The sequence below is a fragment of the Pseudomonas sp. HN8-3 genome (genome assembly GCF_020790195.1).
GTDB lineage: Bacteria > Pseudomonadota > Gammaproteobacteria > Pseudomonadales > Pseudomonadaceae > Aquipseudomonas > Aquipseudomonas synxantha_A.
Window position 1 is genome coordinate 5824821 of sequence record NZ_CP086206.1, and the last position, 191309, is coordinate 6016129.

The window sequence follows — 191309 nt, forward strand, 5'->3', positions numbered from 1 at the left end:
CCGGCGTTCCATGACGTCATCGTCCTGGCCGTCAGCCTGCTGGCCGTCGCCGCGTGGTTTGAATTGTTCGACGGCGTGCAGACCATTGCCATGGGCTGTATCCGTGGTTTGAAGGACGCCAAGACCACCTTCCTGGTCGGCCTGGGTTGCTACTGGCTGATCGGTGCGCCCTCGGCCTGGCTGATGGCGTTCACCTTGGGCTGGGGGCCAACGGGCGTCTGGTGGGGCCTGGCACTGGGGCTGGCGTGTGCGGCGGTGAGCCTGACCTGGGCGTTTGAGGCGAAGATGAAGCGGATGATTCGGCGGGAGCCGGATGCTCCTGTTGGATTCCAAGCGGCACTGCCTGACTAGCGAGTGCACGCGGTCCATGTGGGAGCTGGCTTGCCTGCGATAGCGGTGTGTCAGGCTAATCATTATTAGCTGAACGACCGCTATCGCAGGCAAGCCAGCTCCCACATTTGAACCACTTTGAAGGCTCAGCCCAACAGCGCCTGCTGGCTTTGCCCAAACATCAGGTACTCCACCAGTTCCGCCAACGGCAACGGCTTGCTGATCAGGTACCCCTGGGCCTGGTCACAACCGAACAACCGCAACAGCTCAAGCTGCTCGGGTGTCTCCACGCCTTCGGCCACCACTTCCAGGTTGAGGTTGTGGGCCAGGTTGATCATCGCGTGTACCAATTTGCGGTTTTCTTCGCGCTCTTCCATGCCGCCGACAAAACTTTTGTCGATCTTCAACAAGGCGATCGGCAGGCTGTTGAGGTGCACGAATGACGAAAACCCGGTGCCGAAGTCATCCAGGGAGAACCGCACGCCGAGGCGGCCCAGGGCGTCCATGGTCTGCTTGACCAGATCGCTGCGGCGCATCACCGCGGTTTCAGTCAATTCGAACTCCAGCCATTGCGCTTCCACGCCACGCTCGGCAATCAGGCGACTGAGTGTGGAGAGCAATTGGCTGTCCTGGAACTGGCGAAACGACAGGTTGACGGCCATGTGCAGCGGCGGCAGGCCGCGTTCGCGCAGGTCTTGCATGTCGCGCAGGGCCCGGGAAATCACCCAGTAGCCCAAAGGCACGATCAGGCCACTCTGCTCGGCCAGCGGCACGAATTCGCTGGGTGGCAACAAGCCGCGCTCACCGTGGCGCCAGCGCACCAGGGCTTCGAGGCCGACGATATGACCGTCGTCCAAGTCCAGGCGCGGCTGGTAATGCAGCTCCAGCTCATCGCGGCGCAAAGCCCGGCGCAGTTCACTTTCCAGGTCGGCCAGGCTGCGAGCGTTGCGGTTGATGCGTTCATTGAAGATGTGAAAGGTGCAGCCCTGGGTGCTTTTGGCCTGCTGCATGGCGATATGGGCGTGCCACATCAACGGGTCAGCGCCGGCGCGGGCGCGCGCATGTGCCACGCCCAGGCTGCAGCCGATCAACAAGCTTTCGCCATCGACCCAGTAAGGCTCGGCCATCACTTCGGTGATGCGCTCGGCCATCCACTCGGCACGCTGGGGCGCGCGACGGGTGTCGATCAGCAAGGCAAATTCATCGCTGCCCAGCCGCGCCAGCTGGTCCCCGGCTTCGAGCTGGCTCTTGAGCCGCGACACCACTTGCAGGATCAACCGATCGCCGGCCTGGTGGCCGAGGGCGTCGTTGGCATGACGGAAGTTGTCCAGGTCCAGATGGCCCAGAGCCAGGCCGCGGCCTTCGTTGTCCGCCAGCCGCGCCGCCAGCAGTGTCTGGAAGCCCTGGCGGTTGGCGATACCGGTGAGCGGGTCCTGCTCGGCCAAGCGCTGCAAGGTGTTCTCCAGAACGCCGCGCTCGCGCACATGGCGCAAGCAGCGGCGCAATGTTTCAGGGTCCAGCCCATTCAGGATCAACCAGTCGCTGACACCGAGCGGCGACACCAGCGGCTCCTGCTCCAACAGCAATACACACGGCAAGCTGCAGCGGCCAGGACCGGGCTGCAGGCTGGGCGTGGTCAATAGCACGGCGCCCTGATCGTCATCGAACAGACGACTCACCGAGTCCCAGTTGGGTGCACTGATCAGCACAGCCCCTTCGCCCATCGGCACCAGGCACTCGCGCAACAACGCTGCCCATGCAGGCTCTTCGGCCAGCAGCAGCAAACGCAAGGGTTCGACAGGCGTAGACAAGCTAACTCCCTAGACTCTGCTAAATTTCGTGAGCGATGGCATTATGACGTGCGGCCTGGCAATGATAAATGCGTGACAAATGATAGGTGTTATCAAACACGCAGACTGTGAAAAATAGTCTGAGTATTCCCCACATCCTGCGGCAAAGTAGCAAAACCGGCAAATTTAGATCGAGTGGTACGTCACACCGTCGTTCTAAGGCAGCAGAATCTTGCCAGCCTGTTAAAATGCCCGCCCTTTTGAACAACGACTCCTAAAACTCCGTATGTCCCGACTCAATCCCCGGCAGCAAGAAGCCGTGAACTACGTCGGCGGCCCTCTATTGGTGCTCGCCGGCGCCGGCTCCGGCAAGACCAGCGTGATCACCCGCAAGATCGCGCACCTGATCCAGAACTGCGGCATCCGCGCCCAGTACATCGTCGCCATGACCTTTACCAACAAGGCGGCGCGGGAAATGAAAGAGCGGGTCGGCACCCTGCTCAAGGGCGGCGAAGGCCGCGGCCTGACGGTGTGTACCTTCCACAATCTGGGCCTGAACATCATCCGCAAGGAGCATGTGCGACTGGGCTACAAGCCCGGCTTCTCGATCTTTGACGAGACCGACGTCAAGGCCCTGATGACCGACATCATGCAGAAGGAATACGCAGGCGACGACGGCGTCGACGAAATCAAGAACATGATCGGCTCATGGAAAAACGACCTGATCCTGCCCGCCGAAGCCCTGGAAGCTGCACGCAACCCCAAGGAGCAGACCGCCGCCATCGTCTACACCCACTACCAGCGCACGCTCAAGGCGTTCAACGCAGTGGACTTCGACGACCTGATCCTGCTGCCGGTCAAGCTGTTCCAGGAACACAAGGACATCCTGGAGAAGTGGCAAAACAAGGTGCGCTACCTGCTGGTGGACGAATACCAGGACACCAACGCCAGCCAATACCTGCTGGTGAAGTTGCTGATTGGTACGCGCAACCAGTTCACCGTGGTGGGCGACGACGACCAGTCGATCTACGCCTGGCGCGGCGCCCGCCCGGAAAACCTGATGCTGCTCAAGGAAGACTACCCGTCGCTGAAAGTGGTGATGCTGGAGCAGAACTATCGCTCCACCAGCCGCATTCTGCGTTGCGCCAACGTGCTGATCTCCAACAACCCCCACGAGTTTGAAAAACAACTGTGGAGCGAGATGGGTCATGGCGATGAGATCCGCGTGATCCGCTGCCGCAACGAAGACGCCGAAGCCGAACGCGTGGCCGTGGAAATCCTCAGCCTGCACCTGCGCACCGACCGGCCCTACAGCGACTTTGCGATCCTGTATCGCGGCAACTACCAGGCCAAGCTGATCGAGCTGAAACTGCAGCACCACCAGGTGCCGTATCGCCTGTCGGGCGGCAACAGCTTTTTCGGACGCCAGGAAGTAAAAGACCTGATGGCCTACTTCCGGCTGATCGTGAACCCGGACGACGACAACGCCTTCCTGCGGGTGATCAACGTACCGCGCCGGGAAATCGGCTCCACTACCCTGGAAAAGCTCGGCAACTACGCCACCGAACGCAAGATTTCCATGTATGCCGCCACCGACGAAATCGGCCTGGGCGAACACCTGGACACGCGCTTCACCGATCGCCTGTCGCGCTTCAAGCGCTTCATGGACAAGGTGCGCGAACAGTGCGCCGGCGAAGACCCGATCAGCGCCCTGCGCAGCATGGTCATGGACATCGACTATGAAAACTGGCTGCGCACCAACAGTTCCAGCGACAAGGCCGCGGATTACCGCATGGGCAACGTCTGGTTCCTGATCGAAGCGCTGAAGAACACCCTGGAAAAAGACGAAGACGGCGAAATGACCGTCGAGGACGCCATCGGCAAGCTGGTGTTGCGTGACATGCTTGAGCGCCAGCAGGAAGAGGAAGACGGCGCCGAAGGCGTGCAGATGATGACCTTGCATGCCTCCAAGGGCCTGGAATTTCCCTACGTGTTCATCATGGGCATGGAAGAGGAAATCCTCCCACACCGCTCCAGCATCGAAGCCGACACCATCGAGGAAGAACGGCGCCTGGCCTACGTGGGCATCACCCGCGCACGTCAGACCCTGGCCTTCACCTTTGCCGCCAAGCGCAAGCAATACGGCGAAATCATCGATTGTGCCCCCAGCCGGTTCCTTGACGAGCTGCCGCCCGATGACCTGGCCTGGGAAGGCAATGACGACACCCCCACCGAGGTGAAGGCCGTTCGCGGCAACACCGCCCTGGCGGATATACGCGCAATGCTAAAGCGCTAGAATCGACTACTTTTCAATCTACTTTCGGCGCCTGCTGCGCCATCAGAGGAAGCTTTCCGTGGAAGCACTGCACAAGAAAATTCGCGAAGAAGGCATCGTGCTTTCCGATCAGGTTCTCAAGGTCGACGCCTTTTTGAACCACCAGATCGACCCGGCACTGATGAAACTGATCGGCGACGAATTCGCCGCGCTGTTCAAGGATTCGGGGATCACCAAGATCGTCACCATCGAAGCCTCAGGTATTGCACCGGCGATCATGACCGGGCTGAACCTGGGTGTACCGGTGATCTTCGCGCGTAAGCAGCAGTCGTTGACCCTGACGGAAAACCTGCTGTCGGCAACGGTGTATTCCTTCACCAAGAAAACTGAAAGCACTGTGGCGATCTCCCCACGCCACCTGACCAGCAGCGACCGCGTGCTGGTGATCGATGACTTTTTGGCCAACGGCAAAGCGTCCCAGGCGCTGATTTCGATCATCAAGCAGGCCGGCGCGACTGTTGCGGGCTTGGGGATCGTGATCGAGAAGTCGTTCCAGGGCGGGCGTGCGGAGCTGGATGCGCAGGGTTATCGGGTTGAATCGCTGGCGCGGGTGAAGTCCTTGGCGGGTGGTGTCGTGACCTTCATCGACTAAATCAACGTGTGGGAGCTGGCTTGCCTGCGATAGCGGAGTGTCAAACGACAGAGATGTCGACTGTCAGGCCCTCATCGCAGGCAAGCCAGCTCCCACATTTGATTTGTGTTGCCTGTCAGCGGGCGGTGGCCTGTAGCCCAGCAAGCAGTAGCCGCTGATACAAATCCTCTTTAAACCCCTCCGGCTTATCCAGACGCATCCGTACCAAATGCTCGGGATACGCCTGCGGCTCCGGTGCATCCAGTGCCGCCTTGCCCAACTCCAGAATCTCCGTCAGCTTGAATTTGCTCTTGAGCCAGTTCAGCGCTCGCAACAAGTCCCGCTCCTCATCCGTGAAATCACTGCCCAACGGGTATTCCGGGAACAACCGTCGATGCTTGGCCTGAATCGCCTGGAGGCGTTCCGGCGTGTTGTCCGCAAAGCGCGGATCCAGCTGGAAGTCCTTGGGCAGCTTGCCGGCCTTTTGTGCCTGCTCAATCAAGTCGCCCTGGAAACGCGAGTCGGTGATATTGAGCAGCGCTTCGATCACCTTGGCATCCGTCTGCCCGCGCAAGTCGGCAATGCCGTACTCGGTAATGACGATATCCCGCAGGTGCCGGGGAATGGTGCAGTGGCCGTACTCCCAGACAATATTGGAACTGACCTCGCCCGCCGACTCCCGCCAGCTGCGCAAAATCAGGATTGAACGCGCACCGTCCAGCGCATGCCCCTGGGCAACGAAATTGTATTGCCCGCCCACACCGCTGAGCACGCGACCGTCTTCCAGCTGGTCGGCCACGCCGGCACCGAGCAATGTGACCATGATCGCGCTGTTGATAAAGCGCGCATCCAGGCGCTGCAGCCGCTTGAGTTCTTCCTGGCCGTACAGCTCGTTGATATAGCTGATGGCAGTCATGTTGAATTCGAGACGCTTGGCGTGGGTCATTTCCTGCAAGCGCTGGTAAAAACTGCGCGGCCCTAGAAAGAAGCCACCGTGGATCGACACGCCATCGGGTTGCGCCGCATCGTCCAGAGTGCCTTCGTTGGCCTGCGTCTGGGTCGCCACATCCGGGTAGACCTTGCGGCGCACAATCCCCGCATCGGCCAGAACCAACAGCCCGTTGACGAACATCTCGCTGCATCCGTAAAGGCCACGCGCGAAAGGCTCGACACCGCCCTCACGGCTGATCAGTGGCGCCCACTGATACACATCCAGGTCCGTCAGCAGCAATCGATAGGCTTCGTTATCGGCCTGGCGCGCCAGCAAGGCGGCGGTCAGCGCATCGCCCATGGAGCCAATGCCAATCTGCAAGGTGCCGCCGTCACGTACCAGGGTGCTGGCGTGCAGGCCAATAAAATGATCCTGGAAGCCCACCGGCATGTTCGGCGTGGAAAACAATGTGGTGCTGTCTTTTTCATCGAGCAGGTAGTCGAACGCGTCCATGCCCAACTCGGCGTCGCCGGGCATGTAGGGCAGATCGCTGTGGACCTGGCCGACAACGAGGATGGTTTCCCCGGCTTCGCGGCGCTTGGCGATCATCGGCAGCAGGTCGAGGGTGATATCCGGGTTGCAGCTCAGGCTCAGGCGATCAGGATGCTCGGCGCTGCTGGCAACCAGTTGCGCCACCAGGTTCAGGCCGGCGGCATTGATGTCGCGGGCGGCATGGCTGTAGTTGCTGCTGACGTAATCCTGCTGCGCCGAAGTGCTGTGGAGCAGGCTGCCGGGCTGCATGAAAAACTGTTGCACTTGGATATTTTTCGGCAGGCTGTCCTTGTGCAGGTCGGCGAGGAAGTCCAGTTCAGGGTAGTCACCAAACACCCGCTCGATGAACGGTTCGAGAAAGCGCTTCTGCAAGCCATCGCCCATCGTCGGGCGGCCCAGGCTCAACGCGGTGTAGATCGTCAGCGCCCGCTCCGGCAGTTTGGCAATACGCCGGTACAGCGCGTTGGCGAACAGATTGGGCTTGCCAAGACCCAGCGGCATGCCCATGTGGATATGCGCCGGCAACCGCGCCAGTACGTCGTCAACTGCTTGCTCGATTGAACACAACTGCACCATCGGACTGCTCCCGAACATTCCATGAATTGGAGTTGGACCGAGCTTGCCGGGTCTTTGCTGCAATGAACAGCGTCGAAACATAAATCGCGAGCACAAAAAAGCCGCTCGTAAGCGGCATTTTTGGCGAAGATCGTCTGATTACAGGCCGGACATCTTCTTGATGGCGCCTTTGAGGTCTTCATCCGAGCAATCAGCGCAGGTGCCTTTGGGTGGCATGGCGTTGATACCGGTGATGGCCTTGGCCAGGATGCCATCGAGGCCGCCCTGGTGGTCGGCGCGTTCTTTCCAGGCGGCGGTGTCGCCAACTTTCGGCGCACCCAAGAGGCCAGTACCGTGGCACGCGTTACAGTGCTTGGCGATAATCTCGTCCGGTGTTTTCGCACCGCCACCGCCCGCTGCCACGGCCACTTCCATGCCCTTGCATTCCTGGCCCTGGACGCAAACCTGGCCCACAGGCTCCAGGCGCTTGGCAATGTCATCATTGGTCGCAGCTTGAGCGCTGACAGCCCATAGGGCCAGTACGGTTGCTGGTGCAGCCAGCATTTTCATAATTAGGTTCACGCGTTCACCCTCAATGGTGGCTATTCACGCCTGCGGCCACGGTTTCGCAGGCGGCGAAAGTATAACGGTTAGCCCGGGCTGCCGAAACAACCCTATTAAATAAAGGGAGATACGGCCACACGGATACAGCTATGGGAGCCTCTGCAACGCTGGCAGGGCGCCTCTTTTGTTAAAAGTTCGCGGGCGTGGCTGCGCTGATTAGTCGCGCCGGCACATCGAACGGGTTGCGAAAACGATGGGGCTTGGTGCTTTCAAAGTAGTAGCTATCGCCAGCTTCGAGCACAAAAGTTTCAAGACCGACCACCAATTCCAGGCGACCTTCCAGCAGAATCCCGGTTTCCTCGCCCTCATGGGTGAGCATTTCTTCGCCCGTGTCGGCGCCCGGCGGGTAAATTTCGTTGAGAAAGGCGATGGCCCGGCTCGGGTGCGCCCGGCCCACCAGTTTCATGGTGACGGCACCGTCAGAGATGTCGATCAGCTCATTGGCTTTATAGACGATCTGCGTCGGTATTTCCTGGAGGATCTCCTCGGAAAAGAACTCGACCATGGACATGGGGATACCGCCCAGCACCTTGCGCAGGGAGCTGATCGAGGGGCTGACGCTGTTTTTCTCGATCATCGAAATGGTGCTGTTGGTGACGCCCGCGCGCTTGGCAAGCTCGCGCTGGGAAAGACCTTTGAGTTTACGGATGGATTGCAGTCGTTCGCCGACGTCCAATGCAGGAGCCTCCTAGGATTCAGGCTTTGTTGTAATTGAGCGTTATCATGGCGACAGCGTTCAGTATTTACAACACTTGGGCCTAAATCCCGGGCAGCTGCATTCGTATCCGGCCATCAAGCGCCGCAATAGAGCCTTGGCACCCGGCGCAGGTTGCAGAAAATCTGGTAGGGAATGGTATCGGCAGCAGTGGCGACGTCACTGGCGAGGATGTTCTTGCCCCACAACTCCACGGTTGAGCCAAGGCCCGCTTGGGGTAAGTCGGTAAGGTCGACACACAGCATGTCCATGGACACGCGCCCCAGCAGTTGGCTGCGCTGGCCCGCCACCAGCACCGGCGTACCGGTTGGCGCGTGGCGGGGGTAACCGTCGGCATAGCCCATGGCAACCACTCCGATGCGCATCGGCTTGGGCGTGACAAACCTGGCGCCATAGCCCACGGGTTCGCCAGCCGGCAGTTCGCGTACACAAATGATTTTGGACTCCAGGGTCATCACCGGCTGCAACCGTGCGGCAAAGGCCTGGTCTTCGCCAAATGGCGTTGCGCCGTAGAGCATGATGCCTGGGCGTACCCAGTCGCTGGCCACGCCTGGCCAGCCTAATACAGATGGGGAGTTACGCAGGCTGACTTCGGCAGCCAAGCCTTGGCGAGCTGCTTCGAATACCGTGACTTGTTCGTTGCTGCTGACGCAATCGAGCTCATCGGCGCGGGCAAAATGGCTCATCAACACGATCTTCGCAACTTTGCCGCTGGCCAGCAGACGCTGGTACGCCTCTTGATAATCCTTGGGATGCAAGCCGACACGGTGCATGCCCGAGTCCAGCTTGAGCCACACGGTCAGCGGTTTGCTCAGTTTGGCCTGTTCGATGGCCTCAAGCTGCCACAACGAATGCACCACACACCACAAATCCTGTTCGATGATCAGCGGCAACTCGTCCGCCTCAAAAAAGCCTTCCAGCAACAGCACCGGCGCGCGAATGCCGGCGGCACGCAGTTCCAGGGCTTCCTCGATGCACGCCACGGCAAACCCGTCGGCTTCGGTTTCCAGTGCCTGGGCCACGCGCACGGCACCATGGCCGTAGGCATCGGCCTTGATCACGGCGAGCGCCTTGGCCCCCGTGACTTCACGGGCCAATTGGTAGTTGTGGCGCAGGGCTTGAAGGTCGATCAGGGCACGGGCTGGACGCATGGCGGCAGGCTTCTAGGCAGCAAGGTGAAGAAAAACCGGTGCCGACCAACAACGTCGGCGCCGGGAGAGGGATCGTTGCTAAGGCAGCGCCGCCACGACGGACAGCTCTACCAGGATTTGCGGCTCGCACAATTTGGCTTCAACCGTGGCACGGGCCGGAGCGACGCCTTTGGGCAGCCACTTGTCCCACACCGCGTTCATGCCGGCGAAGTCGGCGTCAATATCCTTCAGGTAGATGGTCACCGACAGCAACCTGGACTTGTCGGTACCGGCCAGGTCCAGTAAACGCTCGATATTGACCAGGGTTTCACGGGTCTGCTGTTCAATCCCGGCACTCAGGTCGTCGCCGACTTGCCCGGCCAGATACACGGTACCGCTGTGAACCACGATCTGGCTCATGCGCTCATTGGTGAGCTGGCGCTGGATTGACATGTTGTGCGGACTCCTGGTGATTGCCATAACGGGAAATATCGAGGCCGGCGGCGCTGATCTGCGGCGTTTTCTTTGCCATCAGGTCGGCCAGCAAGCGGCCAGAGCCACAGGCCATGGTCCAGCCGAGCGTGCCGTGACCGGTATTCAGGAACAGGTTCTTGAATGGGGTGGCACCGACAATCGGCGTGCCGTCGGGTGTGGTCGGACGCAGACCGGTCCAGAAACTGGCTTGGGCCAAATCGCCGCCCTGAGGATAAAGGTCGTTGACGATCATCTCCAGAGTTTCACGTCGACGTGGATTCAGCGACAGGTCAAAACCGGCTATTTCAGCCATGCCGCCGACACGAATACGGTTGTCGAAACGGGTGATCGCGACCTTGTAGGTCTCATCGAGAATGGTCGAGGTGGGCGCCATTGCCGGGTTGGTGATCGGCACGGTCAGCGAGTAGCCCTTGAGCGGGTAAACCGGTGCCTTGATCCCCAGGGGCTTGAGCAGCTTCGGCGAGTAGCTGCCGAGGGCCAGTACATAGCGGTCGGCGGTTTCCAGCTTGCCGTCGATCCACACACCGTTAATGCGATCACCGGCGTAATCGAGGCGCTGGATGTCCTGCTCGAAACGGAACTCCACACCCAACTGCTTGCACATCTCGGCCAGGCGTGTGGTGAACATCTGGCAGTCGCCCGTCTGGTCATTCGGCAGCCGCAAAGCACCGGCGAGGATATCCGTAACGCTGGCCAGGGCCGGTTCAACACGGGCAATACCGGCGCGATCAAGCAGTTCGAACGGCACGCCGGACTCTTTCAACACCGCGATATCCTTGGCGGCACCGTCAAGTTGGGCCTGGGTGCGGAACAGCTGGGTCGTACCGAGGCTGCGGCCTTCGTAGGCAATGCCGGTCTCGGCACGCAATTCGTCGAGGCAGTCGCGGCTGTACTCGGACAGGCGCACCATGCGCTCCTTGTTCACGGCATAGCGGCTGGCCGTGCAGTTGCGCAGCATCTGCGCCATCCACAGGTATTGATCGATATCGGCGGTTGCCTTGATCGCCAGCGGCGCGTGGCGCTGCAGCAACCACTTGATAGCCTTGAGCGGCACACCCGGCGCGGCCCATGGCGAGGCGTAGCCAGGGGACACCTGGCCGGCGTTGGCGAAACTGGTTTCCATGGCAGCGGCAGGTTGACGGTCGACCACCAAGACATCGAAGCCGGCCCGCGCCAAATAGTAGGCACTGGTCACCCCAATGACACCGCTACCCAAGACCAGAACGCGCATTTTTATATCCTCATCACGGGCTTAGCCGCTGACGTGTGTTATTCGAGCAATGATGGACGCAGTGTAAAAAACAATCACCAGTGCATTTCACTATATAAATGCCTATATTTGGCGACAATTCTTGGCAAAAACCCTTTTCACAGAGGCGTATCCCCTATGCGTACCAACACCCAGACCAAGCGGGAGCTGGACAAGATCGACCGCAATATCCTGCGCATCCTGCAAACCGACGGGCGCATTTCGTTCACGGAGCTGGGGGAAAAGGTCGGGCTGTCCACCACTCCCTGTACCGAGCGGGTGCGGCGCCTGGAGCGCGAAGGGATCATCATGGGCTACAACGCGCGGCTCAACCCGCAGCATTTGAAAGGCAGCCTGCTGGTATTTGTCGAGATCAGCCTGGATTACAAGTCTGGCGACACCTTTGAGGAATTTCGCCGCGCCGTGCTGAAACTGCCTCATGTGCTGGAGTGCCACTTGGTATCAGGGGACTTCGACTACCTGGTGAAAGCGCGCATTTCGGAGATGGCTTCGTACCGCAAGTTGCTCGGCGATATCCTGCTCAAGTTGCCCCATGTGCGCGAATCCAAGAGCTATATCGTGATGGAAGAGGTGAAGGAGAGCCTGAACCTGCCGATCCCCGATTGACTCAGTCAGACCAGCACTTGCCGGGTACTCGCCATGTACTCATGGATCTGCTTCTCGACCCGCGGATGAATCAGCTCAACCGGTCGGCGCCCATTGGGGCATGGCAAGATCTTGGTGGTGCCGAACAGGCGACAGATCAGTGGCCGCTCGTCATACACCGTGCACCCATGGGGCCCCAGGTGCACGCAGTTCAGCTCATCCATGGCGGCCTCCTGCTCGGCGGCCGTCTTGCGTGGCAGGCGCGACATTTCCTCAGGCGAAGTGGTCACCGGCCCACAGCAGTCATGGCAACCCGGAACACATTCAAATGAAGGAATCTGTCTGCGCAGCGCGCTGACTTTCTGACTGTTGCAACTCATCGATACACATACCCAACGGCGAATAGGCGTGGATTCTGACGCAAAACGCAGCGCGCAGACAGCTTCATCGGACCGCTGTATCCTGCGTCAAATTTTCCAAACAGGGAGGCTCCCCATGACCGCCAGCGCCCGGCATACCGCGTCCTACTACGCCGCCAGCAGCGTGCCGCACCCCGAGTACCCGGCGTTGACAGGCGAGCTGCGCGCCGATGTATGCGTGATTGGCGCGGGGTATTCCGGGCTCAACACGGCTTTGGAGCTGGCCGAGCGCGGCTTCAGCGTGGTGGTGCTGGAAGCGCGCAGGGTTGGCTGGGGCGCCAGCGGGCGTAATGGCGGCCAGTTGATTCGCGGCGTCGGCCACGGGCTGGATCAGTTCGCGTCCGTGATCGGCAGTGACGGCGTGCGCCAGATGAAGCTGATGGGGCTGGAAGCCGTGGAGATCGTGCGTGACCGCGTAGAACGCTTCCAGATTCCCTGCGACCTGACCTGGGGCTACTGCGACCTGGCCAACAAACCCCGTGATTTGCAGGGCCTGGCGCAAGATGCCGAAGAACTGCGCAGCCTGGGCTACCGCCACGAGGTACGCCTGCTGCAAGCCAGCCAGATGAGCAGCGTGATCGGCTCCGAGCGCTATGTGGGCGGCATGATCGACATGGGCTCTGGTCACCTGCACCCACTGAACCTGGCGCTGGGCGAAGCGGCCGCCGCGCAGCAGTTGGGCGTGAAGTTGTTCGAGCAGTCTGAAGTGACGCGCATCGACTACGGCCCCGACGTCAAGGTGCACACCGCCCAGGGCCACGTACGTGCCAAAACCCTGGTGCTGTGCTGCAACGCCTACCTGAATGGGCTCAACCCGCAATTGAGTGGCAAGGTACTACCGGCCGGCAGCTACATCATCGCCACCGAGCCCTTGAGTGAAGCGCAAGCGACCCGCCTGCTGCCGCAGAACATGGCCGTGTGTGACCAGCGCGTGACGGTGGATTACTTCCGCCTGTCCGCCGACCGCCGCCTGTTGTTCGGCGGCGCCTGCCACTATTCCGGACGCGACCCCAAGGATATCGGCGCCTATATGCGACCGAAAATGTTGCAGGTATTCCCGCAACTGGCCGACGTGAAGATCGACTACCAGTGGGGCGGCATGATCGGCATCGGCGCCAACCGCCTGCCACAGATCGGCCGGTTGGCGGATCAACCCAATGTGTATTACGCCCAGGCTTACGCGGGTCACGGCCTGAATGCCACGCACCTTGCGGGCAGGTTGCTCGGCGAAGCCATCAGCGGCCAGCAACAGGGGCGTTTCGACCTGTTCGCTCAGGTGCCGCACATCACCTTCCCCGGTGGCAAACACTTGCGTTCACCGCTGCTGGCGCTGGGGATGCTCTGGCACCGCCTCAAAGAACTGGTGTGATCAACTGCGCCAGAACGGCTTCAGGCCTTCCTGGCGCGCCTGTTCAGCGGTCAAACCCACGTCCAGCAGCTGCTCGCGGGTCAGCGTAAGCAACGCCTTGCGCGTGTGACGACGGTGCCAGAACAGGCTCCAGCGGCTGCCGACAGGCGCAGTCGTTGCCCGCTGCTGCCCTGCTTCCAGTTCTTGGCTGTGTAGCGCCAGCCGCACATCGCTCATGCCGTTCATTTTGCTGCCCCTCGTTGGCTTGTTGCCTTGAGTGACTAGGATGGGGGCACGGGCAAAACCATTACAGATCCAGCCTGTTTTTATTAAATCCATACAGATACTGCCTATGGATGGCTGAATCCTGTATTTTCACTCTATCTGTACTGGTCTATCAGGAGCGGCCGCCATGACCCTTTACGTCAACCTCGCTGAATTGCTCGGCACTCGCATCGAACAAGGCTTCTATCGCCCCGGCGATCGCTTGCCCTCGGTGCGAGCCTTGAGCGTGGAGCACGGGGTCAGCCTGAGTACCGTGCAGCAGGCCTATCGGTTGCTGGAAGACAACGGCCTGGCAATGCCCAAGCCCAAGTCCGGTTACTTTGTACCCGCCGGTCGCGAGCTGCCGGCCCTGCCCGAGGTAGGCCGCCCGGCCCAACGGCCGGTAGAGATCTCCCAGTGGGACCAGGTGCTTGAGCTGATTCGCGCGGTACCCCGCAAAGACGTCATACAGATGGGCCGTGGTATGCCAGATGTATTGTCACCCACCCTGAAACCTTTGCTGCGCAGCCTGGCGCGGGTGAGTCGTCGCCAGGATCTGCCGGGCCTGTATTACGACAACATCCTTGGCTGTATGGAATTGCGCGAGCAAATCGCTCGACTGTCGCTGGACTCCGGCTGCCAACTGACCGCTGAAGACATTGTGATCACCACCGGCTGCCATGAGGCGCTGTCGGCCAGCATCCGGGCGATCTGCGAGCCCGGCGATATTGTTGCGGTGGACTCGCCCAGCTTCCACGGCGCCATGCAGACCCTCAAGGGCCTGGGCATGAAAGCCCTGGAAATCCCCACCGACCCGATCACCGGCATTAGCCTGGAAGCGCTGGAACTGGCGCTGGAACAGTGGCCGATCAAAGTCATCCAGCTCACGCCCAACTGCAACAACCCGTTGGGCTACATCATGCCGGAGGCGCGCAAACGCGCACTGCTGACACTCGCGCAGCGCTATGACGTGGCAATCATCGAAGACGATGTGTATGGCGAACTGGCCTACAGCTACCCACGCCCGCGCACCATTAAATCCTTCGATGACGATGGCCGCGTGCTGCTCTGCAGCTCATTCTCGAAAACCCTGGCACCCGGGCTACGTATTGGCTGGGTCGCGCCGGGGCGCTACCTGGACCGGGTGTTGCACATGAAATACATCAGCACCGGCTCTACCGCCACCCAGCCGCAGATTGCGATTGCCGAATTTCTCAAAAACGGCCATTTCGAACCGCATTTGCGCCGGATGCGCACGCAATACCAGCGCAATCGCGACTTGATGCTCGACTGGGTGAGCCGCTACTTCCCGGCAGGCACGCGCGCCAGTCGGCCCCAAGGCAGCTTCCTGCTGTGGATCGAACTGCCGGAGGGCTTCGACACCTTGAAGCTCAATCGCGTGTTGGTGGAACAAGGCGTGCAAGTGGCCGTAGGCAGCATCTTTTCTGCCTCCGGCAAATACCGTAACTGCCTGCGTATGAACTATGCCGCCAAGCCAACCCCACAGATTGAAGAAGCAGTGCGCAAGGTCGGCGCCGCCGCGCTCAAGATGCTGGCAGAGACGCTGCACTGACCTTTCGCCGGAAAAGGCCGTCATATATCGATAACCGCCCTGACCTGGAAGCAGCTCCCTTGATAATTCGACGGCTATTACCGTTTTTGCTGTTGGGCACCTTGGCCCTGGGCGGCTGCGCCACGGTCGACACACCGCGTATTCCCAGCGATGCCCTGCCGGCGAACGGCTCCTCGTTCGGTCGCTCGATCCAGGCCCAGGCGGCGCCGCACCAGGGGCGCTCGGGTTTTCGCTTGCTGCCCAACAGCAGTGAAGCCTTCATGGCTCGCGCCGAGCTGATCCGCAACGCCCAATCCAGCCTCGATTTGCAGTACTACATCGTTCACGACGGCATCAGCACGCGTATGCTCGTGGACGAACTGCTCAAGGCCGCCGACCGCGGTGTGCGTGTGCGCATCCTGCTGGACGACACCACCAGCGACGGCCTCGACCAAATCATCGCCACCCTCGCCGCCCACCCCAAAATCGAAATTCGCCTGTTCAACCCCCTGCATTTGGGCCGCAGCACCGGCGTTACACGCGCCATGGGCCGTGTATTCAACCTGTCGCTGCAACATCGGCGCATGCACAACAAACTGTGGCTGGCGGATAACAGCGTGGCCATTGTGGGCGGGCGCAATCTGGGGGACGAATATTTCGACGCCGAGCCCAACCTGAACTTCACCGATATCGACATGCTCAGCGTCGGACCGGTGGCAGAGCAACTGGGTCACAGTTTCGATCAGTACTGGAACAGCGCACTGAGCAAACCTATTGATGAGTTTGTCTCGAAGATGCCCTCCAAAATCGATCTGGCCGTCGCCCGCGGGCGCCTGGAAGCTTCATTGGCGCAATCGCGTCAGCAGAACCACGCCCTGTATAACCGCCTGCGTACCTACCAGACCCGACCACGTATGGACATCTGGCGCCGTGAGCTGATCTGGGCCTGGAACCAGGCGCTGTGGGACGCACCGAGCAAGGTGCTGGCCAAGGCTGATCCGGACCCGCAGTTGCTGCTCACCACCCAACTGGCCCCGGAGCTGGAAGGGGTCAGCCGTGAACTGATCATGATTTCGGCGTACTTCGTTCCGGGGTCGCCCGGGCTGGTGTACCTGACAGGTCGGGCCGACGCAGGGGTGTCAGTGAGCCTGCTGACCAATTCCCTTGAAGCCACTGACGTACCGGCCGTGCACGGCGGTTACGCGCCCTATCGCAAGGCACTGCTGGAGCATGGGGTCAAACTTTATGAGCTGCGCCGACAACCAGGCGACCCCAGTGCCAGCAGTGGCCCGCACCTGTTTCGTCGAGGCAGCCTCTACGGCTCCGATTCGAGCCTGCACAGCAAGGCAATGATCTTCGATCGCGAGAAGTCATTTATCGGCTCGTTCAATTTCGACCCGCGCTCGGTGCTGTGGAACACCGAAGTCGGCGTGCTGGTGGACAGCCCTGAACTGGCGGAGCACGTGCGCAACCTGGCGCTGGAAGGTATGGCGCCGACGCTGAGCTACGAGGCGAAATTGCAGGATGGCAATGTGGTGTGGGTCACCGAGGACAACGGGCAATTGCACACCCTGACCCGCGAGCCCGGCAGTTGGTGGCGCCGTTTCAATGCCTGGTTCGCCACGTCAGTTGGCCTGGAACGTATGCTTTAAGCCAAAGAAGTTCAGGCAGGCTGCGCTGCTCCAAACGCCCCTTGGCGCAGCAACAGCACCACCAGCCCCAACGCCCCCGCCGCCATCAGCAATGGCAGTGCATGACCGCTGACCCATTGGCTGCCCGCACCCGCCACCAGCGGCCCGATCAGGCAGCCAATGCCCCACAGCTGCGCCACGTGGGCGTTGGCACGCACCAACGCATCATCACGGTAGCGCTCGCCAATCAAAATCAGCGACAGGGTAAACAACCCACCCGCGCTGGCGCCGAACAGCACCCACACCGGCCAGATCAGCAGTGTGTGCATCAACAACGGCACCGCCAGGCTCGACGCCAGCAACAGCAGCGCACACCCCAGGAACAACGTGCGGCGCGGCAAGTAATCGGCCAGGGCACCGATGGGCAATTGCAGCAGCGCATCACCCACGACGACTGTGCTGACCATCGCCAAGGCAATCTCGGCAGTGAAGCCCTGTTGCAGGCAGTACACCGGCAACAGCGTCAGAATCATCGCTTCGAATGCGGCGAATAACGCCACCGCCCAGGCAATCGCCGGCAAGCTCAGGCAAAAGCGCCACAGCTCGCTGAACGTGACGCTGAACGCATCAGCCGTCGGCGCCCCGGATCGCCCCAGCAACAGCAGCGGCGCCACTACCAAAAGGCCGACGCCCACCCAGAACCCGTAATCATGATCGGTGCCCATCAGGCCCAGCAGCAAGGGTCCCGACAGCTGGCTCAAGGCATAAGTGCAGCCATACAGCGCCACCAGGCGGCCGCGCCACTGCTCGACCACCAGTTGGTTGATCCAGCTTTCACCCAGGATAAATACGATGGTCAGGATCACCCCGATCATCAACCGCAGCACCAGCCACACCGGGTAGCTGGGCAGGATCGCCAGCAAACCGATAGACAGCGCCCCGGCCCACAGGCACAGGCGCATCAGGTTGGCAGTGCCGAGCCAGGACGCCATTCGGCTGGAGACCTTGGCACCCAGCAATACGCCGAATGCCGGCATCGCCGCCATCACGCCAATGGCGAAGCTGCCGTAGCCCCAGCCTTCAAGACGCAGGGATACCAACGGCATGCTCACGCCCAAGGCCAGGCCAACGCTGAGTACCGAGGCCAGGACGGCGAAATAAGTCGCCCAACGCATTGCCACGCTCCTGTGGATAATTTACGGGGTCGCACAAAACAGTGTGGGAGGGGGCTTGCTCCCGATAACGGTGGGCCAGTCACCACATGCAGTGGCTGACACCCAGCTATCGGGGGCAAGCCCCCTCCCACATTTGGCCTGCAGTGCTGCTTAGAGTTTGATCCAGGTCGCCTTCAGCTCGGTGTACTTGTCGAACGCATGCAGCGACTTGTCGCGGCCATTACCCGACTGCTTGAAACCACCAAACGGTGCGGTCATGTCGCCGCCGTCGTACTGGTTAACCCAGACGCTGCCGGCACGCAGGGCCTTGGCCGTCAGGTGCGCCTTGGAGATATCCGCCGTCCATACCGCTGCGGCCAGGCCGTATTGGGTGTCGTTGGCAATGGCGATGGCTTCTTCGGCGCTGTCGAAAGTGAGCACCGACAGGACCGGGCCAAAGATCTCTTCCTGAGCGATCTTCATGGCATTGGTCACGCCATCGAAAATAGTTGGCTCGACGTAGGTGCCACCGGTTTCTTCCAGTGTGCGCTTACCGCCAGCGACCAGTTTGGCACCGTCGGCATGACCGGACTCAATGTAGGACAGCACGTTGTTCATCTGCTGCGTATCCACCAGCGCACCCACGTTGGTGGCTGGGTCCAGTGGGTTGCCCGGCTTCCAGCCTTTGAGCGCCTCGATCACCAGCGGCAGGAAGGTGTCCTTGATGGAACGCTCCACGAGCAGGCGCGAACCGGCAGTGCAGACTTCACCCTGGTTGAAGGCGATGGCACTGGCCGCAGATTCGGCGGCGGCTTGCAGATCCGGCGCATCGGCAAACACGATATTAGGGCTCTTGCCGCCCGCCTCCAGCCACACACGCTTCATGTTCGATTCGCCGGAGCGGATCAGCAGTTGCTTGGCGATCTTGGTGGAGCCAGTGAACACCAACGTATCCACGTCCATATGCACCGCCAGGGCGTTACCCACCGTGTGGCCATAGCCTGGCAATACGTTGAACACGCCTTTTGGAATGCCGGCTTCGACGGCCAGGGCGGCGATACGGATGGCGGTCAGCGGGGATTTTTCGGACGGTTTTAGGATCACCGAGTTACCGGTGGACAACGCCGGGCCGAGTTTCCAGCAGGCCATCATCAACGGGAAGTTCCACGGCACGATGGCGCCGACCACGCCGACTGGCTCGCGGGTCACCAGGCCCAGTTGATCATGAGGGGTGGCCGCGACTTCGTCGTAGATCTTGTCGATTGCCTCACCGCTCCAGCTCAGGGCATTTGCCGCACCGGGAACGTCGATGTTCAGGGAGTCGCTGATCGGCTTGCCCATGTCCAGGGTTTCAAGCAGTGCCAACTCTTCGGCATTGGCCTTGAGCAACGCGGCGAAACGGATCATGGTGGCTTTGCGCTTGGCCGGCGCCAGGCGCGACCAGACACCGGAATTAAAGGTGGCGCGGGCGTTTTCCACGGCGCGCTGGGCGTCAGCCGCGTCACAGCTGGCGACAGTGGCCAGCAGACGACCGTCTACCGGGCTGATGCATTCGAAGGTGTCACCGGAAACGGCGGCGGTGTATTCGCCATTGATGTAGGCGCGGCCTTCGATCTTCAGATCCTTGGCGCGTTGTTCCCAGTCGGCACGGGTCAGGGTGGTCATGCGAGTGTCCTCCTCTTATTGAATAGAGGGCCAGGCGGGTGTCCCCCCGGCAGCCTCAAAGAATTCTTGCCCGCCAGCCAGCTGTTCGGCGCAAGGCAGCTGCCACCCTAAACCAGCGGCTGGGGATGTTTCAATATATTTGACATAACGGCGGTAAACGCCCTTGCGATGTTCATTTTAATAAACATAGACTTTGGGCTCTCCAACCGCAGGCCAGACGGGACACGCACATGAGCATCCAGGATATCGTCGACTTCAGCCAAGCCAACACGGCCCCCGAACGCTACCGCCCTGCCGCAGAAAAAATCCTCAAGGGCGATCCCGAGCAAACGATCTACAACCACTACAACAGCCCGTGCGGCCAGATGAATGCAGGGGTATGGGAAGGTGAGGTCGGGCAGTGGACGGTCAGCTATACCGAGCATGAATACTGCGAGATTGTGCAGGGGGTTTCCGTACTGCGTGACGCCGAGGGCAACGCCAAGACCTTGCGCGCCGGCGACCGCTTCGTGATCCCCGCTGGCTTCAAGGGCACCTGGGAAGTGCTGGAAGCGTGCCGCAAGATCTACGTGGTGTTCGAGCAGAAAGCCTGATCAGCAAATCCCAGGCAAAAAAAAGCCCGCATCGTGAGATACGGGCTTTTTTTCACAAGGAAGAAAATCAATTACTTGATTTTGCCTTCTTTGTAGATCACGTGCTTGCGAACGCGCGGGTCGAACATTTTCTTTTCGAGCTTGTCCGGGGTAGTACGCTTGTTCTTGTCGGTAGTGTAGAAGTGACCAGTACCGGCGCTAGAGATCATTCGAATCAATTCACGCATGATAGAGCTCCTTAGATCTTGCCAGCGGCGCGGATTTCGGCCAGCACGACAGTGATGCCACGCTTGTCGATAATACGCATGCCTTTGGCAGATACACGCAGGCGAACAAAACGTTTCTCTTCTTCAACCCAGAAGCGGTGATGCTGCAGGTTCGGCAGGAAACGACGACGGGTTTTGTTATTTGCGTGGGAAATGTTATTCCCAGTCACCGGACCCTTACCGGTAACTTGACAGACTCTCGACATGCCTCAGCCCTCTAAAACCACATGCCCAACCCGGCATGGGTTGGCCGCTTAATCTCTCAGTCATTTGGCGCCAGGCGCCGCGTTTCTTTAGGGTCTTACCGGCTACACCTACAAGCGAAGGAACCGGGCCCCTAGAAAAGAGCGCTGCTTTATACCAGAAAGACCCCAGTGCAACAACAGCCCGTGTGTTTTTACCAGCGTAAATCTTGGTGCCGGACGCCCGAACCGCTGCCAGGAGGGGCCGCTGTAACAGCCGACCGCTCGTCGCACAGAATGATTTACAGCGCCCGCAGGCACAGGGAAGTGCACGGCGAAACGCGCTGAGGCGCCATCAAAACAGCATTTTGGCCAAAAGCACAGGCAAAAATGGGCTAGTCATTTATCAATCAGACCTCTACGGTAGTCTTTTTCCAGACTGCACTCGCAGATGGGCCTTCGATCTGCACAGGAAACCGAATATGCGCCTCGCTGCCCTACCACTACTGCTTGCCCCCTTCTTTATCGCACCGATGGCCGTTGCAGCCACCAACTTGAGCGTCTGCACCGAGGCCAGCCCCGAAGGGTTCGATGTGGTGCAGTACAACTCGCTGACCACCACCAACGCCTCGGCGGATGTGCTGATGAACCGCCTGGTGGACTTTGATGCGGCCAGCGGCAAGCTGGTACCGAGCCTGGCAGACAGCTGGGAAGTTTCCCCCGATGGCCTGACCTACACCTTCAAGCTGCACCCGGGCGTGAAATTTCACCGTACCGATTATTTCAGCCCAAGCCGCACGCTGACCGCCGAAGACGTGCGCTTCAGCTTCGAGCGCATGCTCGATCCGGCCAACCCGTGGCACAAGATCGCCCAGAGCGGCTTCCCCCACGCCCAGTCCCTGCAATTGCCGGCACTGGTCAAGAAGATCGATGCCCTCGATCCGCTGACGGTGCGTTTCACCCTCGACCACGCCGACTCCACCTTTCTCCCGGCGTTGAGCATGGGCTTTGCCTCGATCTACCCGGCTGAATATGCCGACAAACTACTCAAGGCCGGCACGACTGAGAAACTCAACAGTCAGCCCATCGGCACCGGCCCGTTCGTATTCATGCGCTTCCAGAAAGATGCCGTGGTGCGCTACAAGGCCAACCCGGACTATTTCGCGGGCAAACCGGCTGTGGATAACTTGATCTTTGCCATCACCCCGGACGCCAACGTACGGTTGCAGAAACTGCATCGCAACGAATGTCAGATTGCCCTGTCGCCCAAGCCCCTGGATGTAGGCGAAGCCGAAAAAGACCCGGCGCTGAAGGTGGAAAAAACCGCTGCCTTCATGACCGCTTTCGTCGCCATCAACAGCCAGCACCCACCGCTGGACAAACCCGAAGTACGCCAGGCGATCAACCTGGCCTTTGACAAGAGTAGCTACCTCAAGGCCGTCTTCGAGGGCACCGCCGAAGCAGCCAACGGTGTGTACCCGCCCAATACCTGGAGCTATGCCAAGGATTTGCCAGGCTACCCACAGGATCTGGCCAAGGCCAAGGCGCTGCTGGAACGTGCCGGGCTCAAGGACGGTTTCAAGACCACAATATGGACGCGCCCTACCGGCAGCCTGCTGAACCCCAACCCGAACCTCGGCGCCCAACTGCTACAGGCCGACCTGGCCAAGGTTGGCATCCAGGCTGAAATTCGTGTGATTGAATGGGGCGAATTGATTCGCCGCGCCAAGGCCGGCGAACACGACCTCCTGTTCATGGGCTGGGCCGGCGACAACGGCGACCCGGACAACTTCCTGACCCCGCAATTTTCCTGCGCAGCGCTGAAATCCGGCACCAACTTCGCCCGCTACTGCGACCCCGCTCTGGATAAGTTGATCAGCGCCGGCAAGACCACCAGCGAGCAAGGCGTACGCACCAAGCTGTACCAGCAGGCCCAGGCGCAGATCCAGCAGCAGGCGCTGTGGCTGCCGCTGGCGCACCCGACGGCGTTTGCATTGACGCGCAAGAATGTCGAGGGTTACCAGGTAAGCCCGTTCGGCCGCCAGGATTATTCGAAAATCAGCCTCAAGCCCTAGGGCGCAACCCCTTTCCTGTAGGAACGAGCTTGTTCGCTCCTACAGGAACAGAGGTGGCTATACCCATCCGTATTCAGCCATCGACAGCGGATCACCATCTCCCACAATGATGTGATCCAGCACCCGCACATCCACCACTTCCAACGCCTTTTGCAGCATTTTGGTCAATCTGCGATCAGATGCACTGGGCTCCGCATTCCCGGAGGGATGGTTGTGGCACAAAATCACCGCTGCCGCGTTATGCGCCAAGGCACGCTTGACCACCTGCCGCGGGTAAACAATCGCAGTGTCGATGGTGCCCTGAAACAACGCCTCGAACCCCAGTACACGATGCTTTGAGTCCAGGAACAGACAGCCGAATATCTCATGAGGCTCATGGCGCAACAGCGCCTTGAGGTATTGACGCACAGCCAGCGGGCTCTCCACTACCGAGTCGGCGCGCAAGCGTTCGGCCAGATGGCGCCGGGACATTTCCAGCACCGCCTGCAATTGGGCGAACTTCGCCGGCCCCAGCCCCATATGCTGGCTGAACAGCGCCTGGCTGGCCTCCAACAGCGGGCGCAGGCCGCCAAACTGCACCAGCAGATCACGCGCCAGATCCACCGCACTTCGACCGGAAACGCCAGTACGCAGGAAGATCGCCAACAATTCGGCATCGGACAGGCTCGCCGCGCCACCTTCCAACAGCTTCTCCCGTGGACGCTCCGCCACGGGCCAATCACGAATACTCATCCCACCTCCGTCTGTATCTGCTGCGCTGTTGTGCGGCAGACGCTGTGTTATCGTAGGCCCTCTTTTTTGCATGCGATTTCACCTGGGGAGGGGTCATCGCAGGCGTCACTGAACTGGCATCACTGAACTGGAAAGGCAAACCAATGCAGCGTCTGTATCGGAAACGCATCGTTCTCGGCGTCGGCGGCGGCATTGCCGCCTACAAGAGCGCAGAGTTGGTTCGCAGGCTCCTGGACCAGGGCGCGGAAGTGCGCGTGGTCATGACCCGTGGTGGCAGTGAGTTCATCACCCCGTTGACCATGCAGGCCCTGTCCGGCCACCCGGTTCACCTCGACCTGCTGGACCCGGCGGCCGAAGCCGCCATGGGCCATATCGAACTGGCCAAATGGGCCGACCTGGTGCTGATCGCCCCGGCCACCGCCGACCTGATCGCCCGCCTGGCCCAGGGCATCGCCGATGACCTGCTGACCACCCTGGTATTGGCCACCGACGCCACCGTCGCGATCGCCCCGGCCATGAACCAGGCCATGTGGCGCGACCCGGCCACCCAAGCCAATACCCAACTCCTGCAAAGCCGCGGCCTCAAGGTGTTTGGCCCCGCCTCCGGCAGCCAGGCCTGTGGCGACGTCGGCATGGGCCGGATGCTCGAAGCCACCGACCTTGCGCTATGCGCCGCCGAGTGCTTCCAGCACCTGGCCCTGACCGGCAAGCACGTGCTGATCACCGCAGGCCCGACCCAGGAAAACATCGACCCGGTGCGCTACATCACCAACCATAGCTCAGGAAAAATGGGCTTTGCGTTGGCAGAAGCTGCGGTCGAGGCAGGCGCACGGGTGACCCTGATCACAGGTCCCGTGCACTTGCCGACCCCTGACCGCGTCACTCGAATCGACGTAGTCAGCGCCCGGGACATGCTGGCGGCCTGTGAAGCCGCCATTCCCTGTGACCTGTTCATCGCCTCGGCAGCGGTGGCGGATTACCGCCCTGAAGTCGTAGCCCCGCAAAAGCTCAAGAAAGACCCTACAAGCGGTGACGGCCTGCTCCTGCAAATGGTGCGCAACCCGGACATCCTGGCCACCATCGCCACCCGTCCGGACCGTCCGTTCAGTGTCGGTTTCGCTGCCGAGACCGAGCACCTTCTGGACTACGCCGCGCGCAAACTGAAAGACAAAAACCTCGACTTGATCGTTGCCAATGATGTCGCCAACCCGAGCATCGGCTTCAACAGCGAGGAAAATGCCTGCAGCGTGATCGACCGCGAGCTGCACGCCACCCTTTTCGCCCAGACGAGCAAGGGCAAGATTGCCCGCCAACTGATCTCTTTTATCGCCCAACGGCTGAACCAGGTTTAATTTTCATGCACGCTTTGCAAGCCAAGATCCTCGACCCCCGCATCGGCAACGAATTCCCCCTGCCGGCCTACGCCACACCGGGCTCCGCCGGCCTGGACCTGCGCGCCATGCTCAAGGAAGACACCGTTCTTGAGCCAGGCCAGACCATCCTGATCCCGACCGGCCTGTCGATCTATGTCGGCGACCCGGGCCTGGCGGCGCTGATCCTGCCGCGCTCCGGCCTGGGCCACAAACACGGCATCGTGCTCGGTAACCTGGTCGGCCTGATCGACTCCGACTACCAGGGCGAGCTGATGGTGTCGTGCTGGAACCGTGGCCAGACTGCTTTCAACATCGCCGTCGGCGAGCGCATCGCCCAACTGGTCCTGGTGCCGGTGGTGCAGGCGCATTTTGAATTGGTGCAGGAATTCGACGAAACCCAGCGCGGCGCAGGCGGTTTTGGGCATTCCGGCAGTCACTGACTAAGCTGAACGTGGCCGGATGCAATCGTCCGGCCACGCGCCACCGCCCGGCTTTTCAGGATGAAGAATGCGCGGAAATAATCATCGAGATTTCTCCAATGAAATCAAAGGACTACGTAAAAATAATGCTAGCGCCAATGCGCCGATGGCATTTTTACACCACGAACTCTCTGCCGAAAACGCCGTCATACCCTTCAGTTTGAGCCTGCCGGCCAGCCACATCAGGCCCGCCTTGCCCCCTTTCAGATGGAGTTTCCCCCGCGATGAGTACCGCAGCCCGCGTAGCCCCGACCTTTCCCGACAGCATTTTTCGCGCCTATGACATTCGTGGCGTGGTACCCAAGACCCTGACCGCCGAAACCGCCTACTGGATCGGCCGCGCCATCGGCTCGCAGAGCCTTGCCCAGGGCGAACCCAACGTCTCGGTGGGTCGTGACGGCCGTTTGTCCGGCCCCGAGCTGGTCGAGCAACTGATCCAGGGGCTGGCCGACAGCGGTTGCCACGTCAGCGACGTCGGCCTGGTGCCGACACCCGCGTTGTACTACGCGGCCAACGTACTGGCCGGTAAATCCGGGGTGATGCTCACCGGCAGCCATAACCCTTCGGACTACAACGGCTTCAAGATCGTCATCGCTGGCGATACGCTGGCCAATGAACAGATCCAGGCCCTGCACACCCGCCTGAAGACCAACGACCTGACCAGCGGCACTGGCACCATCACCAAGGTCGACATCCTGCAGCGCTACTCCGATGAAATCACCCGCGACGTCAAACTCGCGCGCCGCCTCAAAGTGGTGGTGGATTGCGGAAACGGCGCGGCTGGCGTGATAGCCCCGCAATTGCTCGAAGCGCTGAACTGCGAAGTGATCCCGCTGTTCTGCGACGTCGACGGCAACTTCCCCAACCACCACCCGGATCCGGGCAAGCCGGAAAACCTGGTGGACCTGATCGCCAAGGTCAAGGAAGTGGGCGCCGACGTCGGCCTGGCCTTCGATGGCGACGGTGACCGCGTAGGCGTGGTGACCGAAACCGGCGAGATCGTATTCCCCGACCGCCTGCTGATGCTGTTTGCCCGTGACGTCGTGGCGCGCAACCCCAACGCCGAGATCATCTTCGACGTGAAATGCACCCGCCGCCTGACGCCACTGATCAAGGAATACGGCGGTCGCCCGCTAATGTGGAAGACCGGTCATTCGTTGATCAAAAAGAAAATGAAGGAAACCGGCGCACTGTTGGCCGGCGAAATGAGCGGCCACGTGTTCTTCAAGGAGCGCTGGTTCGGGTTTGACGACGGCATTTACAGCGCCGCTCGTCTGCTGGAGATCCTCAGCAAGGAAAAATCCACCGCCGAAGAACTGTTTCAGACCTTCCCGAATGATATTTCTACGCCAGAGATCAATATCCATGTGACCGAGGAGAGCAAATTCAGCATCATTGACGCATTGCACGATGCGCAATGGGGTGAAGGCGCCAACCTGACCTCCATTGATGGTGTGCGAGTCGATTACGCCAAAGGCTGGGGCCTGGTTCGCGCGTCCAACACCACACCGGTGCTGGTCCTGCGTTTCGAGGCGGATACCGAGGCCGAGTTGCAGCGCATCAAGGACGTGTTCCACGCCCAGTTGAAACGTGTTGCCCCTGATCTCCAATTACCGTTCTGATTTTTTGCCCGGAGCCCTGAATGACCCTCGAACGCGAAGCCGCTGCCAACACCGCCAAGGTCCTGTCCGAAGCGTTGCCTTATATTCGACGCTACGTCGGCAAGACGCTGGTGATCAAGTACGGCGGCAATGCCATGGAAAGCGACGAGCTGAAAACCGGCTTTGCCCGCGACATCGTGCTGATGAAAGCCGTGGGGATCAACCCGGTGGTCGTCCACGGTGGCGGCCCGCAAATCGGCGACCTGCTCAAGCGTCTGTCGATCGAGAGTCACTTCATCGATGGTATGCGTGTCACTGACGCGCAGACCATGGACGTGGTGGAGATGGTCCTCGGCGGCCAGGTCAACAAAGACATCGTCAACCTGATCAACCGCCACGGCGGCAGCGCCATCGGCCTGACCGGCAAGGATGCAGAGCTGATCCGCGCCAAGAAACTTACCGTGACCCGCAAGACGCCGGAGATGACCCAGCCGGAAATCATCGACATCGGCCAGGTGGGCGAAGTGATCGGCATCAACACCGATTTGCTCAACCTGCTGGTCAAGGGCGACTTCATCCCGGTGATTGCGCCGATCGGCGTGGGTGCCAATGGCGAGTCCTATAACATCAACGCCGATCTGGTAGCCGGTAAGGTGGCGGAAGCACTGAAGGCTGAAAAGCTGATGCTACTGACCAATATCGCCGGCTTGATGGACAAGGAAGGCAAGGTACTCACCGGCCTGACCACCCAGCAGGTAGACGACCTGATCGCCGACGGCACCATCTACGGCGGCATGTTGCCGAAGATCCGTTGCGCGCTGGAAGCAGTGCAAGGTGGTGTAGGCAGCTCGCTGATCCTGGATGGCCGCGTGCCGAATGCAATCCTGCTGGAAATCTTCACTGATACCGGTGTGGGCACGCTGATCAGTAACCGCAAGCGTCCTTAACCGCTGCAAATAAAAAGGCCCCGCTCAATTGAATTGAGCGGGGCCTTTTGTTTGTACACCGTTCAAATGTGGGAGCTGGCTTGCCTGCGATGACGGCAGTACATTCAAAAATGCACCGACTGACACACCGCTATCGCGGGCAAGCCCGCTCCCACAGGGGTCAGTGTCAGACGCCGAACTGCTCGCGGTATGCACGCACAGCTGGCAAATGCTGCTTGAGCTGCGGGTCATCTTCCAGGAACTGCAACACCTGGTTCAACGACACAATGCTCACCACCGGAATGCCGAAATCGCGCTCCACTTCCTGGATCGCCGACAACTCACCGTTGCCGCGTTCCTGGCGGTTCAGGGCGATCAGCACGCCGGCGGCCTTGGCGCCGTCCTGGGAAGCGATGATCTGCATCACTTCACGGATAGCAGTACCTGCGGTGATCACGTCATCGATGATCAGCACATCGCCGGTCAACGGAGCCCCTACCAGGCTGCCGCCTTCACCGTGGGCCTTGGCTTCCTTACGGTTGAAGCACCACGGCAGATCCTGCCCATGATGTTCCGCCAGGGCCACCGCTGTAGCCGCAGCCAAGGGAATACCCTTGTAGGCCGGACCAAAAAGCACATCAAAGGAAATACCGCTTTCAACGATGGCTGCCGCGTAGAAACGACCCAGCTGAGCCAGGGCCGAACCCGAGTTGAACAAGCCTGCATTGAAGAAGTACGGGCTGGTGCGCCCGGACTTGAGAGTGAACTCACCGAAGCGTAAAACGCCGCGATCGATGGCAAAACGAATGAAATCGCGTTGATACGCCTGCATGAAAAAAGCCTCAGATACCACGGATTTAGCTAATTAGGTGGACGGCGTGTATCATACACGCACGCGATTTTTGGGGCCATTTATGCGGATCATCAGTGTGAACGTTAATGGTATTCAGGCTGCAGTCGAGCGTGGTTTGCTCAGTTGGCTGCAAGCCCAGAATGCCGACGTCATCTGCCTGCAGGACACCCGCGCCTCCGCCTTTGAACTGGACGACCCAGCCTTCCAACTGGATGGCTACTTCCTTTATGCCTGCGATGCCGAAGTGCCCACCCAAGGTGGCGTGGCTTTGTACTCGCGGTTGCAACCCAAGGCGGTCATCAGCGGCCTCGGCTTCGAGACAGCCGACCGCTACGGGCGCTACCTGCAAGCCGATTTCGACAAGGTCAGCATCGCGACCTTGCTGCTTCCTTCGGGGCAGAACGGCGATGAAGACTTGAACCAGAAGTTCAAGCTAATGGACGACTTCGCCCGTTACCTGGATAAACAGCGACGCAAACGTCGCGAGTACATTTATTGTGGCTCGCTGTACGTGGCGCAACAGAAGCTGGATATCAAGAACTGGCGCGACAGCCAGCAATCACCGGGCTTCCTGGCGCCGGAACGGGCCTGGATGGACGAGATTGTCGGCAACATGGGCTATGTTGATGCCCTGCGCGAAGTCAGCCGCGAAGGCGACCAGTACAGCTGGTGGCCGGATAACGAACAGGCCGAGATGCTCAACCTGGGCTGGCGTTTCGACTATCAGCTGCTGACCCCGGGCCTGCGCCGGTTCGTACGCAGCGCTCGCCTGCCACGCCAGCCGCGCTTCTCGCAGCACGCGCCGCTGATCGTCGACTACGACTGGACCTTGACCATCTGAGGTCTTTTTCCAGGCACAAAAAAACCGACAGCAATGTCGGTTTTTTTTGTGGCCGCTCGGTTACTTGACCAAACGCCAAGTCCACGGATAGCGATAGGCAATACCCTTGTTGGCCTTGATCCCGGCAATGATCGTCAGTATCAACGCCCCTATCACCAGTACGGTCATCAGCAAAAAGCCGACCACCACGAAGCCCAGCACCAGACACACCAACCAGGCGATGGCCACGGTGATCTGAAAATTCAGGGCTTCCTTGCCCTGATCATCGATAAGCGGGTCCACATCCTTCTTGAACTGCCACAGGATCAGCGGCCCCAACACGCTGCCGAAGGGGAACACCAACCCTGCAAACGCCGCGAAATGACACAGCATTGCCAACTGGCGTACTTCCTTGGACGGTGCCGGAACCGGCAATTGGCTGTCATTCATGGCGCTTCTCCTTGGGGCGGGCTTAGTCAGCGAGTGCAGCGGTTTGCAGTGCAAAGATTTCGGTCATGCCCTTCTGGGCCAGGGCCAGCATCGCGTTCAGCTCAGCCGGCTGGAATGGCGCGCCTTCGGCGGTGCCCTGCACTTCGATGAAACCACCGGTGCTGGTCATGACCACGTTCAGATCGGTCTCGGCGGCCGAGTCTTCCAGGTAATCCAGGTCCAGCACAGGCTCGCCCTGGTACATGCCGACCGACACAGCTGCGATCATCTGCTTGAGCGGGTCACCCGCCTTGAGGCCGCCGCGCTTCTTGATCACTTTCAATGCGTCGACCAGGGCTACCATGGCGCCAGTGATGGATGCAGTACGGGTACCGCCATCAGCCTGTATCACGTCGCAGTCGACGTAAAGGGTCACGTCGCCCAACTTGGACATGTCCAGCGCGGCACGCAGGGAACGGCCGATCAGGCGCTGGATTTCCAGGGTACGCCCGCCTTGCTTGCCACGGCTGGCTTCACGCTGGTTACGCTCACCGGTAGCGCGCGGCAACATGCCGTACTCTGCGGTCAACCAGCCCTGGCCCTGGCCCTTGAGGAAGCGCGGCACGCCGTTTTCGACGCTGACGGTGCAAATCACCTTGGTATCGCCAAACTCGACCAGTACGGATCCCTCGGCGTGTTTGGTGTAGTTGCGGGTGATGCGGATCGAGCGGAGCTGATCGGCAGCGCGACCACTTGGACGTTTCATAGGGGATACCTGTACTGAGGACGAAAAACTGCCGAGCATTATAGAGCCGCGAGCCGATTCGGGGCACTTCTAAAAATTCGGTTACGAATGCGCATGTTTGGGCGCCTCCTGCGCACTGCGCTACAATCCTGCGCCTCTCGACTGTAGGAGCGAGCTTGCTCGCTCCTACAGGTCGGCCTAGCCAATCTCTATCTATCCAACACGAGGTACCTCCATGGTGCACAGCATGACCGCCTTCGCCCGTGTCGAAAAAGCCGGGGTTCAAGGCACCCTCAGCTGGGAATTGCGCTCGGTCAACAGCCGTTACCTGGAGCCACACCTGCGCCTGCCCGAGTCGTTCCGCGACCTCGAAGGCGCCGTTCGTGAAGCGCTGCGCCAGGGCATTTCCCGTGGCAAGCTGGAATGCACCCTGCGTTTTACCGAAGAAACCACCGGCAAACCGCTGCAGCTGGACCGCGACCGCGCCGCACAACTGGTTGCCGCCGCCGAAACCATCGCCGGCCTGATCAAGCAACCGGCCGCGCTGAACCCTCTGGAAGTCCTGGCCTGGCCCGGCGTACTGGTGGGCGACGCAACCGACCCGCAGGCCCTGAACGCCGAAGCCCTCGCGCTGTTCAACCAGGGCCTGAAGGAGCTCAAGGCCGGCCGTGAGCGCGAAGGCGCTGAACTGGCGCGCCTGATCAACGAGCGTCTGACATCGATCGAAGCCGATGTGGTCACCCTGCGCGAACTGGTGCCGCAGATGCTTGCTACCCAACGCCAGAAGATCCTCGACCGCTTCACCGACATGAAAGCCGACCTTGACCCGACGCGCCTGGAACAGGAAATGGTCCTGCTTGCCCAGAAAAGCGACGTGGCTGAAGAACTCGACCGCCTGAGCACCCACATTCTTGAAGTACGCCGCGTGCTCAAGTCCGGTGGCGCCGCCGGTCGGCGCCTGGACTTCCTGATGCAGGAACTCAACCGCGAAGCCAATACACTGGGCTCCAAGGCGTTCGATCCGCGCAGCACCACGGCGGCGGTCAACCTCAAAGTGTTGATCGAGCAAATGCGCGAACAAGTACAGAATATTGAGTAAGGCAACCTCCATGACCCACAGCACCGGCACCCTTTACATCATTTCCGCCCCTTCGGGCGCGGGCAAAAGCAGCCTGGTCAAAGCCTTGACCGACGCTGACGAGCAGATCCGCATTTCGGTGTCGCACACCACCCGCGCCATGCGCCCGGGCGAAGTGAACGGCGTGCACTATCACTTCGTCGAGCGTACCGAATTCGTCAAGATGATCGAACACGGCGACTTCCTGGAGCGCGCCGAAGTCTTCGGCAACCTCTACGGCACCTCCCAAAGTCATCTGCAGCAGACCCTGGACGAAGGCCACGACCTGATTCTGGAAATCGATTGGCAGGGCGCCGAGCAAGTGCGCCAATTGATGCCCAAGGCACGCTCGATCTTTATCCTGCCGCCGTCGCTTGAAGCCTTGCACCAGCGCCTGACCAACCGTGGCCAGGACAGCGACGAGATCATCGAAGGGCGTATGCGTGAAGCCGTCAGCGAAATGAGCCACTATGTCGACTACGACTACCTGATCATCAATGACGATTTTGCCCACGCCTTGGATGATTTGAAGGCGATTTTCCGTGCCAATCAGCTCCAGCAAAAGCGTCAACAGCAGCGTTTCGGCAAATTACTCGCCGAACTGCTCGGCTGATTGGCTCTTCCCAAAACCGCTGCAAGGGCCTTACATTGGCACTTGTAGCGGTTTTGCGAGAGCCTGCGAAAAATCAGCGCTTCCCTAAACGCTGGTGATTTTTTAAACTGCTCAGTCCGCTCGCCCAACCGGGCAGCGCGCATCTTGCATTCGCTCCGAGGAATACCATGGCCCGCGTAACCGTTGAAGACTGCCTAGAACACGTGGATAACCGCTTTGAGCTGGTCATGCTCTCTACCAAGCGTGCCCGTCAACTGGCCACTGGCGGCAAAGAGCCCCTGGTCCAGTGGGAAAACGACAAGCCTACCGTTGTAGCCCTGCGTGAAATCGCTGAAGGCCTGATGAGCTACGAGTTCATTGCCAACGCCGAAATCGTTGAAGACGAACCGCTGTTTGCAGCGTTCGAGGACGAGTCCAACGAGGCCGTCTAAGCCTATGCCAGGTCGACGTAGCACGGCGCAGGGTCACAGTCATCGGCAGGAGTTCACACTTTGCCGAGCATAGACGCCCTCGCCGATCGCTTATCGGCCTACCTCGGCCCCGACCAGGTCAACCTGGTCCGCCGAGCGTATTTCTACGCCGAACAAGCCCACGACGGCCAACGCCGACGTAGCGGTGAGGCGTACGTCACCCATCCCCTTGCGGTGGCAAATATCCTGGCCGACATGCACATGGACCATCAGAGCCTGATGGCCGCGATGCTGCATGACGTGATCGAAGACACCGGCATTGCCAAGGAAGCGCTCAGCGCGCAATTTGGCGAAACCGTGGCCGAACTGGTCGACGGGGTCAGCAAACTGACCCAGATGAACTTCGAGACCAAGGCCGAAGCCCAGGCGGAAAACTTCCAGAAGATGGCCATGGCCATGGCCCGAGACATTCGGGTGATCCTGGTCAAGCTGGCCGACCGGCTGCACAACATGCGCACGCTGGAAGTGCTGTCCGGCGAAAAGCGTCGGCGCATCGCCAAGGAAACCCTGGAAATCTACGCGCCCATCGCCAACCGGCTGGGCATGCACGCCATTCGTATCGAATTCGAAGACCTTGGTTTCAAAGCCATGCACCCGATGCGTTCGGCGCGCATCTACCAGGCGGTCAAACGCGCCCGGGGCAATCGCAAGGAAATCGTCAACAAGATCGAAGAATCCCTGAGCCATTGCCTGGCGATCGACGAGATCGAAGGCGAGGTCAGTGGCCGCCAGAAGCACATCTACGGCATATACAAGAAGATGCGCGGCAAGCGCCGGGCCTTCAACGAGATCATGGACGTGTACGCGTTCCGGATCATCGTCGACAAGGTCGATACCTGCTACCGCGTGCTTGGAGCTGTACATAATTTGTACAAACCCTTGCCGGGCCGCTTCAAGGACTACATCGCGATCCCCAAGGCCAACGGCTATCAGTCGCTGCATACCACGCTGTTCGGTATGCATGGCGTGCCGATCGAGATTCAGATCCGTACCCGCGAAATGGAAGAGATGGCCAACAACGGCATCGCCGCCCATTGGCTGTACAAGTCCAGTGGCGACGAGCAGCCCAAAGGCACCCATGCCCGCGCCCGCCAGTGGGTCAAGGGCGTGCTGGAAATGCAGCAACGTGCCGGCAACTCACTGGAATTCATCGAAAGCGTGAAGATCGACCTGTTCCCGGACGAGGTCTACGTGTTCACGCCCAAGGGTCGGATCATGGAGCTGCCCAAGGGCTCCACGGCGGTCGACTTTGCCTACGCGGTGCACACCGACGTCGGCAACAGCTGCATTGCCTGTCGGATCAATCGTCGTCTCGCGCCGCTGTCCGAGCCCCTGCAAAGCGGCTCCACGGTCGAGATCGTCAGTGCTCCGGGCGCTCGCCCCAACCCGGCATGGCTGAACTTCGTGGTCACCGGCAAGGCCCGTACGCATATTCGCCACGCCCTGAAACTGCAGCGTCGCTCCGAGTCCATCAGCCTGGGCGAGCGCTTGCTGAACAAGGTGCTCAACGGCTTCGACAGTGCCCTGGACAAGATTGCGCAAGAGCGCGTGCAGGCGATGCTTCATGAGTATCGCCAGGAAACCATCGAAGACCTGCTCGAAGATATCGGCCTGGGCAACCGCATGGCCTACGTGGTCGCCCGTCGCTTGCTGGGCGAAGGCGAACAACTGCCGAGCCCGGAAGGCCCGCTGGCGATTCGCGGCACCGAGGGTCTGGTGCTCAGTTACGCAAAATGTTGCACACCGATTCCGGGCGACCCGATTGTCGGCCACCTGTCCGCGGGCAAGGGCATGGTGGTGCACCTGGACAACTGCCGCAATATCACCGAAATCCGCCACAACCCGGAAAAATGCATCCAGCTCTCGTGGGCCAAGGATGTCACCGGCGAGTTCAACGTCGAGCTGCGGGTGGAGCTGGAACACCAGCGCGGCCTGATCGCCCTGCTGGCCAGCAGCGTCAACGCGGCCGACGGCAATATCGAGAAAATCAGCATGGACGAACGTGATGGTCGCATCAGCGTGGTCCAACTGGTGGTCAGTGTGCACGACCGCGTGCACCTGGCCCGCGTGATCAAGAAACTGCGCGCCTTGACCGGTGTGATCCGCATCACCCGTATGCGTGCATAACCGATCCATTACAAGGAGTCATTCATGACCAAGACAGTTATCACCAGCGATAAAGCCCCAGCCGCCATCGGCACCTACTCCCAGGCGATCAAGGCGGGCAACACCGTCTACATGTCCGGCCAGATTCCGCTGGACCCAAAGACCATGGAACTGGTTGAAGGCTTCGAAGCCCAGACCGTACAAGTCTTCGAAAACCTCAAGTCCGTGGCCGAAGCTGCCGGTGGTTCGTTCAAGGACATCGTCAAGCTGAACATCTTCCTCACCGACCTGAGCCATTTTGCCAAGGTCAACGAGATCATGGGCAAGTACTTCGAACAGCCCTACCCAGCCCGCGCCGCCATCGGCGTTGCCGCCCTGCCAAAGGGCGCACAGGTTGAGATGGACGCCATTCTGGTCATCGAGTAAAACACCCGGCGCAGCCCCAAAAGGCTGCGCCGGCTTCGCTTCATAAGGATTTCGTAATGCGCAAAGCGCTTGTAGCCTCTTCGTTGCTCGCACTGTTGCTCGGCGGTTGTGCCAGCAACCCGGCCGATCTGGACGTAAGCGGTACCTGGATCAACCAGGCCGCCATCGACGCGGCAGCCAAGGGCGGCCCTTTGCGTGAAGCCCTGCAATCCTATGGCCCCAACCTTGAGTGGGAGGTCAACACCAAGGCGTTGCAGGCGCGCTACTACAACGGTTTTGAAGTAGCGGAAGGCAAGTTGTCGGGTGAAAAACCCGGCGCGTGGAGCGTGGACTTCTACGGCAGCTCCGCCACCGAACTCAAGCGCAAAGGCAAACAATTGCTGCAAGTGGCCAACGACAATGAGCCAGAGCAGCTGTTCGCCCGCGCCAAAGACCCGGCCCCCGAAGGCGCACCACTGGGTGCCAACTTCGAACGGGCACTGTATGCGGCCTACATGGGCGGCGACTGGAAGATAACCGACGGCACCGGCAACGGCGCCACAGTGCAGTTCCAGGCTGACGGCAAGATCGCCGGTCTGCCTGGCGTTGACCGTTACTCACTGTGCCTGGCGGGTGATTGCGCCTCCATGAGCGGCGGCTACGACAGCATCTGGCTGCAACTGAACGGCCAGGGCAACCCATGGATTTTCGTACGCAAGGGTGAGCAGCTGGAAATCTTCCAGGCGATCAACACCGCGCAGGCCGATGAAGTGCCTTCGTTTACTCCAGGCCCGCGCCAATGGCTGCTTGAAAAGTAATAACAGCCTCGCCCAAATCCAAATGTGGGAGCTGGCTTGCCTGCGATGACGGTATTACACCCAACAAAGATGTGATTGATATACCGCTATCGCAGGCAAGCCAGCTCCCACATTTTTTGCCGCGCTTCAGCCTTTCAGAATCGCCGCATAGCCTTCCCGGTAAGTCGGGTAAGTCGGCACCCAGCCCAACGCCTTGATACGCGCATTACTGCACTGCTTGCTCCCCGCACGCCGCACACTGGCGTCCTCGGCCCATTCGGTCACACCCAGGTACTCGCGCAACCAGGCCACCACCTCGGCTAGCGGTGCCGGCGCATCGTCAACGCCGATGTAGACCTTGTCCAGCGAACCGCCTTTTTCCACATGCCGCAGCAAGAAGGCGAGCAGGCCCGCGGCGTCATCGGCGTGGATACGATTGCCATACAGCGGCGGATCAACCGCTACGCGGTAGCCTTGACGCACCTGGGTCAGCAGCCATTCACGACCCGGGCCGTAAATCCCGGTCAGCCGCACGATGGTGGCCGGAATACCACTATTGAGCGCCACTTGCTCAGCTTCCAGCATCACCTGCCCGGAATAACCCTTCGCTTGCGTCTCTGACGTTTCGTCGACCCACTCGCCGTTCTGCTGCCCATACACACTGCTGCTGGAGACAAACAGCAAATGCTTGGGCGTCTGGCCATAGTCGTCCAGCCACTCCAGTACATGCTGCAACCCTTGCACGTAGGCGGCGCGATAGCCGGCCTCGTCGTGGTCGGTGGCAGCGGCGCAGTACACCAGATAATCCACCCCGCCGATCGGCCAGGTGTCCGGGCAATCCTTTTTGAACAGATCGCCAGCGATGCCGATCACGCCGTCGGGCAGGCGTGAAATATCGCGGCGCAGGCCGTGGACCTCCCATTCCGAGGCCAGCAATTGGCTAGCCAGCCGACTACCCACATCACCGCAACCGGCAATCACAACAGAAGGCGCAGACATCATAAAACTCCATTCTCAAAGGCGCAGATTAGCCGCGCGAGTGGATCAACGGCCAGTGAAAAGCGAAATAAAGTAACAGTGCCACTTTAGTTAACAAGAATTACTTGCAATAATAACCACCCATTTGTCCTCGACCCCCCTCGGTCTGGAAGGACGATCACCCATTTTTTCTCTCAGGTCCGGCCAGCATGACATGTAATACAACCCCCGCTTCGCCAACCAAGCCTCACAGCCCATCCCGCGCCTGGCGTGCGATTGCTGCGATGCTGTTCAGCGTCCTGCTGGCACCGACCGCCGCATTCGCTGATGCCACCGCCCCCGCCACTCCGGCGGCTACCGAGCAGAATGCTGCTGCGCCAGCGGCGGCTCCAGCTCCAGCCGCTACCGACCCGGCCCAGGCCACGGGCGACGCCGCACCTGCCAACGAAACCGGCGTTGTGCTGGAAGAAGACAACACCCTGGGTATGGCCCATGACCTGTCGCCATGGGGCATGTACCAGAATGCCGACGTAGTGGTGAAGGCTGTGATGATCGGCCTGGCCATCGCCTCGATCATCACCTGGACCATCTGGATTGCCAAAGGCTTCGAGCTGCTGGGCGCCAAGCGTCGTCTGCGCGCTGAAATCGTCCACCTGAAAAAAGCCACTACCCTCAAGGAAGCGAGCGAAACCGCAACCAAAAAGGGCACCCTGGCCAACACCCTGGTGCACGACGCGCTGGAAGAAATGCGCCTGTCGGCCAACACCCGCGAAAAAGAAGGCATCAAGGAACGCGTGGCTTTCCGCCTGGAGCGCCTGGTTGCCGCCTGCGGCCGTAACATGAGCAGCGGCACCGGCGTACTCGCCACCATCGGTTCCACCGCGCCGTTTGTCGGCCTGTTCGGCACCGTATGGGGCATCATGAACAGCTTCATCGGCATCGCCAAAACCCAGACCACCAACCTCGCCGTCGTTGCTCCCGGCATCGCCGAAGCCCTGCTGGCTACTGCCCTGGGCCTGGTTGCCGCGATCCCTGCGGTGGTGATCTACAACGTCTTCGCCCGTTCGATCGCCGGCTACAAGGCTCAGGTATCGGATGCGTCGGCAGAAGTCCTGCTGCTGGTCAGCCGTGACCTCGATCACCTGCCTACCGAGCGCAGCTCGCAACCGCACATGGTGAAAGTGGGGTAATCGGCCATGGGCCTGCATTTGAATCAAGGCGACGACGAACTCGTCGAGAACCACGAAATCAACGTTACGCCGTTTATCGACGTGATGCTGGTGCTGCTGATCATCTTCATGGTGGCTGCACCGTTGGCCACCGTGGACATCAAGGTTGACCTGCCCGCCTCCAGCGCCAAGCCGGCGCCGCGGCCGGAGAAGCCGATTTTCCTCAGCGTCAAGGCGGACCAACGCCTGTTCCTGGGCGAAGAAGAAGTCAAGGCTGAAACCCTGGGGCCGGTGCTCGACGCCAAGACCCAGGGCAAGAAAGACACGACAATCTTCTTCCAGGCCGACAAGGGCGTGGACTACGGCGACCTGATGAGTGTGATGGATGCCCTGCGGGCAGCCGGCTACCTCAAGGTAGGCCTGGTCGGACTTGAGACGGCAGCCAAGAAATGATCACGACGCGCCACAAACTGACGCGTTACGGCACCAGCCTCGCCGTCGTGCTGGGCGTGCATGCCGTCGCGATCATCATCGCGCTCCAATGGTCCGCGCCGCAGGTGATCCAGTTACCGCCTGCCGCGATGGTCATCGACCTGGCGCCGCTGCCAGCGCCACCGCCGCCTCCGGCACCGCCCAAGGTCGTGGCGCCACCGCCGCCGCCAGTTGACGAGCTGCCGCTGCCGAAATTGGCCGAGGCGCCCAAACCGACGATCCAGGTGCCCAAGCCGGTCAAGCCCAAACCCAAGCCGCAACCGCCCAAGCCAGTGGAGAAGAAGCCCGATCCGCCCAAGGAGAAACCTTCCGAGGAGCCTCCAAGCGAAACGCCGCCGAGCAACGCGCCTGCGCAAAAATCCGCCCAGCCTGCGCCCGGGCCATCGGCACAGCAGCTTGCTGCCCAGGCATCCTGGCAAAGTACCCTGCTGGCGCACCTGCAGAAGTACAAGAAGTACCCGCCGGGCGCCCAGCAACGTGGCAAGGAAGGCATGAACCGCTTGCGTTTCGTGGTCGATGGCGAAGGCAATGTACTGTCCTACGAACTGGAAGGCCGCTCCGGCAACGCCGACCTGGACCGTGCGACCCTGGAGATGATCCGCAAGGCTCAACCCTTGCCCAAACCGCCAGCCGACTTGTTGAAAAACGGCAGTGTCGAACTGGTCGCACCCTTCGTTTACAACATCGATAAACGTCGCCGCTAGCAGAGCAATGTGGGAGGGGCTCGCACCCTCCCGCATCGTCTTTCACCGCGACAACAATTTCCGACATTCCCCACTCAATCCCCAGCAAAGTTCTGATAACGTGCGTCTATCGATTGCAGCCGGTATGCTTGGCCCGCAACTTCATGGACGCCTGCTATGACTCTTACAGAATTACGCTACATCGTGACCCTCGCCCAAGAACAGCACTTCGGCCATGCCGCCGAGCGTTGCCACGTCAGCCAGCCGACGCTGTCGGTGGGCGTGAAAAAGCTTGAAGACGAACTCGGTGTGCTGATTTTCGAGCGCAGCAAGAGCGCCGTGCGCCTCACCCCAGTGGGCGAAGGCATCGTTGCCCAGGCCCAGAAGGTCCTGGAGCAGGCGCAAAGCATTCGCGAGCTGGCCCAGGCCGGCAAGAACCAGCTGACCGCACCGCTCAAAGTCGGCGCGATCTACACTGTCGGCCCTTACCTGTTCCCGCACCTGATCCCGCAACTGCACCGCGTCGCGCCGCAGATGCCGCTGTATATCGAAGAAAACTTCACTCACGTGCTGCGCGACAAACTGCGCAACGGCGAGTTGGACGCGATCATCATCGCCCTGCCGTTCAACGAGGCGGACGTGCTGACCCTGCCGCTCTACGACGAGCCGTTCTACGTGCTGATGCCGGCCTCGCACCCGTGGACCAAAAAGGACACCATCGATGCCGGCCTGCTCAACGACAAGAGCCTGCTGCTGCTCGGCGAAGGCCACTGCTTCCGCGACCAGGTACTGGAAGCCTGCCCGACCCTGACCAAGGGCAACGACGGCGCCAAGCACACCACGGTGGAATCCAGCTCCCTGGAAACCATTCGCCATATGGTCGCTTCCGGCCTGGGTATTTCGATCCTGCCGCTGTCAGCGGTGGACAGCCATCACTACGCTCAAGGCGTGATCGAAGTTCGCCCACTCACGCCTCCGGTGCCGTTCCGTACCGTGGCGATCGCCTGGCGCGCCAGCTTCCCACGCCCCAAGGCAATTGAGATCCTCGCCGACTCGATTCGCCTGTGTTCGGTGGCCAAGCCGCCCGCTGCGAGCTAAGCAACCGTATGACTGAGCTGTCGCAGGTGTCGGTGACGGCACTCAAGGGTGTCGGTGACGCCATGGCCGAGAAGTTGGCCAAGGTCGGCCTGGAAAACCTCCAGGACGTGCTGTTCCACTTGCCCCTACGTTATCAGGACCGCACCCGCGTCGTGCCCATCGGCCATTTGCGCCCAGGCCAGGATGCGGTGGTCGAAGGCACTGTCAGCGGCGCTGACGTGGTGATGGGCAAGCGCCGCAGCCTGGTGGTGCGCCTGCAGGATGGTACTGGCGGCTTGAGCCTGCGCTTCTACCATTTCAGCAACGCGCAGAAAGAAGGCCTCAAGCGTGGCACCCGTGTGCGCTGCTACGGTGAGGCACGTCCCGGTGCATCGGGCCTGGAGATCTACCACCCGGAATACCGCGCCATCACCGGCGACGAACCGCCACCGGTGGACACCACCCTCACGCCGATCTACCCGCTGACCGAGGGCCTGACCCAGCAACGCCTGCGCCAACTGTGCATGCAAACCCTGACCATGCTCGGCCCGCAAAGCCTGCCCGACTGGCTGCCCCTGGAGCTGGCCCGCGACTATCAACTGGCGCCCCTGGCCGATGCGATCCGCTACCTGCATCACCCGCCCGCCGATGCCGATGTGGACGAACTCGCCCTCGGCCATCACTGGGCCCAGCATCGCCTGGCCTTCGAAGAGCTGTTGACCCACCAACTGTCCCAGCAGCGCCTGCGTGAAAGCATGCGTTCCCTGCGTGCGCCGGCGATGCCCAAGGCTACGCGGCTGCCCGCGCAATACCTGGCCAACCTCGGCTTTGCGCCGACAGGAGCACAGCAGCGCGTGGGCAATGAGATCGCCTACGACCTCAGCCAGCAAGAACCCATGCTGCGCCTGATCCAGGGCGACGTGGGCGCAGGCAAAACCGTGGTCGCCGCCCTCGCCGCCTTGCAAGCACTGGAGGCGGGTTACCAAGTCGCGCTGATGGCGCCGACAGAAATTCTCGCCGAACAACACTTCATCACCTTCAAGCGCTGGCTCGAGCCGCTGGGCCTGGAAGTGGCGTGGCTGGCCGGCAAGCTCAAAGGCAAGAACCGTGCGAGCGCCCTGGAGCAAATCGCTGCCGGCGCGCCGATGGTGGTGGGCACCCATGCGCTGTTCCAGGACGAAGTGCAGTTCAAGAACCTCGCGCTGGTGATCATCGACGAGCAGCATCGCTTCGGCGTGCAACAGCGCCTGGCCCTGCGCCAGAAAGGCGTGGGCGGGCGCATGAACCCGCACCAGTTGATCATGACCGCCACCCCGATCCCGCGCACCCTGGCCATGAGCGCCTACGCCGATCTCGACACCTCGATCCTCGATGAATTGCCGCCCGGGCGTACGCCGGTCAACACCGTGCTGGTCACCGACACCCGGCGCGTGGAGGTGATCGAGCGCGTGCGCGGCGCCTGCGCCGAAGGCCGGCAGGCGTACTGGGTCTGTACCTTGATTGAAGAGTCCGAAGAGCTGACCTGCCAAGCCGCCGAAACCACTTACGAAGACCTCACCAGCGCCCTGGGCGAACTCAAGGTCGGGCTGATCCATGGCCGCATGAAACCGGCAGAGAAAGCCGCAGTGATGGCCGAGTTCAAGGCCGGCAACCTGCAATTGCTGGTGGCTACCACGGTGATCGAAGTGGGCGTGGACGTGCCCAACGCCAGCCTGATGATCATCGAAAACCCCGAACGCCTGGGCCTGGCGCAACTGCACCAATTGCGCGGCCGGGTCGGCCGGGGCAGCGCTGCCAGCCATTGCGTGCTGTTGTATCACCCGCCGCTGTCGCAGATCGGCCGCCAGCGCCTGGGCATCATGCGCGAAACCAACGACGGGTTTGTCATCGCCGAAAAAGACCTCGAACTGCGCGGCCCGGGTGAAATGCTCGGCACACGCCAGACCGGTCTGCTGCAATTCAAGGTCGCTGACCTGATGCGTGACGCCGACTTGTTGCCTGCTGTGCGCGACGCCGCGCAAGCCTTGTTGGAACGCTGGCCCGAACATGTCAGCCCGCTGCTGGATCGCTGGCTGCGGCACGGGCAGCAATACGGCCAAGTGTGACGCCCGACGCACTTATCCGACCATCACCCGTATCAAGCTGGTTATACTCCAATGACTGTAAGAAATTGGATCAGGCCATGTCAGAAGTTGCCCTCGCCACAGCCCCACTGACCGCCCCGCCGGTCATTCGGGCGCTGCTCGCAAAGCTCGCCGTCCCCTACACGGAAGTCGCCGAACACGCGGGCCTGAACCCTGCGCGAAAGGTCCAGGCGGTGTTGCTTGAGGATGCGGTCGGTGCACTCATGGTGCTGTTCCCTCAAAGCCAGTTGCTTGACCTCAACCGCCTCACCGAACTCACTGGTCGCCGTCTCACGGCCGTAGCCCCGGAGCGGGTCGAGCGTATGCTTGGCAAGCATGACCTGAGCCTGCTGCCCGGGCTGCCGCCGCTCACCAGTTCACCTTGCCTGTATGAAGGCAGCCTGCTCAACGAGCCGAGCCTGCTGGTGCATTCGGGCGAAGCCGGGTTGTTGCTGGAAATCCCCAGTGACGCCTTCAAGAGCCTGCTCACCAAGGCCAGTGCCGCCCAGTTCGGCGAGCCATTGAGCAACATTCGCCCGAACCTGGACCGCCCCAATGATGACCGCGAGGAAATCACCCAGGCGATGCAGGCGTTCACAGCCCGCCGCATTCAGCAACGCCTGGAAGCGACCATCGAGATTCCACCGCTGGCCGACACGGCGCAAAAGATCATCAAGCTGCGCGTAGATCCCAACGCCACCATCGATGACATCACCGGCGTGGTGGAAACCGACCCGGCGCTGGCCGCCCAGGTGGTGAGTTGGGCCGCGTCGCCCTACTACGCCTCGCCGGGCAAGATCCGTTCAGTCGAAGACGCCATCGTGCGCGTACTGGGCTTCGATCTGGTGATCAACCTGGCGCTCGGCCTGGCACTGGGCAAAACCCTGAGCCTGCCCAAAGACCGTCCGCATCAGTCCACCCCGTACTGGCATCAGTCGATCTACACCGCTGCCGTGATCGAGGGGCTGACCCGCGCCATGCCCCGTGCCCAGCGCCCGGAAGCCGGCCTGACCTACCTGGCCGGGCTGTTGCACAACTTCGGCTACCTGCTGCTGGCCCATGTGTTCCCACCGCATTTCTCGCTGATCTGCCGACACCTGGAGGTCAACCCGCACCTGTGCCACAGCTATGTCGAGCAACATTTGCTGGGGATCAGCCGCGAGCAGATTGGTGCGTGGTTGATGCGCTACTGGGACATGCCGGACGAACTGTCCACAGCCCTGCGCTTTCAGCACGATCCGACCTATGACGGGCAATATGCCGAGTATCCGAACTTGGTGTGTCTGGCGGTGCGATTGTTGCGTAGCCGGGGGATTGGATCGGGGCCAGATGAGGCGATTCCGGATGCGTTGCTGGAGCGTTTAGGCTTGAGCCGGGAAAAAGCTGAGGAAGTGGTCGCCAAGGTGTTGGATGCCGAGGTGCTGTTGCGCGAGTTGGCATCGCAGTTCAGCCAGGGCTAAATCTTTCACCTGATAAACCGCTATCGCAGGCAAGCCAGCCCCCACAGTTGACCGAGTTCCAGCGTTGGAACGCAGCCAGACTGTGGGAGCTGGCTTGCCTGCGATGAATCCAACTCGGTATACCTGAAAACCCTACTTCTTTTTCTTCGGCTTCAAATACTTGGTCAGCCCTTGAAACCAGATCACCAGCGCCGGGTTGCCCTTGATCTGAATCGACTTGTCCTGAATCCCCGTCATGAACGCCAGTTGCTTGTTCTTCGCCTGCATCGTGGCAAAACCGTAGGCGGCATCCTTGAAAGCAATCGCAAAGGCAGGCTCAGGGTGAACACCTGAACGACTGGTGATGCGCTGGTCTTTGACAATGAAGTGACGGGCAACCTTGCCGTCGAGGGTCTGCAGCTGGAAGGCCAGGTCTTTGTCACCCAGTTGCTGCTGGAAGGCGGGATTGGTGCGGCTGGCTTTGCCCATCATCAGGCCAAGCACCCACAGAAGAAGACGAAATTTCATGCACACGGCCTCGGTGTATTTATTGGAGTGGCCGCAGCAGTGTAACGATTTGCAAATAGAACGCCACCGATCTTGCGCTTTAGGCGCAGATCGGCTGGCGTTTAACGCTTATAGCAACAAGTGCTTAGACGTTAGGGCAAGGTACCGGCGCCCAGTCAACCAGGTTCGGGTTGGTGCAGTTGAGCTTGAGCTGGGAATCACCCGCGTTGGCTACCTGCTTGCTTTCAGCTTGCTTGGCCTGGGCCGTTTGCAAGGTCTTCTCGGTGGTGACCGCTTCTTTCGGCACGGTTGGCAGCACCGGCTTTTTCGGTGGCTTGGTGCCCGCGCCTTTCTTCTTGGTCGGCGTCACGACAGGCGCCGCATCGGCCTGGGCCACGGTGACCACGTCGGCACGCTGCACGCCGACTTGCTGCAGATCTTTTTCGTAAGCCTGAGTGTAGTTGTTCAGGTCTTCGCTGGCTTTGCCGTTGACTGCGACGATCAGGTCATTGGATTCCTTCAAGCCCGAGACGATTTCCGCCAGGCGCTTACGGCCTTCGGTATCGTTGACGGTCTTGGCCTTGCGGTCGGCCACAAGCTTGGTGAACGCACTCTGGTAGCACTGCTGCGACGCCTTGGCGTAGGCGGTGCTGCGGTCGATGTCGGAGACGCTTTTATTCACGTCAGCGGCATAGGAGGCGATGCGCTGGTTGTCATCGGCGATCTGCTTCTGACGTTCGGTGTAGTAACCCGCCGCGCCGCCGGCCAGGGCGCCACCGGCAGCACCGATGGCGGCATTACGGCCACGTTTTTCCTTGTCGCCGGTCAGCGCGCCCAACAACGCACCGCCGGCCGCGCCGATGGCGGCACCGGTCACCACCGACTTGGTCATGTTCGAGTCGGTGGCACGCAGGTGCTGCACCGGCTCGTAGCAGTTGGGGTAGTACTCGACCTTGGTGCTCGACGCGACCTTGGACGCAGGCGACGTAGCGCAACCGGTCAACACGGTGCTGAAACCGGCCGCGATCAGCAGCAGGTGACGCTTGGAAACCGACTTACGGGAAAAAAGCATAGATGTGATCTCTGTTAAGTTTGACTTGCCCAGCACGGCCCACCGCCGCCTGAGTCCCTTCCAAGCTCGCTAGACAGCCAACGATCAAGACCGCTGACCGCTCGCTGCGAGCAATTCCTTCAAGATCGTTGCCGGGTCGGCCCGCTGTTGCTTGCGGTAGTTGCCGACATGGCGAACGAACAGTGTCGCGCGCGTCACCAGGCTTTTGCCGAGCACTGGCTTGCGATCCAACTCTTCCTTGACCCGTTGAAACTGCGCCTGGATCACCGCATCGGTGTAGCGCGTGCCGGTGGCCAGGTTGTCGATATAAATCGCCACCGCGCCGTCGAGGGCGCTGCGTCCATTGGCAATGGCGGTGGCGAACAGCTGCGCGCTGGCTTCGTCCTTGCTGTCGACGGCCTGCTGGCGACTCTTCTGCAGGTTGGCCAGGCGAATGTTGTAGTTGCTGATGGTCTCGGCCACCAACGCCGCCGACTGGATCAGGTTGCCCGCGGCCTCTTCGCGCTGCTGGGCGATCAGCGAAACGTTGCGCTTGAGCTCTTCGTTGACCAGACCCAGCTCGGCCTGCAGCTTGGGGTCGACGCTGGCGGCGATGATGCTGTCCAGGCGCTTGGTCGGGTCCTGGGCGTCGTCGATGGCGTCGGTCAGCGCAGCGAGGCGGCCTTCCTTCTGCCATTGGGCAAACAACTCCTTGTAGCGCGAACGCGGCGCCGACAACGCGCCGATCGCCACGCGAAAGCCGGTGGTCTCGTTGCTTTGCTCGGTGCCATCGGCTGCAAACAATGGGTATTCGCGGCGCATACCGGTAAACAAGGTGCCCTCGCCTTCCAGATAATTGCCGCCCTTGACCACAAAGCCGCCATAGGTGCCCTGGCGTCGGCCGGCATGTACCAGCTGGAACGATTCCTGGACCATTTCCGCAGCGTTGCCGATCACGTCGAACAGGCCGATGGGGTTGGGCAATTTGGTGCCGATGGGCATCAGCCGTGCCGCCTGACCGGTGCCGCCGGCGACCTGGTTGAACACCGCGTAATCAGCCAGCGGGCCATCGCTTTCGCTGCCCTCGGCGCGCCGTGGATACAAGCGGCTTTCCAGGTCCTGACGGCTCACCGCCTGGCCGCCGCGTGCGGCGTATTCCCACTCAACCTCGGTAGGCAGGCGCACAAAGCCCAGGCCGCCGTCTTCGGCTGACGAACCGCGCCCGCTCACCGGCAACAACTCGCGGTGGTACTTCATCAGCCAGGCGCTGTACACCGCCGAAAAACGCTCGGCTTCAAAACGCGACAGCTTCACCTTGGGCAACCGCCCGGCCATGCCGGTGGGCGCGTCACACGCCGGTGCCGGTTCACCGCTGGCCAGGGACTGCGCCTGGCCCATCACCTGGGCATATTGGCGTGCAGTCACTTCGTACTTGCCGATGAAGTACAGCATGGGCTTGAGTGGGGTCTTGGCGTCGGTCTTGGGCATCAGCGGCGCGATGACCTTGTTCCAGGCCTTGGGCAAGTCCTTGAGGGTGAACTGGCCGTTGATGAAGTCGCGGCGATAACCGGAAATAAACGACTGCTGGTAACCGGCCTCGCCTTCGGCAAAGGGGTAGCCGAGGCTGACTTCGCGGTCATCCAGGGTGCCCTGGGCCAGCACGTAGGCATAGCGGAACACCATGTTGCCTTCGCACGGCAGCGGCAAGCTCACGTCATCCGGCAACGGTTTCGGGTTGTCGAGCTTGTCGCTTGCCTCATCCGCCCAGGCCAGCGAGGCCAGGCTCAGCGCCACGCAGGCGCCCAGTAACTTATACATCTCTGATTCCTTCAGAAGCCTGGATACGCGCCACCCGCCACCCCCCACAGGCCGCCGCCACGGCGCTGACGCCGAGCACGGCAGCCAGGGCCAGGCCGTAGTGACGCGCCAACAGATGGCTGGCGTACTCGCCCGGCACCTGCACGAAGAGTTGATTCAAACCCGCTTCGGCCAGGCCATAGAGCCCAACACTGAGCAAGCCCGCAAAACCGGCGCTGTACAGCGCCTGCAACAGCACAAACAGCAACAGCGCGCCGGTGGAAAACCCCAGCAGGCGCAACACTGACAATTCCCGCCGCTTGCGCGCGACCGCCGCCAACGCGCCGGCAAATATCGCCGCAAAGGCTCCGGCCAGGGCCAACCCGGCGATGATCCAGAATACAATCGACAGGTTGCGGCTCAACGACTGCACTTGGGCGATAGTGTGCGCCTGGGTCGACACCAGCAGGTTCTGCCCGGCGAAATACACCCGCAGCGGTTCCACATCACTGAGGCTGCGCGCATACAGGCGAAACGCCGGATAGATACGCTGTTCGCTCACGCCCGCCACCTCACCGTCCCAATGCAACGCCGGCACCGCACGGCCATCGCGATAATCTTCCGCCGCTTCCAGCAACGCTAAATCAGTCAACAGTCCATCACGGGCAAATGCTTCCAACGGCAACACCGCCAGCACTTGCAACCGCGTGCGCTGGGCCTCGACGCGCCCCGCCACTTGCCGCGCAAAGCTGGTTTCCAGCCAGTCACCGGGCCTTGCCGCAAGCTTTTCGGCAGCGGTATGGCTGAGCACAATCTGATCCAAACCGTGAGGCATCGGTAAGCCTGCCAACAACGGATCACCCGCTGCGGTTGGCAACATTTCCAGGGTCAGCGCGCCCACTTGGGCCGTTGCTGCAATCTGCCGTGTGCGCGGCAAAGCAAACGCCACATCGCTGCGCTGCCCCAACTGCTCGATAAACGCTGCGCTGAATCGGCCACCGCCCAACGGGATAATTTCACGGGTAGCCGGATCGGTCTCCAAGCGTTCGGTCAAACTGCTAACCAGTCCAAATTTCAGGCCGAATAACACCAGCAATGGCGCGATAACCGCTACCAGCGCCAGCACCGAACAGGCTGACAGCCAACCGTCGTTGCGATAGTCCTGCCAGGCGAGTGAGGCAAGCAGACCGATGCGCATCAGCACGCCTCCCCGAGGGTTGCGGTGACGCCGCCGTCAGCATCGCGACGGCAACCGATACGCCGCACCTGCAAGCCACTGGCGCGGGCCAGGGGTTCGTCATGGGTGGCGATCACACAGGCCGCCCGCTGTTCACGGGCCCGGGCCAGCAGCGCCTGCATCACCCGCTCGGCGTTGAGCGGGTCGAGGGAAGCGGTCGGCTCATCCGCCAGCACCAGTTGCGGCGCATGGGCCAGGGCGCGGGCGCAACTCACGCGCTGGCGCTGGCCCACCGACAACGCCGCCGGGCGCTTGGCCAACTGATCGCTGACCTGCAACTGCTCGGCCAGACGCGCCACGCTGCCGTCGTCCTTCAAGCCCAGCAATTGCCGGGACAAAGCGATATTGCCGCGCACATCCAGAAACCCCAGCAGCCCACCGGTTTGCGGTACATAGCCCAAGTGCTGGCTGCGCAACGCGGCCAGGGCGGATTGCCGGTCGGCACGCCACAGCGCGCCGATGTCCTGCTGGTTGAACGCAAACTGCCCGACCTGATCCGGCGCCAATACCAGCGCCAGCAGATCCAGCAACGTGCTTTTGCCGCAACCACTGGGGCCGACAATCGCCAGTTGTTCGCCCGCTTGCAGGTGCAACGCCGGAATCACCAGGCTGTAGCGCTGGCTACCAACGCCCCGGCTCTTGTGCACTGCGCTCAGGTTCAACATTACGGCAGCGTCGACAGCGGCACGCGGTACAACGCATCACCCGGTTCGGCATCGCCGAAACGGACCCAGTTGGCCACGTCGTTATGGAATGTTTCATACAGGCGGATTTTCGAATCCAGCTCGTCGATAAAGTCTTCCTGCTCGGCCACGCTCAACGACAACCACAAATCCTGGGTCATGTTCAGCGACTTGCTGCGGTACGGCAGGCCCTCCAGGTATTCACCGAGCAGACCGCCGTCGGCCAGGTTACCGCCCTTGCGCAGGGCTTGGGGGTCTCGGCTCATGTAGGCCGAGGCGCTGGCGATTTCCTGGAAGAAATCCTTGGGCGAGCTTTGGGTCTTGCGCGCCGCATCCACGATCAACTTCAGCGACTGTTGCAGGTCATTGAGTTGCAGCTTGGTCAGCATCACGCACACCTGGAACGCTGGCAGTGCCGGGTTGGTCAGGTCGCGGTCGGCGGTCCAGGCGCTGACCAGTTGCGGCGCCTGACTGGCGGTTTTGCGCCCGAGGAAGTCCATGTGCATGGCATAGCCGACCGCGGCGGATTTGTCCGCCAGGCTTGGCGCCGAACCGAGCAGCGGCACCGGTTGCGGCGTGTTGTTGCGCACCTGATGCACCAGGTCGGCGAACACTGTACCGATCTCATCGACGCGCTCACCCAGCTTGCGCACATCGCCTCCCGGCACTGGCGTGTACAGGTCACCGATCTGCGGGTTGGCGTCGGCGGTAAGGATGCGGTACTGGCTCTCGGCACCGGCGTGGGTTTTCTTGCCGACATCGGTGCGCAGATGCAGCGCGTAGATCTTGATCTGCTTGCCGAGTGCGGCCTGTCGCACTTCGGCTTCGTTCATCTGGGTAGCGGCGAACGGGTCGTTCTTGCGCAGCGCACCCGCGTCGGTGACCAGCAGGATGATGCGCCCGCCATAGCCCGACCAGTCCATGCCATCCACCGCCTGCATCACCCCGGCAAACGCATCTTCGTTGAAGGAATGGCTGGAGACGGTTGAGGCTTTGACCTGGCGCGCCATATCGAGGAAGCGCTGCGGATCGCGCCCCTGGTCGAGGCTGATCAGGGTCTTGGCGACGTACTCAAGGCCAGGGGTTTTCTTGATGCTGCTGCGAAAGCCGACCAGGCCGAAGCTGACGCTGTCCAGTTCGCCGCGCTCTGCGATACGGGTTTGCAACTCGTGTACGACGTCGCGGATCTGGTCGATGTAGGGCTGCATCGATACCGTGGTATCCACCACCAGCACCACGGCGGTGCGGAATGCATCGGCATTGGCGCTGAGTGTCGGGGTCGCCGGTGTGGCAGCCGCGCTGCGGCCTGGGTCGATGGAGGCCACGTTGAGCAACTGCACCGGCTGGCCGTTTTCATCGAAGCTCTCTTTTGAGTCGAAAATCGGCAACAGGTAGAACTGGTTTTGCGGCACCGCGCTGGCGGCCGGCTCAAGGGCCAGGACTTGCTGGTTGTCCTCAGGGTTACTCTGCGCCTTGGCCAGCACGCTTTTCGCGGCGGCAGGATCGGCCAACAGTTTCTCCACCTCGCCGGATTGGCGCAGGAACATCACAGGCGCACGCCCCGAGCGCTCGGTGAACTTGAGCACCAGGCTTTGTTTCCAGTCGCTGACCTGGGCGGCCGGCAACCAACCGTCGCTGCGCCCATCGGTGGCGGCGCCCACGCGTACCCACGGGCTGCCATCCACTTCCTTGCGCTGGTACACGTAGAGCACGGAAAACGCCGGCAACGCCTTACCCGGCGTGCTGCCCGCGTCTGCTGAAAGCTGGGCGCCGGGCTTGCTGAGTACGCGCTGGAACAAGGTCTTCTTGCCCGCCATCAGCAACGGACGTTGACCGCCATCCACTGCAGCGACAGCCACCGGTGGCATCACCGTGGGCACCACTGCGGCTGGCGGCTGAGCCGGTTCATCGCTGCCACTCAACCACCAGTAGCTGGCGCCACCAATGGCCAACGCGACGGCGACCGCCACGGCGGCCAAGGCCAATACCGGACCACGGCGCTGCTCGGAGGGGGCACTGTGCTGGGTCGGCGTGACCACCGGTTGGCGCACTATTGGCTGCGGCTGCGGTTTATCAGTCGGAATGTCGACGGTGACAGGGGTCATGCCCGCCAGATCAAAGCTTAGAGGAATCGGCAGCGGCCGTACCAGCGTGGCGTCCGATTCATCCGCCGGGAGTTGATCCAGCGCCAACAACAACGCTGCCGCATCCGGATAACGCTGCGCCGGGTCTTTGGCCAACAACTTGCGCAGCACACCCTGGTAACGCCCGTGATGCACAGGCAATTCCGGCAACGGCTCAGTCAGGTGCGCCAGCGCAGTGGAAAGCGCATCGGTGCCGCTGTAGGGCAGCTTGCCGACGAGGATTTCGTACAGCACCACACCGAGTGCGTAGAGATCGGCGCGCCCGTCGATCTCCTGACCCCGCGCCTGCTCGGGGCTCATGTAGCTGGGTGTACCCACGGCAAACCCGGCCTGGGTGAATTGGGTGCGGTCGTCCAGCGACTTGGCGATACCAAAGTCGGAAAGTACTGCAGTGCCATCGGCGCGGAACAGAATATTCGCCGGCTTGACGTCGCGATGCACCAACCCCTGGGCATGGGCATAACCCAGCGCCGAGGCGATCTGGCGGATCAGCGTCACCCCCTGCTCCGGCGTCAGGCCGGCAGCGATGCGCTCCTTGAGCGTGCCGTTGGGCAGGTATTCCATGGCCATGTAATACAGCTCACCGACGTTGCCGATGTCATGGATGGTCACCGTGTGCGGGTGCGAAAGGCGCGCCAGGGTCTTGCCCTCACGCAGGAAGCGCTCGCAGAAACTCGGATCTGCCGCCAGCGCCGCGGCCATCACCTTCAACGCTACCTTGCGCTCCAGCGAACGCTGAGTCGCCAGGTACACGCTGGCCATGGCGCCTTCGCCGATCTCGCCTTCGATGTCATAACCTGGAATGACAATGTTCATGACGAAACCTTCACGACGAGGGTGGTGATGTTGTCCGGTGCGCCGCGATTGAGCCCCAGGTGCACCAGGCTGCGCACGATTTCATCCGGTGCGTCATGGCTGAGCACGTCGCGGATTTCGCGGTCTTCGACGGTCTTGTTCAGGCCGTCGCTGCACAACAGGTAGCTGTCTCCGGGAGCGATCAACAGTTCAACCGACGCCACGTCCAGTTGCGCTTCCACGCCGACAGCGCGGGTGACGATATTGGAGCGCGGATGGGTGCGGGCGTCAGCTTCGCTGAGCAAGCCGCTGTCTTGCAGGTCCTGCACGTAGCTGTGGTCGCGGGAGATGCTTTCCAGCACGCCGTCACGCAGGCGATACAAGCGACTGTCGCCGGCCCACAGGCACACACCGCGCAAGCCGCGGGCGGCGAATACCACCACCGTACTGCCCATCATGGTCACGCCACGGTTGGCGGTTTCTTCGCGTACAGCGGTGTTGATGCGCAGCAGATCATTGCGCAGCGCCGCGGTGTATTCGTCGAGGGAGCGGCCCAGCGGTACATGGCGCAGGCTGTCGACGATCAAGCTGCTGACATAGTCCCCCGCGGCGTGCCCGCCCATGCCATCGGCCACCACCCACAGGCGGTTTTCCGGCAGGTCCAGAAAGGCATCTTCGTTGACTTGGCGAACCATGCCCACATGGCTTTTGCTCGCGGATTTGTACGTCGCGCCCATCTACACCACACCTTCTTGTCCGAGCAAAAACTGCGCAAAATCATTGGCGGCAGGCAAGCCCTGGCACCGTAATAAACCAGGTGAAATACGTTGCGAACCACGGCCCCACCACAGGCTCGCGCCCTCGCACGCCTGTTCGGCCAGTGCGGTCATGCGCTGATGGGGCACCGTAGCGGCCACGCGCTGCAGGCCGGCGAAACGGCTGTCGACCGCACGCGGCTCACTCGCAGGAATGCCCAGGGCGTCGATCCCCGCGTTGAAACTTTCGAAGGTAGCGCCACTGTCCAGGGTGCTGAGCAACAGCTCTTCGGCCTGCTCGAACCAGGTGTCCGGCCCGCCCACCAGGGAGGCGGGGTTGGTGTCGTGATCCAGCAAGGTGACCACGGCCAGCGGAAAATACCGCCCGACCCGATCAATGCTCGGCATCACCACGCCCGCCGCGGCATCGGGCCCGCATACGCCTGGCGCCAGTACGAAGCGCCACAACGGGCTGACCAGATACACGTTGAGCCAGTCACCGCCCAGGCTGTTCTGGCTGGCGAGCAAACCCGCCGCCAGCCAGCTGTCCCATGGGCCGATAAAGCTCTGGGGCAAGGCGCGGCTGACAAAGTCCCCGCGACTGGCCAACTTGCCGTAGAAACCCACAGTCGTCATAGCCGCTCCGGCAGGCTGAAACCGCTGAGCACGCGGCTTCTGAACGGGTTGAAGGCACTGTTGGCGCGCAGCTCGTAGGCGATGCTCGCACCATCAACCCGCAGGCGCAGGTTGAAGCGGTCCGGCGAGTTGCCCGCGGTGAGGTCCGATTGCTCCAGCAGACGGAACCAGGCCCACGGGCCGTCCAGCGTGATACCGGAGCGACCACTGGCCGACGGCGGCATGATGGAAATACGCACCACGCCGATGCTGCCAGGGTTCGGCCATTGCATCGCTACCGGGCGGCTCGGGCCGTGGTCGTAGCTCAACTGCTGGCCATCCAGATCAAGCAGAAACTGGGTGATGGTCGGGTCCATCGACACCGGCTTGAGCTCGAAACGCACGATAGGCTGGGTGCCCCCGGACCTGAAGAACGCATCGCGAATTGTCGCCGCCCGCTGGAAGGTTTGCAGCACGCCCGGGGCAATCCCCAGCTTCTGCGCCGCGCCCGGTTGCCAGCGCCAGGTCTGTGCCGATGTATCCACATAGGGCTGCAAGTATTTGCGGAAGTAGTTATCCATCACCCCGCCCACGCCGAAGAACTGGCCGAAGTCATCCAGGGTGGCGTCCCGCGCACTGCCCGGCGACATCGGGTAGCGACCGGCCAACGACTGACGATACACGTTGACCACTTCACTGACCCATGCCGCGTTCAGCTGGTTACGCACCCCGCCCATCATGCTGTTGGTGGTGGAATTGACCACCGACTTGACCATGCCCTGCACCAGCGGCGGCTGGCGCTCGGCATTCAGGCTGACCCGCGTGGCCGCAGCCGCCGCCTGGTTCTTGGCCTCACCGAGCAAGGCATCGCCGCTGGCACCGACCATGGCGCTGACCTGCACATACAGCGCATTCATGTCCGACAGCAGGCCGTCGATGGCCGCCGGTTCGCCTTCGTTTTTGCTGACGATGCTGTTGAGTTCGGCAAAGTGCGCGGTCACCGGATCCTCCGACGCCGCCGGGGCATTCGCCGTCGGTTGCTCCTGGCCAAGCAAGCTGCCAAGGCGCTCCTTGAGCTTGTCGACGCCACCTTCCACCGGTACACCCTTGGCAGCCAACTGGCGCTCTTCGGCTTGCAGATCGGTTTCCCTGGCGACCGCCACCAGCAGCTTTTTCAGCGGCGAGGTCGGGCCGGAAATCACCCGCAGCACGTCGGCGGCCTGGGCCACGCTGGTGATCGGCACAAAGTCGATGTCGGCGAGCAGCGCATCCCACTGGCGCTGGTAGTCCTGGAAGTACAAACGACGCACATCCGCGGCCAGACTCACCACGTTCTGCTGATCGGCCTGCTCGTGGCCCAGCACCCATTGTTCCTCGGCCAGGGTGCCGGTCTGGTTCAGGCTGCTCAGCAAGAACGCCTGACGATAGCCCTTGGCAGTGAAGAATCCACTCAACGGCTCACCCAACGGCTTGCCGCTTTTGCGGCTGAACACCAGCGCGGCGTCACGCCCAGCGGCTTCGTTGAGACGAAAGTCCGGGATGCCTTCGGGCAGTTTCTGGCGCTTGACCCGGTCATACACGCGCTGGGCCACCGGCAGTTGCTGCAACTGGCGTCGCAGGTCATCGATCAGGCGCGGGTCCAGGCGGGCGCTCGGCGGGTGCCGTTCGAACAGCGCTTGCAAGTGCCCGGCCAGCGCCTGACGCTGATCGGCCGGAAGGTCGCGGGGCAGGTTGCGATCCCAGTCCAGGGCGATCCAGGCCTTGATAAAGTCCGGATCGTAATGCTCGGTGTCGGCGAGCATCAGGTAGGCCTTGAGGCCCTCGTAGAGAAAGTCGGAGTTACCGCCGCCGTGCAGTTGCTCTTCGATGCGCGTCACCAAGCGTGGCGCGAACACGGCGATCAACAGCTTGCGGTAGACACTGGCGGATTCGGCTTCAAGCATATCGCCCTGATACAGCCCCAGCCCTTCGGACCAGCTCGGCGAATCCCCCGCGAGGTTCTTCACCGCGTTCAGCAGTGGTAGCACCGCGAGCACTTCTCGTTGTGCCGGGCTCAGGTTCTGCACGGTCTGGCCCAGGGGCGCAACTTTCTGATCGACCTGGGCGATATACGCCTGGTTGGCACGATAACTCACCCACCACAGGCTGCTGACCACCACGACCAGCGCTACGGTGGCCGCCAGCACACCACGTGCAATCCACTTGCGGCGCCGTTCGATTTTCGGGTTCACCCCCACCAAGCCACGCTCGGCGAAAGCCACTGCGGTGAAGAGTTTTTCGATGAAGTAACTGCGCCCGGTGCCGCTCTGGCGCGCCAGGTGCTGGCGGTCCAGGTTCATGCTCTGGGCCATGGCGCCGATCAGGCGGTCAATCGGGCTGCCTTCCTGGGTGCCGCTGGTGAAATACACGCCACGCAGCAACACGCGCTCTTCAAAGGCGTTGGGCTTGAACACACCTTCAAGGAAGCTTTGCAGACAGTCCTTCAACGCGCCGAACTGCTGCGGGAAACCGTAGATCAGGTCGCGGCGGGCCGGGTCGCGCTCCTGTTGCAGACGCTCGACCAGGCGTTCGTTGAGGCGCTGCTCCAGCCCGGCGAATTCGCTTTGCAGGTGCGCCAAAGGGCTGTCGCTATTTTTGCCGTCGTCCAGGGCAAAGGTCATGCCCCACACCTGGGCGCGCTCTTCCTTGCTCAGGTTGTCGAAGAACTCCATGAAGCCCGGCACCAGGTCGAGCTTGGTCAGCATCAGGTAGATGGGGAAACGCACGCCCAACTGGGTGTACAGCTCCTGGATACGCAGGCGAATCGCGGCGGCATGGGCGGCGCGCTCGGCGTCTGTACCCAGCAGCAAATCCGACAGGCTGATGGCGATAAACGCACCATCGATGGGTCGGCGCGAACGTTGCTTTTTCAGCAGGTCAAGAAAGCCCAGCCACGCGGCTTTATCCACCGTCGAGTTGCTGTCCTGGGTGGTGTAGCGGCCCGCGGTGTCAAGCAAAACGGCCTGATCGGTAAACCACCAGTCGCAGTTACGCGTACCACCGACGCCGCGCACGGCACCGGCGCCCAACTGCGCCGCCAGCGGAAAGTGCAATCCGGAATTGACCAGTGCGGTGGTCTTGCCCGAACCCGGCGGGCCAATGATCACGTACCACGGCAGCTCGTAAAGGTTGCGGCGTTCGTCACCGCCCAGCTTGGCTTTTTTCAGCAGCGTCAGGGCTTCGTCCATGCGCTGGCGCAGGGTCGACAACTCTTCGGCAGTGGCAACACTGTTGGGATCAGCCGGGGTTTCGGCGGCCAGGCTGCGCATCACTTCGGCAGCCTGGCGGCGGGCCTGGATGATGCGGAACACGCGGTAGGCAAGCCACAGCGCAAATACCAGGATGATCAACGCCCAGCGTCGCCCCTCAGGCATCAACACGTCGAGCAACGGCCCGACAAACCAGATGATCAGGCTCAGGGCAATCAGGCCCAGAACGGGGATTACCCAGCGAATCATGAAACTGAAAAACGCCTTCACTCGACGCCCTCCGCCAGTACGGTGATTTCAACCCGACGATTGCGGGCACGGCCTTCGGCAGTACCGTTGCTCGCCAGCGGCTCGGTGTCGCTACGGCCTTCGGCGCTGAAGCGATCAGCCTGGCCGGTCTTGGCCGCGAGGATCTCCAGCACCGACTTGGCCCGGGCTTCGGACAGCGCCCAGTTCGACGGGAAGCGCAGCGTGGCGATCGGGCGGTTGTCGCTATGGCCGGTGACACGCACCTGGCCCTTGACCTTGCGAATGGCATCAGCGATGCGCAGCATCAGCGGCTGGTAAGCATCGACAATGCTGGAGCTGGCGGAGGCGAACAGCTCATCGCCACGAATGGTCACCACCGAACGGTCAACCTTGTCTTCCACGGCCACGCGACCGGCCTTGATGTCTTCGGCCAGGAAGCCGGCCAGGCGCGGCCGCTCGATCACTTTTGGCTGCGCCACCGGACGGTCGATGGCCTGCACCGGGATCTCGCCCAGGGCATGGATATTCTTGAACACCGGCTCGGCGTCCGAGGCCAGTTTCATGCGCAGGCCAAACAGCAACGCCAGCAGCAGCGCCACGCCGATCGCCACGGCGATCCACGGTGGCATGAACTGCGCCAGGCGATCACGGGCCACGGTCACGCCGCGCCAGTGCGGCGACAGCTCACGCTCGTGTTCACCACGGGCACTGCGAATCGCTGCGGCGGTGCGCTCGCGCAAGGCTTCCAATTGGCTGCGACCGTCGGTCATCACGCGGTAGCGGCCTTCGAAACCCAGGCACATGCACAGGTACAACAGCTCCAACAGGTACAGGCGTTCCCGTGGGCTTTGCAGGCAGTGGTCGAGCAACTGGAAGACCTTTTCACCGCCCCAGGCTTCGTTGTGCACGGTGATCAGCAGGCTTTGCTTGCCCCAATCACTGGTGCTGCCCCACGGCGTGCTCAACACCGCTTCATCCAGGGCGGTGCACAGCGCGTAACGGGCCAGCAGCACTTCGTTGCGCGCCACACCAGCCGCTTCGGCGCGTTCTTCGAACTGACGCAGATAGGCCAACAACTGCGCCCGCAGGCTGGCTGGCGCCGGGTGGGCGATGGTGTTGCGCAGCCGCGTCAGCAACGCCAGTAAAGGGCCGGCGGCGCTTTCCAGCGGGTTGAGGCCCTGGCTTTTGCCGGTGAGGATCGGCGCAGCCGGCATCGACAGCGGCGTCGGTTCTGCGCGTGCAGGCTCCGGCGCTCGGCCACCCGGGCGCGGCATGAACTGGGTGCGGTCATCATCATTGGGGTGCATCGCGGATTATCCTCGGATCGCCCAGAAGGCCAGGTTCAAACCCGGGAACTGCCCGGCGATATGGAAGGCAAAGCCGCCGGAATTGCTCAACTGCTGCCAGTGCTCGCTGCCTCGGTCCAGCTCGTAGTAGGTACTACCGGCGTGGTACGGCAATTGGCGCGGCGCCACCGGTAACGGCAGCAAGCCAATGCCTGGCAGTTGCAGGTTGACCATGTCGCGAATGTGCTCCACCGAACCGACTTTGCTCTGCTGGCCAAAGCGTGCGCGCAGGGTTTCGCCGGGCACATCGGCACGCACCACGAGGATGAAACTGGCGTTGTCGAGCAGGGTCTTGTCGGCCAGCATCGCCACGTGGATACCGTAGGCCTTCTCCACAATCGGGATCGGCGTGGCCTTGCTGTCGATCAGCATCGACAGCGCTTCACGCAGGGCCGCCATCACCGGAGTGAAGCTCAGCGCCAAGTCATCGTGCTGGTATTGCGGGTATTCCTGCGGGCGGCGACCTGAAGTGGAGAAGGTCGAAAACTCACCGGCCAGGCTCACCAGTTCGCTGAAGAAGCGCTCCGGGTGCAGCGGGCTCAACTGGCTCAAATGCTGGATCAGCGGCTGGGCGCGATTGACCAGCTGCAGCAGCATGAAGTCGGCAATCTCCGAAGCGCCGCCAGCGCCGGAGGCCACCACGCGCCCCGCCAGGGCTTCGCCACGCTGGTGCAGCAGGCCGAGCAGTTCACTGCGAAACGCAGTCAGCGGTTTGCTTGCGGTCACATTCAGCACCGGCGGGATGTAGGTGTCGTCGAGCACCAGCGCGCGGTCGGCGCGTTTTTCCTTGATGCGTACCAGGCCAATGGCGGCATAGTCGCTGATGCCGTCCTGCGCCGTCAGCAGGCGCAATGCCCGCGACCCCACGGCTACCGGGGCGCGGTTTTCGAACGGCGCGTTGTCATCGCGCACTTCACGCACCTGGCTGACATAACGCGCAGCTTCCAGGGCTTCGCCTTCCTCAACCGTGTCACGCGCACCGGCACGCTTGAGCGGCAGGGCCAGGTACACCAAGCCGTCGCGCAGGTTGTCGTCGATACTCAACGGGCTCGGCGCCAGGTCATCCTGGGGGATATTGAAGGGCGTGCCATCGGGCAACAGGCCGCGGGCCGATACGATCGCCAGCTTGCCCTGGGCCAGCAGGCCCTGGTCGATCAGCAACTCGGAAAAACCCCAGGCCCCTGCCGACAACGGACGGCTGCGCGCGTCGATCAGGTTTTCCAGGTAACGGTCATGCTGCTGGAAGTGCTGCGTTGCGATGAACATGCCTTCCGACCAGACCACGCGATTGTTCCAGGACATGGGGGCTCCGATTGCTTGTTATTGGGCTGGGCTGGAGGGGGAAACCACGACGTCGGCGCGCACGGCACGCACATCGAGGCTGATCTGGTATTCGCTGGATTGGCGCGGCGCTACGTTGATCACGGCGCGCCATTGCGCGCGGTCCAACTCGCGATAGCCAACCAGCACGCCGATCTGGCGCGTGGCCGGGTTGAGGTCGCGCTGAATGCTCAGTTGCTGGCCGGGTTGCACCACCACTTCATCCTGGTCCAGCAGGTCGAGGCCGAGGGTGGATTGCGCACGGTCAGCCAGCGCGAAGTAATCGGAGCGGGAAAAGGTCGCGGCGTTTTTCAGTTCGAAAATACGCACCCGCACCGGCGCAGCCTGGCCATTGGCGCCGGGGTTGAGCCCGGCGATCGCGTGGAAATGCAACTCGACGGCGGCGCTGTTGGCTTGCGTGTCGGCAGCCGCTTCGGGTTTGGCCGCGTCGTTTGCACACGCGGTCAGCAGCAGCGCGGTAGCGGCTGCGAGTAAAAACCTGGGAATCATCCTGCGTCCTCAATGACGTGTTTAGCTATCCGTTTTATCCATAAGTGCGACGCGCTTTAGCGTCGCTGTCGTGCGCTGTGCTCTTCGTAGGCCCGGCTGAATTCGCGACCGAACAGGTCCTGGAAATCCTCCTGGGCCTCGCGCGAAATGTTGCTGTAGAGCTCGGTAAACTGCTGCCAGTACTGGGCCTGGCGCGAGCCGTTGAAAATGCTCGAAAGGCCACCGGGCTTGCCCATGCGTTCCTCCAACTGCGCCGGTTCAAAGCGCGCGAGCAGGTGTTTGATCGCCGCTTCCACGCCAGCCATCACGGCCAACTGGTGGGCGCGCAGGTCATCGAAACTGTCCCGTACCGCGATGTCCGGCGCCATAAACGCCTGGTTGCCATGACGAAGCAGCAGCAGTAACGCTTCGTCGGCATTCGGGGCGAATTTCAACGGGTTGTTTTCAGCGGGGCGGATCATCGTCTGCTGCATACGGAACTCGCCCTTGAGGCTGGCCCGGGCGCGCAATACGTCGATCAGGCCCTCGACCATCAGCCGGTAGCTGCGGCCGATGCTTTCCATCTGGGCGCTGGCGTCGGCCTGGTCCAGGCGCAACTGGTCGAGACCGGCGCCACGCAGGAAGGCTTGCAAGAGGTCGGTAGGTTGCGCAGCGTCTGCCACGGCCAGCGCAACCGGCTCGACCACGGGCGGCGGAGCAATCGGCGCCGGGGCAGGCGCGGCATTGGCGACGGGCGCGGGCGCAGGCACGTCGCCAAACAGGTCCCAGTCTTCAGGAATGACAGCGCCTTGCACCACCGGTTTCTCGACTATCGGTACAGCAACCGGAGCCGGCGGGCGGAAATCGTGTTGTTCGGATGGCACATGGTCCGCCACAGTGGGCGGCGGCACGGCGGTGGGGCTGAGGAAGTCGAACAGGTCTGGCAGGGTTTCCATCGACGAGGCGCCGTGGAATTGCGGTGCGATCATCGGCGTAGGCGCAGGCGGACTCGCCACAGCGCCCATCAGCGCTTCGAAGCTGTTTGGCGACTCACCGGCAAACGGTTGGCTGTCGACGGCTTGCACGTTGAAGTCGATGCGCGCCTGGATTTCGTAATCGCCGATGCGGATCAACTCTCCATCTTGCAGAGGCTCGCTGTTACCCCGGCGCATACGAATACCGGCCTTGACCAACTCCACACCATTGGTGCTGTTATCGGTTAAGTAATAACGGCCATCTTTGTATTGAATAACGCAATGCTGGGAGGAGACGAGACGCTCAGGATCAGGCAATACCCAGTCATTATCCGAACTGCGACCAATAGCTATCCTGCCCTGATCCATGGACTTTTCAGCGCATTGCCCTGGGGTAATCTTGTGATAACTAGTGATAGTCAAACACAGCGACATCTTGCCTCCTTGCTGATGCATCGCGCGCGGTCTACCCAACGGGCCACGCTTCCCTGAAGATTTGCCCGCGGTCGCGAAAACGACCGCCAAAATCTGCTTTTACCAGCATGATCGCTGATCTTAACTGGCTTGCATGACAAAAATCCTCCATGGGCGCGCCTTTCGACCCGCCAGTCGCACAGGTTGTTAAACACCGCACATCTGTCACAGAGGGCGAATAGCTTACCTTGACAAGGCATAACTACTACACCAAAAATGCACAACTTCTTGAACATCAGTGATGGCGCAGTAGTGGCACTCTGATTGTATGACCAAGAAAACATGCACAGTTCATTGCGCAACTAATGCATGCGTTGCCCGCCTTCCAGCGGGCTGATAAGGAGATCGAACTCAGTGGATGTGCCGTTGCTGCTCACCGCCGTTTCTGCAACTTCGCCCTGTGGCGAAGACATGGAATATGACGCGCAATTTCTGCAATTGGAACGTGATGCCAAGGGCCAGCCCGAGCGCAGCATGGGCGACTCGATCCTGCCCGCCGAGCCGCCGGAGTGGCGCAGCATCCAGCAGCAGAGCCTCGACCTGTTGCAGCGCAGCAAAGACCTGCGCATCACTCATTTCCTGCTGCAAAGTTCCCTCGCCTTGCAGGGCGTGGCCGGGCTGGCTGAAGTCCTTGTCCTGATCAACGCCTTGCTGCGCGAATACTGGGCCGACGTGCATCCGCGCCTGGATGCCGACGACGACAACGACCCCACCGTGCGCATCAACGCCCTGACCGGCCTGACCTGCGACACCAATATTCGCCTGTTGCGCGAAAGCATCCTGACACGCTCACGCACCTTCGGGCCCGTGAGCCTGCGCGCCGCGCTCAACGCCAGCGGCCTGCAGAGTTTTGCCGATGAGCAACTGGGCAACCAGCAGCTCAACGCTGCATTCCTCGACAGCGACCCCGAGCTGCTGCAAGCCACCCGCGACGCGTTGATCGCAGCGCGTACGGCCTGCGAAGCCATCGAGCAACAGGTCAATGACCAGGTCGGTTCCGCCCAGGGCGTGGACCTCAGCGCCTTGAAGCAGCCGCTCAAGCAGGCCCTGCAAATACTCAATCAAGCGGTGCCCGGCACCGACAGCAGCAGCGAACCCGAGGCAGTCAATGAAGACAATGCCCCCTCGGTCGATTTCGCCGCCGCACCCGCCGCACCCGTAGCCCCGCGCCCGACGGGCGACATCGCTACTCGCGATGACGTGTTGCGCAGCCTCGACAAGATCCTTGCGTACTACACCCGACACGAGCCTTCGAGCCCGCTGCCGGTGTTGTTGAACCGAGCGAAAAATCTGGTGCACGCCGACTTCGCGGCCATCGTGCGCAATCTGATTCCCGACGGCATGTCCCAATTTGAAAACCTGCGCGGCCCGGACAGCGAGTAAGCCGCCGGACCGTGCAGTAACAACACCGTCGCTCAAGCGACCAGGAGCAGCAACGTGGCGAAGCAAAGTTCTCAGAAATTCATCGCGCGCAACCGTGCGCCTCGAGTGCAGATCGAGTACGACGTCGAGCTCTACGGCGCCGAGAAAAAGGTCCAGCTGCCCTTCGTAATGGGTGTGATGGCCGACCTCGCCGGCAAGCCCGCCGAGCCGCTGGCACCCGTGGCCGACCGCAAGTTCCTTGAAGTGGACGTCGACAACTTCGACTCACGCCTCAAGGCCATGCAGCCACGCGTGGCGTTCCACGTACCCAACGAGCTGACCGGCGAAGGCAACCTGAGCCTGGATATCACCTTCGAAAGCATGGACGACTTCAGCCCGGCCGCCGTGGCGCGCAAGGTTGACTCGCTGAACCAGTTGCTCGAAGCCCGCACTCAGTTGGCCAACCTGCTGACCTACATGGACGGCAAGACCGGCGCTGAAGAAATCATCATGAAGGCGATCAAGGACCCGGCACTGCTTCAGGCACTTGCCAGCGCGCCCAAGCCTGCAGGGGAGCAGTAATCATGACTGACAATACCGCCCGCGAAGGCAGCCAGATCCTGGGTGCCACCGAAGAAGCCAGCGAGTTCGCCAACCTGCTGCTGCAAGAATTCAAACCCAAGACCGAGCGTGCCCGCGAAGCCGTGGAAACCGCGGTGCGCACCCTGGCTGAACAAGCCCTGGCGCAAACCGACTTGGTGTCCAACGATGCGATCAAGTCGATCGAATCGATCATCGCCGCCATCGACGCCAAGCTCACCGCCCAAGTCAACCAGATCATCCACCACCAGGATTTCCAACAGTTGGAAAGCGCCTGGCGTGGCCTGCACTATCTGGTCAACAACACCGAGAGCGATGAGCAACTGAAGATTCGCGTGCTCAACATTTCCAAGCCGGAGCTGCACAAGACCCTGAAGAAATTCAAGGGCACCGCGTGGGACCAGAGCCCGATCTTCAAGAAGATGTACGAAGAAGAATACGGCCAGTTCGGCGGCGAACCCTACGGCTGCCTGGTGGGCGATTACTACTTCGACCAGTCGCCACCCGACGTGGAACTGCTGGGCGAGCTGTCGAAAGTCTGCGCCGCCATGCACTCGCCGTTCATCGCGGCCGCATCGCCAACCGTGATGGGCATGGGCTCCTGGCAGGAACTGTCGAACCCACGCGACCTGACCAAGATTTTCACCACCCCGGAATACGCCGGCTGGCGCTCGCTGCGTGAATCGGAAGACTCGCGCTACATCGGCCTGACCATGCCGCGCTTCCTGGCGCGCCTGCCGTATGGCGCCAAGACCGACCCAGTGGAAGCCTTCGCCTTCGAAGAAAACACCGACGGCGCCGACAGCTCCAAGTACACCTGGGCCAACGCCGCCTACGCGATGGCGGTGAACATCAACCGTTCGTTCAAGCACTACGGCTGGTGCTCGCGCATCCGTGGTATCGAGTCTGGCGGTGAAGTGGAAAACCTGCCGGCCCACACCTTCCCTACCGATGACGGTGGCGTGGACATGAAGTGCCCGACCGAAATCGCTATCAGCGACCGCCGTGAAGCGGAACTGGCGAAGAACGGTTTCATGCCGCTGCTGCACAAGAAAAACACCGACTTCGCCGCATTCATCGGCGCCCAGTCGTTGCAGAAACCGGCCGAATACGACGACCCAGACGCCACCGCCAACGCCAACCTGGCCGCGCGCCTGCCCTACCTGTTTGCCACCTGCCGTTTCGCCCACTACTTGAAGTGCATCGTGCGCGACAAGGTCGGCTCCTTCAAAGAGAAGGACGAGATGCAGCGCTGGTTGCAGGACTGGATCCTCAACTACGTCGACGGCGACCCTGCGCACTCTACCGAAACGACCAAGGCCCAGCACCCATTGGCGGCTGCCGAAGTGATCGTGGAAGAAGTCGAAGGCAACCCGGGGTATTACAACTCCAAGTTCTACCTGCGCCCGCACTACCAGCTTGAAGGGCTGACGGTGTCGTTGCGACTGGTATCGAAGCTGCCTTCTGCCAAGAGCGCATAAGTAACTGTTGAACCGGTTCTTCTGTGGGAGCCGGGCTTGCCCGCGATGCAGGCGACGCGGTCTGCCAGCCAGACCGCGGTGATGCTATCGCAGGCAAGCCAGCCCCCCAGAAAAGCACTGCCCCATTGGCGGTAACCCAATATCGTGGCTGAGACCACACAGGGAGAAAACATGGCTGTTGATATTTTCATCAAGATCGGCGACATCAAGGGCGAGTCCATGGACAAGGCCCACAAGGACGAAATCGACGTATTGAACTGGAGCTGGGGCATGGCCCAGTCCGGCAACATGCACGTTGGCGGTGGCGGCGGTGCGGGCAAGGTGAATATCCAGGACCTGTCGCTGACCAAGTACGTCGACAAGGCTTCGCCCAACCTGATGATGCACTGCGCCAGCGGCAAGCACATCGACAAGGTCAAGCTGACCGTGCGCAAGGCCGGTGGCGAAAGCCAGGTCGAGTACATGGTGATCAACCTGGAAGAAGTGCTGGTCACCTCCCTGAGCACCGGCGGCTCGGGCACCGATGATCGCCTGACCGAGAACGTGACCCTGAACTTCGCCCAAGTGATGGTCGACTACCAGCCGCAGAAAGCCGACGGCACCAAAGACGGCGGCGCGATCAAGTTTGGCTGGAACATCCGTTCCAACACCAAGCGCTGATAGCCCCTGTGGCCGTGCCCCCGCGCCACGGCCACAGGCATCTTGTCTCTCTCGCAACCCGTCCGTGGAGCTGCTTTGGTGGTAACTGAAATCGCTTCCCGCGACCGTCTGCAACCGTCCCTGCTGGACCGGCTGACCGACGACGACCCGACCAATCCCAAGGAAAGCGCCGACAAACGCGTGCTATCCCTGACCCAATTGAAAGCCTCGGTACTGCGTGACCTGGCGTGGCTGCTCAACACCACCTCGTTACTTGATGCCGATGCGACGCTGCACACCCCGGCCGGTACCTCGGTGGTCAATTACGGCCTGCCGGCACTGGCGGGCAACAGCGTTTCCAGCGTCGACATCAAGGCCCTGGAAGCCCTGATCTACCAGGCCATCGCCACCTTCGAGCCACGCATCCTGCGCCACACCCTGCGGGTCAAAGCCCGTGTCGGCCATGGCGAGATGAACCACAACGCCCTGAGTTTCGAGATTGAGGGTGACCTGTGGGCGCAGCCAGTGCCGTTGCGCCTGCTGCTGCAAACCGACCTGGACCTGGAGTCCGGCCACGTACGCGTGGTCAATGCCGACCAGCGGAGACGCCCATGAATCCGCGCCTGCTGGAGCTGTACAACCAGGAACTGCACCACGTGCGCGAAAGCGCCGCCGAGTTCGCCAAGGAATACCCGAAGATCGCCAGTCGGCTGACCCTGTCCGGTATGGACTGCGCCGACCCCTACGTCGAACGCTTGCTTGAAGGCTTTGCCTACCTCACGGCCCGGGTGCAGCTCAAGCTCGACGCCGAGTACCCGACCTTCACCCACAACCTGCTGGAAATCGCCTACCCGCACTACCTGGCGCCCACCCCGTCGATGACCGTAGTGCAATTGCAGACCGACCCGGATGAAGGCTCCCTGGCCAGCGGTTTCCCCCTGCCCCGCGACACGGTACTGCGCGCCGCCCTGGGCCGCGAAACCCAGACCTGCTGCGAGTACCGCACCGCACATCCGGTGACGCTGTGGCCCTTGCAGGTCAGTCACGCCGAATACTTCGGCAACCCCGCCGCCGTGCTCGGTCGCCTGGCCGCCAGTGAGCCGAAAGCCAAGGCGGGGTTGCGCCTGACCTTGCGCACCGGCGCCGAATTGCCGTTCAGCAGCCTTGAGCTGGATAACCTGCCGCTGTACCTAAGTGGTGCCGACGAGCAACCATTCCGCCTCTACGAACAACTGCTGGGCAATGCCTGCGCGGTGTTTGCACGCAAACCCGGCGGCGATTGGGTTGAGCGTTTGCCCCAAGACGCGTTGCGCTCCCGTGGGTTTGACGATGCCGACGCGGCGATGCCGGTAGTGGCGCGGGCGTTCCAGGGCTACCGGCTGTTGCAGGAATACTTCGCCCTGCCCCACCGCTTCCTGTTCGTCGAGTTCGCCGAGCTGGGCCGGGCGGTCAAGCGTTGCGACGGCCAGGAGCTGGAACTGATCGTGCTGTTCGACCGCCACGAACCGAGCCTGGAAGGCAGCGTTGGCGCAGCGCAGTTTTTGCCCTTCTGCACCCCCGCGATCAACCTGTTCCCAAAACGTGTAGACCGCATCCACTTGTCTGATCGGGTCAACGAACACCACGTGATCGCCGACCGCACGCGGCCGATGGATTTCGAGATTCACTCGTTGAGCGGCATCACTGGCCACGGCACCGGGCCCGAGCAGCCGTTTTTACCCTTCTATGCAGTGCGTGATCCGTCGCGTTATGGCCGTGACCAGGCTTACTACACGGTGCGCCGCGAGCCACGCGTGCTGTCCAGCGACCAGCGCCGCAACGGTCCGCGCTCCACCTACGTGGGCAGCGAAACCTTTGTCAGCCTGGTGGACAGCCGCCAGGCGCCTTACGGCCATGACTTGCGCCAGTTGGGCGTCACGGCGCTGTGCACCAACCGTGACTTGCCGCTGTTCATGAGCGTGGGCAATGGCAAGACCGATTTCACCCTGGCCGACAGCGCCCCGGTGCTTTCTGTGCGTTGCGTCGCAGGCCCCAGCCGCCCACGCGCCAGCCATGCCCACGATGCCAAGGCCTGGCGCCTGATCAGCCAGCTGTCGCTCAATTACCTGTCTTTGAGCGAACAGGGCCAGGGTGCCGGCGCCCTGCGTGAGTTATTGCGCCTGTACGGCGACAGCAACGACGCCGCCCTGCAATTGCAGATCGAAGGCTTGCGCGAAGTCAGCAGCAAGGCGGTGACCCGGCGCCTGCCGATGCCTGGCCCGATCGTATTTGGCCGGGGCCTGGAAATCACCCTGCAATTCGATGAAAACGCGTTTCGCGGCACCGGTGTGTTTCTACTCGGTGCGGTGCTGGAGCGCTTCCTGGCACGTTATGTGTCGATCAACAGCTTTACCGAAACGGTGATCCGTACCACCGAACGCGGCGAGATCATGCGATGGAAAGCCAAGCCCGGACGGCGTCCGACCCTGTGAGTACCCTGGATGCGATGCATCAGGAGCCCTGGGAATATGACTTCTTCCAGGCGCTGCGACGTATCGAGTGCGAATCGCCGGACCTGCCGCGCCTGGGCCATTCCCTGCGCCTGGCGGATGACCCGTTGCGCCTCGGGCAACAGGCCGATTGCACCTTCGCGCCGGCCACGCTGGCGTCGGTCGACCCCGGCGGCGACGGCAAGCCGGCGCGCCTGGAGCAGTTCTTCTTCGGTCTCGGCGGCCCCAACGGCCCGCTGCCGCTGCATATCACCGAGTACGTGCGCGAGCGTCAGCGCAATAACGCCGACAGCACCAGCAAGCAGTTCCTGGATGTGTTCCACCATCGCTTGCTGACGCTGTTCTACCGAGCCTGGGCCGAGGCACGTCCGACGGTCAGCCACGACCGGCCGGACGATGACTACTGGTCCGCACGCCTCGCCGCCCTGAGTGGGCGGGGTATGCCGAGCCTGCTCAATCAGGGGTTGATTGCCGATACCGCCAAGCTGCACTACAGCGGCCACCTGTCGGCGCAAACCCGCTACCCGGACGGTTTGAAGGCGATCCTCGGCGAGTATTTCGGCCTGCCGGTAGCGATCGAAGAATACGTCGGCCAATGGCTGGAATTGCCCGAGCGCAGCCGCGTCGGTGTGAGCGCCAACCAGTTGGGCGTGGACTTTTGCCTGGGCCGCTTTGTGTGGGACCGCCAGCATAAATTCCGTATCCGCCTGGGCCCGCTCAAGCTGGACGACTACATGGGCATGCTGCCCGGCAGCCAGCCATTCAACGAGCTGGTGGCCTGGGTGGCCGAGTACCTGGGCCATGAACTGGACTGGGACCTGAACCTGGTTTTGCAACAACCCGAAGTTCCGGCACTGCAACTCAACGGCCAGTTCCGCCTGGGTTTCAACACCTGGCTCGGCCAACCTGCGCATGACGCCAACGACCTAATCCTGGCCCGGCATTACGCCGATCACGCCACTACCTCAAGGAATCCAGAGCATGGGTGAAATCAGTCGCGCCGCACTGTTCGGCAAACTCAACAGCGTGGCCTACAAGGCCATCGAAGCCGCCACCGTGTTCTGCAAGTTGCGGGGCAATCCGTATGTGGAGCTGGCCCACTGGTTTCACCAGTTACTGCAATTGCAGGACTCGGACCTGCACCGCATCATCCGCCAGTTCAATGTAGAGCCGGCGCGCCTGGCCCGTGACCTTACCGAGGCCCTGGACCGCCTGCCGCGCGGCTCGACCTCCATCACCGACCTGTCCTCCCACGTGGAAGAAGCGGTGGAACGTGGCTGGGTGTACGGCAGCCTGATGTTTGGCGAAAGCCAGGTGCGCACCGGTTACCTGGTGCTGGGCATTCTGAAAACGCCGAGCCTGCGCCACGCGCTGCTGGGCTTGTCCGCCGAATTCGACAAAATCAAGGCCGAAGCCCTGAGCGAGCGCTTTGACGAGTATGTCGGCGACTCGCCGGAAAATGCCTTGAGCGCCAGCGATGGTTTCAATGCCGGTGCAGTGCCGGGTGAAGCCAGCGGTGCGATGGCGCCGAGTGCGATGGGCAAGCAGGAAGCGCTCAAGCGCTTCACCGTTGACCTGACCGAACAGGCCCGTAGCGGCAAGCTCGACCCTATCGTCGGCCGTGACGAAGAGATTCGCCAACTGGTAGACATCCTCATGCGTCGACGCCAGAACAACCCGATCCTCACCGGTGAGGCCGGGGTGGGCAAGACCGCCGTGGTCGAAGGTTTCGCCCTGCGCATCGTCGCCGGTGATGTGCCGCCCGCCTTGAAAGACGTGGAACTGCGCAGCCTCGACGTGGGCCTGCTGCAAGCCGGCGCCAGCATGAAGGGCGAGTTCGAACAGCGCCTGCGCCAGGTCATTGAAGACGTGCAGGCGTCGCCCAAGCCGATCATCCTGTTTATCGACGAAGCCCATACCCTGGTGGGCGCCGGCGGTGCCGCCGGTACAGGTGACGCGGCCAACCTGCTCAAGCCCGCCCTCGCCCGTGGCACCTTGCGCACCGTGGCCGCGACCACCTGGGCCGAGTACAAGAAACACATCGAGAAAGACCCGGCGCTGACCCGCCGCTTCCAGGTGGTACAGGTTGCCGAGCCGTCGGAAGACAAGGCGCTGCTGATGATGCGCGGCGTGGCCTCGACCATGGAAAAACACCACCAGGTGCAGATCCTCGATGAAGCCCTGGAAGCCTCGGTGAAGCTGTCGCACCGCTACATCCCGGCGCGCCAGTTGCCGGACAAGTCCGTGAGCCTGCTGGACACCGCCTGCGCCCGTGTCGCCATCAGCCTGCACGCAGTGCCCGCCGAAGTGGACGACAGCCGTCGCCGCATCGAAGCGCTGGAAACCGAACTGCAAATCATCGCCCGCGAACAGGCCATCGGCATTGCCATTGGTACGCGCCAGAGCAACAGCGAAGCCCTGTTGAGCACCGAGCGCGAGCGCCTGGCGACCCTGGAAAACCGTTGGGCCGAAGAGAAAGCCCTGGTGGATGAACTGCTCGCCACCCGTGCCACCTTGCGCGAAAAGGCCGGCGTCGTAGATAGCGGCAGCGATGAACTCCGCACGCAACTGATCGACCTGCAACAGCGCCTCACCGCCCTGCAAGGCGAAACCCCGCTGATCCTGCCGACCGTGGATTACCAGGCCGTGGCCTCGGTGGTCGCCGACTGGACCGGCATCCCGGTGGGCCGCATGGCGCGCAACGAACTGGAGACCGTGCTCAACCTCGACCAGCATCTGAAAAAACGCATCATCGGCCAGGACCACGCGCTGCAAATGATCGCCAAGCGCATCCAGACCTCCCGTGCCGGCCTCGACAATCCGAGCAAGCCGATTGGCGTGTTCATGCTGGCCGGCACCTCGGGTGTGGGCAAGACCGAAACCGCCCTGGCACTGGCCGAAGCCATGTACGGCGGCGAGCAGAACGTCATCACCATCAACATGAGCGAGTTCCAGGAAGCCCACACCGTGTCCACCCTCAAGGGCGCGCCACCGGGCTATATCGGCTACGGCGAAGGCGGCGTGCTGACCGAAGCGGTGCGGCGCAAACCCTACAGCGTGGTGCTGCTGGATGAGGTAGAGAAAGCTCACCCGGACGTGCATGAGATCTTCTTCCAGGTGTTCGACAAGGGCGTGATGGAGGATGGTGAGGGTCGGGTGATCGACTTCAAGAATACCCTGATCCTGCTGACTACCAACGCCGGTACCGAGCTGATCTCCCACGTCTGCAAGGACCCGGCGAACATTCCCGAGCCGGAAGAAATCGCCAAGGCCCTGCGCCAGCCGTTGCTGGAGATTTTCCCACCGGCGCTGCTGGGGCGTTTGGTGACCATTCCCTACTACCCGCTGAGCGACGAGATGCTCAAGGCGATCACGCGCCTGCAACTGAACCGCATCAAGAAGCGCGTGGAGAACACCCACAAAGTCGCCTTTGACTACGACGATGCGGTGGTCGATTTGATCGTCTCGCGCTGCACTGAAACCGAAAGCGGTGGGCGCATGATCGACACTATCCTCACCAACAGCCTGCTGCCGGACATGAGCCGTGAGTTCCTCACGCGCATGTTGGAAGGCAAGGCGCTGGCGGGGGTGCGGATCAGCAGCCGGGATAATGAATTGCACTACCAGTTCAACGATTGACCTGACGGAATGCGATAAAAATTGTGGGAGGGGGCTTGCTCCCGATAGCGGTGAATCAGTCACCCAATGCATAACTGACACACTGCTATCGGGAGCAAGCCCCCTCCCACATTGGATTCGGTTTCTTCAGTTATTACGACACTTACGGGTTAACCGATGCTATTCAACCAAGCCTCACGCCTGGCCAAGATCACCAGCCCTCTCGGGCCGGATGTGCTGTTGCTCAACGAAATGGGCGGCGGTGAAGAGTTAGGAAGGCTGTTCAACTATGAGCTGCAACTGACGTCCCTGGACGCCAACATCGACCTCAACCAGTTGCTCGGCAAGCCCATGAGCGTGGGCCTGCAACTGGCGGACGGTGGCGAGCGGCACTTTCACGGCATCGTCGCGCGTTGCAGCCAGAACATCGACCAGGGTCAGTTCGCCAGTTACCAGGTCACCCTGCGCCCATGGCTGTGGTTGCTCAGCCGCACCTCCGATTGCCGGATTTTCCAGAACCTGAGCATCCCGCAGATCATCAAGCAGGTGTTCCGCGACCTGGGTTTTTCCGATTTCGAAGACGCCCTGAGCCGACCGTATCGCGAGTGGGAATACTGCGTGCAGTACCGCGAGACCAGCTTCGATTTCGTCAGCCGCCTGATGGAACAAGAAGGCATCTACTACTTCTTTCGCCATGAACAGGATCGCCACGTGCTGGTGCTGGCCGACGCCTATGGCGCCCACACCACGGTGCCGGGCTACGGATCGATCCCCTACTACCCCAAGGACGAGCAGCAACGCGAACGCGACCATATGCACAACTGGCACTTGGCGCAGGAGGTGCAGCCGGGTTCGCTGGAGCTCAACGACTACGACTTCCAACGCCCCAGCGCGAGCATCGACGTGCGCTCGGCCATGCCGCGCCCACACACCGGCGGCGACTATCCGCTGTACGACTACCCCGGCACCTACGTGCAAAGCGCCGACGGCGAACACTACGCACGTACCCGCATCGAAGCCCTGCAAACCCTGCACGAGCAGATCGAGTTCGCCGGCAATGCGCGTGGCCTGGGGTCGGGCCACCTGTTCAGCCTCACCGGCTTCAGTCGTCAGGATCAGAACCGCGAATACCTGATCGTCGGCTGTCGCTACTACATCGTCCAGGAAAGCCTGGAGAGCGGCGGCGGCTCCGGTTCGGCGCAATTCGAAAGCAGCCTGACCTGCATCGACGCACAACAGAGTTTCCGCCCACTGGCCAACACCCATCGCCCTATCGTCAAAGGCCCGCAGACTGCATTGGTGGTGGGCCCCAAAGGCGAGGAAATCTGGACCGACCAGTACGGCCGCGTGAAGGTGCATTTCTACTGGGACCGCCACGACCAATCCAACGAGAACAGCTCGTGCTGGATCCGTGTGTCGCAATCCTGGGCCGGCAAGAACTGGGGCTCGATGCAGATTCCACGAATCGGCCAGGAAGTGATCGTCAGCTTCCTTGAAGGCGATCCGGACCGCCCGATCATCACCGGGCGGGTGTACAACGCCGAGCAGACTGTGCCTTACGACCTACCGGAAAACGCCACCCAGAGCGGCATGAAAAGCCGCTCCAGCAAAGGCGGCACGCCGGCCAACTTCAATGAAATCCGCATGGAGGACAAGAAGGGTCTGGAGCAGTTGTATATCCATGCCGAGCGCAATCAGGACATCGTGGTGGAGGTGGATGAAAGCCACTCGGTGGGGCATGACCGCAACAAGAGTATTGGCCATAACGAGACGGTGACCATCGGCAGCAATCGCCTGCGGGTTGTGCGCAACAACGACACGGTGATCGTGGGTGGCGCCAAGTCCGACAGCGCCGCCACGCACTACACCATCGAGGCCGGAGAGAGTATTCGCCTGGTGTGCGGCGACAGTGTGATCGAGCTCAAGGCAGGCGGGGATATCAACCTGACCTGCGGCTCGTTCAACCTGTTTTCCACCGGCAGCAGCAAGATCCAGACAAAGGGCAAACTGGACATCAACCTGGGCAGTGACAAGGGCACATCGCCCGGCGCCCAGGGCGTGCAAGACACGATCAAGTCCGCCGTCGAATCAAAATTCCCCGGCAAGCCCGGCGCTGGTCAATAACGAGACTTCTTCACCATGAATTACCTGATCAACGAAGCCCAATTCACCCTGCCCGATGCCGAGGTACAGGACACCTCGATCAATATCCTCAAGTTCGCCAAGCTGGGCACCACCCTAGTGGTGAGCCGCAGCCCGTTGGCGGACGGCGAGAGCCTGCAAAGCAATTTCGAAGGCCAGCTGAAAAAACTCGAGCAGCAGGTCAAGGATCTGCGCTATTCCCCTGCACAAGCGGTCAAGGTCGGTCCGACGCAGGACATCGACGCCTTTGAAGTACAGAACCGTTTCAACAAAGGCAGCGACAACATTTACCAATATCAGCTGGCAATGCAGATACCCGGCACCCGCCAACTGATTGCACTGAGCTACGTCAAGACCCAGCCCCTGGGCCCTGCCGAGGCGGCTCATTGGGCAACGCTGAAAAACACGCTCAATTTTACTGCTACGCCCTGAGTCGAGCCTGAGCGATGAGTGACGATCTTTGGGCTGCCCGCGAAGGCGACGCACTGCTGCACACCTCGGTGATGGCCGATATTCTCGGCGGTGTGCTGGAAGTGGCCGCCTATGCGGCGATCACTACTGTGGGCTGCCTGGCCGTTGCCGGAGCGGTGTTCCTCGCGACCGGTGCAACCATTGCCACAGGCGGTGTTGCATTGGTTTTGGTGGTGGGCGCGGTCGTCGGCATCACCGCTGGGCTCACTGGCGCCGACTTGAAGATATCCAGTTGGTGCGAGTCCGCCGCCAACTGGGTGTTCCCGCCGGTGATCGATGCGTTCATCACCAGCGGCTCGCACAACGTGTTCATCAATGGCAAAAAGGCTGCCCGCGCTGCCGGCAAGATGACGGCTGTGCCCGTCGCGCCCAGCGAGCCGCCAGCGCCAAGCTTCCTGGATATGGCCGGGGAGTTTTTCTCGCAGATGTGGCGCCCGACTGTCGCCTCGCCTGCGCCCGGCACAGAGCCGTGCCCGCTGGATACCGTGGGGTGCAACAAGCACCCGCCGATGCCGCTGCAATTCATTGCCGAGGGTTCCAGCTCGGTATTCATCAATGGTCAGCCGGCGGCACGCAGCGGGGATCGCAGTACCTGTGACGCCAAGATTGGCACGGCCAAGGGCCTGATTTCGCCGGATGTGCGCATTGGTGGCGAGACCATTGTGGTGCAGGAGATTCGTAGCGGGAAAACGCCGGGGGTGGGGCTGGCGATTGCCGTGGTGATGGCGTTGCGGGGCAATGTGAAGTGTTTCTGGACCAAGCTGCCGTGCATGATCGGAAGTGCGCTGGTGGGCGGCGCGATTTCTTATGGGACCGCCAAGGTCACCTCTGCGCTCAAGGGCGCCATGAATGGCTCGCCCAATCCGGTGCACAGCGCGACGGGAGCCAAGATCCTGGGCGGGGACGAGGAACTGGACTTCACGTTGCCGGGATTGCTCCCGATAGATTGGCAGCGCTTTTACAGCAGCCTCGACACACGCCGGGACGGCCTATTTGGCGCTGGATGGAGCGTCGCGTATGAGGTGTCGATCGAGATAGAAGCAGACGAAAACCTGGTCTACATCGACGAACAAGGACGCCGCCTGGAGATCGGTTACATCCCGTTGTTCGGCGGAGCGTTCGATCCGGGCCAAGGCCTTGCAGTCAGGCGCAGTGGCGACGGCGCGGTATTGGTCGAAAGCATCGACGGCCTGTATCGCCTGTTCGAGCCCGACCCGCTGAACAGCTCGCGGATGCGCCTGCATCTGCTGGGTGATCGCAATGAGGGCCGGATTTTCCTCGACTACGACAGTCAGGGCCGACTGTATCGCCTGCGCGACACCCACGACTTGATGCATGTAGAACTGAACTACGCGGCTGAACACCCTAGGCGCGTGAGCCACATCGAGCGGCGATACCTGCGCCAGGGCCATTTCGATGCACGCAGCGACGTACTTGTCAGTTATCGCTATGACAGCAACGGCGATCTTGCCGAAGTATTGGATGCCCAAGGCACAACCCTTCGACGCTTTGCCTACGACAGCGGCAGGCGCATGGCCGAGCACCAATTGCCGAGTGGTTTGCGCTGTTTCTACCAATGGGCTGAAGTACCAGGGCCAGACGGCCCGGAATGGCGCGTCAGCCGGCACTGGACCGACGCGGGCGATGAATACCGCTTCGATTACGATCTGGACGCCGGCATTACCCGCGTGACCGACGGCCTGATGCGGGTCAGCACGCGGCATTGGAACCCGCAGTTCCAGATCACTCGCTACGTCGATAACCTGGGCCATACGTGGCAGTTTGAATGGAGCGAAGATCGCCAACTGCTCGGTGCGATTGACCCGCAAAACGGCCAGTGGCGTTTCAACTATGACGCATCCGGCAACCTGAGCGCCGTCATCGATCCGCTGTCCAGAACCCGCGGCACGCAGTGGCTGGAACACTGGGCATTGCCCCAAGTGGAAACCGATCCGGCAGGCAACAGTTGGCATTATCGCTACGACCAGCGTGGCAACTGCATCGAAGAAATCGACCCCTTGGGAAACCGTACGCGTTACGTCTATGACGGTTTCGGTCAGCCGGTGCAAATCATCGACGCCACGGAAAAGACCAGAACGTTGCATTGGAACGAGTGGAGCCAACTGGTCGAAGAAGTGGATTGCTCGGGTTATCCGACTCGTTATCAATACGATGCGTTTGGCTATCTGGTAGTGCAGACCAATGCCGAAGGTGAATCGGTGCGTTACCGATACGGGCCTCAGGGACTATTGCTGGAATGCCAGCTTCCAGATGGTCGCGTGGAGCAATTTCAACGTAGCACCAATGGTTATCTGACGGTTTATATCGACCCGGCCGGTAGCACCACGCGCTATGCCTATGACGTACGCGGCCTGGTCAAGCAACGCTGGGATGCGCATAACCGCACGGTCATGTTCGATCATGACGCCTACGGGCGACTTCGCAAGCTGACAAACGAGAACGGAGAAAGCTACCGCTTTGAATGGGACGCGGCCGACCGTATGGTGCAGCAGCAAGACCTCGACCAGAGTCGGCGCTGCTACACCTATGATTCGCTGGATGATGTCGTAGCCGTGGACTACCTGCCGGGGATGGAAGGCGAACCGGTAGCTGCGTTGTCACACCAGTTTCAGCGAGATCCGATTGGGCGCCTGGTCAGCAAAGTCACTGCGGACGGCACCACCGTTTATGAGCATGATCTGAACGATCAACTGGTGGCCGTCACCTTCACCGCGCTTGACGGCGCAGAACAGGTACTGGGTTTCAGCTATGACGCGCTGGGACAACTGCTGCAGGAGCAAAGCACAGCGGGGTCCTTGCAGCATCACTACGACGAATTGGGCAACCTGATTCAGACCCGGTTGCCCGACGGACGATGGCTGAACCGCCTCTACTACGGCAGTGGCCACCTGCATCAGTTGAATCTCGATGGTAAGGTCATCAGCGACTTCGAGCGGGATCGTTTGCACCGCGAAGTGCAGCGCACTCAGGGCCAACTCAAGACGAGTACCGCCTATGATCGAAATGGACGGGTTCGCTCGCGACAGCGCCGTAGTATTGACCAACCGTGGCAGTTGCCACCGTTGGTTGAGACTGAATACTGCTACGACCCCAGCGATAACCTGATCGGGCGTCGTCGTACTGACCGTCAAGAGCTTCTGGGCTACGACAGTACGGGACGCATCCTCGTCAACCACCAAGTAGGACACAGCGAAACCTACGCCTATGATGCTGCCGCCAATTTGCTCGACGGCCCGACCCAAGGTGGTCTGGTAAGGCATAACCGCCTGCTCACCTATCAAGACAAACGTTACAAGTACGACGCCCTTGGGCGGATGATCGAGAAAAGCAGCACGGCGCGGGGGTTGCAACGGTTTACTTACAATGCCGAGCATCGCTTGATCGAAGTGCGTAGCCAGAAAGGCGCGCTGAACACGATTGTGAGGATGGTGTACGACCCCCTTGGGCGGCGTATTGGCAAAACCGAGCACGATGCCAATGAGCTCTGCCTGGGAGAAACACGCTTCGACTGGGATGGCTTGCGTCTTCTACAGGAACATCGGCATAGCCAGACCAGCCTCTATCTATATGACAATCACAGCTATGACCCGCTAGCTCGCGTGGACGGTACGGGGAAACACCAGTGTGTGCGGTATTACCACAATGACCTGAACGGACTGCCAGAGTACCTCACCGAGACTGATGGGCTCATAGTTTGGCAAGCGCGCTACAAAGTATGGGGCGCCCCTCTTGAAGAGGTGCGCGAAGCGTACTTCATCGAGGAGCAGAACCTGCGATTCCAGGGTCAGTATCTTGATCGAGAAACCGGGTTGCATTTCAATACTTTGCGGTATTACGACCCCGACATTGGCCGTTTTACGACACCTGACCCTATAGGTCTGGCAGGTGGTTTGAATCTTTACGCTTATGCCTCGAACCCGCTGACTTGGATCGATCCTCTTGGACTTAACCCAGCGCTCCTGGAGGCGCTTGGCGCGGATGCAAAATCAGTCGGTGTTTATCGATTTACTGACAAAAATGGCAAGCTCTACGTAGGTTCCACTACTGATCAAACCTTCGGCTCAAGACTGAGTCAGCATGTCGCTTCCGGAAAACTGCCGGCTGACAAAATCAGCTCGGTACAGTTACACAGTATGAACGGGGCCACCGCCCAGGAAATCTATAAGGTCGAAGCCAGTGAAATTGTGCGAAATGGCGGCAGGAGCGTAGACGGCGGGAAAACCTCTAACCTTCGAGCGCCTGCCGGTACACGTGAGCTATTCAAAAACCCCAACTGGGTCGCAACAGAAAAATCTAAACCATCACGATTCGGAAAATGTGGCTAAGGAGTCAAAAATGGGCGCCTGGAATTACAACCCTTGGGAAAACGATGAAGCCGCGGACTGGTTTCAGGAATTCTGGAAACAACAAAATTTTGCGGTCTTGATCAACGAAATCAGCCAGTTTAATCCCGCTGAAGAACGTTATGACGCCTTTAGGGCTGCCTGTTATCTATTACAAACCCTAGGCAACCCCTATATATGGCCAGCCGAGTATCTGGCAGAACTCAAACCCCTGATCGAGCAGGCTATTTCAATTCTGACCCAACTGATTGACCCGCCCAATGACGAATGGGGGTTTCTTGATATGTGGGGCGACAGCGCCGATGTTATCAACGCCGTGGAGGAACAAATCGACGCTCTGAAAATGCGATTAGGCGAGCTGGCTTAATCTGGCATACGTATCGGCACCCAACAAAAATGGGCACCCGACCCAGTCGGCGTGCCCATTTTCTTTACCGCCCCGCCTCCCTTCGAGACGGTACCGCTTAACTTACGGGTTGACGCTATCTTTGAGCGACTTGCCCGGTTTGAACGCGACGGTGTTGCTTGCCTTGATCTTCACAGGCTCACCGGTTTGCGGGTTTTTGCCGGTGCGGGCGCCGCGGTGGCGTTGCAGGAAGGTGCCGAAACCCACCAGGGTGACGCTGTCCTTGCGGTGCAGGGCGCCGGTGATTTCTTCGAGTACGGCGTTAAGGACGCGGTTGGCCTGCTCTTTGGTGAGGTCTGCTTTTTCAGCGATGGCGGCTGCGAGATCTGGTTTACGCATAAATGAAGCCTCTTTGACGGTTTTTTGTTGTTATGTCCGTGCTGCTCTCTGGTGGAGCAGCGCCCAAGGCGCCGCAGGCTCTACTCTGCGGCAGACGGGAGTGAGGATGGCACGCCCTCGCACGCTCCGCCAGTCTCCCGGCGACCTTTCTACAGGCGAAACGGTGCTGATTCCGACAGAACAGCTGGCATTTACGCCAGCAATGGCGGAAGTTCTTTGTTCAGGGCCAGTTTTTCCATGACGGCGCTGCCGGTCAGCGCGTATCCCAGCAGGCGGCCGCTGGCGTCGCGACACAGGGCCTTGATGTCGGCGCCCTGCCCTTCGACACTCCACACACCTTCGGTGCCCCGCGGCGCAGGTGACACCACCAGCGGGCAGACCGGGGTTTTCACGGTGATCGGCATAGGCCCATAGCTCACCGCCGTGGCGTTGCCGGCCAAGGTTTGCGCCAGGGCACGGGCGCAGCTCATCAGTGGCATCACGTACAGCAGGTTCAAGCCGTCGACCTCGGCGCAGTCGCCCAGGGCGTAGATGTTGGCGTGGGACGTCTTGAGGTGACGGTCCACCATGATCCCGCGATTGATTTGCAGGCCGGCGGCGGCGGCCAGGTCTACACGAGGACGCAGGCCGATGGCGGACACCACCAGGTCACAGTGGATCACATCACCGTCCGACAGGTGCGCCTCAAGGCCATCAGCCGTGCGTTGCAGGCGATTGAGCACCGGGCCCAGGTGGAAACGCGCGCCGATGCCTTCCAGCCCGGCTTGCACCGCTGCGGCAGCCGCCGGGTGCAGCAGGGTCGGCATGACCTGCTCACAGGGTGCGACCAGGTCGATTTCATAGCCGCCGAGGATCAGGTCGTTGGCAAATTCGCAGCCGATCAGGCCAGCGCCAAGCAACAACACGCGACGTTTGCCGGCAGCCGCGGCGCGAAAGCGCGCGTAGTCTTCCAGGTCGTTGATCGGAAAAATCAGTTCAGCCCCATCGCCTTCAACCGGTACGCGCACGGTTTCTGCGCCCCAGGCCAGGACCAGGTCGCGGTAGGCCACCGCTTCCTCGCCGATCCACAGGCGCTTGTGGCCTGCGTCGATGCCGCTGACACGTGTATGGGTGCGCACTTCGGCCTTGAGCTGCTCGGCCATGGCGCCGGGTTCGGCCATGCTCAGGCCATCGGCTTCCTTGTTCTTGCCAAAGCCGGTGGAGAGCATGGGCTTGGAGTAGGAGCGCCCGTCATCCGCGGTGATCAGCAGCAATGGGGTCTCGCTGTCGAGCTTGCGAAACTCCCGGGCTACGTTGTAACCGGCCAACCCTGTGCCGATGATCACGACGGGTGCGTTCATTCCTTTCTCCTTGTAGTACGTGTCTTAAACTAAGAATTAGCCGATTTCGATCATTTCGAAATCCATTTTGCCCACGCCGCAGTCCGGGCACAGCCAGTCTTCCGGGACGTCTTGCCACAGCGTGCCCGGAGCAATTCCGTCATCCGGCCAGCCGTCCGCTTCGTTGTAGATCAAGCCACAGACGATACATTGCCACTTCTTCATTACGTGCTTCCTCAAGTCCAGGCATGTTGGCCGGCGGTCGATGGATCCAGCGTTGCCGCACGGCTCAGGGCGTTTTGTACTGATCGAGGCCGGCAGATGCAAGCACGATCGACGCAAACGGCCGGTTTGGCGCGGCAAAAGTTCAGGGTGCCATGGTAAGCTCGCCGCCTCTTTTGCTGCCAATACTGACTCACCGTGCCGCACTCAATCGCCCCTTCCGATGCTTGCCAATGGCTGACCCAGAGCCTTCTGAGTCCCTTGCCCACGCCCTTGACCCTCAACTGGCTGTTTGACGAAGGCTCGCTGACGCGACGGCTGACAGGGCTGTCCAACGACGGTTTCAGCGTGACGCCGCTGTTCGAAGGCTGGCAGCTATTGCGCGACGATGAATGTGCCGCCCTGGGCCTGGCCCCGGCCAGCATCGGCTGGGTGCGCGAGGTGTACCTGCGTGGGCATGACCAGCCGTGGGTGTTTGCCCGCAGCGTGGCGGCGCGCAGTGCCTTGCAGGGCGACGGGCTGCACATGGACGAGCTGGGCAGTCGCTCGCTGGGGGAGCTGTTGTTCTGCGACCGCGCCTTTACCCGCCAGGCCATCGAAGTGTGCCATTACCCTCGCCCATGGCTGCCGGCAGCGGACCAGATCGACGGTTTGTGGGCGCGCCGCTCTCGCTTCGATCGCGGCGCGCTGAGCGTGCTGGTGGCAGAAGTCTTCCTGCCGAGTTTCTGGCACGCGCTGCATGACCATCCGGAGAACTGCTGATGTATCAACGTCTGCTCAAGTCCTTGAACCGCCTGAACCCCAGGGCCTGGGATTTCATTCAGTTGACGCGCATGGACAAGCCCATTGGCATCTACCTGTTGCTGTGGCCGACATTGTGGGCACTGTGGATTGCTGGCGAGGGCTCGCCGTCGCTGCTTAATATCGTGATTTTCGTGTTGGGCGTGGTGCTGACCCGCGCCGGTGGCTGCGTGATCAATGATTGGGCTGACCGCAAGGTCGATGGCCATGTGAAGCGCACCGAGCAACGCCCACTGGTGAGCGGCAAGATCAGCTCGAAAGAGGCATTGGTGTTTTTTGCCGTGCTGATGGGTGTCAGTTTCCTGCTGGTGCTGCTGACCAACGCCAGCACTATCCTGCTATCGCTGGGCGGCCTGGCGCTGGCGGCCAGCTACCCGTTCATGAAGCGCTACACCTACTACCCGCAGGTGGTGCTGGGCGCGGCGTTTTCCTGGGGCATGCCGATGGCGTTTACCGCCGAGACCGGCCATCTGCCCGCTACCGCGTGGTTGCTGTATATCGCCAACCTGTTGTGGACCGTGGGCTACGACACCTATTACGCCATGACCGACCGTGATGACGACTTGAAGATCGGGGTGAAATCCACCGCCATTCTGTTTGGTGATGCTGATCGCGTGATCATCCTGACCCTGCAAGGGCTGTCGCTGGTGTGCCTGTTGCTGGCCGGCACGCGGTTTGAACTGGGGGGTTGGTTCCAACTGGGGTTGCTGGCGGCGGCGGGCTGTTTTGCCTGGGAGTTCTGGTACACCCGGGACAGGGACCGTATGAAGTGCTTCAGGGCGTTCTTGCATAACCATTGGGCGGGGTTGGCGATTTTTGTCGGGATTGTGGTGGATTACGCGGTTCGGTAGTGCAGGACTGACGCCATCGGGGGCAAGCCCCCTCCCACATTTTGATGTGTGAATGCATTCAAGTGTGGGAGGGGGCTTGCCCCCGATGGATTCAGCAGCGCCGCAGACTTAAGGCTTGATGATGTGCCAGGCGCCACCCTTGCCATCCCCGGTCTTGTCACCGGCTTTCTTGTCGTCCTTGTAGGTGTAGACAGGCTTGCCTTTGTAGGCCCACTGGCTTGTCTGGTCGTCGCGGGTGATCACCGTCCAATCACCGTCACCAGTCGTGGTGTCGGTGGACTCGGCCTTCAACGGCGGCCAGTTGGTCGCGCACTGGTCCTTGCACACGGACTTGCCATTGGCGTCCTTGTCGAAGGTGTAGAGCGTCATGCCCTTGTGATCCACCAACATCCCTTCTTTAGTCATCGCAGGCTCTGCCGCAAACGCCAGGCCTGGCAGCGCCAAGGCTGCGGATAGCAGCAGGGCTTTCCAGGAAATCGTGCTGTAAGTCATCGGAACCTTCCTTTTGTGGTTGTCAGGATTCGGACCCAAAGGGTAGTCCAGAGTGCCCTGAATTGCCCAAGCGACTAAATTACTGTCACACGACTGCAATAATTCCGTTATCTAATGCGGCGCAAGACAGTTAAATGACAAGAGGATTTTGAGCATGGTTGGCAGGAGCATTCTGATTGTTGACGACGAAGCGCCCATTCGCGAGATGATCGCCGTTGCGTTGGAAATGGCCGGCTATGACTGCCTGGAGGCGGAAAACTCCCAGCAGGCCCACGCCATTATCGTCGACCGCAAGCCGGACCTGATCCTGCTCGACTGGATGCTGCCCGGCACCTCCGGCATCGAGTTGGCCCGGCGCCTCAAGCGTGACGAACTGACCGGGGATATCCCAATCATCATGCTCACCGCCAAGGGTGAAGAGGACAACAAGATCCAGGGCCTGGAAGTGGGCGCCGATGACTACATCACCAAACCTTTTTCCCCTCGGGAGCTGGTGGCGCGCCTCAAAGCCGTATTGCGCCGTGCCGGCCCGACCGATGGCGAAGCGCCGATCGAAGTCGACGGCCTGATTCTGGACCCGATCAGCCACCGCGTGACCATCGACGGCAAGCCCGCCGAGATGGGCCCGACCGAATACCGATTGCTGCAATTCTTCATGACCCACCAGGAGCGCGCTTACACCCGCGGCCAATTGCTGGACCAGGTGTGGGGCGGCAATGTGTATGTGGAGGAGCGCACCGTGGACGTGCATATCCGCCGCTTGCGCAAAGCCTTGGGCGACGCGTACGAGAATCTGGTACAAACCGTGCGCGGCACCGGCTATCGGTTTTCCACCAAAAGCTGAGCCAGCCCCTTCCTCCCTTAACAGCTGACAAGGACGCATGTTTAAGTGAACCAGAACTGGCATGGCACCCTGATCCGCCACATGCTTCTGTTGATCACTGCTTGCCTGCTGGTCGGGCTGATCAGTGGCTATTACGGCTGGAGCCTGGCCGCCGGCATCGCGTTGTACCTGGGCTGGACCCTCAAACAATTGCTGCGCCTGCATGAATGGCTGCGCCAGCACAAACCCGACGAGGCGCCGCCCGATGGCTATGGCCTGTGGGGCGAGGTGTTCGACAGCATCTACCACCTGCAACGCCGCGACCAACGGGTACGCGGGCGCCTGCAAGCGGTGATCGACCGGGTGCAGGAATCCACCGCGGCGCTCAAGGACGCCGTGATCATGCTCGACAGCGACGGCAACCTGGAATGGTGGAACCGCGCCGCCGAAACCCTGCTGGGTCTCAAGACGCCACAGGACAGCGGCCAGCCGGTGACCAACCTGGTGCGCCACCCGCGCTTCAAGGAATACTTCGAGCAGGACAACTACGAAGAAGCCCTGGAAATCCCGTCGCCCACCAACGACCGCGTACGCATCCAGCTGTACCTGACGCGCTATGGCAACAATGAGCACTTGATGCTGGTGCGTGATGTGACCCGCATCCATCAGCTTGAACAGATGCGCAAGGACTTCGTCGCCAACGTCTCCCACGAGCTTCGCACACCGCTGACGGTGATCTGCGGCTACCTGGAGACGCTGCTGGACAACGTCGACGAGATCAACCCGCGCTGGAGCCGCGCCCTGCAGCAGATGCAGCAGCAAGGCTCGCGGATGCAGACCCTGCTCAACGACTTGCTGCTTTTGGCCAAGCTTGAAGCCACCGATTACCCCTCGGATAACCACCCGGTGGCAGTGCAAAGCCTGCTGCACACCATCAAGAATGACGCCCAGGCGCTCTCCGGTGAACGCGGCCAGCAGATCACCCTGGAAGCCGACCCAACGGTGCTGCTCAAGGGCAGTGAGGGCGAGTTACGCAGCGCGTTCTCCAATTTGGTGTTCAACGCGGTGAAGTACACCCAGGACAAGGGCAATATTCGTATTCGCTGGTGGGCCGACGAACAGGGCGCGCACCTGAGCGTGCAGGACTCGGGTATCGGCATCGACGCCAAGCATCTGCCGCGCCTCACCGAACGCTTCTACCGCGTTGACTCCAGCCGCAACTCCAACACCGGCGGCACGGGGCTCGGCCTGGCCATCGTCAAGCATGTGTTGTTGCGCCATCGGGCACGCCTGGAAATCAGCAGCGTGCTGGGGCATGGCAGTACGTTTACCTGCCATTTTCCAACAACGCAGGTGACGCGTTCGCCAGTGATCGACAATGATGAATAACTCAAATACAGCCCCCTCCCACATTGGATTTGTATGCTTTTGGAGAACAGGTTCCTTGCCCCGCCCGGCAGCGGGCACTAGGCAAGCGGCCCGTCAGCCGCTACATTGGCCGACTTGCGCCTGCCTTTCAGGCTCACCTGTCATCCCTTATTGAACACACGGAACCTGCAAAACCCCATCATGGACCCTTCCCCTGGCATTACCCTCGCTACACTCTTCGCCGATTTCGGCATGATTCTTTTTGCACTGATCCTGGTACTGCTCAACGGTTTCTTCGTTGCGGCGGAATTTGCCATGGTCAAACTGCGCGCCACGCGGGTCGAGGCCATCGCCCACAAGAACGGTTGGCGCGGGCAGATCCTGCGCACCGTACACAGCCAGCTCGACGCCTACCTGTCGGCCTGTCAGCTGGGTATCACCCTGGCGTCCCTGGGCCTGGGCTGGGTCGGTGAACCGGCCTTTGCGCACATCCTCGAGCCAATGCTGGGCGCAATCGGCGTGCAGTCGCCGGAAGTGATCAAGGGCGTGTCGTTCTTTGCCGCCTTCTTCGTGATTTCCTACCTGCACATCGTGGTCGGTGAGCTGGCGCCCAAGTCCTGGGCGATTCGCAAGCCCGAGCTGCTGTCGCTATGGACGGCAGTGCCGCTGTACCTGTTCTACTGGGCGATGTACCCGGCCATCTACCTGCTCAACGCCAGCGCCAACGCCATCCTGCGCATCGCCGGCCAAGGCGAGCCTGGCCCCCACCATGAGCACCATTACAGCCGCGAAGAGCTCAAACTGATCCTGCACTCCAGCCGTGGCCAGGACCCGAGCGACCAAGGTATGCGCGTACTGGCCTCTGCGGTGGAAATGGGCGAACTGGAAGTGGTGGACTGGGCCAACTCCCGGGAAGACCTGGTGACCCTGGACTTCAACGCCCCGCTCAAAGAGATTCTTGCGCTGTTCCGTCGCCACAAATTCAGCCGGTACCCGGTGTATGACGCGGTGCGCAATGAGTTCGTGGGCCTGTTGCACATCAAGGATCTGCTGCTGGAACTGGCCGCCCTGGACCATATTCCCGAATCCTTCAACCTGGCCGAACTGACCCGCCCGCTGGAACGCGTCTCGCGGCACATGCCGTTGTCGCAACTGCTGGAGCAGTTCCGCAAAGGCGGCGCGCACTTCGCCCTGGTGGAGGAAGCCGACGGCAAGATCATCGGCTACCTGACCATGGAAGACGTGCTGGAAGTACTGGTGGGCGATATCCAGGATGAACACCGCAAGGCCGAGCGCGGCATCCTCGCCTACCAGCCCGGCAAACTGCTGGTACGTGGCGACACGCCGCTGTTCAAAGTCGAACGCCTGCTGGGCGTCGACCTGGACCACATCGAAGCCGAAACCCTGGCCGGCCTGATCTACGACACCCTCAAGCGCGTGCCGGAAGAAGAGGAAGTGCTGGAAGTGGAAGGCTTGCGGATCATCATCAAGAAGATGAAAGGGCCCAAGATAGTACTGGCCAAGGTCTTGCTGCTGGACTGACCTTCGATTGCCCAATGCAAAATTGGGCAGTATCCCAAGCGTCGTGACGACCTAAACGATCGTCACGCAGGCAGCGCGTTGAAACAGATATCCACATTCATCTGCGCCGCGGCCGACAGATTGACTAACGCATCAAGAGAACACTTGTCGATCTTGCCGTTAAGTACGTCGTTCAGGCGAGGCTGGCTGATACCCAGCCTTAGCGCCGCATCCTTCTGGGACAGCTCCCAGCTACGAATGGTGTTGCACAACTCCAACAGCAGCTTTGAGCGTAGGCGCATATTGGCGGCTTGCGCTGGCGTGTCCTCCAGAGCATCCCACACAGAGTTGAAACGTTCGGTATGTAACATTTGATTTGTCATGGGCTTAACCTAATTCCTGCAATCTGGCACGCGCCAATTCGATATCCCGCCCTTCGGTTTTCCGTGTGGTCTTGCGCAACGCGTGCAGCACATAGACAGCTTCAGGCCGATTGACCACGTAGAACACTCGAAACGCTCCCGACTCTTCAGTGATCCGAATCTCATTGACGCCCCTCCCGATCGTTTTCATCGGCTTGCAATCGAAGGGCTGCTCACCCTGTTGCAACAGATCCAACTGAAAACCGGCTGCCCTTCGGGCGTCGAGAGGAAAATCCTTGAGATCCTTGAGCGAGCTTCCTAGAAACACCACATCCTTGTGCCTTGGCATTGACTTCTCCTTTCCTGGAAAGAAAAAGCGTAATCGACGACTCAACCAAAGGCGGTGCAGCTGTGTTTCAAGGCATAGCAAAGGCTCGACAACACTGAAGCGTTATCGAGAGCCTATATCGGAACAGATATAAATCAAGCCATCCAGCAGGAATCAGACAACCGGTCGATTGCTTGAGTCAGGCCATCAGGCACCCGGCACAAAATGCTTCTGCGCCGTACCGCGCGCAATCAGGCGCGAGATGTAGTCCAGCTTCTGCGCATCCTGGTCGATAAAGCGAAAGGTCAGTTGCAACCAGTCGCTGTCGGGCTTGGGCTCGTAGGCGACGATGGCATGCAGGTAGCCGTTGAGGCGTGCGACTTCGGCGTTGTCGCCCTGCTCAAGGTCGAGCACGGCGCTTTCCAGTACCTGAGGCAGGACGTCGCCGCGCTTTACCACCAGCAACGCTTCCTTGATGCTCAGGGCCTTGATCACGCATTGCTGAGTGCCGCTTGCGAGGCGCAACTGGCCCTGACCGCGACTGCCAGCCGGCGCCGCTGCTGCTGGGGCCTTCACGGGTGGGGTGTTGAGCAGACCTTTACTGGGTGCCGCCACCGGGGCCGGCTTGACCGCTTCGGGTCTGCCGCCGGTCAGGGCGCTCAGGGAGTCGTTGCCGAAGGCCGAGTTCATCTTGGTCGGCGCGCTGGCGATCAGTGCGTCGAGGCGGCCGATCTTGTGCAGGGCCTGCTTGACCTTGTTGAGCAGTTGCTCGTTGGTGAACGGTTTGCTGACATAGCCGGAAACGCCGGCCTGGATCGCCTGAACCACGTTTTCCTTATCGCCACGGCTGGTCACCATCACGAACGGCATGGCCTTCAGATGCGCTTGCTCGCGGCACCAGGTCAAGAGCTCAAGACCGGACATCTCAGGCATTTCCCAGTCACACAGCACCAGGTCGAAGGTTTCGCGCATCAGGATGGATTGCGCCTTTTTGCCGTTCACCGCATCTTCGATCTTGATTCCGGGGAAGTAATTGCGCAGGCACTTCTTCACCAGGTCGCGAATAAACGAGGCGTCATCCACCACCAATACACTGACTTTGCTCATCGACCCTTCATCCTATAAAAACCTCGGCTGGCAGTACGCCTGACTGATGGCATTTTGCCAAAACCTTGCAGTCACGTTCGGACTTTATTCGCCGCCCGCGCAAAAAATTCAGCTGCCACAAACGAAAACGCCCGGCCAATGGCCGGGCGTTAATTTCACGGGCAACCTTACTTATCGTCAGGTTCGCCTGGAACATTAGGCGTTTGATCGGCGGAGCCTTCAACTTCGGCCTTCATGCGCTTGAGGCCCATGTGCCGAACGTCGGTGCCGCGCACCAGGTAGATCACCAGTTCCGAGATATTACGCGCGTGATCGCCGATCCGCTCCAGGGAGCGCAGCACCCAGATAATGCTCAAGACCCGCGAGATAGAGCGTGGATCTTCCATCATGTAGGTGGCCAGCTCACGCAAGGCGGTCTTGTACTCGCGGTCGATGACCTTGTCGTACTGAGCCACCGACAACGCCAGGTCTGCATCGAAACGCGCAAACGCGTCGAGGGCATCGCGCACCATGTTGCGCACCTGGTCGCCGATATGGCGCACTTCCACATAACCGCGTGGCGCTTCACCTTCTTCGCACAGTTGGATGGCACGCCGGGCGATCTTGGTGGCTTCGTCGCCAATGCGCTCCAGGTCAATCACCGACTTGGAGATGCTGATGATCAAACGCAGGTCCGAGGCCGCCGGCTGGCGACGAGCAAGAATGCGCAGGCACTCTTCATCGATATTGCGTTCCATCTGGTTGATCTGGTCATCGATCTCGCGCACCTGCTGGGCCAGGCCCGAGTCGGCCTCGATCAGCGCGGTGACGGCATCGTTGACTTGCTTCTCCACCAGCCCGCCCATCGCCAGGAGGTGGCTGCGCACTTCCTCAAGCTCGGCGTTGAACTGCGCGGAGATGTGATGGGTAAGGCCTTCTTTGCTAATCATGTTGGCGTCCTTGGAGCGTCCGGTAAGGTGCGGAGAACCGCAGCGTCAGTGCAATCAGAACCACAGCTTCCTAGCCGTAGCGACCGGTGATGTAGTCTTCGGTCTGCTTCTTCGCCGGATTGGTGAACAGGGTATCGGTATCGCCGAACTCCACCAGCTTGCCCATGTACATGAACGCGGTGTAGTCCGAAACCCGCGCCGCCTGTTGCATGTTGTGGGTCACGATAACGATGGTGAACTTGGACTTGAGCTCGTAGATCAGCTCTTCGACTTTCAAGGTCGAGATCGGGTCGAGCGCCGAGCACGGTTCGTCGAGCAGCAGCACTTCCGGCTCTACGGCGATGGTACGGGCGATCACCAGACGCTGCTGCTGGCCGCCGGACAAGCCAAGTGCCGACTCGTGCAGACGGTCCTTGACCTCGTCCCACAACGCGGCGCCCTTGAGAGCCCATTCAACCGCTTCGTCGAGGACGCGCTTCTTGTTGATGCCCTGGATGCGCAGGCCATAGACCACGTTTTCATAAATGGTCTTGGGGAACGGGTTGGGCTTCTGGAACACCATCCCCACCCGGCGTCGCAACTCGGCCACGTCTTCACCCTTGCGGTAAATATTGGTGCCGTAGAGATTGATCGCACCTTCCACACGGCAACCGTCCACCAGGTCATTCATACGGTTGAACGTGCGCAGTAATGTCGACTTGCCGCAGCCGGACGGGCCGATAAAGGCGGTCACGCGCTGCTTGGGGATGTTCATGCTGACGTCGAACAGCGCTTGTTTTTCGCCGTAGTACAGGCTCAGGCCCGGGACTTCGATGGCCACGGTTTCCTGGGCCAGGCTCAGGCTCTGTTTGTCGCGACCCAGGGCAGACATGTTGATGCCGTGAGGTTGGTTTTCGTGTTGCATGGGATGCTCCCTGTGCTACCAATTCGTTTCGTTGAACCGCCGGGGCGGCTTACTCAAATTCTGTGTCTGTGGGAGCTGGCTTGCCTGCGATGGCATCACTGCGGTCTTACTGATACACCGCGTCGTCTGCATCGCAGGCAAGCCAGCTCCCACAGGGGGCCGTGTTAGCTGTCCAGCGCCTTGTATTTTTCGCGCAGGTGGTTACGGATCCACACCGCCGACAGGTTGAGCGTGGCGATCACCAGCACCAGCAGCAACGCGGTGGCGTACACCAGCGGCCTTGCGGCTTCGACGTTAGGGCTCTGGAAGCCGACGTCATAAATATGGAAGCCCAGGTGCATGATTTTCTGGTCCAGGTGCAGGTACGGATAGTTGCCGTCCAGCGGCAGCGACGGAGCCAGCTTCACTACGCCCACCAGCATCAGCGGCGCCACTTCGCCGGCGGCGCGGGCCACGGCGAGGATCATGCCGGTCATCATGGCCGGGCTGGCCATCGGCAGCACGATCTTCCACAGCGTTTCCGCCTTGGTCGCGCCCAGTGCCAGGGAGCCTTCACGCACCGTGCGAGGAATGCGCGCCAGGCCTTCTTCGGTGGCCACGATCACCACCGGCACCGCCAATAGCGCCAGGGTCAGCGAGGCCCAGAGCAGGCCCGGAGTACCGAAGGTCGGCGCCGGCAGGGCTTCGGCGAAGAACAGGCGGTCAACCGAACCACCCAGTACATAGACGAAGAAGCCCAGGCCGAATACGCCGTAGACAATGGCCGGTACGCCCGCCAGGTTGTTCACGGCGATACGGATGATCCGCGTCAGAGTGTTCTGCTTGGCGTACTCACGCAGGTACACGGCCGCCAGCACGCCAAACGGGGTCACGATCATCGCCATGATCAGGGTCATCATCACGGTGCCGAAGATGGCCGGGAAAATCCCGCCTTCGGTGTTGGCTTCCCGTGGGTCATCACTGAGGAATTCCCAGACCTTGCTGAAGTAGAAGCCGATCTTGGTCAGGGTGCCCATGGCGTTAGGCTGGTAGGCGTGCACCACCTTGCCGATGCCGATCTCCACTTCCTTGCCGTTGCCGTCGCGGGCAGTCAGGGCGTCGCGGTTGAACTGAGCGTGCAGGTCAGCCAGGCGCGCCTCGATGTCCTGGTAGCGGGCATTCAGTTCGGCGCGGTCGGCATCCATATCGGCCTGGGCGGCGGCGTCGAGCTTGCCTTCCAGTTCCAGTTTGCGCCCGTGCAGGCGGATGCGTTCCAGGCCGGCGTTGATCGCACCGATATCAGTTTTTTCCAGGGTCTTGAGCTGGGCGGCGAGCTTGTTGACACGGTCCACGCGAGCTTGCAGCTCTGGCCATGCGGCCTCGCCTTCAGCGATGACCTTGCCGTCCTGCTTGACGTTGACCAGGGTGCCGTAAAAGTTGCCCCACTCACGACGCTCAATGGCCATCAGGTTGGCCGGCTTGGTCTGGTCCTTCAACCATTCGCCGACGATCCAGGTGAAGTCGTTGCCGTTCAAGTCGCGGTTGCCGACCTTGATCAGCTCGCGGGTCATGAATTCCGGGCCCTGGTCCGGCACCGGCAGGCCGGCGCTCTTGAGGCGCTCACGCGGCACTTCTTCTTTCTGCACCACTTCGCCGATCACGATGTGGTTGGCCTGGCCCGGCACGTTGTAGTTGGCCTGGATCAGGTCGGCCGGCCAGAAGTGGCCCAGGCCACGCACGGCAATCACAGACAGCAAACCAATGGTCATGATGACCGCGATGGACACCGCGCCACCGCTGATCCAGACGCCTGGGGCGCCGCTCTTGAACCATCCATTCAGGGAGTTCTGTTTCACAGACTTCTACCTTTCTTAAAGCGACGAGTATTTCTTGCGCAGACGCTGACGAATCAGTTCGGCGAGGGTGTTCATGATGAACGTGAACAGCAGCAGCACCAGCGCCGAGAGGAACAGCACGCGGTAGTGACTGCCACCGACTTCCGACTCGGGCATTTCCACCGCGACGTTGGCCGCCAGGGTGCGCAAGCCCTCGAACAGGTTCATCTCCATCACCGGGGTATTACCGGTGGCCATCAGCACAATCATGGTCTCGCCCACAGCACGGCCCATGCCGATCATCAGTGCAGAGAAGATGCCCGGGCTGGCGGTCAGGATCACCACGCGGGTCATGGTCTGCCACGGCGTGGCGCCCAGGGCCAGGGAGCCCAGGGTCAGGCCGCGGGGTACGCTGAACACGGCGTCTTCGGCGATCGAGTAGATGTTCGGGATCACCGCAAAACCCATGGCCAGGCCGACCACCAGGGCGTTGCGCTGGTCGTAGGTGATCCCCAGGTCATGGGAGATCCACATGCGCATGTCGCCGCCAAAGAACCAGGTTTCCAGGTATGGACTCATGTACAGCGAGAGCCAGCCCACCAGCAGGATTACCGGGATCAGGATCGCGCTTTCCCAGCCGTCCGGCACCCGCAGGCGAATCGACTCGGGCAAGCGACTGAAGACAAAACCGGCGACCAGGATGCCGATAGGCAATAGCATCAGCAGGCTGAAAATGCCCGGCAAGTGCCCTTCCACGTACGGCGCCAGGAACAGGCCGGCGAAGAAGCCAAGGATCACGGTCGGCATGGCTTCCATCAGTTCGATCACCGGTTTGACCTTGCGGCGCAGGCTCGGGGCCATGAAGTACGCGGTGTAGATCGCCGCCGCAACCGCCAGTGGCGCGGCCAGCAGCATGGCGTAGAACGCAGCCTTCAACGTGCCGAAGGTCAGCGGGGCCAGGCTCATCTTGGGTTCGAAGTCGGTGTTGGCGGCGGTGGACTGCCAGACGTATTTAGGCTCGTCGTAGTTCTCGTACCAGACCTTGCTCCACAACGCGCTCCACGAGACTTCCGGGTGCGGGTTGTCGAGCAACAGCGGTTGCAGCTTGCCGCCGGCCTCGACGATTACGCGGTTGGCCCGTGGCGACATACCGAACAGGCCCTGGCCGTCGACCACCGGGTCGACCAGCAGGGTGCGGTGAGCGGTGCTGTGGAAAACGCCGAACTGGCCGGAGGCATCGAGCGCGGTGAAGCCTTTGCGGCGTTCTTCAGCACTGATTTCGACAATGGGCGCAGTGCCCATCTGGAAGGTGCGGATCTGTTTCAGGCGTTGCTCGCCATCCGGGTCGCGGGCCATGAACCACTGGGCCAGGCCGCCCTTGGAGTTGCCGACGATCAGCGAGATACCGCCCACCAACTGAGTGCTGGCGGTGACTTCGGCTGCGCCGTCTTCCAGGAGTTTGTAGCGACCGTTGAGGCTGTTGTCGCGCAGGCTGAACACATCGGCCAGGGCGCGACCGTTGATCACATAAAGCCATTGCTGGCGTGGGTCGACAAAGATGGCTTTCACCGGTTCGGTCATCTGCGGCAGCTCGATGCGCTTCTGCTCGCTGGTGACTTCACCGGTCATCATGTTTTCTTCGCGGCTCAACGACAGCACGTTCAGGTACGAACCCGCCGAACCGGCCACCACCAAGGTGGAGTCAGTGGCGTTGAGGGCGACATGCTCCAGTGGGCGACCGGCCTCATCCAACACGATCGGCGTTTCGCCGTAAGGGTATTCAATCGCTGGGGTGATGGTCTTCTTGCCGTCCGGGTACGACACTTTATAGGTGTGGCGGAACACCAGGGACTGGCCATTGGACAAACCAAGGATAACCAGCGGGCTGCCCGGCTGGTCTTCACCAATAGAAACAACGCTGGCACCGGCCGGAAGCGGCAAGTCGACACGCTTGAGCTCAGCGCCGGAGTCCACTTCAAAGAACAGCGCCTGGCCCTTGTCGGAAACCCGCATGGCGACCTGGTTCTGTTCTTCAAGGGAGATCATCAACGGCTTGCCGGCATCCTGCATCCAGGCGGGGGTCAGCGCGTCTTCCTTGGTCAACGAGGCGCCCTGGAACAGAGGTGCAACGACGTAGGCGAGGAAGAAGAAGATCAGGGTGATGGCGCCGAGGACGGCGAGGCCACCGACCAGCACATACCAGCGGGTCAGGCGGTCCTTGAGCGCGCGAATGCGGCGCTTGCGTTGCAGCTCAGGCGTATTGAAATCAATGCGCTTGGGGGGAGAAGTTGTCGTCATGGTGGAATTGGCCAGATCATTCATGCGCACACCCTAGCGATCCTGTATGACAGAAAGATGACAGTGCAGTGACGCAACAAATCCGCCGCGAAGCAGGGCTGGCAGCGGGTTAAAAATTAGGGATGCAGACTGCTTATGTGGGAGCGGGCTTGCCCGCGATGGCATCAACACGATTTCAACGCTAAACCGCGTCGCCAGCATCGCGGGCAAGCCCGCTCCCACAGAAAAGCATGCGTCTACATCAGGTATCGCAGGCTTAGTTGCCTTCTTTCAGACCCAGCTCAGCCAAGGCCTTGGCGGCCACTTTGGCAGGCAGTGGGATGTAGCCGTCCTTGACGACAACTTCCTGGCCCTGCTTGGACAGCACCAGTTTCACGAACTCGGCTTCCAGCGGGGCCAGAGGCTTGTTCGGGGCTTTGTTGACATACACGTAGAGGAAGCGCGACAGCGGGTATTTGCCGTTCAGGGCGTTTTCTTCGCTGTCTTCGATGAAGTCAGTGCTGCCTTTCTTGGCCAGGGCCACGGTCTTCACGCTGGCGGTCTTGTAGCCGATGCCCGAGTAACCGATGCCGTTCAGCGAGGAGCTGATCGACTGCACGACCGAAGCCGAGCCAGGTTGTTCGTTCACGTTTGGCTTGTAGTCGCCTTTGCACAGGGCTTCTTCCTTGAAGTAGCCGTAGGTGCCGGATACCGAGTTGCGACCGAACAATTGCACTGGCTTGTTGGCCAGGTCGCCGGTCACACCCAGGTCGCCCCAGGTTTTAACGTCAGCTTTGGCGCCGCACAGGCGAGTCGAGGAGAAGATCGCGTCGACTTGCTCCATGGTCAGGTGCTGGATCGGGTTGTCCTTGTGCACGAACACCGCCAAGGCGTCCACGGCAACCGGGATAGCGGTTGGCTTGTAGCCGTACTTCTGCTCGAAGGCCGCCAGTTCGGTGTCCTTCATCTTGCGGCTCATCGGGCCCAGGTTAGAGGTGCCTTCAGTCAGCGCAGGTGGCGCGGTGGCGGAACCGGCAGCTTGAATCTGGATGTTGACGTTCGGGTATTCCTTTTTGTAACCCTCAGCCCACAAAGTCATCAGGTTAGCCAGGGTGTCGGAGCCGACGCTGGACAAGTTACCCGACACACCAGTGGTCTTGACGTACGCCGGGATTGCCGGATCAACACCAGCGGCCACCGCGTTGGCGGTCGCAACGCCAGCAGCGACAAAAGTCATTGCCGCCATCAAACGTTTCAGTTTCATGCCTTGCTCCTAGCAGATAGGGATAATTGGATCGGGGCCAAGTATCGAGAGGCCGTGTGAACACTCTATGTCTGCAATGTGACAATTAGATGAAAGGCCACTATCGGGAAGCAAAGGTATGCGAAGTAAAAAACGGAACAGGCACTCTCATTGTGGCGAGGGAGCTTGCTCCCTCACCACAGTAGATCAGGCTGGCGTTAGCGACCGCGTTTCCACAGATACCCACCCACCAACATCCCCATCACACACAGGACGGCCACATAGTAAGCCGGGCCCATCGGGCTCTCCTTCATCAGCAGCGACACCGCCAATGGCGTCAGTCCACCGAATACGGCATAGGCGACGTTGTAGGAGAACGACAGGCCGCTGAAGCGCACCACTGGCGGGAACGCCTTGACCATCACGTAGGGCACTACACCGATGGTGCCCACGAACAAACCGGTCAATGCGTACAACGGAAACAGCCAGTCCGGGTGGGCCATCAGGCTGTGATACAGCGTCCAGGAGGTCGCCAGCAGCAGTGCGCAACCGGTGACCAGCACGCGACCGGCGCCAAAACGGTCGGCCAGCGCACCCGAGGCGATGCAGCCCAGGCTCAGGGTCACGATGGCCAGGCTGTTGGCTTGCAGTGCCACCGTGGGACTGAAGTGGTAGACGGTTTGCAGCACGGTCGGCGTCATCAGGATAACCACCACGACGCCGGCCGACAGCAGCCAGGTGAGCAACATCGACAACACAATGGCGCCACGGTGGTCACGCAGCACTGCACGCAACGGCAGCTCGGCAGCAAGGGTCTTGCGTTGCTGCATCTCAGCGAAGATCGGCGTTTCATGCAGCCAGCGGCGCAGATACACCGACAACAGACCGAATACACCGCCAAGCAGGAATGGGATCCGCCAAGCGTAATCGGAGACCTGCTCCGGGGTATAGGCCGTATTGATTGCAGTAGCTACCAGCGAGCCGAGCAGAATACCGGCGGTGAGGCCGCTGGTCAGGGTGCCGCAGGCGTAGCCGATGTGGCGCGGCGGAACGTGCTCGGAGACGAACACCCAGGCGCCCGGTACCTCGCCGCCAATCGCCGCACCCTGGATGACGCGCATCAGCAGCAGCAAGAGCGGCGCCCACAGGCCGATCTGCGCGTAGGTGGGCAGCAGGCCCATGATCAGGGTGGGTACGGCCATCATGAAGATGCTCAGGGTGAACATCTTCTTGCGCCCCAGCAGGTCGCCGAAGTGCGCCATGATGATGCCGCCCAGTGGGCGGGCCAGGTAGCCGGCGGCGAAGATGCCGAAGGTCTGCATCATGCGCAGCCATTCGGGCATGTCGACGGGGAAGAACAGTTTTCCGACCACGGTGGCGAAAAACACAAAGATGATGAAGTCGTAGAACTCCAGCGCCCCGCCCAAGGCAGACAGCGACAGGGTTTTGTAGTCGTTGCGGGTCAGCGGGCGCGAGGGCTGCGCACTGCTTGCGGGCACGGAGGACATGGCAAGGCTTCTCTTATAGTAATCATCGTAAAGGACTGCACGCCCGTGACTTGCGGCGGGTTTGGCAAGATAGCAAATCGCCTGAAAAAGCACAGCGCCAGGAACACAGTTGCGCGCAAAAGCCCCGATACAGCGTCTATTTACCGACCAAATGAGCGTCCGGAGGTCGTCGTGGCGCCAGGGTCTCGATATACTCGCCAGTGCAAGCGCCAGACCCGCTGTCTTGAGGGGCTGCTGTGCCAAAACGTTGTTGGGTACCATCCAGCCGATTTGGCAGAGTTTCCCTTTAGTTCGCCTTACGAGAAACGCATCGAGCGGTGTATGTTGGTGCTGAAACGTTTTTCCAGAAGACGGCTATCCACTTCAAATACCCATGAAGCGTCACGGGTCAGAGGCACCCTCGGCATGATCGAACTCGAACAAGAAGATCCTATCCCGCAAGGCGATCTCGCCCTGCAAATCACTGCACTGCCGCGTGAAACCAATGGTTTTGGCGATATCTTCGGCGGCTGGCTGGTCGCGCAGATGGACCTGGCAGGCACGGCAATGGCCAGCAAGGTCGCCGGCGGGCGCGTAGCCACCGTCGCCATTGATCGCATGGCCTTCCTGGTACCGGTAGCCGTGGGTGCACAGCTTTCCTTCTATACCCAGGCTCTGGAAATTGGCCGCAGCTCGATCCAGATGATGGTCGAAGTGTGGAGCGATGACCCGCTGTCCAGCGAATGGCGCAAGGTCACCGAAGCGGTATTTGTGTTCGTCGCCATCGACGGCAGCGGTCGCACCCGTTCGGTACCGTCACGGGCGCGTTAAACCTCGCCGGGTTTTAACGGTCAATTGCCCCATTGCCTGCCACTTGAGAGAGCTTTGTTATGCCTACGCCCCACGTTGAGACGATGAAAATCGACGAGCTGGACTGCTGGCGCATCCGCCACAACGGCGCCGAGCTGATGGTGGCCCAACAGGGTGCGCATATCTTCAGTTACCAGCGCGAGGGCGAACAGCCACTGATCTGGCCGAACCCTGCGGCGGTGTTCAAGCAGGGCAAAGGTATTCGTACCGGCGTGCCGGTGTGCTGGCCGTGGTTTGGTGTTTTCGACCGTAACCCGCAGAGCGTAAAAGCCATGCGCCAAAGCGATCAGCCTGCCGGCGCCCACGGCTTTGTGCGCACCGCGCTCTGGGAGTTGGCCGGGACGGCAATCGAAGGTGAAGCCCTGCGTATCGAGCTGGTGCTGCCGACTCCTGCGAACGGCTTTCCCGGCTGGCCCCATCAGGTTGACTTGACGCTGAGCCTGCTGCTGGACGAGCAACTGCATATCCGCCTCACCAGCCACAACCGTGGCACCGACACCGTGACCTTCAGCCAGGCACTGCACACCTACTTTGCTGTGAGCGACGTGCGCAACGTGCAGGTCGAGGGGGTGGATGGCTTGGCCTATATCGATACTGCTGATGGGTGGACCGAGAAACAGCAATCCGGGCTGCTGCACTTCACTGGCGAAACCGATCGCATATACCTGGATACACCGGCGCAGTTGAGCATTGTCGATAAAGACTGGCAGCGCCGCGTCCAACTCACCAGCGAAGGCTCGAAGTCCACCGTGATCTGGAACCCCTGGACCGAACGGGCCAAGGCACTTGATGACATGGCTGACGATGGCTGGCAGGGCATGTTGTGCATCGAGACGGCGAATGTGCTGGATGATGTGGTAAGCCTGGCCCCCGGTAAAAGCCACACCTTGGGCGTTCGTATCACCAATATCACTTTGTAAACCCAGTCAGAATGTGGGAGCTGGCTTGCCTGCGATAGCATCGCCTCAGTGCAACTGACACACCGAGTCGCCTGCATCGCAGATCAAGCCAGCTCCCACAGGGATTGGTAGCGCCAGTTAGAGATCGGACTCCTTCACCACCCGCACCTTCCCCGCCTCCAGCGCATACGCTGCATCGGCCAAGTCATTGTTGACCTTCTCCACCTTCAACATGCCCGTGACCCACAGCGGCGTGTAGATATCATCCAGCTTCAACCCCTTGGGATACCGCACCAGCACCAGTTGGTTAGGCGGCGGTGGCGGCACATGGATGCAGGCGCCCGGATACGGCACCAGGAAGAACAGCGTGCTGCGGCCTTTGGCATCGGTTTCCAACGGCACCGGATACCCACCAATGCGGATATTCTTGCCGTTCATGGCCGCCACGGTCTTGGTGGAATACATCACCGCGGGCAAGCCTTTGCTCTGCTTCAAGCCACCTTTTTCAGTGAACGTGCCTTGGGCTTCGGGGGAGTTATGGTCGATCTCGGGCATGGCTTCGAGGGCCTTCTGGTCCGAAAGCGGCATCAGGTCGAGCCAGTCGGTTTCCGGCAGTTCGCCAGCGTGCGCCAGGCCAGAGCCCAGCAGGAGGAGAGTGAAGAATAGACGGCGCATGGAGAGGCTCGGCAAATACAAGTGCCGAGCATTCTAGCCCTCTGCGCCTGCGCAGCGCAGAGGACTTTGTCGGCTGATTACTTCTTTTTGATCAGGCCGTAGATCACCAGCAACACGATGGCACCTACCAGCGCGCCGATGAAGCCCGCGCCCTGGCCTGCCTGGTAGATCCCCAGTGCCTGGCCGCCATAGGTCGCGGCCAGGGAGCCGGCGATACCCAGCAGAATGGTCATGATCCAGCCCATGCTGTCGTCACCCGGCTTGAGGAAACGCGCCAGCAGGCCAACGATCAAGCCGATAAAGATGGTTCCAATGATACCCATGGCATTTCCCTCTGATTGAATGTGAGTCATGACAAAGCCTAGTCAGGCTTTATCATCCTGCAATCAGAGAGACGACGGTGACCAATGGTTCCCGCCGACTCCCGGCTTATTACTCGGCGATCAGCGCTTCGACCTTGAGGATCTGCGCCTGCAGCGTTGCGCGATCCTTGCAGCGCAGGTTTGCATGCCCGACTTTGCGTCCGGCCTTGAACGCCTTGCCGTAGTGATGCAGGTGGCAGTCATCGATGGCAATCACCCGCTCAACCGGCGGGACTACGCCGATGAAGTTGAGCATGGCGCTCTCGCCGACCTTGGCCGTGGAGCCCAACGGCAAGCCCGCCACCGCCCGCAGGTGGTTTTCGAACTGGCTGCACTCGGCGCCTTCGGTGGTCCAGTGCCCGGAGTTGTGAACACGCGGGGCGATTTCGTTGGCCTTGAGGCCGCCGTCGACTTCAAAGAACTCGAACGCCATCACGCCGACGTAATCCAGTTGCTTGAGCACGCGGCTGGAATAATCTTCGGCCAGGGCCTGCAGTGGGTGGTCGGTGCTGGCCACGGACAGCTTGAGGATGCCGCTGTCGTGGGTGTTGTGCACCAGCGGGTAAAAGCGCGTCTCACCATCACGGGCACGCACGGCGATCAGCGATACTTCACCGGTGAATGGCACAAAGCCTTCCAGCAGGCAGCCGACGCTGCCCAGCTCAGCGAAGGTGCCAACCACATCGGCGGCGGTACGCAGCACTTTCTGGCCCTTGCCGTCGTAACCCAGGGTGCGGGTTTTCAACACGGCCGGCAGGCCGATGCTGGCGACAGCGGCGTCCAGGTCTGCCTGGGACTGGATGTCGGCGAAGGCCGGGGTGGGGATGCCCAAGTCCTTGAACATACTCTTCTCGAACCAGCGGTCCCGGGCGATGCGCAAGGCTTCAGCGCTCGGGTACACCGGTACGAACTGCGACAGGAAGGCCACGGTTTCGGCCGGGACGCTTTCAAACTCGAACGTCACCAGGTCGACTTCGTCGGCCAGTTGGCGCAGGTGATCCGGGTCGCTGTAGTCAGCGCGCAGGTGTTCACCCAGGGCGGCGGCGCAGGCATCTGGCGCCGGGTCCAGGAAAGCGAAGTTCATCCCCAGCGGAGTGCCCGCCAGGGCCAGCATGCGACCGAGTTGGCCACCACCGATTACACCGATTTTCATCGTCAACAACCTCAGGCGATGCGTGGGTCTGGATTGTCCAGCACACTGTCTGTCTGCTCAGCACGGAATTTTTTCAGCACCGCGTGGAACTGCGGGTGCTTGGCGCCCAGGATGCTGGCCGACAGCAATGCAGCGTTGATCGCGCCGGCCTTGCCGATCGCCAGGGTCGCTACCGGGATACCGGCCGGCATCTGCACGATGGACAACAGCGAATCCACGCCCGAGAGCATCGACGACTGCACCGGCACGCCAAGCACCGGCAGGTGCGTCTTGGCCGCACACATACCTGGCAAGTGCGCCGCGCCGCCGGCACCGGCGATGATCACCTCGATGCCACGGGATTCTGCTTCATCGGCATACTGGAACAGCAAATCCGGGGTGCGGTGGGCAGAGACCACCTTCACTTCATACGGAATGCCGAGTTTTTCCAGCATATCGGCGGTGTGGCTAAGGGTGGACCAATCGGACTTGGAGCCCATGATCACGCCAACCAATGCACTCATCGTCGTGCCTCTTCTCTCTGGGCGCCCGCAGGCGCGTCAAAAAACAACAAGCCACGCAGGAGACCGGCGTGGCTTGTTGTACGAATTAGTTTCGGGCCAGAACTGCCTGCGCTCAATCAGGCTGCGTTAAAAACAAACTCGGAATGCTCATTGGCTAAAGCCAACTCCGCTTCCTCGCTTGTTTTTGCCTTGCCTGATCTTCGCTCGGCGAGTTCTGACCTCGAAACGCGGCCGGTTGGACCGGCCGAAGGCCGCGCAGTATACCGTAATAATCCAGATAAACAGCCCCTGGAATGACCATCTGTCTAGCCGCTCAAACCGGCGGTTTTATTGACTCTTGAGTCAGTCCCCTGCACCGCAAAACCCTGTGGGAGGGGGCTTGCTCCCGATAGCGGTGTTTCAGCGGCCTAATCAGCGCCTGACACACCGCTATCGGGAGCAAGCCCCCTCCCACATTGGATCTGTGTCAGGCTCAGGTACTTTGCGCCGCGCCTCCTTCCAGTTTGCGCCACAGCAACCGCACATTCGCCTTGCGCACCAACGCACAGCGATACAAGCGAATCTCCAGGGGCACGTGCCATTGCGGCCCGCCGCACACCACCAGTTCGCCGCGAGCCAGTTCGGCACGCACGCTCAGTTGAGGCACCCAGGCGATGCCCAAGCCTTCAAGAGCCATGCTCTTGAGGCTGTCAGCCATGGCGGTTTCGTAAATGGTGGTGAACCGCAGGGCCCGCTGGCGCAGCAGTAAATTCACCGAGCGGCCGAGGAACGCCCCGGCACTGTAGGCCAGCAACGGCACACTGCCCTCGCTTTCCAGGTCGAACAGCGGCTTGCCATCGGCATCGGCGGCGCACACCGGGAGCATTTCGGTGTTGCCCAGGTGCAGCGATGGGAATATCTCGGCGTCCATCTGCATGGCGGCATCCGGGTCGTAAAACGCCAGCATCAGGTCGCAACCGCCTTCGCGCAGGGCGTGCACAGCGTCGCCGACGTTAGTGGCAACCAATCGCGTGGCGATGTTCAGCCCCTCGTTGCGCAGCTGTGCGATCCAACGTGGAAAGAACCCCAGTGCCAGCGAGTGTGCGGCCGCCACCTGCATGACTTCACCCTGCCCGCCTTCCAGATGATGCAAATGCCGCAGTACTTCGCCGAGCTGTTCGACCACGGTGCGCGCCGTCACCAGGAACAACTGCCCCGCCGCTGTCAGCTCCACGGGCGTGCGCGAGCGGTTGACCAGCGTCAGGCCCAACGCGGCTTCAAGGCTGCGAATACGGCGACTGAACGCCGGCTGCGTCACAAAACGCCGCTCCGCAGCCTGGGAAAAGCTGCGCGTCGCCGCCAGGGCGCTGAAGTCTTCCAGCCATTTGCTTTCAAGGTTCATCATTGCCTCCCACGCCGAATGCACCATTTTGGCACACACGCCCGCCATCATGGCTGGGTCACATCCACATTATGCCGTTTGTGCATAGCCCAGTGTTTAACAGCATTGGCCCAAAAACTTCTACAAGCCTAGCATTCGCAGCGTTCCGGCCAGTTCCGGGTCCATATCGAGATGATTTCCGTCATGTCCTCTGCTGCATCTTTCCGTACAGAAAAAGACCTGCTTGGCGTACTCGAAGTACCTGCTCAAGCGTATTACGGCATCCAGACCCTGCGAGCGGTGAACAACTTCCGCCTCTCGGGCGTTCCGATTTCGCATTACCCGAAATTGGTGGTCGGCCTGGCAATGGTCAAGCAAGCAGCGGCTGACGCCAACCGCGAGTTGGGCCAGCTCAGCGAAGCCAAGCACGCTGCCATCAGCGAAGCCTGTGCCCGCCTGATCCGCGGCGATTTCCACGAAGAGTTCGTGGTGGACATGATTCAAGGCGGCGCTGGCACTTCAACCAACATGAATGCCAACGAAGTCATCGCCAACATCGCGCTGGAGGCCATGGGCCATCAGAAAGGCGAATACCAGTACCTGCACCCCAACAACGACGTGAACATGGCGCAGTCGACCAACGACGCCTACCCGACCGCGATCCGCTTGGGTCTGCTGCTGGGCCATGACGCGCTGCTGGCCAGCCTCGACAGCCTGATCCAGGCGTTCGCCGCCAAAGGCGCCGAGTTCAGCCATGTGCTGAAAATGGGCCGTACCCAATTGCAAGACGCCGTGCCGATGACCCTCGGTCAGGAATTCCGCGCCTTCGCCACCACCCTGGGTGAAGACCTGGCGCGCTTGAAGACCCTGGCGCCGGAGCTGCTCACCGAAGTGAACCTGGGCGGCACCGCCATCGGCACCGGCATCAACGCCGACCCACGCTACCAGGCCCTGGCCGTACAACGCCTGGCCACCATCAGCGGTCAGCCGCTGGTACCGGCGGCCGACCTGATCGAAGCCACCTCCGACATGGGCGCCTTCGTGCTGTTCTCCGGCATGCTCAAGCGTACCGCGGTGAAGCTGTCGAAGATCTGCAACGACTTGCGCCTGCTGTCCAGCGGCCCACGCACCGGCATCAATGAGATCAACCTGCCGGCGCGCCAGCCAGGCAGCTCGATCATGCCCGGCAAGGTCAACCCGGTGATTCCGGAAGCCGTTAACCAGGTGGCATTCCAGGTCATCGGCAACGACCTGGCCCTGACCATGGCGGCCGAAGGCGGCCAATTGCAACTGAACGTGATGGAGCCGCTGATCGCCTTCAAGATCTTCGACTCGATCCGCCTGCTGCAACGCGCCATGGACATGCTGCGCGAGCATTGCATCGTCGGCATCACCGCCAACGAAGCACGCTGCCGCGAACTGGTGGAGCACTCCATCGGCCTGGTCACCGCGCTGAACCCCTACATCGGCTATGAAAACGCCACCCGCATCGCGCGTATCGCTCTTGAAAGCGGCCGCGGCGTGCTGGAACTGGTGCGTGAAGAAGGCTTGCTCGACGACGCCATGCTCAACGACATCCTGCGCCCGGAAAACATGATCGCTCCACGCTTGGTCCCGCTGAAGGCCTAAGCGTTTGTTGCACCGCTCACCAGGCTGAGGGACTAGACACCTCTCACCTTTTGAGGGCCTGAAGGCTCGTTCTTCAGGCCCTTTTTTTTGCCTCAAGGTTGTGAAATGAAGCCCATAAAAACTCCAATATCGCCCTGCAAACCCACCTTGCTTGCCACCGCGTGGCTGAAACCTTTAATCAGCCCGTGCAGACGGATCAGTCTCGCCTAGGTATAGTGCCGCCCCTCTCGCGTCTGCGGCCATCGGTAACGAGGCCCGGGTACCACGCGAAACCGCATGAATAACAACACCCGCAAAAGGATGGGGATCGAAGCGTCGTGCACTGCCTGGTGCTGAGCGATGCGTCGGACCGTCCTGCGTTTGCCATCAGAAAAATCAGCGAGGAACACTCCATGCTCGAAGTCATCAACGACTTCCTCTCAGGGAAAGTACTGATCGTGCTCATAGTCGGGCTCGGCGGTTATTTCACGATCCGCTCGCGTTTCGTTCAATTGCGTCACTTTTTCCACATGTTCTCGGTGTTTAAAGACAGCCTCAAGAGCAGCGCCGGTCAACTCAGCTCGTTCCAGGCGCTGATGCTCAGCCTGGCCGGACGCGTGGGTGCCGGTAACATCGCGGGTGTCGGTATTGCTGTGACCCTGGGTGGTCCGGGGGCGGTGTTCTGGATGTGGGTCACTGCTCTGGTGGGCATGTCTTCGAGCTTTATCGAGTGCTCCCTCGGCCAGTTGTACAAGCGCACCGACGCTGAAGGCACCTACCGTGGCGGCCCGGCCTATTACATCCAGCACGGCCTGCAGAAGCGTTGGCTGGGGATGGTCATGGCGTTCCTGCTGCTGGTGACCTTCGGTTTTGCCTTCAACGGCCTGCAAGCCCACGCCGTGACCCACTCGCTCAATAACGCCTTTGGCCTCGACACCACTTACACCGGCCTCGCGCTGGCGGTGTTGTTGGGCCTGGTGTTCATCGGCGGGATCAAGCGTATTGCGTCGATTGCCGACCTGCTGGTACCGGTCAAGACCCTGGTGTACATCGCCGTGACCCTGTACGTGATCGTGCTGCAATTCGACCACGTGCCGGCCATGCTCGCGACCATCGTCAAGAGCGCGTTCGGCCTCGACCAAGCCTTCGGTGGCCTGGTGGGCAGCGCGATCATCATGGGTGTAAAGCGCGGCGTGTTCGCCAACGAAGCAGGTCTGGGCAGTGCGCCTAACGTAGCCGCGGTGGCTTCGGTAGAGCATCCGATCGCCCAGGGCGTGGTGCAAGCGTTCAGCGTGTTCCTCGACACCTTCGTGATCTGCACCTGTACTGCGTTGCTGATCCTGCTGTCGGGTTTCTACACCCCAGGCTTTGAAGGCGACGGCATTGCCCTGACCCAGAACTCCCTGGCGGCGGTGGTCGGTGACTGGGGCCGCATGTTCATCTCGGTGGCCCTGGCGTTGTTCGTGTTCACCTCGATCATGTACAACTACTACCTGGGCGAGAGCAACCTGCGCTTTCTGGTCGGCAATAACCGCAAGGTGCTGATGGGCTATCGCGCACTGGTGCTGGTGCTGATTTTCTGGGGTTCGATCGAGAACCTGAGCACCGTGTTCGCCTTCGCCGACATCACCATGACCATGCTCGCGTTCGTCAACCTGTTCGCCCTGGCATTCCTGTTCAAGATCGCCATGCGCATCCTCAACGACTACGACAACCAGCGTGCAGCGGGCATCAAGACCCCGGTGTTCGACTCCAGCCAGTTCCCTGACCTGGACCTGGACCGCAAGGCCTGGCCGGCCAATCCGGTGAAGCCTGAAGCAGCACCCTCGGCTGAACTGAGCGCTCAAGCGCAACGTTGATCACCGCTAGATGACACGCCGCCCGGCCTTGGGCATGCTCTGGGCCCGGCGGCGTTTTTCGTTCAGGAGATTTCTCATGCAACCAGCTAACAACGTGATGGTGCTCTACACCGGCGGCACCATCGGTATGCAGGCCAGCGCCAATGGCCTGGCACCCGCTTCAGGTTTTGAGGCGCGTATGCGCGAACAGCTTGCCGACGCGCCAGTGCCCACGTGGCGGTTCCGGGAAATGTCGCCACTGATCGACAGCGCCAACATGACCCCCGCCTACTGGCAGCGCCTGCGTACCGCCGTGGTTGAAGCCGTGGACGACGGCTGCGACGCGGTGCTGATCCTGCACGGCACTGACACCCTGGCGTACAGCGCGGCGGCCATGAGTTTCCAATTGCTGGGCTTGCCCGCACCGGTGGTGTTCACCGGCTCGATGTTGCCGGCCGGCGTGCCGGACAGTGATGCCTGGGAAAATGTCAGCGGTGCTTTGGCGGCATTGGGCGAAGGCCTGGCAGCGGGTGTACACCTGTACTTCCACGGCGTGCTGATGGCCCCGACCCGTTGCGCGAAAATTCGCAGTTTCGGGCGCAATCCGTTTGCGACCTTGCAACGCCAGGGTGGCATTGCCCGCGCCGAGTCCCTGCCGGCCGCGCTGGATTACCGTCAGCCCAAAGCCTTGGCGAATGTCGCCGTACTGCCGTTGGTGCCGGGTATTGATGCCGCGCAACTGGACGCTGTAATTGGCAGCGGCATTCAGGCGTTGGTACTGGAGTGCTTCGGAAGCGGCACCGGGCCAAGTGACAACCCAGCCTTCCTGGCCAGCCTTCAACGTGCGCAGGACCAGGATGTGGTGGTGGTTGCTATCACCCAATGCCATGAAGGCGGCGTGGAACTGGACGTGTACGAGGCCGGCAGCCGCCTGCGCGATGTGGGCGTACTGTCCGGTGGCGGCATGACCCGCGAGGCAGCGTTCGGCAAGCTCAACGCCCTGCTCGGTGCCGGGCTGGAGACCAGCGAAATCCGTCGCCTGGTGGAATTGGACCTGTGCGGCGAACTGAGCTGACCGGCATGTAACTTGCTCTACTTCCAGCCTCTCCTGGCTGGAAGTTCCCATGCTGCACTCCCACCTCACCACCCTCAATGCCGTGTCCTTGGTACTCAGTACCTTCGAGGCCGAAGGCTTGCCCCACGAAGCGTTGCTGGCCGGCAGCGGCATCTGCGCGGCGGACTTGAGCCGCGCCGACACGCGCATCGCCACGCACCAGGAGATGCAAGTGTGCGCCAATGCCGTGGCCCGTCAGCGCGATATCGGCCTGATCGTTGGCCGGCGTATGCATGTTTCTTCCTACGGCATACTGGGCTATGCCCTGCTCACCAGTGCCACTTTCGGTGACGCTTTGCATCTGGCCCTGCGGTATCCGGCGCTGTTGGGAACACTCTTCGAACTGAGCCTGGAGGAAGACGGCGAACGTATCTGGTTCACGGCCGGCGACTACCGCGAAAACCCGGCCCTGACCGCCTTCAATGTCGAGTTGTGTCTGGGATCACTGAAGGTCATCTGTGACGACCTGCTCGGCCATCCCCTGCCCTTGCTGGGCGCTCGTTTTGAGCACGACGCGCCGGATTATCAGGCGCGCTACGCCGAGAGCTTCGACTGCCCGCTACAGTTTCAGGCTATTGCCAACGCGTTCGCCTTTGATAAACGCTGGCTTGCCCAACCGTTGCCCCTGGCCGACACGGTCACCCACCAGGCCATGGTCGAACGTTGCCGCAAACAAAACACTGAATTCACCGGGCGCGAGGCCTGGCTGGGGCGAATCCGCCAGTTGCTGGCCGCACAACTGCACGCCGCCCCTGGGCTCGATGGCCTGGCGCAGCAGATGAACTGTTCGGCGCGCACCCTGCGCCGGCACCTGCATGACCTGGGCTGCAGCTATCAGGAACTGCTCGATGAGTTGCGCTTTGAACGCGCCAAACAGTTGTTGGCTGACAACCTGTGGCCGATCCACCGAATTGCCGAGACGCTGGGGTTCAGCGAAACGGCGAGTTTCAGACATGCCTTCGTGCGCTGGAGCGGCGTAACGCCGAGCCAATTTCGTGCATGACGCGCCAATGAGGGGCGAATTGCGGACACACACTTTGGCCATATTGATCCCCTTTTGGCCGCTCCTGACGTTCTCATAAACCGCGCCCACCGCAAGACTGCATACACCGATACAGCTTGCGGAGAACAACAAATGCTGACGATCTACTCGGACGATCACCACCTGCACCACGGCCGTTGTGAACTGATGGACGGGCAACTGATGCCCTGCTTTGAAATGCCCTCGCGTGCCGACCACGTGCTGCAACGGGTCAAGACGCGGGAACTTGGCCCCGTGCAGGCCCCGCAGGATTTTGGCCTGGCGCCGCTGCAACGCGTCCATAGCCGCGACTATCTGGATTTCTTCAAAGGCGCCTGGCAACGCTGGACCGAATACGGCCAGGACGGCGACCTGCTGCCCTACACCTGGCCCGCCCGCACGTTGCGCCGCGTGATTCCCACCAGCCTGCACGGCCAGTTGGGCTATTACAGTTTCGACGGTGGCGCGCCGATTACCGCCGGCACCTGGCAAGCGGCCTACAGCGCCGCGCAAGTCGCCCTCACAGCCCAGGCCGCCATCGCGCAAGGCGCCCACAGTACCTTCGCGCTGTGCCGCCCGCCTGGGCATCACGCCGCCAGCGATTTGATGGGCGGTTATTGCTACCTCAACAACGCAGCCATCGCGGCCCAGGCGTTCCTTGATCAGGGCTGCAAAAAGGTCGCGATCCTCGACGTGGATTACCACCACGGCAACGGCACACAGTCGATTTTTTATGCACGCAGCGACGTGCTGTTCACCTCGATCCACGGCCATCCGGAGGCAGAGTTTCCGTTCTTCCTCGGGTATGCAGATGAGCAGGGAGAAGGCATCGGAGAAGGTTTCAACTTCAATTACCCGCTACCCGCAGGTTCAGGCTGGGAGGCTTGGAGCGCAGCGCTTGAACAAGCCTGCACAGAGATCGAGCGCTACGCCGCCGACATCATCGTGGTGTCCCTGGGCGTGGACACCTTCAAGGACGACCCTATCTCGCAGTTCAAGCTCGACAGCCCGGACTACCTGGCCATGGGCGCGCGCATTGCCCGCCTGGGCAAGCCCACGCTGTTCGTGATGGAAGGCGGCTACGCGGTGGAGGAAATCGGCATCAACGCCGTCAACGTGCTGGAAGGTTTCGAGGAAGCAGCCCAATGAACATACTCAAGTCGCTCGCCCTGTGCGCCGTGGTTTTCAGTGGCGCAGCCCAGGCCGAAGAAAAAACCCTGAAGGTCTACAACTGGTTCGACTACATCACGCCCAAGGCGCTGGAAGACTTCAAGGCACAGAACCCGTCGATCAAGCTGGTGTACGACATCTTCGACACCAACGAGGCCCTGGAATCCAAGTTGCTCACCGGCAACTCCGGCTATGACGTGGTGGTGCCGTCCAATGTGTTCCTGGCCAAGCAGATCGAAGCCGGTGTGTTCCAGCCCCTGGATCGAAGCCAGTTGCCCAACTGGAAGCACCTGGACCCCAAGCTGATGAAGCTGATCGAAGCCAACGACCCCGGCAATCAATACGCCGTGCCCTACATGTACGGCACCATCCTGATCGGCTTCAACCCAGCCAAGGTCAAGGCGGCCCTGGGCGACAACGCCCCCGTGGACAGCTGGGACCTGATCTTCAAGGAGGAAAACCTCAGCAAGCTCAAGCAATGCGGCGTCGCACTGCTGGACTCGCCCTCGGAAATACTGCCCCTGGCGTTACAACACCTTGGCCTGGACCCCAACAGCGGCAATCCCAAGGACTACGACAAGGCCGAAGCACTGATGATGAAGATCCGCCCGTTTATCACTTACTTTCACTCCTCCAAGTACATGGCCGACATCGCCAACGGGGATATTTGCGTGGCGGTGGGCTATTCCGGCAGTTTTTCCCAAGCCGCCAACCGTGCCAAAGACGCCAAGAATGGCGTGACCGTGGACATGCGCCTGCCCAAGGAAGGCGCGCCGATCTGGTTCGACATGCTCGCCATTCCCAAAGGCGCCAAAAACCCGAACGACGCCTACACCTTCATCAACTACCTGCTGCAACCCACAGTGATCGCGCCCATCAGTGACTTCGTCGGGTACCCCAATCCAAACAGGGACGCTACCGAGAGGGTCGACCCGACCATTCGCCACAACCCCAACCTGTACCCGACCGACACCGCCATGGCCACGCTCTACACCCTCATCCCCCTGGACAGCAAAGCCGAACGCGCCAGGACAAGGGCCTGGACCAGGATCAAATCCGGCACCTGAAGCACCTTGGTTTGACGTGTACCTTCGAATGCGCTTGTGAAGGTGGCCTATCTAAGCACCGCCTCTCTGTGTGGCCGCGCCCTAGCATGGAAATTTCTAGCCTTGACCTCAGGGCTGGTTCCACCAAACGGCCAGACAGGGAAGCCTCACCATGAACGCCCCCGCTTCAACGACCACGCCCTCGAACACATCGCGTCCGGATGCACGCATAGCGCTGCTCACCCAATTCTCTACAGGTCCTTCGTTCAGGGAGACTGCAACCCTGCTGCTGCGCGAGGCGCTACAGGAGCAGTACCCGACGCTGGATATCGACCCGGACACCGTCATGCTCGCAACGCCCACCTGGAACCTGGATGACGACCGGGTCAGCGCCGGCCCCACCGAGTACCAGGCCCTGAGTGACATCCTTGCCAGGCAGGCAGTGCTGGCGGTGCCGATCCTGTACCTTCAGGGCGAGCACTTTCTCACGCAGCAACCGATCATCGAGCCGGCGGTACACCTGCCCGTGCGCGTGACTGAAATCGCCAAGACCATCAACCAACTTGCGCCTTCGATGCTGCGGGCCTACCAGCAACAAACGATCAACTATTGGAATCAAACCAACGGCAGCGGCCCACATTGGCACGAGCTGTCGAACCTGCTGCGCACGGTGTGGGATGTCGAGGCCGCCGATGACTGGACCGCCACCGAGTGTGCCATGGCTCGCGCCCTGTTCACTCACCCCGACAAAGCCGACAGAAAGGGCAACGACCTCTACAAGCTCAGGGCTTGCCTGGTTGATATCGACCGAGTCGACGATGAAGGGCAGGTCAAGCACGTCAATGATGTGATCATCGCGGTATTGATCGGCGAACACGAAGGCAAAACCACAGTCCTCACGCATTCGCTGCTCAAGGGTTATGAAAAGTTTCCTTCGCTGGAGCACCTGGGCCAATCCTTGCCCGCGCACCTGTCGGGCTCTGTCACGGACCCGCAAATCCAATGGCGTCTGTTTGAACCGGACGGCAACTTCTTTGATCACCAAGCCTGTGCCTTGGTGTCATTGCAGATCGATACCATCGCTGAAATCGACTTCTCCGACCTGCGCAAAACCAACAACGTCGATATGGCACTGGGCACGCCACCTGCTGCTGCCCCGCCGCCTGCGCAAAGCAGCCCGGATCTGGCCTGGTACCGCGAGCAGATGCCCGACTGGCTGACAAACGCTTCACCCAGCGACTCGAATTTCTATGCTCGGCACCTCAAAGACCTCGCCGCGCTGCATAACCAGAATGCCGGTCGGTCGTTCCTGGACGACGTCCCTACTATCGAGGCGTACGCGTTGAAGGTCATCAAGGCAAAGGTGATCAAGGACCACCCGGATAGCACTAACCTGCCCTTGGAGAAGATCTTCCTGCAAATAGAGAGCCCGGTCGTGTGGGGCGCTTTCGTCGTCCCGGGCCAGGTTGAGAGCAACACGTTCAGCCTGGTTGAACTGGCCCTGCAAAACCTGATTGCAGTGCCCGTCGGTAACAAAGTGGTCAAGACCAGCAATGGCTCCAACCTGCCTGAGTGGATGACCCCTGCCTATTTTGAATCGCTGGCCACCGATGCCGATATTGGCCGTACCTACCCTGCGCTGATCAAGGAAAAGCTGCTGGATGACACTCAGGAATCTGCACGCCGCAATACGCTATATAGCCAACACCTGCGTATCCAACTGCCGATGCAAGCCTTGCAAGCCAAGATCCGCCAGGAAGGCAGCATTGACGAGCAGGGCTACCGTTATGTGACCGCGGTGATGCAAGAACAGGCCACTGACAGCAAAGTGGACGGGCAAGCCATCGTACTCAGGCCCTTGGCCTTCGTGCCCACCCGGCGCACGGACACCTCTGTGGACACGGTCGCCAACATGTACGTGATAGGCCCCGAAGACCCGGCGGCCGGGCCATGCCTCTTGTACCGGCCGCTGTTCACGCCAGCCCTGATGCAGTTCCCGTCGCCGGCCAACCTCATCTATACGATCGCGCAATCGAGCAGCTTGTGCGAGTCGGTCTTGGCCTGGCTGCCGGATGCGGTCCGCAGCGACTATACCAACTATGTATTTCCCGGCTCGCTGCCTTCACCTTGGGCGGTCGCCGATTACCTGGTGGAGCCCGACAAGCTATGGACCATGAGCGGGCCAATGACCCTGGGCACCGAAGTACTCAACGGTGATCGATTCACCACAATGTTCAAGGCCAATGCCCAGGCCCTGATAGAACTGGCCGACCGCCAATCGGTGTCCAACGCCGAAAGCCGTTGGGCGACCTTTAAACACGCCGGCTGGGTGATCTTCAATGGGGTGCTGCCGTTTCTGGGGCGCACCATCGGCACGGGCGCCTGGATCTGGCAGGTGGTCGATCAGCTGCAAACTTTTGTGCAAGCCCATGACCACGACGAAAAACAAGCCGAGTGGTCGGCACTCACCGATGTCCTGTTGAACCTCGGCATGGCGATCACGTTGCACGCCGCCAGCCGCAGCCACCGTACCGGCTACCCACGCAAGACCACGCCAAAGCTGACCAAAGCGACCAGCACAAAGCAGGTCACGATCAAACAAGAGGTGACCCTGACCAAGGAGCTGCCGGCCACACATTTACCGCACCTGCACACCAGCGGCGCAATCAAGCGCATACCCAGCGAACTCGCAACCGTGCTCGACAGCTTCAAGGTCAGCAAACCGCAAGGCCTCGGCGCGGCTGAAACCTCAAAAAACCAATACCAGCATCTCTTTCATCAGGCACAGAAGTATTACGTCCCCGTAGGGGAGCGCTGGTTTGAGGTCAGTGCCGGTGAAGATGAAGCGGTAGTCATCATCGACCCGAAGCAGCCCGGTCGAACAGGACCTGCGTTGATTCACAACGCTCAGGGCCAATGGTTCATCGACACTCGTCTGCGCCTGCGCGGCGCCGGTTCCAAGCAGCTGCAGGAGCAGTCAAAATCCAAAGCTGAGATCAACGCGATAGAAGCCAAAAGACGCCTGACGCTATTTGAACAAAACAAACCCACTGCGCAATTGGAGTTGCAGCAGGCCCGTCTGGCAATGTCGGACACCGCGTCATCCACTTCATCCGAGATCAGCCGCCAAACCTACCTGCAAAAACTCAAGAGCCAGAGCAGCGACTACGAAAAGGCACTGCAACAGCTCAAGATATTGAATGTGTTCTCGCCCAGCGCGGACTATCAGCAACACGCAATCCGCTACGTGAGCGCCCAACTGGAGCTGACTCGGACCGGTATCACCGAGGCGCAAGTCGCCTTCACACCTAAACTCAAAACCGTGCTCGACCAGATCGAACATCAAATCAGCCATCCAGAGGAACGTCATATCGACGATGCCCGCATCATGACCGAATTGAGCCAGGACATGATCCAGCGCCTGAACTACAGCCAATCGCGGCTTACCCAACTCAAAGCGCTGGGTGAGCTGGGATTCGAGCAAATTCGCAATTACCGGAGTAAATTGCCAAGCTACACCGCCCGCGACCTCAGGGCCTTGCAAGTGTCGATGGCGCGCAACTTATGCCTGGACGGCAGCAGCATCGCCACAGCCTCGTCAGCCTGGAGTGCCATTGACACCATCGTCGACGCCGCCAACCTGTCGATTCAGGCCTTGCATGAAACGTCGATGGAGCGTAGCCAGCCGCGCTTGGATGAACGCATCGAAACCCTTGGCAGCCTGGTGGAACAGTTCAAGATCATCGACGAACGCCTGCAGGATTTTCCGGACGAGTTTCCTGACGCAACCCTGCCTGCACGTATCACGACCCTGCGCGAAAAAATCCGCGATTTCTACCGCGAAACCCTGGGTAGCCTGGAACTGCTGCACGCGGATCGGGACACGCTCAGAAGTCGCCCGACACCGCCTTCAACACCGCCAAGAGCAAAGAAAAAAATCATTCACACGCGCTACAACGGGGTATTGGTGGGAGTACCACGACTGACAGAAGCTGGCGATGAAACCGGCATGGTGGATGTCATCTCTCCTCTCAACCAGCAGATCATGGCGACCTTTCACGAAAAAACCCCAGGTGTGTGGGTGCAGCACGTCAATCCCGTCGAGACCACCACTACCACCACTACTCTGGACGTCGCCACCAGTATCAGCCAGGCCCAGAAGCTTCTGGACGGGTTGGGGGCCTTCAAGCAGCGCACTGGCCAACAGGCGATCAAACCGGAGCGCAGCGCTACTGGCATTGAATGGCTGTACCACCAGCATGCGTTAAAACTGGAACAGGCCTCTGCAAACATTGAGCAGGCTCTGACCCAAAGCAACTCCACCGAGAGCAACGGGGGCTCTGCGGCTCTGGTCAACAAACAACTGAGCGAAGCGGCGCAGGCACTCTATCAAGAGGCGGCTCGCCAGAAACTGCAAATGATCAAGAAACGCCCACCCACCATCAGTAGCGTGGAATGGCTTAAGCAAAACAACGAGATCGTAATCAAGAGAACCGTCAAGCGCCGCCGGCTCAAAGGGCCTGTCAAGGTCTACCTGGATGAGTACACCCTGAGTAACCGCAGTGATAAAACTGTGCTGTGGTATGCACACTTCCATTATTCGGCCGAATGGGTGCCCGCCAGGGCTTTTCTCAGGGGCCGCTTGAAAACCCCGCAAGAGCACGCCCGGGGAGTAGATGCCGACAGTCTTGACGGCCTCAACGAACAGCAAAAAACCGCGTTCTACCTCAGCGAAATAAACCGGGACCAGGCCCAGCGGTTGTTTTTCAAGGTGAAGTAACCTCAGTGCCGGATCGTATTCAAGCCAGCCACACCCGACGCAAGCGGGCCAGCGCCTGTGCGATGGCCGCCTCAGGCACGGCAGCGAACCCCAGCACCAGTCCGGCACGCTGGTCCGGTGGTGGGCCGGTATCTGCCAGCCAGTAGCCGCTCAAGCCGTTGATCTCGACATCTACCGCGCGGGCTTGGGCAAGCAGCGCTTGCTCACGGGCCAGGCTGTCCACGCGCACCGTCAGGTGTAAGCCTGCTGCAACGCTGGGCAAGGCCCCGACACCTGGCAATTCGCTGGGCCAGCCGACCAACAAAGCGTTGCGGCGGTTCAGGGCCGCACGGCGCATACGCCGAATATGGCGCTGGAAATGCCCCGCCGCGATGAATTCGGCCATTACGGCCTGAGTGCTGACTTCGGAATGACGCATGTCCACGGCGCGGCGCTGAGCAAAGGCCTCTACCAGACCGGGCGGCAATACCAGGTAACCCAGGCGCAAAGCCGGGAATGCCACCTTGCCGAATGTGCCGACATAGAGCACGCGCCCACTACGGTCCAGCGCCGCCAAGGGCGACAAGGGCGCTCCGGTGTAACGGTACTCACCGTCATAGTCGTCTTCGACGATCCAACCGCCAGTACGCTCGGCCCAGGCCAGCAATTGCAGGCGCCGCGCCAGGCTCATCACCACGCCCAACGGGTACTGATGGGACGGCGTGACATAGGTCACCCGGCAATCCTTCAGGCGGTTCAAGACCTCGCAGTCAATACCATCGCCATCCACCGGCACACCCTTCAATCGACCACCTGCCAACGCAAAGGCATGGCCTGCCGCGCGATAACCCGGGTTTTCCACCGCCACGCAATCCCCAGGCTCCACCAGCAACTGTGCACAAAGGCTGATTGCCTGTTGCGCGCCACTGGTGATCACTATTTGCTCAGTCGTGCACTGCAGACCTCGCGCAGTGCGCAGGTAAGCGGCGATCAAGCCACGTAGACGCTCGTCACCGGCCGGGTCGCCGTAGCATAACTGCGCCAGGTCCGGCTTGCGCCAGAACGCCCCATTAAGCTTGGCCCACACCTCAAAAGGAAATAGATCGAAGGCCGGTACCCCCACCCGAAAAGCCCGTGGCGGACCGCAAGGAGGCTGGACCAAATGGTTATGTCTGACCCTGTCCAGGCCACCACTGTGGATAACTTCGCTGGCCTGAGTGTGCGCATTATCCAGACGATTTGTGGATAAGGCTGTGGGTAAGCCTGTTGAAAACCCTGTGGATAGTTTTGTGGATAGTTTTTTTGCTGTGGGCAGCTGCGAGACGTAGGTGCCGTCTCCCACCCGGCTTTCAATAAACCCCTCGGCATACAACTGATCGTATGCGCGTACCACGCTGTTGCGCGAGATCGACAACGCCGCCGCCATATCACGGGTGGCAGGCAAGCGCGTGCCACTGACCAGCCGCCCATCCAGCACGCGCTGGCGCAGGGCGTCGTACAGCTGGCGTGTCAGGCCCTGGCGGCGATCCAACTCGATGCCAGCAGGGTCGAACGACATCGAGGGGATGACGGGCGGCATATTGGACCTATGAAATGAGGGCTAGATGGCTCTTACAACGAGCCATTAGCCTGCCTAGGATGCAGGTATTCGCCAAGGAAAATTTTCCATGTACACACCTCGCGCCTTCGCCCTCGATGATTTGCCCCAAATCCAGCAACTGATCCAGCACACGCGCCTTGCGCAGTTGGTGACCGTGGGTGAAAACGGCCTGCAGGCCAGCCACCTGCCGTTACTGCTCAATCCCGACGAAGGACCCAACGGTACGCTTTATGGGCATCTGGCCAAGGCCAATCCGCAGTGGCGCGACCTGCAAAACGGCAGTGAAGCACTGGTCATCTTTGCTGGCGCCGAGGCGTATGTCAGCCCGGCGTTTTACCCCTCCAAGGCCGAGCACGGCAAAGTGGTGCCCACCTGGAATTACCTCGCCGTGCACGCCTACGGCAAGGCCGACGTGTTCAGCGACAGCGAGCGATTACTCAAGGTCGTCGGCGCCCTCACTGATCACCACGAACGCGGCCGCGCCCAACCTTGGGCCGTCGGCGATGCGCCGGCCGACTACATCGACGCCATGCTCAAGGCCATCGTTGGCTTTGCCCTGCCTATCGACCGCCTGGTCGGCAAACGCAAGCTCAGTCAGAACCGCAGCGCAGCCGATATGGCCGGCGTACGTGAAGCCCTGGCCGGCAGCGCTGATCTGCGCGACCAGAATCTCGCCCGTTTCATTCCCCAAGGAGTTGCAGAATGACCCCGATCGACATCCGCCAAGTCACCGCCGCGGACCACGCCGCCTGGCTACCGTTGTGGCTGGCCTACTTGAAGTTCTACAACACCGAACTGCCGGACGCCGTCAGCCAAAGCACCTGGCAACGCCTGATAGACGCCCGCGAGCCGACCCACTCGGCGTTAGCTTGGCAGGACGGCAAGGCGGTGGGCATGGTTAACTTCATCTATCACCGCTCCAATTGGAGCATCGAGAACTCGTGCTACCTGCAGGATCTTTTAGTGGACCCATCCCAACGCGGCACCGGCGTAGGCCGTAAGCTGATCGAGTTCGTCTACGCCACCGCCAAGGCCGATGGCTGCTGCAAAGTGCACTGGTTGACCCACGAGACCAACGCCACCGCGATCCAACTCTACGAACGCATCGCCGAACGCCCTGGTTTCATCCAATTTCGCCAAGGTCTTTAAGGAGCCCTGCATGTCCACTTCCCTCGCCGACTGGAAAGGCGTCCCGTCACCCACGGTTCAACTGCTTGAAGGGCGCTTTATCCGCCTGGAAAAACTCGATCCGGCGCGCCACGGCGATCAACTGTGGCAAGCCCTACAAGGGCCCGGTGCTGACCCGAAGCTATGGGACTATTTGCCCTACGGCCCCTTCCCTGAACGCAGCGCATTCGATGCCTGGCTGAATAATCACGCGGCCCATAACGATCCGTATTTCTTCAGCGTGATCGACCGCGCGAGCGGCCAGGTCCAGGGCATCCTCAGCCTGATGTCGATCGTGCCCGAGCAAGGCCGCATCGAGATCGGCCACGTCACCTTCGGTGCTCCGATGCAACGCTCGCCCAAAAGTACCGAGGCGGTGTACCTGTTGGCCAAGTACGCCTTCGAGCAGGGCAATCGCCGCTTGGAATGGAAGTGCAACAACGCCAACGCCCGCTCCAAGTACGCGGCTGAGCGCCTGGGCTTCAGCTTTGAAGGCGTGTTCCGCCAGCATACTGTGGTCAAGGGCAGGAACCGGGATACCGCCTGGTATTCGATCATCGATTCGGAATGGCCCAAAGTGGGCGCGGGATTTGAGGCCTGGCTGTCTGAGGCGAACCAGAGTGGTTCGGGCCAGCTGAAAACGCTGGCCGAATGCCGAATCTAGATCTCACTCGCAACACAAAACCCATGTGGGAGGGGCGGTGGATCAGTTGGTCAGGCGCTGCGCCAGCACCGCAATATGCTCCGGCCCGATGCCACAGCAGCCACCCAAATGGCTGGCGCCACGCGCCTGCCAATCAGCAGCCCAATGCAGGTAACCCGGCGGGTCGAGGTCGTCGCGCAACGGGTCCAGGCCATCGTTGGCCGTGGCTTCCTTGGGTTGCGGCGGGAAGGCGTTGGCGTAGGCACCGATCTGAATCGCTACGCCCAATCGCTCGAAGGTCTCCCGCGCGGCATCGATCGCCGCGCCGATCACTTCCGGCTGGCTGCAGTTGAACAACAACACCTGCACACCCAACTGCGCCGCCGCCTCGGCCGCTTCCGCTACCGGTTCGCCGGAGCGCAGGCGCGGTACGTCGTCGGTGTCTTCGTCTTTCAAGGTGAACGACAGCCAGAACGGTTTACCGTCCTGCGGCAGGCCGGCATGAATCGCTCGCGCTTCAACGATTGAGCTCTGGGTTTCCGCCAGCCACAGGTCGACGTGAGGCGCCAGGCCCAGCACCAGCGGTGTCAGCAACTCACTGACCCGCTCCGGCAGGAACAAGTCGGGCCGGTACGAGCCAAACAGCGGCGGCAAGGAGCCAGCGACACGCACCGCCTTGCCGGACGCCTGCACCGCCCGTCGCGCCAACTCACCGGCCAATGCGGCCAGCGCCTGGCCTTCGGCGGCAAAGCGCGCCTCACCAATATGAAAGGGCACCACCGCGTAGCTGTTGCTGGTAATCACGTCGGCACCGCTGTCGATATAGGCCGCGTGTACCGCCTCCACCGCCTGCGGCGCTTCGCTCAAGGCCAATGCCGACCACTCCGGCTGGCGGAACGGCGCGCCACGGCGTTGCAGTTCACGGCCCATGCCACCATCGAGAATTACTGTGCGTGCTGCGCCCATATGCTTTTTACTCATATGCTTATGAAAATAACTCACTATGAGAGTCGTTCTTATAACTATTTAATGCGTACCGTTCGGTTAATAACAACCTCTTTTTTATTCAGGTGTTCGATTTTGAAATTCAGACCGCTGTTGGCCCTGGGCCTGACGATGTTGGCTGCTTCCACCCAAGCCTTTGGCGGTGCCACGCTGGATCGTATCGAGCAGAAGAAGGAACTGGTCGGCGTGCTGATGGAAAGCTACCCGCCGTTTTCATTCCTCAACGAGCAGAACCAGCTCGACGGTTTCGATGTGGATGTGGCCAAGGCCGTGGCGCAAAAGCTTGGCGTGAAGCTGCGCCTGGAAACGCCTTCATGGGACGTCATTGCCGCTGGCCGCTGGAGCGGGCGCTATGACATTTGCATCTGCTCCATGACCCCGAGTAAGGCACGCGCCGAGGTGTTCGACTTCCCGGTTGAGTATTACGCCTCGCCCGCGGTGATCGTGGTCAACGCCAAGGATGATCGCATCCACGAAGCCAAGGACCTGAGCGGCAAGAAAGTCGGGCTCACCAGTGCCTCCAGCTACGAGAGTTACCTGAACAAGAACCTGGTCATCGAAGGCGCCGAAGACACGCAGCTGCAGTACCCGTTCGAAGAGGTGCAGATCGCCCCGTACGATACCGACAATGTGGCGTTCCAGGACCTGGGCCTGGGCGCCGGCGTGCGTCTGGACGCAATCCTCACCAACCTGGTTACCGCGCAGCCGCGCCTGACCCAGGACAAGCGCTTCAAGCTGGCCGGCGCACCGCTGTATTCGGAGCCCAACTCGGTAGCCATCGAGAAAGGCGACGCGCAGTGGGACAGCAAAGTGCGTGAGGTCTTCGCCCAGCTTAAACAGGACGGCACCTTGAGCAAGCTGTCGCAAAAATGGATCGGCGCCGACATCAGCCAATGAGTTTTCGCATACGGCTTTACCTGACCTGGGCGGCGCTGTTCGCCCTGTTTGCCAGTTTCTTCCTGAGCTTTGACCTGAAGTTCTCGATCATTCTCGACAAGCTGCCCAACCTGGTCGGCCTGCACCTGGCGCCCAACGGTTTTCTGCAAGGTGCGGCGCTGACGCTATTCCTGTGCCTGTGCGCCATGCTTGCGTCATCGGTGCTGGGCTTTATCACCGCGCTGGGGCGCCTGTCGAAAAGCGCGGTGGCGTTTGGCATTGCCAGTTTCTACGCCTCGTTCTTTCGTGGCACGCCGCTGCTGATCCAGATCCTGCTGATTTACCTGGGCCTGCCGCAACTGGGCCTGGTGCCGGGCGCCATCGTCGCCGGGATCATCGCGTTGTCGCTGAACTATGGTGCCTACCTGAGCGAGATTTTCCGCGCCGGCATCCTCGGCGTGCCCCATGGTCAACGCGAGGCCGCGCTGGCCTTGGGTATGCGTGACAGGGAAATTTTCTGGCACGTCACCCTGCCCCAGGCCATGCGCACCATCATCCCCCCGGCCACCAACCAATTCATCTCGATGCTCAAGGACTCGTCGCTGGTCTCGGTGATGGGGGTATGGGAAGTGATGTTCCTGGCACAGTCCTATGGCCGCTCCAGCTACCGCTACATCGAGATGCTCACCACGGCGGCAATCATTTATTGGGTACTGTCACTGGGACTGGAGCTGATCCAGGCGCGCATGGAGCGGCATTTCGGCAAGGGGTATATTCACCGCAGTTAAAGCGCAGCACCCGTTGTATAGCGCCTTGGTCGGCCAAACGCAGATGGGCTTTTTATCGCACCTGACTAAAGACAACTCCCGCAAACCAGCGGTCAATGGCCTGACAGTTATCCGCCTGTGCCCCCGCTACATTCCCGGCCTCATTCATCAGAGGTCGGTAATTCATGCCCTTTACACCGCAAAGAATCGCAGCATTTATCAGTCTTGTAATTGCCCTCAGTGTGCAACCTGCGCACGCACGAGGCGATATTGAATACAGGCCTCACCAACCCTATGATTCGCTCGACGCTGAGGGAGCCTTCAAACCTGAAGTCGATACGCCGCCAATCCCTGGGCCCTACCCCGGCTACTTCATTGGCCAAGCCTCCACCTACAATGGCGTGCAAGTGGCCAAGGTGCTGGAGCCCGCACTGCTTGAACTGCTCAAGTCCGGCGAATTGACCTCGGAGAAGCTCAAGGAGCTGCAAAAGGTAAATGACGCACTCGCCGCACAGCCCGGCGGCATCGGCGCAGCCCTGGAGCAATTGGCCGGTAGCCAAAACGCGAACCTGCTCAGCGCCACGCACGCCGTCACCAGCCACATCAGCAGCCAATTGCTCTCGTCCCTGCGCAACCTGCCCGACGATGACAACGGTCGTTTCTGGGTACAAGGGGTGAGTAACGGCGGCCACCTCGACCAACGAAGCGGCAGCGCCGGACTGAAGCACGATAGCAAGGGTCTGATGCTGGGCGCCGACTGGGCAGTGGATAACGCCTGGCGTGTGGGTGTTATGGGGGCAAAATCCGCCAGTGACCTAAAGGCGCAACGCTTCTCTACCGAACTGGACAGCTTGCACCTGGGCGCATACGCGGTGCGTCAGGACGGCCCGCTGGCCCTGCGCCTGGGGGCGATTTACAGCAGCCATGCCGGGACCAACCGGCGCGACGTCAACCTGCTCGTTTACAAGGACTCGCTCAAGTCTCGTTACGATGCCCAAAGCCAAACGCTGTTCTCTGAGCTGGGCTATCAATTGGGCAGCCAGGACCTCCACATCGAGCCTTTCGCTGGCCTCGGCTACCAGCGTCATCACCGCGACAGTTTCAAGGAAAGTGGCGGCCTGACCGCGCTGAACGTCGGCGCGCAGACCCAGCAGAACCTTAACAGCACCGTTGGCCTGCGCTTGGCGACGGTTTACAGGTTCGATGATCAGGTCAGCCTCACGCCTCACCTCAGCGCCGGCTGGAAACACCTCTACGGCGCGGTTGACAGCCAGGTGCACCAAACCTATCGCAATGCGCCCGTTGCGCTTGATGGCTTCACCATTACCGGCACGTCCCTGGACCGCAATAGCCTCGACGTAAACTTGGGCGTTGATCTTGCGTTATCCAAGCAACACACCCTGGGCCTGGCCTACAGCGGCCAAGCTGGCACCCATAGCCGCAACCAGGGTTTGAAGGGGCAATGGACGATGAGCTTTTAACCGAGCATCGTCAGACGACATCCCGACAGCGAGCCTTCTTACAATCATCTGCTCTGCCAGCCGACATCTGTCGGCTGTTACCTGCGTTAGTTTTCGACCTCAAGCACACTTGAGGTCGAAACCCAATGTTACGAGTACCCCACCAGCTTGCGGCCTATATCCCCCTGCCTGGCTGTTCGGCAGCAGCCCCTGTTTATGCTGAAAAAAGTAACGCTATCGAACTCGCCACCGGCGGTCATTTTACCAACTACGGGCACATATCCACCGGGCCTTCCACGCGCTTCAAGGAGTCGTATAGCGGCATAAGCGCGAACAGCGCAGCAAGCATAATCGTCAACCACGGAGCGGTAGCGGGTGGCAGCAACGGCATCAAAGCCACCGACGATGTGACGCTGATCAATCACGGCGTAATCATCGGCCATAAAGGGGCCGGTCTGAAATCCAAGGGCAATGCAGACGTCGTCAACTACCGCATCATCAGGGGCGCGGATGCCCAGCGATCCAAAGAGAATGATGGCGACGGTGATGGCCTGGACATCGACAAACGTGCACGCGTGCACAACTACGGGCTCATTGAAGGCACCGGGGCCAATGGCGCGGACAAGAACGGAGCCCCCAACACCAGCGAAGGCATCGCCATGGGCGGCGGCGAAATCTATAACCGTGGAGTTATTCGCGGCGCACATCATGGGGTGCTGGTGGACGATGGGGACTTGGGCCCGGCCTACGGGAGCACCTCGCTGATCAACGAGGGCATCATCACCGGTCGCAACGGCTACGGCGTGAGGCTGATCGGAGAACACAATGACCAAGTCACCAACGATGGGCTGATAAGCGGCACCAAAGGCATCGCCATGGATATGGGGGGTGGCGATGATGTGTTGACTGTGCGCGGTAACGCTCAATTCAACGGCAAAGTAGACGGTGGCAGTGGCACCAATCACGTCGTGCTGGACGATGTCCAAGGTGGCACTTTCAACGGCGCCCTTCGTATCCAGCACCTGTGGATAGGCAGCGGTGCCTGGACCCTCGACGGTGCGCTGGACGCCAATCAGCAAGGCCGAGTCTCTCGCGGGGCAACGCTGATCAACCAGAGTTACATCGGGGGCACAATGACGATTGATGCAGGCGCAACCTACACCGCAGGCACGGTAACCAATCTTGACGTTGCCGGCACGCTGCTGCTGGACCCTGCGCTGAAAAGCCAGACGCGAATCAAGCACGACCTTGACCTGGCAAACGGGTCGACCCTGGCCTTCACCCTCGGCATGGGTGAAGCGCACAGCACCTTGAAAGTCGGCAACAGGGCCCGCCTCAAGGGCACAACACTGAATATCCAGGTCGAACACGAAAACGACGAACTGCTTACCCGCCAGTTACGTGTTATCGACGCTGCTCAGATTGAGGGACGCTTCAACAGGATCACCAGCAACCTTAAAACCTTGACGCCGAGGCTGATCTACACACCCAGCGGGGTCTTTGTCAGTTTCAGGCGCAAACCCTCTACAGAGGCCTGAGTTTCAGGCAAAAAAAAGGAGGGCACCTGCCCCCCCGAGGATTAAGCGGTAGTGTCGAAGGCTGTTATCAGCCTTCGATCTCAATCAGGATCTCACCCGGGTTGACCCGGTCGCCCTTGGCCACATGAACAGCGGTCACCTTGCCGGCAATCGCGGCCTGCACTTCGGTTTCCATCTTCATGGCTTCGGTAATCAATACAGCCTGGCCGGCCTTGACCACATCGCCTTCCTTGACCAGCACGTCGACGATATTGCCCGGCATCGCCGTGCTGACATGGCCGGGTTCGGTGGCGTGCTTGCGCTTGCTACCGCCGCTGCTGACGAACTCGTTGAGCGGCTCGAACACCACTTCTTCCGGCATACCGTCGATGGACAGGTAGAAGTGGCGTTTGCCTTCAGCCTTCACGCCGACACCGGTGATGTCTACACGGTAGCTTTCGCCGTGCACGTCGATGACGAATTCGGTCGGCACGCCTTCACCACCGGCACGGGCCACACCGCCTGCCTCCGGAATCGGCAGCAGGACTTCAGGGGCCAGGGTGCCTGCGTCGCGTTCTTCAAGGAATTTGCGCCCGATATCCGGGAACATGGCGTAGGTCAGCACGTCTTCTTCGGACTTGGCCAACGCGCCGATTTCACCGCGCAGCTTGGTCATTTCCGGCTTGAGCAAATCAGCCGGGCGAACGTCGATGACCTCTTCGCTGCCGATGGCCTGACGGCGCAGCTTTTCGTTCACAGTGCCCGGGGCCTTGCCGTAGCCGCCTTGCAGGTAGAGCTTCACTTCGTTGGTGATGGTCTTGTAGCGCTCACCGGCCAGCACGTTGAAGAACGCCTGGGTGCCGACGATCTGCGACGTCGGGGTCACCAGCGGCGGGAAGCCGAGATCTTCACGTACACGCGGGATTTCGGCGAGTACTTCGCTCATGCGATTGAGAGCGCCCTGCTCTTTCAACTGGTTGGCCAGGTTGGAAATCATCCCGCCCGGTACCTGGTTGACCTGCACACGGGTGTCGACCGCCGTGAACTCGCTTTCAAACTGGTGGTACTTCTTGCGTACCGCGTAGAAGTACAGGCCAATTTCCTGCAGCAGCTCCAGGTCCAGGCCGGTGTCGAACTCGCTGCCTTTAAGGGCGGCGACCATCGACTCGGTGCCCGGGTGGCTGGTGCCCCAGGCGAAGCTGGAGATGGCGGTGTCGATATGGTCGGCACCATTTTCGATAGCCTTGAGTTGGCACATCGCAGCCAGGCCCGCGGTGTCGTGGGAGTGGATAAAGATCGGCAGGTTCTGCTCGGCCTTGAGCGCCTTGACCAGCTCGCCAGTGGCATAAGGAGTCAGCAGGCCGGCCATGTCCTTGATCGCGATAGAGTCGCAACCCATGGACTCCAATTGTTTGGCCTGGGCCACGAATGCATCGACGGTGTGCACCGGGCTGGTGGTGTAGGCGATGGTGCCCTGGGCATGTTTGCCGGCAGCCTTGACCGCTTCGATGGCCACGCGCAGGTTACGCACGTCGTTCATGGCGTCGAAGATGCGGAACACATCGATACCGTTGACGGCAGCCTTGGCCACGAAGGCCTTGACCACATCGTCGCTGTAATGGCGGTAGCCCAGCAGGTTCTGGCCACGCAGCAGCATTTGCAGGCGCGTGTTAGGCAGCGCGGCGCGCAGTTTGCGCAGGCGCTCCCACGGGTCTTCTTTCAAAAAGCGCACGCAGGCGTCGAACGTTGCGCCACCCCAGACTTCCAGGGACCAGTAGCCGACTTTGTCGAGCTTGTCGCAGATCGGCAGCATGTCGTCGGTGCGCATACGAGTGGCCAGCAACGATTGATGGGCGTCGCGCAGGATAGTGTCGGTTACGAAAATCTTCTTGCTCATTCTTATATTCCTCACAGGCCTGCGTGGGCGGCGATGGCGGCGGCGATGGCCAGGGCCAGCTCTTCGGGTTTGCGCTTGATCGAGTAGTTGGTCAGCTCAGGGTGGCTTTCCACGAAACTGGTGTTGAACTGGCCGCTGCGGAATTCCGGGTTGCGCAGGATTTCCTGGTAGTAGGCGGCAGTGGTCTTCACGCCTTGCAGGCGCATGTCGTCCAGGGCACGCAGGCCGCGGTCCATGGCTTCTTCCCAGGTCAGCGCCCACACCACCAGTTTCAGGCACATGGAGTCGTAGAACGGCGGGATGGTGTAGCCGGTATAGATCGCCGTGTCGGTGCGCACGCCGGGGCCGCCGGGTGCGTAGTAACGGGTGATCTTGCCGAAGCTGGGCAGGAAGTTGTTCTTCGGGTCTTCGGCGTTGATACGGAACTGCAACGCAAAGCCACGGTGCTGGATATCTTCCTGCTTGACCGAAAGCGGCAGGCCCGAGGCGATGCGAATCTGCTCGCGGACAATATCGATGCCGGTGATTTCTTCGGTGATGGTGTGTTCCACCTGCACCCGGGTGTTCATCTCCATGAAGTACACCTCGCCCTCGGCGAGCAGGAACTCCACGGTACCGGCGTTCTCATAGCCCACGGCCTTGGCCGCACGCACCGACAGGTCGCCGATGTAGGCGCGCTGTTCAGGCGTCAATTGCGGGCTGGGGGCAATTTCGATCAGCTTCTGGTTGCGACGCTGGATCGAGCAATCGCGTTCGAACAGGTGCACCACGTTGCCAAAGCTGTCACCCAGGATCTGCGCTTCGATGTGCTTGGGATTGACGATGCATTTTTCCAGGAACACTTCCGCCGAGCCGAACGCCTTGGTGGCCTCGGAAATGACGCGGGGGAAGGCTTGTTCAAGTTCTTCGCGACTGTTGCAACGACGGATACCGCGCCCGCCACCACCGGAAGTGGCCTTGAGCATCACCGGGTAACCAATGCGGTCGCCTTCGGTCAGCGCTTCGTGGATATCCGCGACGTTGCCTTCGGTGCCGGGAGTGACCGGCACACCGGCCTTGATCATGCTGCGGCGCGCTTCGGTCTTGTCGCCCATGCGGCGAATCACTTCGGCCGAAGGGCCAATGAACTTGATGCCGCGCTCGGCGCAGATATCCGCCAGCTCGGCATTTTCCGACAAGAAGCCGTAGCCGGGATGCAGCGCGTCGCAACCGGTTTCCACCGCCAGGTTCACCAGCTTGCGCGGGTTGAGGTAGCCGGCCAGGGGCTCGGCACCAATGCTGTGGGCTTCGTCGGCACGTTTGACGTGCAACGCGTGGCGGTCGGCGTCCGAGTAAACCGCGACCGAGCGAATGCCCATCTCGGCGCAGGCGCGCACGATTCGTACGGCAATTTCACCACGGTTGGCGATCAGGATCTTTTTTATCACTTGGAAATTCCCTTGAGCCGATTGCTGCGTTCTTCGACCCGCTTGAGGTGGGTCGGCGCGTGACCAAATGTTTCATGACAGTCGCGAGACACACACTAAGCCCGCCAAGGGATTAACAAAAATCAATAATTATTGGGTCATGCATAAGGAAAGACTTATAGTTGCCGGTATGGCCAGGGCCGAGAGGGAATAAATAATGCGTAAGTCGTTGATGAGGCTGACATTAAGGCAACTTCAGATCTTTCATGAGGTGTGCGATTTGCGCTCTTACAGCCGTGCCGCCGAGGAAATGTCCCTCACGCAACCGGCCGTCAGCCTGCAAATCCGCCAGCTGGAAGAACTGATCGGCCAACCGCTGTTCGACTACGTCGGCAAGAAGCTCTACATGACCGAGGCCGCCGAAGCCCTGCAACGGGCCAGTCGCGATATTTTCGGGCGTCTGGAAAACCTCGATATGCAGCTATCGGATATGCAGGGCTCATTGCAGGGCCAACTGAAGCTGGCGGTGGAATCGAGCGCCAAGTACTTCGTGCCGCACCTGTTTGCGGCTTTCAAGCGCCAGCACCCGGAAGTGCAACTGCACCTGACCGTGGTCAATCGTGCCCAGGTAATCCGCAGGCTTTCGGATAACCGCGATGATCTGGTGATCATGTCCATGGTGCCCCAGGACATGGGCCTGGAATTCCTGCCGTTTCTCAATAATCCAATTGTCGCGGTGGCGCTGCCGGATCATCCGTTGAGCCTGCAAGGGCCGCTGCGCCTGCAAGACCTGGAGCCTTACACGCTACTTATCCGCGAGCCGGGTTCCGGCACGCGGCTGGCGTGCGAAGAGTACTTCAAGGAAAAACGCGTGCACTTCACACAGACCGTGGAAGTGGCCTCGGCCGAGGCGCAACGAGAGTGCGTGGTCGCAGGTTTGGGTGTGGCGCTGCTGACGCGCCACGCCTTGAATCTGGAACTGGCCACCGGCGGGCTCAAAGAGCTGCCGGTGGAAGAACTGCCGCTGTACCGCAGTTGGTGCCTGGTGCAGGCCAAGGCCAAACGCCTGTCACCGGTGGCCCATGCGTTCCTGGGCTTTATCCGCAGCGAACGGGTGCAGATCAGCGCACTGGCTGAGCGTTTCGCTGGGCAGCCACGGGTGCCTGCCAATGGAGTTCCGGGTAGTCACTGATGCTCTGGAGCAACTGGCGCTCTTCGCAACGGTCTTCGATGGCGCGACGGAACGCCATGCGGCGCTGGTCTTCCTGCTGACGACGGGTCTTGACGGTGCTGTTGCTGTCTTCGTAATGCCGAGTCATGTGGAGTCTCCCAATGCGAGTACGGGGGAGTACAGGATGGGCGCGACGGATGACGGGGGGATGACAGCCTCATGAAGATTCTGGATGCATGGAGAATCTAATGTGGGAGGGGGCTTGCTCCCGATAGCGGAGTTTCAGTCACAGACTCATTGACTGACCTACTGCTATCGGGAGCAAGCCCCCTCCCACATTGAGTTCTGTGTGCAGGTATTTAGTCGTCGAGGGCTTTGACGGACTTGGGTGACAGACGCAGGCTGCGCAAACTGCGTTTAACGCTCTTGAGGTGGTTGACCAGACTCGGGCCGCGAGCCATCGCCACGCCCATCGCCAACACGTCGATCACCACCAGGTGGGCAATACGCGAGGTCAGCGGTGTGTAGATTTCGGTGTCTTCATGCACGTCGATCGCCAGGTTAACCGTGGACAGCTCCGCCAATGGCGTCTGGCTCGGGCACAGGGTGATCAGCGAAGCGCCGCTTTCACGCACCAGGTTGGCGGTGATCAGCAGGTCTTTGGAGCGACCGGACTGGGAAATACAGATGGCCACGTCAGTGGGCTTCAACGTCACTGCCGACATCGCCTGCATGTGCGGGTCGCTGTAGGCCGCGGCCGTCAGCAGCAGACGGAAGAATTTGTGCTGGGCATCGGCAGCCACCGCGCCGGAAGCGCCAAAGCCATAGAACTCGACGCGCTGGGCCTGGGACATCGCGGTCACAGCCTTTTGCAGCTCCACCGGGTCGAGCTTCTCGCGCACTTCCATCAGGGTGTGCAGGGTGGTGTCGAAGATTTTCAGGCTGTAGTCGGCGACGGAGTCGTCTTCATGGATGGCAAACTGGCCGAAGCTTGCGCCGGCCGCCAGGCTTTGCGCCAGCTTGAGTTTCAAATCCTGAAACCCGGAGCAACCAATGGCGCGGCAGAAGCGCACGATGGTCGGCTCGCTGATACCCACGCTGTGAGCCAGATCGGCCATGGAACTGTGCATCACGGCCGCAGGGTCAAGCAGCACATGATCGGCAACCTTGAGTTCCGATTTGCGTAACAGGTGGCGCGACTGGGCGATATGTTGCAACAGGTTCAAAGGGCAGGACTCTTGTTATTGGCAGGTGCCAGGGATGTAGCAAGCTTGTAGTTATACTACAAGAATTGTCGTTTTGCCCGTTCGATGCATCACTAAATCGCCCTGCTCCCCTCTGGTTTCAGCAGGCAGACGCCATGTAGCCATAAAGGCGGCCAACGCGGCGTTAAGAAAAATCTGCATTTTTGCGTAACAAATCCGCCAGCCCTTCGGCGTGCATTGGCGGGCTGATCAGATAACCCTGCACCTCATCGCACTGTTCACCGCGCAGAAAATCCAGCTGCTGCTGATCCTCCACGCCCTCGGCCACCACCTTGAGCGCCAGCCCATGGGCCATGGCGATGATCGCCCGCGTGATAGCGGCATCCTCACGCGCCTGACCGAGACCACGGATAAAGGCCTGGTCGATCTTCACGTAATCCACAGGAATACGCTTGAGGTAACTGAGGGACGAATAACCGGTGCCAAAATCGTCGATGGCCAGCTTCACCCCCAGGTCACGCAACTGCTGGAAAGTGGCGATGATGTGCTCAACGCTATCGAGCAACTGGCTTTCGGTGAGTTCCAACTCAAGGTATTGCGGGTCCAGCCCGGTCTCTTCCAGAACCTGACGCACCAGGCTGACCAGCTTGCCCTGACGCAGCTGATGCACCGACAGGTTCACCGACACGCGAATCGGCGCCAGCCCCTGGCGCTGCCACTCGCAAGCTTGCCGGCACGCCTGGCGCAGCACGAACTCTCCCAACGGCACGATCAAGCCGGTTTCTTCAGCCAGGCCGATAAAGTCCCCCGGCGGCACCATGCCCCACTGCGGATGCTCCCAGCGAATCAGCGCCTCGGCGGCATTCAGCTTGCCGGTCGCCAGGCACAACTTCGGCTGGTAGAACACGCTCAGATGGCGCTCCTCGATCGCTTTGCGCAGGTGGTTTTCCAACTGCAGACGCTCCAGGGTGCTGGCTTGCAAACTGTCGGTGTAAAACTGGAAATTATTGCCGCCCAGATGCTTGGCGTGCTGCATGGCCATATTCGATTGGCTGACCAACGCAGAGATCTCCCGCGCATTATCCGGCAGCAAGCTGACCCCCATAGAAGCACTGACCACCAGTTCGTGCCCCTCCACCGTTACCGGTACCCGCAGTTTCGCCAACAGCCGCGTCGCCACGCGCGCCAGGCTCGACAAATTGCCGTAGGCATCGAACAGCACCGCGAACTCATCGCCGGACAAGCGCGCAATGGTGTCGGCTTCGGGCAGCGCATTGATCAAACGCCGGGCCATTTTCTGTAACAACTGGTCGGCCACTTCATGGCCCAGGCTGTCATTGAGCAACTTGAAACGGTCCAGGTTTATATGCAGCAGCGCCAGGCTGCGCCCGCCCTGGCGCACGCGTTGATGGGCTTCGTGCAGCCGTTCGCGAAACAGCGAACGGTTGGCCAGGCCGGTCAGCTCGTCATAGTGAGTAAGGTAGCGCATACGTTCTTCGGATTCGCGCCGTGCCGACAGATCGGCGAAAAAGCCTACAATATGACTGACGTTTCCCCGAACATCGCGCACCACATTCAATTGCAGCCACTGCGGGTAGAGCTCGCCGTTCTTGCGCGTTTCTACCAGCTCGCCCTGCCAGGTGCCATGGCTGAGCAGGGCCTGGCGGATCATCGGGAAGTGGCGCCGCGCATCGCGACTGCTGGGCAGCTCCACGACATTGCGACCAAGCATGTCGTCGATGTCAAAACCGGTGACACGGCTGAACGCTTGGTTCACCGCGATCAGCGCGTACTCGGGATCAAGGATCACGATGCCTTCGCTGGCCGCCTCGAACACCGTCGAGGCGAGCCGTTGCTGTTCTTCCAGCGCCTTGCTGGCACTGATGTCGCGGCGCGTGCCGAGCATCCGCACGACGCGGCCATTGGGCGCACGTTCTACCGCACGCCCACGGTCCTGGATCCACATCCAATGTCCATCGCCATGACGTATCCGGTATTCCACCTGATAATCCTCACTGCGACCTTTCAAGTGCTCCACTAGCGCGTGCTTGAGCAATGGCAGGTCGTCGGGGTGCAGGCGCGGCTTGAGGTGGCTGAGCATCGCCTTGACGTATTCAGGCTCCAGGCCGAACAGCTCCTTGAGCTGAGTGTGATGGACTTCGTCGGTTTGCAGGTTCCAGTCCCACAGGCCCAGTTCACTGGCTTGCAGGGCCATGGCCAGGCGCGCTTCGCTGGTATTGAGGGCGAGGCTGGCGGCATCCAGTTCCTGGCTGCGTTGCGCCACGCGGTCTTGCAGGCCGATTTGGGCTTCGCGCAGGTCCTGCTCGACCTGGCGGCGCTGCTCGACTTCACGCACCAGCTCCAGGTTCAGCTGCTCACTGCGCTGCCGGGCCTGCTGCAGGTGCTCGATCAGGGCCTGGTTCTGGAAGCGACGCAACAGCCCGCGCTGGATCAAGCGGTTGACCTGCCACGCCACCAGGCTCAGGGACGCCAGCAGGATCAGGCCAAGCACGCCCCAGCCCTGCTGCTGTGGGGTGCCATTGCAGAAAAGATAAATAATGGCCGGCAACAGGCAGGGCAAGGCAAATGACAGGAAGGCCCAAAGGCTCACGGCATAGGCCACGCTGGCCGACAAGGTAGCGGCGCCGATCAGGCCGAACACCCAGGCCTGATGCATGAAACTGTCGGCGGGTACCAGGGCGATGGCGGCAATGGACAGGGTCAGGCCGCTGACCGCTGAGCCGAGCATGAACATACGCCGCCACACCGGTTGGGCCTGGCGGCTGGGCATGGCCGAATCAAAAGCCGCCACCTGGATCACGCGCATCGCCACCAGAGCGAGTAACCAGAGCAACCAGAGACTGTCGAGCAGGTAGTGCTCGGGATTCCACAGCAACCAGGCGCAGACCAGGCCATTGACCAGCATCAGCAGCGTCGGCAGCAACGAGCCCTGATACAGCAGGCGTGTGCGCTCGACCGCCATTTGGGTTGCATAGTGTTTGCGGATGACCTGCGCGGGCGCCACTGAGGGGCCAAACAGATCAGTGCTAAGGGTCATAGGCGATGTTCTTATAATGGTGAGCCCGAAACGTCGACGGAGCATACACAAGCAAGCGCCTGGGCCAAACTGCCCCACGTCATAAAAAACCGCCTGCAATGGGCCGCAAACCTTTGGCCCAGACAGCTCGAGCAAGACGCGGCGCGGGCTGCGGCCCATGACCAACCGGTCATCCCGCACGACAGAATTTTGCCCGCTGGGTGGTGTGCGAAGTGTTTTGCGTCGACCACCGGGCATTGGGATTTGCCCGAGCCCCTTTAGGCCCATAGAATGCGTCGATGCGCGATGATCTCTCTCTTTTGCTGAACTCCCTCAACGATGCCCAACGCCAGGCCGTAGCGGCCCCCGTTGGCCGTCAGTTGGTCCTGGCCGGTGCTGGCTCCGGTAAAACCCGAGTGCTGGTGCACCGTATCGCCTGGTTGATCCAGGTCGAAAACGCGTCCCCGCATTCCATCCTGTCGGTGACCTTCACCAACAAGGCCGCTGCCGAGATGCGCCATCGCATCGAGCAGTTGATGGGCATCAGCCCGGCCGGCATGTGGGTGGGTACCTTCCACGGCCTGGCGCACCGCCTGTTGCGAGCCCATTGGCAGGAAGCGGGGCTGAGCCAGACCTTCCAGATCCTCGACAGCGATGACCAGCAACGCCTGGTCAAACGGGTGATCCGCGAACTGGGCCTGGATGAACAACGCTGGCCGGCGCGTCAGGCCCAGTGGTTTATCAACGGCCAGAAAGACGAGGGCCTGCGCCCGCAACATATCCAGGCCAGCGGCGACCTGTTCCTGGCCACCATGCGCAGCATTTATGAAGCCTACGAGGCGGCCTGCGTACGCGCCGGCGTGATCGACTTCTCCGAACTGTTACTGCGCGCGCTGGACCTGTGGCGTGACAACCCCGGTTTGTTGGCCCATTACCAGAAGCGCTTCCGCCACATCCTGGTGGACGAGTTCCAGGACACCAACGCCGTGCAGTACGCCTGGTTGCGCCTGCTGGCCAAGGGCGGCGACAGCCTCATGGTGGTGGGTGATGACGACCAGTCGATCTACGGCTGGCGCGGCGCGAAAATCGAGAATATCTATCAGTATTCCGAGGACTTCCCGGACGCGGTGACCATCCGTCTGGAGCAGAACTACCGCTCCACCGCCGGGATCCTCAAGGCCGCCAACGCCTTGATCGCCAACAACACCGGGCGCCTGGGCAAAGAGCTGTGGACCGATGGCGGCGAAGGCGAAGCGATCAACCTGTATGCCGCGTTCAACGAACACGATGAAGCACGCTACGTGGTGGAAACCATCGAAAGCGCGCTGAAAACCGGGCTGGCCCGTAGCGATATCGCGATTCTGTACCGCTCCAACGCCCAATCGCGGGTGCTGGAAGAAGCCTTGCTGCGCGAGCGTATCCCGTACCGCATCTACGGCGGCCAGCGTTTCTTCGAACGTGCCGAAATCAAGAACGCCATGGCCTACCTGCGCTTGCTCGAAGGCCGTGGTAACGACGCGGCGCTGGAGCGGGTGATCAATATCCCGGCCCGCGGCATTGGCGAGAAAACCGTTGAAGCGATCCGCGACCATGCACGCCATGCCGATGTGTCGATGTGGGAAGCCATGCGTTTGCTCATCGCCAACAAAGGCTTGACCGGCCGTGCGGCCGGGGCGCTGGGTGTGTTTGTCGAGCTGATCGAGAACCTGGCCGCCAAGTGCGCAGAAATGCCCCTGCACCTGATGACCCAGACCGTGATCGAGCAGTCCGGCCTGATCGCCTACCACGAGGCGGAAAAAGGCGAGAAAGGCCAGGCCCGGGTAGAAAACCTTGAGGAACTGGTCAGCGCTGCCCGCGCCTTTGAAAACACCGAGGAAGATGAAGAGCTGACGCCGCTCGCCGCCTTCCTGGGTCATGCATCACTGGAAGCCGGCGATACCCAGGCCGATGAGCATGAAGACAGCATCCAGTTGATGACCTTGCACAGCGCCAAGGGCCTGGAATTCCCCTATGTGTTCCTGGTGGGCATGGAAGAAGGCCTGTTCCCCCACAAGATGAGCCTGGAAGAGCCCGGCCGCCTTGAAGAAGAGCGCCGCCTGGCCTACGTGGGCATTACCCGGGCAATGCAGAACCTGGTGATGACCTACGCGGAGACCCGGCGCCTGTATGGCAGCGAGACCTACAACAAGGTGTCGCGTTTCGTACGTGAAGTGCCGAAAGGCTTGATCCAGGAAGTGCGCCTGTCCAACAGCGTCAGTCGCCCGTTCGGGGGCGGCCAGCAGCAGAACTCCAGCACTATGTTTGCCGGTTCCGAGATTCCTGAAACCCCGTTCAGCCTTGGCCAGCAGGTCAAACATGCGATCTTCGGCGAAGGTGTGATCCTCAATTTCGAAGGCGCCGGTGCACAGGCCCGGGTGCAGGTGAACTTCGCCGAAGGCAGCAAGTGGCTGATGATGGGTTACGCGAAGCTCGAAGCGGTCTGAAGCGAGCTGTTTGTGGCGAGGCAGCTCGCCCGTTTTTTGGGGCTGCTGCGAAGCCCAGCGGGAGCAAGCTCCCTCGCCACAAGAAACACTGCGTAACATGAAGATTATTGGCCCACCCTTGTTTTAGAAGAGCACGGGCCAATATCTGTAGTTAGTCCTACAGACCCTTCGGATTTGGTCTTACGCAAAAGCCCGAAACATTATGCCGCTAGCCACTGCCACGACACCTGTGCAACATGGCGCGCGTGCAATCCACAAATGGGAATTCCCTTTATGAAACGTTTTCTTAGCATCGCCATGGCGTTGTGCATCGGCTTGACGATGAGCCTGGACGCCAACGCCAAACGCTTCGGTGGCGGCAAAAGCTCTGGCGCAGCGCCGACTCACCAAACCAGTCAAATGGCTCCCTCCGCCGGTGCCGGCGGTGCTGCCGCAACTGCGGGTGCAGCCGGTGCGGCTGGCGCTGCTGCCAAGGCCGGCGGTGCTTCGCGCTGGTTGGGCCCTCTGGCCGGTATCGCCGCCGGTGGCCTGCTCGCGTCCATGTTCATGGGCGGCGGCTTCCAGGGCATGCAGATCTTCGACATCCTGATCCTGGCCGTCATCGCTTTTGTGATCTTCCGCTTTATCGCTGCCCGTCGCCGCAAGCAGCAGGAGCACCTTGCTCCAGCCGGCGCGCCGATGCAGCGTGAAGTGTTCGAGCAGAAGCCAGCCATGGGTTCGATCTTCGGTGGTTCGGCAGCACCTGCCGCCGCCCGTCCGGTGATCAATGCTCCGGCCTGGTTCAACGAAGAGCGTTTCGTCGAAGCGGCCCGCAGCCACTTCCAGTCCCTGCAACAGCACTGGGACGCTAACGAAATGGACAAGATTGCCGAGTTCGTGACTCCGCAACTGCTGGAGTTCCTCAAGCGCGAACGCGCCGAGATCGGCGATGCGTTCCAGTCGACCTACATCGACGACCTGCGCGTACAGCTTGAAGGTGTGGATGATCGTGCCGACAAGACTATCGCCACCCTGACCTTCAGCGGCGTGTCGAAGTCGTCGCGTTTCGACCAGGGCGAAGTGTTCAGCGAAAGCTGGAACATGGAACGTGCTCAGGGCGAGAACCAGCCATGGCTGGTCGCCGGTATCCGCCAGAACAGCTGATACTCACGCGTTTGAGCAAGCGGTAACAAAAACCCCGGACATGTCCGGGGTTTTCTATTTCACGGTTGCACTTATAGCGAGCTACTGTATAAAACGCCCCTATAAACCGCGCCATCTAGCAAGAGGATCCCGGCCGTGGAAGAAATCATCGAACAATTGCGTGAAGCCAACGAACCGGTCCCGGTTCCTTTGGAGCTGCCTGACGAAGACCAACTGGTGGAAGTTGAAGAACAGCTGTTCATCAATATTCCGTTCGTCTTTAAGGAATTCCTGCTGACCGTCAGTGATGTGGTGTACGGCAGCTTGGAGCCAGTGACCATTACTGACCCGGGCTCCCATACCTACCTGCCTGAAGTGGCTGCAAACGCCTGGGACCTTGGTGTACCTCGTGAGCTGATCCCAATCTGCCAAGACGGTGACGACTACTACTGCGTCGAAGAAGACGGCACCGTGGTGCTGTGGTCTGGCGAAGAAGAAATCGTCACCGAAGAATCCTGGGAATCGGTGTGGCACTGGGCGCGGGACGTCTGGCTGGAAAGCTGAGTCCCACACCCAACCTTTAGTGCTCCGGCGTATCCTTGTGGTTATCTAATGTTTCCAACAAGGCCACCTGCATCCGCGTATGCACCCGGATAAACCAGCGCCAGAGCACCGCAGCCACTGCCGCCGTGACCACGGCGATCAGCACCAGCAACTTGTTGGTCGGCAGAATGCTGGCCGACAAGGCTGCCAGTAGCAGGAAGATCACCAGCAGCGAGAGCAGCGGAATCAGCTCCGCGATCACCCTTCGCACACGCTGGGTATGCCGCCCGGCCATCTCCGGCTTCACACTCATCTCGGCCAGCAACATCGACAGTGCCTTGAGCTTGCGATACGCCGCAATCAGGAACGGCAGCGACAACAGCAGCGCCCCGCCCCAGATCAACGCCTTCTGCCAGCTCTGATCACTGATCCAGCCTTCCAGATACCCGCCGATGCGCGCCGCGAAAAAACTGCCGGCGAAGAAGATCGCGATCACCAGTGCCAGATTCACCCCGACTTGCAGGATGATCTTGCGGATCATCGACGCCAGCATTGCACCCTCGCCCTGGGGCTGGATGCTGCGCAGCCATTCGCCATACAGTCCGAATACCCGGCTCATGCGCTTGGGCATTACCGCTGCGATCTTCAACGACAGCGGGTCAGCCCCGCGAATCAGGTAGGGGGTGAGCAAGGTCGTGATTGCCGAAACAGCCACGGCCACCGGGTACAGGAAGTCGCTGGTCACCTGCAAAGTCATCCCCAGCGCTGCGATGATGAAAGAAAATTCGCCAATCTGTGACAGCCCCATACCGACCCGCAACGAAGTACGACCATCATTGCCCGCGATAAAAGCGCCCAGGCCACAGGAGAGCATTTTGCCCAGTACCACAGCCACGGTGATCACGGCGATCGGCCACGCGTATTGCAGCAAGATCTGCGGGTCGATCATCAAGCCAATTGCCACAAAGAAGATCGCGCTGAACATGTCGCGAACGGGTTCGATCAAGCGCTCAATCTTAATCAACTGACGGGATTCAGCCATGATCGCGCCAATCAGGAAGGCGCCGAGCACCATGCTGTACTCCAGCTTCACCACCAGCAGGCAGAAGCCGAAACACAGGCCCAATACGGTGATCAGCAGCATTTCGTTGCTTTCAAACTTGGCTACGTAGGCCAGCAGGCGCGGCACCAGCAAAATGCCGATCACCAGCGCGACGATCATGAACAGTGAGAGTTTGCCGACCGTGGAGAACACTTCGCCTGAGCTGACCGTGCCACTGACGGCGATGCTCGACAGCAGGGCAATGATGCCGATGCCGAGAATGTCCTCGACGATCAATACCCCGAAAATCAGCTGGGCGAAACGCTGGTCTTTCATCTTCAGGTCATTGAGGGCCTTGACGATGATGGTGGTCGAGGAGATCGCCAGGATCGCGCCGAGGAACAGCGAGTCCATGGTGCTCCAGTCGAACCAGCGGCCAATCTCATAGCCGATCCAGATCATCAGGACGATTTCCAGGAAGGCCGCGATAAACGCCGTGGCGCCCACCTTGAACAGCTTGCGCAGGCTGAACTCCAGGCCCAGGCAGAACATCAGGAAAATCACCCCTAGCTCAGCCAGGGTCTTGATCGTGTCTTCATCGTGGATCAGGCCAAACGGCGGGGTATGCGGCCCGATAATAAAGCCAGCGACGATGTAGCCGAGCACCACCGGCTGCTTGAGGCGGTGAAACAGGATGGTCACAACCCCTGCCACCAGCATGATCACGGCCAGGTCCTGGATAAAGCTGATGGCGTGCATGGCGAGGGACTCCTTGAGGTACCAGCGCTTTTCCCACTTCCGGCCGCCTTTGTACGGTCGCAAAGAGCGGAAGGAAAAGTCTGCCTTGATCGTAAGAAATGCCCTGAGATGGGCTTTTGAAGGTTAACACCGCGACTTCTGCTGAAAAGCCGGTGCAATATATGGAAACAGATCGATGCACGCGTGACGGCAAGCTGCCCACCAGCGTCCCGTTAGGGATGGCGCTGCAAAGACTCCAGCACCCGCAGAGGTGCCCTCCCCCCAACCAATGCCTACAACCCGTGAGTGTGCTATGGAACCCGGAAACGCCCAGCTGTCGATGACGGTACTGATGACCCCTGACATGGCCAACTTCTCAGGCAATGTCCACGGCGGCACGCTGCTCAAGTACCTCGACGAAGTGGCCTACGCCTGCGCCAGCCGTTATGCCGGTCGTTATGTGGTCACGCTGTCGGTGGACCAGGTGATTTTTCGCGAACCGATCCATGTCGGTGAACTGGTGACTTTCCTCGCGTCGGTCAACTACACCGGCAATACGTCGATGGAAGTGGGCATCAAGGTGGTGACCGAGAACATCCGTGAACGCTCGGTGCGCCATACCAACAGCTGTTTCTTTACCATGGTGGCCGTGGACGACCAGCGCAAACCTGCCGCCGTGCCGCCGCTGCAACCGCAGAACAGCGAGGACAAGCGCCGCTTTGTGCAGGCCCAGCAGCGTCGGCAGATTCGTCAGGAGCTGGAAAAGCGTTACCGGGAGATCAAAGCCGACGCGCCGTAATTTGTAAACCCACGGGCTCCCTGTGCTTACAAACTGATCGGTGTGGCTTCGAAGCGCACACGAGGGTGGGCAATACGGTCCTGGGCCCGCACCAGTTCCAGTTCATAACTGGCGCAGGCCTGGGTCTCCAGTAGCACTTCATGCACCGCTGCGGCGGTGAATTCAAAGGCTGCCACCAGGCTATCGCCCAACAGCACCCGCGCCAGGAACAGGCCCGACGTCAGGTCGCCCACGCCCACCGGCTGACGCGGGAACGCCAGCAGTGGCCGACGCAAGTGCCAACTGCCCTCAGCCGTCACCAACAGCATTTCAAAACCTTCCGGCAGTTTGCCTGGGTAATCCAGGTGCTTGACCAGCACCGCTTTGGGCCCGCGGGCCAGCAACGCCTTGGCCATGGCCAGGCAATCAAACAGCGATTGCGGCTTGCGCCCGGCAAAGCTGTCCAGTTCCAGTTGGTTGGGGCACAGGAAATCTGCCATGGCCGCAGCCTCATCGAGCAGGAAATCGCTGACCTCCTGGGGCACGATGCAACCCTTTTCCGGGTGGCCCATCACCGGGTCGCACAGGTACAGCGCCTTCGGATTGATCGCTTTGATACGGGCCACGCCGCTAAGGATTGCACGGCCCTGATCGGCGCTGCCCAGGTAGCCGGACAGCACCGCGTCACAGTTGCCCAGCTCACCAATCGCGGCAATGCCTTCTACCAGGGCCGGAATTTGCTGCGGCGCCAACACTTCGCCCGCCCACTGTCCATACTGAGTGTGGTTGGAGAACTGCACCGTATTGAGCGGCCAGACATTCACTCCCACACGCTGCATGGGGAACACGGCGGCGCTGTTTCCGGCGTGGCCAAAGACCACATGAGACTGGATCGCAAGCAGATGAGGTGTGCGTTTCATGCGGGAGATTTCCGTAAAGCCGTTGAAATTCTGGCCGCGCAGTATGCGACTAAACGCAGCCTGTACGACAGACCGGCGACGCAGTTAAGCTGCTCTCACTTTGTTGGAGTTCATGGAATGCTGACCCTGGGAAACATCTTCGTGCTGATGCTGCTGGCGACTGGCGCCGCCTGGGTTTGGCACAACCACGGCCTGCGTGAGCGGGCACTGGAGCGGGTCAAGCAGCATTGCGCCAAGCTTGATATCGAATTGCTCGATGGTGCGGTTGCGCTCAAACGCATTGGTTTCGTCAAGGATGCCAATGGCCGGCGGCGCCTGGCACGCGTCTATAATTTCGAATTCACCGTGACCGGGGAGACCCGCCATGCCGGGACGATCACCCAATTCGGCGCCCACAGTGCGCAGATCGAACTGGCACCCTACCCGTTCGAAGCCAAGGAGCCACTGCCTAGCGCCGAAGTGATCGAATTGAGCCAATGGCGCCAGGACCACGCCACCAAGAACCGTCAGTAGCGGCAGGCTGCCAGCGCCGCCTGCAATGCGGCCACGTCCCGTGGTTCGCTGAAGATCAATTCGATACGTGAATCCCGTCGCCATTCGCTAGGTTGCCAGGTTAAAACGCTGTTATCCACAGCGTTGGCCGAGACCCAGTCTTCGCCGCTGTGGATAACCAGTTTGGCACGATGCCAGTCGAGGCTTGATAGCCAGCGATGCAGACGGCTGACATCAAATTGCTGGCTGGGGTGCCATCGCCAGCCGATACTCCACCCCCCCTCCTGGCCCTGGCTCAAACAGATGGGCAAGGCAGGATCGCTCCAGATGGCCGGCATTTGCGCGAGGCCTTCAGGCGCCGCCAAGTTATCCACAGCCGCTTGGGCCTGCGCATTCAAGCCCGGCAACTGGTCGATTGGCAGCTGAGCCTGGCGTGTCCAGTAAATCGCGCAATCGGGTAACTGCCGTTCAATCGCCTGACGCTGCGCGGCATTCAGGGCCTCATCCTTGTTCAACACCAGCAGGCCAGCACTTGCCAGCGCCGCTTGCTGCGCCTGCGGCAAGGGCTTGCCTGCTGCCAACGCCTGGGCATCCAGCACCAGCACGCTGGGCTGCACGGCCAGCACGTCTTGCCATGGCGCTTCCCGTAGTTGTTTGAGCAACTGCGCGGGATGACCCAAACCCGAAGGTTCGATAAACAGCCGATCCGGTTTGGCCTTACGCAGCAAACGGCCCAGGCCTACCTGGAACGGTGCACCATTCACACAGCACAGGCAGCCACCCGCTACCTCGCCCAAGGCGACGCCGTCAGCGTCTTGAGTCAACAAGGCAGCGTCCAGGCCGATCTGGCCAAATTCGTTGATCAGCACCGCCCAACGCTCGTTGGCCGGGCGCTGAGCGAGCAGGTGCTTGATCAGGCTGGTCTTGCCGGCGCCCAATGGGCCGGCAATCACATGGGTTGGTATGTTCTGCAACATTGGAAACATCATTCTGGCCGTGTAGAGCGTTTGATCCTACGCGGTTACGCCAGCCAATCCAGCGTCAGGATCAACCGGCGCTCATCGGCCTTGAGCGCTGGCGAACGATGGATCAGGCCATGCCCTTCGTTACCGTGCCATTTGGTGCCCTTGAGCAGCGCCACCTCACCGCAGTGGATCTGCTCGATACGCTCGGTAGGTTCGGCGTCCGCCTGGCTCAGTTTGCGGCGATCCATCACACCTTCGCGCAACCATTGGCTGCCGATACCGGCATAGGTGGTGATCAGCCGAACCGGCACATGATCAACGTGAAAACGCGGGCACATGGCCTTGTCCAACAGCCGCAAACGTACGCCAATACGCTTGGCGCCGAGCAGGCAGGCAAATGCACTGACCAGCCATGACACATCGGCGATAAAACCTTCGTAACCCTCAAGATCGCGACAACTGGATGCCAGGCCCTGCAAGTTCGGCACAGCGTCCTCGTTGTCGAGCTCAATCACCAGGGATTCGGCGAGCGGCTCATTGAGCGCCACCAGCAAGGCGCCGAACTCGGCGATATGCAGGGGCAACTGACGTTGCCACAGCGCCAGGTTGACGCCATCTTCGAGGATATCGGACAGTGCCAACGGAGTTTGCCCACACGTCTGGCGGATCACGGGGCGCAGGGGGATAACCGGGGCCAGCATCAGGCGACCTGCTCATACCAAGGGCCGAAAGGATCAGGCAGCTGGCGCCAACCTTCGACACCCAGGGCCATTTCTTCATCATTGAGCAAGCAGGCATCCAGTTCCGCACGCATCAGGTTGAAGTCGATGTTTTGCCCGATAAACACCAGCTCCTGGCGGCAGTCCCCCGTGCTCAGTTGCCAGTTGCCCATGATCGCCGCCACGCTTTCCTCGTCCTGGGGCCATTGGCTTTTGGGCACAAAGCGCCACCAGCGTCCGGCAAAGCCATGGCGCATCAAGCCACCAGCCTGGGACCAACTGCCGGCGTCCTGATGTTTGCTGGCCAACCAGAAGAAGCCCTTGGAGCGCAACAGTTTGCCGTTCACCCAAGGGCGATCGATAAAGTCGAAAAACCGCTGTGGATGGAAGGGGCGGCGCGCACGGTAAGCGGTGGAGGCAATACCGTATTCTTCGGTTTCCGGTACATGCTCACCGCGCAGCTCCTGCAACCAACCCGGCGCCTGGGCAGCGCGTTCGAAGTCGAAACGGCCGGTGTTGAGGATCTTGTGCAGCGCCACCTCGCCCATGACCATCGGGATTATTTCCGCCTGGGCGTTGAGGCGCTCGAGGATGGCCATCAATTCCTCACGCTCGCGGCTGCTGATCAGGTCGATCTTGCTGATCAGGATGACGTCGGCGAATTCGATCTGCTCGATCAGCAGGTCAGTGATGGAGCGCTCATCTTCTTCGCCCAGGGTTTCGCCGCGGGAAGCCAGGCTTTCGGCGGCCTGGTAGTCGAGCAGAAAGTTCATGCCATCGACCACGGTAACCATGGTGTCCAGGCGTGCAATGTCGGCCAGGCTTTGCTCGTTTTCATCGCGAAAGGTGAAGGTTTCGGCCACGGGCAGCGGCTCGGAGATACCGGTGGATTCGATCAGCAGATAATCGAAACGCCCTTCCTTGGCCAGCTTGGCGACTTCTTCCAGCAAGTCTTCACGCAAGGTGCAGCAGATGCAGCCGTTGCTCATCTCCACCAGTTTTTCTTCGGCACGATTGAGCGTGACGTCGCGCTGCACCTCGCTACCGTCGATGTTGATTTCACTCATGTCGTTGACGATCACCGCCACCCGCAGGTTGTCGCGGTTGCGCAGGACATAGTTGAGCAGTGTGCTTTTACCGGCGCCGAGAAAGCCGGACAACACGGTCACGGGGAGACGATTGGGCATCAGGTATTCCTCATCAGGGTTGGCCGGTCAAACTGCCCGTTTATGGCGTTCGCGCAGCTCTTCACGTTCTTTGGCTTCGATACACAGGGTTGCGGTGGGGCGCAGCAGCAGGCGTTGCAGGCCGATGGGCTCGCCGGTTTCACGGCACCATCCGTATTCACCGCGGGCCAGCAGCTCCAGGGCATCGTCGATCTTGTCCAACAGCTTTTTTTCCCGCTCCAGTAGGCGCAACTGCCACTGGCGCTGCTCTTCAGCGCTGCCGATATCCGCCAGGTCGCTATTGGTTTCCTGCTCGCGCAGCGCCTGGAACTCAGCGTCGATACGCGCTTGCAGTTCATTGCGCTGAGCCAGCAGCAGCTCGCGGAAGAAGCGCTGTTGGGCTTCATTCATGTAGTCAGCAGCCGGTTGGGCCAGCAATTCTTGTTCGGTCATGGGAAACGGTTCACGGGTGGGGCTGTGCATTTATGTTATAGTATAACAATACAAATAAGCCAACTTCCCTTGCTCCTCACGACGAAGGGCGCAATGCTTGATCACTTTCGCCCCCCGAGAAACACGATGAGATACGTGCTGTGCGCCCTGCTATTGGCAACCGCAGGACCTGCCTGCGCCCAAGTCCCAAGCCCGTTGGCCAACTGCACCCGCAGCGCCACCCTGCTGGCTTGCGTGGACCCGCTGGGCAATGCCTACAGCGTGGCGACTGCGGGCAACATCACTTACCTGCGCGGTTTCGAAGTGATCGGCAAACGCTATTGGGCACAGACCAATAGCCGCTACGGGCAACTGACGTTCTTCACCGGGTTGGCATCGGATGGCGAGGCGTGGGTTGGCTACACACGTCGCGTGGGCTGGACCACCATCAACCGGTTTTCCAGTTCAGGCGGCGCCAGCGCCAAGTTCACCTGTAACCGAATGAACGGCTGTTAAGCCTGGGTTTTCTGCTGTTCCTGCACCCAAGCCATGTAACTGTTGATGGGCGGGTTCTTCTGGAAGTACTGTTTCAACCCTTCAAAAAGCCGATCCGCCACCGCTTGTTGATGACGCGCCGTCACCAGCCGCTGGGCGTCCCGTGCATTGGAGATAAACCCGGTCTCCACCAGGATCGAAGGCACGTCCGGTGACTTGAGCACCGCGAACCCTGCCTGTTCCACCCGCTTCTGATGCAGGCTGGTGATGCTTTGCAGGCTGCCCAATACCGCGCTGCCCAGTTGCAGGCTGGAGGCGATGGTGGCGTTCATGGACATGTCGAGGATTACTCCGGCCAGCATCGGGTCCTTGTCCTTCAAATTGAGTAACGTCGTGGCGCCCAAGAGGTCTGCGCCGTTCTCGCGCTGGGCCATGAACCGCGCCGTGGCAGAGGTGGCACCGCCTTGCGACAACGCATACACCGAAGCGCCCGATGCAGTAAGCCGTGGCGCGGCGTCGGCGTGCACCGAGATGAACATATCGGCCTTGTGCTTGCGGGCGATGTCCACGCGCTTGCGCAGCGGTACGAAGAAGTCGTCGTTGCGCACCAGCTTTACGGCAAAACCTTTTTCACGTTTCAAACGTTTCGCCAGCAACTGGGCGATCGACAGCACCACATCTTTTTCGCGCTGGCCCTTGGAGCCGACGGCGCCCGGGTCTTTGCCGCCATGGCCGGGGTCAACCACCACAATGATGTCGCGTTTGGGATGTGCCTTGTCCGCCGGCACCACCAAGGGCGCCGGGTCAGCAGCGATTTGACGGGGCGCGTGCGTGGCGTTGGTCAGGTCCAGTACCAGGCGATGGCCTTGGCCATCCTGGGGCGGCAGCACAAAACTGTTGAGCTGCATCGGCGCGACCAAATCCAGGACGATACGCGTATCGCTCTTGCCGAAATGCCCGGAGCGGATCGAGGTAATCCCACTGTTCTTCAGCGCCAGTTGGGAAAAGTCGCCGCTGAGGCCGGCACCACTCAAGTCGATGATCAGGCGGTCCGGCGACGTCAGGGAGAACGTCTTGTATTGCACCGGGCCGCTAAGGTCGAACACCAGCCGCAGCTTATCGTCCGAACGCCACAGCCGCGCATTGCGGATCTGCGTGGCGTAGGCGCCCAAAGGCAACGTGAACAAGGGGCTGACAAGCAGTAGGTTAAGGAGCTGACGTCTGTACATGACATATACCGCAGATAAAGGAGCATCCCTACTCGACAGGACTGAACAAAGGCTGGGACAGAAATTTCATCGTGGCAGTTATTGTTATACTATAACATGACCAATCATTTCCAACGATGGACCTGCTCATGAATGCGCTGACTCTGCCGGATATCGCCGCGCAGGCTTCACGCCAAGCCTTGCCACTCGACTGGGTGGGCATGTGCGGCATTGCCCTACCTGTGTTGCTCGGCGGCCAACACCTGGCCGCTACCGCCGATGCGGGCGTAAGCCTGAACGACGGCACGGCCCGTGGCATTCATATGTCACGCCTCTACCTGGCGTTGGAAATGCTCGAACAGCAACCCCTTACATCTGCACTCTTGCGTAATGTACTGCAGCGTTTTCTCGACACACATGAAGATTTATCTAAGAACGCCTACCTGCGTATTCACACAAATCTGTTGTTAAAACGCCCAGCGTTGGTCAGCCCTTTGGAGGGGTGGAAAAGCTATCCGGTCAGCATCGAAGCGCGTCTGGAAAATCAGATGTTCCACGTGGAACTAAAAATTGACGTTACTTATTCCTCAACCTGCCCTTGCTCCGCTGCCCTGGCCAGACAGCTAATTCAGCAGCAGTTTCTCGAAGATTTTGCCCACACATCTCTGCAGCGTGAAGACGTGTTGAGCTGGCTGGGCAGCACCGACGGTATTGTGGCCACGCCCCATAGCCAACGCAGTACCGCGCAGTTAAACGTTCAACTGCAGGGTGACGATCTGGCGATAGTCGACTTGATCAATGCTGCCGAAGCAGCTCTGGGCACTGCCGTACAAACCGCGGTGAAACGTGCGGATGAACAAGCGTTCGCCCTGGCTAACGGACAGAACCTCATGTTCTGCGAAGATGCCGCTCGCCGCTTGAACCTCGCCTTGAAGCGCTCGGATGCCGTCAAAGCCTTCCACCTCAAAGTGATCCACGCTGAAAGCCTGCACGCCCACGATGCGGTGGCTGAAAGCCGTTGGACGAGAGACTTTGCATGATTACCTGCCATGCTTTGCGCTGGGGCGCCCCCGGCCAACCACTGACGCTGGCGCTGAACCTGACGCTGGAAAAAGGTAGCCTCACAGGGATTATCGGCGCCAATGGCACCGGCAAGAGCAGCCTGGTCAAAGTGATCGCCGGGTTGCAAAAGCCGCTGACGGGCAAGGTGCGTGTCGATGTTCCACGTCGCGGCGGCTTGTCGTTCTTGCCCCAGCAACAGCACCTGGATCGTCAGTTTCCGATCAGTTTGCAAGAGTTGGTGGCTGCCGGCTTCTGGGGCACCCAGCTGAATTCACATGAACGCAACGAGCGCCTGCACGCCGTATTGGACGACTGGTGTCTCAGCGGTTTGGAACAGCGCCCGCTGATGGCGTTATCCGGTGGCGAACTGCAACGCGCCCTGCTCGCCCGTATGAGCCTGGCCGACTCCCCCATCCTGCTGCTCGACGAACCCCACGCCGCCCTCGACGAAGACGGCCAGGCACTGTGCTGGAAACACATCCATACCTGGCACAACCAAGGCCGCACGCTGGTGGTCGTCTGTCATGACTTGGCGTCCGTGCGTCACCACACCCAGCACGTGTTGCAGCTTAAAAACACCGGCTGCGTGTTCGGCCCCAGCAAAGAGCTGATCCGCCCGCAACCACAGATGCAGGTGGCCTGATGCACCTCACCGCTCACCTGTGGATGCCATTTCAGGATTTCGTGTTTATGCGCCGCGCACTGATCGGCGGGTTGGTGCTTGCATGTAGCACCGCCCCCTTGGGCGTGTTCCTGATCCTGCGACGCATGAGCCTGATCGGTGACGCCGTGGCTCACGGCATTCTGCCGGGCGCCGCACTGGGTTTCTGGTTCGCAGGGCTAAGCCTGCCCGCCCTGACCCTCGGCGGCCTCGGCGCAGGCCTGAGCATGGCCGGCCTGGCGGCGTGGATCACCCGCCGCACCGGCCTGCGCGAAGACGCCAGCCTCGCCGCCATCTACCCCATTTCGCTCGCGGCCGGTGTATTGATCCTGGGCATTGCCGGCAAACGCCTGGACCTGCTGCACCTGTTATTCGGCTCCGCCCTGGCCGTGGACGAAACCACACTGACCGGAATGCTCTGGGTGTCCAGCTTCAGCCTGATCGCCATGGCACTGATCTACAAACCCCTGCTGCTCGACACCCTTGACCCGCTGTTCCTGCAAACCGTCAGCCGCCTTGGCCCACTGGCCCACTGCCTGTTCCTGACCCTGGTGGTGCTGAACCTGGTGATCGGTTTTCAAGCCATCGGCGCACTGATGGTGGTGGGTTTGATGATGCTGCCGGCCATCGCTTCACGCTTCTGGAGCCGACGCCTGCCGGTGTTGATCGCGGTATCGGCGGTGCTGGGATGCCTGTCGGTGTGGCTGGGTTTGCTGCTGTCGTTCTACTACTCACTGCCCAGCGGCCCGGCGATCGTGTTGGTGGCGGGCGCTGGATATGTGTTGTCCGTGGTATTCGGTCCGGTGCATGGCTTATTGCGCCGCCCACCTTTGCCTACATTCTCATGAGGTGTTTCCCGATGCGCGCTCTTCTTGTGTTGTTCAGTCTATTGCTGCCGCTGTCGATGGCTCACGCCGCAGACAAACTCCAGGTAGTCACCAGCTTCAGTATTCTCGATGACATCACCCACCAGATCGGTGGCGACCATATTCAGATCAGCAACATGGTCGGCCCGGACGCCGATGCTCATACCTATGAACCCACACCGGATGACGCCAAAGCGCTGCTCAAGGCCAAGGTCATCATCAAGAACGGTCTAGGTTTCGAGCCGTGGCTGGATCGCCTGGTCACCAGCACTGAAACCACCGCTACGGTCGTCATCGCCAGCAAAGGCGTGATCTCGCACACCATGGAGGAAGACGGCGAGACCATTCCCGACCCACACGCCTGGCACAACCTGGCCAACGCCGAAATTTATGTGAGCAACATCACCAAGGCATTGGTGACCGCCGACCCTGCCAATAAAACCGACTACCTGCGCAACAGCCAGGCTTACCTTAAGCAAATCCACAGCCTGCTGGCTGAGGCCAAAGCCAAGTTCGCTGCACTGCCTTCAGGCAACCGCCGCATCGTCACCTCCCATGACGCCTTCGGCTATTTGGGCCAGGCGTATGGCATCCAATTCCTCGCGCCCCAGGGCTTGTCTACCGAGCGTGACCCGTCGGCCGCCGAAGTCGCCGCGCTGATCACCCAGATCCGTAAAGACAAGGTCAAAGCCGTGTTTATCGAAAACATCAAGGACTCGCGCCTGCTCAAGCAGATTGCCGATGAAAGCGGCGCGCAGATAGGCGGCACGCTGTACTCCGACGCCCTCGCCGCTCAAGGCCCGGCCAGCACCTTTATCGGGCTGTTCGAATACAACCTGAACACCCTGTGCGCGGCGTTGAGCAAACCATGATCCGCAAAAACCCTTCAGGTGACCTGCCGATCATTGCCGAGTCAGCCTACGTCGACAAGACCGCGATCATCTGCGGCAAGGTCATCATCGGCGAGAACGTCTTCGTCGGCCCCTACGCCGTGATCCGCGCCGACGAAGTCGATGCCAGCGGCGCCATGGACCCGATCACGATCGGCGCGAACTCCAACATCCAGGACGGTGTGGTGATCCACTCCAAGTCCGGCGCGGCGGTGACTATTGGCGAGTTCACCTCTATCGCCCACCGTTCCATCGTCCATGGCCCCTGCACAGTTGGCGACCGCGTGTTCATCGGCTTCAACAGCGTGCTGTTCAATTGCGCCGTCGGCGATGGCTGCGTGGTGCGCCACAACTCGGTGGTCGATGGCCGCGACCTGCCCGCGGCCTTCTACGTGCCCTCCACCACCCGCATCGGGCCTAACACCGACCTGTCGCAATTCCCGCCGGTGAGTGTCAGTGCCTCGGAGTTTTCCGAAGACGTGGCACGCACCAACGTCGACCTGGTGCGCGGCTACAAAGCCTTGCAAAACGAGTTCTGAGCCATGAGTCGCCTGCTGATACGCAACGCCCGCCTGGTCAACGAGGGCCAGGTATTCGACGCCGACGTGCTGGTCGCCAATGGCCGTATCGAGAAGATTGCCGCCAGCATTGAAGGCGCTGACGAACCGGTGGAAATCGACGCCAAAGGCCAGTGGTTGCTGCCGGGAATGATCGATGACCAGGTGCATTTTCGCGAACCCGGCGCGCCAGACAAAGGCAGTTTCTACAGCGAATCCCGTGCCGCGGTGGCCGGCGGTATCACCAGCTTCATGGACATGCCCAACACCCAGCCAGCCACTTTGAACCTGCAAGCCTTGGCCGATAAGAAGCACCGTGCTGCGTTGCACTCAGTGGCCAACTACGGCTTTCACTTTGGCGTAAGCAACGACAATCTGGATATCGTCGCCGGCCTCGACCCCTGTGAAGTGGCTGGAGTCAAAGTGTTCATGGGCGCCTCCACCGGCAACATGCTGGTGGACGACCCACGTATTCTGGAACGTTTGTTTGCCGACGTGCCGACCATTCTGCTCGCGCACTGCGAACACACTCCGAGCATCCTGGCCAACGAGCAACGCTTGCGCGAGCGCTTTGGCGAGCGCATTCCCGCTGTCGCTCATCCACTGATCCGCGACGCCGAAGCGTGTTATCGCTCGTCATCGTATGCCGTGGAACTGGCCCAGCGCCACGGCACGCGACTGCACGTGCTGCACCTGACCAGCGCCCGTGAACTCGCGCTGTTCGAAGACAAGCCCCTGGCCGAAAAACACATCACCGCCGAGGTCTGCCTGCATCATCTGCTGTTCGACGACCGCGACTATCACCGCCTCGGTCATCAGATCAAATGCAACCCGGCCATCAAGACACGCGCCGACCGCGACGCGCTGCGCCTGGCGTTATTAAGTGATCGTCTGGATGTGATTGGCACTGACCATGCGCCGCATACCTGGGCGCAAAAACAATTGGGCTATCGTGAAGCACCCTCGGGTTTGCCCCTGGTGCAGCACGCCCTGCCGGCACTATTGGAGTTGGTGGCCGACGGGCATTTGCCTCTGACCACACTGGTGGCGAAAACCAGTCATCGTGTGGCCGACCTGTTTGCCATTCCTGATCGCGGTTACCTGCGTGAAGGCTATTGGGCCGATCTGGTGTTGATCAAACCTGAGCCTCAGGGCAAACCGGTCAGCAGCCAACCGATTCTCGCCCGTTGCGGCTGGACTCCCTTTGCAGAGCGCAGCTTTCGTCACAGCGTGAGCACCACGCTGGTGTCCGGCCACCTGGCCTGGCACAACGGCCAGGTGGTCGACAGTTGCCAGGGCTTGCCCCTGCATTTTCTGCGTTAAGCGCGGGGTTTGACCGTACCGCAATCGTTGCCCAGCCACTGAGCGTGGCTGTCCAGGCTGCCCTTCTGCTGGATGCCGGTGGCATTGAACGTACCGTTGACGGTGGTGGTGAATTCCTTCTGGCTTTGGAAGGTCGCTACACCAGTGCCCTGGGCTTTGGGGCAGCTGAAACGGAACTTCCATTGGTTGCCGGTCTTGTCAGTCACTTCCTGCTTGCAGCCCGATTGCGGGTCGGTCAGCGGGATGGAATCGGTGGCAACCTGGGCTGGGGTCAGGCACACCTGCACACCCTTACCGGCCATGTTGATGCCTTGCTTTTCGAGCATGGCGCGCTGTTCAGGAGTCATTTGTTGCTTGAGCTGACCGAGGATCAGCGACAGGTCCGGCAGGTCCTGGTTATCGACTTTCATATTGCTGGTGGTCAACTCCCACAAGCCCGGCGCCAGCATCTGCGCCTGCGCCGCCACCGGCAGCGACAACCCAACAACCATGGCCAAACCTAGCAGACGAGCATTCATCGGGTAACTCCTGGGTAATTGTCGGCGTTAGACGTCGTAAAGCGGCCAGTGTTGCACGGCAAATAAAATAGCGACATTCGCAGCGGTTCATGGTCTGTTACGCACTGGACTGCCTGGAGTTACGTCGTTCATGGATTTCTTTGGCCCGCACCTGCTCGCCTACTTCATTGCCACGCTGCACGTTCTCGGGAGCCTCGCCGCAATTCACGCGGTACTGACCGTCCGCACCGCCCAAGGCTCGATCGCCTGGGCCTTGTCGCTGATGTTCATGCCTTACCTGACGCTGATCCCTTACCTGATCTTCGGCCGCAGCACCTTCGACGCGTACATCCAGGCCCGTCGCCAGGCCAACCAGGAAATGCACACGGCGATCGCCGAACTGAATTGGCGCCCGTGGGTAGAGGAAGCGCTCGCGGCGCGCAACTCCAGTGCCTATGCCTCCCTGCGAGCCATGCCCAAGCTCGGGCGCATGCCGTGTCTGGCCAATAATGAAGTGCGCCTGTTGATCAATGGCGAGGCTACTTTTGGCGCGATTTTCGAGGCGATTCGCAACGCCAGGACCGCCGTGCTGTTCCAGTTTTTCATCATCCATGACGATGAGCTTGGCCGCCAATTGCAGGTGCTATTGAAGGAAAAGGCCGCCCAGGGCGTCGACATTTACGTGCTGTACGACCGCATCGGCAGCCACGCCCTGCCCCATCGCTACGTACAATCGCTGCGCGACGCCGGGGTGCAGGTCAAGGCGTTCGCCACCCGCAGCGGCTGGCTCAATCGTTTCCAGGTCAACTTCCGTAACCATCGCAAGATCGTGGTGGTGGACGGTATCACCGGCTTTGTCGGCGGGCACAATGTGGGCGATGAGTACTTGGGCAAAAAACCGCCGCTGGCGCCATGGCGCGATACCCATGTACAGGTCACCGGCCCAGTTGTGGCCTGCCTTCAGGAGTCGTTTGCCGAAGACTGGTTCTGGGCGGCGCGGCAACTACCGCCACTGATCCTGCCGGATGCCTACCCCGAAGACGGCGTGCTCTGCCAACTGCTCGCCAGTGGCCCGGCAGACCCCTATGAAACCTGCTCGCTGTTTTTCGTCGAGGCCATCCACGCCGCGACCGAGCGGGTATGGATTACCAGCCCGTACTTCGTCCCCGACGAAGCCGTATTCGCCGCACTGCGCCTGGCGGTATTGCGCGGGGTGGACGTGCGCCTGTTGCTGCCATCGCGGCCCGACCACCGCATCGTATATGCCGCCTCCAGCCTTTACGCCATCGAAGCCGTGCGCGCAGGTGTGCGGGTGTTCCGCTACAAGCCCGGGTTTCTGCATCAGAAGGTGGTGTTGGTAGACAGCGAAATCAGCGCCATTGGCAGCGCCAACATGGACAACCGTTCGTTCCGACTGAATTTCGAAGTGATGTTGCTGACAGTGGATGAGGCTTTCGCCAGCCAGGTTGAACACATGCTGCTGGACGATTTTGCCCTGTCCCATGAAGTCAGTCAGGAAGAAAGCCGCGAGACGCGACGCCTGCAACAGTTGGGGATGCGGGTGGCGCGCTTGATCTCACCGATTCTCTAACAGACAACGCAGGGAAAATGTGGGAGGGGGCAAGTCCCCTCCCACATTTGGATCTTCAGTGTTCTGGAAAATCGGGTCAGCGGTAGAGATCTTCCCGCGTCCACGGCAGTTCATGACCACCATCGGCATGGGGTTTGACCGCCAAGATCTGGTGCAAGTTGATCCAGCCCCGGGCAAACGCATAAGCGCAACCGGCCAGGTACAGCCGCCAGATGCGCAGCGCCTGCTCCGGCACCATCTTCGCCGCCGCTTCCAGATTGTCTTCCAGGCGCTCGCTCCAATGGTCCAACGTGCGGGCGTAGTGCAAGCGCAAACTTTCGACATCCACCACTTCCAACCCGACCTCGCTGATCTCGGCAGTCATCATCGCCAGGTGAGGCAGTTCGCCGTTGGGAAATACGTAGCGCTCGATAAACTCCCCGGCGCCTCGGCCTACCGGGCGGCCATCGGTATGTTTGGCGGTAATGCCATGGTTCATCACCAGGCCGCCTTCACGCACGGCACCGAACAGCGTCTGACAGTACTGTGCCAGGTTGGCGTGGCCGACGTGTTCGAACATACCCACGCTCACCACTTTGTCGAAGCGGCCATCCTGGGGCAGGTCGCGGTAGTCGAGCAGTTGCAGGTCGACCTGATCCTCCAGGCCTTCGGCTTTCACCCGCTCCCTGGCCAGCGCCAGCTGTTCCTTGCTCAAGGTGATACCAAACACCTTGACTCCGAATTCCCGCGCCGCAAACCGCGCAAGCCCGCCCCAACCACACCCAACGTCGAGCAGGTACTCGCCCGGCTGCAGCCGCAGTTTGCGGCACAGGTGACGGAATTTGTCTTGCTGGGCCTGGTCGATGGATTCGCTGCCGGTTTCGAAATAACCGCAGGAATACGCCATGTCCTGATCCAGCCATAGTTGGTAGAACTCGTTGGACAGGTCGTAATGGTAGGAAATGGCCGCCGCGTCGGTGGCCTTGTCGTGGATCGAGCGCACCGGACGGCTGCCTTCGTCGTCATCGATCAAGGCGTGGCTCAACTCGTCACATACCCTGATCACCTCGGTGATGGAGCCTTCCAGCTCCAGTTTGCCTTCGACGAAGGCTTCGCCCAGTGAATCGAGCGTTGGGTGGGTCAGCTTGGACACCATCGTGGGGTCCTTGACCACAATCGTCACACTGGGCTCAGGACCCAAGTTGAATTCATGGCCGTCCCAGAGTCGAAGACGCAACGGTAGCTGAAGATTCTGTAAGGCCGGTGGAAGTTGCGCGAGCATGAGTAATCCCCCCTTGTTTCAGACGTCTGGAGTGAGGGTAGACCATCCGAAGACAAAGTAGGAGGCTATCGATTTAATAGCACGTCTCTATGGGGCTCGGAGTTCAAGCAAACCGTCCTGGATCCACTGTTTCAGCCATGTGGCCGCTTGCAGCGACGCACCCTCTGAATAAGTGACTGCCAACTCTGCGCACAGTTCTGAAAAATTCCAGCCGGTAGTCACCATCCCTGCCAGTGCACAGGCCTCGTCCGGCTCCAGGCTGCGGTAGTGACACACATTCTGATGACGCCATACCAGGCAGATTTGCATCGGGTCCAGCGCCTTGCTGCCGGGAAAACCCGATGCATCCTTGCTGGCTCGCCAGATCGCCACCGTGTTGAAACGGCACAGCAAATGCTGCACTGAAGGCGCCAGGCTTACCTGTAGCGCCGGCCAGTCCCCAGGCGCCAATTGCGCCATGTCATTCACGGTCAGCGGCGTACCCTGGGGTGCATCGAACGCCAGGGTAAACGCCCACTCCAGGCGCGCCAACTCAGCCAGCGGCGCACTGTGTTCTGCGACCAAGTGCTCAAGGATAAACATCGAAAAGCGCTCACCGAGCCAACGCAGGCTGTAGTGGGCCGAGGGGTAACGGCGAATGTAGGCTTCGCTCAGCGCGGCAAATTCATCATCCCCCAGCCAATATCGGATAGCGCTGAAGTCATGGCACAGCACTTCCTTCAATCGCGACAGATAGGCGTTGTGGTAAATCGCCAGGCCGGTGTCCACATCCAGGGTCGGCCCCCCCAGCAAGGTGGCGGCAAAGCTGCTGTTGGCCGCGCAAGGTTCAGATAACAGGTGCTCTTCAAAAGCCAATTGCCAGTCGATCAGGCGCATAGCGATTTCCTGGCCAGGGCACTGGCTGCCAGCTCGCGGGCCTTGCTCAACTCAGTGAGCAATTCTTCGAACGGCGGGAAATGATCATCGCGCTCCAACAGCGTCGACACCGGCCCCAAATGCTCCAGGGTCTGCTGGTAAAGCGCCCACACCGGGTCGCACACAGGATGGTCGTGGGTGTCGACCACATAGTCGCCGTAGTCCATATGCCCGGCCAGGTGCAGTTGGCGGATGCTCTCGGGCGGCAGGTTGCGGATAAACGTCCAGGCATCAAAGCCATGGTTACGCGCACTCACATACACATTGTTCACGTCCAGCAGCAACTGGCACCCGCTCAGGTGGGCCAAAGCGTTGAGGAACTCCCACTCGGTGAACTCATCAGCCTTGGAGCGCACATAGCTGGAGACGTTTTCCAGCACCAGCGGGCGCTGCAACACGTCCTGCACCTGACGCACACGACCGGCCACGTGATAGAGGCTTTCTTCGGTGTAGGGCAGCGGCAGCAGATCGTGCAGCTGATGCGCGTTGCCGCGGCTCCAGCACAGGTGATCGGAAATCCAGGCCGGCTGGATGCGCTCGGAGAGCTGTTTGATTTGCGCAAGGTAATCGGTATCGAGGGCATGGGGCCCACCGATGGACAAGGACACCCCGTGCATTACCACGGGGTAACGCTCGGCTATCGCATCCAGGTAGTACAAGGCTTTGCCGCCCTGCACCAGATAATTCTCGGAGATCACTTCGAACCAATCCACGGCCGGCGACTGTTCGAGGATCTGCTGGTAGTACTCACTGCGCAGCCCCAGGCCGTAACCGAGGCTCGAAAAAGAAGTGGGCATAAGACGCTCCAGGAAAAGTGTCCGCAGCGACGGGGGGCGGTCGCTGCGGTTGCACTCGGTTGCCGTTACTCGCCGACGGTACCGCCCTTCTCGTCGCACATCGCCTTGCTCATGGACAGGAAGCCCTGGCCTTTGCAGGAACCTTGACCTTTGCACGCGTGATCTTTGGTCTTGCAGTCGTTCTGCCCTTTACAAGCGTTGACGCCATAGCAATGCACAGTGGCATCGGCTGCGTGTGCCTGGGTGGCCACACCGGCAAACATAGTGGCGGCAGCCATCGCGAGGGCGGCGCCAGCAGCAGCGGATTTAATGCTCATTGTTGTATTCCTCATGATCAGTGGTGAAGTCGGTCCGAACGGATTGTTCAGTCTCGACACACCACTAGAGTGAGGCCCCCCATCGGCGTTACAGCCGTGTGCAAATATTTCTGAAATTATTCATCAAGCTTCAACAGCGGCTCCTGGAAGCGTAATAACCGCCCAGCGTTACCCAGCACCAGCAAGGTACTGAGGTTATGCAGCACCGCCGCAATCATGGCACCCGCCGCGCCCAGCCAGCCAAAGGCCGCGAACACCACAATGGCCAACGTCCAGCCCAGGCCGATGATCACGTTCACCTGCAACGTCTGCCGGCACTGGCGGCTCAAGCGCACGCAGGTACCCAGGCGGCGCAAGTCGCTGCCGATCAACACCACGTCCGCCGATGCGAGTGCGATATCGGCACCGCCCGCCCCCATCGCCACACCAACCACACCGGCCTTGAGCGCCAACGAATCATTGATGCCATCGCCCACCACCATCGGCCGGAAGCCGCTGCTGATTTCACCCAGCACGCGGTTGAGCTTGTCTTCCGGCAAGGCTTGGGCTTCGACATCACTGATGCCCACCTCCAGCGCCAGGCTGTCGGCCACGCTTTGGCGGTCGCCGGTCAGCAGCAACTGGCGGCCCAGGCCCAAGTCACGCAACTCTTGCAGGGCCTGGCGCGCCTCCGGCTTGACGCTGTCGGCCAGCAACAGCCAGGCCAGGAAATCGCCGTTCAACGCCAACCCGGCAATAGGGCCGTCATGGTTGGGAACGCCGCTGGTGACGATGCCCAATTGTTCGAACAACTCCGGCCGCCCCAGCGCCGCTTCGCCCTGTTCGGTCTGTGCGACCACGCCCAGGCCCTGACGCTCGCGAATGTCGGTGAGCGCCAGTAACTGCTCCTGAGTCGCCAACCCCGCCAACGCTCGGCTGACCGGGTGACTGCTCGCCGAGCCGAGGCTGGCCGCCAGGTTCAGCAGCTCCTGGCGATCCGGTGCGGTGGTCTCGATGGACTGCAAACGCAGGGTGCCAAAGGTCAGGGTGCCGGTCTTGTCGACCACCAACGAGGTCAGGTCAGCCAATTCTTCGAGAAACGCCGAGCTGCGAATCAGAATCCCATGACGCGCCGCCACGGCGATCCCGGCAATCGCCGTGGCCGGCGCCGACAGCACCAAGGCACACGGGCACGCCGCCACCAGCACCGCCAGCATCGCCTGCGCATCGTTGGTGACGAACCAGGTGACCGCCGCCAGCAACAGCACCAACACCATATAGCTACCGGCATAACGCTCCAGCAGCCGCGTGATCGGCGGCTTGGAGCGCTCGGCGTTCTGCATCAGTGCGATGACTTTGCCCAGGGTCGATTCGTTGCCAGTGCGCGTCACTTCAAGGCGCAGCAGACCATCAAGGTTGATCGCGCCACCAAACACCTGCACACCCGCGCTGGCTTCCAACGGCACCGACTCACCGGTGATTGGTGCCGTGTCCAGGCTCGCCTGGCCGGACAGCACCACGCCATCGGCCGGCACGCGGTCGCCGGCGCGCACTTCGACGATATCACCGGGGTTCAGCGTGGCGTTATCCACTTCGGTGATGGTTCCGTCAGCCTGTACCAAACGGGCGTGGCTGCGGGTGAGTTTGCCCAGGGCATGGATCGCCTCCTGGGAGCCGATCACGCTGCGCTCTTCCAGCACATGGCCGAAGATCATGATGATCGGCAACAACGCGGCGGTGAGCAGATCGCCGGTGGCCCAGGCGCCAAGCATGGCCAGGGCAATCAGTTGGTCAGTGATGCCGTGCAAGCTGGGAAAGCGCAGGCTGTACCAGGCCGAACGCATCACCGGCACCGCCACCAACAGCGATGCCACCCCCAGCAGCAATTGGCTCACACCGTTCTGGTCCGGCGCCAGCCAGCGCCACACCAGGCCCAGCACGAGCAACCCAAGGGCGAGCATGGCCAGGGTCAATTGCCGGGCAGCGCTGCGCTGTTCGGCCGAGGTCAGCATGGGTGCGCTCATTGTTCGGCTCCCTGGATGATCAAGCGGGAGTCGTCTTTGGGGTCGACGGTGGTCACGGAACCCGCCTGGCCGAGAATCTTCGGCAGGCGTTCGCGGTACAGGCGCAACAGCAAGCCGGGGTCTTTGACCTGGGCGAGGCTGGCGACGGTAGCGGTTTGCGCCTGGGCATTGGCCAAGCGTTCGCTGGCCTGGGCGTGGGCGACTTGCACCTGGCGGTCAGCCTCCTGATTCGCGGTCTGGGTGAGTTTTTCCGCTTCGGTGCGGGCGTTGGCCACCGCTTTATCCGCTTGCTGGCTGGCAGTCAGCACTGCGTTGAAGGCATTCACCGCCGGGCCCGGCAGGCTCGATTGCACATCGACACGGGTGACTTCGATGCCCAGGCCCAAACCGCTGGCGGCCAAATCGGCCAGGCGTTTATTGATGCCTTGCACCAGATCGCCGCGCAGGCGCTCGCGGCGTTCGGCGGCGCCGTTGTCGCTGCCGATCAGTTCCGGGCGTGCTACCAGGATGGTGTCCAGATCCCGCGCTGCCGTCAGGGCTACGGCACTGCGCGTCACCAACCGATCCAGCGCGGGCAACACGTGGTCGCCCTGCAACACGAAGGCATAGGGCTCGGTCACCTTGTAGAACACCCGCACATCCAACTGCACCACCCCGGCATCGCCGGTCAGCAGGTAGCCGGAACCGGCCAGGGCATCGCTCAACGGCGTAGCGAAACTGGCCACGCGATCAGCCTGCAACGCCGCATCGGAACGCAGCAGGTTCTCCACTCGGCGCTCGATCACCCGGTCCGCCGCCGGCAACAACACCACCTGCTCGAACGGCTGCGGCCAGGCCAGCAACAGCCCGGCGTTCTGAATGCGATCAAGGGCGCCGAAGTGCAGGACCACCGCGCGATTCTGCGGGTCGATCTGGCGCACATTGGAAAAGGCCCAGGCCAACGCCGCCAACACAGTGACCGCATACAGCGCCAGGAAGGTCAGACGCCCGGCCTGAATCCAAGGGCTGTCGGGACTGCCGCGTTCGCTCATGGCTGGATGTCCTTCGGCCCATCCACCAGGGCGCGGAACGGCGCGGCGTCGGTGCGCAGGATGATTTTGGTACCCGGCGTGACCACCGTGCCCAAGGTATCCAGCGAGCGCAGCAGGTTGTACAGCTGCGGATTACCCGCGTAGGCACGGCCATAAATCTGCGCGGCTTCTACCCGCGATTGCGCTTCGATATCGGCGGCTTTCACCGTCGCATCGGCCTGCACAATGCGCGCATCACGCTCGGCAGCGGAGCGGATTTGCGCCGCTTCGCGCTTGCCCACGGCGGTGCGTTCAGTGGCGATGGTTTCCCGCTCGGCGCGCATACGATCAACCGTGGCGGTGAGTGTCACCGAAGGCAATGTCAGGCGCTCGATGCCGACCTGCGCCACGCGCACGCCGTAGGTGGCGAGCAATTGTTGATCAATCTGCTGGCGCAACTGCGCTTCAAAATCGGCGATGCGCACTTGGCTGGCGTCGGTGTTGATCAAGCTGGACAGGTCAAAGCTGGCCGCCGTGGTTTCCAGCGCCGAGCCGACGAAGGTGCGGATCTGCCGCGCCGCTTCGTCCGGCTGGTTCTGCACTGCGCGCATGAAGCGCTGCACATTGTCGGCATCGCCCTGCACCTGCCACGCCACATAGGCCTGCACGATAATCCGCAGGCCATCGCGGGTGCCCACATCCTGCAAGCCGCTGGACGTGGTGCGCAGGCGCAGGTCCACCGGGATCGCCGCTTCGAATGGCGCCGGCCAGCGCCAGCCCAGGCCCGGCTCCAACAGCACTCGCGCGGGGTTGCCGAAGCGGGTAATCACCGTGGCCTCGCCGGAGCGCACCTGCACCAGGCTCGCCGCTGCCACGGCAAACAGCACCAGTAACGCCGCCCAGGCCATGCGCCGCCAAGGGAAAGGCCCGGCCGCTTGTTCATCACCATGGTGGTGATGGTGGTGGCCGTGATGATGGTGATGACCGTGATCGTGAGAATGAGCGCTCAACAGACAGACTCCTTATTGAACGGCTTTGCGCGGCGCCAGTGGATCGGCGGGCAAAGTAAAAGAACGCAGATCAATCGTCGGCGCACTGTCGGCGCCCAAACGATGATCCAGAATAAGCAGCTTGGCGTGGGCCAGGCCCAGGCTCAGTTGGCTCAGGTACTGTTCCAGCACGAAAGCCTGGCCCGCAGCGGCATAGGCTTTTTGTTCGGCGGCAAAGCGCAGGTTCGCCGCTTGGGCGCCGGCATTCACTTCGCGGGCGCCGGCCTGGGCCTGATCACGGACGGTGCTGGCTTGCAGCAGCGCCTGGTTGGTCTGCTCGCTGGCCGCGCCACGTTCACGGGCGATCAGTGCCTGGGCGCCGATCTGGGCGGCTTGCACACCGTGGTAAGCATTGGCGGCGCCAGCCGGTGGGTGGATCGCTTCAACCACCGTGGCGAGGATTTCCACCCCGCTGTCGAGGGTGTGCAGGTCTGCTTGCACCGTTCGGCCAATCTCCTCGGCGAGGCTGGTGCGTTGTTCACCGAGCAATTCGTCGAGGGTGCGCGAGGCAAAGTCATGCACCAGGATGCGGCTGGCGGTGCTGCGGATCAGGGTGGGTATGTCCGCGCTGTTGTAAGTGGCGGCAAGCGCAGCCTGGTCGGTGAGGCCGATGCGGTAGACAAATCGCACGTCCATGTTGACGATCTGGAAGCCCTGCTTATCGCCGCTGCTGCTGGCGATGACCTGGGATTTGTCATTCACATGGCTGGCGTCCCACAGGCGGTTGGCAATCAACGGCGCCGGGCCTTCGGCAGCGGCCAGCTCCGGTGTGGCGGCTTCGCTGACGCTGGTCGCCAGCTCATGCACCACGCCGTTCTCCACGTTGAGTACGCGACCCAGCGGCCACGGCAAACCCGTATGCAGGCCGGGGCCGAACACCTCGACCGGTTTGCCGAAGCGCTCATAAATCCCACGCCCTTGCAGGGGCACTTGATGCACGCCGGTCAGCGCCCAACCTACCGTCAGCACCACCAGCAACACCGGCAGGAAAGCCCGGCGCATGTAGGTGAAGGCCCAGATCTGGCGCAGGTCGATGCCAAAACGGTTGTGCAATTCATGCTGCAACGCCAGCAACGGTTGTGGCGGCCAACGCAGCAGGCCGGCGATAAAACTCTGCGCCATCAAGCGCGGCTCAAGGCGCGGCTGGCGCGGGCTGAACAGCGACAGCACGCCCCGCAGCAGGAACTCCAGCGCCACCAGCGCCGGCAACAGGCCGACGAGTGTCGCCAGACGCAGCGGCCACACCGACTCGGCATTGGCAAACAACAGGCAGATGGCACTCAGCACCAGGCAGATAATCGCCACCCGACTCAACTGCGCCAGCTGTGAAGCTTCCGGCCACTGGGCGGCGGTTTCCTGGGCCAGGCGACGCTCGAACACCAGCAAGCCAAAAGCCAGCCCCAATGCCAGCGCCGCACCGATGCTGGCGGACTGACCGATGGCCGCAGCAGGCAAGGCCAGGTTCCAGAACTGGATAACGCTGACCAACGCCAGCAACGACCAGCCCGCCAACCACAGCACCGGTGCGCCAACCTGTGCCAGCAGGCCGTTGCCAAAACGGTTGATCAGCCCCTTGTGCCAGGCAGTGGGCTCAATGGGTTGCTCAATCAACTCAGCGCTTGGCACCTCCATCGCCTGGGCACGCCAATCAGCCACCCACCAGGCCGACTGCAACCCGGCCACCAACAGCAGCAGGGCCGAAGCGCAGTTGATCAACACCACCGGCCAGATCGACAGTGGCGCAAACAACGCCACGAACAGCGCCAACACCCATCCGCTGATCGCCAGGGTCGTCAGGCTGATACCCGCTTGGCGTAACCGACGGGCATGGAACAGCCCTTGCTGAAAACGCGCCAGGCCTTCTACGGAGGCGCCGTCAGCTTCTAAATCCACCTGCATCCGCTCAATGCCCACTTGTACACAATTCGTTACGATATAACACGAAGCGTGAAATTTTTGTTCGCTTTTGCATCCACTCTGAATCCCTTGTGGGAGGGGGCTTGCCCCCGATAGCAGTGTGTCAGTCGACTGATTAGTTACTGATACACCGCAATCGGGGGCAAGCCCTCTCCCACATTTGTTTTGCTGTGCTCTCTGGAGTGTGACTAACCCCCTATAAACACGAGCCATCACTGGTGTCGGCTGCGATTAATCGGCACACTCCGAAACAGCTTTTCGCGGGTTCACGGACAAGGAAGCGCCACCCCATGATTTCCATCTACCAACTCAAACCGCGGTTTCAAAACCTGCTGCGCCCGCTTGTGCAGCGCCTCTACGACAACGGCACTACCGCCAACCAGATCACCGTGCTAGCCGGCGTTATTTCCCTGCTGGTGGGGTTGTTGATCGCAGGCTTCGCCCAACACCTCTGGCTGTTTGCGTTGATCCCTTTATGGATGATCGTGCGCATGGCCCTCAACGCCATCGACGGCATGCTCGCTCGAGAATTCGGCCAGCAGTCACGCCTCGGCGCTTACCTCAATGAACTGTGCGATGTGATCGCCGACAGCGCGCTGATCCTGCCCTTTGCCCTGATCCCCGGCGTGAGCCCGGTGCCGGTGGTGCTGGTGACACTGCTTGCGGTCTTCAGCGAGTACGCCGGTGTGATGGGGCCGATGGTGGGCGCATCGCGTCGCTATGACGGGCCGATGGGCAAGAGTGATCGAGCTTTTGTACTGGGTGTACTGGCCACCGGCGTGGCGCTGGGCTGGCTCGGCGCCGGTTGGGTCGAGGCGGTGATGTGGCTGGTCGCCGCCATGCTCGCCTATACCTTGGTCAACCGGGTGCGCCAGGGCCTCAAAGAACAGCCACAAACTCCCCCTTCTGCATAAGGAATTTGCGATGCGCGAACAGCAAGAGCACACCTTCAGTACCCATGATGGCGTCGAGCTTTTCTACCGGCACTGGCCGGCCACGGCAGACGCCGGGCCGCGCAAGGCAATCCTGTTGTTCCATCGCGGCCATGAGCACTCCGGACGTATTGCCCACCTGGTGGATGAACTGGACTTGCCGGGGTTTGATTTCTTCGCCTGGGACGCCCGCGGCCACGGCCAATCCCCCGGCGAGCGCGGCGACAGCCCCAGCTTTGCCACCAGTGCCCGTGATGTGCAGACCTTCTGCGACCATATCGGCGCCACCTACGGCATCGAAGAGCAAAACCTGGCCGTGATCGCCCAAAGCGTCGGCGCGGTGATCGCGGCCACCTGGGTTCACGACTACGCGCCAAAAATCCGCGCCCTGGTGCTCGCCTCGCCGGCCTTCAAGGTCAAGCTGTACGTGCCCTTCGCCCGCCCGGGCCTGGCCTTGATGCGCAGGTTTCGTGGCAACTTTTTCGTCAACAGCTACGTCAAGGCCAAGTTCCTCAGCCATGACCCGGAACGTGTGGCGTCCTACGACAGCGACCCGCTGATCACCAAAGCCATCTCGGTGAATGTGCTGCTGGGTCTGTACGAAGCGGCCGACCGGGTTGTAGCCGACGCCCAGGCGATCCAGGTGCCGACCCAGTTGCTTATCTCCGGCTCCGATTTTGTGGTGCACCGTAAACCCCAGCAGCAATTTTTCGACCGCCTCGGCAGCCTGAAAAAAGAGCTGCATATCCTCCCTGGGTTTTTCCACGACACCCTCGGTGAACGTGACCGAGCCGTGGCCGTGAGCAGCGCCAAACGCTTTATCTTGCAGAACTTCGCACACCCGCTGGACCGCGCCTCTCTACTGGACGCCGACAAACTTGGCGCCACCTGCGCCGAATCCGAATCCCTTGCCGCGCCACTGCCACGCAATTCCCTGCGCGACCTCTACTGGCGCATGACCCGCGCCAGCATGGGCCTGGGCAAGAACCTGTCGGACGGCGTGAAACTGGGCTTCGACACCGGTTTCGACTCCGGCAGCACGCTGGACTACGTGTATCGCAATAAGCCTACCGGCAAGGGCGGGCTGGGGCGGATGATCGACACCAACTACCTCAACTCCATTGGCTGGCGCGGTATTCGCCAGCGCAAGCTGAACGTCGAGGAACTGCTGCGCCTGGCCATGACCAAGCTGCGTGACGAGCACCGCGAGGTCCGTATCGTCGATATCGCCGCCGGCCACGGCCGTTACATCCTTGAAGCCTTGCAAGGCGTATCGCCGTTGCCGGAGTCGATCCTGCTGCGCGACTACAGCGACATCAACGTGCGCGATGGTGGCGCGCTGATTCGCGAGAAGGGCTTGGGGGACATCGCCCAGTTCGTCAAAGGCGATGCGTTCGACCGCGCTGACCTGGCCGCCCTGGACCCCAAGCCGACCCTGGCCGTGGTGTCTGGCCTGTATGAGTTGTTCGCCGATAACGCCATGGTCGGTGGTTCACTGGCGGGGCTGGCCGACGCCGTGGAGCCGGGGGGTTACCTGGTCTACACCGGGCAGCCGTGGCACCCGCAGTTGGAGCTGATTGCCCGCGCGCTCACCAGCCACCGCCAGGGCCAGGCCTGGGTGATGCGTCGGCGCAGCCAGGCGGAAATGGACCAGTTGGTTGAAGCCGCGGGCTTTCGCAAGATCACCCAGCGCGTGGATGAGTGGGGCATTTTCACTGTGTCCCTGGCACAGAAGATCTGAACATGCGCGAACCCGGTTTATTGAAACCAGCGGTGCTCTGGCTGCTGCTGTTGGCGCCGCTGTTTTTCAGCACCTACGGCTTCGCCACCTGGGTCACCAGCCAGCGCAGCGACGTCGGCACGCTGGTGTTCGGCTGGGAAAGCCATATGCCGTTCTGGGCCTGGACCATCGTGCCCTATTGGTCCATCGACCTGCTCTACGGCTTCTCTCTGCTGCTGCCCAATACACGGCATGAGCTGAAACAACATGCACTGCGCCTGCTGAGTGCGCAGGTGATTGCCGTCAGCTGCTTCCTGATCTGGCCGCTGCGCTTCACCTTTGAGCGGCCAGAGCTGGACGGGGTGTTTGGCTGGCTATTCGCGGTGCTGGCCGGTTTCGACAAACCGTTCAACCAGGCACCTTCGCTGCATATCGCACTGCTGGTGATCCTGTGGGTCATGTACCAGCGGCACATCCAGGGGGGCTGGCGCTGGGTGGTGCACGGCTGGTTTGCGCTGATCGGCATCTCGGTGCTGACCACTTATCAACATCACTTTATCGACTTACCCACAGGCGCCCTCGCGGGGTGGCTGTGCGTGTGGTTATGGCCAGTGGAGCACCCGAGCCCATTGTTGAGTGCGCGGTTGACGCGGGATACCCAACGCTGGCGCCTGGCTGTGCGCTACGGGCTGGGCACGCTATTACTGCTGGCACTTGCCCTGGTACTGGGCGGCGGCTGGCTGTGGCTGCTGTGGCCAGCGGTTTCCCTGGGTTTGATCACCGCCAGCTACCTTGTGATCGGCGCGTCGGGCTTTCAAAAACGTGCGGATGGCCGCCTTACGCCTGCAGCCCGCTGGTTGTATGCGCCTTATTTAGCGGGTGCGTGGGTCAATTCGCGGCTGTGGACACGCAAACATCCACAGCCGGACCTGATTGTGGATAACGTCTGGCTGGGGCGCATTCCTACGGCCAGCGAGCAGGGCTCGTTCAGGGCCATTGTCGATCTGTGCGCCGAACTGCCGATTAATCCACTGGGCCGCGCTTATGCCTGCGTGCCGGTACTGGACCTCGTCACCCCGACAGCCGACGAATGCCTGAAAGCCGCACACGCCATTGAACGCCTGCGAACGAGCGGCCCCTTGCTGGTGTGCTGCGCCCTCGGTTACTCCCGTAGCGCCACTGCTGTCGCCGCCTGGCTGCTGAATACTGGCCGAGCCGCCACGGTCGATGAAGCACTGGCTATTATTCGTACAGCACGGGCCACTGTGGTCCTGCACCCCGCACACCGTAAAGCGTTGGAGGGTTTGCACCATGCACCCTGATATGGAACTCCAGATAGTTGCCAGCCTGCTACGCCGTGGCCGTTCCCTGGATCAGTTATCCACAGGCCTGACGTTGCTCGGCATACTGTTCGGCCTCGCCCAATTGTTGTTGGCCAGTATCTCGACGATCTGCCTGCTGCTGGCCCTGTGGATGATCGTGCTGGGCCTGCTGCAAAAGTACTGGGCGCTGCGAGTGGCCTTCGACGCCGACCTGTTCGCCATGCTGGCCCGCGACGTTACCCGCACTCCAGACCTTGACCAGGCCCTGCAAACCCTCGGCCTGCAATCGTCCAAGCGAGCCGGTCGGCCGTGGACCGAACGCCGCCGTGGCGCCCTTAAACTGTTGCGTAAACAAGCCTGGTTGCTGGGCGCCCAAGCGCTGCTGACCTTGGGCGTCATCCTCGCCAGCCCTTGGCTGCCTTTCGCCGGATAAGGAATTCCCATGTTCGAACCCGTGGTCGCCACGCTGATTACCTCCATGGCCCGCACCGTCACCGGCGCTCGCAGCCTGTGGCTGGGGTGCGCGCCAGTACCGGTGCAACGCATCTATTTCGCCAACCACAGCAGCCACGGTGACTTCGTGCTGGTGTGGGCGTCGCTGCCGCAGAACCTGCGCAAATTCACACGCCCGGTGGCCGGCAGCGATTACTGGAACAAGAGCGCGCTGCGCCGCTACATCATCAACCGGGTGTTCAATGGCGTGCTGATCGACCGCGAGCGCAAAGAGCCTGTGGATAACCCATTGCTGCCCATGCTCGCGGCTCTGGAAGGCGGTGACTCGCTGATCATTTTTCCTGAAGGCACGCGCAATCTGGAGGATGGCTTGCTGCCGTTCAAAAGCGGTTTGTATCACCTGGCAAAAAGTTACCCACAGGCCGAGTTGGTCCCCGTGTGGATAGCCAACCTCAACCGGGTCATGCCCAAGGGTCGCGTATTGCCACTGCCGTTGTTATGCACAACCAGCTTCGGTGCGCCCCTGCAATTGGGGGAAGGTGAAGACAAAGCCGCATTCCTCGCCCGTACCCGCGATGCCCTGCTCGCCCTCGCCCCGGAGCACTCCTGAAATGGATAGCCAAACCCTGATGTTGTTCGGCGGCATCGGCGCGATCCTGGTCATCGCCTCGCTGATCGGCCTGATCCTCAAGCTGCGCACCCGTGGCAGCCCCAACGCAGTCCTCGACAACCTCAACGCCCGCATCAACGCCTGGTGGGTGATGGTGGTGGTGATCGGCATCGCCTTCTGGCTCGGCACCGGTGCGGTGATCCTGCTGTTCTACGCCGTGTCGTTCTACGCCCTGCGTGAATTCCTGACCCTCACCCCGACCCGGCGCAGCGACTACCCGGCCCTGGTGGCCGCGTTCTACCTGGCCCTGCCGCTGCAATACGTGCTGATCTACGCCGACTGGTATGGGCTGTTCTCGATCTTCATCCCGGTGTACGTGTTCCTGCTGCTGCCGATCCTCGCCTCCCTTGGCGGCGACAGCACACACTTCCTGGAACGCGCCTCGAAGGTGCAATGGGGGCTGATGATCGCGGTGTTCTGCGTGTCCTTCGTCCCTGCCCTGCTGACGTTGGACATCCCCGGCTACGAAGGCCGTAACCTGTTGTTGATCGCTTACCTGGTGATCGTGGTGCAACTCTCGGACGTGCTGCAGTACGTATGCGGCAAGCTGTTCGGCAAACACAAGATCGCGCCTAACCTGTCACCGTCGAAAACCGTGGAAGGTTTTGTCGGCGGCATCCTGTTGTCGTCACTGATCGGTGCAGCGCTGTGGTGGACCACGCCGTTCAACCCTTGGCAGTCGTTCCTGATCGCGCTGCTGATCAACTTGCTGGGCTTTGCCGGCGGGATTGTGATGTCAGCGATCAAGCGTGACCGCGGCGTAAAAGACTGGGGGCACATGATCGAAGGACACGGCGGGATGTTGGATCGGCTGGATTCGGTGTGCTTTGCGGCGCCGATTTTCTTTCATCTTGTGCGGTACTGGTGGACCTGACCCCATCCCTTTTTCAGCACCAATGAAGATCAAAATGTGGGAGGAGGCTTGCCTCCGATAGCGGTTTGTCAGTAACTGCCTATGCTGGCTGATACACCGCAATCGGGAGCAAGCCCCCTCCCACCTTGGACTTGTGGTGCTTTCAGGGTTTAAGCAAAGTCTGAAACTGGTGCAGCAGTGATCTCGACATAGCTAGACTCCCCTCCGCCTATCGCACCCGATAGCCAGCCCCAAACGAAACTCAGCGTGGTGCGCCCGGCGTGATCCACGCCTACCGTGCCACGTGACCACCCCGCGCGCAGTTCACCTTCCAGGGTTACGCACTGAAATAGCAGCTCGATGGTCTCTGCACCGGTCACCCGCCCGACCTGCGTGCCCACGCGAATCCGGCCACCGTGGTAAGTGCTCGAAATCACGCCATCTTCGATTTGGTAATGAAACACGGTGCCGGTGCCGGACACCCCTTGGGCGTTGTTCGCGACCGCAAACCGACGATCGTGCAAACGTGCGTGGACAGTAGCAGAAGGGTGTTGCATCAGTACGCATCCTTGAATTAAGCGAATCCAAAACGTAAAAAAGGGGCTGTTGAAAACAGCCCCTTTTGGGTACGTCAGTAAGCCTTACTCCACCGTCACCGACTTAGCCAGGTTACGCGGCTGGTCAACGTCGGTGCCCTTGAGCACGGCGACGTAGTACGACAGCAATTGCAGCGGGATGGTGTAGAGGATCGGCGACAGCGTGTCGTGGATATGCGGCATGTTGATGACGTGGGTGCCTTCACCGTTGGTCATGCCGGCTTTTTCATCTGCGAAAACGATCAGTTGGCCACCACGGGCGCGTACTTCCTGCAGGTTGGACTTGAGCTTCTCCAGCAGTTCGTTGTTCGGCGCCACGGTGACCACTGGCATGTCGTCATCCACCAGGGCCAACGGGCCGTGCTTCAGCTCGCCGGCCGGGTAGGCTTCAGCGTGGATGTACGAGATTTCCTTGAGTTTCAGCGAGCCTTCCATCGCCACCGGGTACTGCGCACCACGGCCCAGGAACAGGGTGTGGTTCTTGTCGGCGAACAGCTCGGCGACTTTTTCGACGGTGCTGTCCATGGCCAGGGCTTCGCCCAGGCGGGTTGGCAGGCGACGCAGTTCTTCCACCAGGGTGGCTTCGACACCTTCGGCGAGGGTGCCGCGCACTTGGCCCAGGGACAGGGTCAACAGCAACAGGCCCACCAGTTGGGTGGTGAAGGCTTTGGTGGAGGCCACGCCGATTTCGCGACCAGCCTGAGTCAGCAGGGTCAGGTCGGATTCACGCACCAAGGAGCTGATGCTGACGTTGCAGATGGCCAGGCTGCCGAGGAAACCCAGCTCCTTGGCATTGCGCAGGGCGGCCAGGGTGTCGGCGGTTTCGCCGGACTGGGAGATGGTCACAAACAGCGTGTCGGGCTGCACCACCACTTTGCGGTAGCGGAACTCGCTGGCGACTTCGACCTGGCAGGGGATGCCGGCCAATTCTTCCAGCCAATAACGCGCGACCATACCGGCGTGGTAGCTGGTGCCACAGGCAACGATTTGTACATTGCGCACTTTGGCGAACAGTTCGGCGGCTTGCGGGCCGAAGGCGTTGACCAGCACCTGGTTCTGGCTCAGGCGACCTTCCAGGGTGCGTTGCACCACGGATGGCTGCTCGTGGATTTCCTTGAGCATGAAGTGGCGGAACTCGCCTTTGTCGGCGGCTTCGGCACCGTCGCGGTATTGCACGGCTTCACGCTCGACCGACTGACCGTCAACGTCCCAGATCTGTACGCTTTCACGGCGGATGTCGGCAATATCGCCTTCTTCCAGGTACATGAAACGGTCGGTCACCTGGCGCAGGGCCAGTTGGTCGGAGGCAAGGAAGTTCTCGCCCAGGCCCAGGCCGATTACCAATGGGCTGCCACTGCGCGCGGCAACCAAGCGGTCAGGCTGGCTGGCACTGATCACGGCCAGGCCGTAGGCGCCGTGCAGCTCTTTGACTGTGGCCTTGAGGGCCGTGGTCAGGTCACTGTGGTCTTTGAGCTTGTGGTTGAGCAGGTGGGCGATCACTTCGGTGTCGGTGTCCGAGGTGAACACGTAGCCCAGGCCCTTGAGTTGCTCACGCAGCACTTCGTGGTTTTCGATGATGCCGTTGTGCACCACCGCCAGGTCACCGGAAAAATGCGGGTGGGCGTTGCGTTCGCACGGCGCGCCGTGGGTGGCCCAACGGGTGTGGGCGATACCCAGGCGACCCGCCAGAGGCTCGCCGGCCAGAGCCTGGTCCAACTCGCTGACCTTGCCCGGGCGGCGCATACGCTCCAGCTTGCCGGCGTTGGTGAAGACGGCCACGCCTGCGCTGTCATAGCCGCGGTATTCCAGGCGCTTGAGGCCTTCGATCAGGATGGCAGTTACGTTACGTTCGGCGACTGCGCCAACAATTCCACACATGGTGTTTCTCCTAGATGACTGCCGCGCATATCAGCGTAATGCCGCGGGCTTGGATCTGGTCGCGGGCCTCAAGTGGCAGGCGATCATCGGTAATAAGGGTATGGACGCTGCTCCAGGGCAGCTCCAGGTTGGGAATCTTGCGGCCAATCTTGTCGGACTCGACCATCACCACCACTTCACGGGCGACCTCAGCCATCACACGGCTCAGGCCCAGCAGTTCGTTGAAGGTGGTGGTGCCGCGCTGCAAGTCGATGCCGTCGGCGCCAATGAACAACTGATCAAAATCGTAGGAACGCAGCACCTGCTCGGCGACCTGCCCCTGGAACGAGTCCGAATGCGGGTCCCAGGTACCGCCGGTCATTAACAGCACCGGTTCATGTTCCAGTTCGCTCAGGGCGCGGGCCACATTCAAGGAGTTGGTCATAACCACCAGCCCGGGTTGATGACCGAGTTCCGGAATCATGGCGGCGGTGGTGCTGCCGCTGTCGATGATGATGCGCGCATGTTCACGCAAGCGCACCACGGCCGCACGCGCGATGGCACGCTTGTAGGCCGAGATGGGCTGGGCGGCGTCGCCTACCAGCTCTTGGGGCATGGTGATTGCGCCACCGTAGCGACGCAGGAGCAGGCCGTTACTTTCGAGGGCGGCCAAGTCCTTGCGGATGGTGACTTCCGAAGTTTCGAAACGCTTGGCCAGTTGGTCCACGCTGACTTCGCCCTGCTCATTGAGCAAGGTGAGGATATTGTGGCGCCGCTGGGGAGTATTTCGTTTCGACATGGCAGTGATAAGTTTCGTTCCGAAAGATAACGAAGGCAATCAAAACCTATTGGCGAAAGATCGTCAAGCTGGGGCGATAACTATTTTTCGAACAACACCGGCAAATGTGGGAGGGGGCTTGCCCCCGATGACGGTGTGTCAGTCACCTGATGAGTTGACTGGTCCACCGCTATCGGGAGCAAGCCCCCTCCCACATTGGAGTTTTGACGCTGCCAAGGCTGTGGATAACTCAGGTCTTCTTGATTTTGACCGGGCGTTTCCAACCGTCGATATTGCGTTGACGGGCGCGGGCTACCGCCAGCTGGGACTTATCCACATCCTGGTTGATGGTCGAGCCTGCCGCCGTATTTGAACCATCGCCAATGGAGACGGGAGCAACCAGCGAGTTATTGGAGCCAATGAATACATCTTCACCAATCGTCGTCTGGTACTTGTTGGCGCCGTCATAGTTGCAGGTGATGGTGCCGGCACCAATGTTGGTGCGGGCGCCGATGACGGCATCGCCCAGGTAAGTCAGGTGACCGACTTTTGCACCTTCGCCGAGGTGTGCGTTTTTCAGTTCGACAAAGTTACCCACATGGGCCTTGGCCCCCAGCTCGCTACCTGGACGCAAGCGCGCAAACGGCCCTGCATCGCTGCCCTCACCCATCACGGCACCGTCGACATGGCTGTTGGCCTTGACGACCACGCCTTTGCGCAAGGTGCTGTCCTTGATCACGCAGTTCGGGCCGATGACCACATTGTCTTCAATGATCACCCGGCCTTCGAGGATCACGTTGATATCGATCAGCACGTCGCGGCCTACTGTTACGTCGCCACGCACATCGAAACGCGCCGGGTCACGCAGGGTCACGCCCTGGGCCATCAGACGCAGGCCTTCACGCAACTGGTAGTGACGCTCCAGCTCTGCAAGCTGCTTGCGGTCGTTGGCGCCCTGCACTTCCATCGGGTCGTGGGGCTGCTCAGTGGCGACCACCAGGCCATCGCTGACGGCCATCTCAATGACATCGGTGAGGTAGTACTCGCCCTGGGCATTGTTGTTGGACAGACGGCTCATCCAGTCGCCCAGCTTATCGGCAGGTACGGCAAGAATGCCGGTGTTGCCTTCGGTAATGGCGCGCTGGGCTTCACTGGCGTCCTTGTGCTCGACGATCGCGGCAACCTTGCCGTCGGCATTGCGCACGATGCGGCCATAGCCGGTAGGGTCGTCCAACTCAACGGTGAGCAAGCCCATCTGGCCAGGCACTACGTGCTTGAGCAGTCGTTGCAGGGTTTCTACTTCAATCAGCGGTACATCGCCATAGAGGATCAGCACCGTGTCGGCGGTAATGAAGGGCACGGCTTGCGCGGTAGCGTGGCCGGTGCCCAGTTGCTTGTCTTGCAATACGAAATTCAAGTCGTCCGCAGCCAGACGCTCACGGACCACGTCTGCACCGTGGCCAATCACCACATGAATACGTTGCGGGTCCAATTGCCGGGCGCTGTGGATAACATGACCCAGCATGGAGTTACCCGCGACCGGGTGCAGCACCTTGGGCAGGGCTGAACGCATACGGGTGCCCTGGCCTGCGGCGAGAATGACGATTTCAAGAGACATGAATGGCTACCAATCCTGGGCGGTCCGGGTTCAGACCAAAGAAGTGTTTTGCAAAAAAAGAAAAAGGGTAGCCGAGGCCACCCTTTTTAATCAATCACGCATGAAGTGTAACGGCAAGGCCGCTTACTTCTTGCGGATCTGCTGGAGCGTGCGCAGCTGAGCTGCAGCCTCGGCCAGACGAACTGCAGCAGCGCTGTAGTCGAAGTCTGCGCCTTTTTCGTTCAGGGCCTTCTCGGCAGCCTTGACGGCTTCCTGAGCGGAGGCTTCATCCAGGTCGCCAGCACGTTGCACGGTGTCGGCAAGTACCTTGACCATGTTCGGCTGAACCTCGAGGAAACCACCAGAGATGTAGAACACCTCTTTTTCCCCGCCTTGCTTGGTCAGAGTGATCGGACCTGGCTTCAAGCTTGTGATCAGCGGGGCGTGACCCATGGCGATACCAAGATCACCCAAGTCGCCGTGCGCTGTTACAAACTCGACCAGACCGGAGAAAATTTCCCCTTCCGCGCTGACGATATCGCAATGGACTGTCATAGCCATCTGATTGCCTCAACCTGATGAGCGCCCGTTGCCGGGCGCCTGGATTACAGTTTCTTGGCTTTCTCGATCGCTTCTTCGATGCCGCCGACCATGTAGAACGCTTGTTCTGGCAGGTGGTCGTAGTCACCGTTGAGGATGCCTTTGAAGCCAGCAATGGTGTCTTTCAGGGAAACGTATTTACCCGAGGCACCGGTGAAGACTTCAGCCACGAAGAACGGCTGCGACAAGAAACGCTGGATCTTACGAGCACGGTTTACCAACTGCTTGTCGGCTTCCGACAGCTCGTCCATACCCAGGATCGCAATGATGTCCTTCAGTTCTTTGTAACGCTGCAGCACGTACTGAACGCCGCGAGCGGTGTCGTAGTGCTCCTGGCCGATCACGTTCGGATCCAGCTGGCGCGAAGTCGAGTCGAGTGGATCGACCGCTGGGTAGATACCCAGGGAAGCGATGTCACGGGACAGAACGACGGTGGCGTCCAAGTGGGCGAAGGTGGTGGCTGGCGACGGGTCGGTCAAGTCATCCGCAGGTACGTATACCGCTTGGATCGAGGTGATCGAACCTTCCTTGGTCGAAGTGATACGTTCTTGCAGAACGCCCATCTCTTCAGCCAGGGTCGGCTGGTAACCTACTGCAGAAGGCATACGGCCCAGCAGTGCGGATACTTCAGTACCGGCCAGGGTGTAACGGTAGATGTTGTCGACGAACAACAGAACGTCGTTACCTTCGTCACGGAACTTCTCGGCCATGGTCAGGCCAGTCAGTGCTACGCGCAGACGGTTTCCCGGCGGCTCGTTCATCTGACCGTAAACCAGTGCCACTTTGTCCAGAACGTTGGAGTCCTTCATCTCGTGGTAGAAGTCGTTACCCTCACGAGTACGCTCACCCACACCTGCGAACACGGAATAACCGCTGTGCTCGATGGCGATGTTACGGATCAGTTCCATCATGTTTACGGTCTTGCCTACACCGGCACCACCGAACAGACCGACTTTACCGCCTTTGGCGAACGGGCAAACCAGGTCGATAACCTTGATGCCGGTTTCCAGCAGGTCGTTGCCGCCCGCTTGTTCTGCGAACGAAGGTGCTGCGCGGTGAATGCCCCAGCGCTCTTCGGTAGCGATCGGGCCAGCTTCGTCGATCGGGTTGCCCAGTACGTCCATGATCCGGCCCAGGGTCGCTTTACCGACCGGTACGGAGATGGCAGCGCCAGTGTCGACAACGTCCAGACCGCGCTTCAAGCCTTCGGTGGAACCCATCGCAATGGTACGAACTACGCCGTCGCCCAGCTGTTGCTGAACTTCCAGGGTAGTTTCCGCGCCTTGTACTTTCAGCGCGTTGTAGATGCTCGGTACGCTGTCGCGTGGAAATTCCACGTCGATAACGGCGCCGATGATTTGAACGATACGTCCGCTACTCATAGCTGGATCCTCTGAATATTTGAACCGTTAAACCGCGGCAGCGCCGCCGACGATTTCCGAGATCTCTTGGGTGATCGCAGCCTGACGCGCCTTGTTGTAGATCAGCTGCAAATCGCTGATCAGATCACCGGCGTTATCGGTAGCGTTTTTCATCGCGATCATCCGCGCCGCTTGTTCAGCTGCGTTGTTCTCGACCACCGCCTGGTACACCTGCGACTCCACGTAGCGCACCATCAAGCCATCAAGCAGCTCTTTGGCGTCTGGTTCGTAGAGGTAGTCCCAGTGGTGCTTGAGTTCCTGATCCGGAGTCGCCACCAGTGGAATCAATTGCTCCACGGTTGGCTGCTGGGTCATGGTGTTGATGAACTTGTTGGATACCACGGAAAGGCGGTCAATACGGCCTTCCAGGTACGCATCCAGCATCACCTTCACACTGCCGATCAAATCATTGATCGACGGCTCTTCACCCAGATGGCTGATAGCTGCAACGACGTTACCGCCGAAGTTGCGGAAAAAGGCCGCACCCTTGCTACCCACCACACACAGATCGATCTCGACGCCGTTTTCGCGGTTTACCGCCATGTCCTTGACCAGGGCCTTGAACAGGTTGGTATTCAGACCACCGCACAAACCACGGTCACTGCTCACTACCACATAACCTGCACGCTTGACGGCGCGCTCGATCATGAACGGGTGGCGGTATTCCGGGTTGGCGTTGGCCAGATGCCCAATTACCTGGCGGATACGCTCCGCATAAGGACGGCTAGCAGCCATGCGCATTTGTGCCTTGCGCATTTTGCTGACCGCCACTTTTTCCATGGCGCTGGTAATTTTTTGCGTGCTTTTGATGCTCGCAATCTTACTGCGAATCTCTTTTGCGCCTGCCATGTAACACCTATCAGGTTAGCAAGCGGGAGCCTTGCGGCTCCCGCTGCGGCTTACCAGGTTTGGGTGGCCTTGAACTTCTCGATACCGGCTTTCATGCCAGCGTCGATATCGTCATTGAAGTCACCCTTCACGTTGATCTTCGCCATCAATTCGGCGTGATCGCGGTTGAAGTAAGCAATCAGCGCTTGTTCAAAGCTGCCGACCTTGGCGATTTCAACGTCGGTCAGGAACCCACGCTCAGCGGCATACAGCGACAACGCCATGTCAGCGATCGACATTGGGGCGTATTGCTTCTGCTTCATCAGCTCGGTAACGCGCTGACCATGCTCAAGTTGCTTACGGGTCGCTTCGTCCAGGTCAGAAGCGAACTGGGCGAATGCCGCCAGTTCACGGTACTGAGCCAGAGCGGTACGGATACCACCGGAGAGCTTCTTGATGATCTTGGTCTGAGCGGCACCACCCACACGGGATACCGAAACACCGGCGTTCACAGCAGGACGGATCCCGGAGTTGAACATGGCCGATTCCAGGAAGATCTGACCGTCAGTGATGGAAATCACGTTGGTCGGAACGAACGCGGAAACGTCGCCAGCCTGGGTTTCGATGATCGGCAGTGCGGTCAGGGAACCGGTTTTGCCGGTCACTGCGCCGTTGGTGAACTTCTCTACGTATTCTTCCGAAACGCGGGAAGCGCGCTCCAGCAGACGGGAGTGGAGATAGAACACGTCGCCTGGGTAGGCTTCACGGCCTGGTGGACGGCGCAGCAGCAGGGAAATCTGGCGGTAAGCCACTGCTTGCTTGGACAGATCGTCATAAACGATCAGCGCGTCTTCACCGCGGTCGCGGAAGAATTCACCCATGGTGCAACCGGAGTACGGTGCCAGGAATTGCAGCGCAGGAGATTCCGAAGCACTGGCAGCCACGATGATCGTGTTGGCCAGGGCGCCGTTTTCTTCCAGCTTGCGAACCACGTTGGCGATGGTCGATTGCTTCTGACCGATGGCTACGTAGACGCAGAAAATGCCGCTGTCTTTCTGGTTGATGATCGCGTCGATCGCCAGAGCGGTTTTACCGATCTGACGGTCACCGATGATCAGCTCACGCTGGCCACGGCCGACCGGGATCATGGCATCGACAGCCTTGTAGCCAGTCTGTACAGGCTGGTCTACCGACTTACGCCAGATCACGCCTGGAGCAACTTTCTCGACCGCGTCGGTCTCGGTGTTGCCCAGTGGACCTTTACCGTCAACAGGGTTACCCAGTGCGTCGACTACGCGACCCAGCAGTTCCTTACCAACCGGAACTTCCAGGATGCGGCCTGTGCACTTGGCGCTCATGCCTTCAGCCAGACTGGTGTACGCGCCCAATACAACGGCACCTACGGAGTCTTGCTCCAGGTTGAGGGCCATACCGTAGACGCCGCCCGGAAACTCGATCATCTCGCCGTACATTACGTCGGCCAGACCGTGAATCCGCACGATGCCGTCAGATACGCTGACGACAGTGCCTTCGTTACGGGCTTGGGAGGTCACATCGAGCTTGTCGATGCGGCCCTTGATAATTTCACTTATTTCGGAAGGATTGAGTTGCTGCATTGCTCTGCTGCCCCTTCAAACTCAAGATTTCAATGCTTCGGCAAGTTTCGCGATTTTGCCGCGAATCGAGCCATCGATAACCAGGTCGCCGGCACGGATAACAACACCACCAATCAGGGATGCGTCCTCCGAAGCTTGCAGGCGCACTTCCCGATTGAGTCGTGCACTGAGAACCTTGGCGAGTTTGTCTTGCTGTTCTTGGTTCAATGCGAAAGCACTGGTCACTTCAACGTCTACCGATTTCTCTGCTTCGGCCTTGTACAGGTCGAACAGAGCGGCGATCTCCGGCAATAGCGGGAGACGGTCGTTTTCGGCAATGACGTGGATGAAGTTCTGCACCTTCACATCAAACTTGTCGCCGCACACTTCAATAAAAGTGGCGGCCTTGTCTGCGCTCGTCAGGCGCGGGGCCTTGAGCACGCGCTGCATGGTGTCGTCTTGCGACACTGCTGCAGCCAGGCCGAGCATGGCTGACCAAGAGGCCAGCTGCTGGTGGGCCTGGGCGTGCTCGAAGGCTGCCTTAGCGTAAGGTCGGGCCAACGTGGTCAGTTCTGCCATGATCGCCCTCGCTTAAATTTCAGCAGCCAGTTTGTTAACCAGCTCCGCGTGCGCGTTTTGATCGATTGTGGCACCGAGGATCTTCTCAGCACCGCCGACCGCCAGAGCACCCAGTTGGGCACGCAGCGCGTCTTTGACGCCGTTCAGTTCCTGTTCGATCTCGGCATGAGCCGAAGCCTTCACACGGTCAGCTTCGACGCGGGCTTTTTCAACAGCCTCTTCGACGATCTGGTTACCGCGTTTCTTGGCTTGCTCAATGATCTCGGCTGCCTGTGCTTTAGCTTCGCGCAGTTGCTGACCCACTTTCTCGTGGGCCAACTCCAGGTCGCGAGCTGCACGGCTGGCAGCGTCCAAACCATCCGCGATCTTCTTCTGACGTTCGTGCAAAGCCGCGATGACCGGAGGCCACACGAACTTCATGCAAAACACTACAAAAATGAAGAACGCAACGGATTGGCCAATCAGGGTTGCATTAATGTTCACGCCAACACCTCGCTCATTCGTTGTCCATCACCCCAATCACTCGAAAATTCGAGTGATTAGCCAGCGAGTTGACCAACGAAGGGGTTCGCGAAGGTGAAGAACAGTGCGATACCAACGCCGATCATGGTCACGGCGTCGAGCAGGCCGGCGACGATGAACATTTTAACTTGCAGCATTGGGACCATTTCTGGCTGACGCGCTGCGCCTTCCAGGAATTTGCCGCCCAGCAGGCCGAAACCAATGGCAGTACCCAGGGCGCCCAGGCCGATCAACAGTGCAACAGCGATAGCGGTTAGACCAACTACAGTTTCCATCTTTCCTCCCGACTTTTACGTCGTATGGTTTAGGTTTTTTAGATTTTAAAGCGGTAAAACAAATCGTTTCATAGCCCTGTTGGGCCACCTTCCCGTTTGACCGGGAAGGACATCAGACTAGTCGAGACTGGTCTTAATGGTTCTCTTCGTGCGCCATCGACAGATAGACGATGGTCAGCATCATGAAGATGAAGGCCTGCAGGGTAATGATCAGGATGTGGAACACAGCCCACGCCCACTGCAGTACTACGCCCAGGCCGCTAAGCCAGAGCAGACCGCTGCCGAACATCACAGCGATCAGAATGAACACCAGCTCGCCGGCATACATGTTGCCGAACAGTCGCAGAGCCAGGGAAATCGGCTTGGCGATCAGGGTCACGAATTCCAGCAGGAAGTTCACCGGGATCAGCAGGGCTTGAACGAAGATGTTCTTGCTGCCGAACGGGTGCAGGGTCAGTTCGCCGATGAAGCCGCCGATGCCCTTGACCTTGATGCTGTAGAAAATGATCAACGCGAACACCGACAGGGCCATGCCCAGGGTAGCGTTCGGGTCAGTGGTGGATACGGCACGGAATGGGATGTGCGGATCGCCGGAGATCGCCATGGCCAACTGAGGAATCCAGTCCACCGGGATCAGGTCGACGGCGTTCATCAGGAATACCCAGACGAAGATGGTCAGTGCCAACGGTGCAATCACCGGGCTACGGCCATGGAAGCTGTCTTTCACGCTGCCATCGACGAATTCGACCAATACTTCAACGAAGTTCTGCAAAGCACCTGGCTGACCGGAAGTCGCCTTCTTTGCCGCCATGCGGAAAATCAGGACGAAGATCAGACCCAATGCGACCGACCAACCCAGAGTATCCAGGTGGAAAGCCCAGAAACCCATTTCTTTGGCTTCTGCTGCGGTGTGGGCAAAGCCCCAGCCGCCATTAGGAAGCTGACCGAAGGTCAGGTTCTGCAAGTGGTGCTGGATATAGCCCGAAGCGGTTGTTTCTGCCATGGTTGCCTCAAACGCCCTAAGGTTTCGAAAGTCTTGTTTTCATTAGCAGGGGAGCGAACCAGCTGACCAGTTGGGTCAACACGAAGACGCCGAATACAGCCAGCGGCGCCAATGGCTTCACACCTGCAAAGGTCAGTGCAAACAGCACTGCCGTCAAAATCAGTTTCCCTGCTTCGCCGGCATAAAAAGACCGCACGATAGCCTGGGCTGCTCGGGCGCCGGAAAACCGAAAGGCCCTGTGAGCAAAATACATATTGGGCAGCAAGGCTATCAGGCCTCCGCAGAGTCCTGAATATCCGGCTACGACTCCATGCCAGTACCAAAGCGCCAAAGCGGCGATCAGCAAAATGACAAATTGAGCCAACAAAACCGGAAAAACAGCCAAGCGATGGAACGGCAACGTGTTTGGCGTGCGGGTTTCCATCACTCTTGCTCCTCAATGGTCGGCTGCCGGAAATCAATAACTTGGCATAATTTGTGCCGACAAAATGCGCGCAGAGTATAGGGGCGGTTCTGCCCCTATTCAACTGTCGGGTAGTGATTTCCGATCACGCGCTACATAAGCAAATGTTTCAGCGGATGTGGGCAAGGACGCCCTGAAGCTCATCGAGGGAGTTATATCCGATGACCAGTTGGCCTTTGCCCTTCTTGCCGTGGCGAATTTGCACCGCAGAGCCTAGCCGCTCGGCCAGGCGCTGCTCGAGGCGCGCGATATCCGGATCAGGTTTGGCGGTTTCAACCGGTGCAGGTTTACCGCTGAGCCACTGGCGAACCAGGGCCTCGGTCTGACGAACGGTGAGCCCTCGTGCGACAACGTGTCGCGCCCCTTCAACCTGTTGATTTTCCGGCAAACCCAGCAAAGCACGAGCGTGGCCCATTTCCAGATCGCCATGGGACAACATGGTCTTGATGACTTCCGGCAAGGCGATCAGACGCAGCAAGTTGGAAACCGTGACACGGGATTTTCCGACCGCCTCGGCCACTTGTTGCTGGGTCAGCTGAAATTCCTGCTGCAAACGCTGCAACGCGATCGCTTCTTCGATCGGGTTGAGGTCCTCACGCTGGATGTTCTCGATCAACGCCATGGCGATGGCAGTTTCATCCGGCACATCGCGCACCATCGCCGGGATGGTTTCCTTGCCTGCCTGTTGGCTGGCGCGCCAGCGACGTTCACCGGCGATGATCTCAAAGCGACCGCTGCCAATTGGGCGCACCACAATCGGTTGCATCACGCCCTGGGCCTTGATCGAGTTGGCCAGTTCTTCCAGCGCCTGGGGATCCATGTCCCGCCGCGGCTGGTATTTGCCGCGCTGGATCAGATCCAGGGGCAAGTGCTGCAGCTCGCGCTCGTCGGCCTGCACCGCTTGTTCTTCAAGCGATGTGACGGTAGGACCACTCAGGAGTGCATCCAGTCCACGTCCGAGACCTCGTTTCTTGACGGCCATGGGGATTCCTTAAGTTGGCTGGGCTGCAGCGGTGCGTGAATTGCGGCGTTGACGACGAACCATCTCGCCAGCCAGCGCCAGGTAGGCAATGGCACCACGCGAGGATTTATCGTACGCCAGCGCGGGCATGCCATAGCTTGGTGCTTCGGCCAGGCGGATGTTGCGTGGAATCACGGTGTCGTACAACTGATCGCCAAAATGTTCCTTGAGCTGCGCCGAGACATCGTTCATCAGGCTCAGGCGCGGGTCATACATGGTCCGCAGCAGGCCTTCGACTTTCAGGTTCGGGTTGAGCAACTCAGCGATACGCTTGATGTTATCCACAAGGTCGCTCAAGCCCTCAAGGGCGAAGTACTCGCACTGCATGGGGATAATCACCCCATCGGCGGCAACCAGCGCGTTGAGTGTGAGCATCGACAGCGACGGCGGGCAGTCGATCAAAATGTAGTCGTAATTCTCGCGGATAGGTGCCAAGGCGCTGCGCAGACGGCTTTCTTTCATCTGCATTTCCAGCAACACCACTTCCGCCGCGGTCAAATCGCGGTTGGCCGGCAGCAGTTGGTAACCACCGTGCTCGGAATAGTGCATGGCCTGGGCCAGGTCACATTCACCAATCAGCAAATCGTAGACCGAGTTTTCAAGGCCGTGTTTATCCACACCGCTACCCATGGTGGCGTTGCCCTGTGGATCGAGATCGATCAACAGCACCCGACGCTTGGTGGCGACCAGGGATGCTGCGAGGTTGATACAGGTGGTGGTTTTACCCACACCACCTTTCTGGTTCGCAATCGCGAATACCTTAGCCATTCTTGCTTGTGTTCCCAATCATGCCGTGCGGCGCAGTATCAGCAGATGGCGTTGGCCTTGGCAACCGGGGACGGCCAAGGCGTGTTCGCTATCGAGGTGGAAGTCTGCCGGCAATGCTAACAGCTCGTCGCTTGGATGGACGCCCTTCATTGCCAGCCAGCGCGTGTCGCGATCGCCTAGATGGCGAGTCCAGTTGCTGAAGTTCTCCATGCTGCTGAACGCCCGGGAAACAATTCCGTGGAAAGGCTGTTCAGGCGTAAAGGCTTCGACGCGACTGTGGATAACGTGCAGGTTGTCCAGCTTGAGTTCGAGTTTGACCTGGGTCAGGAAGCGGGTTTTCTTGCCGTTGCTGTCCAGGCAGGTCACTTGCGACTCGGGAAACAGGATGGCCAGCGGAATACCAGGCATCCCGCCGCCGCTGCCGACATCCAGCCAGCGACCGTTTTCGATGAACGGCATCACACTGAGACTATCGAGCAGATGGCGCGAGACCATTTCGTCTGGATCACGCACTGCGGTCAGGTTGTAGGCCTTGTTCCATTTGATCAACAGGGCCAGGTAGCCCAGCAGTAACTCATGCTGGACCTCGGTCAACGCTACGCCCAACTGGCGCGCCCCTGTGGATAACTCTTCGGCGTGTTGCGAGGTGACCAACGAACTCAAGCGCTTTGCTCCAACTGACGGCCCGCGCCGCGTTTTTTCAAATGAATCATCAACAGCGAAATAGCTGCTGGGGTCACGCCAGGGATACGTGAAGCCTGCCCGAGTGTTTCAGGCCGAGTTATCCCCAGCTTGCTTTGAATTTCTTTCGACAGCCCGGAAATCCCGGTGTAGTCAATATCCACAGGCAGCTTGGTGTCTTCACTGGCGCGCAGCCGGGCGATTTCGTCCTGCTGGCGATCAATGTAACCGGCGTACTTGGTCTTGATCTCCACCTGTTCGGCGACTTGTGGGTCTTCTGCGCCCTGGCCTGTCACTTCAACCAGACCAGCGTAGTCGATTTCCGGACGAGAAAGCAGGTTGAGCAAGTTGTACTCATGGGTCAACGGCGTGCCGAATTTTTCCGCGATCGCGTCGCCCTGCTCGGTGCCTGGGCGAACCCAGGTACTTTTCAGGCGTTGCTCTTCAAGCGCAATGCTTTCACGTTTTTTGCAGAAGGCAGCCCAGCGCGCGTCATCGACCAGGCCCAACTCGCGACCTTTTTCAGTCAGGCGTAGATCGGCGTTGTCTTCGCGCAGGATCAGACGGTATTCCGCGCGGGAAGTGAACATGCGGTACGGTTCCTGGGTGCCCAGGGTGATCAGGTCATCGACCAATACGCCGATGTACGCTTCATCACGACGCGGGCACCAGCTGTCTTTGCCTTGTGCACGCAATGCCGCGTTGGTTCCGGCCAGCAAACCTTGGGCGCCGGCTTCTTCGTAACCGGTGGTCCCGTTGATTTGGCCAGCAAAGAACAACCCCCCGATCACCTTGGTTTCCAGGCTGTATTTCAGATCACGCGGGTCGAAGTAGTCGTACTCGATGGCGTAGCCGGGACGCACGATGTGCGCATTTTCCATACCGCGAATCGATTGCACGATCTGGATCTGCACATCGAACGGCAGCGAGGTGGAAATCCCGTTGGGATACAGCTCGTGAGTGGTCAAGCCTTCGGGTTCGATAAAGACCTGGTGGCTTTCCTTGTCGGCAAAGCGGTGGATCTTGTCTTCGATCGACGGGCAATACCGCGGGCCAATGCCTTCGATCACCCCGGAATACATCGGCGAACGATCAAGGTTCGCGGCAATGATTTCGTGGGTACGGGCGTTGGTATGGGTAATCCAGCAACTGACCTGTTTGGGGTGCTGTTCTTTGGAACCCATGAACGACATCACCGGGATCGGCGTATCGCCGGCTTGCTCGGTCATCACCGAGAAATCCACAGAGCGCCCGTCAATGCGTGGCGGGGTACCGGTTTTCAAGCGGCCGACGCGCAGCGGCAGTTCACGCAGACGTTTTGCCAGGGCAATCGACGGCGGATCACCAGCGCGACCACCGGAATAATTTTGCATACCAATGTGGATAAGTCCGCCGAGGAACGTCCCTGTGGTCAGTACTACCGAGTCTGCGTGAAAACGCAGACCCATTTGCGTGACGACACCGCGTACCTGGTCCTGCTCGACGATCAGGTCATCGGCAGCCTGCTGAAATATCCACAGGTTCGGCTGGTTTTCCAGGGTTTCGCGCACCGCTGCCTTGTACAGGATGCGGTCGGCCTGGGCTCGGGTAGCCCTTACGGCCGGGCCTTTACGGCTGTTTAGCACGCGAAATTGAATACCACCTTTGTCGGTGGCCATCGCCATTACACCGCCAAGGGCATCGATTTCCTTGACCAGATGGCTTTTGCCAATCCCGCCAATAGCGGGGTTGCAACTCATGGCACCGAGGGTTTCCACGTTGTGCGTAAGCAACAGGGTTTTTACGCCCATGCGTGCTGACGCCAGTGCTGCCTCGGTACCGGCATGACCGCCGCCGATGACGATCACTTCAAAACGGGAAGGGAAATCCACCACGCACCTCGTGCCTGCTTATGTAGGTAATCAGGAATTGTCTGTTGAAAGAGTTTTGGAGCTATGGCGGCAAGTATAGGGACTTCGCCCTTCCTAAAGAACCCTTTGCACAAAATTTAACCAGCTGTGGATGAATCACAGACAATAGAAATTAAAAGAGAGAAATTTATTAAATCTTTGTTTTTATGTTTATTTCTACTGAGCAACGTTTCTGTGGATAGATCTCTACAGCCCTTTATATTCAATGTGTACAGCGATTCAAAAGTCTGTGGTCATGTGCCAATGAGGCCCTTGGATAAGTGCTTTAAGCCTGTGGATTAAAGTGATGGTTATCCACAGGCGGGTTTTTACTCAGGTTTCAAGCCCTGTTATCAACTGGGCACAGGCGCGGTTACTCACAGGGTTTAATCCACAGAAAAGTACCAGCCGAGGCGAATAGCGCGCACGGAAAAACACCGATTGCTCGGCGAGTCAGTCAAAAAATGATGGGGTTGCCCTGAAACGGGCTGAACAGACAGGCGCGAATGGCCTGTCTGTGGACAACGAAGGTCTATTTACCGATGCAGAAGCTGGAGAAGATCCTGCCCAGCAAATCGTCCGAGCTGAACGCGCCGGTAATTTCTCCCAGCAGTTGCTGTGCTTGACGTAAATCTTCAGCCAGCAGCTCCCCAGCACCCGCCAAGGTCAGCTGCGCCCGGCCGTGCTCCAAGGCGGCACTGGCATGGCGCAGTGCCTCAAGATGCCTGCGACGTGCACTGAAGCTGCTTTCCGAGGTCTGTTCATAGCCCATGCAGGCCTTGAGATGCTCACGCAGCAATTCCAGGCCGTCACCTGCCGCTTTGGCGCTCAGGCTGATAGTGACATGGCCATCCTCACTGGTTTGCAGGGCAATCGCTTCACCCGTCAGGTCGGCCTTGTTACGAATCAAGGTGACTTTGGCCGGGTCAGGTCGTTGCTCGAGGAATTCTGGCCACAGCGCAAAAGGATCCACAGCTTCCGGTGCCGTGGCATCGACGACCAACAACACACGATCGGCTTCCCCGATAGCCTTGAGCGCGCGTTCCACACCAATTTTTTCCACCTGGTCGTCGGTGTCGCGCAGCCCGGCGGTGTCGACGACGTGAAGCGGCATGCCGTCGATGTGGATATGTTCGCGCAAGATATCCCGGGTAGTGCCGGCAATCTCGGTGACGATCGCCGCCTCGCGCCCTGCCAGGGCGTTGAGCAGGCTGGATTTACCGGCATTGGGCCGCCCGGCAATCACCACCGTCATACCATCGCGCAGCAAGGCTCCCTGCCCGGCTTCACGCAGGACTGTGGATAATTCCTCACGGACCTTATCCAACATTGCCAGCACATGGCCATCCGCGAGGAAGTCGATTTCTTCTTCGGGAAAATCGATCGCCGCTTCAACGTAGATACGCAGACTGATCAGTTGTTCGGTAAGGTTATGCACACGCAGGGAAAAAGCCCCCTGCAATGAGCGCAAAGCGTTACGTGCAGCCTGTGCAGAACTGGCTTCGATCAAATCCGCAATCGCTTCGGCTTGGGCCAAATCGAGCTTGTCGTTCAGAAATGCCCGTTCGCTGAATTCCCCAGGCCGTGCCAAGCGGCAACCCAGTTGCAAGCAACGCTGCAGGAGCATATCCAGGACCACAGGACCACCGTGCCCCTGTAATTCCAGGACATCTTCACCGGTGAAAGAGTTGGGTCCCGGAAAATAGATCGCCAAGCCCTCGTCCAATACGCTTTGGTCAGCATCCAGAAACTGGCCGTAATGGGCATAACGGGGTTTCAGCTCTCGGCCACTGATTGCCATGGCCGCAACGCCCGCCAAGGGGCCGGAAATTCGAACGATACCGACTCCGCCTCGGCCCTGAGCGGTGGCGACAGCAGCGATGGTTTCACGAGGAGCGCTCATCAGCAGGTTCCAGAACAAAAGTGACGGAAAGCAAAACGCCCCACTAGGGGGCGTCTTGAGTGGTTATCCACAGAGTAAATTACGCCTCGGCTTTTTTGGTAGCCGCTTCGATCTTACGTGTGATGTACCACTGTTGAGAGATCGACAACACGTTGTTGACCACCCAGTACAGTACCAAGCCAGCAGGGAACCACAGGAAGAAGAAGGTGAAGATGATTGGCATCATTTTCATTACCTTGGCCTGCATCGGATCCGGCGGGGTTGGGTTCAGACGCTGCTGGATAAACATGGTCGCGCCCATGATTATCGGCAGGATAAAGAACGGGTCCTTGATCGACAGGTCAGTTATCCACAGCATGAACGGCGCTTGGCGCATTTCCACGCTTTCCAGCAGTACCCAGTACAGCGACAGGAACACCGGCATCTGTACCAGAATAGGCAAGCATCCACCCAGCGGGTTGATCTTCTCTTTCTTGTACAGCTCCATCATGGCCTGCGACATTTTCTGCCGGTCATCGCCATGTTGTTCTTTCAGTGCCGCCAGTTTCGGGGCAACGGCACGCATACGCGCCATCGACTTGTAGCTGGCTGCCGACAGTGGGAAGAAGATCCCCTTGATCAGCATGGTCAGGAAGATGATCGACCAGCCCCAGTTGCCGACGATGCTGTGGATATGTTGCAACAGCCAGAAGATCGGCTGGGCAATGAACCACAGGAAGCCGTAATCCACAGTCAATTCCAGACCTGGGGACAACTCTTTCAATACGGCCTGGCTTTTAGGACCGGCGTACAGGGTAGCGCTGGTTTCAGCCTTGGCACCTGGAGCGACGGTCAACGCCGGGCCAGTGAACCCAATGATGTAGTTGCCCTGGCTGTCCTTGCGGGTTTGAACCAGGTTCGCGTCACCCTTGTTCGGAATCCAGGCGGTCACGAAGTAGTGCTGCAGCCACGCTACCCAGCCACCCTGGACGGTTTCTTTCAGCGTGCCCTTGTCGATATCTTTCATCGACACTTTTTTGTACGGCTCGTTACTTGTCCACAGGGCGGCGCCCAGGTAAGTCGCGGTGCCGGTGGCGGTGCTGGAAGACGGATCGGAACTGGCGTCACGCTTGAGCTGGGCAAACAGGTTGCCGCTCCAGGCTTTGTCGCTGGTGTTGTCGATCAGGTAAGTGACCTTCAGATCGTACAAACCACGGGTAAAGCTGAAACGCTTGATGTAGTTGACGCCGTCGAGGCTGAATTTCAGGTCGACGTTCAACTGGTTCTGGCCGTCTGCCAGTTGATAAGTCTTTTGCTCGGTCGAATAAACCGGACGACCGGTAGCACGTGCATCCGGACCATTGGTGCCGGTCAGGCCGCTTTGCGCCAGATAAGTACGTTCACCGCCGTTATCGAACAGCTGGAACGGAACATCCGGATGATCCTGGCGACGTGGATAAAGCGGCAGCTTCAGCTGTGCAATATCACCACCTTGTGGGTCGATAGCCAGGTCGAGCACATCCGTTTTCACGTGGATGAGGTCTTTGTTGGTGACCACTGGCGTTTCTAACGGGGCACTTGTCTCGCCATTCGCGCTGGGAACATCGGCACTCGCGGACGCATTGTTACCCAGCGGGGTGTCCGGAATAGCCGGCGCAGCCTGATTGGTAGCAACATTCTGAGTCGGCAGGGCAGCCTGGCCGTAGTCCTGGTTCCATTTAAGGACCATGACATAGGACACGATTGCCAGGGCGACGATCAGGATTGTGCGTTTAATATCCATGATTACTCGGCCATCGAAGAAGAACGGGAGGTAGGGATAGGTGGAACCGGGTCATAACCACCGGGATTCCACGGATGACAGCGACCTAAACGACGAAAGGTCAGCCAGCCACCGCGCAGAAGACCATGATTTTCTATGGCCTCTAACGCGTAGCAGGAACAACTGGGGTAGAAACGACAGTGGCTGGCCATCAGAGGACTAATGGCATAGCGATAAAACTGGATCGGAACGATTGCCAGTTTACGCATCAAGGCTGTCTACCCCTACAGTTTCGGTGCTGACTACTGGTGCTGGCTTGTGGGTACGAGCCAAACGTTTCCAGAGCTTGCCGAAATGCTGAATCAATTCGGGGTTTTCTACATCACCCAAGCCTTTGCGCGCGACGATAACAATATCCCAACCAACCAGAGTGTCCTGGTGGAGGCGAAACGATTCGCGCATCAGACGCTTGAGGCGATTGCGCTCAACGGAGAGCTTGACGCTCTTCTTGCCAATCACCAGCCCGAGACGGGGGTGATCAAGATCGTTGTTACGCGCAAGGAGCAGGAGATTTTTCCCCGGAACCTTGCCGGTGGGGGAGTCAAAGACTGCCTTGAAATGCCGGGGGGTAAGCAGACGCTTTTCCCGACTGAAGTCCTGACTCACCACCAGTACCGGATTATCAAACTGCCAGACGCGCACGACCTTTGGCGCGGCGACGCGACAGGACAGCACGGCCGTTCTTGGTAGCCATGCGAGCACGGAAGCCGTGAGTACGGGCGCGTTTGATGGTGCTTGGTTGGAAAGTACGTTTCATGGCGTTGTTACCTGGTTCGTCCACAACGGGCCGGAATGGCCCCCGTTTTAAGAGACCGGCGATTCTAGAGAAAGCAAGCCTCTAGGTCAATTTCCAACCAGCTTTTCCTTCAATTAGATCTTTGCCGCCTTCCGAGCCGTTCTGCTTTCATCCGCCATGCCATAGATATAAAAATAAAGAAGGAAGTTATTTAAAGCTTTTCTGTAAAGCTTATAAAAGCTAGCCAGGCGATCATCTGTGGATAACTGCCTTTAGCCCTTATTCTGCGCGCTGTACAGAGAATGACAACACGGGGGAGAAGCAGTGCTCTGCCTGTGCTGCGCTATCGGATAAGCTGTGCGTGGAATGGGTTGTTATCCACAGGCCGGTTACCCACAGACTTTTGCCCCCACTTGTGCAACGAGCTCAGGGTGGTTTATCCACAGAGCTTATGCACAGACCATTGGTCGCCTTTTCTGCGGTTAACACATTGATTTTGGGTGCCCTGTGAGCAACCTACATGTGGATAAGTGGGCGGCTGGTCGCTACAATGGCGGCTGTTTTTGCCTCACCGGCTTTCAACTTAGGGGATATCC

Annotated in this window: 172 protein-coding genes and 1 pseudogene (1 of these 173 only partly in view); 79 read left to right on the forward strand and 94 right to left on the reverse strand. The window is 60.6% G+C overall.

The features are described from left to right. Nucleotides 1-351, forward strand: the final stretch of a protein-coding gene (locus LJX92_RS26110; RefSeq protein ID WP_005792462.1) for a NorM family multidrug efflux MATE transporter. The gene continues 1053 nt to the left of window position 1, outside the view; the window shows 351 of its 1404 coding nt (coding positions 1054-1404); the start codon falls outside the window, past its left edge; it ends in the stop codon at nucleotides 349-351. 125 nt (nucleotides 352-476) lie between these two features. On the opposite strand, the gene LJX92_RS26115 is transcribed toward LJX92_RS26110, so the two are convergent. Beyond that, nucleotides 477-2141, reverse strand: coding sequence for a putative bifunctional diguanylate cyclase/phosphodiesterase (locus tag LJX92_RS26115; protein ID WP_005792463.1), 1665 nt, complete (start codon nucleotides 2139-2141; stop codon nucleotides 477-479). Between the two features lie 265 nt (nucleotides 2142-2406). Here LJX92_RS26115 and rep point away from each other — a divergent pair, with 265 nt between their 5' ends. Then, complete coding sequence (gene rep, locus LJX92_RS26120; RefSeq protein ID WP_005792464.1) at nucleotides 2407-4416, forward strand: DNA helicase Rep; 2010 nt, start codon at nucleotides 2407-2409, stop codon at nucleotides 4414-4416. A 58-nt stretch (nucleotides 4417-4474) separates the two neighbouring features. Beyond that, nucleotides 4475-5047, forward strand: a complete 573-nt coding sequence (locus LJX92_RS26125) for a xanthine phosphoribosyltransferase (protein ID WP_032878740.1) — start codon at nucleotides 4475-4477, stop codon at nucleotides 5045-5047. A gap of 115 nt (nucleotides 5048-5162) precedes the next feature. On the opposite strand, the gene LJX92_RS26130 is transcribed toward LJX92_RS26125, so the two are convergent. The 6 genes from LJX92_RS26130 to dadA all read right to left on the reverse strand — a co-directional run bounded on the left by LJX92_RS26130 (nucleotide 5163) and on the right by dadA (nucleotide 11259). After that, nucleotides 5163-7085 carry an acetyl-CoA hydrolase/transferase C-terminal domain-containing protein gene (locus tag LJX92_RS26130; RefSeq protein ID WP_148853800.1) on the reverse strand — a complete coding sequence of 641 codons (1923 nt, stop codon included), beginning with the start codon at nucleotides 7083-7085 and terminating at the stop codon, nucleotides 5163-5165. A 138-nt stretch (nucleotides 7086-7223) separates the two neighbouring features. Then, a complete protein-coding gene (locus tag LJX92_RS26135) occupies nucleotides 7224-7634 on the reverse strand; it encodes a c-type cytochrome (protein ID WP_032878737.1) in 411 nt (136 codons plus the stop codon). A 181-nt stretch (nucleotides 7635-7815) separates the two neighbouring features. Next, a complete protein-coding gene (locus LJX92_RS26140) occupies nucleotides 7816-8364 on the reverse strand; it encodes a cupin domain-containing protein (RefSeq protein WP_005792468.1) in 549 nt (182 codons plus the stop codon). 116 nt (nucleotides 8365-8480) lie between these two features. After that, nucleotides 8481-9554, reverse strand: a complete 1074-nt coding sequence (alr, locus tag LJX92_RS26145; protein WP_005792469.1) for an alanine racemase — start codon at nucleotides 9552-9554, stop codon at nucleotides 8481-8483. Nucleotides 9555-9632: 78 nt separating this feature from the next. Then, nucleotides 9633-9986 carry a RidA family protein gene (locus LJX92_RS26150; protein WP_005792470.1) on the reverse strand — a complete coding sequence of 118 codons (354 nt, stop codon included), beginning with the start codon at nucleotides 9984-9986 and terminating at the stop codon, nucleotides 9633-9635. Next, nucleotides 9958-11259: a D-amino acid dehydrogenase gene (gene dadA, locus LJX92_RS26155; RefSeq protein ID WP_223017776.1), complete on the reverse strand. Its 1302-nt coding sequence runs from the start codon at nucleotides 11257-11259 to the stop codon at nucleotides 9958-9960. Before dadA ends, LJX92_RS26150 begins: the two co-directional genes overlap by 29 nt. Nucleotides 11260-11415: 156 nt before the next feature. On the opposite strand from dadA, the gene LJX92_RS26160 reads away from it, so the two are divergent. After that, nucleotides 11416-11904, forward strand: a complete 489-nt coding sequence (locus LJX92_RS26160; RefSeq protein WP_003176896.1) for an Lrp/AsnC ligand binding domain-containing protein — start codon at nucleotides 11416-11418, stop codon at nucleotides 11902-11904. Nucleotides 11905-11909: 5 nt separating this feature from the next. Here the strand turns inward: LJX92_RS26160 and LJX92_RS26165 are convergent, their stop codons facing one another. After that, a complete protein-coding gene (locus LJX92_RS26165) occupies nucleotides 11910-12263 on the reverse strand; it encodes a YkgJ family cysteine cluster protein (protein ID WP_223017777.1) in 354 nt (117 codons plus the stop codon). A gap of 115 nt (nucleotides 12264-12378) precedes the next feature. On the opposite strand from LJX92_RS26165, the gene LJX92_RS26170 reads away from it, so the two are divergent. Then, nucleotides 12379-13671: an NAD(P)/FAD-dependent oxidoreductase gene (locus LJX92_RS26170; protein WP_032878732.1), complete on the forward strand. Its 1293-nt coding sequence runs from the start codon at nucleotides 12379-12381 to the stop codon at nucleotides 13669-13671. Here LJX92_RS26170 and LJX92_RS26175 read toward each other — a convergent pair whose 3' ends face one another. Beyond that, nucleotides 13672-13896: a DUF1127 domain-containing protein gene (locus LJX92_RS26175; RefSeq protein ID WP_078822630.1), complete on the reverse strand. Its 225-nt coding sequence runs from the start codon at nucleotides 13894-13896 to the stop codon at nucleotides 13672-13674. It lies immediately after the preceding gene. Nucleotides 13897-14062: 166 nt separating this feature from the next. Between LJX92_RS26175 and LJX92_RS26180 the strand changes: the two genes are divergently transcribed. Both LJX92_RS26180 and LJX92_RS26185 read left to right on the forward strand, forming a co-directional pair. Continuing rightward, complete coding sequence (locus LJX92_RS26180) at nucleotides 14063-15487, forward strand: PLP-dependent aminotransferase family protein (RefSeq protein ID WP_103734160.1); 1425 nt, start codon at nucleotides 14063-14065, stop codon at nucleotides 15485-15487. A 62-nt stretch (nucleotides 15488-15549) separates the two neighbouring features. After that, nucleotides 15550-17118, forward strand: a complete 1569-nt coding sequence (locus tag LJX92_RS26185; protein ID WP_081883358.1) for a phospholipase D family protein — start codon at nucleotides 15550-15552, stop codon at nucleotides 17116-17118. 11 nt (nucleotides 17119-17129) lie between these two features. Here LJX92_RS26185 and LJX92_RS26190 read toward each other — a convergent pair whose 3' ends face one another. Both LJX92_RS26190 and LJX92_RS26195 read right to left on the reverse strand, forming a co-directional pair. Further along, on the reverse strand, nucleotides 17130-18272 hold the full coding sequence (locus tag LJX92_RS26190) for an MFS transporter (protein ID WP_005792477.1): 1143 nt from the start codon (nucleotides 18270-18272) through the stop codon (nucleotides 17130-17132). Between the two features lie 150 nt (nucleotides 18273-18422). Next, on the reverse strand, nucleotides 18423-19916 hold the full coding sequence (locus LJX92_RS26195; protein ID WP_032878725.1) for an aldehyde dehydrogenase: 1494 nt from the start codon (nucleotides 19914-19916) through the stop codon (nucleotides 18423-18425). Between the two features lie 230 nt (nucleotides 19917-20146). Between LJX92_RS26195 and LJX92_RS26200 the strand changes: the two genes are divergently transcribed. Then, entirely contained in the window at nucleotides 20147-20509 is a 363-nt protein-coding gene (locus LJX92_RS26200) for a cupin domain-containing protein (protein ID WP_032878723.1), read from the forward strand. A gap of 71 nt (nucleotides 20510-20580) precedes the next feature. On the opposite strand, the gene rpmG is transcribed toward LJX92_RS26200, so the two are convergent. Together rpmG and rpmB are read right to left on the reverse strand one after the other, a co-directional pair. Beyond that, the gene (gene rpmG / locus LJX92_RS26205) at nucleotides 20581-20736 is read right to left on the reverse strand and encodes a 50S ribosomal protein L33 (protein ID WP_003176906.1); all 156 of its coding nucleotides are present in this window, start codon (nucleotides 20734-20736) and stop codon (nucleotides 20581-20583) included. An 11-nt stretch (nucleotides 20737-20747) separates the two neighbouring features. Beyond that, entirely contained in the window at nucleotides 20748-20981 is a 234-nt protein-coding gene (gene rpmB, locus LJX92_RS26210) for a 50S ribosomal protein L28 (RefSeq protein WP_003176907.1), read from the reverse strand. Between the two features lie 458 nt (nucleotides 20982-21439). Here rpmB and LJX92_RS26215 point away from each other — a divergent pair, with 458 nt between their 5' ends. Beyond that, entirely contained in the window at nucleotides 21440-23032 is a 1593-nt protein-coding gene (locus LJX92_RS26215) for an ABC transporter substrate-binding protein (RefSeq protein WP_228309124.1), read from the forward strand. A 57-nt stretch (nucleotides 23033-23089) separates the two neighbouring features. Here the strand turns inward: LJX92_RS26215 and radC are convergent, their stop codons facing one another. After that, nucleotides 23090-23764 (reverse strand): RadC family protein, encoded by a 675-nt coding sequence (gene radC / locus LJX92_RS26220; protein ID WP_032878719.1) that lies wholly within the window; start codon nucleotides 23762-23764, stop codon nucleotides 23090-23092. 143 nt (nucleotides 23765-23907) lie between these two features. Between radC and coaBC the strand changes: the two genes are divergently transcribed. From coaBC to argB, 4 genes and pseudogenes are all read left to right on the forward strand, one after another. Beyond that, nucleotides 23908-25116 (forward strand): bifunctional phosphopantothenoylcysteine decarboxylase/phosphopantothenate--cysteine ligase CoaBC, encoded by a 1209-nt coding sequence (gene coaBC / locus LJX92_RS26225; protein WP_015886530.1) that lies wholly within the window; start codon nucleotides 23908-23910, stop codon nucleotides 25114-25116. Nucleotides 25117-25121: 5 nt separating this feature from the next. Further along, nucleotides 25122-25577: a dUTP diphosphatase gene (dut, locus tag LJX92_RS26230; protein ID WP_016975923.1), complete on the forward strand. Its 456-nt coding sequence runs from the start codon at nucleotides 25122-25124 to the stop codon at nucleotides 25575-25577. Nucleotides 25578-25831: 254 nt separating this feature from the next. After that, nucleotides 25832-27238: pseudogene (locus LJX92_RS26235) on the forward strand (phosphomannomutase/phosphoglucomutase); the annotation flags it as partial. A 20-nt stretch (nucleotides 27239-27258) separates the two neighbouring features. Beyond that, nucleotides 27259-28164: an acetylglutamate kinase gene (argB, locus tag LJX92_RS26240; protein WP_003213275.1), complete on the forward strand. Its 906-nt coding sequence runs from the start codon at nucleotides 27259-27261 to the stop codon at nucleotides 28162-28164. A gap of 166 nt (nucleotides 28165-28330) precedes the next feature. On the opposite strand, the gene pyrE is transcribed toward argB, so the two are convergent. Continuing rightward, nucleotides 28331-28975: an orotate phosphoribosyltransferase gene (gene pyrE, locus LJX92_RS26245; protein ID WP_003195489.1), complete on the reverse strand. Its 645-nt coding sequence runs from the start codon at nucleotides 28973-28975 to the stop codon at nucleotides 28331-28333. Between the two features lie 82 nt (nucleotides 28976-29057). Between pyrE and LJX92_RS26250 the strand changes: the two genes are divergently transcribed. Further along, entirely contained in the window at nucleotides 29058-29837 is a 780-nt protein-coding gene (locus LJX92_RS26250) for an exodeoxyribonuclease III (protein ID WP_003195493.1), read from the forward strand. A 60-nt stretch (nucleotides 29838-29897) separates the two neighbouring features. Here LJX92_RS26250 and LJX92_RS26255 read toward each other — a convergent pair whose 3' ends face one another. Beyond that, a complete protein-coding gene (locus LJX92_RS26255; RefSeq protein ID WP_005792486.1) occupies nucleotides 29898-30266 on the reverse strand; it encodes a DUF4870 domain-containing protein in 369 nt (122 codons plus the stop codon). Between the two features lie 22 nt (nucleotides 30267-30288). Next, a complete protein-coding gene (gene rph, locus LJX92_RS26260) occupies nucleotides 30289-31011 on the reverse strand; it encodes a ribonuclease PH (protein WP_005792487.1) in 723 nt (240 codons plus the stop codon). Nucleotides 31012-31225: 214 nt separating this feature from the next. Here rph and LJX92_RS26265 point away from each other — a divergent pair, with 214 nt between their 5' ends. The 6 genes from LJX92_RS26265 (at nucleotide 31226) to LJX92_RS26290 (ending at nucleotide 36519) form a co-directional block, all read left to right on the forward strand. After that, nucleotides 31226-32089 carry a YicC/YloC family endoribonuclease gene (locus LJX92_RS26265; RefSeq protein WP_005792488.1) on the forward strand — a complete coding sequence of 288 codons (864 nt, stop codon included), beginning with the start codon at nucleotides 31226-31228 and terminating at the stop codon, nucleotides 32087-32089. 10 nt (nucleotides 32090-32099) lie between these two features. Beyond that, entirely contained in the window at nucleotides 32100-32720 is a 621-nt protein-coding gene (gmk, locus tag LJX92_RS26270) for a guanylate kinase (RefSeq protein WP_003213284.1), read from the forward strand. A gap of 167 nt (nucleotides 32721-32887) precedes the next feature. Then, entirely contained in the window at nucleotides 32888-33151 is a 264-nt protein-coding gene (gene rpoZ / locus LJX92_RS26275; protein ID WP_003176920.1) for a DNA-directed RNA polymerase subunit omega, read from the forward strand. 60 nt (nucleotides 33152-33211) lie between these two features. Then, on the forward strand, nucleotides 33212-35317 hold the full coding sequence (gene spoT, locus LJX92_RS26280) for a bifunctional GTP diphosphokinase/guanosine-3',5'-bis pyrophosphate 3'-pyrophosphohydrolase (protein WP_005792489.1): 2106 nt from the start codon (nucleotides 33212-33214) through the stop codon (nucleotides 35315-35317). Between the two features lie 24 nt (nucleotides 35318-35341). Next, nucleotides 35342-35722 (forward strand): RidA family protein, encoded by a 381-nt coding sequence (locus LJX92_RS26285; protein ID WP_003176922.1) that lies wholly within the window; start codon nucleotides 35342-35344, stop codon nucleotides 35720-35722. Between the two features lie 56 nt (nucleotides 35723-35778). Beyond that, nucleotides 35779-36519, forward strand: a complete 741-nt coding sequence (locus LJX92_RS26290) for a hypothetical protein (RefSeq protein ID WP_032878714.1) — start codon at nucleotides 35779-35781, stop codon at nucleotides 36517-36519. 126 nt (nucleotides 36520-36645) lie between these two features. Here LJX92_RS26290 and LJX92_RS26295 read toward each other — a convergent pair whose 3' ends face one another. Then, the gene (locus tag LJX92_RS26295) at nucleotides 36646-37497 is read right to left on the reverse strand and encodes an SDR family oxidoreductase (RefSeq protein WP_223017778.1); all 852 of its coding nucleotides are present in this window, start codon (nucleotides 37495-37497) and stop codon (nucleotides 36646-36648) included. A gap of 188 nt (nucleotides 37498-37685) precedes the next feature. On the opposite strand from LJX92_RS26295, the gene exbB reads away from it, so the two are divergent. From exbB to LJX92_RS26325, 6 genes are all read left to right on the forward strand, one after another. Next, complete coding sequence (gene exbB, locus LJX92_RS26300) at nucleotides 37686-38666, forward strand: tonB-system energizer ExbB (RefSeq protein WP_228309125.1); 981 nt, start codon at nucleotides 37686-37688, stop codon at nucleotides 38664-38666. A gap of 6 nt (nucleotides 38667-38672) precedes the next feature. Next, on the forward strand, nucleotides 38673-39098 hold the full coding sequence (gene exbD / locus LJX92_RS26305) for a TonB system transport protein ExbD (protein ID WP_003195519.1): 426 nt from the start codon (nucleotides 38673-38675) through the stop codon (nucleotides 39096-39098). After that, the gene (locus LJX92_RS26310) at nucleotides 39095-39841 is read left to right on the forward strand and encodes an energy transducer TonB family protein (protein WP_228309126.1); all 747 of its coding nucleotides are present in this window, start codon (nucleotides 39095-39097) and stop codon (nucleotides 39839-39841) included. Before exbD ends, LJX92_RS26310 begins: the two co-directional genes overlap by 4 nt. A gap of 156 nt (nucleotides 39842-39997) precedes the next feature. Continuing rightward, on the forward strand, nucleotides 39998-40918 hold the full coding sequence (locus LJX92_RS26315; RefSeq protein ID WP_032878710.1) for a hydrogen peroxide-inducible genes activator: 921 nt from the start codon (nucleotides 39998-40000) through the stop codon (nucleotides 40916-40918). 8 nt (nucleotides 40919-40926) lie between these two features. Beyond that, nucleotides 40927-43002 carry an ATP-dependent DNA helicase RecG gene (recG, locus tag LJX92_RS26320; protein WP_032881178.1) on the forward strand — a complete coding sequence of 692 codons (2076 nt, stop codon included), beginning with the start codon at nucleotides 40927-40929 and terminating at the stop codon, nucleotides 43000-43002. Between the two features lie 77 nt (nucleotides 43003-43079). Beyond that, nucleotides 43080-44480: an aminoacyl-tRNA deacylase and HDOD domain-containing protein gene (locus LJX92_RS26325; protein ID WP_005792496.1), complete on the forward strand. Its 1401-nt coding sequence runs from the start codon at nucleotides 43080-43082 to the stop codon at nucleotides 44478-44480. A gap of 132 nt (nucleotides 44481-44612) precedes the next feature. Here LJX92_RS26325 and LJX92_RS26330 read toward each other — a convergent pair whose 3' ends face one another. The 13 genes from LJX92_RS26330 to tagH all read right to left on the reverse strand — a co-directional run bounded on the left by LJX92_RS26330 (nucleotide 44613) and on the right by tagH (nucleotide 62104). Next, complete coding sequence (locus tag LJX92_RS26330) at nucleotides 44613-44987, reverse strand: hypothetical protein (protein ID WP_032803751.1); 375 nt, start codon at nucleotides 44985-44987, stop codon at nucleotides 44613-44615. A 124-nt stretch (nucleotides 44988-45111) separates the two neighbouring features. Beyond that, on the reverse strand, nucleotides 45112-46038 hold the full coding sequence (gene tagQ / locus LJX92_RS26335) for a type VI secretion system-associated lipoprotein TagQ (RefSeq protein WP_032878708.1): 927 nt from the start codon (nucleotides 46036-46038) through the stop codon (nucleotides 45112-45114). 84 nt (nucleotides 46039-46122) lie between these two features. Further along, nucleotides 46123-47835: a formylglycine-generating enzyme family protein gene (locus tag LJX92_RS26340; protein WP_032878707.1), complete on the reverse strand. Its 1713-nt coding sequence runs from the start codon at nucleotides 47833-47835 to the stop codon at nucleotides 46123-46125. Continuing rightward, entirely contained in the window at nucleotides 47828-49012 is a 1185-nt protein-coding gene (locus tag LJX92_RS26345; RefSeq protein WP_005792500.1) for a hypothetical protein, read from the reverse strand. Before LJX92_RS26345 ends, LJX92_RS26340 begins: the two co-directional genes overlap by 8 nt. Beyond that, nucleotides 49012-49716 carry an ABC transporter ATP-binding protein gene (locus LJX92_RS26350; RefSeq protein WP_032878706.1) on the reverse strand — a complete coding sequence of 235 codons (705 nt, stop codon included), beginning with the start codon at nucleotides 49714-49716 and terminating at the stop codon, nucleotides 49012-49014. The genes LJX92_RS26345 and LJX92_RS26350 overlap by 1 nt, the downstream gene beginning before the upstream one ends. Then, nucleotides 49716-52694 carry a serine/threonine-protein kinase gene (locus tag LJX92_RS26355; RefSeq protein ID WP_228309127.1) on the reverse strand — a complete coding sequence of 993 codons (2979 nt, stop codon included), beginning with the start codon at nucleotides 52692-52694 and terminating at the stop codon, nucleotides 49716-49718. Before LJX92_RS26355 ends, LJX92_RS26350 begins: the two co-directional genes overlap by 1 nt. Continuing rightward, entirely contained in the window at nucleotides 52691-53410 is a 720-nt protein-coding gene (locus LJX92_RS26360; protein ID WP_005792503.1) for a PP2C family protein-serine/threonine phosphatase, read from the reverse strand. The genes LJX92_RS26355 and LJX92_RS26360 overlap by 4 nt, the downstream gene beginning before the upstream one ends. Next, on the reverse strand, nucleotides 53411-54064 hold the full coding sequence (gene tagF / locus LJX92_RS26365) for a type VI secretion system-associated protein TagF (protein WP_148853789.1): 654 nt from the start codon (nucleotides 54062-54064) through the stop codon (nucleotides 53411-53413). Further along, on the reverse strand, nucleotides 54061-57561 hold the full coding sequence (gene tssM / locus LJX92_RS26370; RefSeq protein WP_032878700.1) for a type VI secretion system membrane subunit TssM: 3501 nt from the start codon (nucleotides 57559-57561) through the stop codon (nucleotides 54061-54063). The genes tagF and tssM overlap by 4 nt, the downstream gene beginning before the upstream one ends. Continuing rightward, complete coding sequence (locus LJX92_RS26375; RefSeq protein ID WP_078822642.1) at nucleotides 57558-58847, reverse strand: DotU family type VI secretion system protein; 1290 nt, start codon at nucleotides 58845-58847, stop codon at nucleotides 57558-57560. The genes tssM and LJX92_RS26375 overlap by 4 nt, the downstream gene beginning before the upstream one ends. Before the next feature lie 6 nt (nucleotides 58848-58853). Further along, nucleotides 58854-60188, reverse strand: coding sequence for a type VI secretion system baseplate subunit TssK (tssK, locus tag LJX92_RS26380; protein WP_005792507.1), 1335 nt, complete (start codon nucleotides 60186-60188; stop codon nucleotides 58854-58856). A gap of 18 nt (nucleotides 60189-60206) precedes the next feature. Continuing rightward, a complete protein-coding gene (gene tssJ / locus LJX92_RS26385) occupies nucleotides 60207-60716 on the reverse strand; it encodes a type VI secretion system lipoprotein TssJ (RefSeq protein WP_005792508.1) in 510 nt (169 codons plus the stop codon). Nucleotides 60717-60772: 56 nt separating this feature from the next. Further along, complete coding sequence (gene tagH, locus LJX92_RS26390) at nucleotides 60773-62104, reverse strand: type VI secretion system-associated FHA domain protein TagH (protein ID WP_103734143.1); 1332 nt, start codon at nucleotides 62102-62104, stop codon at nucleotides 60773-60775. Between the two features lie 393 nt (nucleotides 62105-62497). On the opposite strand from tagH, the gene tssA reads away from it, so the two are divergent. From tssA to LJX92_RS26450, 12 genes are all read left to right on the forward strand, one after another. Next, complete coding sequence (gene tssA / locus LJX92_RS26395; protein ID WP_228309128.1) at nucleotides 62498-63526, forward strand: type VI secretion system protein TssA; 1029 nt, start codon at nucleotides 62498-62500, stop codon at nucleotides 63524-63526. A gap of 54 nt (nucleotides 63527-63580) precedes the next feature. After that, on the forward strand, nucleotides 63581-64087 hold the full coding sequence (gene tssB, locus LJX92_RS26400; protein WP_003195557.1) for a type VI secretion system contractile sheath small subunit: 507 nt from the start codon (nucleotides 63581-63583) through the stop codon (nucleotides 64085-64087). 2 nt (nucleotides 64088-64089) lie between these two features. After that, nucleotides 64090-65586 carry a type VI secretion system contractile sheath large subunit gene (gene tssC / locus LJX92_RS26405; protein ID WP_005792511.1) on the forward strand — a complete coding sequence of 499 codons (1497 nt, stop codon included), beginning with the start codon at nucleotides 64090-64092 and terminating at the stop codon, nucleotides 65584-65586. Between the two features lie 171 nt (nucleotides 65587-65757). Beyond that, the gene (locus tag LJX92_RS26410) at nucleotides 65758-66246 is read left to right on the forward strand and encodes an Hcp family type VI secretion system effector (protein WP_005792512.1); all 489 of its coding nucleotides are present in this window, start codon (nucleotides 65758-65760) and stop codon (nucleotides 66244-66246) included. A gap of 78 nt (nucleotides 66247-66324) precedes the next feature. After that, a complete protein-coding gene (gene tssE, locus LJX92_RS26415) occupies nucleotides 66325-66840 on the forward strand; it encodes a type VI secretion system baseplate subunit TssE (protein ID WP_005792513.1) in 516 nt (171 codons plus the stop codon). Then, nucleotides 66837-68696, forward strand: a complete 1860-nt coding sequence (tssF, locus tag LJX92_RS26420) for a type VI secretion system baseplate subunit TssF (RefSeq protein ID WP_148853787.1) — start codon at nucleotides 66837-66839, stop codon at nucleotides 68694-68696. The genes tssE and tssF overlap by 4 nt, the downstream gene beginning before the upstream one ends. Further along, the gene (tssG, locus tag LJX92_RS26425; RefSeq protein WP_228309129.1) at nucleotides 68660-69703 is read left to right on the forward strand and encodes a type VI secretion system baseplate subunit TssG; all 1044 of its coding nucleotides are present in this window, start codon (nucleotides 68660-68662) and stop codon (nucleotides 69701-69703) included. Before tssF ends, tssG begins: the two co-directional genes overlap by 37 nt. Continuing rightward, complete coding sequence (gene tssH, locus LJX92_RS26430) at nucleotides 69696-72353, forward strand: type VI secretion system ATPase TssH (protein ID WP_228309130.1); 2658 nt, start codon at nucleotides 69696-69698, stop codon at nucleotides 72351-72353. Before tssG ends, tssH begins: the two co-directional genes overlap by 8 nt. Nucleotides 72354-72509: 156 nt before the next feature. Beyond that, complete coding sequence (locus LJX92_RS26435) at nucleotides 72510-74456, forward strand: type VI secretion system Vgr family protein (RefSeq protein ID WP_032878689.1); 1947 nt, start codon at nucleotides 72510-72512, stop codon at nucleotides 74454-74456. A gap of 15 nt (nucleotides 74457-74471) precedes the next feature. Further along, nucleotides 74472-74906, forward strand: coding sequence for a DcrB-related protein (locus LJX92_RS26440; protein ID WP_032878688.1), 435 nt, complete (start codon nucleotides 74472-74474; stop codon nucleotides 74904-74906). Nucleotides 74907-74920: 14 nt separating this feature from the next. Continuing rightward, the gene (locus tag LJX92_RS26445) at nucleotides 74921-79291 is read left to right on the forward strand and encodes an RHS repeat-associated core domain-containing protein (RefSeq protein ID WP_228309131.1); all 4371 of its coding nucleotides are present in this window, start codon (nucleotides 74921-74923) and stop codon (nucleotides 79289-79291) included. Between the two features lie 10 nt (nucleotides 79292-79301). Continuing rightward, complete coding sequence (locus LJX92_RS26450) at nucleotides 79302-79676, forward strand: DUF4259 domain-containing protein (protein ID WP_032878687.1); 375 nt, start codon at nucleotides 79302-79304, stop codon at nucleotides 79674-79676. Nucleotides 79677-79778: 102 nt separating this feature from the next. Here LJX92_RS26450 and LJX92_RS26455 read toward each other — a convergent pair whose 3' ends face one another. The 3 genes from LJX92_RS26455 to LJX92_RS26465 form a co-directional block, all read right to left on the reverse strand. Then, nucleotides 79779-80054 carry an HU family DNA-binding protein gene (locus tag LJX92_RS26455; protein WP_003195589.1) on the reverse strand — a complete coding sequence of 92 codons (276 nt, stop codon included), beginning with the start codon at nucleotides 80052-80054 and terminating at the stop codon, nucleotides 79779-79781. A 191-nt stretch (nucleotides 80055-80245) separates the two neighbouring features. Beyond that, a complete protein-coding gene (locus LJX92_RS26460) occupies nucleotides 80246-81394 on the reverse strand; it encodes an NAD(P)/FAD-dependent oxidoreductase (protein ID WP_032878686.1) in 1149 nt (382 codons plus the stop codon). 36 nt (nucleotides 81395-81430) lie between these two features. Then, nucleotides 81431-81598 carry a rubredoxin gene (locus tag LJX92_RS26465; protein ID WP_002555879.1) on the reverse strand — a complete coding sequence of 56 codons (168 nt, stop codon included), beginning with the start codon at nucleotides 81596-81598 and terminating at the stop codon, nucleotides 81431-81433. Between the two features lie 195 nt (nucleotides 81599-81793). Between LJX92_RS26465 and LJX92_RS26470 the strand changes: the two genes are divergently transcribed. Continuing rightward, nucleotides 81794-82357: a chorismate--pyruvate lyase family protein gene (locus LJX92_RS26470; RefSeq protein WP_228309132.1), complete on the forward strand. Its 564-nt coding sequence runs from the start codon at nucleotides 81794-81796 to the stop codon at nucleotides 82355-82357. Further along, complete coding sequence (gene ubiA / locus LJX92_RS26475; protein ID WP_032878684.1) at nucleotides 82357-83247, forward strand: 4-hydroxybenzoate octaprenyltransferase; 891 nt, start codon at nucleotides 82357-82359, stop codon at nucleotides 83245-83247. The genes LJX92_RS26470 and ubiA overlap by 1 nt, the downstream gene beginning before the upstream one ends. A gap of 108 nt (nucleotides 83248-83355) precedes the next feature. Here ubiA and LJX92_RS26480 read toward each other — a convergent pair whose 3' ends face one another. Further along, the gene (locus LJX92_RS26480; RefSeq protein WP_228309133.1) at nucleotides 83356-83739 is read right to left on the reverse strand and encodes a hypothetical protein; all 384 of its coding nucleotides are present in this window, start codon (nucleotides 83737-83739) and stop codon (nucleotides 83356-83358) included. A 154-nt stretch (nucleotides 83740-83893) separates the two neighbouring features. On the opposite strand from LJX92_RS26480, the gene phoB reads away from it, so the two are divergent. The 3 genes from phoB to LJX92_RS26495 all read left to right on the forward strand — a co-directional run bounded on the left by phoB (nucleotide 83894) and on the right by LJX92_RS26495 (nucleotide 87472). Continuing rightward, nucleotides 83894-84583, forward strand: a complete 690-nt coding sequence (gene phoB / locus LJX92_RS26485) for a phosphate regulon transcriptional regulator PhoB (RefSeq protein WP_005792526.1) — start codon at nucleotides 83894-83896, stop codon at nucleotides 84581-84583. 81 nt (nucleotides 84584-84664) lie between these two features. After that, nucleotides 84665-85951 carry a phosphate regulon sensor histidine kinase PhoR gene (gene phoR, locus LJX92_RS26490; protein ID WP_236648093.1) on the forward strand — a complete coding sequence of 429 codons (1287 nt, stop codon included), beginning with the start codon at nucleotides 84665-84667 and terminating at the stop codon, nucleotides 85949-85951. 180 nt (nucleotides 85952-86131) lie between these two features. Further along, complete coding sequence (locus tag LJX92_RS26495) at nucleotides 86132-87472, forward strand: hemolysin family protein (protein WP_005792528.1); 1341 nt, start codon at nucleotides 86132-86134, stop codon at nucleotides 87470-87472. Nucleotides 87473-87534: 62 nt separating this feature from the next. Here the strand turns inward: LJX92_RS26495 and LJX92_RS26500 are convergent, their stop codons facing one another. The 9 genes from LJX92_RS26500 to LJX92_RS26540 form a co-directional block, all read right to left on the reverse strand. Next, nucleotides 87535-87834 carry a helix-turn-helix domain-containing protein gene (locus LJX92_RS26500; protein ID WP_228309134.1) on the reverse strand — a complete coding sequence of 100 codons (300 nt, stop codon included), beginning with the start codon at nucleotides 87832-87834 and terminating at the stop codon, nucleotides 87535-87537. A 4-nt stretch (nucleotides 87835-87838) separates the two neighbouring features. After that, nucleotides 87839-88162 carry a type II toxin-antitoxin system RelE/ParE family toxin gene (locus tag LJX92_RS26505; protein ID WP_005792530.1) on the reverse strand — a complete coding sequence of 108 codons (324 nt, stop codon included), beginning with the start codon at nucleotides 88160-88162 and terminating at the stop codon, nucleotides 87839-87841. Between the two features lie 186 nt (nucleotides 88163-88348). Beyond that, nucleotides 88349-89248 (reverse strand): response regulator, encoded by a 900-nt coding sequence (locus tag LJX92_RS26510; RefSeq protein ID WP_032878681.1) that lies wholly within the window; start codon nucleotides 89246-89248, stop codon nucleotides 88349-88351. Nucleotides 89249-89415: 167 nt separating this feature from the next. After that, a complete protein-coding gene (gene phoU / locus LJX92_RS26515; protein WP_017528598.1) occupies nucleotides 89416-90177 on the reverse strand; it encodes a phosphate signaling complex protein PhoU in 762 nt (253 codons plus the stop codon). Between the two features lie 70 nt (nucleotides 90178-90247). Next, a complete protein-coding gene (gene pstB / locus LJX92_RS26520) occupies nucleotides 90248-91081 on the reverse strand; it encodes a phosphate ABC transporter ATP-binding protein PstB (protein ID WP_005792533.1) in 834 nt (277 codons plus the stop codon). A 164-nt stretch (nucleotides 91082-91245) separates the two neighbouring features. After that, entirely contained in the window at nucleotides 91246-92916 is a 1671-nt protein-coding gene (gene pstA / locus LJX92_RS26525; RefSeq protein ID WP_228309135.1) for a phosphate ABC transporter permease PstA, read from the reverse strand. 15 nt (nucleotides 92917-92931) lie between these two features. Further along, entirely contained in the window at nucleotides 92932-94965 is a 2034-nt protein-coding gene (locus LJX92_RS26530) for an ABC transporter permease subunit (protein ID WP_228309933.1), read from the reverse strand. A 484-nt stretch (nucleotides 94966-95449) separates the two neighbouring features. After that, nucleotides 95450-96436 carry a phosphate ABC transporter substrate-binding protein PstS gene (locus tag LJX92_RS26535; protein ID WP_005792536.1) on the reverse strand — a complete coding sequence of 329 codons (987 nt, stop codon included), beginning with the start codon at nucleotides 96434-96436 and terminating at the stop codon, nucleotides 95450-95452. Nucleotides 96437-96633: 197 nt separating this feature from the next. Beyond that, a complete protein-coding gene (locus tag LJX92_RS26540) occupies nucleotides 96634-97923 on the reverse strand; it encodes an MFS transporter (RefSeq protein WP_005792537.1) in 1290 nt (429 codons plus the stop codon). Nucleotides 97924-98328: 405 nt separating this feature from the next. On the opposite strand from LJX92_RS26540, the gene LJX92_RS26545 reads away from it, so the two are divergent. Continuing rightward, nucleotides 98329-98733, forward strand: a complete 405-nt coding sequence (locus LJX92_RS26545; protein ID WP_003176975.1) for an acyl-CoA thioesterase — start codon at nucleotides 98329-98331, stop codon at nucleotides 98731-98733. Between the two features lie 59 nt (nucleotides 98734-98792). Next, nucleotides 98793-99692 carry a D-hexose-6-phosphate mutarotase gene (locus LJX92_RS26550; RefSeq protein WP_228309136.1) on the forward strand — a complete coding sequence of 300 codons (900 nt, stop codon included), beginning with the start codon at nucleotides 98793-98795 and terminating at the stop codon, nucleotides 99690-99692. A 117-nt stretch (nucleotides 99693-99809) separates the two neighbouring features. On the opposite strand, the gene LJX92_RS26555 is transcribed toward LJX92_RS26550, so the two are convergent. The 5 genes from LJX92_RS26555 to LJX92_RS26575 form a co-directional block, all read right to left on the reverse strand. Beyond that, nucleotides 99810-100346 (reverse strand): DUF3299 domain-containing protein, encoded by a 537-nt coding sequence (locus LJX92_RS26555; RefSeq protein WP_103734131.1) that lies wholly within the window; start codon nucleotides 100344-100346, stop codon nucleotides 99810-99812. A gap of 77 nt (nucleotides 100347-100423) precedes the next feature. After that, nucleotides 100424-100669, reverse strand: coding sequence for a GlsB/YeaQ/YmgE family stress response membrane protein (locus LJX92_RS26560; protein WP_005792540.1), 246 nt, complete (start codon nucleotides 100667-100669; stop codon nucleotides 100424-100426). A 109-nt stretch (nucleotides 100670-100778) separates the two neighbouring features. After that, the gene (locus tag LJX92_RS26565; protein WP_032878674.1) at nucleotides 100779-101861 is read right to left on the reverse strand and encodes a 5-(carboxyamino)imidazole ribonucleotide synthase; all 1083 of its coding nucleotides are present in this window, start codon (nucleotides 101859-101861) and stop codon (nucleotides 100779-100781) included. 11 nt (nucleotides 101862-101872) lie between these two features. Continuing rightward, nucleotides 101873-102364, reverse strand: a complete 492-nt coding sequence (purE, locus tag LJX92_RS26570) for a 5-(carboxyamino)imidazole ribonucleotide mutase (protein ID WP_003195648.1) — start codon at nucleotides 102362-102364, stop codon at nucleotides 101873-101875. Between the two features lie 472 nt (nucleotides 102365-102836). Beyond that, a complete protein-coding gene (locus LJX92_RS26575) occupies nucleotides 102837-103745 on the reverse strand; it encodes a LysR substrate-binding domain-containing protein (protein WP_032881175.1) in 909 nt (302 codons plus the stop codon). Nucleotides 103746-103928: 183 nt separating this feature from the next. On the opposite strand from LJX92_RS26575, the gene aspA reads away from it, so the two are divergent. From aspA to LJX92_RS26610, 7 genes are all read left to right on the forward strand, one after another. Beyond that, nucleotides 103929-105353: an aspartate ammonia-lyase gene (aspA, locus tag LJX92_RS26580; RefSeq protein WP_032878672.1), complete on the forward strand. Its 1425-nt coding sequence runs from the start codon at nucleotides 103929-103931 to the stop codon at nucleotides 105351-105353. A 392-nt stretch (nucleotides 105354-105745) separates the two neighbouring features. Next, the gene (locus tag LJX92_RS26585; protein WP_005792545.1) at nucleotides 105746-107191 is read left to right on the forward strand and encodes an alanine/glycine:cation symporter family protein; all 1446 of its coding nucleotides are present in this window, start codon (nucleotides 105746-105748) and stop codon (nucleotides 107189-107191) included. A gap of 76 nt (nucleotides 107192-107267) precedes the next feature. Then, nucleotides 107268-108245 (forward strand): asparaginase, encoded by a 978-nt coding sequence (locus LJX92_RS26590; RefSeq protein WP_228309137.1) that lies wholly within the window; start codon nucleotides 107268-107270, stop codon nucleotides 108243-108245. Nucleotides 108246-108294: 49 nt separating this feature from the next. Beyond that, complete coding sequence (locus LJX92_RS26595) at nucleotides 108295-109287, forward strand: AraC family transcriptional regulator (RefSeq protein WP_032878669.1); 993 nt, start codon at nucleotides 108295-108297, stop codon at nucleotides 109285-109287. A 132-nt stretch (nucleotides 109288-109419) separates the two neighbouring features. After that, complete coding sequence (locus LJX92_RS26600; protein WP_032878668.1) at nucleotides 109420-110454, forward strand: histone deacetylase family protein; 1035 nt, start codon at nucleotides 109420-109422, stop codon at nucleotides 110452-110454. After that, on the forward strand, nucleotides 110451-111542 hold the full coding sequence (locus LJX92_RS26605) for a polyamine ABC transporter substrate-binding protein (protein ID WP_228309138.1): 1092 nt from the start codon (nucleotides 110451-110453) through the stop codon (nucleotides 111540-111542). Before LJX92_RS26600 ends, LJX92_RS26605 begins: the two co-directional genes overlap by 4 nt. Nucleotides 111543-111693: 151 nt before the next feature. Further along, nucleotides 111694-116301, forward strand: a complete 4608-nt coding sequence (locus tag LJX92_RS26610) for a dermonecrotic toxin domain-containing protein (RefSeq protein WP_228309139.1) — start codon at nucleotides 111694-111696, stop codon at nucleotides 116299-116301. Nucleotides 116302-116320: 19 nt separating this feature from the next. Here the strand turns inward: LJX92_RS26610 and LJX92_RS26615 are convergent, their stop codons facing one another. Next, the gene (locus LJX92_RS26615; protein ID WP_228309140.1) at nucleotides 116321-117859 is read right to left on the reverse strand and encodes a PLP-dependent aminotransferase family protein; all 1539 of its coding nucleotides are present in this window, start codon (nucleotides 117857-117859) and stop codon (nucleotides 116321-116323) included. A gap of 88 nt (nucleotides 117860-117947) precedes the next feature. Here LJX92_RS26615 and LJX92_RS26620 point away from each other — a divergent pair, with 88 nt between their 5' ends. The 3 genes from LJX92_RS26620 to LJX92_RS26630 are packed head-to-tail and all read left to right on the forward strand — an operon-like array spanning nucleotide 117948 to nucleotide 119711. Then, nucleotides 117948-118586: an FMN-binding negative transcriptional regulator gene (locus LJX92_RS26620; protein WP_228309141.1), complete on the forward strand. Its 639-nt coding sequence runs from the start codon at nucleotides 117948-117950 to the stop codon at nucleotides 118584-118586. Continuing rightward, complete coding sequence (locus LJX92_RS26625; protein WP_032878663.1) at nucleotides 118583-119029, forward strand: GNAT family N-acetyltransferase; 447 nt, start codon at nucleotides 118583-118585, stop codon at nucleotides 119027-119029. Before LJX92_RS26620 ends, LJX92_RS26625 begins: the two co-directional genes overlap by 4 nt. A gap of 10 nt (nucleotides 119030-119039) precedes the next feature. Next, the gene (locus LJX92_RS26630; RefSeq protein ID WP_228309142.1) at nucleotides 119040-119711 is read left to right on the forward strand and encodes a GNAT family N-acetyltransferase; all 672 of its coding nucleotides are present in this window, start codon (nucleotides 119040-119042) and stop codon (nucleotides 119709-119711) included. Between the two features lie 42 nt (nucleotides 119712-119753). Here LJX92_RS26630 and LJX92_RS26635 read toward each other — a convergent pair whose 3' ends face one another. After that, nucleotides 119754-120656 (reverse strand): homocysteine S-methyltransferase family protein, encoded by a 903-nt coding sequence (locus LJX92_RS26635; protein ID WP_032878661.1) that lies wholly within the window; start codon nucleotides 120654-120656, stop codon nucleotides 119754-119756. A 114-nt stretch (nucleotides 120657-120770) separates the two neighbouring features. On the opposite strand from LJX92_RS26635, the gene LJX92_RS26640 reads away from it, so the two are divergent. The 4 genes from LJX92_RS26640 (at nucleotide 120771) to LJX92_RS26655 (ending at nucleotide 125336) form a co-directional block, all read left to right on the forward strand. Further along, complete coding sequence (locus tag LJX92_RS26640) at nucleotides 120771-121592, forward strand: ABC transporter substrate-binding protein (RefSeq protein WP_032878660.1); 822 nt, start codon at nucleotides 120771-120773, stop codon at nucleotides 121590-121592. Further along, nucleotides 121589-122359, forward strand: coding sequence for an amino acid ABC transporter permease (locus LJX92_RS26645; RefSeq protein ID WP_228309143.1), 771 nt, complete (start codon nucleotides 121589-121591; stop codon nucleotides 122357-122359). Before LJX92_RS26640 ends, LJX92_RS26645 begins: the two co-directional genes overlap by 4 nt. 164 nt (nucleotides 122360-122523) lie before the next feature. Further along, nucleotides 122524-123819, forward strand: a complete 1296-nt coding sequence (locus LJX92_RS26650) for an autotransporter outer membrane beta-barrel domain-containing protein (protein WP_032878658.1) — start codon at nucleotides 122524-122526, stop codon at nucleotides 123817-123819. 125 nt (nucleotides 123820-123944) lie between these two features. Continuing rightward, nucleotides 123945-125336 carry a hypothetical protein gene (locus LJX92_RS26655; RefSeq protein WP_228309144.1) on the forward strand — a complete coding sequence of 464 codons (1392 nt, stop codon included), beginning with the start codon at nucleotides 123945-123947 and terminating at the stop codon, nucleotides 125334-125336. Between the two features lie 67 nt (nucleotides 125337-125403). Here the strand turns inward: LJX92_RS26655 and oadA are convergent, their stop codons facing one another. Both oadA and LJX92_RS26665 read right to left on the reverse strand, forming a co-directional pair. After that, the gene (oadA, locus tag LJX92_RS26660) at nucleotides 125404-127212 is read right to left on the reverse strand and encodes a sodium-extruding oxaloacetate decarboxylase subunit alpha (protein ID WP_032878657.1); all 1809 of its coding nucleotides are present in this window, start codon (nucleotides 127210-127212) and stop codon (nucleotides 125404-125406) included. An 11-nt stretch (nucleotides 127213-127223) separates the two neighbouring features. Then, nucleotides 127224-128639, reverse strand: coding sequence for an acetyl-CoA carboxylase biotin carboxylase subunit (locus LJX92_RS26665; protein ID WP_003195732.1), 1416 nt, complete (start codon nucleotides 128637-128639; stop codon nucleotides 127224-127226). A gap of 196 nt (nucleotides 128640-128835) precedes the next feature. On the opposite strand from LJX92_RS26665, the gene LJX92_RS26670 reads away from it, so the two are divergent. Further along, nucleotides 128836-129810, forward strand: coding sequence for a LysR family transcriptional regulator (locus LJX92_RS26670; RefSeq protein WP_032878656.1), 975 nt, complete (start codon nucleotides 128836-128838; stop codon nucleotides 129808-129810). On the opposite strand, the gene LJX92_RS26675 is transcribed toward LJX92_RS26670, so the two are convergent. From LJX92_RS26675 to LJX92_RS26685, 3 genes are all read right to left on the reverse strand, one after another. Beyond that, a complete protein-coding gene (locus LJX92_RS26675; RefSeq protein ID WP_078822668.1) occupies nucleotides 129740-129937 on the reverse strand; it encodes a PA3496 family putative envelope integrity protein in 198 nt (65 codons plus the stop codon). The genes LJX92_RS26670 and LJX92_RS26675 overlap by 71 nt on opposite strands. Nucleotides 129938-130148: 211 nt before the next feature. Continuing rightward, nucleotides 130149-131015, reverse strand: a complete 867-nt coding sequence (gene hexR / locus LJX92_RS26680; RefSeq protein WP_003177007.1) for a transcriptional regulator HexR — start codon at nucleotides 131013-131015, stop codon at nucleotides 130149-130151. Nucleotides 131016-131178: 163 nt separating this feature from the next. Next, nucleotides 131179-134052 (reverse strand): EAL domain-containing protein, encoded by a 2874-nt coding sequence (locus tag LJX92_RS26685; protein ID WP_032878655.1) that lies wholly within the window; start codon nucleotides 134050-134052, stop codon nucleotides 131179-131181. 278 nt (nucleotides 134053-134330) lie between these two features. On the opposite strand from LJX92_RS26685, the gene uvrD reads away from it, so the two are divergent. From uvrD to LJX92_RS26700, 3 genes are all read left to right on the forward strand, one after another. Next, nucleotides 134331-136514: a DNA helicase II gene (uvrD, locus tag LJX92_RS26690; RefSeq protein ID WP_032878654.1), complete on the forward strand. Its 2184-nt coding sequence runs from the start codon at nucleotides 134331-134333 to the stop codon at nucleotides 136512-136514. A gap of 273 nt (nucleotides 136515-136787) precedes the next feature. Beyond that, nucleotides 136788-137657, forward strand: a complete 870-nt coding sequence (locus LJX92_RS26695; RefSeq protein ID WP_032878653.1) for a Tim44 domain-containing protein — start codon at nucleotides 136788-136790, stop codon at nucleotides 137655-137657. Between the two features lie 135 nt (nucleotides 137658-137792). Beyond that, nucleotides 137793-138200 (forward strand): SMI1/KNR4 family protein, encoded by a 408-nt coding sequence (locus LJX92_RS26700; RefSeq protein ID WP_032878652.1) that lies wholly within the window; start codon nucleotides 137793-137795, stop codon nucleotides 138198-138200. A gap of 16 nt (nucleotides 138201-138216) precedes the next feature. Here LJX92_RS26700 and LJX92_RS26705 read toward each other — a convergent pair whose 3' ends face one another. After that, nucleotides 138217-139980, reverse strand: a complete 1764-nt coding sequence (locus LJX92_RS26705; RefSeq protein WP_005792568.1) for a cation:proton antiporter — start codon at nucleotides 139978-139980, stop codon at nucleotides 138217-138219. Between the two features lie 292 nt (nucleotides 139981-140272). On the opposite strand from LJX92_RS26705, the gene LJX92_RS26710 reads away from it, so the two are divergent. Further along, nucleotides 140273-140758, forward strand: a complete 486-nt coding sequence (locus LJX92_RS26710) for an acyl-CoA thioesterase (protein ID WP_003195747.1) — start codon at nucleotides 140273-140275, stop codon at nucleotides 140756-140758. Between the two features lie 26 nt (nucleotides 140759-140784). On the opposite strand, the gene pdxY is transcribed toward LJX92_RS26710, so the two are convergent. After that, nucleotides 140785-141657: a pyridoxal kinase PdxY gene (gene pdxY, locus LJX92_RS26715; protein ID WP_032878650.1), complete on the reverse strand. Its 873-nt coding sequence runs from the start codon at nucleotides 141655-141657 to the stop codon at nucleotides 140785-140787. Between the two features lie 117 nt (nucleotides 141658-141774). Between pdxY and LJX92_RS26720 the strand changes: the two genes are divergently transcribed. After that, nucleotides 141775-142170 carry a DUF3301 domain-containing protein gene (locus LJX92_RS26720; RefSeq protein WP_005792570.1) on the forward strand — a complete coding sequence of 132 codons (396 nt, stop codon included), beginning with the start codon at nucleotides 141775-141777 and terminating at the stop codon, nucleotides 142168-142170. Here the strand turns inward: LJX92_RS26720 and LJX92_RS26725 are convergent. The 4 genes from LJX92_RS26725 to dksA are packed head-to-tail and all read right to left on the reverse strand — an operon-like array spanning nucleotide 142164 to nucleotide 145452. Continuing rightward, nucleotides 142164-143126: a CobW family GTP-binding protein gene (locus tag LJX92_RS26725; protein ID WP_103734118.1), complete on the reverse strand. Its 963-nt coding sequence runs from the start codon at nucleotides 143124-143126 to the stop codon at nucleotides 142164-142166. The two genes, LJX92_RS26720 and LJX92_RS26725, sit on opposite strands and share 7 nt — an antisense overlap. Before the next feature lie 44 nt (nucleotides 143127-143170). Next, nucleotides 143171-143815: a DUF1826 domain-containing protein gene (locus LJX92_RS26730; protein WP_032878648.1), complete on the reverse strand. Its 645-nt coding sequence runs from the start codon at nucleotides 143813-143815 to the stop codon at nucleotides 143171-143173. After that, a complete protein-coding gene (zigA, locus tag LJX92_RS26735) occupies nucleotides 143815-145020 on the reverse strand; it encodes a zinc metallochaperone GTPase ZigA (RefSeq protein WP_005792573.1) in 1206 nt (401 codons plus the stop codon). Before zigA ends, LJX92_RS26730 begins: the two co-directional genes overlap by 1 nt. 27 nt (nucleotides 145021-145047) lie before the next feature. Then, entirely contained in the window at nucleotides 145048-145452 is a 405-nt protein-coding gene (dksA, locus tag LJX92_RS26740) for an RNA polymerase-binding protein DksA (protein WP_148853769.1), read from the reverse strand. 126 nt (nucleotides 145453-145578) lie between these two features. Between dksA and LJX92_RS26745 the strand changes: the two genes are divergently transcribed. Next, nucleotides 145579-145947, forward strand: coding sequence for a glutamine synthetase (locus LJX92_RS26745; protein ID WP_228309145.1), 369 nt, complete (start codon nucleotides 145579-145581; stop codon nucleotides 145945-145947). On the opposite strand, the gene LJX92_RS26750 is transcribed toward LJX92_RS26745, so the two are convergent. Further along, nucleotides 145944-147155, reverse strand: a complete 1212-nt coding sequence (locus LJX92_RS26750) for an N-acetylmuramoyl-L-alanine amidase (protein ID WP_103734115.1) — start codon at nucleotides 147153-147155, stop codon at nucleotides 145944-145946. The genes LJX92_RS26745 and LJX92_RS26750 overlap by 4 nt on opposite strands. 128 nt (nucleotides 147156-147283) lie before the next feature. On the opposite strand from LJX92_RS26750, the gene folE2 reads away from it, so the two are divergent. The 6 genes from folE2 to LJX92_RS26780 are packed head-to-tail and all read left to right on the forward strand — an operon-like array spanning nucleotide 147284 to nucleotide 152493. Beyond that, complete coding sequence (gene folE2 / locus LJX92_RS26755; RefSeq protein ID WP_228309146.1) at nucleotides 147284-148174, forward strand: GTP cyclohydrolase FolE2; 891 nt, start codon at nucleotides 147284-147286, stop codon at nucleotides 148172-148174. Further along, nucleotides 148171-148839 (forward strand): metal ABC transporter ATP-binding protein, encoded by a 669-nt coding sequence (locus LJX92_RS26760; RefSeq protein ID WP_228309147.1) that lies wholly within the window; start codon nucleotides 148171-148173, stop codon nucleotides 148837-148839. The genes folE2 and LJX92_RS26760 overlap by 4 nt, the downstream gene beginning before the upstream one ends. Beyond that, on the forward strand, nucleotides 148839-149705 hold the full coding sequence (locus LJX92_RS26765) for a metal ABC transporter permease (RefSeq protein ID WP_228309148.1): 867 nt from the start codon (nucleotides 148839-148841) through the stop codon (nucleotides 149703-149705). Before LJX92_RS26760 ends, LJX92_RS26765 begins: the two co-directional genes overlap by 1 nt. 11 nt (nucleotides 149706-149716) lie before the next feature. After that, on the forward strand, nucleotides 149717-150595 hold the full coding sequence (locus LJX92_RS26770) for a metal ABC transporter substrate-binding protein (RefSeq protein ID WP_228309149.1): 879 nt from the start codon (nucleotides 149717-149719) through the stop codon (nucleotides 150593-150595). Continuing rightward, nucleotides 150592-151152, forward strand: a complete 561-nt coding sequence (locus LJX92_RS26775; protein ID WP_103734111.1) for a DapH/DapD/GlmU-related protein — start codon at nucleotides 150592-150594, stop codon at nucleotides 151150-151152. The genes LJX92_RS26770 and LJX92_RS26775 overlap by 4 nt, the downstream gene beginning before the upstream one ends. Before the next feature lie 3 nt (nucleotides 151153-151155). Continuing rightward, entirely contained in the window at nucleotides 151156-152493 is a 1338-nt protein-coding gene (locus tag LJX92_RS26780; protein ID WP_078822676.1) for a dihydroorotase, read from the forward strand. Here the strand turns inward: LJX92_RS26780 and LJX92_RS26785 are convergent. Next, nucleotides 152490-153011: a DUF3617 domain-containing protein gene (locus tag LJX92_RS26785; protein ID WP_005792583.1), complete on the reverse strand. Its 522-nt coding sequence runs from the start codon at nucleotides 153009-153011 to the stop codon at nucleotides 152490-152492. The genes LJX92_RS26780 and LJX92_RS26785 overlap by 4 nt on opposite strands. Before the next feature lie 130 nt (nucleotides 153012-153141). Here LJX92_RS26785 and cls point away from each other — a divergent pair, with 130 nt between their 5' ends. Next, on the forward strand, nucleotides 153142-154581 hold the full coding sequence (gene cls / locus LJX92_RS26790; protein ID WP_005792584.1) for a cardiolipin synthase: 1440 nt from the start codon (nucleotides 153142-153144) through the stop codon (nucleotides 154579-154581). A gap of 76 nt (nucleotides 154582-154657) precedes the next feature. Here cls and cfaB read toward each other — a convergent pair whose 3' ends face one another. From cfaB to hflK (LJX92_RS26830), 8 genes are all read right to left on the reverse strand, one after another. After that, the gene (gene cfaB, locus LJX92_RS26795) at nucleotides 154658-155842 is read right to left on the reverse strand and encodes a C17 cyclopropane fatty acid synthase CfaB (RefSeq protein WP_005792585.1); all 1185 of its coding nucleotides are present in this window, start codon (nucleotides 155840-155842) and stop codon (nucleotides 154658-154660) included. An 87-nt stretch (nucleotides 155843-155929) separates the two neighbouring features. Next, entirely contained in the window at nucleotides 155930-156718 is a 789-nt protein-coding gene (locus LJX92_RS26800; RefSeq protein ID WP_148853766.1) for a DNA-binding domain-containing protein, read from the reverse strand. Then, nucleotides 156709-157554, reverse strand: a complete 846-nt coding sequence (locus LJX92_RS26805; protein WP_228309150.1) for a DUF692 domain-containing protein — start codon at nucleotides 157552-157554, stop codon at nucleotides 156709-156711. The genes LJX92_RS26800 and LJX92_RS26805 overlap by 10 nt, the downstream gene beginning before the upstream one ends. Nucleotides 157555-157619: 65 nt before the next feature. Next, on the reverse strand, nucleotides 157620-157871 hold the full coding sequence (locus LJX92_RS26810) for a hypothetical protein (RefSeq protein ID WP_078822679.1): 252 nt from the start codon (nucleotides 157869-157871) through the stop codon (nucleotides 157620-157622). Between the two features lie 116 nt (nucleotides 157872-157987). Further along, nucleotides 157988-159874, reverse strand: a complete 1887-nt coding sequence (locus LJX92_RS26815) for a cation-translocating P-type ATPase (RefSeq protein WP_103734107.1) — start codon at nucleotides 159872-159874, stop codon at nucleotides 157988-157990. After that, nucleotides 159871-160905, reverse strand: a complete 1035-nt coding sequence (gene hflK / locus LJX92_RS26820; RefSeq protein ID WP_078822681.1) for a protease modulator HflK — start codon at nucleotides 160903-160905, stop codon at nucleotides 159871-159873. Before hflK (LJX92_RS26820) ends, LJX92_RS26815 begins: the two co-directional genes overlap by 4 nt. Beyond that, nucleotides 160902-161897 (reverse strand): protease modulator HflC, encoded by a 996-nt coding sequence (hflC, locus tag LJX92_RS26825; RefSeq protein WP_164699557.1) that lies wholly within the window; start codon nucleotides 161895-161897, stop codon nucleotides 160902-160904. Before hflC ends, hflK (LJX92_RS26820) begins: the two co-directional genes overlap by 4 nt. 9 nt (nucleotides 161898-161906) lie before the next feature. Beyond that, complete coding sequence (hflK, locus tag LJX92_RS26830; RefSeq protein ID WP_228309151.1) at nucleotides 161907-163832, reverse strand: protease modulator HflK; 1926 nt, start codon at nucleotides 163830-163832, stop codon at nucleotides 161907-161909. Nucleotides 163833-164140: 308 nt separating this feature from the next. On the opposite strand from hflK (LJX92_RS26830), the gene LJX92_RS26835 reads away from it, so the two are divergent. From LJX92_RS26835 to LJX92_RS26860, 6 genes are read left to right on the forward strand one after another with little or no spacing between them, the layout of a single operon-like run. Continuing rightward, the gene (locus LJX92_RS26835; protein ID WP_032878626.1) at nucleotides 164141-164764 is read left to right on the forward strand and encodes a CDP-alcohol phosphatidyltransferase family protein; all 624 of its coding nucleotides are present in this window, start codon (nucleotides 164141-164143) and stop codon (nucleotides 164762-164764) included. A 10-nt stretch (nucleotides 164765-164774) separates the two neighbouring features. Then, entirely contained in the window at nucleotides 164775-166523 is a 1749-nt protein-coding gene (locus LJX92_RS26840; protein ID WP_148853760.1) for a bifunctional alpha/beta hydrolase/class I SAM-dependent methyltransferase, read from the forward strand. 2 nt (nucleotides 166524-166525) lie between these two features. Further along, nucleotides 166526-167824, forward strand: coding sequence for a phosphatase PAP2/dual specificity phosphatase family protein (locus LJX92_RS26845; RefSeq protein ID WP_032878623.1), 1299 nt, complete (start codon nucleotides 166526-166528; stop codon nucleotides 167822-167824). After that, nucleotides 167814-168257: a hypothetical protein gene (locus LJX92_RS26850; protein ID WP_032878622.1), complete on the forward strand. Its 444-nt coding sequence runs from the start codon at nucleotides 167814-167816 to the stop codon at nucleotides 168255-168257. The genes LJX92_RS26845 and LJX92_RS26850 overlap by 11 nt, the downstream gene beginning before the upstream one ends. A 9-nt stretch (nucleotides 168258-168266) precedes the next feature. Further along, complete coding sequence (locus tag LJX92_RS26855; protein WP_228309152.1) at nucleotides 168267-168887, forward strand: lysophospholipid acyltransferase family protein; 621 nt, start codon at nucleotides 168267-168269, stop codon at nucleotides 168885-168887. 1 nt (nucleotide 168888) lies between these two features. Continuing rightward, a complete protein-coding gene (locus tag LJX92_RS26860) occupies nucleotides 168889-169821 on the forward strand; it encodes a phosphatidate cytidylyltransferase (protein WP_228309153.1) in 933 nt (310 codons plus the stop codon). Nucleotides 169822-169970: 149 nt separating this feature from the next. On the opposite strand, the gene LJX92_RS26865 is transcribed toward LJX92_RS26860, so the two are convergent. The 22 genes from LJX92_RS26865 to rpmH form a co-directional block, all read right to left on the reverse strand. Next, complete coding sequence (locus tag LJX92_RS26865; RefSeq protein WP_032878619.1) at nucleotides 169971-170357, reverse strand: hypothetical protein; 387 nt, start codon at nucleotides 170355-170357, stop codon at nucleotides 169971-169973. Between the two features lie 84 nt (nucleotides 170358-170441). Beyond that, a complete protein-coding gene (gene glmS, locus LJX92_RS26870; protein WP_005792598.1) occupies nucleotides 170442-172274 on the reverse strand; it encodes a glutamine--fructose-6-phosphate transaminase (isomerizing) in 1833 nt (610 codons plus the stop codon). Nucleotides 172275-172284: 10 nt separating this feature from the next. Continuing rightward, the gene (locus LJX92_RS26875; protein WP_032878617.1) at nucleotides 172285-173052 is read right to left on the reverse strand and encodes a DeoR/GlpR family DNA-binding transcription regulator; all 768 of its coding nucleotides are present in this window, start codon (nucleotides 173050-173052) and stop codon (nucleotides 172285-172287) included. Between the two features lie 229 nt (nucleotides 173053-173281). Further along, complete coding sequence (gene glmU / locus LJX92_RS26880; protein ID WP_223017800.1) at nucleotides 173282-174649, reverse strand: bifunctional UDP-N-acetylglucosamine diphosphorylase/glucosamine-1-phosphate N-acetyltransferase GlmU; 1368 nt, start codon at nucleotides 174647-174649, stop codon at nucleotides 173282-173284. A gap of 123 nt (nucleotides 174650-174772) precedes the next feature. Beyond that, nucleotides 174773-175189 (reverse strand): F0F1 ATP synthase subunit epsilon, encoded by a 417-nt coding sequence (locus LJX92_RS26885; protein WP_005792601.1) that lies wholly within the window; start codon nucleotides 175187-175189, stop codon nucleotides 174773-174775. Nucleotides 175190-175233: 44 nt separating this feature from the next. After that, nucleotides 175234-176610: a F0F1 ATP synthase subunit beta gene (atpD, locus tag LJX92_RS26890; protein WP_003195827.1), complete on the reverse strand. Its 1377-nt coding sequence runs from the start codon at nucleotides 176608-176610 to the stop codon at nucleotides 175234-175236. A gap of 27 nt (nucleotides 176611-176637) precedes the next feature. Then, nucleotides 176638-177498: a F0F1 ATP synthase subunit gamma gene (atpG, locus tag LJX92_RS26895; protein ID WP_005792602.1), complete on the reverse strand. Its 861-nt coding sequence runs from the start codon at nucleotides 177496-177498 to the stop codon at nucleotides 176638-176640. Between the two features lie 50 nt (nucleotides 177499-177548). After that, nucleotides 177549-179093: a F0F1 ATP synthase subunit alpha gene (gene atpA / locus LJX92_RS26900; RefSeq protein WP_003195831.1), complete on the reverse strand. Its 1545-nt coding sequence runs from the start codon at nucleotides 179091-179093 to the stop codon at nucleotides 177549-177551. 21 nt (nucleotides 179094-179114) lie between these two features. Continuing rightward, entirely contained in the window at nucleotides 179115-179651 is a 537-nt protein-coding gene (locus LJX92_RS26905) for a F0F1 ATP synthase subunit delta (protein ID WP_003195833.1), read from the reverse strand. Between the two features lie 12 nt (nucleotides 179652-179663). Continuing rightward, nucleotides 179664-180134, reverse strand: a complete 471-nt coding sequence (locus LJX92_RS26910) for a F0F1 ATP synthase subunit B (RefSeq protein WP_003195835.1) — start codon at nucleotides 180132-180134, stop codon at nucleotides 179664-179666. A 56-nt stretch (nucleotides 180135-180190) separates the two neighbouring features. Then, nucleotides 180191-180448, reverse strand: coding sequence for a F0F1 ATP synthase subunit C (atpE, locus tag LJX92_RS26915; RefSeq protein WP_002555987.1), 258 nt, complete (start codon nucleotides 180446-180448; stop codon nucleotides 180191-180193). Nucleotides 180449-180581: 133 nt separating this feature from the next. Continuing rightward, entirely contained in the window at nucleotides 180582-181451 is an 870-nt protein-coding gene (atpB, locus tag LJX92_RS26920; RefSeq protein ID WP_003195886.1) for a F0F1 ATP synthase subunit A, read from the reverse strand. A 16-nt stretch (nucleotides 181452-181467) separates the two neighbouring features. Beyond that, on the reverse strand, nucleotides 181468-181875 hold the full coding sequence (locus LJX92_RS26925) for a F0F1 ATP synthase subunit I (protein ID WP_010565865.1): 408 nt from the start codon (nucleotides 181873-181875) through the stop codon (nucleotides 181468-181470). Nucleotides 181876-182023: 148 nt separating this feature from the next. Continuing rightward, entirely contained in the window at nucleotides 182024-182896 is an 873-nt protein-coding gene (locus LJX92_RS26930) for a ParB/RepB/Spo0J family partition protein (protein WP_057701858.1), read from the reverse strand. Nucleotides 182897-182905: 9 nt separating this feature from the next. Next, nucleotides 182906-183703, reverse strand: coding sequence for a ParA family protein (locus LJX92_RS26935; protein WP_005792605.1), 798 nt, complete (start codon nucleotides 183701-183703; stop codon nucleotides 182906-182908). Between the two features lie 18 nt (nucleotides 183704-183721). Continuing rightward, on the reverse strand, nucleotides 183722-184366 hold the full coding sequence (gene rsmG, locus LJX92_RS26940; protein WP_032878612.1) for a 16S rRNA (guanine(527)-N(7))-methyltransferase RsmG: 645 nt from the start codon (nucleotides 184364-184366) through the stop codon (nucleotides 183722-183724). Next, on the reverse strand, nucleotides 184363-186255 hold the full coding sequence (gene mnmG / locus LJX92_RS26945; RefSeq protein WP_005792607.1) for a tRNA uridine-5-carboxymethylaminomethyl(34) synthesis enzyme MnmG: 1893 nt from the start codon (nucleotides 186253-186255) through the stop codon (nucleotides 184363-184365). The genes rsmG and mnmG overlap by 4 nt, the downstream gene beginning before the upstream one ends. A gap of 550 nt (nucleotides 186256-186805) precedes the next feature. Continuing rightward, nucleotides 186806-188176, reverse strand: coding sequence for a tRNA uridine-5-carboxymethylaminomethyl(34) synthesis GTPase MnmE (mnmE, locus tag LJX92_RS26950; RefSeq protein ID WP_032878611.1), 1371 nt, complete (start codon nucleotides 188174-188176; stop codon nucleotides 186806-186808). A 79-nt stretch (nucleotides 188177-188255) separates the two neighbouring features. Next, nucleotides 188256-189938 (reverse strand): membrane protein insertase YidC, encoded by a 1683-nt coding sequence (gene yidC / locus LJX92_RS26955; RefSeq protein ID WP_005792609.1) that lies wholly within the window; start codon nucleotides 189936-189938, stop codon nucleotides 188256-188258. 2 nt (nucleotides 189939-189940) lie between these two features. Next, on the reverse strand, nucleotides 189941-190186 hold the full coding sequence (gene yidD, locus LJX92_RS26960) for a membrane protein insertion efficiency factor YidD (RefSeq protein WP_019816912.1): 246 nt from the start codon (nucleotides 190184-190186) through the stop codon (nucleotides 189941-189943). Next, the gene (gene rnpA, locus LJX92_RS26965) at nucleotides 190179-190586 is read right to left on the reverse strand and encodes a ribonuclease P protein component (RefSeq protein WP_416309149.1); all 408 of its coding nucleotides are present in this window, start codon (nucleotides 190584-190586) and stop codon (nucleotides 190179-190181) included. The genes yidD and rnpA overlap by 8 nt, the downstream gene beginning before the upstream one ends. 13 nt (nucleotides 190587-190599) lie before the next feature. Further along, the gene (rpmH, locus tag LJX92_RS26970; RefSeq protein ID WP_003213577.1) at nucleotides 190600-190734 is read right to left on the reverse strand and encodes a 50S ribosomal protein L34; all 135 of its coding nucleotides are present in this window, start codon (nucleotides 190732-190734) and stop codon (nucleotides 190600-190602) included. Between the last annotated feature and the right edge of the window lie 575 nt (nucleotides 190735-191309).

Bases quoted from the DNA above. Each gene is read 5' to 3' on its own strand.
- rep (WP_005792464.1), top strand. From the start codon at position 2,407: ATGTCCCGACTCAATCCCCGGCAGCAAGAAGCCGTGAACTACGTCGGC.
- LJX92_RS26130 (WP_148853800.1), bottom strand. From the start codon at position 7,085: ATGGTGCAGTTGTGTTCAATCGAGCAAGCAGTTGACGACGTACTGGCG.
- LJX92_RS26135 (WP_032878737.1), bottom strand. From the start codon at position 7,634: ATGAAAATGCTGGCTGCACCAGCAACCGTACTGGCCCTATGGGCTGTC.
- alr (WP_005792469.1), bottom strand. From the start codon at position 9,554: ATGCGTCCAGCCCGTGCCCTGATCGACCTTCAAGCCCTGCGCCACAAC.
- LJX92_RS26150 (WP_005792470.1), bottom strand. From the start codon at position 9,986: ATGTCAATCCAGCGCCAGCTCACCAATGAGCGCATGAGCCAGATCGTG.
- dadA (WP_223017776.1), bottom strand. From the start codon at position 11,259: ATGCGCGTTCTGGTCTTGGGTAGCGGTGTCATTGGGGTGACCAGTGCC.
- LJX92_RS26160 (WP_003176896.1), top strand. From the start codon at position 11,416: ATGCGTACCAACACCCAGACCAAGCGGGAGCTGGACAAGATCGACCGC.
- LJX92_RS26165 (WP_223017777.1), bottom strand. From the start codon at position 12,263: ATGAGTTGCAACAGTCAGAAAGTCAGCGCGCTGCGCAGACAGATTCCT.
- LJX92_RS26170 (WP_032878732.1), top strand. From the start codon at position 12,379: ATGACCGCCAGCGCCCGGCATACCGCGTCCTACTACGCCGCCAGCAGC.
- LJX92_RS26175 (WP_078822630.1), bottom strand. From the start codon at position 13,896: ATGAACGGCATGAGCGATGTGCGGCTGGCGCTACACAGCCAAGAACTG.
- LJX92_RS26180 (WP_103734160.1), top strand. From the start codon at position 14,063: ATGACCCTTTACGTCAACCTCGCTGAATTGCTCGGCACTCGCATCGAA.
- LJX92_RS26190 (WP_005792477.1), bottom strand. From the start codon at position 18,272: ATGCGTTGGGCGACTTATTTCGCCGTCCTGGCCTCGGTACTCAGCGTT.
- LJX92_RS26195 (WP_032878725.1), bottom strand. From the start codon at position 19,916: ATGACCACCCTGACCCGTGCCGACTGGGAACAACGCGCCAAGGATCTG.
- LJX92_RS26200 (WP_032878723.1), top strand. From the start codon at position 20,147: ATGAGCATCCAGGATATCGTCGACTTCAGCCAAGCCAACACGGCCCCC.
- rpmG (WP_003176906.1), bottom strand. From the start codon at position 20,736: ATGCGTGAATTGATTCGAATGATCTCTAGCGCCGGTACTGGTCACTTC.
- rpmB (WP_003176907.1), bottom strand. From the start codon at position 20,981: ATGTCGAGAGTCTGTCAAGTTACCGGTAAGGGTCCGGTGACTGGGAAT.
- LJX92_RS26215 (WP_228309124.1), top strand. From the start codon at position 21,440: ATGCGCCTCGCTGCCCTACCACTACTGCTTGCCCCCTTCTTTATCGCA.
- radC (WP_032878719.1), bottom strand. From the start codon at position 23,764: ATGAGTATTCGTGATTGGCCCGTGGCGGAGCGTCCACGGGAGAAGCTG.
- coaBC (WP_015886530.1), top strand. From the start codon at position 23,908: ATGCAGCGTCTGTATCGGAAACGCATCGTTCTCGGCGTCGGCGGCGGC.
- dut (WP_016975923.1), top strand. From the start codon at position 25,122: ATGCACGCTTTGCAAGCCAAGATCCTCGACCCCCGCATCGGCAACGAA.
- argB (WP_003213275.1), top strand. From the start codon at position 27,259: ATGACCCTCGAACGCGAAGCCGCTGCCAACACCGCCAAGGTCCTGTCC.
- pyrE (WP_003195489.1), bottom strand. From the start codon at position 28,975: ATGCAGGCGTATCAACGCGATTTCATTCGTTTTGCCATCGATCGCGGC.
- LJX92_RS26250 (WP_003195493.1), top strand. From the start codon at position 29,058: ATGCGGATCATCAGTGTGAACGTTAATGGTATTCAGGCTGCAGTCGAG.
- LJX92_RS26255 (WP_005792486.1), bottom strand. From the start codon at position 30,266: ATGAATGACAGCCAATTGCCGGTTCCGGCACCGTCCAAGGAAGTACGC.
- rph (WP_005792487.1), bottom strand. From the start codon at position 31,011: ATGAAACGTCCAAGTGGTCGCGCTGCCGATCAGCTCCGCTCGATCCGC.
- LJX92_RS26265 (WP_005792488.1), top strand. From the start codon at position 31,226: ATGGTGCACAGCATGACCGCCTTCGCCCGTGTCGAAAAAGCCGGGGTT.
- gmk (WP_003213284.1), top strand. From the start codon at position 32,100: ATGACCCACAGCACCGGCACCCTTTACATCATTTCCGCCCCTTCGGGC.
- rpoZ (WP_003176920.1), top strand. From the start codon at position 32,888: ATGGCCCGCGTAACCGTTGAAGACTGCCTAGAACACGTGGATAACCGC.
- LJX92_RS26285 (WP_003176922.1), top strand. From the start codon at position 35,342: ATGACCAAGACAGTTATCACCAGCGATAAAGCCCCAGCCGCCATCGGC.
- LJX92_RS26290 (WP_032878714.1), top strand. From the start codon at position 35,779: ATGCGCAAAGCGCTTGTAGCCTCTTCGTTGCTCGCACTGTTGCTCGGC.
- LJX92_RS26295 (WP_223017778.1), bottom strand. From the start codon at position 37,497: ATGTCTGCGCCTTCTGTTGTGATTGCCGGTTGCGGTGATGTGGGTAGT.
- exbB (WP_228309125.1), top strand. From the start codon at position 37,686: ATGACATGTAATACAACCCCCGCTTCGCCAACCAAGCCTCACAGCCCA.
- exbD (WP_003195519.1), top strand. From the start codon at position 38,673: ATGGGCCTGCATTTGAATCAAGGCGACGACGAACTCGTCGAGAACCAC.
- LJX92_RS26310 (WP_228309126.1), top strand. From the start codon at position 39,095: ATGATCACGACGCGCCACAAACTGACGCGTTACGGCACCAGCCTCGCC.
- LJX92_RS26315 (WP_032878710.1), top strand. From the start codon at position 39,998: ATGACTCTTACAGAATTACGCTACATCGTGACCCTCGCCCAAGAACAG.
- recG (WP_032881178.1), top strand. From the start codon at position 40,927: ATGACTGAGCTGTCGCAGGTGTCGGTGACGGCACTCAAGGGTGTCGGT.
- LJX92_RS26325 (WP_005792496.1), top strand. From the start codon at position 43,080: ATGTCAGAAGTTGCCCTCGCCACAGCCCCACTGACCGCCCCGCCGGTC.
- LJX92_RS26330 (WP_032803751.1), bottom strand. From the start codon at position 44,987: ATGAAATTTCGTCTTCTTCTGTGGGTGCTTGGCCTGATGATGGGCAAA.
- tagQ (WP_032878708.1), bottom strand. From the start codon at position 46,038: ATGCTTTTTTCCCGTAAGTCGGTTTCCAAGCGTCACCTGCTGCTGATC.
- LJX92_RS26340 (WP_032878707.1), bottom strand. From the start codon at position 47,835: ATGTATAAGTTACTGGGCGCCTGCGTGGCGCTGAGCCTGGCCTCGCTG.
- LJX92_RS26345 (WP_005792500.1), bottom strand. From the start codon at position 49,012: ATGCGCATCGGTCTGCTTGCCTCACTCGCCTGGCAGGACTATCGCAAC.
- LJX92_RS26350 (WP_032878706.1), bottom strand. From the start codon at position 49,716: ATGTTGAACCTGAGCGCAGTGCACAAGAGCCGGGGCGTTGGTAGCCAG.
- LJX92_RS26355 (WP_228309127.1), bottom strand. From the start codon at position 52,694: ATGAACATTGTCATTCCAGGTTATGACATCGAAGGCGAGATCGGCGAA.
- LJX92_RS26360 (WP_005792503.1), bottom strand. From the start codon at position 53,410: ATGGGCGCGACGTACAAATCCGCGAGCAAAAGCCATGTGGGCATGGTT.
- tagF (WP_148853789.1), bottom strand. From the start codon at position 54,064: ATGACGACTGTGGGTTTCTACGGCAAGTTGGCCAGTCGCGGGGACTTT.
- LJX92_RS26375 (WP_078822642.1), bottom strand. From the start codon at position 58,847: ATGCACCCCAATGATGATGACCGCACCCAGTTCATGCCGCGCCCGGGT.
- tssK (WP_005792507.1), bottom strand. From the start codon at position 60,188: ATGTCCTGGAACAATCGCGTGGTCTGGTCGGAAGGCATGTTCATCGCA.
- tssJ (WP_005792508.1), bottom strand. From the start codon at position 60,716: ATGATTCCCAGGTTTTTACTCGCAGCCGCTACCGCGCTGCTGCTGACC.
- tagH (WP_103734143.1), bottom strand. From the start codon at position 62,104: ATGTCGCTGTGTTTGACTATCACTAGTTATCACAAGATTACCCCAGGG.
- tssC (WP_005792511.1), top strand. From the start codon at position 64,090: ATGACTGACAATACCGCCCGCGAAGGCAGCCAGATCCTGGGTGCCACC.
- LJX92_RS26410 (WP_005792512.1), top strand. From the start codon at position 65,758: ATGGCTGTTGATATTTTCATCAAGATCGGCGACATCAAGGGCGAGTCC.
- tssF (WP_148853787.1), top strand. From the start codon at position 66,837: ATGAATCCGCGCCTGCTGGAGCTGTACAACCAGGAACTGCACCACGTG.
- tssG (WP_228309129.1), top strand. From the start codon at position 68,660: ATGGAAAGCCAAGCCCGGACGGCGTCCGACCCTGTGAGTACCCTGGAT.
- tssH (WP_228309130.1), top strand. From the start codon at position 69,696: ATGGGTGAAATCAGTCGCGCCGCACTGTTCGGCAAACTCAACAGCGTG.
- LJX92_RS26435 (WP_032878689.1), top strand. From the start codon at position 72,510: ATGCTATTCAACCAAGCCTCACGCCTGGCCAAGATCACCAGCCCTCTC.
- LJX92_RS26440 (WP_032878688.1), top strand. From the start codon at position 74,472: ATGAATTACCTGATCAACGAAGCCCAATTCACCCTGCCCGATGCCGAG.
- LJX92_RS26445 (WP_228309131.1), top strand. From the start codon at position 74,921: ATGAGTGACGATCTTTGGGCTGCCCGCGAAGGCGACGCACTGCTGCAC.
- LJX92_RS26450 (WP_032878687.1), top strand. From the start codon at position 79,302: ATGGGCGCCTGGAATTACAACCCTTGGGAAAACGATGAAGCCGCGGAC.
- LJX92_RS26455 (WP_003195589.1), bottom strand. From the start codon at position 80,054: ATGCGTAAACCAGATCTCGCAGCCGCCATCGCTGAAAAAGCAGACCTC.
- LJX92_RS26460 (WP_032878686.1), bottom strand. From the start codon at position 81,394: ATGAACGCACCCGTCGTGATCATCGGCACAGGGTTGGCCGGTTACAAC.
- LJX92_RS26465 (WP_002555879.1), bottom strand. From the start codon at position 81,598: ATGAAGAAGTGGCAATGTATCGTCTGTGGCTTGATCTACAACGAAGCG.
- ubiA (WP_032878684.1), top strand. From the start codon at position 82,357: ATGTATCAACGTCTGCTCAAGTCCTTGAACCGCCTGAACCCCAGGGCC.
- LJX92_RS26480 (WP_228309133.1), bottom strand. From the start codon at position 83,739: ATGACTTACAGCACGATTTCCTGGAAAGCCCTGCTGCTATCCGCAGCC.
- phoB (WP_005792526.1), top strand. From the start codon at position 83,894: ATGGTTGGCAGGAGCATTCTGATTGTTGACGACGAAGCGCCCATTCGC.
- phoR (WP_236648093.1), top strand. From the start codon at position 84,665: ATGCTTCTGTTGATCACTGCTTGCCTGCTGGTCGGGCTGATCAGTGGC.
- LJX92_RS26495 (WP_005792528.1), top strand. From the start codon at position 86,132: ATGGACCCTTCCCCTGGCATTACCCTCGCTACACTCTTCGCCGATTTC.
- LJX92_RS26500 (WP_228309134.1), bottom strand. From the start codon at position 87,834: ATGACAAATCAAATGTTACATACCGAACGTTTCAACTCTGTGTGGGAT.
- LJX92_RS26505 (WP_005792530.1), bottom strand. From the start codon at position 88,162: ATGCCAAGGCACAAGGATGTGGTGTTTCTAGGAAGCTCGCTCAAGGAT.
- LJX92_RS26510 (WP_032878681.1), bottom strand. From the start codon at position 89,248: ATGAGCAAAGTCAGTGTATTGGTGGTGGATGACGCCTCGTTTATTCGC.
- phoU (WP_017528598.1), bottom strand. From the start codon at position 90,177: ATGATTAGCAAAGAAGGCCTTACCCATCACATCTCCGCGCAGTTCAAC.
- pstB (WP_005792533.1), bottom strand. From the start codon at position 91,081: ATGCAACACGAAAACCAACCTCACGGCATCAACATGTCTGCCCTGGGT.
- LJX92_RS26530 (WP_228309933.1), bottom strand. From the start codon at position 94,965: ATGCAGGATGCCGGCAAGCCGTTGATGATCTCCCTTGAAGAACAGAAC.
- LJX92_RS26535 (WP_005792536.1), bottom strand. From the start codon at position 96,436: ATGAAACTGAAACGTTTGATGGCGGCAATGACTTTTGTCGCTGCTGGC.
- LJX92_RS26540 (WP_005792537.1), bottom strand. From the start codon at position 97,923: ATGTCCTCCGTGCCCGCAAGCAGTGCGCAGCCCTCGCGCCCGCTGACC.
- LJX92_RS26545 (WP_003176975.1), top strand. From the start codon at position 98,329: ATGATCGAACTCGAACAAGAAGATCCTATCCCGCAAGGCGATCTCGCC.
- LJX92_RS26550 (WP_228309136.1), top strand. From the start codon at position 98,793: ATGCCTACGCCCCACGTTGAGACGATGAAAATCGACGAGCTGGACTGC.
- LJX92_RS26555 (WP_103734131.1), bottom strand. From the start codon at position 100,346: ATGCGCCGTCTATTCTTCACTCTCCTCCTGCTGGGCTCTGGCCTGGCG.
- LJX92_RS26560 (WP_005792540.1), bottom strand. From the start codon at position 100,669: ATGGGTATCATTGGAACCATCTTTATCGGCTTGATCGTTGGCCTGCTG.
- LJX92_RS26565 (WP_032878674.1), bottom strand. From the start codon at position 101,861: ATGAAAATCGGTGTAATCGGTGGTGGCCAACTCGGTCGCATGCTGGCC.
- purE (WP_003195648.1), bottom strand. From the start codon at position 102,364: ATGAGTGCATTGGTTGGCGTGATCATGGGCTCCAAGTCCGATTGGTCC.
- LJX92_RS26575 (WP_032881175.1), bottom strand. From the start codon at position 103,745: ATGAACCTTGAAAGCAAATGGCTGGAAGACTTCAGCGCCCTGGCGGCG.
- aspA (WP_032878672.1), top strand. From the start codon at position 103,929: ATGTCCTCTGCTGCATCTTTCCGTACAGAAAAAGACCTGCTTGGCGTA.
- LJX92_RS26585 (WP_005792545.1), top strand. From the start codon at position 105,746: ATGCTCGAAGTCATCAACGACTTCCTCTCAGGGAAAGTACTGATCGTG.
- LJX92_RS26590 (WP_228309137.1), top strand. From the start codon at position 107,268: ATGCAACCAGCTAACAACGTGATGGTGCTCTACACCGGCGGCACCATC.
- LJX92_RS26595 (WP_032878669.1), top strand. From the start codon at position 108,295: ATGCTGCACTCCCACCTCACCACCCTCAATGCCGTGTCCTTGGTACTC.
- LJX92_RS26600 (WP_032878668.1), top strand. From the start codon at position 109,420: ATGCTGACGATCTACTCGGACGATCACCACCTGCACCACGGCCGTTGT.
- LJX92_RS26605 (WP_228309138.1), top strand. From the start codon at position 110,451: ATGAACATACTCAAGTCGCTCGCCCTGTGCGCCGTGGTTTTCAGTGGC.
- LJX92_RS26610 (WP_228309139.1), top strand. From the start codon at position 111,694: ATGAACGCCCCCGCTTCAACGACCACGCCCTCGAACACATCGCGTCCG.
- LJX92_RS26615 (WP_228309140.1), bottom strand. From the start codon at position 117,859: ATGCCGCCCGTCATCCCCTCGATGTCGTTCGACCCTGCTGGCATCGAG.
- LJX92_RS26620 (WP_228309141.1), top strand. From the start codon at position 117,948: ATGTACACACCTCGCGCCTTCGCCCTCGATGATTTGCCCCAAATCCAG.
- LJX92_RS26625 (WP_032878663.1), top strand. From the start codon at position 118,583: ATGACCCCGATCGACATCCGCCAAGTCACCGCCGCGGACCACGCCGCC.
- LJX92_RS26630 (WP_228309142.1), top strand. From the start codon at position 119,040: ATGTCCACTTCCCTCGCCGACTGGAAAGGCGTCCCGTCACCCACGGTT.
- LJX92_RS26635 (WP_032878661.1), bottom strand. From the start codon at position 120,656: ATGGGCGCAGCACGCACAGTAATTCTCGATGGTGGCATGGGCCGTGAA.
- LJX92_RS26645 (WP_228309143.1), top strand. From the start codon at position 121,589: ATGAGTTTTCGCATACGGCTTTACCTGACCTGGGCGGCGCTGTTCGCC.
- LJX92_RS26650 (WP_032878658.1), top strand. From the start codon at position 122,524: ATGCCCTTTACACCGCAAAGAATCGCAGCATTTATCAGTCTTGTAATT.
- LJX92_RS26655 (WP_228309144.1), top strand. From the start codon at position 123,945: ATGTTACGAGTACCCCACCAGCTTGCGGCCTATATCCCCCTGCCTGGC.
- oadA (WP_032878657.1), bottom strand. From the start codon at position 127,212: ATGAGCAAGAAGATTTTCGTAACCGACACTATCCTGCGCGACGCCCAT.
- LJX92_RS26670 (WP_032878656.1), top strand. From the start codon at position 128,836: ATGCGTAAGTCGTTGATGAGGCTGACATTAAGGCAACTTCAGATCTTT.
- LJX92_RS26675 (WP_078822668.1), bottom strand. From the start codon at position 129,937: ATGACTCGGCATTACGAAGACAGCAACAGCACCGTCAAGACCCGTCGT.
- LJX92_RS26685 (WP_032878655.1), bottom strand. From the start codon at position 134,052: ATGACCCTTAGCACTGATCTGTTTGGCCCCTCAGTGGCGCCCGCGCAG.
- uvrD (WP_032878654.1), top strand. From the start codon at position 134,331: ATGCGCGATGATCTCTCTCTTTTGCTGAACTCCCTCAACGATGCCCAA.
- LJX92_RS26695 (WP_032878653.1), top strand. From the start codon at position 136,788: ATGAAACGTTTTCTTAGCATCGCCATGGCGTTGTGCATCGGCTTGACG.
- LJX92_RS26705 (WP_005792568.1), bottom strand. From the start codon at position 139,980: ATGCACGCCATCAGCTTTATCCAGGACCTGGCCGTGATCATGCTGGTG.
- LJX92_RS26710 (WP_003195747.1), top strand. From the start codon at position 140,273: ATGGAACCCGGAAACGCCCAGCTGTCGATGACGGTACTGATGACCCCT.
- pdxY (WP_032878650.1), bottom strand. From the start codon at position 141,657: ATGAAACGCACACCTCATCTGCTTGCGATCCAGTCTCATGTGGTCTTT.
- LJX92_RS26720 (WP_005792570.1), top strand. From the start codon at position 141,775: ATGCTGACCCTGGGAAACATCTTCGTGCTGATGCTGCTGGCGACTGGC.
- LJX92_RS26725 (WP_103734118.1), bottom strand. From the start codon at position 143,126: ATGTTGCAGAACATACCAACCCATGTGATTGCCGGCCCATTGGGCGCC.
- LJX92_RS26730 (WP_032878648.1), bottom strand. From the start codon at position 143,815: ATGCTGGCCCCGGTTATCCCCCTGCGCCCCGTGATCCGCCAGACGTGT.
- zigA (WP_005792573.1), bottom strand. From the start codon at position 145,020: ATGCCCAATCGTCTCCCCGTGACCGTGTTGTCCGGCTTTCTCGGCGCC.
- dksA (WP_148853769.1), bottom strand. From the start codon at position 145,452: ATGACCGAACAAGAATTGCTGGCCCAACCGGCTGCTGACTACATGAAT.
- LJX92_RS26745 (WP_228309145.1), top strand. From the start codon at position 145,579: ATGAGATACGTGCTGTGCGCCCTGCTATTGGCAACCGCAGGACCTGCC.
- LJX92_RS26750 (WP_103734115.1), bottom strand. From the start codon at position 147,155: ATGTACAGACGTCAGCTCCTTAACCTACTGCTTGTCAGCCCCTTGTTC.
- folE2 (WP_228309146.1), top strand. From the start codon at position 147,284: ATGAATGCGCTGACTCTGCCGGATATCGCCGCGCAGGCTTCACGCCAA.
- LJX92_RS26760 (WP_228309147.1), top strand. From the start codon at position 148,171: ATGATTACCTGCCATGCTTTGCGCTGGGGCGCCCCCGGCCAACCACTG.
- LJX92_RS26765 (WP_228309148.1), top strand. From the start codon at position 148,839: ATGCACCTCACCGCTCACCTGTGGATGCCATTTCAGGATTTCGTGTTT.
- LJX92_RS26770 (WP_228309149.1), top strand. From the start codon at position 149,717: ATGCGCGCTCTTCTTGTGTTGTTCAGTCTATTGCTGCCGCTGTCGATG.
- LJX92_RS26775 (WP_103734111.1), top strand. From the start codon at position 150,592: ATGATCCGCAAAAACCCTTCAGGTGACCTGCCGATCATTGCCGAGTCA.
- LJX92_RS26780 (WP_078822676.1), top strand. From the start codon at position 151,156: ATGAGTCGCCTGCTGATACGCAACGCCCGCCTGGTCAACGAGGGCCAG.
- LJX92_RS26785 (WP_005792583.1), bottom strand. From the start codon at position 153,011: ATGAATGCTCGTCTGCTAGGTTTGGCCATGGTTGTTGGGTTGTCGCTG.
- cls (WP_005792584.1), top strand. From the start codon at position 153,142: ATGGATTTCTTTGGCCCGCACCTGCTCGCCTACTTCATTGCCACGCTG.
- cfaB (WP_005792585.1), bottom strand. From the start codon at position 155,842: ATGCTCGCGCAACTTCCACCGGCCTTACAGAATCTTCAGCTACCGTTG.
- LJX92_RS26800 (WP_148853766.1), bottom strand. From the start codon at position 156,718: ATGCGCCTGATCGACTGGCAATTGGCTTTTGAAGAGCACCTGTTATCT.
- LJX92_RS26805 (WP_228309150.1), bottom strand. From the start codon at position 157,554: ATGCCCACTTCTTTTTCGAGCCTCGGTTACGGCCTGGGGCTGCGCAGT.
- LJX92_RS26810 (WP_078822679.1), bottom strand. From the start codon at position 157,871: ATGAGCATTAAATCCGCTGCTGCTGGCGCCGCCCTCGCGATGGCTGCC.
- LJX92_RS26815 (WP_103734107.1), bottom strand. From the start codon at position 159,874: ATGAGCGCACCCATGCTGACCTCGGCCGAACAGCGCAGCGCTGCCCGG.
- hflK (WP_078822681.1), bottom strand. From the start codon at position 160,905: ATGAGCGAACGCGGCAGTCCCGACAGCCCTTGGATTCAGGCCGGGCGT.
- hflK (WP_228309151.1), bottom strand. From the start codon at position 163,832: ATGCAGGTGGATTTAGAAGCTGACGGCGCCTCCGTAGAAGGCCTGGCG.
- LJX92_RS26835 (WP_032878626.1), top strand. From the start codon at position 164,141: ATGATTTCCATCTACCAACTCAAACCGCGGTTTCAAAACCTGCTGCGC.
- LJX92_RS26840 (WP_148853760.1), top strand. From the start codon at position 164,775: ATGCGCGAACAGCAAGAGCACACCTTCAGTACCCATGATGGCGTCGAG.
- LJX92_RS26845 (WP_032878623.1), top strand. From the start codon at position 166,526: ATGCGCGAACCCGGTTTATTGAAACCAGCGGTGCTCTGGCTGCTGCTG.
- LJX92_RS26850 (WP_032878622.1), top strand. From the start codon at position 167,814: ATGCACCCTGATATGGAACTCCAGATAGTTGCCAGCCTGCTACGCCGT.
- LJX92_RS26855 (WP_228309152.1), top strand. From the start codon at position 168,267: ATGTTCGAACCCGTGGTCGCCACGCTGATTACCTCCATGGCCCGCACC.
- LJX92_RS26860 (WP_228309153.1), top strand. From the start codon at position 168,889: ATGGATAGCCAAACCCTGATGTTGTTCGGCGGCATCGGCGCGATCCTG.
- LJX92_RS26865 (WP_032878619.1), bottom strand. From the start codon at position 170,357: ATGCAACACCCTTCTGCTACTGTCCACGCACGTTTGCACGATCGTCGG.
- glmS (WP_005792598.1), bottom strand. From the start codon at position 172,274: ATGTGTGGAATTGTTGGCGCAGTCGCCGAACGTAACGTAACTGCCATC.
- LJX92_RS26875 (WP_032878617.1), bottom strand. From the start codon at position 173,052: ATGTCGAAACGAAATACTCCCCAGCGGCGCCACAATATCCTCACCTTG.
- glmU (WP_223017800.1), bottom strand. From the start codon at position 174,649: ATGTCTCTTGAAATCGTCATTCTCGCCGCAGGCCAGGGCACCCGTATG.
- LJX92_RS26885 (WP_005792601.1), bottom strand. From the start codon at position 175,189: ATGGCTATGACAGTCCATTGCGATATCGTCAGCGCGGAAGGGGAAATT.
- atpD (WP_003195827.1), bottom strand. From the start codon at position 176,610: ATGAGTAGCGGACGTATCGTTCAAATCATCGGCGCCGTTATCGACGTG.
- atpG (WP_005792602.1), bottom strand. From the start codon at position 177,498: ATGGCAGGCGCAAAAGAGATTCGCAGTAAGATTGCGAGCATCAAAAGC.
- atpA (WP_003195831.1), bottom strand. From the start codon at position 179,093: ATGCAGCAACTCAATCCTTCCGAAATAAGTGAAATTATCAAGGGCCGC.
- LJX92_RS26905 (WP_003195833.1), bottom strand. From the start codon at position 179,651: ATGGCAGAACTGACCACGTTGGCCCGACCTTACGCTAAGGCAGCCTTC.
- atpE (WP_002555987.1), bottom strand. From the start codon at position 180,448: ATGGAAACTGTAGTTGGTCTAACCGCTATCGCTGTTGCACTGTTGATC.
- atpB (WP_003195886.1), bottom strand. From the start codon at position 181,451: ATGGCAGAAACAACCGCTTCGGGCTATATCCAGCACCACTTGCAGAAC.
- LJX92_RS26925 (WP_010565865.1), bottom strand. From the start codon at position 181,875: ATGGAAACCCGCACGCCAAACACGTTGCCGTTCCATCGCTTGGCTGTT.
- LJX92_RS26930 (WP_057701858.1), bottom strand. From the start codon at position 182,896: ATGGCCGTCAAGAAACGAGGTCTCGGACGTGGACTGGATGCACTCCTG.
- LJX92_RS26935 (WP_005792605.1), bottom strand. From the start codon at position 183,703: ATGGCTAAGGTATTCGCGATTGCGAACCAGAAAGGTGGTGTGGGTAAA.
- mnmE (WP_032878611.1), bottom strand. From the start codon at position 188,176: ATGAGCGCTCCTCGTGAAACCATCGCTGCTGTCGCCACCGCTCAGGGC.
- yidC (WP_005792609.1), bottom strand. From the start codon at position 189,938: ATGGATATTAAACGCACAATCCTGATCGTCGCCCTGGCAATCGTGTCC.
- yidD (WP_019816912.1), bottom strand. From the start codon at position 190,186: ATGCGTAAACTGGCAATCGTTCCGATCCAGTTTTATCGCTATGCCATT.
- rpmH (WP_003213577.1), bottom strand. From the start codon at position 190,734: ATGAAACGTACTTTCCAACCAAGCACCATCAAACGCGCCCGTACTCAC.